Below are 190,636 nucleotides of genomic sequence, written 5' to 3'. Positions count from 1 at the left end.
CGCCGGCGACCCCCGATCGGTGGTCGCCGGCGGGCGCCGCCCTTCGGGAATCCCGTGCGATCACCGCCGGCCGAGCCGGGCCCTTCAGGGGCGGGCCCGTTCCAGGACCTCGGTCAGGAGCGAGCCGACCAGCCGGACGCCGTCCTCGGTGAGCACCGACTCGGCGTGGAACTGCAGGGAGGCGAAGTGCGGGCCGCGCAGCGCGTGCACCTCGCCCGTGCCGGAGTCCCGGCTGACCTCGACCACGCCCACGCCCGGCGGCTCGGTCTTGTCCTCGGCCGAGCGGACGGCGAAGGTGTTGTAGAAGCCGACGCGTTCGCGGGCCCCGAAGAGGTCGATCTCCCGCTGCACGCCCTGGTTGGGGGCCTCCCGGCGCACCAGCGGCAGGCCGAGCCGCAGACCGAGCACCTGGTGGCTCAGGCAGACCGCGAGGAAGGGCCGCCGCTCCCGCAGCAGGGTGTCGATCGCCGAGGTCAGGTGGGCGATCTTGGGGTGGTCCGCGGCGCGCGGGTCACCGGGGCCGGGGCCCATCACGACGAGGTCGTGGCCGTCGAAGGCGTACGGCTCGTCGAAGCGCCGGACCGTCACGGCAAGGCCCAGCGAGCGCAGCTGGTGGTCGATCATCGAGGTGAAGGTGTCCTCGGCGTCCACGACCAGCACCCGTCGGCCGGCCAGTGCCGGATCGGGCCGCTGCCGCCGCTCCTGCTCGGTGAGCCAGAAGCCGGCCAGCGTCGCGTTGCGCTGCTCCAGCGCGGCGCGCACCTCGGGGTGCCCGTCGAAGCGGCGGGGGCCGTCCGCCGGCGCGGCGGGCGCCGGTTCGCCCCGCAGGGCGGCGAGCAGCCCGGCCGCCTTCGCGGCGGTCTCGGCGACCTCGGAGGCCGGGTCGGAGTGGCGGACGAGCGTGGCGCCCACCCCGATGCGCACCCGGCCGGCGGCGTCGATGTCGGCGGTGCGGATGAGGATGGCGGAGTCCATGGCCCGCTCGCCGTGCGCGTCGCGGCCGATGAGGGCGAGTACGCCGCTGTAGTAGCCGCGGCCCTGCGGCTCGTAGCGGGCGATGACGCGGCACGCGCTCTGCAGCGGGCTGCCGGTGACGGTGGGGGCGAACATCGCCTCGCGCAGGATTGCGCGGGGGTCGCGGGAGCTGCGGCCCTCGATGAAGTACTCGGTGTGGGCGAGGCGTCCCATCTCCTTGAGGCGGGGCCCCACCACCCGGCCGCCCGCGTCGCAGAACCGGGCGGTCATCTTCAGTTCCTCGTCCACGACCATGTACAGCTCGTCGGCCTCCTTGCGGTCGGCGAGGAAGGCCATGACCCCCTCCAGGTCGGGCCCCGCCGGCGGGTAGCGGTAGGTGCCGCTGATGGGGTTCATCACGGCAATGCCACCGGTGAGGCTGACATGGCGCTCGGGCGTGGCGCCCACGAAGGTGCGCGAGCCGGTGTGGACGACGAACGTCCAGTACGCGCCGGACTCGCCCTGCAGCAGCCGCCGGAAGAACGACAGGGCGCTGTGCGGCGTGAAGCCGGTGATGTCGGTGACGAACGAGCGCTTGATGACGAAGTTCGCGCCCTCGCCGCGGCCGATCTCGTCGGCGACGACCCGGCGGACCGTCTCGGCGTACGCGTCGTCGTCGACGTCGAAGCGGCCGCCGGCCACCGTGATCGGTACGTCCGGCAGGCGCCGCAGCGCCTCGGGCACCGGCAGCAGGCCCTGGCCGGTGACGCTCAGGGCGATCAGCGGCTCGCCGTCGTCGGCGCAGGCGAAGCCGCGCTCGGCGATCTGCCGGTACGGCACGAGTGCCAGCACCTCGTGCCGGGCCCCGCCGCCGCTCTCCTGCCCGGGCAGGGGCAGGTCCGCGAGCGCGGCCGGCGTGGAGACCTCGCCGACCAGGACGTCCAGGTGCCCGGGGCCGGTCGCCTCGGGGCGGTGCAGCAGGGCGAAGGCGGGCGGGTTCGGGGACAGGACGCGTGCCAGGAGGTCCGCGGGCTCCCCGGGGGTGCCGGTCATGCGCCCACCTCCAGCGCGGCCTGCGCGCCGAGCCCGGTCACGACGGTGTCCGTCGTGCACACGACGGCGCAGCGCTGGGCGGCGTACTGCAGGGCCATCCGGTGGTGCTCGGCGGAGAAGTCCGCGACGGCGTCCGCCACCAGGAAGGTCTCGATGTCGTTGGTGAACGCCTCGACCGCGGTCATCAGGACGCCGACGTGCGCGTAGACGCCGCACAGGACGAGCTGGTCGCGGCCGCGCTCGCGCATCCAGCGCAGCAGGCCGGAGCCGAAGAAGGCGCTGTAGCGCCACTTGGTGAACACCATGTCGTCGCCGCGCGGCGCCAGCACCTCGACGACCTGCCGGTCCGTGGGGTCCACGCGCATGCCCGGGCCCCAGAAGTCCTTGAGCAGGCCGCGCTGTTCGTCGGTCATGCCGCCGGGCTGCGCCGTGTACGCGACGGGCACGCCGGCCGCCGCGCCGTGCTCGCGCAGGGCGGTGGCGTTGCGCACGAGCGGGTCGCGGACGGCGGCGGGCAGCGGCCGCAGGAAGTAGCGCTGCATGTCGTGCACGAGCAGCACGGCACGTCGCGGATCGACGCTCCAGGCGGCGGTGTTGCCGGGCAGGTCCCGTGCCGTGGGCAGGGGGTAGGGCTCGATGGGGGGTATGCCGGCCATGGCGGTGCTCTCCTTCGCTGTCGGGGGCCGGGGCGGTGCGCCGGGTCAGGCCGCGGCGGCCGGGGCCGTCCGGCCGGCCGCCCACCAGGCGGAGACCACGGACAGGGCCTGGGCGGGGTTGAGCCGGGGGTCGCAGAAGCTCGTGTAGCGCTCGCCCACCCGGCCGGCCTGCTCCGCGCCGTGCACGCACTCGGTCACGTCGTCGGGGGTGGTCTCCAGGTGGAGCCCGCCCGCGACGCCGCCCGCGGCCAGGACGGCGCACCGGAACTCCTCGGCCTCGCGCGCCACGGTGGCCAGGAAGCGGGTCTTGAACCCCTCCGGAGTGGCGACGGTGTTGCCGTGCATGGGGTCGGTCAGCCAGATCACCGGGTGACCCGCGGCGCGTACGGCCGTGACGAGCGCGGGCAGCCGCCCGGCCGCGGTGCCGGCGCCCATTCGCGCGATGAGGGTGAGCCGGCCGGGCTCGCGGCGGGGGTCGAGCCGTTCGCACAGCTCCAGCAGTTCGCGGGGGGTCGTGCCCGGACCGACCTTGCAGGCCACGGGGTTGGCGACCGCGGCCAGCAGCCGCACGTGCGCCCCGTCGGCCTGCCGGGTGCGCTCACCGATCCAGGGCCAGTGCGTGGAGGTCAGCAGCAGCCGGTCCCGCTCGTCCCGGCGGACCATGGGCAGCTCGTAGTCGAGCAGCAGCGCCTCGTGGCTCGTCCACACGGGCGCGCCGATGCGCGCGGGCGTGCCCGGGCCGCGCCAGCCGAGGTGGCCCATGACCGCGCGGGCGGCCTCGTAGCCGGCGAGCAGGCGCTCGGGGTCGGGGCGCCGCACGGCGGGGTCGGGCTCCGGGCCGTTGACCATGTGGCCCCGGTAGACGGGCAGATCGACGCCGCCGATGCGCTCGGTGGGGTTCGAGCGGGGCTTGCCGTACTGGCCGGCCATCCTGCCGGCGCGCACCACGGGCCGGCCCGTGTCCAACTGCAGGGCTCCGGCCAGCAGGCCCAGCAGCCCGGCCTTGCGGGCCACGGCGGCCCGGGTGGACTCCGCGGGGTCCTCCGCGCAGTCGCCCGCCTGGACGACGTGGGCCTGCCCCGCGGCGACGCGGGCCAGTTGGGCGCGCAGCTCGTCCACGTCGGCGGCGCCGACGAGCGGTGGACGCGTCGCCAGCTCCTTGCGGACCTGCCGGACGTGTTCGGCGTCCTCCCACGGCGGCTGCTGCAGCGCCTGTTCGTACCGGATGCCGGGAACGGCGTCGTCCACTGTTTTCTCCAATCACGAAAGGGTCGGTGAAACAGCCGCACTCGGGCGGGGAACCGGGAAAACGCGGGGAAAGGAAAGACGGAAGAGGAAGGATGCGCGCGGGGGCTGATGCCGGGAACCCGCCGCGATCGTGATCCTCCTCGACGGGACGCGGGGCGCCAAGCGGGCCGGCCGTACTCCGTCAGGTGATGCGGCATGCGTCAGGTGACCGGGCATGCGTCAGGTGCGCGGATGTTTGTCAGGTGGACGGCATTCCGTCATGTCGTCACGCAGCCCGGCAGGCCCCGAAAAAAGCAGCAGGCAGACGGTTCGACGACCGTCTGCCTGCAGAGCCCGCGCCCTTTCCGGGCGACGCGTGAATTGCCGGGGAAAGGCTTCCTAACTGCCGTTCGCGAGGGCGACCACCGCGTGGGCGGCCGAGGCGAGGGTGACGTGCCGGTGCCATCCGCCGAACGAACGGCCCGTGAAATCCCGGATGCCCACCCGGTCCGCGATCTCGGTGAAGTCCCGGTCCACCTTCCGGGTCAGGCGCGTCAGCCGGGCCAGGGACGCCGGCGAGGTCGTGGTCAGGTTCGTCAGCCACAGGCCCCCGGGCCAGGGGCCGCCCTCCTCCCCGACGCCCAGCAGCACCAGCTGCTCGCGCGCGACGGCGGCCGGGGACAGCGGCGGCAGCCCGACGCGGACGGCGGCGGCGAACCGCCGGGGCCGCGCCGCGCCACCGGCGCGCTCGGTCTCCACGAGCGGCCGGCGCATGTCCTTGGCCAGGCCCATGATCTGCTGCGCGGACAGCGCCCTGCGGCCCCGGACGGGCAGGGCGGGGTCCGCCACCTCCAGCAGGAGGTCGCCCCGGATGCGCATCAGCAGCGGTACGCCGGCGGCGCCGAGCCGCTCGAACATCGTCGCCGTGTGCGCCTCGCAGGCGTCCAGCACCACCGGTCGCAGCGGCAGTTCCCACTCCGCCGAGGTCTCCCGCAGCGCCTCGATGACGCACTCGGTGAGGGTCTCGACGTCCGCGGCGTCCGGGATCGCGACCTGGCTGCGCCGGATGTCGTCCTTGAGCCACGCCTTGGGCAGGTGCAGCCGCCAGTTGACGGGGGCGCTGACGTCCTCGGAGGCCGCCCAGACGCCGACGGCGCGCTGGGCGTTGAGCACTTGGCCCAGGGTGGGGAAGTAGTGCTTGTCGACGCCGACGGAGTGCCGTCCGGTCTTGGGGATGATCATTGTCTTCACCACCCAGGCCCGCGGGGGGAAGGCGCCGGTCAGGTGGTGGGCGAGGGCCCGGCGCAGGGGGACCCAGTCCCAGGTGGAAGCGGAAATGAAGTGGTGGAGATTCTGTTCGGACACCTGCTCGCCGGACAGCGTCGCCGCGATGTTGCGGACGGACTTGCGCCCCGGGGTCCGCAACAGGCCGCGTATGTATTGCATTCCCTTTCGGCACTGGTCGCTGCGCGTCAGGGAGGTGAACAGGGTCGAGGAGAGGTCGGCGAGGACCGCGTCCTGGGAGGAGGACCGCAGGGTGGACGCCGGGATGCGTGGTGCGGGATGCGCGAGGCGCAGGTCGAGATTGAGCATGGGTTCTCTTCACTCCTGCCCGGGCCGAATGCGTGGCCATTGCCGGATGGCCGGGTCCGTGCGTAAGGACCTGCCATTCCTTCACCCCCGTGGCCCGTGTCGGTGCTGGGGAGCCTGGCCCGACAGTAAGGACCAGTGCCCGGAGTGACCACTGTCCGGCCTAGGAGAGTGTCAAGTTACCGGACGGTAGTTCTGTTGTTGTGGGTCACGGCGATCAGATGCGCCACCGAGGCGAGCGTGATGTGCCGGTGCCAGCCGGGGAACGAGCGTCCCGCGAAGTCCCGCATGCCCACCCGCTCGGAGACGGCGGCGAAGTCGCGTACGACGACCTCCGGCAGCCGGGTCAGCCGCAGGGCCGGAACGGGGGAGGAGGCGGCGGTGTTGGTCAGCCACAGCCGCCGGTGCCCGGCCGCGGTCCACTCGCACAGCAGCACCATTCCCTCGCCCTCCGCGGGCGGCGGCACCACCGGTATGGCCGCCGCCGTCGTGGGGCCGTCACCGGGGTCGACCCGCCGCCGAAGGCGCGGGAGGAACTCGGCGAGGTCCCCGGCGGTGCGCTCCAGGTCGCCGTAGCGGGGCAGTTCGGCGCGGTCGAGCCGCAGCGGCGTCGCCCGCCCCACGCGCACCAGGAACGAAAGCCCCAGCGACGACAGGAAGCGCGCGGTCGACGCCCCGTCGAGGCCGGGGATGTCCACGACGACCGGCAGACGCAGCCCACCGTCGATGCCGAGGACGCTGACGACCGTCTCGCGCACGCACTCCTCGGTGCTGCACACCGCCGCGTCCTCCGGAACGCTCGCGCGCCGCCGCAGCGGGTCGGTCATCCAGCGCTCGGACAGCCGCAGTTGCCAGTCGACGGGCACGGCGACCCGCGGCGAGGCCAGCCAGGAGCCCACCGCCCGCTGGGCGTTGACGCTGCCGTACGGCGTGGGCTGCTGGTCCACGCCGACGGAGTGCGAGCCGACCTTGGGGATCAGCGTGTGCCGGATCACCCATGCCTCGGGCGCCAGCGTCCGGTGCACGTGACGGGCCAGGGCGTGCCGCACCGGCGTCCACTCCCAGGGGGAGGAGCTGATGAAGTGGTGCACGCTCTGCTGCGCCGCCGCGCCGTCGAACCGGGCGGCGATGCTGCGCAGCGTCTTGCGGCCGGGCACCGACAGCAGGCCGCGGACGTACTGTTCGGCCTTCGCCCGTTGCCCGCTGCGTTGCAGCGAGGCGAACAGGTGCCGGCCCAGCGCGTCGTCCAGGGCCGCCGGTGCATGCGTCCCGGCCACGGCGCGCGTGCGTCCACCCAGGTCTGGCATCGTGTAACCCCCCGTTGCCCGCCACCCGGCGGGTGGACGGAAAAGCGCCGTGCCGCCCGGTGCCGAAGACCCGGGTGGCCCGAAAACCGGACTCACGTCCTGTTTATTTATACCGGGACTTTGCCATGGGGGACCGAACCATTCAGGCCACGCGGGCGTCAGGGGCGCCCGGTCGCGGGGGAGCCGGCCTCCGGTGCCAGCAGGTGCGCCGCGCGCGTGGGGGAGGTGTCCAGCTTCGCCAGCACCCCGGGGCGGGCGATGTTGGGCAGCGTGAGCCGCAGGAAGCCGGAGACCTCCGCGGACAGGTCGCCGTCGGGCAGGCTCTCGGTGACCAGTTGTATGCCCGTCCAGGCGCCGACGAACATCCGTGCCGTCTCCTGCGGGTCGACGTGCACGAGCAACTCCCCGCGCTCGCGGGCCGCGGTGAGCAGGTCCTCGCCGATGGCGATCCAGTCGGGCCAGCGGGTGCCGAACATGCCGCGGGCCTTGACGTCGACGGACAGCCGGATGGAGGCGCTCAGCAGCGGTTCCCTGGGCAGGCGGTGGGCCAGCAGCAGGGCCAGGTCCACCCACTCCTGCAGCTTGAACGCCTGTGGGGCGAGCCCCTCCATGGTCACCGCCTCGTCGAGCACGGCGCGGGCCAGCTCTTCCTTGGAGGTGAAGTGGAAGTACAGGCCGCCGCGGGTGAGCCGGGTCCGGTCGATGAGGCCGCCGATGGTCGTGGCGTCGTAGCCGAGTTGGTCGAACATCTCGGCCGCCGCCTCAAGGATGATCCGGCGGGTCTGGATCGCCCGTTCCTGCCTCGCCACCGCACGCCTCCTGGACATTCCTTTACTAGTGCTTGAACTCACACTTACTCATGGTCGAAACAGACCGGGGGGCCGGTACTTTAACAGCCCAAGGTATGGAGTTGCGCAGACCTGGCACACCTAGGGGGGGCCTTGCCCGACGTCACTCTGGAACCAACGGCCACTGTGGAAGACCAGTCCTCCACACCGCCGCCGCATGCTCTCCTCGGCGCGTACGCGCACCTCAGACGCCCGGAATCGCTCCTGGTCACCGACTGGGAACCCACCGGCGCCCACGCGTTCGCCCTCGCCGTCCGCTGGCCCGCGGCCCGCGGACCCCTTCCCTACGACCCGCGTGTGCTCGCGCAGACCGTCCGGCAAACCGGACTGGTCGTCGCACACGGCGCCTACGGCGTGCCGCTCACGCACCAAACGATGCTCAGCACCTTGGAGTTCACCGTCGCGCCGGACCTGCGCGCGACCGAAGGCCCCTCCGCGCTCGCGGTCGAGGTCACCGTCGCCGAACCGGCCGACAGCCGCAGCTCGGCGCGGAGCCTGCGCATGGGCTTCCACATCCTGCGCGACGGCCTGACGGCGGCCCGGGCGCACACCGAGTTCCGCTGGATCCCGCCGCGGGTCTACGCGCGGGTGCGCGGCTCCCACGCGAGCGTCGACTGGGGCTCCTGGCCGCTGCCCGAGCCCATACCCGCCGGCCTCGCCGGACGGGCCTCGGCCGCCGACGTCGTCCTCGCCCCCGGGGGTGCGCCGCACCGCTGGCTGCTGCGCAACGACCCGGCCAACACCGCCCTGTTCGACCACCCCGTGGACCACGTACCGGGGCTGGCCCTGCTGGAGGCCGCCGACCAGGCCGCCCACGCCGCTCTCGCACCCGCCACCCCGGTCACCCTGAGGATCGCCGCGAGCTACCGGAAGTACGTCGAGTTCGACCGGCCCTGCCGGATCGAGGCGACACCGCTGCCGGCGGCCGCGCCGGGCCGCTACGCCGTGCGCATCACCGGCACCCAGGACGGCGAGGAGGCCTTCGCCGTCGACTTCGCCGGCGTCAAGCGCAGTTGAGGCGACGGCTGCGGCCCCCGGCACGCACGAGCGTGTGCCGGGGGCCGCAGCGCAGCCGGTCGCCTCAGGCGGGCAGGACCTCGAAGAGCTTGTACGTGACCTGCTCGCCCGCCAGCTTCCGGTCGGCCGTGCCCAGGGGCGCGAGCCGCGTACCGGCCTGCGCGGCGACCTCGGTGATCCGGTCGGCATCGCCGAAGCTGTTGAAGGTGACCAGCGCCCGGCCGCCGGGCAGCAGCCGCCCGTGCACCTGGGAGAGGTAGCGGCCGAGGGCCGAGTAACCCCGGTCGAAGATCGCCCACTCGAAGTCCCGGGTGAACTCGAAGTCGGCCGGGGCCTCGAAGACGCTGCAGTTCCAGAAGACGGCGTCGAAGCGCTCGTCCGGGCCGAGCTCGTCGAACAGGTCGCTGCGCAGGGCCCGTACGCGGTCGGCGACGCCGTGCCGCGCGGCATTGAGCAGGGTGCTGTCGACCGCACTGTGCACGATGTCGGTCGCGGTCACCTCGGCGCAGCCGTGCAGGGCCGCCCACACGGCGGTGACGCCCGCCCCGCAGCCGATCTCCAGGAAGCGGCCGCCGGTGGGGTAGGGGATGGCGGTGGTGTACCACTCGGTGCCGGTGCCCGGGTGGGGCGCGTACGTCCCGGGGACCACGTCCCACTGCTTGCCCAGGAGCTCGAAGGCGGTGGGCTCGGGGCCGTCGGCGGTGCCCAGTTCCTCGACGAGCCTGCGCCCGAGGCGGTACCGGCCGTCGAAGTCTTGCGTGTGCTGCTCCGTGGGCTGCATGGCTCTCCCTGTGCGATCGAATCGGGTGCGGTTCAGGCGGACTTCAGGTGCTCCAGGTCGGCGGCGTACTTCGCGATGAGGGCCGGTGTCAGGTGCGGGATGTCGCCGCCGGGGCCGAGCCCCGCGTCCCGTACGGCGGCCCGGAAGCGGTCGGAGGGGATGGCGGATCCGGCGACGGCCTCCTCGGGCTGCGCGAAGCCGTGCAGCAGCGGCAGCACCGAGTGCCGGCGCCGGGACTCGGGCAGGGCGCGCAGGGCGGCCTCGATGCGGGTGAGCCAGTCGCCGTGGTCGTCGATGCGCGTGATCCGGTGGCCGGCGTCCTGCAGCCAGTCGACGAAGGTGTCGAGCGATATCCCGTCGTCGTGCGGGTTGACCAGGCTGAACGTCCGGTAGCCGGGTGCGGTGCCGTCGCCGAGGGCCACGACGGCCGCCGCGGTGAAGTCGACGGGCAGGCCGTCGTAGTGGGCGCGCGGGCGGGTGCCGCCGGCGTCCGCGCGGTAGAAGGAACGCGGTGCCAGGCCGGTGGCGATGACGCTGAACAGCAGGCGGCTGAACATGTCCGGGACGTTCAGCTGCCCGCCGTACCGGCTGTGCGCGAGGATCATGTTGGACCGGAAGGTGGTGACGGGCAGGCCGTAGCGCTCGTGGGCCTCCCGCAGCAGGACCTCGCCGGCCCACTTGCTCGTGGCGTACCCCGCCGCGTACCCGCCGTCGACCGGCTGGACGGGCAGGGCGGTGCGCACGTCGGCGTCCTCGCCGAGGGCCCCCTCGCCGGGCAGCGAGGTGGCGACGGCCACGCTGGAGATGTACGTGAACGGCTTGATCCGCTCGGTCAGTGCGAGCCGGACGAGCTCGGCGGTGCCCAGCACGTTGGCGTCGAAGAGGTGGTGGTACGGCAGGACGTGGTTGACCAGGGCGCCCGCGTGGACGATCAGGTCGCTCTCGCGCGCCAGCCGCTGCCACGTCTCCTCGTCCAGGCCCAGCCGGGGCTCGGCGACGTCGCCGGCCACGACCTCCAGGTGCCCCGCCAGCGCCTCGAAGGCGTGCACGAGGTCGGCGTCCCCGCCGGCGAAGGCGCCGGCGAGCCGCTCGCGGGCGGCGGCGGCGTCCTTGCCGCGCACCACGCAGGTCAGCTTCCCGCCCGTGGCCGCGAGCTTGTGCAGCCACTCCAGGCACAGGAAGCGCCCGAGGTAGCCGTTGGCCCCCGTCAGCAGGACGTGCCGGGGCTCCCCGGCGGGCCGGGGCAGCCCGCCCGCGGCGGCCAGGGTCGGCGCGTCCAGGAACGCCTCCAGGGTCAGGTCCGCGGCGCGGACCTCGGTGGCGCCCGCGCCGTGCACCGAGGCCGCGGTGGGCCGCTCGCCCCCGGCCGCGCGCCGGGCCTCGATGTGACCGGCCAGCTGCTGCAGGTCGTACGCGGGGCTGATGATCATGTCGACGGGGACCCGGACGGCGAAGATCTCCTGGAGCAGGTCGGAGAAGGACACCGCCGACAGCGAGTCCCCGCCGAGGTCACGGAAGCGGGCCGCCGGGCCCACCTCGATCGTGGAGGTGCCCAGCAGCGCCCGGGCGGCCCGCTGCACCGTCTCCGGCACCGGCCGGTCCGCGGCCCCGCGGCGCACCTCCAGCAGCTCCTCGGCCTCGCGCTCGGTCGTGCGGACGTACAGCTCCTCCAGGCGCTCGCGGTAGCGCTCCAGCAGCTGGGGCCGCAGCAGCTTGCGATGGTCCGACAGCAGGCCGTTGGCCTGGCCGAAGGGCTCGGTCTCGATCAGCAGGCCCCGCGGGACCTCGTAGGAGTTCAGCCCCGCGTCCTTGGCGATCTGCTGGAACGATTCGCTCAGCCGCTGCTCCAGGCTCTCCGGCGCGCCGCCCGCCTCCGCCAGGGCCTCGGCGGTGGGGACGACCACGGCCAGGAGGTAGGAGCGCTCGCCGTTGCCGTAGACGAAGATCTGCCGCACCAGCGGGCTCGCGGCGAAGACGGCCTCCAGCGTCGCGGTCGCCACGAACTCGCCCTGCGAGAGCTTGAGCACGCTGGAGCGGCGGTCGACGACGGCGAGCCGGTCGGGGCCGGTCTGCGCGACGATGTCGCCCGTCCTGTAGTAGCCGTCCTCGTCGAGGATCGCGGCGGACAGCTCGGGCTGCTTGTAGTAACCGGGCACCAGGGCCTCGGTCTTCAGCAGGAGCTCGCCGCGCGGATGGGGTGAGTCGGTGCGGAAGTAGCCGAGTTCGGGCACGTCGGCCAGCTTGTAGTCGGTCACCGGCGGGCGCAGCAGCGCGCCGTCGACCCACACGGCCGCGGCCTCCGTGGAGCCGTAGATGATGTGCAGCTCGATGCCCAGCAGGGACTCGACGAACGCGGCCAGGTCCGCCGACAGGGGCGCCGAGCCGCAGCTGGCCCAGCCGATGCGGCCGCCGAGGACGGCGGTGCGCAGGTGCGCCTTCACCTCCTCCTCGGCCGCCGCGCGGTCGGCACCGGCCAGCACCCGCCGGTCGAGCTCGCTGCGGTATTTCTGGTGAAGCATTTCGCAGACGCGCGGCACCAGGGACAACTCCGTGGGCCGGGCGAGCGCGATGTCCTCGAAGAAGGTCGAAAGGTCGCTGCTCGCCGTGAAATAGGTGATGCCGCCGCGGGCCATCGTGTTTTTGAGGGAGGAGTGCCCGGCGACATGGCTCATCGGCATGTAATGGAACGTGATCGCGTGCTCGTCCGAGAAGAGTTTCGCCCACGCGCCGCCCCACATTGCCGCGGCCAGCCGGTTGGTGTACATGGCACCCTTGGGCGTTCCGGTGCTGCCCGAGGTATAGACGAGCATGGCCAGCGGATCGTCGTCGTCCGCCGGTGTGTACAAGGGGGCGTCGGGCAGGCCGGCGCCCCGCGCGACGAGGTCCGTCAGGACGTCGACGGGCACGTCGCGGCCGGCCTGCGCCAGCCGCTCGCGCGCGGCCGACAGCGCCTCGCGGTCGGCGTCGACCTGCTCGTGGAAGTCGAAGACCACCAGGCGCCGGACGGAGGCGTTCTTCAGCGTCAAGGAGACGGCGACGTCCAGGCGTTCGAGGCTGGAGGCGACCGTGAAGGGCTCGGTCTCCGCGACGATCGCCTCCAGCTGCGGCATGGGCGCGCTGGTCTGCAGGGGAACGGTGACCGCGCCGAGGTGGACGCAGGCCAGGTCGGCGACGGCGTAGTCGCCGCTCGCGAAGCCCAGGAGGGCGACGCGCTCACCGGGCACGAGGGGGTGCTCGCGATGGTGGTGCCACTCACGGGCCACGGCCCGTACGCGGCCGAGCACTTCGGCGAAGCTGGTCGTCTCGTACCGGGGGAGCAGGCGCAGCGAGACGCGGCCGGTCCCCGGGTCCGTCACGAATTCCTTGGCGCGTTCGCCGAGGGCGGGCCGCTCCGCGTAGCGCTCCAATACACTCGCCATCATTTGCGCAAGCCGCATTCCGCATCTCCGCATCGCATCAATGGCCGACTTCTGGGCTCGGAAAAGGACGGACGCGCGCCGGCGGAAGGAAGTCCGGGGCGCGGCAGGGCGTTTCGCAGCGTATTGCCGTTGCCCTGTCCGTTCGGGCGATGCTAACCACAGCCGGGGCGGGGCCCGGAGAAGTGCGACGACGATCTGTCAGGTCGCGGAAGATACGTCATACAGGGCCGTGAATACGGGCCGGTAATGGCGCGGGGAATCGGCTACACTCCGTCGGCGGCCACCGGCCCGCGGCCGGGCCGGTGTCACCACGGGCCGGGTCGTGTCAGTCGGCGGTGCGCAGGGGAAGGGATGTCAGGGCGTCGGCGAGCGGCGCCAGTTCGGGCAGGGCGCCGGCCCCTTCCAGGGCCTCGGCCAGTGAGGCGTCGTGGGTCGGCCGGGCCCGGTCGAGCACGGCGTGGCCCTCGGGGGTGACGCGGGTGTAGATGCCGCGGCGGTCCTCCTCGCAGATGTACCGCTCCAGCAGGCCGCGTTGCTCCAGTCGGGTCACCAACCGGGTGGTGGCGGACTGGCTGAGCACCACGGCCTTGGAGAGCTGGTTCATCCGCAGGCGGTAGCCGCCCTCCTGCGACAGCGTCTCCAGGACCCCGTACTCGCTGACGGACAGGCCGTGTTCGTGCTGCAGCGCCCGTTCGAGCGCGTCCTCGATCCGCGCGTGCAGTGCGGCCAGTGTGCGCCAGCCCTGCGCGCGGGCCAGGGCGGAGTCGTCATTGATCGACATCGGGCCCAACACCCCCTTGCGAACGTCTGCCTGGATGCGGCAACATCAGGCTCCTGAAATATAACGCGCGCGCAACTATCGCGGACGCGGGTTGTTGTGCGCTCTCCGGATCAGTCTATGGGGAGAGGACGTCCCACATGTCGGGCAGCTCGGCTCCGAGTGAACAGAAAACGGGAGGCGAGGCCTTGGCGGCTCCCGAGGCAGCGGCTCCGGGGCTCCAGGGCCCCGTGCGGTGGTCGGCCCGGTTATGGGTCTCACTGCTCATCTTCAGCGGGGTGATCCTGCTGGACGGCCTCGACGTCTCGATGATCGTCGTGGCCATCCCCGAGATCCAAGGCGAATTCGGGATGACCGCGGGCACCGCGCAGTGGCTGGCCGGCGCCTACATCCTGGCTTTCGGCAGCTTCCTGCTGCTCGGCGGGCGCGTGGCCGACCTCTTCGGCCGCCGGCGGGTGCTGGTGCTGGCCATGGCCGCCTTCGCCGTCGTCTCCACGCTCGGCGCCCTCGCCGACGACGCGACCCTGCTGATCGTCTCGCGGTTCGTCAAGGGCATGGCGGCCGGCTTCGCCGCCCCGGCGGCCATGTCGTTGCTGACCACGACCTTCCCCGAAGGCCCGCAGCGCAACAAGGCGTTCGGCATCTTCAACGTCTTCGAGGCGTCCGGCTACTCCTCCGGCCTGCTGGTGGGCGGCCTGCTCGCGGCACTGGACTGGCGCTCCATCTTCATCCTGCCGATCCCCCTCTCCCTGCTCATGCTCTTCGGCGCCCTGCGCATCCTGCCGCCGGACCCGCCGCGCACCGAGCGCCAGCGCCTGGACCTCGGCGGCGCCGTCACCCTGGTCGGCGGCACCCTCACGCTGGTCTTCACCACCGTCCAGGCGGCCGAGGTGGGCTGGGCGTCGCTGCGCACCATCGGCGGGTACGTGCTCGCCGCCCTGCTGCTCGGCGGCTTCCTGCTGATCGAGCGCACCGTCAAGGAGCCCCTGATCCGCCTCGACCTCTTCCGCAACCGGGGCCTGGTGACCGCGAACATCAGCATCGGCGTGCTGTACGGCGGCGCGATGGGCTTCCAGTTCCTCCTCGGCCTGTACCTGCAGGACCTGATGGGATGGAAGCCGTGGCAGATGGCCCTCGTCCTGCTGCCGGCGGGCCTCATGGTGGTCGTCATCGGCCCCAAGCTGGGCGCGCTGATGGACCGGTTCGGCGTCACCAAGGTGCTGATGACCGGGCTCCTGGCCTTCCTCCCGTGCTACGTGCTCATGCTCTTCATCGGCTCCGAGCCCAACCTGTGGGGCGTGCTGCTGCCCGCCTCCGTGCTGTGGGGCGTCGGCTTCGCGCTGAGCATCGCCACGCTGATGGTCGCCGGCACCAACGGCGTGCCGGACGAGGAGCAGGGCCTGGCCGCCGGGCTGCTCAACAGCTCGCTGCAGGTCGGCGGCGCCTTCGGGCTCGCCGTCGTCACCGCGACGATCCTGCCCGGCACCGAGCTGGACATGCTCTACCCGGGCCTGTGGCTCATCCTGGGCCTGGCCGTCCTGACGATCCTGGTGCAGGTCTCCAACAAGCAGAAGTGACGTTCTCGCGCCGCGGACCGGTCACTCCTGCAGCAGGCGCTGGAAGGCGACGGTGTCGAAGACGTCCTCCATCCGTACCGCCTTGCCGTCACGGAAGGTCCACGAGTGCAGGAACTTCAAGGTCCGGGTGCGGCCGCGCGTGTTCGTCACCTCCCGGACGCCCAGGACGACGACGCGGTCGCCGCAGACGAGGAACTCCTGCGGGTCGAGCACCATCCCGCCGACGTGCTGCGGGACGCGGGCGAGGAACTCCCTGATACCGGCGTGGCCCCGCTGCGTGCCGCCCAGGCCGTAGTCGGCCATGCCGTCGGGGTGGACCCATTCGGCGTCGGCGGCGAAGACGCCGAGGAAGGCGTCGAGGTCACGGTCGCGGTGGGCGGCGTAGGCCGTACGGACCAGCGCGAGGTTCTCGGACGAGGTCATGGGTGGGCTTCCTCCTAGCCGGCGGTCGCGAGGCTGCGGACGTACTGCGGGTACAGGGCTTCGAGCGTGCCGCGGATCCCCTCGCGCCAGCCGACCGTGCACGGGCCGGTGAGCGAGCGGCGCAGGGTGGGGTCGAAGCGGTACGTCTCGCGCGTGACCGCGCTCGGCACGAGGTGCGCCTCGACGCCGGTGAGCTCCTCCAGATGACGGACGCAGTCGGTCATCCCCATCGCCTCGTCGCCGCCCCAGTTGACGAGCGTGGCCGGGATGCCGGCGGCCCGCCACAGGTGCGGCACCTGCGCCACGAGGTCGTCGGTGTGCAGGGGCGAGCACCAGTTCTGGCCGGTCAGGGGAACGGCGATGGGCTCGCCGGCGAGCATGCGGGCGAAGTACAGCATCGGCACGCCGCCGTAGCCGCCGGGACCGTAGGCGATGTTCAGCCGGGCGATGGTGGTGGGCAGGCCCAGGACGCGGGCGAACGCCCGGGCCGTGCCCTCCGCGGCGATCTTGCCGACGGGGTAGGCGGGCAGCCAGTCGGCGACGCCGTCGACCGGGTCGGACTCGGTGTAGGCGTGGTCCAGGGTGCTGCGCGCGTACAGGGCGCCGGTGGAGACGTACAGGAACGCCTCCGCGGTGCGGCAGTGGGTCATCAGGCGGCCGGTGGCCACCGAGTTGATCTCGACGGCGGCGGTGACGTCACCGTCCTCCCCGCGGTGCACGGCGGAGTGCAGGACGTGGGTGAAGTCCTGCGGGACGCCCTTGAGGGCGTCGGCGGAGCCGTCGGCCATGTCCCAGTACCAGGTGGTGACGCCCTGCCGGGTCAGCTCCCGGGCCACGCCGGGGGTGCCGAAGCGACCCAGGCACCACACCTCGTTGTGCCGGGCGAGGGCCTCGGCGACGGGTCGGGCGACCTGCCCGGTGCCGCCGGTGATCAGGATCTTCTTGCCGGTGAGTGCGGAGAGGTTCATGCGGGCTGCCCCATGCGGTCGGCGTCGGCGGCGGCCAGGGCGCGGTCGAGCTCCCGGCGCAGGATGGACTGGAACGCGGCGACGTGCCGCGGTCCCATCAGGGTGTAGTGCTCCCCGGGGATGTCGAGGTAGCGGTTGGGGCCGCATGTGAAGTCGTCCCAGCGGCGCAGCTCCCGCTCCACCCACTCCTCCTTGGTGCCCCGCAGGGGGACGGCGCAGAAGACGGTCATGGAGCGCACACGCCCGCCGGGCTCGTAGCCGCGGCCCAGGTCGGTCAGGGCGTCGGCCAGCTCCGCCCAGGTGCCGAACCGCTCCTCGTCGAGGTCCAGCTCGGCCAGCCGCTCGGCGGGGGCGAGCCGAAGGATGCGGCGGGTCTGCTCCTCCCGGGGCAGGCCGCGCAGCGTGCCCGGCAGCTCCCGGGCCGTGCGCCGGTCGACCAGGTCCAGGAAGAGGGCCAGGTTGGCGGCGGTCTCGGGGAAGTCCAGCTCGTTCATGCGGTACTTGATGTGCGGGGGCAGGTTGAAGCTGCCGAGGAAGTCCACCCGCTCGCCGGCCGCCTCCAGCACCTTGGCGATCTCGAAGGCGACGGCGGCGCCGAAGGAGTAGCCGGCCAGCGCATAGGGGCCGTGCGGCTGCCGGGCGCGGATGCCCTCCACGTAGGCGTCGACCATCTGCTCGAACGTGGCGAAGGGCTTCTCGTGCTCGCCGAAGCCCCGCGCCCGCAGGGCGTAGAAGGGCCGGTCGCCGGTGAAGTACTGGGCGAGGTTGGCGAAGACGAGGACCTCGCCGACCCCCGGGTGCACGCAGAACAGCGGCGTCCCGCCGCCGGACGTCTGCAGCGGCACCACCGGGTCGTACACCTGCCCGGCCGCCTGCTCCGGCGCGCCCAGGCGGGCGGCGAGCGCCCGGACGGTGGGGGCGGTCAGCAGCGTGATGATCTCCGGACCGGCGACGCCCAGGCGCTGGGAGACCTTGGCGCGCAGCCGCAGCAGGTCCAGCGAGGTGCCGCCGAGGTCGAAGAAGTTCGCGGTGGCGCTGATGGCGGCCGGGTCGGTGCCGAAGAGTTCGGCGTAGATCTCCGCAAGGATCCGCTCGGTGCGCCCCTCGGGCTCGGTGTGCCCGCCGAGCATGCGCTCGGTCAGCTCCGCGACCGCGCGCTGCTCGGCGGCGTAGGCCCCCGACTCCAGCCGGCGGCGCATCAGCGCGCGCTGGATCTTGCCCAGGCTGGTCTTGGGGAAGGCGTCCGCGGGCAGCGGCAGGACGAGGGCGGGACGGAACCCCCAGTGCATGACCACGGTGCTGCGCACGGCGATCAGTACGCGGTACAGCGCGCCCGCGTCCCCGGCGGGGACCTCCGGATGGAAGGCGATCACCAGCTGCTCGGTGTCGCTGCCGGCCGGGCGCAGCGGGAAGGCCGCGACGTAGGAGGCGGCGACGCCGTCGAGGCGTTCGAGGGCGGCCTCGATGTCGTGGCTGAAGTAGTTGACGCCGTTGACGATGACGCTGTCCTTGCTGCGGCCGACCAGGGTGAGCCGGCCGTCGTCGAGGCGGCCCAGGTCGCCGCTGCGGAACCAGCCGTCGGCGGTGAACGCCTCGTGGGTGGCCCGCGCGTCGTTGTAGTAGCCCGGGGTGATCATCGGGCCGGACAGCTGGAGTTCGCCGGTCTCGCCGTCGGGCAGGGGCGCGTCGTCCTCGCCGGCGATGCGCAGGCGCAGGCCCTCGACGGGGGTGCCCAGGCAGGCGAACTCCTTGCCACGGTCGACGGCGGGGAAGGCGCGGGAGTAGACGCTGCCGGCGCAGGTCTCGGTCATGCCGAAGGCGGGCCACAGCGCGTCGGGGGCCAGCCCGTGCTCGGCGTACCGGGCGAGGAACGCCTCGCCGGTGGCGCACACCACGGCCTCGCCGCCGCTGATGATGTGCCGCAGTCGGCTCAGGTCGAGCCGTTCGCCGCGGGCCTCCAGGCGCTCGGCGGCGGAAGTGAGCAGGCCGATCAGGAAGTTGGGCGCGAAGGTCATGGTGACCTGGTGCCGGGAGACCAGGCGCAGGAATTCCAGCGGTTCGCCGAGGATCACGGGGGCGGGCACGTGCAGCTGGCGGCTGCCGGTGGACAGCGGCAGCAGGTGGCACTCCAGCAGCGCGGCCACGTGGTCGAAGGAGACCCAGTTCAAGGTGGTGTCGGCGGGGCCGAGGCGGTGGTGGCCGTTCTTGCCGGTCATGGAGGCCAGCAGATTGGCGTGGCTGAGCATCACGGCCTTGGCCGCGCCGGTGGAGCCGGAGGTCAGGAAGAGCACCGCGGTGTCGCCGGGGTCGGCGGGGTACGGGGTGGGGGCGTCGGCGGCGCGGCGGTGGCCCGCGCCGGCGGCGGCCTGCAGCGCGCTCAGGGGCACGGCCACCAGGCCGTCCACGGGCGGCAGTTCGGCGGCCAGTTCGTCGCCGGTGATCAGCAGGGGGCCGTCGAGCAGCGCGGTCACGTGCGCCAGCTGGGCGGCCCAGCGCTCGGCGTCGCCGCGCAGCGGAACCAGGGGACAGGGGACGAAGCCGCCGAGCACGGCGGCCCAGAAGGCGGTGAGGAAGTCGCGGGGGTGCTCGAGGACGAGGACGACCCGGTCGCCGGGGCGCAGCCCGCGGGCGCGCAGCCCGTCCAGCAGGTGAGTGGCGTCGTCCAGCAGCTGGACGTGGGTCTGGTCCTGGTAGGCGGCCCCGGCGCCGCCGGAGCAGTAGCGGATTCCCGTGTCGGGATGGTGCCGGCTTGCGTCGAGGAGCAGGTCGGCGATGCTCCGCGGGCGTGCAGTTGTCATGTTTTCCCCGTTGCTTCAAGGCGCGCCGGGACGTGCGGGTCCCGCGCGGCGTCGAAGGAAGTGCGCTTCCGTTGATTGCTTTGGTCAACCACTCCGGAAGGAACTGAAAATGGCCACTGGTTGAATTCCGAAGGTGGCTTGAATCAATCGGTTTGTCGCCACGGATTCCGCGCCGACGGACCGGACGGATCCTCTTCGGGCCTGCGGTTCCGCGGGCTTCGCCGGACCGCTGTGGACTGCGGCGGTGTCGTGGTCACGCCGCGACTGTAGGCGACACGCGGCCAGTATCAGCATGTGGATGGCCTTTACTGGACAGGGAAATGACGCTCTGTGAGGTGTTGTTCGACCCCTCGTGACCCAACTAGTAAGGGGAGGTACCGCTTCCGAGGGTGCAGTGCAGCTTGTTGTCAGCGGGGATGGGAGATGCTGGTGGGAGCGTTGGGAAAACCTGGTTCACTGACCGGAATCCGGCCATCCCCATGATGGCTCGTTGACTGGGTCTCGCAATGCGAACTAATGTCTGCCCAGATCAAGACGATCTTCTCGTTGCCGCCGCCCAAAGCGAAAAGCCGTCATTCCGGTTGTCTGCGTAAAGGGGTGGGAAAACGTTCCCCGCCGAGTCCGCGCCACGGCACTGCGGCGTTCACGCGCGGCTGCGGCGACGGGAGTGCCTGGGCACGCGAGGGGGACGTATGACAGGCTTGACAGTTGAACCACCATCGGGCGTCCGCGGGCCGGACGCCGCGGGGGCCGCACCGGCCACGAGGGACGAGGAACACGCCGCCCATCTGGAACAGGCGCTGCTCCAGGCCCGCGCCCTGATCGAATCCACCGTCTCCCTGTACCGGCAGCGGGCCGGGGCACCCTCCGCCGTCGAGCACACCGACGCCGCACTCATCGGCCACTCCCTCGACGAACTCATCGGACGCGCCCGGCACACCGTCTGCGTCGCCCTCACCGGCGCCGGGGAGTTCGCCGACGCCGTCCTGCGCTCGCTCGCCGCGCTCCCGCCCCGGGTCTCCGTACGGGTGCTGTGCACCGCCGAGGCCCCCGACAGCGCGCTCGAACGGCTCGGCAGGCTCCCGGAGAACCGCATCGAGGCCCGCGTGTCCGAACGGGAACTGCGCGAGGTCCTCATCGTCGACGGCACCACCGCCCTCGTCCGCGCCGGCGCCGCCGGCCCCGAACAGGCCGCCGTCGTCAACGACACCGCCGCCGTCCGCGCCCTGGAACTGCTCTTCGCCGGCGCCTGGTCCCGCGGCCGCGACCTGACCGACCATCTGCGGCTCAGCCCGCGCCTGCGCACCGAGCTCGCCCGCAGCATCCTCGAACGGCTGCGCGCCGGCAAGACCGACGAGACCGCCGCCCGGGAACTGAACGTCTCCCTGCGCACCTACCGGCGCCACGTCGCCGAGATCATGCGCGAACTGGACGCCAACTCCCGCTTCCAGGCGGGCGTACGGGCCGTCGAGGCCGGCCTGCTGTCGGAGTGAGCGGCGTTCACCGCAGGGAGAACGCCGAGGGGCACACGAGAAAACGGATGGTGAGAGCAGGACGTGTCCAGCAGTGCAGAGGACGAACTGGAGCATGCCCTGCTCCAGGTACAGGCGTTGATCGAGTCGACCGTCGCCATCCACCGCGACCGCAGTACCCAGGAACGGCTCATCACCGTCGTCGACAACGACTACGGCGTCGTCCTCGACACCGCGGAATCACTCATCCGCGGTGCACGCGAGAGCATCGACATCGTGCACGCCCGGCACTTGACGGACGAGGAGCAGACCGGCCGCTCGGAACGGGGGTTGATCTACGGCGCCGCCGAGCGCATCACCGTACGGCTGCTGAGCTCGCCGGCCCTGCTGGACGAGGAGTTCGTGCGCGAACAGCTCGCCCGCGACCGGCCGGTGGCCATCCGGGTGGCCAGGGTGCCGCCCCTGCAGGCCCTGGTCGTCGACGGCCGGGCCGCCCTCGTGGTGGCCGAGTCGGCCGTCGGCCGGCGGGCCTCGGTGATCCGGCTGCCCGAGGTGCTGCACACCCTGCAGACCCTCTTCGAGAGCGTGTGGGCCAACGCCGTGCCCGCGGGCGAACCCCTCGTCTTCGGCGACCGCGACCGCGCCGCCCTGGCCCGGCAGGTGCTCGGAGCCCTGCGGGCCGGGGTCACCGACGAGGTCGCCGCCCGCGAGCTGGCCGTCTCCGTGCGCACCTACCGGCGCTACGTCGCCGAGATCATGGCCCTGCTCGGCGCCAGCTCCCGCTTCCAGGCCGGCGTGCGCGCCGCCGAACTGGGCCTGCTGCCGCCCGCCGGCAGCCAATTCGGCGGCGGCCGCAGATGAAGCGGTGGCAGCTTCCTGTGCACTGGCATCTTCCTGAAAGGGACGTTGCCGCGGGAGAGCACCGGCCAGTTGTATGACCCGTCAGGAAAGGGAGAGCGCCGCCCGGCGGACGCCGTGCGCAATGAGCACGCCCCACGGGCCGCCTTCCTTCCCCGGCGGCTGATTCCCCCGTTATGCCGTCGGCGCACGGGGGCCGGACACTCCGGCGCACACGGATCCGGCCCTCGTGCCTTTCGGCGGAACACCAGCGGGAAGAACAAGTGGAGGGCGTTCCATGAATCAGCTGCCGATCGGCCTCGTGTTCCCGGGCCAGGGAACACAGAAACACCACATGGGCGAACCCTGGCGGGACACCCCGTCGTGGGAGCTCACCGCGGAGATCTCCGCCGTCACCGGCGAGGACCTCCCCGAACTCCTCCTGGCCACCCCGGCCGAGGACCTGCGGCGCACCGACCTCGCCCAGCTCACCGTCTTCACCGTCTCGCTGATCGCCCACGCCGAGGCCGTGCGCACCGGCTTCCTCGACGGCCCCGTGGTCGCCCTGGCCGGGCACAGCCTCGGCGAGTACACCGCCCTGACCGCCGCCGGCGCCCTGACCGTCGCCGAGGGCGCCGCCCTGGTCGCCGCCCGCGGCCGGGCCATGCGGGAGGCCGCCCGGCACCGAGAGGGCACCATGGGCGTCCTGGTCGCCGCCCCCCTGGCCGAGGTCGTCGCCATGGTCCGCGAGGTGCGCGAGGGGGGCGCCGACGTGTGGGTCGCCAACGTCAACGCCCCCGGCCAGACCGTGGTCTCCGGCTCCCCCGAAGGCATCGCGGCCGTCGCCGCCAAGGCTCCCGTCATCGGCGCCCGCATGCTCGCCCTGCCCGTCGGCGGCGCCTTCCACAGCCCGTACATGGCCCCCGCCGCCGCGGCCCTGAGCGGCGCCCTGCGCGCCGCCCGCTTCGCCCCCCGGCACCTGCCCGTGGTCGCCAACGCCGACGCCCGGCCCTACGACGGCGACTGCGACTGGCCCGAACTGGGCGTGCAGCAGCTCACCTCGCCCGTGCTGTGGGAACAGAGCGTGCACACCCTCACCGGGGATCTCGGCTGCCGCCGGCTCGTCGAGATCGGGCCCGGCCGCACCCTGGCCGGGCTGATCCGCCGCATCGTCCCCGACACCGAGGTGATCAGCGTGGACGGCCCCGGCGTCCTGGAGCGGGCGGCGGTGCCGGCCCGATGAGCGTCACCGCGACCCGGCAGCCGACCGTCAGCGGAGTCGGCGTGCTCGACAAGGCGTCCCTGCTGCTCGGCGTGGTCGAGAAGGGCCCGGCGACACTGGCGGCCATGGTCGCCCACACCGGGCTGGCCCGCCCCACCGTCCACCGCATCGCCCTGGCCATGGAACGCCTGGACCTGCTCACCCGCGACGCCCAGGGCCGCTTCGTGCTCGGCGCGCGCCTGAGCAGCGCCGCCGCCGACGTGCAGCGGGACCGGCTGGTCCGCACCGCGGGGCCCGTCCTGAACCGGCTGCACGCCCTGACCGGCCTGCACGCCCTGCTCTTCCGGCGCCGCGGCGGCATGCAGATCTGCGTCGCCGCCTCCAGCGACCCCCTCACCGATGCCGAGGTCGTCCCCGTGGGCTCGGCCCAGCCGGCCACCGCCGGCCCCGTCGCCCAGGTGCTGCTGGCCTGGGAGGACCCCGAGGAGCTCTACGAGGGCCTGCGCCGCGCCCGCTTCACCGCCGCCACGCTCGCCCTCGTCCGCCGCAACGGCTGGGCGCACGGCCCCGACGCCGCCGTACCCGGCTCCGTCGCCATCGCCGTGCCGGTGCGCCCCGAGGGCACCCGCGGCGCGGCCGCCCTCGCGCTGACCGGGCCGCCCGCCCGGCTCGCCGTCACCCCCAGCCGGGTGCTGCGCGGGGCCGTCATCGAGGCGGCCTGCGAACTCGGCGACGCCACGGTGCGGGCCAAGGGCCCGCGCGGCCGCACCTGAAGACGCCGGCACGCACAGCCGTACCACGCACGTCCGTACCACGCACGTCCGCAACACGCACGTCCGAAACAGGTACATCCGAAACGGGGTGAAGGTGTGTCCACTGCCGTGTGCGACGAGCCGGTGAGCCGTCCCATCGTCGGGATGGGGGCCGTCGCGGCCACCGGCGCCGGCGTCGACGAGCTCTTCGAGAGCCTGTGCGCCGGCCTGAGCGGCCGTGCCGAGTTCCGCGGCTTCGACGGCAGCCGCTTCCGCGGCCGGCACGCCTACGAGGTCGACGACCGGCCCACCGCCGGCTCCGACGTACCCGGGCGCGCCACCCGGCTGCTGCTGGACGCCGTCGGCCAGGCCGTGGCCGACGCCGGCCTCGGCGAGGACCTCGCCGGCATCCCCGTCCTGGTCGGCACGGGCATGCGCGAACTGCGCTCCCTCGAACTGTGGTGGCGCGACGGCTCGCCCTTCGCCGACTCCGGCCTGGACTTCGGCACCGCGCTGCGCACCCGCTTCAACGCCGACGTCACGCACACCTTCTCCAACACCTGCGCGGCCTCGCTGTACGCCCTGGCCCTGGCCCTGGACCTGCTCGCCCAGGACGGCGAGGACGCCCCCGAGGTGGTGGTCGTCGCCGGGGTCGACGTGCTCACCGAGTCCCTGTACGGACTGCTCGAACGGGTACGCCCGGCCGGCGGGCGGGCGGTGCCCATGGGCGACGGCGCCGCGGCGGTCGTGCTGCGCCGCACCGGCGACGACGCCCTGCGGGTGCACGGCCGCCTGCGCGGCGTCGCCGTCAACTGCGACGCCCACCACGTCACCGCACCCTCCCCGGCCGGCATCGCCGAGGCCATGCGCGCCGCGCACCGCATGGCCGGCGTGGGCCCCGGCGACGTCGACCTGGTGATGCTGCACGGCGACGGCACCCTGGGCGACGACGAGGCCGAGGCCGTGGCCCTGGCCGACGTGCTCGGCGACGCGGCGGGCGGCCCGCTGATGACGGCCGTGCAGTCGATGACCGGGCACACCTCCGGCGCCTCCGGCCTGATCAACCTGATCGTGGGGCTGCGGGCGCTCAACGAGGGGCGCGTCCCGCCCACCGTCGGTGCGCGCCCCGCCTGCGCCCCCGCCGCCCCCTTCCGCTTCGTCACCGGCACCCCCGCCGGCGGGCAGCGGCTGAACGTCGCCCAGCTCAACGCCTTCGGGCTCGGCGGCATCAACGCCGTGGCCATCGTCGAAGGCGCGTGCTGAGCAGCAGTCCCGGAACGCACCGGTGCCCCGCGGCGGACTCGCCACGGGGCACCGGTCGTCAGGAGCGGATCACTCGCAGCCGCGCTGCCAGTTCCAGCCGATGAAGGTGTGCCGCAGGTCCACGTCGAAGGTGCACGTCGCGGTCGCGTCCGGGTTGAGCTTGACGTACGAGTGGTGCGTGTTGGCGTACCACTTGCCGGTCACGTCGAAAATGCCCTTGTAGGCGAACTCCGCGTGCGCCTCGGAGTTGACCACCGAGCAGTTGGTGAGGCAGTCGTCCTTGTGGTCGGCGGACTTCACCGACCAGCCCGCGTCCCACGGCTCGCGGTTGAACTCCTGGCGCGCCTCGGTGGACGCGCTGGTGATACGGCCGTCCGCCGTGTTGACCGTCGAGGTGGTGTACAGACCCGTCATCCGGATCTTGCAGCAGTCGAACATCTCGTTCCAGCTGCGGATCTGCCGCGTGGTGCCCGCGGCCGCGGCCACCGGCTTCGCCCCGGCGACCGCCTTCTTGGCGGCCGCGCCCGAGGCGGGCACGTACTGCACGGGGCCCAGCACCGGCTTGCAGTCCTCGCCGATCGTCACCTGCTGGGTGACCGCCATGCCGGCGGGCGGCGCCGGCAGGGTGCCGGACAGCTTGACGCCGTCACAGGACTTGGCGGCCGCGTCGGGGGCCTCCTGCGCCGTCTGCGCCTGGGCCGTGCCGCCCATGAGGGCCAGCAGACCGGAAGCGGCCACCACGACGGATGCGAAACGCTTGCTCAATTCACGTGCCTTTCTTGATGTGCGTCGGCAGGAGCGTAAACGCCGAATGGCCCCTTCCAGCAGGCACGAAGAAAGGTTGCATCTTCCTGCCACTTCCCTTGGCGCAGTTCATGGGATCCCGACATGGTTGCGCAGCACACCACGATTCCTAAAGGGGTTTCCCCGTGGGCCTGATTCACATGGACCCGGCCGCCGCAGCCGGTCCGGTGCCGCACCGTTCCTCCGGTATTCTCGGGCAACTCGCGCTCGACGACGAGGAATTCGAAACAGCCATACGCGAGGGCCTGGCCGCCGCGGAGAAAGCCCTGCAGGACTGCGTGCGCAGCGCCCCCGACCCCCGCGTCGCCGACCTCACCGGCCACATCGCGGCCGCCGGCGGCAAACGCATGCGCCCCCTGCTCGTCCTGCTGGGCGCCCAGTTCGGCGAACCCTGGGACGAGGGCGTCACCGTCGCCGCCGTCGTGGCCGAACTCGTCCACCTCTCCTCCCTCTACCACGACGACGTGATGGACCAGGCCGCCACCCGGCACGGCGTGCCCAGCGCCAACGCCCGCTGGGGCGAGCGCACCGCCGTCCTCGGCGGCGACTGGCTGCTCGCCCGCTCCGCCCAGCTCGCCGCCGGCCTCGGCGCCGACGCGCTGCGGCTGAACGCCGAGACCGCCGGCCGCCTGGTCGCCGGGCAACTGCGCGAACTGACCGGCCCCGCCCCCGACGAGGACCCCGTCGCGCACTACTTCCGCGTCACCGAGGGCAAGACCGCCGCCCTGCTGGCGATGTCCCTGGGCATCGGCGCCCTGCAGGCCGGCGCCCCCGAGCCGTACACCGCTGCCCTCGCCGCCTACGGCGAGCACCTCGGCATCGCCTTCCAGATCGCCGACGACCTCCTCGACCTGGCCGCCCCCGCCACCCTCACCGGCAAGGAACAGGGCAAGGACCTCCTCGCCGGCGTGCCCAGCCTGCCGGTGCTGCTCGCCCGCGCCGACACCGCGGCCGGCGGCGCCGAGCTGCGCGCCCTGCTCGCGGGCGGCGCGCTCGCCGACCCGGCCGACCACCGCCGGGCCCTGGAGCTGTTCCGCACCGCCCCGGCCCGCGCCCGGGCCGAGGAGATCCTGCACCAGCGGCTGGCCGACGCCCGCGCCGCGCTCGCCGTCCTGCCGCCGCTGACCGCGCGCAGGGCCCTGGACGCCCTGTGCGACTTCGTCGCCCTCCGCACGTCCTAGGCCGCGCCCCTTCGGGGCGCCGTAGCCGCCGGGTCGGCGGATGTCGAGAGGGCCGCACGGCAGCAAGCTGCCAGCGTCGTTGCCCGCCCCACAGTGCCTTGTTAAGCACTTGAAGCGGCATGAACCGGGTCGCACGGAGCCCGGGTGCGGCCGCGACATGGGAGGCAGCTCGTGCTACAGATGGTGTTCCGGATCCTGGGACCGCTGGACATCAGCGCCGGTGGGGCGCCGGTGACGCTCACCGGCGCCCGGCAGCGCACCATCATGTCGATGCTGCTGCTCGCCCCCAACCGTGTCGTCTCCGTCGAGGCCCTCGCCGACGCCGTCTGGAACGGCCGCCCGCCCGCCACTGCCCGCAACCAGATCGCCATCTGCGTCTCCGCCCTGCGCAAGACCCTCAAGGCCACCGTCGGCGTCGACGACGTCCTCGTCACCAGCCACCCCGGCTACATGCTCTTCGCGGGCGAACACCGCATCGACGCCGTCGAGTTCGAGGAGCGTGCCGCCCTCGGCCGCGAGGCCGCCCGCAGCGGGCGCGCCGAGGAGGCGTGCGCCCACTTCGAGGAGGCCCTCGCCATGTGGCGAGGCCCCGCCCTGGAGGGCATCACCGCCGAGCGTGCCCAGGCCGAGGCCGCCCGGCTGACCGAGATGCGCCTGGACGTCCACGAGGAGCACGCCGGGCTGCGCCTGGAGATGGGCCACCACCGCGAACTCATCGGCGAACTGACCGCCTTCGTCCGCGAGCACCCCCTGCGCGAGACCGCCACGGCCCACCTCATGCTCGCCCAGTACCGCTCCGGCCGCCGCGCCGAGGCGCTGGAGACCTACCGCGACGGCCGGCGGCTGCTGGCCGAGGAGCTCGGCATCGATCCCGGCCCCGCCCTGCAGGAACTGCACGAGGAGATCCTCGCCGACTCCCCCCGGCTGGCCCTGCCCGCCGAACCGGTCGCGCTCGTGCCCTCCGCCACGGTGCCCGCCCAGCTGCCCTCCGCCGTCGCCTCCTTCACCGGCCGCCGGCGCGAACTGGCCGCCCTCGACACCCTCCTGGACCACCTCGGCGGCCCCGCCCTGCCCGTGGGCTCCGTGACCGGCATCGGCGGGGTGGGCAAGACCGCCCTCGCCGTCCACTGGGCCCGCCAGGTCGCCGTCCGCTTCCCCGACGGCCAGCTCTTCGCCGACCTGCGCGGCTACGACGAGGAGGAGCCGCGCCGGCCGAGCGCCGTCCTCGACCGCTTCCTGCGCGCCCTGGGCGTACCCGCCCCGCAGATCCCCGCCGACCAGAACGAGCGCACCGCCCTCTTCCGCAGCGTCCTCGACGGCCGCCGCGTCCTGATCGTCCTGGACAATGCCCGCTCCTTCCAGCAGATACGGCCTCTGCTGCCCGGCTCCGGCCGCTGCTGCGTGCTCGTCACCAGCCGCGACCCCATGGGCGGCGCGCTCGCCGGCGACTACGCCTTCGTCCCCCTGCACCTCGACGCCCTCGGCCAGGACGAGGCCATCGCCCTGCTCTCCCGCGTCGTCGGCGACGACCGGCTCACCGCCGACCCCGTGGCCGCCGCCCGGCTCGCGGCGCTGTGCGACGGGCTGCCGCTCGCCCTGCGCATCGCCGCCGCCCGGCTCGCCGCCAAGCCCCACTGGACCGTGCGCTCCCTGGTGGCCCGGCTGGAGGACCAGCACCGCCGGCTGGACGAGCTCAGCCCCGACGAGCGCGGCGTGCGCGCCGGCCTGCGGCTGAGCTACCGCGACCTGCCGGACGCCACGGCCCGGATGTTCCGGCTGCTGGCCACCGTCAACGTCCCCGACTTCGCCGCCTGGGCCGGGGCCGCGCTGCTCGACATCGAGCCGCTGGACGCCGAGGACCTCATCGAGGAACTCGTCGACGCCCAGCTCGTGATGCCCGTCGGCACCACCACCGGGCACGTGCGCTACCGCTTCCAGGGCCTGCCGCGCCTCTTCGCCCGCGAACGCGCCCTCGCCGAGGACGCGGCGCCGGACCTGCGCCGGGCCGTCCGCCGGGCGCTCGGCGCCTGGCTCGCCCTGGCCGCCGAGGCCCACCGGCGCGTCTACGGCGGCGACTACACCGTGCTGCACGGGCCGGCCCCCCTGCACCCGTTGCCCGCCCACCTCACCGACAGCCTGCTGCAGGACCCCATGGAGTGGTTCGAGAGCGAGCGCGCCGCCATCACCGGCCTGGTCGAACAGGCTGCCCGCGACGCGGAGTCCGCCTTCGCCTGGGACCTGACCATGACCAGCGTCACCCTCTTCCAGAACCGCAACTACCTGGAGGACTGGCGGCACTCCTGCGAAGCGGCGCTCGCCGCCGCCCGGCAGGCCGGGGACCGGCTCGGCGAGGCCGTCATGCTGCACTCGCTCGGCACGCTGGAGATCGTGGAGTGGTCCTACGACCGTGCCGGCGCCCACCTCACCGACGCCCTGCGCCTGTTCGAGGAGCTCGGGCAGGACCAGGGCCGCGCGCTGGTGCTGCGCAACCTCGCGCTGTGCGCCCGCCACCACGGCGAGCTGGACGACGCCCGTGACCTCGGACACCGCTCACTGGAGATCTTCCGCGCCGTCGGCGACCGGTACGCCGAGGCCCACGTCCTCGGCATGCTCGCCCAGATCGAGCTGGAGCGCGGCGACCCCCGGGCCAGCCTGCAGCTGTCGTCCGAGGCCGTCGCCCGCAGCCGCGCGCTCGGTACGGCCCGCGGCGAGGCGCAGAGCACCGTACGGCTCGCGGAGGCCCTGCTCCACCAGGGCGACGGGCAGCGCGCCGAGGAGGCCGGCCGGCGGGCCCTGGACCTGGTACGGGCCGGCGGCGACCGCCGGGGCGAGGCCCACGCGCTGCGCGCGCTGGGCGAGGCGCTGTGGTGCCAGGGGCGCACCCTGGAGGCCGAGGAGGCGGTGCGCGAGGCGCTGCGGGTCGCCGGCAAGGTGCCGGACCGCTACCTGCAGGGCCGGGCCCGCATGGTGCTGGGGTGCCTGGTGCTGCTGCACGGCGAGGCGGCCGGCGCGGCGGACTGCTTCACGGCCGCGGACGAGCTCTTCGCCGGAATCGGCGCGCCGTTCTGGCAGGAGAAGGCGCGGCACCTGGGGGACGTGGTGCGCGGCGGCGCGGCGCCGGGCTCGCAGGAGCTGTTCGCGCTGGTGCAGCCGTGAGGGAGGGGCGGTGCGGCCGCCTCACGTCCAGGGGTCGTCCTTGACGGTGGCCGGGGCGACGGTCCACGGGTCGTCCTTGGTGCCGGCGGGGGCGACGGTCCACGGGTCGTCCTTCGCCACGGCCGGGCCCACCGTCCACGGGTCGTCGTGCGGCGCCGCCTGGGCCGCGGTCGTGCCGGCCGCCGACAGCAGGAGGACCGCCCCGGTCGTGGCAAGGGCCTTGAGGGCGGGGGAGAGGCGCTTCACGGGTTCCTCCTGGGACGCGACGGTGGTCTCGGCTGCTTCCGGAGCGCTCGCCCCGGTGTGCCCACCACGTTAGGAAGACCCCTTTTTCCGGCGCTTTCGTCTCGCTTTCGCGACCGCGAAACCGACCGCGAAATCGCCCCGACAGCCCCGTAAAAGCGCAGGTCAATAGCGTTTCGCGCATGGACTTCCAGATCCTGGGGCAGGTCGCGGCCACGGCCGGCGACCGCGCGGTGGCCCTCGACGGCGCCAAGCAGCGCACCGTGCTCGCGGCCCTGCTCCTCGCCCACGGCAAGGTCATGCCCGACGAGCGCCTCACCACCCTGGTGTGGGGCTGGGAACCGCCCGCCACGAGCACCAACCAGCTCTACACGTACGTCTCCCGGCTGCGCACCCGCCTCGGCGCGGACGTGACCCTGGAGCGCGTGGGCGCCGGATACCGGCTGGACATCGGCGACGCGCCCCTCGACTGGGACGCCTTCCGCCGCCTCGCCGAGGCCGGCCGCGCCGACCTGGCCGCCGGGCGCCACGAGGACGCCGAGCGGCACCTGTCCGACGCCCTCGCCCTGTGGCGCGGGCCCGCGCTCACCGGTGTGACCGAGCACCTCGCCGAGGCGGAGGGACCGCGCCTGGAGGAGGCGCGCATCGCGGCACTGGAGCACCATGCGGAGGCCGCGCTGGCGCTGGGGCGGCACGGGGAGATGGTGCCCGCCCTGACGCGGCTGGTGCACCGGCACCCGGTGCGCGAGCGGCTGCGGTGCCACCTGATGACCGCGCTCTTCCGCAGCGGGCGACAGGCGGATGCGCTGGCCGTGTACGAGCAGGGGCGGGCCGTCCTGGCCGAGGAACTCGGCATCGATCCGGGGAACGAGTTGCGGGCCCTGCACCAGGCCGTGCTGTCCGGCACCGTGGCTCCGGCGCAGGCGCCGCAGAGCGGGGTGGTGGCGGCCGGTGGGCCGGTGGGTGCCCCTGCGTTCCTCCCCCCACTGCCGCTGGCCGGTGCCCCCGGCCGGACGACTGCCCGCAAACCGGCGACCTGCCCCGCCCCGCCCGCCGACTTCCTCGGCCGCGAGAGGGAGGCCGAGGACGTCATGGCCGCCCTGCGGGCCGGGCGCGACGTCGTCGTCACCGGGGCGCCCGGGACGGGGAAGTCCGCGCTGGCGCTGTGGGGTGCCGCGCATCTCGCCGGCGACTTTCCCGACGGCCGGCTGCACGCGGACCTGCGCACCGCCGACGGCACGCCCCGCGAACCCGCCGAGATCCTCGGCCTGTTCCTGGGTGCCCTCGGTGTCGGCCCCGACCGGCTGCCGGCCACCGCCGACGAGCGCGGGCAGCTCTGGCGCACGCTGCTGGCCGGCCGCCGCGTCCTGGTCGTCCTCGACAACGCCGCCGACGACGCCCAGGTCCGGCCGCTGCTGCCGGGTGCCGGTGCCAGCCGCACCCTGGTGACCGGCGTGCGCGCCTCGCTCGCCGCCCTGGAGGGCGCCCACCTCGTGCGGCTCGGCCCGCTGGAGCCCGCCGCGGCGGTGGGGCTGCTCGCCGCCGTCGCCGGGCCCGCCCGGCTCGCGCAGGACCCCGAGGCGGCCGCGCGCATCGCCGAGTACTGCGACCGGCTGCCCCTGGCCCTGCGCATCGCCGGCGCCCGGCTGGCCGCCCGGCCGCACTGGCCGGCCGCCCGGCTCGCCGCCCGCCTCGCGCCGGAGGAGCGCCGGCTCGGCGAACTGCGCCTGGGCAGCCTGGACGTACGGGCCGCCCTGCGCACCGCACTGGAGCGGCTGCCCGCACCCGCCCGGCGCGCCTTCGCCGTGCTGGCGGCGGCCGGCCTGGAGCGGCTGGACGCCGCCGACGCCGCCGCGCTGCTGGACACCGGCACCGACGAGGCCGAGGACCTGCTGGAGGAACTGGCCGACGCGGGGCTGCTGGACGGCTGGCCGCTGTACGGCTGCGCCCCGCTCGTCCGCCTCCTCGGGCGGGAGTCGCATGCCGCCCCGGCGCTCGCCTCTTTCTGAGCGTTCCGGACGTTTCCCTCTCCCGCTCGCCTTTCGCGGGCCGGCCGCCTTTCGGCGCCGGCCCGCGAAGGCATTTCCGCGGTCCCGGCTCAGCCGCAGCCACCCGCGTGGGAGTCGTCGAGCCCGTAGTACTCGCGGGGATTGTCGAACTTCCCCTGCGCCGCGAGCTCGGTGAGCGCGTCGACGTACTGGGCCAGCAGTTCGGCCCACGGCGCCGCATTGTCACGCAGCAGGGACTCCTGGGTCAGGGACGCCTGCTGCTCGATCTCCTTGAGGAACTCGAGCGGGTGCTGAACCTGGGCAGGGGCGTTCTGTGAGTTGTTCATTGCTCCTCCTCCGTATGGGGCCGGGCCCCTCTCAGGTCCCGCATCCACAGATTCGGCCCCGCTCCTGTACGGGATCGGGCGTCCTTCCGTAGCGCTTTCCATAGCCGGATGGAGGAGGAATACAGCTTTCGTACAGGCCCCTGGAAAAGCCTGCCCGCATGGGCGATCTCATCGAAAACGTCGTCGTGGCCGGCGGCGGGCGCGACGCGTGGACCGCGGCCGTCCGCCTGGCCGGCGCACTGGGCGGCACCGTCCGCGTCACCGTCCTCGACCCGACGCCGGGCCCCGGACCTGCGGGAATCGAGGCAATCGAGGCGGCCCGGCTCGCCCCCGGAGTCCAGCAGGCGCTCTTCGACGGCGCCGGGGTTCTGGAGAGCGAGTGGATGCGCGCGTGCGACGCCTCCTTCGACGTGGCCTCGCGGTACGTCAATTGGCGCACCCCGCACGCGGCGAGCGCCGTGCCACACACGCTTTCCGACGGCCGGGCCGACCATTTCTACCGCCCGTACGCGCAGCTGCCCCTGTGCGAGGACGTTCCGCTGATCGACCACTGGCGTACGCGCCGCCATCACGGCGAGACGCTCGAACCGTTCGACTACGCCTGTTTCCGCGAGCCCCCGCTCATGGACGCGCGGAAATCACCGCGCTGGCTGGACGGACGCGCCGCACTTCCCTACGGCTGGCACGCCGACGCCCATTTGTTCACCGCATTCCTGCGGAAACTGGCGACCCGCACCCTCGGCGTACGCCGGGTCATCGGCGTGCCGCACTCCGCCGAACGCGACGCACAGGGAATGCTGACCGCACTGCACACGGCGGACGGCCTGCGCATCGACGGCGATTTCTTCCTCGACTGCACCGGGGAACGGCGCCTGCTGATATCCGGGGTCCTCGACGAACCCTTCGTCCCCGCGCACGAGGAACTGCTGTGCGACAGCGCCGTCGTCGTCACCACCCCCCACGACCCCGCGCAGGGCATCGAGCCGTACACCACCCTCGTCGCCGTCCCCGAGGGCTGGGCCTGGCGCACGCCACTGGCCGGCCGCGTCGTCACCGGCCTCGTCCACGCCGGGCACCTCACCGGGCCCGACCGGGCCGCCCGGCGCCTGTGCGCGCTGTGGGGCGCGGACCCGGCCCGCGCCACCGTGCACCGGATGCGCCTGGCCACCGGCCGCAGCCGCCGCTCCTGGGCGAAGAACTGCGTGGCGCTGGGCGCCGCCTCCTTCGCCCTGGAACCGCTGCCCGGCGCCGGTCCGGCCGACGTCCTGGGCGCCGTGGACCTCCTGGTGCGCGACTTCCCGGCCATGGCCGGCCGCGAGGCCCCGGCGGCCCGCTTCGAGCAGGCCCTCGCCGAACGCTTCGCCCGCGCCCGCGACCTCGCCCGCCTCCACTACGCCGCCGGCCCCCGCACCGACGCGCCCCTGTGGCGCGCCCAGCACGCCCTGCCGCCGTCCGCCGCCCTCGCCGAGAGCACGGCCGCCTACCGCGCCGGCCTGACGCCCGCACCCGGCGAAATCCCCTACCACGCCCTGCTCGCCGCCGCCGCCGTCAGCCGCCCGGCCCCCTGCCCCCCGCTCGCCCACCGCCCCGACTCCCGCCGCGCCGCCGAGACCCACTTCACCCGCGTCCGGCGCCAGCAGCGCATCCTGCTGGAGACCCTGCCGTCCGCCGACGCCTACCTGCGGCGGCTGCACGGCCTGCCCTCCCGGCAATTCCCGCGCCTGCATGAAGCTGCCACGGTGCTCGGTTCCGGCGGTGGCTTCGCCCTAGCCTGACCGGCGACCTATCCCGAGGGAGCCGAGATGACCCGACAGGCCGCCGCTGCGGTGGACGACATATCCGTGACCTTCCTCCTCGTCCTGGCGGCCGCCGTCGCCCTCGGCGTCATCGTGCTCGGCGTCTCCGCCGCCTCGCGCCGGCTGCTGGGCATCCGGGTGGGGCCGCTGCGCGCCCTGTCGACCGGCCTGGTGGGCCTGGCCACGCTCACCGTCTCCGGGCAGGTGATCCACGGCGAGGACAACCGCGGCGTCCTGACCTTCCTGCAGTTCGCCCTGTCCCTCTTCGCCGCCATGGCCGCACTCGTGCTCGCCGAGGTCTTCGTCCCGCACGGCAGCTGGGCCCGCCCGCTGCAGGCGGTGCGCGGCCTGGGCGATCGCCTGGCCCGGGTGCGCCGCTACTCGCAGATCAGCAGGATCTTCGTCCGGCACGGGCTCGGCCGGCTGGCGCGCGGCCGCGCCGGCTGGGAGCGTGCCCTGGAACCCGGCGAGTTCGGCGAGCGCTCGGCCCGCTCGCTGCGGCTGGCGCTGGAGGAGTGCGGCGGCGCGCTCATCAAGCTCGGCCAGGTCCTGTCCACCCGGCGCGACCTGCTGCCGCCGCACTTCATCGACGAGCTCAGCCGGCTGCAGTCCGACGTGCCGGCCGCGCCCTGGCCGGAGGTGGAGGCCGTGCTCCGCAAGGAGCTGGGCAAGCCCGTCGACGAGGTCTTCGAGTGGATCGAGCACGTGCCGCTGGCCGCCGCCTCCATCGCCCAGGTGCACCGCGCCCGGCTGGCCGGCGGGCCCACCGTCGCCGTCAAGGTGCAGCGCCCCGGCATCCGCGAGACGGTCGAGCGCGACCTCGACATCGTGCTCACCGTCAGCCGCGGCCTGGCCGCCCGGGCCCGCGCGGCCCAGGCCCTGGGGCTGCGGGAGCTGGGCGACGGGTTCGCCGAATCGGTGCGCGAGGAGCTGGACTTCCGCGTCGAGGCCCGCAACGCCGGCGCGGTGGCGGACGCCTGCGACGGCCACGCCCCCGAGGCGCCGGTGCGCATCCCGCGCGTCTACTACGAGTACACCTCGGCCCGCGTCCTGGTGCAGGAGTGGCTGGACGGCGTCACCCTCGACCGGGCCGGACCGCTGGCCGACCGGGAGGGCTGGGACCGCGAGAAGCTGGCCCGCAGCGCCTTCGACGCCGTGCTCCACCAGATCCTGCGCGTGGGCACCTTCCACGCCGATCCGCACCCGGGCAACCTGCTGCTCCTGACCAGCGGGCGCATCGGCATGCTGGACTTCGGCTCCGTCGGCCGGATCGACCCCTCCGTGCGGCTGGCCATCCAGGAACTGCTGATCGCCGTCGACCGCGGCGACCCGGCCGGGCTGCACGACGCCCTGCTCACCCTGCTGGGCACCCGGGCCACCACCGACGACGAACTCATGCCCGACCCGCTGCTGCTGGAGCGGGAACTGGGGCGCTTCATGGCCCGGCACCTGAGCGCCGGGGCCCAGCCCGACACCGAGATGTTCACGGCGCTGTTCCGGATGCTCGCGCGGTTCGGCCTCGCGGTGCCGCCCGAGGTGGCGGCCGTCTTCCGGGCCCTGGCCACCGTCGAGGGCACCCTCACCCGGCTCGCCCCCGGCTTCAACATGCTGGAGGAGGCTCGCTCCTTCGCCATGGCGATGCTCACCGACCGCCTCGGGCTCGGCGGCCGGCGCGGCACCGCGGGCGGGCCGGGCGCCGAGCGGGCGGCCGGGTTCGTCCCGCCGGCCTTCTCCTCGCTCGCCCAGGGCGCCGCGCAGGAGTTCCTCTCCGTCCTGCCCATGCTGCGCCGGCTGCCCCGGCGGGCGGAGCGGATCAGCGCCTCCCTGGAGGAGGGCCGGCTGGGCGTACGCGTGCGGGTGCTCGCCGACGAGCGGGAACGGCGCTTCGTCTCCGGCCTGATCCACCAGGTGACCATCACCCTGGTCGCCGCCTGCACCGGGCTGATGGGGGTCGTCCTGACCGTCTTCGGCACCGGCCGCGGCCCGCACCTGACCAAGGAGCTGGAGCTCTTCCCCGTCCTCGGCTACCACATGCTCGCGGTCAGCGCGATCCTGATGCTCAGGGCCCTGTACACGGCGATGCGGCGGCCGGTGTGACCGGTGCCGCCGCCTCTCGCCCCGCGGTCCTCACCACGCCACCGGCAGCTCCACCAGCGGGCGTACGACCACGTTCTGCTGGTAGCGCAGCTCGGCCGGGTCCACGGCCAGCCGCACGCCCGGGAAGCGCTCGAAGAGCCGCCGGGCGGCGATCTCGGTGATCACCTTGGCCAGGTGCGCGCCGGAGCAGTAGTGGATGCCGAAGCCGAAGCTCAGGTGGGCCGGCTTGGGCCGGTCCAGGTCGAGGCGGTCCGGGTGGTCGGGGAACTGCGCGGTGTCACGGTTGGTCGACATCACGCAGATCACCACGACCTCGCCGGCCGGGATCGTCACCCCGCCCAGCTCCACCGGCTCGGTGGTCACCCGCTGCAGGGCGTTGCCGATCGGGCTCACGTACCGGATCAGCTCGTCCATCGAGGCGCCCCAGCGGCCGGGCTCGGCCAGCAGCCGCGTCCGCTCCGCCGGATGGGTCAGCAGCGCGGCCAGCACCCCGCCCACCAGGCTGGCGGTGGTGTCGTTGCCGCCCGTCATCAGCGCGAAGCCGGTGGAGAGGATCTCGGTGGGGGTCAGCCGCCGCTCCTCGTCCGCGTGGACGAGCGCCGAGAGCAGGTCCTCGCCCGGCTCGCGCTCCTTGCGGGCGATCAGCTCGGACATGTACCGCGACAGCTCCTGGATGTTGCGGTCCAGCGCGCCCGAGCCGTCCGTGGGGGAGTAGGTGCGCAGCGCCGCCGACCAGCGCAGGAAGTCCGGCCAGGCGTCCGCCGGCACGCCCATCAGCTCGGCGATGGTGATCACCGGCAGCGGATCGGCGTACCCGCCGATCAGGTCCGCCCGGGGCCGGCCGGCCAGCTTCTCCAGCAGGTCGTCGGCAATGGACTCGACGCGCGGGCGCAGCGCCTCCGCCCGGCGCGGGGTGAAGGCGAAGCTGATCGCCCGGCGCAGCGGGGTGTGGCGCGGCGGCTCCAGGTTGGCCAGGTGGTTGGCCTCCTCCGGCGGCGGCGTCATCGTCCGCCCCGTGCGCTGCGACATCAGCCGGTAGTGCACATGGATGTCACGGCTGAGCCGGGGGTCGGCGAGGGCGGCCTTGGCGTCCTCGTACCGCGTGACCACGAAGGCCCGGCTGCCGTCCGGCAGGGACAGCTCGCGCACGGGGCTCTCGCGGCGCACGTATTCCAGGACCGGATACGGATTCTGGGTGAACTCGTTCGTCAGCATCCAGTATTTGGAGAGGTTCCGGGTGCCTGTCATGCGCGTCCTTCCGAGCGTCGCCGCGGGACGTGTCCCATCGGCCGGAACGCTAGGCGCGCTCTGCCATTCGGCGCAGGCGCGCATCGAAAAGTTCTATGCGCGCTGGGGGCGCCCCGCCAACCACCGGAACAATCTCTGCCGTTTGGCAGATGTGGCTCCATCGGCCCGCTTCTAGTCTCCATTTCACCGTCCGAGGTCGAACACCGTGGGGAGTGTGAGTCGTGTGACCGCGACTGTTTCCACCAAGCGCGCGATCGCCGCCCGAGCAGTCGGCGTAACGAAGCTGTACGGAGAGGGAGAGGCACAGGTGGCCGCCCTGAGAGGGGTGAGCGTCGACATCACCGCCGGTGAATTCACCGCGGTCATGGGCCCGTCCGGGTCCGGCAAGTCGACGCTGATGCACAGCCTGGCCGGCCTCGACACCATCACCGAGGGCGCGGTCTACATCGGCGACGCCGAGCTCAGCGGCATGTCCGACAAGGAGCTCACCAAGCTGCGCCGCGGCCGTATCGGTTTCATCTTCCAGCAGTTCAACCTGCTGCCCACACTGACGGCGGAGGAGAACATCCTGCTGCCGCTGAAGATCGCCGGCCGCAAGCCCTCCCCCGACTGGTTCGACCGGGTCGTGGAGACCGTCGGCCTCGGCCGGCGCCTGGGCCACCGGCCCACCGAACTCTCCGGCGGCCAGCAGCAGCGCGTCGCCTGCGCCCGCGCCCTGGTCGGCCAGCCGGAGGTCATCTTCGCCGACGAGCCGACCGGCAACCTGGACTCCACCTCCGGTGCCGAGGTGCTGAAGTTCCTGCAGCACTCGGTGCGCACGCTGGGGCAGACCATCGTCATGGTCACCCACGACCCCGTCGCCGCCTCCTACGCCGACCGCGTCATCTTCCTGGCCGACGGCCGGATCGTCGACGAGCTCAGGGAGCCCACGGCCGACGCCGTCCTGGACATGATGCGCACCCTCGACGTCAAGGGCCGGTGACCGGCGTGCTGAGCGCAACCCTCAAGAGCCTGCTCTCCCGCAAGCTGCGGCTGCTGCTGTCGGGCCTGGCCGTGGTGCTGGCGGTGATGTTCGTCTCCGGCGCCATGGTCATCAAGGACACCCTCGGCCGCTCCATCGACGCCCAGTTCGCCGGCGCGTACGACGACATGGACCTGCACGTCGCGCACAAGCCCAAGATCGAGGCCGGGGCCGCGGACGACGCCGCGGTCGTCCCGCCGGCCGATGCGGCCGCCGTCGCCCGCGTGGCGGCCGTCGGCGGCGTCGCCAAGGCGTACGGCCTGATCAAGGCCGAGGGCACCCGGGCCCTGGGCAAGGACGGCAAGCTGGTGCCCTCCACCGGCGGCCCCCGCTACGGCGAGGCCTGGCGCGGCGAGAGCTCCCTGCTGAAGCTGCGCGAGGGCCACGCCCCGCGCACCGAGGACGAGGTCGCCGTCAACGCGGCCCTGGCGAAGAAGGCCGGCTACCGGGCCGGCGACCGCATCGCCGTGCTGACCGCCGAGCCGCGGCAGACCTTCACCGTCGCCGGCGTCTTCGGATACTCCGGGGACCGCGACTCCATCGGCGGCGAGCAGACGGTGGCCTTCACCGAGCCGGTCGCCCAGCGCCTGGTGCTCGGCAAGCCCGGCGGCTTCTCCGGCATCGCCGTCGCCACCGCCCGCGGCACCTCCGCCGACGGTGTCAAGGAGGCCGTGGCCAAGCAGCTCGGCGACGACTACGACGTCCTCACCGGCGAGGAACTCGCCAAGAAGGACGCGCAGAAGTCCCGCGGCATCCTGGACATGATGAACATGCTGCTGCTCGGATTCGCCGGCGTGGCGGTTCTGGTGGGCATCTTCCTCATCGTCAACACCTTCTCCATCATCATCGCCCAGCGCATGCGCGAGCTGGCCCTGCTGCGGGCCATCGGTGCCAGCCGCAAGCAGATGATCGGCTCGGTGCTGCTCGAATCCTTCGTCGTGGGCCTGGTCGCCTCCGCCGTGGGCCTCGCCGCCGGCATCGGCATCGGCGCGGCCGGCGCGAACATGCTGGCCGGCACGACCGACGGACTGAAGGTCGCCTCCCTCGGGGTGCCCGCCGGCGCCGTGATCACCGCCTTCGCGGTCGGCATCGTCGTCACCGTGCTCTCCGCCCTCTTCCCGGCGCTGCGCGCCTCCAAGGTCCCGCCCATCGCGGTGATCCGCGCCGCGGCCCTGCCGGACGGAAAGCACCGCAAGCAGACCTGGACCGGCGCGATCCTGCTCGGCCTCGGCGTGGTCCTGCTCGCCCTCGGCCTCTTCGGCTCCAGCGACATCGGCACCATCCTCACCGGGGTGCTGCTGGCCTTCGTGGGCATCGCCCTGCTCACCCCGCTGATCAGCCGGCCCACCGTGTGGGCGCTCGGATCGCTGTTCGCCCGGTCGGTGCCCGGCGAGCTCGGGCGCAGCAACTCCGCCCGCAACCCGCGCCGCACCGCGGTGACCGCCTCGGCGATGATGATCGGCGTGGCGCTGGTCACGGCCATCAGCACGGTCGCGGCCTCCTCCGAGAGCAGCATCTCCAAGGACATCTCCCAGGACCTCAAGGCCGACCTCGTGGCCATGGGGGACGGCGGCTCCGCCGGCTCGGCGGCCATCGACCCGGGCGCGCTCACCCGCGTCGCCCAGGTGCCGGGAGTCAAGAGCGTGGCGGCGGCCATGTTCGACACCGCCACCGTGGGCAAGGACACCGCCACGGTCGCCGGCTGGCAGGACTGGGCCAAGGCCCGCGAGGTCCTCGGCCTGCGCACCCAGGACGGCAGCATCGACGCCCTGGCCGCGGGCACGGTCGTGATGAACGCCAAGTCCGCCGAGGACCAGGGCCTCAAGGTCGGTGACCGCATCACCGTGCAGCTGCAGCGCGGAGAGGCGCACCACTACCGTCTCGCCGGCACCTTCCACGACTCCGGTCTCGCCAACAGCGTGGTCGTCCCCTTCGCCGACGCGCAGGCCGGCTTCAAGGCCAAGCTGCCCTCCCAGGCGTTCTTCGAGCTGGCCGGCAACGCCGACGTCTCCGACGTCCAGCCGAAGATCGAGCAGCTGCTCAAGGACAGCCCCGAGGTCTCCGTGCAGACCAAGGACCAGGTCATCGAGAAGTTCAGCAGCGGATTCGCGATGATGCTCACCATCGTCCAGGCGCTGCTGGGCGTCGCGATGCTCATCGCGGTCCTCGGCATCGTCAACACCCTGGCCCTGTCCATCCTCGAACGCACCAAGGAGATGGGCATGCTGCGGGCCATCGGCCTCAGCCGCGGCCAGACCGTCCGCATGATCATGACGGAATCGGTCGTGATCTCCCTCTTCGGAGCCGTCCTCGGCCTCGCGGTCGGTGCGGTCCTCGGCCTCGCCGTCGCCCACGCGATGAAGGACCAGGGCGTCACCGAGCTGGCCCTGCCCTGGGGCCAGATGATCGCCTACCTCGTCGGGGCCGCGGTCGTCGGCGTCATCGCCTCCATCGCCCCCGCCCGCCGCGGGGCCCGCCTCGACGTCCTGACCGCCATCAGCCACGGCTGACACCACGCGCCGCACCCCACGAAAAGCGCCCCGGCAACGAAGGTTGCGGGGGCGCTTCGGCATACCCGGCACCCTCATGCGACCGACGGCAGCTTCCTGCATCATCCATTGCTCCCCGCGCCCAACCGATGTGACATGGAGGCGAATTCAAGGCCCCGCATCCGGCCACCGGCAACACCGCGAAACCGGTCGGGGCCCGCTCAAGACAGGGGGCCAGATGCACGAGCGGGAGTTCCGGGCTTTCGTGTCCGTGGCGGAGATCGGCAGGATGGACCAGGCCGCAAAGGTTCTGGGATATTCGCAGCCCGCCATCAGTTACCAGATCAAGTGCCTGGAGCAGATGCTGGGCACCAAACTCTTCGTCCGCGATTCGACGGGAGCCCGGCTCACCCGTGAAGGGCGCATGATCCTGCCGTCCGCCAGGGCCGTACTGGCCCTGATCGACAGCATGAAGGGAGTATGCGCGGCGTGAGACGGCGCGGCCTGGCCGGCATCAGCCCGCCAGGCCGCTGTCCCACACCCAGGCCGCGATACCGACCCGGTTGCGCACGTCGAGCTTGCGCTGGACGTTCGCGACATGGGTCTTCGCGGTACCGGCCGAAATGAACAACTCGCTGCCGATCTCCGCGTTCGTCAGCCCCTTCGCCACCAGCCGGGCGATTTCCCTCTCCCGCTCCGTCAGCGCTTCCAGCGGCTGCGCCACCTCCTTGCGCGACGGGCTCTGCAAGTGCTTCAGCAGCCGCACCGTGATCGACGGGCTGATCATCGTGTCACCCGCCACCGCCGCCCGCACCGCCTCCACCAGCAGCGCCGGACCCGAGCGCTTCAACAGGAACCCGCAGGCGCCGTTGTGCAGCGCCGTGTGGACGTATTCGTCCAGGTCGAAGGTGGTCACCACCACCACCCGCAGCGGATCGGCGACACCGGGGCCCGCCAGCCGGCGGGTGAGCTCCAGGCCGTCCAGACGCGGCATGCGGATGTCGGCGAGCACCACGTCCGGGCGCAGCCGGGCGGCGAGTTCGACGGCCTGCAGGCCGTCCGCCGCCTCGCCCACCACCTCCATGTCGGGCTGCGAATCCAGAATCAGCCGGAACCCGACACGAACGGCTTCCTGGTCATCGGCGAGAAGTATGCGAATGGTCACGGTGAGCACCGTATCCGCAGAAAGCAGCGGCCAACCACCGGACCGTATTCAAAGATTCTCAACGGGCTACGCCACCCCATTCGGCCACTGACAGCATCAGGACGGATACAACTCCCCTCCGGAACCAGGTGAGTGAAAGTGGTGAGTGCTCGTGGCTCACGCCGCAAGACGTAGAGCGCTGATGGCGACCGCGGTGACCGCGGCGCTGTCCGGCACACTGCTCGGGGCGCAGGCCCCCGGAGCAGCCAGGGCACCGGCCGGTGCCCCCTCGAAGGTGGCCCTGCCCCGCACCGCCCCCGGCGGACCCACCGTCCCCGCCTGGCCGGAGGGCACCTTCGACAGTGCGCCCGCCGCCACCGGCGGCGGCCCGGCCGCCCCGGCCCCCGCCGGGCCCGCGGACGGGGCCACCCTGGCCGGCGCCCGCCCCGAACTGGCCGCCGCCCCGCAACCGGGCGCCGTGGCCTACGAATTCGTCCTCGGCAACGGCGAGACGCCCCGCAGCGGACAGGTCACCTCCTCCGGCTGGCTGCCGGCCCCGCGCTGGCGGATACCGGCGGGCCTGCTCAAGGACGGCGCCGCCTACCGCTGGACCGTACGCGCCAAGGACCGCTCCGGGCGCGCGGGCGGCGACGCCCCCGCCCGCGCCTTCACCGTCAACGAGCGGCTCGGCGCCGCCGCTCCCGGCGGCCCGGTGGCCACCGACACCCTCGGCCCCGTCACCGTGGGACTCGCGGGCGGCAACGTCTCGGTGTCCGTCGCCACCCCGCAAGTGGCCACGGGCAGCGGCCCGCTGGGCGCCACCTTCACGTACAACTCGCAGGCGGCCGCCGCCTCCGCCGGACTGACCGGCACCTACTACGCCGGGGACGCCGACGGCGGCATCGGCGCCCACGAGAAGCCGGCCGCCGTGCGCACCGACGCCCGGGCCGACTTCCGCTGGGAGGCCGACCGGGCGCCGTACGCCGGCGCCGAGCCCGGCGCCGCGTTCCGCGCCCGCTGGACCGGCACCCTGCGCGTGCCCGCCGACGGCCGCTTCCGGCTCGGCGGCGCCTACGACGGCGGCGTGCGCATCCTGATCGACGGCAAGGCGGTCCTGGACGACTGGGCCGGCACGGCGGGCGGCGACAAGGTCGCCTACGGGCGCACCGTCGCGCTCAAGGCCGGCCACGCGTACGACCTGGTGGTCGAGTACCGCCACCGCACGGGCGGCGGCCACGCCGCCCTGTGGGCCACGGCCGCGGGCCGCAGCGCCCCGGTCCCGGCGTCCTGGCTCCAGCCGTCGGCGGCGATCCTGCCCCCGGGCTGGACGGTCACCCCGCCGCCGGGTGGTCTGGCGGCCGGCAGCGGGGGTGCGGCGGCGGGCCAGCCGGGCGGAGTCGCCGCCGGTGCGGGCGCGGCGCCGGCCGCCGCGGTGATCGGTGCCGGGGGGCCGGCAGTCGGCGGTGCGCGTGCCGGCCAACCGGGCTTTTCTGCACCGGCGTTCGGCGCTGCCGCGCTGCTGGGCGGCTTGGCGGCCGGCGCAGGCGCGTCGCCAGCCGCGGCGATCGGTGCCGGCGGCCCGGCGGGCGGCTTCGCCGCCCCGACGGCGGGGGCCGGCACCGCCGGCGCCTCGGCCGGCGCGGCTGCCCCGGCCGCGGGCCGTACCCCCGGCGCCTCACCGCGCGGCTTCGCCGCCGCCGACTCCGGCGGCGTCGTCTTCCACTTCGCCGGCGAGCGCGAGTGCGCAGCCGGAAACGGTGCGCCCGGCGGGTACGTCTGTGCCGTCTCCGTGCCCGGTGCCGGGGACACGCAGCTGTTCTACCGGGACGGCAAGCTCGTCCGTATCGTCAATCCCGGTGACGAGACCACCGACCTCGGGTTCTCCGCCGACCACCGGCTGACCTCCGTGCGGCCTTCGCTGGTCATGGACTGGATCGCCGTGGACCGCGGGCGGCGCGACACCGACGCCGCGGCGTACCGCATCGAGTACGCCGCCGGCTCCGCCGCCGCGACCTCGCTGACCGGGCCCGACCCCGAGGGCGTGCCCGGTCGCGCCGACCGGCGGCCGCGGCACGCCTACCACTACGCCGGCGCGACGACGGAGGTCGCCGTCGCCGGTGCGACCGGCCCGCAGGGCTGGAGCCGCAAGGTGACCCAGGACGCCGCGGGCCGGATCGCCGCCGACACGGACGCGACCGGGCGCACGACCCGGTTCGCCTGGACGGCCGCCGACCAGCCGTCCTGGCGGGAGGACGCCGCCGGCCGGCTGACCACCACGGTCTACGACGAGGCCGGCATGCCCGCCGGTGCGTACGGGCCGGGTCCGCGCGCGTGCTTCGGCGAGGACCTGCGCCCGCTGAGCCCGGCCCCGGAGGGCTGCGCGAAAGTGCCGGCGCAGACGACGGCGCTGGGCCCGGCCGGGATGACCACCGAGCGCGCCGACTCCGACGGGGTGCCGCGCCTGGTGACGCAGACCCGCCTGGGCGAGACCGGGATGCCGGCCGCCCTGGTCACCGACCCGCAGGGGCTGGCCCTCGAGACCCGGTACGAGTCGGAGGCCACCGGCCGCCCGGTCGCCGAGATCGCGCCGGACGGCACCCGCAAGTCCTTCGCCTACTACGGGGCGGGGGAGAGCGCCGACAACCCCTGCACGCAGCAGGACGACCCGGCCCCGCAGCGCGGCATGCTGAAGTCGATCTCGCTGCCGGCGTCCGCCACCGGCTCGGCGCGCGTGGAGAAGTTCGTCTACGGACCGCGCGGCCTGCCCGTCGCCGTGAACTTCGCCGGCCCGGACTGGACGTGCGTGCAGTACGACGCGCGCGGCCGCATCAGCCGGATGTCCATGCCGGGCAACCCCAGCCTGCCCGCGTGGACCGTGAACTACGACAGCGCCTTCGGCGGCGACCCGCTGACCGTGAAGGCCGTGCAGCACGACCACTCCATGACCAACACCGTCGACCTGCTGGGCCGTGCCGTGCGCTACACCGACGGCGTGGGCACCCGCACGGAGACGACGTACGACCGGGCCGGCCGCATGGTCCGCCAGCGGGTGACCCCGCCCGGCGCCGGTGACGCGGCGCAGGTGCAGGAGGTCCGCCGGGACGCGGCGGGCCGCACGCTCGCGGTGACGCTGGACGGCAGGACGCTGGCCACCGCCGAGTACGACGCGGCGGGCCAGGTGCACCGGGTGCGCTACGGCAACGGCTCCGCGCTGGGCGTGGAGCGCGACGAGGCCGGCCGGATCACCGGCAAGAACTGGACGCTCGCCGACGGCACCGCGCTGCCCGCGCGGGTGACCCGCTCGCAGTCGGGGACGGTGGTGGCGGAGTCGGTGCCCGGGGCGGAGCCCTCCGCATTCCGGTACGACGCCGCGGGCCGCCTCGTCCACGCTCGTATCTCCGGCCACGAGTACGACCGCGACTTCACCTCTCCCGCACCCGCCGAGTGCCCCAAGGGCACCCGGGCCAACGCGGGGACCAACGGCAACGTGGTGCGTACCACGGAGCGCACCGCCAAGGGCACCGCGGTCACCGGCTACTGCTACGACGACGCCGACCGGCTGCTCGCGACCACCGGCGAGAACCCCGTCACCGGCACGGCGTACGCCCTCAACGGCCACCTCACCGGCTACACGGCCGGCGGCACCCGGCAGACCCAGCGGCAGGACGCCGCCGAGCGCTACCTCGGCGCGAGCGCGACCGGCCCCGGCGCGGCGGACGTCGTCTACACCAAGGACATCGCCGACCACGTCATGGGCCGCACGGCCACCACCCCCCGGGGCACCGACCGGCAGCTCTACGGCCACACCGACATGGCCAGGACCGCCCCGGACCTGGTGCTCGGCGCGGACAAGCGGCTGCTGACCCGCGTGGTGGAGCTCCCCGGCGGGGTCCTGCTCTCGGCGAAGCCGGCCGCGGCCCGCGGCGCCGGCCGGACCACCTGGAGCTACCCGACCGTCCACGGTGACGTCTTCCTGACGGCCGGGGACGACGGCCGCCGCACGGGCGACACCTACCGGTACGGCCTGTACGGCGAGCCGCTGCGCCCGGACGGCAGCACCGACCCGCAGCACCTGCCGGACAACCTGCCCGGCGACTTCGACTACGGATGGCTCGGCCGGTACCAGGTCGGCACCGAGCACCAGGGCGCGCTGTACAACGTCGTGCTCGACACCCGGGTGCTCAACCCCTCCTTCGGCCGGTTCTCCGCCCCGATCGCGGCCGGTCCCTTCCTCAACCCCTACGAGTACGCGGCCGGCGACCCGGTCAACCGCACGAGCATCAACGGCTACAGCCTGGACGTGGAGCAGGAATGACGACGACCATCCGCACCGATCTCGACCTCGACCGGTCCTTCACCGACGCCTCCGTCGAACTGCTGGAGCACCACGGCACCCGCCTGGTGCGCGTGAGCCCGCGCCACGACGGCGACCACCGGGCCTGGTTCACGGCCAACGCCGCCGCGCTGCGCTCGGCCATGTACGAGCACGCCGCGGTGATGGTGAAGGGCAGCGGGCTGGCCGAGCAGGCCGAACTCGCGCAGATCGCCGAGGAGATCGGCGGCACGACCCTGGAGTACAACGAGCGCTCCACCCCGCGCAGCCGGGTGACCGGCAAGGTGTACACCTCCACCGAGTACCCCGCCGACCAGAGCATTCCGCAGCACAACGAGAGCGCCTATTCCGAGAACTGGCCGCACAACGTCTTCTTCTTCTGCGCGCTCGCGGCCGCCACCGGCGGCGAGACCCCGGTGGCCGACAGCGCCGCCGTGCTCGAACGGCTCCCCGTGGACCTGGTGCGCCGCTTCGAGGAGAAGGGCATCCTCTACACCCGCACCTACCGCACCGGCATGGGGCTGTCGTGGCAGGAGGGCTTCCAGAGCGACGACAAGGGCTACGTGGAGAGCTACTGCGCCGACCACGGCATCGAGACCGCGTGGGACGGCGACGTGCTGCGCACCCGGCAGCGCCGGCCCGCCGTGACCAGGCACCCCGTCACCGGCCAGAAGGTCTGGTTCAACCAGGCCCACCTCTTCCACGTCGGCGCCCTGCCGGAGGCCGTGCGCGAGGGCCTGCTGGAGATCTGCGGCGAGGACGGGCTGCCCCGCAACGCCTACCTGGGCGACGGCACGCCGATCACCCCGGACGAACTGGCCACCATCCAGGGCGTCTACGCGGAGACCACCCTGGCCGAGCCGTGGGGCACCGGCGACGTGCTGATGATCGACAACATCCTCACCTCGCACGGCCGCCGGCCCTTCACCGGTGAGCGCAAGGTGCTCGTCGCGATGACCCGGCGCGAGGCGTGAGATGACCCTCACCGCCACGACCGCGCCGGCGGGGCCCGTCCCGACCGGCACGGACCTGACCGATCCGCAGACCTTCCTGCGGCCCCGGGAGGAACTGCGTGCCCTGTGGCAGCGGTTCCGTACGGACAGCCCGGTGCACTGGCATCCGGTTCAGGGCCGGCAGGTGCCCGGGTTCTGGGTGCTCTCCCGGTACCACGACGTGATGGCCGTCTACCGGGACAACAAGAACTTCACCTCCGAGCGCGGCAACGTCCTCGCCACCCTCCTGGAGGGCGGCGACTCCGCCGCCGGGCAGATGCTGGCCGTCACCGACGGCCGGCGCCACCGGGAACTGCGCAACCTGCTGCTCAAGGCGTTCGCGCCGCGGGTGCTGCAGCCGGTGGTCGACGGGGTCCGGGCCCGGGCCGACCGGCTGGTGCGCGAGGCCGTGGCCCGGGGCGAGTGCGACTTCGCGCGCGACGTCGCCGAGCACATCCCGATGGCCACCATCGCCGACCTGCTGGGCGTGCCCGCCGCGGACCGCGGCTACCTGCTGTCCCTGACCAAGCAGGCCCTCAGCTCCGAGGAGGCCGGCCAGTCGGCGGAGGAGGCCGTGGTCGCCCGCAACGAGCTGCTGCTGTACTTCTCCGAACTGGCCGACGAGCGCCGGGAGGACCCCCGCGAGGACGTGGTCAGCGTGCTGGCCACCGCGCGCATCGACGGGGAGCCGCTGACCGAGCAGGAGATCGTCTTCAACTGCTACAGCGTCATCATCGGCGGCGACGAGACCAGCCGGCTGTCGATGATCTGCGCACTGCACGAGCTGATGCAGCACCCCGAGCAGTGGCGCCGGCTGCGCAACGGGGAGGTGGAGGTGGACACCGCCGTCGAGGAGGTGCTGCGCTGGGTGACGCCGGCCATGCACTTCGGCCGGCGCGCGGTCGCCGACGTGGAGATCGGCGGCCGGACGATCCGGGCCGGTGACGTGGTCACCCTCTGGAACAGCTCGGCCAACTTCGACGAGGAGGTCTTCGCCGACCCCGGCGTCTTCGACCTCGGCCGCACGCCCAACAAGCACGTCTCCTTCGGCTACGGGCCGCACTTCTGCCTCGGCGCCTACCTGGGCCGGGCCGAGATCCACGCGCTGCTGACGGCGCTGCGCACGCACGTCGCCGACGCCGAGCCGAGCGGGACGGCCCGGCCCATCCACTCCAACTTCCTGCACGGCTACAGCGCCCTGCCCGTTCGTCTGCATCCGGCCGGGTAATCCCCCCCGAAGACCCACCGGACGCCTTCCGGCGCGTGCCCCGCCTTCCCCGGCGGGGCACGCGCGTTTTGCGTTCCTGTACAGGTCGATGCGAATTCTTCGATGGCGCAGCGGCGGCGGATCGAAGTTTTCCATGAGCTCGTGGAGCACTCCGACTTGATCCGTAGCGTGGGCCGGGTCGTCGATGCGTCTCATCAATCGGAGTGAATGGCACATGGCCGATCGGAATGGACTCCAATTGCCACTGACGGCCGCTCAGTACGGAATGTGGCTGGCCCAGCAGGTGAACCCGGAAAACCCGATGTACTCCATCGCCGAATGCGTGGAGATCACGGGTGAGGTCGATGCGGCCGCCTTCGGCGCCGCCCTGCGCCGGACGGTCGACGAGACCGACGCGCTGCGCGTGCGCTTCCACGACGGTCCCGACGGACCGGTGCAGACCGTACTGCCCGACCTGGACTGGCAGTTGCACAGCCTGGACGTCAGCGACCGCCCCGACCCCGCGGCCGCGGCGGAGGAGTGGATGCTGCAGCGGGTGGCGGCGCCGGTCGACCTGAAGGCCGGGCCGCTGTTCACCTTCGCGCTGATCAAGCTCGCCCGCGACCGCTGGACCTGGTTCAGCAAGGTGCACCACGCCCTCGTCGACGGCTACAGCTGGTCGCTGATCGCCGGCCGGGTCGCCGCCCTGTACACCGCCCTGGCCACCGGGCGCACCGCCCTGCCCGGCACCTTCGGCACCCTGCGCGAGCTCGTCGAGCAGGACGCCGCCTACCGCGCCGGCGAACAGTTCGCCCTCGACGGGCAGTTCTGGACCGGGCGCCTGGCCGGTGCCGGCGAGCCGGTGAGCCTGGCCCCGCGCCCCGAGCGCGTGCCCACCGACCACGTGCGGCAGGCCGGCGAGGTCGACGGCGCCGTCGCCGAGGCCCTGCGCGACCTCGCCCGCGAGGTGCGCGTCAGCTGGCCGGCCGTCGTCGTCGCCGGCATCGCCGGCTACCTGCACCGCCTCACCGGCGCCGACGACATCGTCCTGGGCCTGGCGGCCGCCGCCCGCAGCGGCGAGGCGGCCCGGCGCACCCCCGGCATGGTCTCCAACGCCCTGCCCGTGCGCGTGCGCCCGCGTCCGCAGGAGACCGTCGCGGACTTCCTGCGCGCGGTCAGCGACGAGCTGCACGGCGCCCTGCGCCACCAGCGCTACCGCTACGAGGACATCCACCGCGACCTCGGCCTGGTCGGCGACCGCAAGCGGCTGTGGGGCCCCGAGGTCAACCTCATCATGTACGGCGAGCCGCTGGACTTCGCCGGCCACCCGGCCACCGTGCGCGGCTTCTCGGTCGGCCCGGAGGAGGACCTCTCCCTCATCGTCGACAACCGCGCCCCCGGCGACGGCTTCCTGATCGACTTCCACGCCAACGCCGACCTCTACACCCCCGAGGCGGTCGCCGCCCACGGCGAGGCGCTCACCGGCTTCCTCGCCGCCCTCGCGGCCACCGAGCCGGGCGCCGCACTGGAGAGCGTCCCGCTGGCCGTACCGGCCCAGTGGACGCCGCCGGCCGCACAGCCCGCGCAGCAGAACACCGGCACGGGCCCGCGCGCCGCCTACCGCGCCCCCGGCACCCCGCGCGAGGAGGCCCTGTGCGCCCTGCTGGCCGAGGTGCTCAAGGCCGACCGGGTCGGCATGGACGACAACTTCTTCGAGCTGGGCGGACACTCCCTGACCGCCATCCGCCTGCTCGGCCGCATCCGCGAGGAGTTCGGCAGCGAGCTGTCCATCCGCACCGTCTTCGAGTCGCCCACCCCCGCGGGCCTGCTCGCCCTCCTGGACGGCTCCGGCACCCGGCGGCTGCCGCTCGCGCCGCTGGCCCGCCCGGACGCCCTGCCGCTCTCCCTCACCCAGCAGCGGCTGTGGCTGGTCAACCGCCTCCAGGGCCCCTCCGGCGCCTACAACATGGGCCTGGCCCTGCGCCTGACGGGCCGCCTGGACCGCGCCGCGCTCGCCCGCGCCGTCGAGGACGTCCTCACCCGCCACGAGTCGCTGCGCACCTACTTCCCCGAGACCGACGGCCGGCCCCGGCAGGAGATCCTCTCCCCGCAGGACGCCGCCCGCCGGGTCGCGCTGCAGGAGCAGGCCACCGACCCCGCCGACCTCGACGCCACCGTCGCCGCGGTCGTCGCCGAGGGCTTCGACCTCACCGCCGGCCTCGCCGTACGCCCCCGGCTGCTGGTCCTCGGCCCCGAGGACCACGTCCTGCTCGTCGTGCTGCACCACATCGTCGCCGACGGGCTGTCGCTGGCCCCCCTCGCCCGCGACCTGGGCCGCGCCTACACCGCCCGTACGGCCGGCGAGGCCCCGCAGTTCGCGCCGCTGCCCGTGCAGTACGCCGACTACACGCTGTGGCAGCACGAGGTCCTCGGCGACGACGGCGACCCCGACAGCCCCCTGGGCCGGCAGCTCGCGCACTGGACGCGCACCCTCGCCGGCCTGCCCGAGGAGCTCGACCTGCCGCTGGACCGGCCCCGGCCGAGCGTGCCGAGCCAGCGCGGCGACATCGTCCGCTTCGAGATCCCCCCGGCCCTGCACGGCCGCCTCGCCGACCTCGCCCGCGCCCGCGGCGCGAGCCTGTTCATGGTGCTGCAGAGCGCGGTGGCCGTCCTGCTGAGCAAGCTCGGCGCCGGCACCGACATCCCGCTGGGCAGCGCGGTGGCCGGCCGCGGCGACACCCGCCTGGACGACCTCGTCGGCTGCTTCGTCAACACCGTCGTCTACCGCAACGACGTCTCCGGCAACCCCACCGTCGCCGAACTGATCGACCGCGCCCGCGAGATGGCGCTGGCCGCGCACGCCCACCAGGACGTGCCCTTCGAGCGGCTCGTCGAGGCGCTCAACCCCGAGCGCTCCCTGGCCCGCAACCCGCTGTTCCAGGTCATGATGGACGTCCAGACCCCGGCCGAGTCCACGCTGGAGCTGCCGGGCCTGGTCGCGACCCCCCAGCAGGTCGACCCCGGCGTCACCAAGATCGACCTGCTGTTCGGCCTCGACGAGCGGTCCGCCGGCCACGAGGCCCCGGCCGGCATCGGCGGGCGCCTGGAGTACAGCACCGACCTGTTCGACCGGGCCACCATCGAGGCGATGAGCGGCCGCCTGGTGCGGGTGCTGGAGGCCTTCACCGCCGACAGCGGCACCCGCCTCGCCGACATCGACGTGCTGACCGCCGGCGAACGCCACCAGGTCACCCGCGCGTTCAACCGGGCCCCCGTGGTGGAGCCCGAGGCGCCGCTGCCCGCCCTCTTCGAGGCGCAGGCCGCCCGCACCCCCGGCGCCGTCGCCCTCGCCGAGGGCGCGCAGAGCTGGACGTACGCCGAGCTCAACGCCCGCGCCAACCGGCTCGCGCACGCGCTGATCGCCGCCGGCGCCGGCCCCGAGGAGCGCGTCGCGGTGCTGCTGCCCCGCTCGGCCGACCTGGTCGTCGCGCTGCTGGCGGTGCTGAAGTCCGGTGCCGCCTACGTCCCGGTCGACCCCGACTACCCGGCCGAGCGCGTCGCCTACATGCTCACCGACTCCGCCCCCGCCCTCGTCGTGGCCGCCCCCGCCACCCGCGACGCCGTCCCCGCCGGCCTGCCCGTCCTCGACGTGACCGCCGAGCACGCCGCACCCGGTCACGACGTGCGCGACGACGACCGCACCCGCCCGCTCGACCTCGACCACCCGGCGTACGTCATCTACACCTCCGGCTCCACCGGCCGCCCCAAGGGCGTCGTGGTGACCCACCGGTCGGTGGCCGTCTACCTGAGTTACGCCCGCGAGCGCTACCCGTCGGTGGCCGGCGGCGCCCTGCTGCACTCGCCGGTCTCCTTCGACCTGACCGTCACCGCCCTGTACGCCCCGCTGATCACCGGCGGCGCGGTACGCGTCACCGCCCTGGAGGGCCCCGGCACCGGCGCACCGCGCCCGGCCTTCCTCAAGGCCACCCCCTCCCACCTGGCCCTGCTGGGCGTGCTGCCCGAGGAGTTCGCCCCCACCGGCGAACTGGTCGTCGGCGGCGAGATGCTGCTGGGCGAGGTCGTGGACGAGCTGCGCCGGGTGCGGCCCGGGATCACGGTCGTCAACGAGTACGGCCCGACCGAGGCCACCGTCGGCTGCGTGGAGTACCGCATCGGCCCGGACGAGGACGTCCCCGGCGGCCCGGTGCCCATCGGCCGGCCCATGTGGAACTCCACCATCCATGTCCTGGACGCGGCCCTGACGCCGCTGCCGCCGGGCGTGGCGGGCGAGATCTACATCGGCGGCGGCCAGCTGGCCCGCGGCTACCTGGGCCGGCCCGCGCTGACCGCCGAGCGGTTCGTCGCCGACCCCTACGGCCCGCCCGGCGCCCGCATGTACCGCACCGGCGACGTGGGACGCTGGCGCGCCGACGGCGAGCTGGAGTACCTCGGCCGCACCGACGACCAGATCAAGCTGCACGGCTTCCGCATCGAACTCGGCGAGGTCGAGGCCGTCCTCGCCCGCCACCCCGGCGTCTCGCGCGCCGCCGCCACCGTGCGCGAGGACACCCCCGGCCACAAGCAGCTCGTCGGCTACGTCGTGCCCGCCGACGGCACCACCCTCGACGAGGCCGGCGTCCTCGCCCACGCCGCGGGCCCGCTGCCCGCCCACATGGTGCCGGCCGCCGTCGTCGTCCTGGACGACCTGCCGCTGACCCCCAACGGCAAGCTGGACCGGGGGGCCCTGCCCGCCCCGCAGTTCGAGGGCGCGGCCGGGCAGGACGCGGCGCCGCGCACCCCGCTGGAGGAGACCCTGGCCGGCCTGTTCGCCGACGTCCTCGGCCGCGAGGAGATCGGCGTCGACGACAGCTTCTTCGAACTGGGCGGCGACAGCATCGTCTCCATCCAGCTCGTCGCCCGCGCCCGCCGGCTGGGCCTGCAGCTGACCCCGAAGGAGGTCTTCGAGCTCAAGACGGTCGCGGCCCTGGCCGCGGCGGTCGCCGCGGCGACGCCGGCGGCCGAGGCCGCACAGCAGGCCGGCACCGGCCCGCTGCCCGCCACGCCCGTCATGCGCTGGCTGGAGGAGCGCGGCGGCGACGCCGACGCCTTCCACCAGTCGGCCCTGCTCCGGGTGCCTCCCGCCCTGGGCGAGCAGCACCTGGCCACCGCCCTGCAGGCCCTGCTCGACACCCACGACGCCCTGCGCACCCGCCGCGACCGCGGCGGCGAGCGCTGGACGTACGAGATCACCGCCCCCGGCAGCGTGGCCGCCGCCGGACTCGTGCGCCGCGTGGACGCCGCCGGCCTGGACGCCGCCGCCCTGCGCGCACTGATCGCCCACGAGGCCCGCGCCGCCTGGGGCCGACTCGCCCCGGACGCCGGGGTGATGGCCCAACTCGTCTGGTTCGACGCCGGAGCCGCCCCCGGGCGCCTGCTGCTGGCCGTCCACCACCTGGTCGTCGACGGCGTCTCCTGGACCGTCCTGCTGCCCGACCTGCGGGCCGCATGGGAGGCGGCGGCCGAGGGCAAGACACCGCAGCTCGCCCCCGTCGGCACCCCGCTGCGCCACTGGGCGCAGCTGCTCACCGAGCAGGCCGCCGAGCGCGCGGGCGAGGCGGAGCTGTGGGCCGACGTCCTGCGCCTGCCCGCCCCGCGGCTGACCGACCGCACGCTGGACGCGGAGCTCGACACCGCCTTCGCCGCCCGGCACCTGACCCACACCCTGCCGCCCGAGGTCACCGGACCCCTGCTGCACACCGCCCCCGGCGCCCTGAACGCCGGCGTCCACGAAGTGCTGCTGACCGCCCTGACCCTGGCCGTCGAGCACTGGCGCGAGCGCCGCGGCCAAGGCGGCGCCGACGGCCTCCTGGTCGACGTCGAGGGCCACGGCCGGCAGGACATCGCCGACGGCCTCGACCTCAGCCGGACCGTCGGCTGGTTCACCACCATCCACCCCGCACGCCTGGCCACCGGCGTCACCGACCGGGCCGACGTCTGGGCCGCCGGCCCCGAGGCCGGCCGGGCCCTGCGCGCCGTGAAGGAACAGCTGCGCGCCGCGCCCGACGCCGGCCTCGGCCACGGGCTGCTGCGCCACCTCGACCCGCACACCGCACCGCGCCTGGCCGCCCTGGCCAGCGCCGACGTGCTCTTCAACTACCTGGGCCGCAGCCCGGCCCCCGGCGGCGACTGGAGCCCGGCCCCCGAGACCGACGAGGTCCTCGCCGAGGGCGCCGACCTGCCCCTGTCCCACCTGCTGGAGATCAACGCGGTCGTCCACGACCACCCCGACGGACCGCGCCTGGTGGCCACCTGGACCTGGCCCGGCCGGCTGCTGCCCGAACCCGCCGTCCGCGAACTGGCGGACACCTTCTTCCGCGCCCTGCGCGCCCTGACCGACCACGCCGACCGGCCCGACGCCGGCGGCTGGAGTCCGTCGGACCTGGCGCTGGTGGAGCTTTCCCAAGACGAGATCGACGGCCTCGAAGCCGAGTGGAGGACGCTGTAATGACGAAGCCGGGTCCCGAGGACATCCTTCCGCTGTCCCCGCTCCAGGAGGGGCTGCTCTTCCACGCGCTGTACGACGAGACCGGCGACGACGTCTACACCGTGCAGGTCGTGCTCGACCTCGGCGGTGGCCTCGACGCACCGACGCTGCGCACCACCGCCCAGGCGCTGCTGGACCGCCACGCCAACCTGCGGGTGGGCTTCCTGCACCCCAAGCAGAGCCGGCCCGTGCAGGTCGTCGCCCGGCAGGCCGACCTGCCCTGGCAGGAGGACGACCTGCGCGCCCTCGACGCCACCGGGCGCGAGGCCGAGGCGGCCCGCATCCAGGCCGAGGAGAAGGCCCACCCCTTCGACCTCGCCCGCCCGCCGCTGATGCGCTACCGGCTGCTGCGGCTCGCCGACGACTCCTGGCGCCTGCTGTGCACCTTCCACCACATCCTGCTCGACGGCTGGTCCACCTCCGTCCTGCTCGGCGAGCTCTTCGAGACCTACGCGGCCGGCGGCGACGCCTCCGTCCTGCCGCCGGTCACCCCCTTCCGCCAGCACCTGGCCCACCTCGCCCGGCAGGACCACAAGGCCGCCGAGAACGCCTGGCGCGAGGCCCTCGCCGGCATCGACGCACCCACCCGGCTGGTGCCCTCCGACCCCGGCCGCGCCGTGGTCCACCCCCGGCAGCTCGCCGTGGAGCTGTCGGTGCAGGAGACCGAGGCGCTCTCGGCCCGGCTGCGCTCCAGCGACCTGACCTTCTCCAGCGCCGTGCACGGCTCCTGGGCGCTGCTGCTGTCGGTCCTCACCGGCCGCGACGACGTCGTCTTCGGCACCGTCGTCTCCGGCCGGCCGCCGGAGGCCCCCGGCGTCGAGCGCATGGTCGGCATGCTCATCAACACCCTCCCGGTGCGGGTGCGCCTGCACAACGGCGACTCGCTGCGCGACGTCCTGGCCCGGCTGCAGGCCGAGCACCTGGAGATGTCCGCCCACCAGTTCACGGGCATGCGCGACATCCACCGGCTCTCCGGCCACCCCGAACTCTTCGACACCTACGTGGCGTTCGAGAACTTCCCCTTCGACCTGCAGGACCTGCGCGACCTCGCCGGCGGGCTGACCATCGACGGCTTCGACGTCCTGGACGCCAACCACTACCCGCTGTGCCTGGTCTCCCACGTCCACGAGGGACGGCTGCGGCTGCTGCTGAACTACCGCCCCGACCTCTTCGACCGTGAGCAGGTGGAGGTCGTCGGCGACCGCCTGGTGCGGCTGCTGCACACCCTCACCGAGGATCCCGCGCGCACGGTGGCCGGCCTGAACCTGCTCACCGACGGCGAGCGCGAGCGCCTTCTCGCCGCCCGCGACGCAGGCCCGGCCGTCACCCCCGCCACCTTCCCCCAGCTGTTCGCCGCCCAGGTCGCCCGTACCCCGGACGCCATCGCCGTCGAGGCCGCCGGCACCTCGCTGACCTACGCCGAACTGGCCGAGCGCACCGACGAGCTGGCCGCCCGCCTGGCCGCCCTGGGCGTGGGCCCCGAGCAGACGGTGGCCCTGGTGCTCGGCCGCTCGGTCGAGTCGGTCGTCGCCTCCCTGGCCGTGATGAAGGCCGGCGCCGCCTACCTGCCCGTCGACCCCGACTACCCGGCCGAGCGCATCGCGTTCATGTTCGGCGACGCCCGTCCGGCCGTGGCCCTGACCACCTCCGCGTACGCCGGTGCGGTGCCCGACGGCACCCGGGCGATCCGGCTCGACGAGCCGGCCGCCGCAGCCGACCTGCCGGTCCCCGCCGGGCCGCTCACCCTCGCCTCGCCCGCGTACGTCATCTACACCTCCGGCTCCACCGGTGTGCCCAAGGGCGTCGTCGTCACCCACGCCGGCCTCGCCGCGTTCGCCGCCACCGAGCGCGAGCGCTTCGCCGCGGACGAACACAGCCGCGTCCTGCAGTTCTCCTCGCCCAGCTTCGACGCCTCCGTCCTGGAGCTGTGCCTGGCGCTGACCAGCGGCGCCACCCTCGTCGTCCCGGAGCCCGGGCCGCTGGCCGGCGAGCCGCTCGCCGACGTCCTCGCCACCCGCGCCGTCACCCACGCCCTCATCCCGCCGGCCGCACTCGCCAGCGTGCCCGCCGCCGAACTGCCCGCCTTCGCCTGCCTGATCGTCGGCGGCGACGCCACCTCGCCGGAGCTCGTGGCCCGCTGGGCCCCCGGCCGCCGCATGGTCAACGCCTACGGACCCACCGAGTCGACCGTCGCCGTCTCCATCAGCACACCGCTGGAGGCCACCGGCCAGACCCCGCCGATCGGCGCCCCCGTGCACGACACGCGCGCCTACGTCCTCGACGGCGCCCTGCGCCTGGTGCCGCAGGGCACCGCCGGCGAGCTGTACGTCGCCGGGGCCGGCCTGGCCCGCGGCTACCTCGGCCGGCCCGCCCTGACCTCCGAGCGCTTCGTCGCCGACCCGTTCGGCGCGCCGGGGGAGCGGATGTACCGCACCGGCGACCTGGTGCGGCTGCGCGCGGACGGCCAGCTGGAGTTCGTCGGCCGCGCCGACGACCAGGTCAAGATCCGCGGCTTCCGCATCGAGCTCGGCGAGATCGAGAACGTCCTCGCCCGGCACGAGGCCGTCGCCGCGGCCGCCGTCGTCGCCCACGAGGCCCAGCCGGGCGTCAAGCAGCTCGTCGCCTACGCCGTGCCCGCCGCGGGCCCCCTGGACACCGACGCCCTGCGCGAGCACGTCGCCGCCGTCCTGCCCGAGTACATGGTCCCCGCCCTCGTCGTCCCCCTCGACGCGCTGCCGCTGACCGTCAACGGCAAGCTGGACCGCAAGGCCCTGCCCGCCCCGCAGTTCGCCGCAGCCGCCGGCCGCGCCCCCGAGGGCGCGCGCGAGGAGCTGCTCGCCACCCTCTTCGCCGAGGTCCTGGGCCTGGAGAAGGTCGCCGTCGACCAGAGCTTCTTCGAGCTCGGCGGCGACAGCATCGGCTCCATCCAGCTCATCAGCCGCGCCCGCAAGGCGGGCCTGCGCTTCACGCCCCGCGACGTGTTCACCCACAAGACCGTCGAGGCGCTCGCCGCCGTCGCCACCGAGGCCACCGCCCCGGCGCGCCGCCGCGCCCCCTCCGACGGCGTCGGCGCGGTGCCCCTGACCCCGATCGTCCACTGGTTCAGCGAACACAGCGGCCCCGACCCCCGCTTCAGCCAGGCCATGTCGCTGCCGGTGCCCGCGGGCCTGGACACCGAGCGCGTCACCGCCGTCCTGCAGACCTTCCTCGACCACCACGACGCGCTGCGGATCAAGCTCACCCGCATCGAGGACATCGGCGAGTGGACGCTGGAGATCACCGCACCCGGCACCGTCCCCGCCGCCGCGTGCCTGCACCGCGCCGACGTCGCCGGCCTGGACGAGGACGCCCTGCGCGCGGCCGCCGAGCGGGAGTTCGCCGCCGCCCAGCAGCGCCTCGACGCCGAGGCCGGCCGCATGGTCCAGGCCGTCTGGCTGGACGCCGGGGCGTCCGCCCCCGGCCGGCTGCTGCTGGTCGTCCACCACCTGTCCGTCGACGGCGTCTCCTGGCGCATCCTGCTGCCCGAGGTCTCCGCCGCCCTGGAGGCCGCCGCCCGGGGCACCTCCTTCACCCCCGAGCCCGTCGGCACCTCCTTCCGCCGCTGGGCCCAGCACCTGACCGCGGCCGCCGGCGAGAGCGCCCGCCTGCGCGAACTGCCCCTGTGGCGCGAGATCCTCGCCACTGACGACCCGCTGCTGACCGACCGCCCGCTCGACCCGCAGCGCGACACCCTCGCCGGCGCGGCCCACCTCACCGTGCACCTGCCCGCCGAGATCACCGAGCCGCTGCTGGGCCGCGTCCCGGCCGCGTTCACCGCGCAGATCAACGACGTGCTGCTCACCGCGCTCGCCGTCGCCGTCGCCGGCTGGCGCCGCGACCGCGGCGTGGGCGAGGACTCCGCCGTGCTCGTCGGCCTGGAGGGCCACGGCCGCGAGGACATCCTCGACGGCGCCGACCTCTCGCGCACCGTCGGCTGGTTCACCAGCCTCTACCCCGTGCGCCTCGACCCGGGCGCGGCCGCCGCGGCCGGCACCCCCGAGGCCCTCGTCGGCGCCCTGAAGGCCGTCAAGGAACAGCTGCGGGCCATCCCCGACAACGGCATCGGCTTCGGCCTGCTGCGCTACCTCAACCCGCGCACCGCCGTGCAGCTCGCCAAGTACCCCGAGCCGCAGATCGGCTTCAACTACCTCGGCCGCATCGGCGGCGACGGCGAGGCGGGGGAGAGCGGCCTGGGCGGCGGCGCCGATGCGGCCACCCCGCTGCCGTACGCCCTGACCGCCAACGCCGTCACCGAGACCCACGCCGACGGCCCGCGCCTGGCCGCCACCTGGACCTGGCCCGGCGAGCTGCTCACCGAGCACGACGTGCGGCAGCTGGCCGAGGCGTGGTTCACGGGCTTGCGCGCCCTCGTCGAGGCCGCCGCCGAGCCCACCGCCGGCGGCCTGGTCCCCTCCGACCTGCCGCTGGTCGACCTCACCCAGGAGGAGATCGGCCGCCTGGAGAAGGCCCGGCCGCAGCTGAGCGACATCTGGCCGCTCTCCCCGCTGCAGGAGGGCCTGCTCTTCCACACCGAGTACGACCAGCAGGCCGAGGACGTCTACATCACCCGCCTCGCCCTGGACGTGCGCGGCGAGCTGGACACCGAGGCGCTGCGCGCCGCCGTCGCCGCCCTGCTGGAGCGGCACGCCAGCCTGCGCGCCTGCTTCCACCGCACCGCCGACGGCACGCCCGTCCAGCTGGTGCCGGCCGCGGTCGAACTGCCCTGGGCCGAGCAGGACCTGTCCCACCTCGGCGAGGAGGAGCAGCGCGCCGAACTCGACCGGCTGCTGACCGCCGAGCGCGCCCACCGCTTCGACCCCGAGCACCCGCCCCTGCTGCGCTTCACCCTCATCAAGCTCGGCCCCGACACCCACCGGCTGCTGTTCGCCGCCCACCACCTGCTGCTCGACGGCTGGTCGGCGCCGGTCCTCGCCGGTGAGCTCTTCGAGCTGTACGGGCGGCGCGGCGACGCCTCCGCGCTGCCGCCGGTCGCCCCGTACAAGGACTACCTCGCCTGGCTCGCCGCCCAGGACCGCACCGCCGCCGAGGAGGCGTGGCGCACCGCCCTGGCCGGCGTCGAGGAGCCCACCCTCGTCGCCCCCGGCGCCGCCGCCCACCCCGCGGCGCTGCCCGGGCGCATCGCCGACGAGCTGCCCGAGGAGCTGCACACCGCCCTGACCGCGGCCGCCCGCAGCCACGGACTGACCGTCAACGCCGTCGTCCAGGGCGCCTGGGGCATCGTGCTGGCCGGTCTGACCGGCCGCGACGACGTGCTCTTCGGCGAGACCGTCTCCGGCCGGCCGGCCGAGCTGCCCGGCGTGGAGTCGATGGTCGGCCTGTTCAGCAACACCGTCCCCGTGCGGGTGCAGGTCGACCCCGCCGCCTCCCTGCTGGGCACGCTCTCCCGCGTCCAGGAACGGCGTGTGGACCTGCTCGCCCACCACTACCTGGGTCTGGCCGACATCCAGCGTACCGCGGGCCTGCCCACCCTCTTCGACACCGCCGTCGTCTTCGAGAACTTCCCCACCGACGACCGGCAGGAGGCCCACGGCCTGGCCCTGTCCGAGGTCGACACCAAGGGCGACAACCACTACCCGCTGGGCATGGTGGTGATGCAGGACGAGCAGCACACCGTCCTCAACTGGTACTACCGCGCCGACCTGCTGGACGAGGGCCTCGTCGGCTCCCTGACCCGGCAGCTGCGCAGCGTGCTGCAGACGTTCGTCACCGCCCCGCACACCCCCGTCGGCCGGCTCGCCCTGCTCGACGAGCAGGAGCACGCCCGCATCACGGCCGCCGCGACCGGCGTCGCCGTACCGGCCTCCACGGCCGTGGTGCCCGAGCTGATCGAGGCCCAGGCCCGGCGCACCCCCGACGCGATCGCCCTGGCCGACGCGGCCGGCACCGAGCTCACCTACGCCGAGCTCGACGCCCGCGCCAACCGCCTCGCCCGCCTCCTGCTCGCCCGGGGCGCAGGCCCCGAGCAGCTGGTGGCCGTGGCCATGCCCCGCTCGGCCGAGCTCGTCGTCACCCTCCTCGCCGTGCTCAAGTCGGGTGCCGCGTACGTGCCCGTGGACCCGGCCTACCCGGCCGAGCGCATCGCCTACCTGCTCGCCGACGCCCGGCCCCGCCTGGTGGTCACCACCCGCGAGGCCGCCGGCGCCCTGCCGGAGAGCGGCATCGAGCGCCTGGTGCCGGAGGAAGAGGACCTCGCCGGCCACTCGGCCGCCGCCCTCACCGACGCCGACCGCCCCGCGCCCCTGACCCCCGCCCACCCGGCGTACGTCATCTACACCTCCGGCTCCACCGGCCGCCCCAAGGGCGTGGTGGTCGAGCACCGCTCCGTCGTCGACTACCTGGGCTGGACCTCCCTGGTCTACCCCGGCGCGGCCGGCCGCGCGCTGCTGCACTCGCCGGTCTCCTTCGACCTCACCGTCACCGCGCTGTTCACCCCGCTCACCGTCGGCGGCACCGTGCTGATCGCCGCCCTGGAGGAGGACGCGCAGCTCACCGGCCGCTTGGCCGCGGCCCCCGTCACCTTCATGAAGGCCACCCCCAGCCACCTGCCGCTGCTGGGCGCCCTGCCCGAGGCGTACTCGCCCGCCGGCGAACTCCTCCTCGGCGGCGAGGCCCTGCTCGGCGAGGCCCTCGCACCCTGGCGCGAACGGCATCCGGACGCCACCGTCTGGAACGTCTACGGCCCCACCGAGGCCACCGTCAACGCCACCGAGTACCGCATCGAGCCCGGCACGCCCCTGCCCGCCGGCGCCGTGCCCATCGGCCGGCCGCAGGGCAACGTCCGGGCGTACGTCCTGGACGCGGCGCTGCGCCCGGTGCCGGACGGCGTGACCGGCGAGCTCTACCTCGCCGGCGCCTGCCTGGCCCGCGGCTACCTCGGCCGCCCCGGCCTGACCGCCGAGCGCTTCACCGCCGACCCGCACGGACCGGCCGGCGCCCGGATGTACCGCACCGGCGACCTGGCCCGCCGGCTGCCCGACGGCAACCTCGTCTTCGCCGGCCGCGCCGACGACCAGGTCAAGATCCGCGGCCACCGCGTCGAGCTCGGCGAGGTCGCCGCGGCCGTCGCCGCGCTGCCCGGCGTCGCCGCCCAGGCCGTCGTCGTGCGCGACGGCGGCGACGGCGGCGCCCGCCTGCTCGCCTACGCCGTGCCCGCCGAGGACACCGCGCTCGACGGTGCGGCGCTGCGCGAGCGGCTCGCCCTGACCCTGCCCGAGTACCTGGTGCCCGATGCCGTCGTGGTGCTGCCCGCGCTGCCGCTGACCGTCAACGGCAAGCTGGACCGCGCGGCACTGCCCGAGCCGGAGTTCACCGCCGCAGGCACCGCCCGCGCCCCGCGCACCCCGCAGGAGGAGATCCTGTGCGCCCTGTTCGCACAGGTCCTCGACCTGCCGGAGACGGGCGTGGACGACGACTTCTTCGCCCTCGGCGGCAACTCCCTGTCCGCCGTACGGCTGCTGAGCCGGGTCCGCTCGGCCTTCGGCGCCGAGGTCGACGTGCGCGCCGTCTTCGAGGCACCCACGCCCGCCCGGCTCGCCGCCCGCCTCGGCGGCGGGGCCGGCACCGAGCGCCCGGCCCCGGCCGCCGGGAAGCGACCCGAGGAGATCCCGCTGTCCTTCGCCCAGCGCCGCCTGTGGTTCCTCGGCCGGCTGGAGGGCCCCTCCGCCGCGTACAACATCCCCATCGCCGTCCGCCTGACCGGCCGCCTCGACACCGGCGCCCTGGAAGCGGCCGTCGCCGACGTCGTCGCCCGGCACGAGAGCCTGCGCACCGTCTTCCCCGACACCCGGGGCGTCCCGCGCCAGCAGATCCTCGCCCCGGCGGACGCCCGCGTGCCGCTGCAGACCGTGCACACCGGCCCCGAGGAGCTCGCAGAGGCGCTGCGCCGGGAGGCCGCCCGCGGCTTCGACCTGGCCGGCGACCTCCCGCTGCGGGCCGTGCTGTTCACCGTCTCCGCCACCGAGCACGTCCTGCTGCTCAACGTCCACCACATCGCCTCCGACGGCTGGTCCAACGCCCCCCTCGCCCGGGACCTGTCCACCGCCTACGCCGCCCGGCACGCCGGACGGGCCCCGGCCTTCGCGCCGCTGCCCGTGCAGTACGCGGACTACGCCCTGTGGCAGCAGGAACTGCTCGGCGACGAGAACGACCCGGACAGCCTCGCCGCACGGCAACTGGCCTTCTGGCGCGAAACCCTCGAGGGCGCGCCGGCGACGCTGGAGCTGCCCACCGACCGGCCCCGGCCGGCCGAGGCATCCTCCGAGGGCGCCACCGTCGAGTTCACCCTCGACGCCGCCCTGCACGCCCGCCTCGCCGAGCTGGCCCGCACCCACCAGGTGAGCCTGTTCATGGTCGCCCAGGCGGCCCTGGCCGCCCTGCTCACCCGGCTCGGCTGCGGCACCGACATCCCCGTCGGCACGGCCGTGGCCGGCCGCGGCGACGAGGCGCTGGAGGAGCTCGTCGGCTTCTTCGTCAACACCCTCGTGCTGCGCACCGACGTCTCCGGCGACCCCGCCTTCACCGAGCTCCTGGCCCGGGTCCGCGCCGCCGACCTGGCCGCGTACGCCCACCAGGACCTGCCGTTCGAGCGGCTGGTCGACGCGCTCGCCCCGGCCCGCTCCACCGCGCACACCCCGCTGTTCCAGGTCTTCCTGGCCTTCCAGAACAACGCCGCGGCGCGCCTGGAGCTGCCGGGCCTCGCGGCCGAGCCCGCCGACATCGCCCTCACCTCGGCCAAGACCGACCTCGGCCTGGAACTGGCCGAGACCCTCGGCGAGGACGGCCGGCCCGCCGGGCTGCGCGGCCTGCTCAGCTACCGCACCGACCTGTTCGACGAGGACACCGCCCACTCGCTGGCCGCCCGCTACGCCGCCCTGCTCGATGCGGTCGCCACCGACCCGCAGCTGCCCGTCAGCCGCATCGACCTGCTCCCGCCGGCCGAGCGGCACCGGCTGCTGGACGAGGTGAACGACACCGCCCGCGAGGTCCCGGCCGCGACCTTCCCGGCCCTGTTCGAGCAGCGCGCGGCCGCCGCGCCCGGCCACCCGGCCGTGCTGGCCGGCACCGAGCAGCTGACGTACGCCGAGCTCAACGAGCGGGCCAACCGGTGGGCGCACTGGTTCATCGGCCGCGGCATCGGGCCGGAGGACCGCGTGGTCGTGGCCGTCCCGCGCTCGCCGGAGTGGCTCGCCGTCACCCTCGGCGTCCTCAAGGCCGGCGCCGCCTACGTCCCGGTCGACCCCGGCTACCCGGCCGAGCGCATCGCCTACCTCACCGGCGACGCCCGCCCGGCCCTCGTCCTGACCACCGCGCCGGCCGACGGCTTCGCCCAGGACGGGCCCGTGCCCGTCACCGCCGTCGACGCGCCCGACGTGCGCAAGGCGCTCGCCGCCCTGCCCGCCACCGACCCGGCCGACGCCGACCGCACCCGCCCGCTGCACCTGGACCACCCGGCGTACGTCATCTACACCTCCGGCTCCACCGGCCGCCCCAAGGGCGTCCTCGTCACGCACCGCGGCATCGCGAGCCTGGCCGGAGCGCACGCCGAGCGGTTCGCCGTCGACGCCACCAGCCGCATCCTGCAGGCCGTCTCGCCCAGCTTCGACGTCTCCGTCGCCGACCTGGCCACCGCCCTGCTCACCGGTGCCACGCTCGTCCTGCCGCAGGGCCACCGGTCCCCGGCCGGCGAGGAACTGGCCGCGCTCGTCACCGAACACGGCATCACCCACCTGCAGGTGACCGCCGGTGTCCTGGCCACCCTGCCCCGCACCGACCTGCCCACCCTGCGCACCCTCGCCGTCGGCGGCGAGGCCTGCCCGCCCGACCAGGTCGCCCACTGGTCCCGCGGCCGTCGGCTGATCAACGCCTACGGGCCCAGCGAGGCCACCGTCGCCGCCACCATGAGCCGGCCGCAGACCGGAGCGGTGCACCCGCCCATCGGAACGCCGCTGTGGAACACCCGGGCCTATGTGCTCGACGCCTTCCTGCGCCCGGTCCCGGCCGGCGTCACCGGCGAGCTGTACCTCGCCGGCGACGGCCTGGCCCGCGGCTACCTCGGGCGCCCCGGCCTGACCGCCGAGCGGTTCGTCGCCGACCCGTTCGGCCCCGCCGGCGGCCGGCTGTACCGCACCGGCGACCTGGTGCGCTGGAACGCCGACGGCGAGCTGGAGTTCGCCGGCCGGGCCGACGACCAGGTCAAGATCCGCGGCTTCCGCATCGAACTCGGCGAGATCGAGGCCGTCCTCGCCGGCCACCCCGAGGCCGCGCACACCGCCGTCACCGTCCACCGCGACGCCACCGGCCGCGAGGCGCTCGCCGCCTACGTCGTCCCGGCACCCGGCGCCGCACCCACCACCGAGTCGCTGCGCGAGCACCTGGCGCGGCAGCTGCCCGAGTACATGGTCCCCGCCACCTTCACCCCGCTCGCCGAACTCCCCCTCAGCGCCAACGGAAAGGTCGACCGCCGGGCCCTGCCCGACCCCGCACCCCTCACCCGCACCACCGGCCGCGCCCCGCGCGACGCCAAGGAACAGCTGCTGTGCGAGCTGATCGGCGACCTGCTCGGCATCGCCACCGTCACCATCGACGACGGCTTCTTCGACCTGGGCGGCGACAGCATCGTCTCCATCCAGCTGGTCAGCCGGGCCCTGGAGGCCGGCGTGGAGTTCACGGCCGCCGACGTGCTGCGCCACCGCACGATCGAGGAACTGGCCGCGGCCGCCACCGGCCCGCAGCCCGCCTCCGAGCCGCCGGCCGACGACGCCGGCACCGGCGAGGTCCCGCTCGGCCCGGCCGCGCACGCCCTGCGCGAACGCGGCGGCCCCGTCGGCCGCTCGGTGGCCACCGCCGTCCTCGCCCTGCCCCCGGGCACCCCGCACGAGCGGGTCACCGGGACCGTCCAGGCCCTGCTCGACCACCACGACGCGCTGCGGCTGCGCCTGCACCGCCGCGCCGGCAACCTCGTGTGGAACCTGGAGGTCCTCCCGCGCACCGAGGTCCGTGCCGAGGCCCTGGTGACCCGCGTCGCCGCCGACGGCACGGACGCCGCCGCCCGGGCCGCCCTGCTCGCCGAGCAGGAGGCCGCCGCCCGCGACGCCGTCGACCCCGAGGCGGGCACCGTCCTGCACGCCGTCTGGCTCGACGGCGGCGCGACGCAGGACCACCTCCTGGTGCTCGCGGTGCACCACCTCGCCGCCGACCCCGCCTCCTGGCGGATCCTCACCGAGGACCTGCGCACCGCCCACCGGGCCCTGGCCGCGGGCCGTACGCCCCAGCTGCCGCCCGTGGTCACCCCCTACCGGGCCTGGGCCGAGGCCACCGCCGCCGCGGCCGCCGACCCCGGCCTGATCGACGAGCTGGAGCAGTGGACGCAGGTCGTCGGCACCGACACCGCGCCCCTGGCCGGCCGCCCCCTCGACCCGAGCCGGGACACCGCGGCCACCGCCCGCCACCACGACGTCGCCCTCGGCGCCGAGGAGTCCCGCGCCCTGCTGGACGCCGTCCCGGAGCGCTTCGGCACCGGCGTGCAGGAGGTCCTGCTGGGCGCCCTGACCACCGCCGTCGGCCGGTGGCGCGCCCGCCGCGGCCGCCCCGGCGGCAGCGCGGTCCTGGTCGCGCTCGACGCCGACGACCGCACCCCGGCCGCCGGCGACGTCACCCGCACCGTGGGCCGCGTCGGCGCCCCGTACCCCGTCCGCCTCGGCGACACCGCCGAACCGGCGGCCACCGGCGCCGCGGCGGCCCTGGTCAAGCAGGTCAAGGAGCAGCTCGCCGCCGTCCCCGGCCACGGCCTGGGCCACGGACTGCTGCGCCACCTCAACCCGCAGACGGTCCCGCTGCTCGCCCCGCTCGCCGCGCCGCAGGTGCGCTTCGGCCACCGGGGCACCTGCGCGGCGGCGCTCGCCGACGGCTCCGTGCCGCTCGACGCCACGGGCTCGGTGCGCGAGACGGTCCTCGAGGACCCGGCCATGCCGCTCGCCCACGCCCTCGACGTCGACGTCCGCGTGGTCGAGCACCCCGGCGGCGCGCGCCTCGCGGCCCGCTGGACCTGGCCCGCCGAGCTGTTCGCGGAAGGGGACGTCGAGGAACTGGCCGGCCTGTGGCACGAGGCGCTCACGGAGCTCGCCGCCGACGGGTCCGCCGCGGCCGGCCGCACGCCCTCCGACTTCCCGCTCGTCGCCCTCGAACAGCGCGACATCGACCTGCTGGAGCGCGACGGCCGCGCCCTGGCCGACGTCCTCCCGCTCGCACCGCTGCAGGAGGGCCTGCTCTTCCACTCCCTGTACGACCAGCGCGGAGCGGACGTCTACACCGTCCAGTTCGGCCTGGACCTCGAAGGCGACCCGAGCACCGACGTCCTGCGCGCGGCCGTCGGCGCCCTGCTGCGGCGCCACGCCAACCTGCGGGCCGGCTTCGCCCACGAAGGACTCTCCCGCCCCGTGCAGTTCATCCCCGCCGAGGCGGAGCTGCCCTGGAGCGAGAGCGACCTGTCCGCCCTGGGCGAGGCCGAGCGCACCGCCGAGGTCCGGCGGGTGATGCGCGAGGCCCGCGCCGAACGCTTCGACACCACCCGCCCGCCGCTGCTGCGCTGCGCCCTGCTGCGCCTGGGCGGCGGCCGGGCCCGGCTGGTGCTGACGCTGCACCACCTGCTGCTGGACGGCTGGTCCACGCCGATCCTGCTGGACGAGCTGATGCGGCTGTACGCCACCGGCGGTGACACCGCCGGCCTGCCCGAGGTCCGCCCCTACAGCGGCTACCTCGCCTGGCTGGGCCGGCAGGACGCGGCCGCCTCCGAGCGGGCCTGGCGCGCGGTGCTCGACGACACCGTCCGGCCCACCCTCGTCGCACCCGCCGACCCCGACCGGTCGGCGGTGGCCACCGAGAAGGTCTCCGTCACCTTCGGCGGCGACCTGGTGGCCGGGCTCACCGCCCTCGCCGGGCGGCACGGCACCACGATGAACACCGTGGTGCAGGCCGCCTGGGGGCTGCTGCTGGCCCGCCTCACCGGCCGCGACGACGTGGTCTTCGGCGCGACGGTCTCCGGCCGGCCCCCGCAGGTGCCCGGCATCGAGCGGATGGTGGGCCTGTTCATCAACACCGTCCCCGTCCGCGTCGGCCGCCGCCCCGGCGAGAGCGCCGCGGACGTGCTGCCCCGCCTGTGGGAGCAGCAGGTGGAGCTCACCGCCCACCAGCACATCCGGCTGGTCGACCTGCAGCGGATCGCCGGCAAGGGCGAACTCTTCGACACCCTGCTCGTCTTCCAGAACATCCCCGCCGACGGCGCCGGTTTCGGCGGCGAGCAGCAGGTGCGGGCGGTCGACCTGGAGATGAACGACGCCACCCACTACCCGCTCACCCTCGACGCCGGACTGGCCGGCGACCAGCTGCACTGCCGGCTGGGCTACCGGCCGGACCTGCTGACCAAGGAGGAGGCCGAGGCCGTCGCCGACGCCCTGCGCGAGGTGTTCGAGGACCTCGCCGCCGAGCCCGCGCGCCCCGCGGCCCCGGCCGGCGAGGACCCGCTGACCGCCTGGTGGGCCGGCGTCCGCGCCCGGTCCGCCGCCGGCACGCCGGCACCGCAGGCCGTCCCGCAGGCCGTCCCGCAGGCCGTCCCGCAGACCGTGGCCCCGGCGGATCCCGCCGCGTCCGCCGCCGACAAGGAGGCCGTCCTCGCCGCGCTCTTCGCCGAACTGCTCGGCGCCGAGGACGTCGGCCCCGACGCCGATTTCTTCGAACTCGGCGGCGACAGCATCGTCTCCATCCAGCTGGCCGGCCGCGCCCGCAAGGCGGGCCTGGTCATCAGCCTGCGGGACGTCTTCAAACACAAGACCGTCCGCGCCCTGGCCAGGATCGCCCGCGAGGAGACGGCCGCACCGGCCGGCGGGGCCGGCGACGACGGCGTCGGCGACCTCGCCCCGACCCCGGTCATGCACGACCTGTACGAGCAGGGCGGTCCCACCGACGCCGTGCACCAGGCCGCCCTGCTGCAGGTGCCCGCCGACTGCGACGAGCAGCGGCTGGCCGCCACCTTGCAGGCGGTCCTGGACCACCACGACATGCTGCGCTCGCGGATCGTCACCGGCCCGGGCGGCCGGCGCCTGGAGGTCGCCCCCCGCGGCACCGTCGAGGCGGCCGGGCTGCTCAGCCGCACCGACATCACCGGGGTGCCGCAGAAGGCGCTGATCGACGCGGTCGCCGCCGCCCAGCGCCGCGTCCAGGACGAACTCGCCCCGGCCGAGGGGGCGATGGTGCGTGCCGTCTGGTTCGACGCCGGCACCGCCCGGCCCGGCCGGCTGCTGGTCCTGGTGCACCACCTGGCCGTGGACGCGGTCTCCTGGCGGGTGCTGCAGGAGGACCTCAAGGCGGCCTGGGAGGCCGTCGCCGCCGGCCGCGAGCCCGCGCTCGAGCCCGTCGGCACCTCCTTCCGCCGCTGGTCGCAGCTGCTGACCGCACAAGCCGGCGATCCGGCCCGCACCGCCGAGCTGGACCTGTGGCGCGCGGTGCAGGACACCGCCGACCCGGTGCTCGCCGACCGCCGGCTCGACCCCGCCGTGGACGTCGTGGCCACCGCCCGGCAGCTGACCGTGACGCTGCCCGACGCGGTGACGGCGCCGCTGCTGGGCCGGGTGCCCGCCCTGTTCAACGCCACCGTCGACGAGGTGCTGCTGACGGCGCTCGCCCTGGCCGTCGGCCGCTGGCGCGGCGAACGCGGCGGCCCGGGCGGGGGAGCGGTGCTGATCGGCCTGGAGGGCCACGGCCGCGAGGAGATCGCCGACGGCGTCGACCTCTCGCGCACCGTCGGCTGGTTCACCAGCGTCTACCCGGTGGCCGCCGACCCCGGCGACCTGGCGCAGGAGGAGCTGTGGTCCGGCGGCCCGGCCCTCGGCACCGCGCTCAAGCGCGTCAAGGAGCAGCTGCGGACCATCCCCGACAAGGGCATCGGCTACGGCCTGCTGCGGCACCTCAACCCGGACACGGCGGCCGAGCTGGCCGGCCGCCCCGCGCCGCAGATCGGCTTCAACTACCTGGGCCGGTTCGCCGCGGTGGACGCCTCGGCCGCCCGCGCCGAGGACTGGGCGGCGCCGCCGGAGGCCACCGAGACCCTCGGCAGCGGCGGCGACGACGCCCGGCCCCTGGCCCACGCGCTCGGCCTGAGCGCGGTCGCGCAGGACCGTCCCGACGGGGTGCACCTCGTGGCCATCTGGTCCTGGCCCGGCGCGCTGTTCGCGCAGGCCGAGGTGCAGCGCCTGGCCGACCTGTGGTTCCGGGCCCTTCAGTTGCTGGCCGAGTACGCCGACCGCCCCGGTGCCGGCGGCCTGACCCCCTCCGACGTCTCCCTGCTGGAGCTCTCGCAGGACGAGATCGACGAATTCGAAAGTGACCTGAGCTGATGGAAGGAAACAGCAAAGTGGCGAAGCCTGGATTCGTCGACATCCTGCCCCTGTCCCCCCTGCAGAAGGGCATGCTCTTCCACGCCCTGTACGACGAGCAGGGTGCGGACGTGTACGTCATCCAGATGGCGCTGGACCTGCGGCGCGAGGTGGACGCGGACGCCCTGCGCGGCGCCGTCGCCGCCGTGATGGGCCGGCACGAGAACCTGCGCGCCTCGTTCCGCAACCGCAAGTCGGGCGAGCCGGTCCAGCTGATCCTGCGCGACGCGGAGCCGGACTGGACCGAGAGCGACATCCGGCACCTGCCCGGCGACGACCGGGAGGAGGAGCTGCAGCGCCTGCTGGCGGCGGACCGCACCCGCCGGTTCGACCTCTCCCGTCCTCCGCTGCGCTTCTCCCTGATCAGGCTGGCGGAGCAGGAGTACCGGTTCGTCTTCACCGCGCACCACATCCTGCTCGACGGCTGGTCCATGCCCCTGGTGCTCGGCGAGCTGATGGCCCTGTACACCAACGGCGGCGACACCGCGCAGCTGGAGCCGGTCGCGCCCTACAAGGACTACCTGGCCTGGCTGGCCCGCCAGGACCGCGGCGAGGCCGAACTGGCCTGGAAGCAGGCGCTGGCGGGGGCGGAACCGACGCTGGTGGCCGGCCCGGCCGCGGGCGCCGCGCTGCCCGAGACCCTCATCGAGCAGGTCGCGCCCGAACTGGCGCTCGCCCTCGGCGAGCGCGCCCGCGGCCTGGGCCTGACCCTCAACAGCGTCGTCCAGACGGCCTGGGGCCTGGTCCTCGGTGCGCTCACCGGACGCGAGGACGTCGTCTTCGGCGAGACCGTCTCCGGCCGCCCGCCGGAGCTGCCCGGCGTCGAGAAGATGGTCGGCCTGTTCATCAACACCCTGCCCGTGCGCCTGCGCATCGACCCGGCCCTGACCCTGGGGGAGCAGGTGCGGCGCCTGCAGGACGGGCAGGCGGACCTGCTGGCGCACAAGCACCTCGGACTCGCGGAGATCCAGCAGATCGCCGGCACCGGCCCGCTGTTCGACGCCATCACCATCTTCGCCAACTACCCCATCGACACCGACACCCTGCAGAACTCCGCCGAGGGCATCGGGGCCGTGGCGGCCACCACCGTCGACGCCACCCACTACGCCCTCAACCTGGAGGGCACCGTCCGCGGCGACCGCATGACCGTCCGCCTGGACCACCGCCCCGACCTGTTCGCCACCGGCGCCGGGCGCGAGATCCTCGACGCCCTGCTGGCGGTTCTGGCGGCCTTCGCCGCCGACCCCGGCCGGCGCGTCGGCGAGGTGCCGCTGTTCACCGCCGACGACCGGCAGCGCCTGATGCCCGCCCGGGCGGCCGCCCCCCGGCAGGCGCAGGCCGGCGACGCCGCGGGCGACGGCCGTCCGCGCACCGAACGCGAGGAGCTGCTGTGCCGGCTGTTCGCCGAGGTGCTCGGCGTGGAGGAGGCATCCGTCTCCGTCCACGACAGCTTCTTCGAGCGCGGCGGCGACTCCATCGGCTCCATCCAGCTGGCGCACCGCGCCCGCAAGGAGGGTCTCGCCCTGAGCCTGCGCGAGATCTTCGAGTACCGCACCGTCGCCCGGCTCGCCGCGCTCGCCTCCGCCACCACCGCGCCCGGCACACCCCCGGCCGCCGACGACGGCACCGGGCCGGTGACGCCGATCCCGATCATGCGCTGGCAGCTCGAACAGGGCGGCCCGCTGGACGCCTTCAACCAGACCATGACCGTGCCGGTGCCGGCCGGCCTCGACGAGGCCCGCATCGGCGCGGCCCTGCAGGCCCTGCTCGACCACCACGACGCCCTGCGCCTGACGCTGCGGGGCACCGGGGCCGACCGGGAGCTGGAGGTCGCCGAGCGCGGCACCGTGGCGGCCGCCGACTGCCTGGTGCGCGTCGCCGGACCGGTCACCGAGGAGGCCGCCGCGGCCGAGGTGCAGGCCGCCGTGCAGCGGCTGGCCCCCGCCCAGGGCCGCATGCTGCAGGCCGTCTGGTTCGACGACGCGGACGGCGGCGAGGGCCGGCTGGCCCTGGTCGTCCACCACTTCGCGGTCGACGGCGTCTCCTGGCGCATCCTGCTGCCCGACCTCCAGGCCGCCCTCACCGCGCTGCGCGACGGCGCCGAGGTGCGCCTGGAGCCCGTCGCCACCTCCTTCCGCCGCTGGTCGCAGGAGCTGGCCAAGGAAGCCGTCGGCGAGCGCCGCACCGGCGAACTCGACCTGTGGCGCTCGGTGCTGGACACCGACGACCCGCTGCTGGCCGACCGCCGGACCGACCCGGCGCGCGACGTGGTCGGCGTGGCCCGGCAGCTGAGCTTGACCCTGCCCGCCGAGGCGACCGAGGCACTGCTCGGCAAGGTCCCGGCGCTCTTCCACGCCGGCCCCGACGAGGCCATGCTCACCGCCCTGGCCCTGGCCGTGGCCCGCTGGCGGCGCGAACGCGGCCGCGGCGACGGCTCCGCCGTCCTGGTGGGCCTGGAGGGCCACGGCCGCGAGGAGATCGCCGAGGGCGTGGACCTCTCCCGTACGGTCGGCTGGTTCACCACCCTCTACCCGGTGGCCGTCGACCCGGGCCCGGCCGCGCAGGACGAGCTGTTCGCCGGCGGCCCCGCCCTGGGCGCCGCGTTCAAGGCGGTCAAGGAGCAGCTGCGGGCCATCCCGGACAAGGGCATCGGTTACGGCCTGCTGCGCCACCTCAACCCGCACACCGCGCCCGAGCTGGCCGGTCGCCCCGAGCCGCAGGTCGGCTTCAACTACCTGGGCCGCATGGGCACCGCCGACGCCGCCGAGGCGGCCCGCGCCGACGAGGTGCGCGTCCGCGACCTCACCGGGGCCGGTGACGCCGCCATGCCGCTGGCCTACACCCTCGAGGTGAACGCCGCCGCCGTGGAGCACCCCGACGGCCAGCGGCTCGTCGCGTCGTGGACCTACTCCGGCGACCTGCTCACCGAGGACGAGGTCCGGCACGTCGCGGGGCTGTGGTTCGAGGCGCTCACCGCCCTGGCCGAGCACGCCGGCCGCCCCGGCGCCGGCGGCCTGACCCCCTGCGACCTGCCGCTGGTGAGCGTCACCCAGGAGGAGATCGACCGGCTGGAGGCGGCCGTCCCGGACGTCGCCGACGTGCTCTCCCTCTCCCCGCTCCAGCAGGGCCTGCTCTTCCACGGCCTGTACGACGACGCGGTGGCGGACGTCTACACCATCCAGTCCGCGCTCGAACTGAACGGGCCGCTGGACACCGAGGTGCTGCGCCGCTCCGCGAGCACGCTGCTGCGCCGCCACGACAACCTGCGCGCCTGTTTCGTCACCGGCGCCTCGGGCACCCCGCTGCAGGTCGTGCCGCGCAGCGCCGACCTGCCCTGGCAGGAGGTGGACCTGAGCGCGCTGTCCGAGGCCGACCGCCAGGCCGAGCTCGAGCGGCTCCTGGCCGCCGACCGCGGCCGCCGCTTCGACCTGGCCGCGCCCCCGCTGCTGCGCTGCACCCTGATCCGCCTCGGCGAGCAGCAGCACCGCTTCGTGCTGACCGTGCACCACATCGCCCTGGACGGCTGGTCCATGCCCCTGGTGGTCGGCGAGCTGTTCGAGCTGTACCACCACGGGGGCGACGACGCGTCGCTGCCCCCCGTCGTCCCGTACAAGGACTACCTGACCTGGCTGGCCGGTCAGGACCGGCAGGCGTCGCTGGAGGCCTGGCGCACCGCGCTCGCCGGCGTCGACGAGCCCACCCTGATCGTCGCCGACGCCCAGGGGCGCGACCCGCTCGCCCCCCGGCGCCTGACGGTCGAGCTGCCCGACCACCTCACCGAGAGCCTGGTCGCCCGGGCCCGGGAGCACGGGCTGACCGTGAACACCCTGGTGCAGGGCGCCTGGGGCCTGGTCCTCGGCGCGCTGACCGGACGCGAGGACGTCGTCTTCGGCGCCACCGTCTCCGGCCGCCCGCCGGAGCTCGCGGGCGTGGAGAAGATGGTCGGCCTGTTCATCAACACCCTGCCCGTGCGGGTGCGCGCCGAGCGCACCGACTCCCTCCTGACCCTGCTGACCCGCCTGCAGACCCAGCAGTCGGGCCTGCTCACCCACCAGCACCTCGGCCTGGCCGAGGTGCAGCGCCTGGCCGGCGAGGGCGAACTCTTCGACACCGTCCTGGTCTTCGAGAACTACCCGGTGGACTTCGAGGGCCTGGAGAGCTCCGCACAGGAGCTCGGCGTCGTCGACGCCCAGGTGCAGGACGCCATGCACTACCCGCTGGCGCTGGGCGTCAACCAGCACGGCACCCGCATGGGCATGCACTGGCAGTACCGGCCGGACCTGTTCGCCCACGACGAGGTGGCGGCCATCGGCGAGCGCGTCCTGCGCCTGCTCACGGCCTTCGCCGAGGACCCCCACCGCCCGCTCGCGGCGCTGGAGCTGCTCTCCGCCGCCGAACGCGCCGTGCTGCTGGGAGGGGACGCGGGCCCCGCGCGCGCCACCTTCCCCGACCTGTTCGCCGCCCGCGTCGCCGCGGCCCCCACCGCCCCGGCCGTGGAAGCGGCCGGACTGCGGCTGACCTACGCGCAGCTGGACGAGCGGGCCAACCGCCTGGCCCGCCACCTCATCGCCCGCGGCGCCGGCCCCGAGCGGACCGTGGCCCTGGTGCTCGGGCGCTCGGTGGAATCGGTCGTCGCCCAGCTCGCCGTGCTCAAGTCCGGCGCGGCCTACCTGCCGGTCGACCCCGAGTACCCGGCCGACCGCATCGCCTTCATGTTCCGCGACGCCCGGCCCGGCGCCGTCGTCACCACCGCCGCCCACCGGCACGTCGTCCCCGCCGAGGTGGCCGACGTCGTCGTGCTCGACGACGCGGACACCGCCGCGCATCTGGCCGCGCTGCCGGGCGGCGCCCCCACCGACGCCGACCGCACCGCCGCCCTGCGGGTGGAGCACCCGGCGTACGTCATCTACACCTCCGGCTCCACCGGCGTGCCCAAGGGCGTGGTCGTCACGCACTCCGGCCTCGCCGCCTTCGCCGCGGCCGAGCGCGAGCGCTTCGACGTCACCCCCGACTCCCGGGTGCTGCAGTACGCCTCGCCGAGCTTCGACGCCTCGGTCATGGAGCTGTGCATGACCCTGCTGTCGGGCGCGACCCTGGTGGTGCCCGAGCCCGGTCCGCTGGCCGGCGACCCGCTCGCCGAGACCCTGCGCACCCGCGGGGTGACGCACCTGCAGATCCAGCCCGCCGCGCTGGCCACCGTCTCCCCCGACGGCCTGCCGGCCCTGCGCAGCCTGGTCGTCGGCGGCGACGCCGTCTCCGCCGAACTGGTCGACCGCTGGAGCCCGGGCCGGCGCCTGGTGGTGGCCTACGGCCCCACCGAGGCGACCGTCGCCACCGTCATGACCGGGCCGCTGGGCCCGGGCGCCGGCCTGCCGCCGATCGGCACGCCCGTCGCCGGAAGCCGCGTTCACGTCCTGGACGCCTTGCTGCGGCCGGTGCCGCCGGGAGTGGCGGGCGAGCTGTACCTGGCGGGCGACACCCTCGCCCGCGGCTACCTCGACCGCGCCCCGCTCACCGCCGAGCGCTTCGTCGCCGACCCCTTCGGGGCGCCGGGCGAGCGCATGTACCGCACCGGGGACATCGTCCGCCGCCGGGCCGACGGCGTGCTGGACTTCGTCGGCCGCGACGACGACCAGGTCAAGATCCGCGGCGTGCGCATCGAACTCGGCGAGATCCAGACCGTGCTGGCCCGGCACGCCGACGTCGAACGGGCCGTGGCCGTCGCCCACCAGGGCGCCTCCGGCGTCAAGCGCCTGGTCGCCTACGTGGTGCCGGCCGCCGGACGGACGCCGGACGCCGCCGCGCTGGCCGCCCATGTCGCCGCGACCCTGCCGCAGGCCATGGTCCCCGCCCTGTTCGTCCCGCTGGAGGCGCTGCCCCTGACCGTCAACGGCAAGCTCGACCGCAAGGCACTGCCCGAGCCGGAGTTCGGCGGCGGCGAGGTGACCCGTGCGCCGCGGGGCGCCGCGGAGGAGACCCTGTGCACCCTGTTCGCCGAGGTGCTGGGGCTGGAGCGGGTCGACGTGGGGGAGAGCTTCTTCGCCGCGGGCGGCGACAGCATCACCTCCATCCAGCTGGTCGGCCGCGCCCGGCAGGCCGGGCTGCGCTTCAGCCCGCGCGACGTGTTCACCCACCGCACGCCGGAGGCGCTGGCCGCCGCCCTGCAGCACCAGCAGGAGACCGAGCAGGCGCAGCAGGCCGCCGCGCCCGCACCGGGCGACGGCGTCGGGGACGTGCCGCTGACCCCGATCATCCACTGGATCCGCGAACGCGGCGGCTCCATCGCGCAGTTCAACCAGACGATGTCCGTGCCGGTGCCCCCGGGCACCGACGCCGCCCTGGTGACCGCCGCCCTGCAGGCCGTCCTCGACCACCACGACGCGCTGCGGATGACCCTCACCCGCATCGGCGACGACTTCGGCTGGTCGCTGGAGGTCGCACCGCCCGGCGCGGTGCGCGCCGAGGACTGCCTCCACCGCGTCGACGCCGCCGGCCTGATCGCCGCCGGGCTCACCGAGGAGGAGCTCGACGCCCGCGCCACCCAGGAGGTCGCCGGGGCCCAGGCCCGCCTGGACCCCGACGCCGGGGCCATGGTGCGCGGCGTGCTCTTCGACGCGGGCGCCGCCGCCCCGGGCCGGCTGACCCTCGTCGTGCACCACCTGGCCGTCGACGGCGTCTCCTGGCGGATCCTGCTGCCCGACTTCGAGGCCGCCCTGGCGGCCCTCGCCGCCGGCCGGCCGGTCGAGCTGGAGCCGGTCGGCACCTCCTTCCGCGGCTGGGCCCGGCGCCTCGCCGACCTGGCCGGCGACCCCGCCCGCATGCGCGAACTGCCCCTGTGGCGGGGGATCCTCGAGGGCCCCGACCCGCAGCTGACCCCCCGCCCGCTGGACGCGGCCGAGGACACCTTCGGCACCGCCGCCCGGCTGAGCGTGACGCTGCCCGCCGCCGTGACCCAGCCGCTGCTCGGGCCCGTGCCCGCGCTCTTCCGCGCCGGCGTCAACGACGTGCTGCTCACCGCGCTCGCCCTGGCCGTCGCCGACTGGCGCGAGCGCACCGGCCGCGGCACGGGCACCGACGTCCTGATCGACCTGGAGGGCCACGGCCGCGAGGAGATCGCCGAGGGCGTGGACCTCTCCCGTACGGTCGGCTGGTTCACCAGCCTGTACCCCGTGCGCCTCGACCCCGGCGAGCGCGCCGGCGAGGAGGTGTTCGCCAGCGGCCCGGCCATCGGCCGGGCGGTCAAGCGGGTCAAGGAGCAGCTGCGGGCCCTGCCGGACAACGGCATCGGCTTCGGCCTGCTGCGCCACCTCAACCCGCAGACGGCCCAGGTGCTCGGCCGGTACGCGCAGCCGCAGATCGGCTTCAACTATCTGGGCCGCCTGGGCACCGCCGAGGACGGCGCCGACGCCGGCGAGATCGTCGTCGACCACGACCTGTCGGGGGTCGCGGAGGCCGCCATGGCCCTGCCGCACGCCCTCGACGTCACCGCCACCGCCGTCACCCACTCCGACGGGCCCCGGCTGGTGGCCAACTGGATCTGGCCGCGGGAGCTGTTCACGGAGGACGACATCCGCGACCTGGCCCTCGGCTGGTTCAAGGCCCTGGAGGCGCTGGTCGCGCACGCCGGGCGCCCGGAGGGCGCGGGCGGGCTCAGCCCCTCCGACCTCACCCTCGTCACGCTCGGCCAGGAGGAGATCGACCGCCTGGAGGCCGGCCGGCAGGACATCGCCGACGTGCTGCCGCTCTCCCCGCTGCAGGAAGGACTGCTCTTCCACGCCCTGTACGACGAGCGCGGCGCCGACATCTACACCACGCTCATGGCCTTCGACCTGAGCGGGGAGCTGGACGCGGCCACTCTCAAGGCCGCGGCCGCCGCGCTGCTGCGCCGCCACGAGAACCTGCGGGCCGCCTTCCGCCCCGGTGCCGCCGGCCAGTCCCTGCAGGTCATCCCCCGCGAGGTCGAGGTCCCCTGGCGCGAGGTGGACCTCTCGCAGCTGACCGAGGAGGAGCGCACGCGGGAGCTGGCCCACCTGACCGAGGCCGCCCTCGGCGAGCGCTTCGACCCGCGCCGGGCACCGCTGCTGCGCTTCACCCTGGTGCGCACCGGAGCCACGACGCACCGCCTGATGCTCGCCAACCACCACATCCTCTTCGACGGCTGGTCCGGCCCGATCCTCTCCGGCGAGCTCTTCGAGCTGTACCGCAGCGGCGGCGACGAGGCCGCCCTGCCCCCCGTCACCCCGTACAAGGAGTACCTCGCCTGGCTCGCCGGCCAGGACCGCGCCGCCGCCGAGGAGGCCTGGCGCGACGCCCTGGCCGGGGTGGACGAGCCCACCCTCGTGGCGCCCGCCGACCCCGCACGCGAGCCGCTGCGGCCCCGCGTGCACCAGGTGGAGCTGTCCGAGGAGGACACGGCGGCGCTCACCGCGCAGGCCCGCCGGCACGGCGTCACCAAGAACACGGTGGTCCAGGCCGCCTGGGGGCTGCTGCTGTCCGGGCTCACCGGCCGCGGCGACGTCCTCTTCGGCGAGACCGTCAACGGCCGGCCGGCCGACCTGCCGGGCGTGGAGTCCATGGTGGGCCTGTTCATCAACACCCTCCCGGTGCGCGTGCGTACCGCACCCGGCGACACGCTGCTGTCCGTGGTGACGCGGCTGCAGGAGCAGCAGTACGGGCTCCTGCCGCACAAGTACCTCGGCCTGACCGACATCCAGCGCATCGCCGGCCTGGGCAACCTGTTCGACACCTCCACCGAGTTCAGCAACTACCCCGTCGACGCGGAGTCCCTGGAGCAGACCGCCGAAGGACTGGGCATCGTCGACGCCCGCATCGAGGACGGCACCCACTACCCCCTGGCGCTGGGCGCCTCGGACAACGGCCGCACCCTCACCCTGCGCATCGACTACCGGCCCGACCTGTTCGACGACGCCACGGCCCGGGCCCTGGGGACGCGGCTGCACGCCGTCCTGGCGGCGTTCGCCGCCGACCCCGCCCGCCGCGTGGACGCCCTCGACCTGCTCTCCGCGGCCGAGCGGCACACCCTGCTCGTGGAGTGGAACGACACGGCCCACGAGGTGCCGCACGCCGGCGTGCCCGAGCTCTTCCGCGCGCAGGCCGCCCGCACCCCGGACGCCCCGGCCGTCGTCTTCGGCGCCACCACGCTGACGTACCGTGAACTCGACGGGCTCTCCGACCGCCTGGCCGGCCGCCTCGCCGCGCTCGGCACCGGCCCGGAGACCCCGGTCGCCGTCCTGATGGAGCGCTCGGCGAGCCTGCCGGTGGCCCTGCTGGCCGTCCTGAAGGCCGGCGGCGCCTACGTGCCGCTGCGCGACACCGACCCGGTCGGCCGGCTCGCCCACGTCGTCGGCGACACCGGCGCCCCCGTCGTCCTGACCGACGGCGCCCTCGAGGAGCGCGCCCGGCAGCTGGGCACGGAGGTGCTGCGGGCCGACGAGGACGCCCCGGGGCAGGCCCCGGAGGTCACCGTGCTGCCCGGGCAGCTCGCCTACGTGATGTACACCTCCGGCTCGACCGGGCTGCCCAAGGGCGTGGAGATCACCCAGCGCGACGTCGTCGAGCTGGCCCTGGACCGCCGCTGGCGCGGCGGCGCCCACCAGCGGGTGCTGCTGCACTCCCCGACGGCCTTCGACGCCTCCACCTACGAGCTGTGGGTGCCGCTGCTCGGCGGCGGAACGGTCGTCGTCGCCCCGCCGCGGGAGCTGGACGTGGCGGGCCTGGAGCGGGTCCTGGCCGCCCACGAGGTCACCGCGCTGTGGCTGACGGCCGGTCTGTTCCGGCTGGTGGCCGAGGAGGCCCCCGGCGCCCTGGCGGGCGTCCGCGAGGTGTGGACCGGCGGCGACGTCGTCCCGGCCGCCGCCGTGCGCCGCGTGCGCGAGGCGTGCCCGGGCACCGTCGTGGCCGACGGCTACGGCCCCACCGAGACCACCACCTTCGCGCTCGGCCACGCCCTCGCCCCCGACGCGCCCGTCCCCGCCCGCATCCCCGTCGGCCGGCCCCTGGACAACATGCGCGTGTACGTCCTGGACGCCTTCCTGCGCCCCGTCCCGGCCGGCGTGACCGGCGAGCTGTACATCGCCGGCGCCGGACTGGCCCGCGGCTACACCGGCCACCCGGCCCTGACCGCCGCACGGTTCGTCGCCGACCCGTTCGGTCCGGCCGGGCAGCGGATGTACCGCACCGGCGACCTGGCCCGCTGGACCGGCGAGGGCGTGGTGGAGTTCGCCGGCCGCGCCGACGACCAGATCAAGCTCCGCGGCTTCCGCATCGAGCCCGGCGAGATCGAGGACCGGCTGGCCCGTCACCCCGCCGTCGGCCAGGCCGCCGTCGTCGTCCGCGAGGACCGGCCCGGCGACAAGCGCCTCGTCGGCTACGTCGTGCTCACCGCACCCGTGGAGACCGGGGAGCTGAAGGAGTACCTCGGCGGCGAACTGCCCGACTACATGGTGCCCTCCGCCCTCATGGCCCTCGACGCCCTGCCGCTGACCGCGAACGGCAAGGTCGACCGCCGGGCCCTGCCCGCCCCCGAGTACGGCGGCTCCGCCGAGCGGCGCGCGCCGCGCGACGAGCGGGAGAGCGCGCTGTGCACCCTGTACGCCGAGGTGCTCGGCGTGGCCGACGTCGGCATCGACGACAGCTTCTTCGACCTCGGCGGGCACTCCCTGCTGGCGACGCGGCTGGTCAACCGGATCCGTACGGCCTTCGGCGTCGAGGTGCCGGTGCGCACCGTCTTCGAGGCCTCCTCGGTCGCGGCGCTGGCCGCCCGGCTGACGGACGCGGAGGCCGCCCGCCAGCGGCTCGCCCCGGCCGAGCGGCCGGAGGCGATCCCGCTCTCGCACGCCCAGCGCCGGCTGTGGTTCATCGACGCCGTGGAGGACACCGGCGGCACGTACAACATCCAGCTGGCCGTGCGGCTGCTCGGCGAGCTGGACGGGGACGCGCTGCAGGCGGCACTCGCCGACGTGGTCGAGCGCCACGAGTCGCTGCGCACCGTCTTCCCCGCCGAGGGCGGCGTGCCGCGCCAGCGGATCCTGGGCGCCGGCGAGTACGCCGTCGCGCTCGGGCGCGAGGAGGTGACCGGCGACGAGCTGGACGCGCGCCTGGCCGCGCTCGCCGCGCAGGGCTTCGACCTGGCGGCCGACATCCCGCTGCGGGCCCACCTCCTGCGGCTGGCGCCGCGCGAGCACGTCCTCGTGCTCGTCCTGCACCACATCGCCGGCGACGGCGCCTCCCTGGCCCCGCTCGCCCGCGACCTGGGCACCGCCTACGCGGCCCGCGCCGCGGGACGGGCGCCGCAGTTCACGCCCCTGCCCGTGCAGTACGCCGACTACGCGCTGTGGCAGCAGCGGGTCCTGGGCGACGAGCAGGACCCGCACAGCCCCTTCGGCCGGCAGCTCCAGCACTGGCGCACGGCCCTCGCCGGGCTGCCGGAGGAACTGCAGCTGCCCTTCGACCGGCCGCGGTCGGCCGAGGCCGCCAACCACGGCGGCCGGGTGGAGCTGCGCTTCCCCGACGAGGTCGCCCGCGGGGCGCACCGCCTCGCCCAGGACAGCGGCGCCAGCCTGTTCATGGTGCTGCACGCCGCCGTCGCGGCGCTGCTGCACCGGCTCGGCGCCGGCACGGACGTCCCCCTGGGCACGGTGGTCGCCGGCCGCGGCGACGAGGCGCTGGAGGAGCTCGTGGGCTTCTTCGTCAACACCCTCGTCCTGCGCACCGATCTCTCGGGCGAGCCCGGCTTCCGGGAGCTGGTGGAGCGCGTGCGCACCGCCGACCTGGCGGCCTTCAGCCACCCGGACGTCCCGTTCGAGCGGCTGGTGGAGGAGCTCAACCCCGTCCGCACCCTCTCCCGCAACCCGCTCTTCCAGGTCGCCGTCAGCCTGGAGAACACCGAGGAGGCCGACCTGGAGCTGGCGGGGCTGACCCTGGCCCCCCAGCCGACGACGATGGACGTCGCCAAGTTCGACCTGTCCTTCTCCTTCGGCGAGGTGCCCCGCGAGGGCGCGGCACCGGGCATCGGCGGCGAACTGGAGTACAACACCGCCCTGTTCGACCGCGCCACGGCCGAGGCGTTCGCCGACCGGCTCACCCGGCTGCTGACCGCGGCCGTCGCCGACCCGGACCTGCCCCTCGGGGCGATCGACCTGCTCTCCGCGCAGGAACACGCGGTGCTGGACGAGGCCAACGACACCGCGCGGGAGTTCCCGGCGCGGACCGTGCCCGCCCTGTTCGCCGAGCGGGCCGCCCGCACCCCCGGCGCCCCGGCCGTCGTCGCGGAGGGAACCGGGCTCGGCTACGCCGACCTGGAGGCCCGCTCCAACCGGCTGGCGCGTCGCCTCGCCGAGGCCGGCGTCGCCCCCGGCGACCGGGTGGCGATCCTGCAGGAGCGCTCGGCGGACCTGGTGGTCTCCACGCTCGCCGTGCTCAAGGCCGGAGCGGCGTACGTCCCCCTCGACGCCCGCTACCCGGTGCCCCGCCTGGAGCTGATCGTGGCGGAGACCGGCAGCCGGGTGCTGCTGACCGACCGGGCCCTGGCCGGCGTGGAGTTCCGCCACGACGCCCGCGTCCTGGTCGTCGACGACGCGACGGAGGCCGCGGCCGTCGCCGCGCACTCCGCCGACCCGATGTGCCGGGCGGCGCACCCCGACGAGCTGGCGTACATCATGTACACCTCCGGCTCGACGGGTAAGCCCAAGGGCATCGGCATCACCCACCGCAACGTCGTCGCGCTCGCGGCCGACAGTCGGTGGGCGAGCGGTCACGAGCGGGTCCTGATGCACTCCCCGCACGCCTTCGACGCCTCCACCTACGAGATCTGGACGCCCCTGCTGGGCGGCGGACAGGTCGTGGTGGCACCCCCCGGCCAGCTGGACGCGGCGGCGCTGCGCCGGCTGGAGGAGGCCCACGGGCTGACCGCGGTGTTCATGACCACGGCCCTGTTCAACCTCGTGGCCGAGGAGGACCCGGCCGCCTTCGGCGCTCTCGCGCAGATCTGGACCGGCGGCGAGCAGGTCTCCCCGGCCGCCTTCCAGCGGGTGCTGGACGCCTGCCCGGACACCACCGTCGTCCACGTCTACGGCCCGACCGAGACCACGGTCTTCGCCACCTGCCTGCCGCTGCGCGCCCCGCAGCGCACCGACCGCGGCGTCCCGATCGGGCTGCCGATGGACAACCAGCGGGCGTACGTCCTCGACGACTGGCTGGCCCCGGTGCCCCCGGGCGTGGCGGGCGAGCTGTACCTGGCCGGCGCCGGCACGGCCCGCGGCTACCACGCGGCACCCGGCATGACCTCCGAGCGGTTCGTCGCCGATCCGTTCGGCCCGGCCGGGCAGCGGATGTACCGCACCGGGGACGTGGTGCGCCGCGACGCCGGGGGACGGATCGAGTTCGTCGGCCGCGCCGACCACCAGGTCAAGATCCGCGGCCTGCGGATCGAACTCGGCGAGATCGAGGCCGTCCTGCAGGACGCGCCCGAGGTCGCCCAGGTCACCGTCGTCGTCCGCGAGGACCGGCCCGGCGACAAGAAGATCGTCGCCTACGTCGTGCCGGCCACCGGCGCCGACACCTCCGGCCTGCGCGCCCGCGTCGCCCGGCGGCTGCCCGACTACATGGTGCCCGCCGCGTTCGTCCCCCTCGCCGACCTGCCGCTCAACGCCAACGGCAAGGTCGACCGCAAGGCCCTGCCCGCCCCGGACTTCGGCCCGGCGGCGGACGGGCGCGGCCCGCGCAACCCGCGCGAGGAAGTGCTGTGCGGGCTGTGGGCCGACCTGCTGAAGGTGGACCGGGTCGGCATCGACGACAACTTCTTCGAACTGGGCGGCGACAGCATCGTCTCCCTCCAGCTCACCAGCAGGATCCGCACCGTCTTCGGCGTCGAGCTGTCCAACCGGGCGGTCTTCCAGGCCCCCACGGTGGCCTCGCTGATGGACCTCGTCAGCGCCGGCGACCAGAGCGAGGACTCCTTCGACGTGGTGCTCCCGCTGCGCACGGGAGGCCAGGCGCCCCCGCTGTTCTGCCTGCACCCCGTCGGCGGCGTCAGCTGGATGTACTCCGGGCTGATGCACCACATCGACGGCGACCGCCCGCTGTACGGCATCCAGTCCCGGGGCCTGGCGCGCAAGGAGGAACTGCCCCGTTCCGTGCCGGAGATGGCCGCCGACTACGTGGAGCGCATCCGCGAGGTCCAGCCGGCCGGCCCCTACCACCTGCTGGGCTGGTCGATGGGCTCGCTGCTGGCCCACGAGGTCGCCGTCCAACTGCAGCGGCAGGGGCAGCGGGTCGCCCTGCTGGCCAACTTGGACCAGGTGCCGGTGCGCACCGAGGAGCTGGGCGGCGAATTCGTCGCCGCGGACGAGCAGAAGGTCCTCATGGCCCTGCTCGACTTCGTCGGCCGCGACCCCGGCATGTTCGGCGACGGGCCGCTGGAGCACGAGAAGGTCATGGCCGTCCTCAAGGAGGAGGGCAGCGCCCTGGCGACCTTCGGCGACGAGCAGATCCTGCGCATCGGCGAGGTCAACAACAACAACTGGGCCCTGACCGTCGACTACGAACCCGACGTCTTCGACGGCGACGTCCTGCTGTTCGTGGCCACCCGGGAGGAGGACGACAACGGGCAGGAGGGCACCAAGACCGAGCGCTCGGTGGCCCGGCTGAGCCGCTACGTCACCGGCACCGTGGAGGTCCGCGAGATCGACTGCGAGCACCGGCAACTGCTCCAGGCCGGTCCCCTGGCGGAGGTCGGCCGCGCGCTGCGCGAGAAGCTCCGCGACACCGCCGCGTAGGACGCGCACACCACCGTGGCACCCCCGGCCCGGCGCCGCCCGCCTTCGCGCGGACGGCGCCGGGCCGTCGCCGTGGCCGGCCCCGTCCCGCGGATCTGCCGATCGGCAGATGTGCGGGCGGGCCCCGCGACGGAATGCTGGACAACGCAACGACCAAGGAGGCAGCACCATGACACAGGTGATCGACAGCGTGTCCCCGCGGCGGGGGACCCGTGCCCCGGCCGGCGTGCACCGGCCGTCCGGCTGGCCGCAGTGGGTCGGATACGCGGCCTTCGCGGCGCTGCTGCTGTACGGACTGGCTCACACCTACTGGGCCCTGGGCGGCCACGGTTTCCCCTTCGGCGCCGACGACGCCAACCCGGAGTACTCGGCCTTCGAGCATGTGGGCCGGGCGCGGCTGGCGCCCTGGCTGGCGGGGGGATTCCTCTTCAGTGCCGGGGTGGCCCTGCTGCTGGCGCTCCCGGGCAGACGCCGGATACCCACGGGCGTGCTGCTCGGCGCCTCGGCCCTGTCGGTCACCGCGGTCTTCAGCACCCTCGCCGACTTCCGGATCCTCGGCAACCTCGCCTATGTCTTCATGCTGCGGTTCAGCGCCATCAACTGGACCGTGATCAACCAGCTGTTCGCGGTCGTCTCCGTGGTCCTGCTGGCCCTCTCCGCCCTCGCCTACCAGCGCCGCACGACCGATGCGTGCGGCAGCTGCGGGCGCACCGAATCCGGCGCCGAGTGGACCTCGCCGGCCGCTGCCGCGCGCTGGGGGAAGAAGGCCGCCTACACGGCCGTCATCGTTCCGCTGCTGTACGCCACCACCCGGTGGGCCTGGGCGCTGGGCTACCCCCTCGGCATCTCCGACCAGTTGTGGGAGGAGGGCAAGCGCGACCACCTGTGGCTCTTCGGCGCGGCCCTCGCCACCATGGGCGCCCTGGGCTCCCTGCTGACCCTGGGACTGGTGCAGCGCTGGGGCGAGGTCTTCCCCCGCTGGATGGTGGGGCTGCGCGGCAAGCGGGTGCCCATCTCCCTGGCCGTCGTCCCCGCGCTGCTGGTCTCCGTCATGGTGACGATCGCCGGCATCATGTACATCCGCCTGCACTTCCAGGGAGCCTTCGACAATCAGAAGGACGACTGGGGCGCCACCGTCCCCGAGACGGTCTGGCCGGTGTGGGGCATCGCCCTGGCCACCGCGGCCCTCGCCTACTACTTCCGGCGCCGCGGGACGTGCAAGCGCTGCGCACGCGGCTGACGGTCCCTTCGAATTCTTCGATACGGCTTTGAGGATGCTCCCTGCGCCTCCCTTGAATGGGGAGCGACCCGTTCCCCACTGACAGACCGCCCCGTACCGGCGGCTCCCGTTCCGTCCCCCGTCGGACCGGGAGCCGCCTTCTTTTGCATACCGCCTTTTGCACGCCGCCTTTTGCGTGCCGCGCGGACTGCGCACTCCCGTCTCTCCCGATCGGCAGATGTGCGCAAGCACCCGCGACGGCAACCTTGTTCGTACGACAACGGATACCGTCCCCGGACGGTGAGAAGAGGAAGTCCCGTCATGGCCGATACAGCCGTCGAAGAGCCGGCCCGGAAGGATTCCGCGCACACGTCACCGGATTCGGCGCCCCGGCGTCACTGGTGGTCCCGGTGGCCGGACTGGTCCGGGTACCTGGTGGTGGCCTGGTCCCTGCTGTACGGAGCAGCCGGCCTGTACTGGTCCCTGGGCGGCGGCGACTACCCCTTCCAGAAGACCGTCAAGGACCGCGCCTCGTCCTCGCTGCTCGAGCCCAGCAGCGCCTCGGTCGTCGCCCCCCTGATGGTGCTCTTCTGCGCCGTCGGCGCGGTCGTCGGGGTGCTGATGGTGCGCGACCGCGGCACGGGCAGGGCCCGCAAGGCGATGCTCGCCTACGGCTGGGTGGCGGCCTGCACGCTGACCTTCCTGATCCCGGACTACTCCCTGCTGGGCCTGCTGGTCTTCTCCCCGGTGCTGGTCGTCTTCGCCTTCACCGGGGTCCCGGGCCCGCAGGAGCTGGGCGACATCCTCTACTGGCACCGGATCAACCTCATCATCGTCTTCGTCGGCGGCCTGCTGTGGGTCGCCACCACGCTGGCCTACCAGCGACGCACCGGCGGCCAGTGCGTGCGCTGCGGCCGCGGCCACCGGGCCTCGTCCGCCTGGACCGAGCCGGCCGCGGCCCTGCGCTGGGGCCGCTGGGCGGTACGCGTGGCGGTGCTCTCCACGCTCCCGTACGACATCACGCGCATCGCCTGGTACTTCGGCTGGCCGCTCGGCATCACCGACGCCTTCCTCAAGGACATGCAGGACACGCCGAACATGCTGGAGATGGGCCTGGCCCTGGGCGTCGCCTCGACGCTGGGCAGCCTGCTGATGCACGGCCTGGTCGGCCACTGGGGCGAGGTGTGGCCGCGCTGGGTGTGGTTCAAGAAGGGCCGGACCATCCACCCGGCCACGGCGATCGTGCCCGCCTCGATCATCGCGGTGGTGCTCGTCCCGGCCGGCCTGATGGCGATCCGCGACTTCGACTCCGGGATGTGGGGCACGCTCGGGCCGTCCGTCTTCTGGGTCGTGTGGGGCCTGGCCCTGGGCACCGCGACCTTCGGCTACTACCTGCGCCGCCGCGGCCGCTGCGCGCACTGCGGCCGGATCTGAGGCGGACCGAACGCGCGGTGGCCCGGAACCCCGAGGGGTTCCGGGCCACCGCGCGTTGCGCCGTAGGTCACGTCGTACGGCGGAAGGTGCGGATCGCCAGCGGCGCCGTGACGGCCACCACGACCACGCACACGGCCAGCGGGGCGAGGACCGTGCTCACATGCGCCTGGCCGAGGGCCAGGTCGCGGGCCGCGGTGATCGCGTGCGACATGGGATTGACCTCGGCGAACCCCTTCAGCCACGAGGGCAGGCCCTCGGCCGGCACGAACGCGTTCGAGGCGAACAGCAGCACCATGTTGACGATGCCGCCGATGGGCTGGAGGGCCTCCGGGCGGCGCAGCCAGGCCGACAGCGCCATGAACACCCAGCCCAGCGACCAGCCGAGCACCACGGCGATCAGGACCGCGCCCAGCGAGCCCAGGACCCCGCCGGCCGGTCCGAAGCCGAAGACGAGGGCCGCGGCGCCCAGCATCACCAGCATGTTCACCAGGTTCAGTGCGGTGTCGGCGATGCTGCGGGCGACCAGGACCGAGCCGGTGTGCACCGGCATCGCCTTGAAGCGGGCGATGATGCCGTTGTTCAGCTCCGTGGTCAGCGCCACCCCGGACTTCAGCGCGGCGCTGATCGAGCCGGTCACGAGGAAGGCCGGCAGCAGGTAGTCGATGTAGCTGACCCCGGCGGGGAAGGCGGTGGTCTGGGAGACGCTCTTGAAGACCTGGCTGAACACGGTGAGCATCAGGATGGGTTCGAGCACGCCCGGCAGCACCAGGGCCGGTTCGCGCAGGGCCCGCAGGGAGCGGCCCGCCAGGACCTGGATCTGCCGCAGCACGCCGGTCCCGCCGAACTGCGGGGCCGCCGGGAGCGGGGGAGCGGTGGCCGCCGCGGCGGCCGTGCGGTCGGTGGTGAGGGTCATCGGGGCATCCCTGCGGGGTGTGCGGTGGAGTGGTTCAGGGCCATGTACACGTCGTCGAGCGAGGGCTCGGAGTAGGCGAGCCCGGCCAGTTCGGCGCCCTCCTCGTCCATCGCGCGGACGACGCGGGCCAGGTCGGTGGAGTCCATGACGGGCATCGACATCCCGAGCCCCTCCTCCTCGTGCGCGGGGGCGAACCCGGCCCGCTCGAGCGCCCGGCGCGCCCGGGGACGCTCCTCGGCGCTGCGGACGGTCACGGTGACCGAGCGCCGCCCGATCCGGTTCTTGAGCTCGTCGGCGGTGCCCGACGCGATGACCCGGCCGGCCGCGAGCACGGTGATCGAGTCGGCCAGCTGGTCCGCCTCGTCCAGGTACTGGGTGGTCAGCAGGATCGTGGTGCCCTCGCGGACCAGGCGCTGGACGACGTCCCACAGGGCGCGCCGGGCGGCGGGGTCGAGCCCGGTGGTCGGCTCGTCGAGGAAGATCACCTCCGGGTGCCCGACCAGGCTGGCCGCCAGGTCCAGGCGCCGGCGCATGCCGCCCGAGTACGTCTTCGCCTTGCGGTGCGCCGCGCCCGTGAGGTCGAAGATCTGCAGCAACTCGTCCGCCCGGGCCGCCGCCTGGGCCCGCGAGGCGCCCAGCAGCCGGGCGATCAGGACGAGGTTGGCGTGCCCGGAGAGCGTCTCGTCGACGGCCGCGTACTGACCGGTGAGCCCGATGCGCCGGCGGACCTCGTCGGCCTCCCGGACGACGTCGAGCCCCGCCACCCGGGCGTGCCCCGACGTCGGCAGCGACAGGGTGCTGAGGATGCCGACGAGTGTGGTCTTGCCGGCCCCGTTGTGGCCGAGCAGCCCCAGGACGGTGCCCCGGGGCACCTGCAGACTGACGCCGTCGAGCGCCTTGGCCGGACCGAACGCCTTGGTCACGTCCGATACTTCGATCATCAATGTGTCCATGGATTTCCTTTGCTCGCTGCACAGGGGATGTGCCGCTATTCGCTCCCGGTGGCCTGGAAGACGCCGTTCAGGCTCAGGTGATCGACCGGGTCGCCGTATCCGTACTCGTAGGCGTTGAGGAACTCGCCCTGGAAGAGGCCGACTTCGAACCGGCCGAAGGCGACGTTCACCGTGCGCAGTTCCAGCACCACCGCCGCGAACGGCCCGCTGTGCTCGTATCCGCGCCGGTACTGCCCGAGCCAGCCGTAGTCGAAGTCACCGGGCTGGTTGTCGGGCACGTGGTCGGTGTCGATCCCGCCGTCCGCCGCGAACGGCTCGCCGAAGGGGCCGTAGCGGTACAGGTCGCCCTTCTGCCTGCCGTCCTCGCCGGTGACCAGGAAGACGTTCCCGCGGACGGTGGGGTGGCTGTAGGTGCCGTGCCCGCCGTAGGCCGCACCCGCGGCCATGTGCAGCACGCCGCCGGGCAGCGGCACCGTCCACGTCAGCAGCCGCTTGTCGGAGCGCAGCACCAGGTCGTGCTCGGGGTCGGTATAGGTGCTGTGGCCGTAGAGGTAGGTCTCGGTGCGTCCGGCGACGGTGACGTCCCGCCGGATCAGGCCGTCGGCCAGCCCCTGCAGATGGAAGACCTCGGTGCCGCCGGCCGTGCCCCCGAGGTAGCGCTCGGTGAAGTCGTAACGCCGGGTGACCTTCGTGCCGTTGTCGGTGTAACCCGCCAGATTGCCGTTCGGCGCGTAGGCGAAGCCGGTCAGCGGTCGTGCGCCGGTGGTGGCCAGCAGCCGGTCGTCATCGTCGTAGCAGTAGCCGGTGACCGCCGTCCCCGCGGCGGTGCGGTCCGTCAGGCGCACCCGGTTGCCGTTGGCCCCGGCATCGGCCCGGGAGCCGCGCGGGCAGTCCGCCGGGGCGGGGGAGGTGAAGTCGTAGCCGTACACGTGCCCGGCGACCGACGCCTCGACGAGCCGGCCCGCCGTGTCGTAGCGGAAGCCCGAGCGCTCGTCGCGGCCGTCCGGTCCCGGGGTGTGCTCCTCGGTGATCGTCCCCGACCGCGACCGCGTCACCGTGGTGTCCAGCCGGCGCCCGTCCGCGAGCGTCCACTGCTTGCCGGTGATCCGCCCGGCGACGTCGCGGGAGACCGCGACGGCGGTGCCGTTGCCGTAGCGCACCGACGCCAGGCCGCCGGCCGCGTCGTAGGCGGCGACCGCCAGCGTGGAGCCGTTCAGCGAGACGTCGGTGACGCGGCCGGCGGCGTCGTGGCCCGTGCGCTTGACGCGCACGCCGTCCATGGCGACCGGCGGCACGAGCCGCTCCTCCACCGCGCGGCCCGCACGGTCGTAGGTCGTCGTGGTCACGGTGCCGTGGGCGTCGGTGAAGCGCACCTGGCGGCCCAGCAGGTCGACGGTGCGCATCATGGTGTCGGTGGCCTCGGCCCCGCGCAGCGTCAGCGGATCGCCGCGGTAGGCGTAGTCGTAGTCCACCGTGCGCTCCGGCAGCGCCGGCGTCCTCGGCATGCGCATCTGCACGGTCCGGCCGCGCTCGTCGTACTTCAGGCAGATCCAGCCGTCCTGACCGGTGTTCTGGGCGACCGGCACGCCGCGCGCGTTGTAGATGTTCTTGTTCACCCGGCCCGGCCCGTTCGCGGGTGCCGGCAGGGTGACCGTCTTCCACAGGCCGCGTTGCGGGGCCGGGTCGCTGCGCTCGGTGCAAGGGTTGTCGGCCGACTCGTCCTGCCCGAAGTAGGTGGTGACCTGCTTCGCGCCGGTGGGCAGCTCCTTGACCGTCGGCCGGAGCAGCTCGTCGAACGCCTGGCCGGTGCGCAGGGCCAGCCCGTTCGGGTCGGTCACCGTCGCGGTGGGCAGCCCGTGCTCGTCCAGCCGTGTCAGCGTCGTCAGCTCCGGGACCCCGTCGGAGTCCGCGCGCACGGCAGTGATCCCACCGGGGCCGTAGCTCGTCGTGCGCGCGGCGACCTTCTCGCATCCCGCCGGGGGCGGGGCGAGCGGCCGCCGGTCGGGGCCGAAGCACGCGCGCGGGGCCGGGCCGTAGGAACCGGCCGGCGCTCCGGTGGCCGCGTCGTGGACCGTCGTCGTCATCCGGCCCGCGGCGTCGGTCACCGACGCCTGCCGGTCGTCGCCGGTCCACTCGGTGCGCACCGTGCGGCCGGTGCCGTCGGTGTCGGACAGCACCCGCCCGGCCGCGTCGTGGGTCAGCCGGCGGGCCCAGCCCTGTCCGGTCGCGATGCCCGCCACCCGGATCTCGGTGGCGTCCGCGGTGTAGGCGTACGCGTGGTGCGGCCTCAGCGACGGCACGGAGGCGGCACCGGTGGGCTCCGGCCCCATCAGCCAGGCGGCGGCCGCCGTGTTCCCCGTGTAGCCGATCCGGTAGCGGGCGGCCTCGGTGTCACGGTGGCGCGGGTCGACCCCCACCCAGTCCATCACCAGGGGCGGGCGGACGTCGGTGAGCCGGTGGTCGGCGAGGAAGCCGAAGTCGGTCGCCTCCGCGCCCGGGTTGGTGATCCTGGCGAGCTTGCCCTCCCGGTACGACAGCGTCGTGCGTCCCGCCCCCGGGACGCTCACCGCGCACACGAACCCGGCCGGTGCCGAGCGGTCGGCGCACTCGGGGCTGCCCGCGTAGGAGAACCGCACGCCACCGCTCTCGGCGGCCTCGATCCGGGCCCGCACCCCGCGCGCGGCGCCGGTGGCCCGCGCCGGGCGGGCAGCGGCCGGGGCGGAAGCCGGTGCCGGGGCGGCATTCTGCGGGACGGGCGCCGCGGAGGCGGCCGGGCCGGTCGCCGCGCCGGCCGGGCCCTGTGCCGCGGGCGTCACGCTCCAGCCCGGCGGCAGGACCGCGCCCGAGGGGGCGAGCCAGGAGGCCGGGACGGGCACGTCGTCGTGCCCCGCCGCCCGCGCCCACAGGGCGACCTCGCCGCCCGCCCCCGGCCGCCGGTACTCCACCCGCACCTCGTACGAGCGGTCGGCCCGCAGCCGTATCCCCGTGCCGAACGCCGGGCGTCCGGTGGCGGTGCCCGGGCCCTGCCAGTCGTCGAGGACCGGCCGGCCGTCGACCCACACGCGCAGGCCCCCGCCGTACGCCGCGCCCAGCCGGTACGTGCCCGCCTCCGGTACGCGCAACCGGCCCGTCCACCGCACCCGGAAGGCGCCGTCGGGCCGGGCGTCCGGGTACGGCGCCGCCGATCCCCAGGCGAAGTCCGGCCGTGCGTCGGTACGCACGGCCGCCGGCCGTTCGGCCGCCGCGATCCCGGACGCCGAGTCGCCCGCGAAGTACGCCCCGGTCAGCCCGGAGGCGTCCACGGCGAGCGAGTCGTAGCGGAAGGTCGCGCCCAGCGGCCCCGCCGCCGTATTGGTCTGCGGGGTGCTCACCGAGACGGACACGTTGCCCGTCGCCGTGTCCACCGACACCGGGCCGATCGCGTCCGGCGGGGCGGTCGCGGCGCCGGCCGGTGCCCCCAGCCGCCGGTTGACGGTGAAGGCCGAGGCCGGGCCGTAGGCGCCGACGCGGCCCCGGCGGTCGCGCACGCGCGCCGTCCAGGTGTACCGGCCGCCGTCGGCGAGCAGGCCCGCGGGCGTGCGCCACGAGGGCGTGGTGAGCCAGCCGGAGGACGTGGTCTGCCCCGTGCCCGGCCGGTCGCCCGCCGAGAGCACGAACTCGTACGCGGCGGCGTCCGCGGCACGCTCGACGCTCAGTTCGGGACGCGGCTGCGCCAGGACGGCGCCGTCCCCCGGCCCGGCGGGTCGAGGAGCGGCGGACGCGGACGCGCCGGGCGCCGCCGGGGGGACGGCGAACCGCCCCGCCGGCCACTCCGGGCGCACGGGCGCACCGGCCGCGGCGGGCAGCAGCGCGACACCGGTGGCGCCCGGGCCCGCGGCCGCGGCGACGGGCGGCTCACCGCCGAGCAGAGTGGCCACCATGACCGCCGCGGCGGCGCCCGCCCCGGCGGCCCGGAGTAAACCTCGGCCTCGATCCATGTCGACTCATCACTTCCGTACCGATGGCGCCCCGGCGCACGGCGCGGGGCAGGGATGAGCCGGATCCTGCCGAGTGTGCGACCCGGATTCGAAGTCCTCAGCGAATCTTCGAATATGGATCGGGGCGGTCGGCGGCCAGCGGCAGCACGGCGGTGACCTCCCAGCCGCCGTCCGGGCGGCCGCCGAAGCCGAGGGTGCCGCCGAGCGCCTCGGCCCGTTCGGCCAGCCCCGCCAGCCCGCTGCCGCCCTTGCGGGCCCGCTCGCCCAGGAAGCCGCCGCCTTCGGCGATGGACGGCGCCCGGTTGGCGACGCGGACGGTGAGCAGCGCCGCGCCGTCCGCCGTGCCCGGCAGGACGGACACCCGCACCAGGGGCGTGGTCGGCGCGTGCCGGCGGATGTTGGTGAGCGCCTCGACCACCACCCGGTGGGCGGTGCTGGCCACTTCGCGCGGGACACGGGCGACGTGCTCGGGCGACAGGTCGATGTCCAGCTCCACCTCGCAGCGGCCGGCGGTGCGGAACCGCTCGACGACGTCGGCGACGTCCGGCAGGCCGTACGCCTGCGGCTGGCCCTCGGCGGCCGTCCCGGCCGGGGCGGCGGAGGTCTCCTCCGCACCGTCGAGCATGTGCACCGTGCGGTCCATGGAGCCCAGCGCCTGCAGGCCGGCGGCCTCGATCTGCTGCAGGATCGGCATGACCTTCTCCGGCTGCCCGGCCGCGACCACCTGCGCCGCCTGGGCCAGCACGACGATGCCCGACACGTCGTGCGCCACGAAGTCGTGCAGGTCACGGGCAAGTTGCAGACGCTGGACGCGCCGGGCCTGGTGCACAGAGCGCAGCCTGCGCGACTCCTGCGCGCGGAGATAGCCGCCGACGGCCGCGGCGGCGACGGCACCCAGACAGAAGAAGGCGCTCTGCGCGGCGGCCTCCAGGACGGTGGGCGGCACCTGCAGCCGCAGCATCATCGTCGACGCCAGCAGACCGAGCACGGTGCACAGCACCACCGCCTGCCGCACCGGCGCGAACCGGGCGACGAGGCAGACCAGCAGCAGGACGGCCGCCATCTCCACCAAGGTGACCAGGCCGGCCGGGTGTTCGTGGGCCGGGGGATAGCCCACCGCGGTGGCCAGCGCGGAGGACAGGGCGACCGCGCCGGTCACCGGCAGCAGCGGGACCCGGGCGCGCCAGCCGGCCAGGGCCAGGGCGCCCAGCACCGCCACCACCATGGGGACGGCGGCCTTCCAGCCGGCGGCCGGACCGGCGAGCGCCCCGCCCACCACCGCCGCGGCCGCGAGGAGGCCGCACAGCGGTGGGAGCAGACGACGGCGTAAGGGAGTGACGGTGTTGACGACCATTCGGCCCATCCTAGTGACGGGTGATCAACTCGGCCGCGGCACCGGTGGGATGCGTGCCGGGCCGTACCGCCCAGCCCCTGGCGTCCAGCAGGCGCCGCACCTCCTCGGAGCGGGACCGCTCCACGAGCAGCTCGGCCAGGCCGCGCGGCCCGTCGGCCGCGTGCTCGATGGCGACGTCCTCGATGTTGATCCCCGCCTCGCTCACGGCGGCGAAGACCCGCGCCAGGGCGCCCGGCCGGTCGTCGATCGCCACCGGCACCGCCACGTACTCCACCGGCCGGGCCCCGGGCTTGCGCGGCACCCGGGCGCTGCCCGCGTTGCCCTGCCGCAGGACGTCCGCCAGCTCCTGCGCCGCGCGGGCGCGCGCCGCGCCGTCCGCGGCGCGCAGGCCGCGCAGGGCCGCGATGGTCCGCTGCAGGTCCCCGGCCAGGGCTTCGAGCACCTCCGCCACCGGTCCGGCGTTGGCCTCCAGGATGTCGCCCCACAGCCCCGGTTCGCCGGCGGCGATGCGGGTGACGTCGCGCAGCCCCTGCCCGGAGACCTTGATGTGCTCGCCGTCCGCCTCCGCCAGCCGGGCGGCGGCCAGCGAGGAGATCAGGTGGGGCGCGTGCGAGGTCAGGGCGACGGCCCGGTCGTGTGCGGCGGGGTCCATGACCACCGGCGTCGCCCCGCACGACGCGACCAGCTCCAGGGCCGTGTTCAGGGCCGCCACCGAGGTCTCGGCCGTGGGGGTCAGAACCCAGCGCCGGCCCTCGAAGAGGTCCGCCCGGGCCGCCAGCGGCCCCGAGCGCTCGCCGCCCGCCAGCGGATGGCCGCCGACGTACGTGCTCGCGTCGCCGCCCGCCCGCAGCACCTGCTGCTGCGGGCGGGCCTTGACGCTGGCGACGTCGGTGTACGCGGCGGCCAGCCCCTCGCGCTGGCAGCGGGCGAGCACGGCGCCCACGTGGGCGGGCGGCACCGCGAGGACGGCCAGGTCCACCGGCCCGGCGGGGGCGGCGAGCGTGCCGGCGCCCAGGGCCTCCGCCGTCCGTACGGCCGTGGTGTCCGCGTCGTCCAGGTGCACGCTCACCCCGCGCCGGACGAGCGCGAGGGCCACGGACGTCCCGATCAGGCCGGTCCCGACCACGGCCGCGGTCCTCACGCGGGCCGCCCGGCGCCGAAGCGCGCCGACTCGTCCCGCACGAAGCGGGCCAGGCGTGCGACGCCCTGCGCGATCTCCTCGCCGCCGAGGTAGCTGAAGGACAGCCGCATCGCCCGTTCCCCGCCGGCGCCCGGGTAGAAGTACGCCATCGGCGTCCAGATGACGCCGTACTCCTGGGCCGAGCGCAGCAGGGCGGCGTTGTCCGCCGGGAAGGGAACCCGCACGGTGAGGAAGAAGCCGCCGGTGGGCTCGTTCCAGCTCACGCCCCACCGCTCGCGCTCCCCGGGCGGGAAGTGGCGTGCGAGCTCGGCGAGCGTGCGCCGCAGCGCCTCGCCGTAATGGGCGGCGGACGCGGTGTTGAGCCCGGCGAGGCTGCCGCCCGCGGCCAGGAGCGCGCCCGCGGCGGCCGCCTGGCTCAGCGGCGGGGTGTTCACCGTGACCATGCTCTTGATCTTCGACAGCTCGTCGGCCAGCAGCCCGCTCGCCCCGGACGCGTCCGTCACCACCTGGTCGGCCACGACGAAGCCGATCCGGGCCCCGGGGAAGACGGTCTTGGAGTACGAACCGAGGTGGACGACCCGGCGCCCCTCGTCGAGCGACTTCAGCGTGGGCTGCTGCGGGCCGGGGCTGACCAGCCGGTAGGGGCTGTCCTCGATGACGAGGAAGTCGTACCGGGCGGCCAGGCGCAGCAGTTCCTCACGGTCCCGCCGGGACATGGTGTTGCCCGACGGGTTCGAGTGGTCGGGCACCACGTAGAACGCCCGGGGCCGCCGGCCCTCGGCCAGCACGGCCTCGACGGCGGCCGCGACGTCCCGGCAGTCGAGGCCGCCGGCGCGCTCCTCGACGTCCACCACGGCCAGGTCGAGCAGCCGGGCCGCGCCGGTGATGCCCACGTAGCACGGGCTCGCCACCAGCAGCACGTCGTCCGGGTGCGCGAACAGCGCCCGCAGCGTCAGCAGCATCGCCTCCTGGGCGCCGACGGTGACCACGATCGACTCGGGCGCGACGTGGATGTCCTCGTCCCCCCGCAGCGCGTCGGCGATCAGCCCCTGGATGCGGCCCGCCGTCGGCCCGTACTGGTACACGGCCGTACGGATCTGGTCGGGGGAGGCCCCTTCGGCGGCCAGGTGGTCCAGGTAGCGGCGGATGTGGCCGAAGACGTCCTCGGTGTCGAAGAACCCCTCGTAGGGGCGGCCGGGGGCGAACGAGACCGCCTCCGGGTACCGTCCGGTGATCTCGTTCAGGAAGTTCATGGTGTCGAGCACCGGGTCGCACACGCTGGCGTGCAGGTCCTCCCGGCGCAGCACCGGCCCGGCCCCGCCGGACCCGGAGCGCGGGGCGGGGCCGGCCGGGGCCCGGCCACCGGCAGGGGCGTCCGGTCGCAGGGAACCGGCGTCCGCCACCGCCGAGGTGCCCGTCAGCACCATGGCGTCCGCCAGTTCCTCGGTCACCAGGTCCAGCACGCGGGCCACGCCCTCCTGCCCGCCCACGGCCAGGCCGTGCAGCACCGGGCGGCCGAGGAGCACCGCGTCGGCCCCCAGGGTGAGGGCCGCCAGCACGTCGCCGCCCCGGCGGACCCCGCCGTCCAGCAGCAGGGCGCCGCGCCCGTCGACCACGGGGGCGATCTCGGCGAGCACCTCCAAGGTGCCGGGGGCGCCGTCCAGTTGCCGCCCGCCGTGGTTGGAGACGATGACGCCGTCCGCGCCCTCGGCAACGGCCCGCGCGGCGTCGTCGGCCGTCATGACGCCCTTGACCAGGACGGGCAGCCGGCTGACGGATCGCAGCCAGGCGATGACCGACCAGTCCAGCTCCGGGTCCAGTTCGGTGCGACCGTGCTGCGCGGGCGACGAGTAGTCGGCCGCACCGGCGGGCAGGTTGGCGGGGCGGACGTGCGGCGGAAGCCGGAAGTCGTTGCGCTGGTCGCGCAGCCGGCGGCCGAGCCGTGGGGTGTCGGCCGTCAGCACCAGGGCCTCGAAGCCCGCCCGCTCGGCGCGTTCGATCAGCTCGCGCGTCGTGGAGCGGTCGCGGAAGCAGTAGACCTGCAGCCACAGGGGGGAGCCGGCCGCCGCCTCGGCGATCTTCTCGAAGGACCGGCCCGCGAAGGTGCTCACCACGAAGGGAAGGCCCGCCGCACCGGCGGCGCGTGCGGTGGCCGTCTCGCCCTCGGGATGGACCAGGGTGTGGTACGCCACGGGCGCCACCCCGACGGGGGCCGCCCAGCGCCGCCCGAGCACGGTGGTGGCCAGGTCCGGTTCGCCCGTGCCGGTGAGCACCCGGGGGCGCAGTCCGATGCGGTCGAACGCCTGCCGGTTCGCGGCGAGGGTGCGCTCCTCGCCGGCGCCGCCCTCGATGAAGTCCCACACCCCCGGGTCGCACGCCTGCCGTGCCAGTCGGGCGAACTCCTCGAGGGTGAGCGCCGACTGCACGTCGGACGAGTCGCTGCGGCCGGTCATGCGGTGACCGCCCTGGCGCGCTCGACCGCCTCGTAGAGCGCCCGGATGTTGGCACTGCCGAACCCCTGCGCACCGTGGCGCTGGATCAGCTCGAAGAACAGCGTGCGCTGCTCGAAGGGGGACCGCGTGAACAGCTGCAGCAGGTGGCCCCACTCGTCCCGGTCGGCCAGGACGTTGGTCTTGCGCAGGTCGGCGATCGCGGCGCCCAGCGAGGGGATCCGCTCGGCCAGGAGGTCGTAGTAGGTGTCCGGGGTCTGCAGGAAGGTGATGCCGCGTTCCTCGAAGTGCTGGACGGCGGTGACGATGTCGTCGACCAGGAAGGCCAGGTGCTGGACGCCGCTGCCGCCGTTGCGCTGCAGGAACTCGTCGATCTGCCCCGGCTTCTTCGTGGTGTCCGGCTCGATGACGGTGAAGGTGATGCCGGCGGAGGGGCTGCGCACCACGATGGAGTCCATCGCCTGGTCGCCGACGGTGACGTACTCGCTGTAGTAGCGCTCGAACCCGAAGCCCTCGACGTAGTAGTGGATGACGTCGTGGAGGGTGCCGGCCTCCAGGCACACGGCCACGTGGTCGAGAAGCCCCAGGGACGGCTCCTCGTGGTGGGCGGCGGCGACGGGGAGCCCGGTCGTGACCCAGTCGCGTCCCGGAGGAAGGGACGCGGCATCGCCTGCCGCACGCCGGACGAGGGTGTGGCGCACGTCGCCGAAGCCGGAGACCGCCGGTGCGCCGGTACCGCCCGCCGCCACGATGCGGCCGCCCGCGGCGAGCACGCGGTCCCGGACCGCCACGGGGTCCTCGCAGGCGAACGCGATGTCCGCCACGCCGTCGCCGTGCACGTCGAGGAAGTCACGGGCGGCCGGCCCCGAGCTCACCACGACGCGCACCGCGCCCTGTTGCAGCAGCACCGACTCCAGCTCCGCGCTGCTGCTGCGCGCCTGTTCCCGGAAACCGAAGGAGGAGACGAAATAGTCGGTTGTCCGCTTCAGGTCACTGGTGTGGATCTCGATGTACTCGACGTCGTGTGCGGTCACGGTGTTTCCCATCCGAAGGGTGTGGTGACGGTGGTCGGCGGGTGCTGTGATGTCAGTTAGCTGCCATCGGGGTGGTGGGCGCGAGTCCTCTTCGAAATCTTCTCTGGGATGTTCCGCGGTATGGGAGGACGCATGTTTTTCGAGGAGGGAACGCACATGTCCGGTGAGGACGGGTCGGAGCTCGATCGGCTGCTGCCGGAATGGCATTTCAGGGAGCTGCACCGTATTGCGGTGCCGGGCGCCCCGGCGGAGGTGATGCGCGCCGCCTACGCCACGACCTGGGCCGAGGCGCCCCTGGCGCGGGCACTGGTGGCGATCACCCGGGCCGATGTGTCGCGCGAGCGCCGCATCGTCTCCGACTACCTCAGCGGGATGGGCGAGGTGATTCCTGCCGGGGAGGACGAGTTCCTCTTCGCCGGGGTGCAGTCCCCTTCGGACGCTCCCCGGCCGCCGGGCACCCTGGCGCAGATCGTGCGCGAGTGCCGGGAGCCCGGCCTGCTCAAGGTCGGGATGAACGTCCGCTGCGCCGGTGGGCTGCTCAGCACGGAGACCCGGGTGCTGGCCACGGACGAACGCACCCGCCGTGCCTTCCTGCCCTACTGGTACCTCATCAGGTTCGGCAGCGGGCTGACGCGCACGTCCATGCTGCGCGCCGTCCGCGGGCGGGTGCTGCGGGAGCGGAGCGCGCCCTGACCCGCGAGGGACCGTACCGGCCGCGGCCGCCCGCCGCCCGGCGCCGCCAAGAATTCTTCGATGCCCCGAAGTGACCCTGGGTGCCCGGTGCGCACGGCGAACGTGACCACCGGGCGGCCCGTGGCGCCGCCCGGACGCGCCCGACCTCGCGTTTGTGTCCCGCCGCCCGCCGCCCCGGGGCCGTGGCCGAAAGTCGCGCAACGCATTATTCAATTCTTCTCATTGCAATCTCTGGACCTCCCCGGGAAATCCGGGACCGGCAGCCCTTGTCGTGGTGATCGTCCGCTGCCTAAGGTCGACCGCAATTGACTGACCGCGTCACGGAGGGAAGTCTCGATGGCCAATCCATTCGAGGACGAGAACGCCGAGTACAACGTGCTCGTGAACGACGAGGGCCAGCATTCCCTGTGGCCCGCTTTCGCCGCGATCCCGGCGGGCTGGAACGTCGTGCACGGCACGGCGAGCCGCCAGGAATGCCTGGACTACGTGAACGAGAACTGGACCGACATGCGTCCGCGCAGCCTCGCCGCGGCCATGGCCGCCGAGGCTTCCTGAAAACACCCCCGCTCCATCGCCCCATCTTTTCGCGATCTCTTCGCGCCAATTTCGCCGTCAAGGAGAACAACCATCATGTCGACCCTCACCGATGAGCGCCGCACCGCCGTCAAGGAGATCGTCTGCGACATCCTCGAGCTGGAGGAGGACGAGGTGACGGACACCAGCCTCTTCATCGAGGACCACGGCGCCGACTCGCTGCGCGCCATCGAGATCCTCGCCTCCCTGGAGAAGGAGTTCGGCATCAGCATCGACCAGTCCGAACTGGCCCAGATGGTCAACCTGGAGCGCGTCTACCAGGTCGTCGCGGAGGCCCCCGTCCGCTGACCCGGCGCACGCTGCCGCCGATCCGCAGGTCCGAAGGTCTGAAGGTCTGAAGGGGAACAGCATGTCCGCACAACGCCCCGGTGCCGCAGCCGGGAGACGCCGGGTGGTGCTCACCGGTTTCGGCGTCATATCCAGCATCGGCATCGGTGCCGAGGAGTTCACCGCCAGCCTGCGGGCCGGCCGCAGCGGGGTCAGCCCGATATCGGTGTTCGACGTCGAGGGCTTCGCCCATGTCAACGGGTGCGAGGTCAAGGGGTTCGAGCCGCAGCGGTGGATCTCGCGCACCCCGGTCGAGGAGCTGGGGCGGGCCAGCCGCTTCGCCGTCGCCGCCGCGCGGATGGCGGTCGAGGACGCCGGCCTGGACCCCGCCGACCTGGCCGGCCGGCGGGGCCTGGTCTCCGTCGGCACCACCGACGGCGAGTCCTACGAGCTCGACCGGCTGGTCGCGGCCGAACTGGCCGACGGACCCGAGCGGATGGACCCGCAGATCGTGCGCCGGGTCTCCGCCGCCCGGCTGTCCACCACCATCGCCCAGGAACTGGAGCTCACCGACGTCGAGGCGCCCACCATCGCGACCGCCTGCTCCGCCGGCAACTACGCGATCGGCTACGGCTTCGACGCGGTGAGCTCGGGCGAGGTGGAGTACGCCCTGTGCGGCGGCGCCGACGCCATGTGCCGCAAGACGTTCACCGGCTTCTACCGGCTCGGCACCATCGCCCCCGAGTGCTGCCAGCCCTTCGACGTCGACCGCAAGGGCATCCTCACCGGCGAGGGCGCCGGCGTCCTGGTCCTCGAAAGCCTGGACTCGGCGCTGGAGCGCGGCGCCACCATCTACGCCGAGGTCCTCGGCTACGGCCTGAACTGCGACGCCTACCACCAGGTCGCCCCCAACGGCGACAGCGTCGCCCAGGCCATGGCCCTGGCCCTGGACAACGCGGGCGTCAAGCCCGAGGAGGTCGACCTGATCTCCGCGCACGGCACCGGCACCAAGGCCAACGACATCACCGAGGCCGGCGCCATCCGCAAGGTCTTCGGCGCCGCCACCCCGCGCACCATCTCGCTCAAGTCCATGCTCGGCCACACCATGGGCGCCGCCAGCGCGCTCGGTGCCATCGCCTGCGGCCTGGCCATCACCCACGGCTTCATCCCGCCCACCATCAACCACCACCGCACCGACCCCGAGTGCGAGATCGACTGCGTGCCCAACCACGCCGTCGACGCCGACCTGCGCGTCGTGCAGAACAACGGCCTCGCCTTCGGCGGCAACAACGCCATCGTCATCCTCGGCAAGTACACCGCCGACGCCCGCGCCGGAGCGGCGGCATGACGTACGCCATCACCGGCACCGGAGCCGTCGCCAGCATCGGGGCGGCACCCGAGGAGATCTTCCGCAGCCTGTGCGAGGGCCGCAGCGGACTGGCGCCGCTGCGCGCCTTCGACCGCGGCCGCTTCAACGCCCAGCAGCTCTTCGAGATCGACGACCGGCCCACCGAGGGCGTGGACGAGCCGGGGCGGGCCACCCGCTTCCTGGTCGAGGCCGTCGCCCAGGCCGCCGAGGAGGCCGGGCTCGGCGAGGACCTCGCCGGCATCCCCGTCCTGGTCGGCACCGGCCTGCGCGAGCTGCGCTCGCTGGAGCTGTGGTGGCGCGACGGCGTCCCCTTCGACGCCGACGGCCTGCACTTCGAGGCCGCCCTGCGCCGCCGCTTCGGGGCCGTCGACACCCACACCTTCGCCGGCGCCTGCTCCGCCTCGCTGTACGCCCTGGCCCTCGGCTGGGACCTGCTGGAGCTCGGCGAGGCCGAGACGGTGATCGTGGCCGGCTGCGACGTGGTCACCGAGTCGATGTTCGGCCAGGCCGACCGCGTCCAGTTCGACCCGCCGCCCGCCGTGCGCCCCTTCGACACCGAGCGCCGGGGCACCATCCTCGGCGAGGGCGCGGCCGCCGTCGTGCTCACCCGCACCCCCCCGGCCGGCCGCCCGGTGCACGGCCTGCTGCGCTCGGTGGCTGTCAACTGCGACGCCCACCACCAGACCGCGCCCGAGCCGGGCGGCGTCACCGCGGCCGTGCGCCAGGCCCACGAGCGGGCCGGCCTGGCCCCGGCCGACATCGACCTGGTCGTCCTGCACGGCACCGGCACCCCGCTCAACGACCGTACGGAGGCGCTCGTGACCTCCGAGGTCTTCGCCGGCAGCCGGCCGGCGCTAACCGGCATCAAGTCGCTGACCGGGCACACCTCGGGCTCCGCCGGCCTGCTCGCGCTGGTCACCGCCCTGTCCGCGCTGCGCTGCGGTGTCGTGCCGCCGATCGCGGGCCTGACCGACCCGCTGCCCGAGGGCGCGGACCTGCACCTGGTCACCGGCCGGCCGCTGACCGCGCCGCTGCGTACCGCGCAGGTCAACAGCTTCGGCTTCGGCGGCGTCAACGCCGTCGCGATCGTGGGAGGTGCCGCATGACAACCGCCGTGACCGAGGCCGCCGTGAGCGACGTCGCCGTGAGCGGGGTGGCGGTGGCCCTGCCCGGCGCCGCCGACCCCCGGGACCTGCTGCGGCCCGTCCCCGAGGGCGCACCCCCCGTTGATGCGGCCGAGCGCATCGGCAGGAAGGGCCTGCGGTTCAAGGACCGCGCCACCCAGGTCGGCCTGCACCTGGCCCATGCCGCGCTCACCGACGCCGGCCTGCTCGCCGACGGGCACCTGACCGTGCCCGGTGACCGCATCGGGGTCGTCGTCAGCTCCAACCTCGGCAACGCCGACACCGTCTGCCGGGCCGTGGAGACGATCGCCAAGGAGTCCACCGGCGCCCTGAGCCCCATGGACACCCCCAACGCCTCCAGCAACATCATTGCCTCGGAGACGGCCATCCGCTACGGCCTGCGCGGCCCCAACCTCACCGTCTGCAACGGCACCGGCTCCGGCCTGGACGCCGTGCGCTGGGCGGTGCTGATGGTCCGCTCCGGCCGCGCCGACCACATGCTCGTCACCGGCGTCGAACCCGACAACGAGGTCACCCGCCGCCTGGTCGGCGGCCCCGTCGCCGACGGCGGCGCCGCCCTCGTCGTCACCCGCACGCCCACCGCACCCGTCAAGGCCCTGCTCGGCCCCGTCGTGCGCACCGCCGATCCCGCCGGCACCGCCGGCGAACTCGGCCGGCGCGCCCCCGGCGGCCGCATGTGGCTGGCCGGCGACGGCCGGGCCGTGCCCGGCGACGCCGAGCACCTCGCCCTCGACGGCTGGGGCGAACTCTCCGGCGCCCTGGGCATCGTGCAGTGCGCCGCCGCGGCCGGCTGGTTCGCCCAGGGCCGCCCCGGGCCCGTCTACGCCCTGGCCGGCGGCGCCGGCGCGGCCCTGCTCGCCCCGCAGGAGGCGGCATGACGCGCGTGGTCCTGCTGCACGGCCTGGGCAACAACGAGATGATCTTTTCGCCCCTGGCCGCCCACTGGCGGCCGGGGACCGAGGTCCACGCCCCCCGCCTGCCCTGGCACAGCGAGGGCATCGCCGCCTGGCGGCACGAGAGCGACTCGGCCGGCCGCCTCCAGGACGTCCTGGACGCCGTGCCCGGCGGCGCCGACGTCGTGGTGGCCCACTCGTTCGCCTCCGTGGTGCTGCTGGAGCTGCTCGCCCGCCGGGCCGCGGCCGGCGACCCGCTGCCCGTCGCCGGCGTCGTCCTGGTCAACCCCTTCTACCGCAGCGACGCGGACGACTTCCACTGGAACATGATCGCGCCGACCCTGGACGACTTCCCGCGCACCATGACCGAGTCCATCCGCCTGCGCACCACCGGCCGCCCCATCGACGCCGACCTGCTGGCCGACATGGCCCGCCGGATGACCGAGTGGATCGGACCCTACGGCTGGCTCCGCTTCTTCGAGGCGTACCTGCGCACCCCCCTGCTGCCCGTGGCCGAGGTGCGGACCCCGGCCCTGGTGATCGGGTGCGAGCAGGACCGCTCGGCCCCGGTCGCCGAGGCCCGCCACCTGGCGGACCGGCTGCCCGCCGGTCGGGCACTGATCGAGCCCGGCTGCGGCCACTTCCCGATGCTCGAACGGCCCGCCTGGTTCGCCGGCGCCGTGCAGGGCTTCGCCGAGCGGGTGGGCCCCGCCCCGGCCCCGCTGTCCGCCGCCGCCCCGGCGGCCGGCATCTGAACGACCCCACGCCCGACGAGAAGGAGTCCGTGATGGGCCCGACGCCCCATCCCGCCATGACGGCACTGCTGGAGAACCCCACCACGGGGCGGCTGCGCCCCGGCTTCGAAGGCAACAACATCAGCTTCGCCATCGGCTTCAAGCACATCAACTACCTCGCCGAAGCCGCCGTGCTGCACCACTTCCGCGAGGCCGGCCTCGCCGCCGGCGACCTCTACCGGCGCCACGGCCTGGGCTTCGACGTGGTCGACGTCCACTCCCGGCTCGGCGCCCTGCTGGCCGTCGACGACGAGGTCGAGGCCCGGGTCACCCCCGCCACCAAGGACGGCGAGGACCGCCTGCGCTTCAAGGTGGAGATGTTCGTCGAGCGCGACGGCAAGCGCCTCAAGTGCGCCGGCTCCACCGTCCGGGTGGCCCTGCGCATCGACGACCACATCAAGGCCGAGGAGCCCTGGCCGGCCGGCCTGGAGCGCTTCGCCACCGCCCGCCTGGGCACCGGCGAGCGCCGGGAGGTCACGGCCGCCCCGCTGCCGTACGGAGAGTTCACCGCCGGCCGCGGCACCACCGCCGACCCCGTCCTCGCCGAACTCGTCGGCGACACCAACGCCCTCGGCTGGCGCTGGCGGATGCCGTACTTCTACTGCCACTTCAACGAGCGCGTCCAGATGTCCGGCTTCCTGCGCATCATGGAGGAGGCCGAGGATCTCTTCCTCGCCGACCGGGGCCTGGCCATCAAGCAGGTCCTCGACGGCCGCGGCTGGATCCCCGTCGTCACCCAGTCCCGCATCGAACTCCTCGACGAGACGCTGATGGAGGAGGAGCTCTACACCGTCTACACGGTGGAGAACATCTTCAAGTCCCTGCTCTACACCCACCGCATGGACTGCTACGTGCTGCGCGACGGACAGCTCGTGAAGACCGCCACCGGCACCATCACCCACGGCTACCTCACCGAGACCGCCCCCAACCAGTGGGAGATGGCCGACATGGACGAGGCCACCCTCGCGGCCCTGTCCACGCCCCGCAAGGCGGCGGCATGAGCGCCCCCGCCCCCGCCCGCGCCGTCATCACCGGCTGGTCGGCGGTCTCCCCGTACGGCATCGGCGCCGAGGCGTTCACCGAGGGGCTGCGCGACCGGCGCACCACCGTCGCCCCCGTCGACACCGAGCGCTGGGGCGTGCCCACCACCCGCGCCCACCTCGTGCCCGGCTTCGAGACCCGCGAGGTGCTCGGGAAGAAGGGCACCCGCTCCATGGACCGCGTCACCGGCCTCGCCGTCGCCGCCGTCGGCTCCCTGCTGAAGCAGCCCGGCAGCGCCGCGGAGAGCGAGACCGGCGAGCGCGCGGCCCTGGTACTGGCCACCACCACCGGCAGCGCCGCCAGCATGATGGACTTCACCCGCAGCTCCCTTCAGGGCGAGCGGCCCTACGACGTCGACCCGGCCGTGATGCCCAACGCCGTCATGAACTGCGCCGCCGGCCAGTGCGCCATCTGGTACGGCATCAAGGGCCCCAACACCACCCTCGCCGGCGGCCGCGCCGCGGGGCTGCTGTCCCTCAACTACGCCACCCGCCTGCTGTCCTCCGGCCGCGCCGACACCGTGCTGTGCGCCGCCGCCGAGGAGTACTCCGCCGCCCGCTACTGGCTGGAGCGGCACAGCCGGGGCGCCGAGGCCCCCGGCGTACCACTGGGCGAGGGCGCCGCCGTCCTGCTCGTCCAGCCCGCCGGCAGCCACCGCCCCGAGCGCCCGCCGCTCGCCGAAGTCCTCGCCGTGCGCAGCCGGGTGGCCACCGGCGCCCGCGTCCGCGACGTCCTCGCCGACTGCGTGCGCGACGCCCTGGCCGCCGCCGGCACCGACCCGGCCGAGGTCTGGGCCGCCGCCCCGGGCGACGCCCCCGGCCGCCTCGGCCACCTCGAACACGAGGTGCTGGAGGAGATCTGCGGCACCGAGGCGCTGGGCCGCGTGCCCGCCGTCGCCCGCATCGGCGACGTCTCCGCCGCCTCCGGCTCCTTCCAGATCGCCATGGTCCTGGCCACCGCCGCCGACGACCCCGCGGCCGCCGGCCGCGTCGCCGTCATCACCTCCGCCGACCGCGACGGCTCCCTGGCCTGCGCCGTCCTGAGGCTGGTGGGCCGATGAGCACGACCATGCCCGTGCGCGGCGCGAGCCCCGTCCGCGCCGAGGTGCACGTGCTGGCCCGCACCGAGGACGGCCTGGCCAGCAGCGCCCGCGCCGAGATCGGCGCCGGCGAGCCCGTCTTCGCCGGCCACTACCCCGACTTCCCCATCTTCCCCGGGGTCTGCGTCCTCGAATGCGTGCAGCGGGCCGCCACCGACGGGCCCGCCGCCCCCGCCGCCGGCGACCTCGCCGCCGTGGAGTCCGCCCGCTTCGCCGGCGCGGTCTACCCCGGCGACACCCTCACCCTCGACCTCGCCTGGCGCCGCACCCCGGCCGGCCTGGTCTGCCGCGCCACCGCCACCACCGAGCGCGGCAGGGCCGCCTCCGTACGGCTGCGCTTCGCGACCGAAGGAGACGCCCGGTGACCGCCGCCGCCCCCACCCTGCCGCAGGTCACCGACCTGCTGCCGCACCGCTACCCCATGCTGCTCGTCGACCGCGTCCTGGACATGGTCCCCGGCAGCAGCATCCGCGCCGTCAAGGCCGTCACCCTCAACGAACCCTGGTACGACCGGCTGCCGGCCGGCGCCCCGCTGGAGTACCCGCGCTCCCTGCTCGTGGAGTCCTGGGGCCAGAGCGCCGGCCTGCTCGCCTCCGCCATGGCCGACACCCCCCAGGGGCAGGTCATGCTCTTCGGCTCCGTCGCCGACGCCGTCTTCCACCGGCCCGTGCACCCCGGCGACGTCCTCGAACACCGCGTCCGCATCAGCAGGGCCCTGGCCGACTCCGTCGTCTTCGAGGGCACCAGCCACTGCGGCGAGGAAACCGTCATGACCGTCTCCAGCATGGTCATGGCCTTCCGCCCCGCCACCCTGCTGCGCCCCGAGGCGCCCGCAACCGACCCCGCAAGCCCCGTGAGGAAGGCCGACCGATGACCGACAACAGGCCCGTGGCGCTCGTCAGCGGCGGCTCCCGCGGCATCGGCCGGGCCGTCGTGCTCAAGCTCGCCGCCGACGGCTACGACGTGAGCTTCTGCTACCACTCCAACCAGGACGCCGCCGACCGCGTCGCCAAGGAGGCCGAGGCGCTGGGCGCCCGCGTCCTGCACCACCGCGTCGACGTCGCCGACGGCGCCGCCGTCCGCGCCTGGGTCGGCGCCACCGAGAACGAACTGGGCGCCCTCGACACCGCCGTCACCTCCGCCGGCATCACCCGCGACAAGGGCCTGGTGCTGATGAGCGACGAGGAGTGGCGCACGGTCGTGGCCACCAACCTCGACGGCGTCTTCCACGTCTGCCGCGCCGCCGCCTTCGCCATGATGAAGCGCCGCCGCGGCAGCATCGTCAACATCTCCTCCGTCGCCGGCATCTACGGCAACGCCAACCAGACCAACTACGCCGCCACCAAGGCCGGCATCATCGGCTTCTCCCGCTCCCTGGCCAAGGAGACCGGCCGCTACGGCGTGCGCGTCAACACCGTCGCCCCCGGCTTCGTCGACACCGACATGGTCACCGCCGTCCCCGAGCGGCAGCGCGAGGCGGCCCTCGCCGGCGTCGCGCTCGGGCGGATGGGCACCGCCGAGGAGGTCGCCGAGCTCGTGGCCTTCCTCGCCGGCGAACGCGCCGGCTACATCACCGGATCCGTCTTCCAGATCGACGGGGGGATATCCCTGTGAGCACCGGACGGCGCAAGAAGAACCCCAGGTGGTACTTCTCGCTGCGCAGCCCCTACTCGTGGTTCGCCTACCGCGACCTGAGCGAGAACCACCCCGACATCCTCGACGAGATCGAGTGGATCCCCTACTGGGAGCCCGACGAGGAGTCCACCCGCCTGCTGGACGAGGCCGGGGTCACCCTCCCGGTCATGCCCATGCACCGCTCGAAGAACTTCTACATCCTGCGCGACGCCCGCCGCTGGGCCCACGCCCGCGGCTGGCAGGTCACCTGGCCCGTCGACCGCGACCCGCACTGGGAGGTCGCGCACCTGGCCTACATCGCCGCCGAGGAGGCCGGCTGCGGCCGGCGGTTCGTCGACCTCGCCTACCGCGCCCGCTGGCACGAGGGCCGCGACCTCTCCGACCGCGCCACCATCGCCGCCATCGCCGCCGAACTGGGCCTTCCCGCCTCCCTCGGCGACTCCGTCGACGACCCGGTGCTGCGCCTGAAGGGCGTCGCCTGCCTGATCGCCGCCTACCACGACGACGCCTTCGGCGTCCCCTTCTTCCTCAACGGCCGCGAGGCGTTCTGGGGCGCCGAGCGCGTCTCCGCGTTCGTCGCCGCCGTCCGCGGCGAGGAGTGGGACGGCGTCAGCGACGCCCCCTTCACCGCCACCCCCTACGCCGCCCAGGCCGCCGACGGGAGCACGCCATGACCACCACCGCAGCCCCCCAGCGGCTCGTACCCCGCCGGGTCGTGCCCGGCACCGCCGAGGCCCGCTGGGCCGAGGTGAGCATGCCGGCCCCCGCCCGGCTCGCCGCCCGCGTCCGCCTGCTCGCCCGGCGCACCGGCACCGGCTGGGGACCGGTCCTGCTCGCCGCCCACGCCGCCGTCCTCGCCGCCCTCGGCGGCGAGAGCACCGTGCTCACCGGCTACGCACCGCCCGCCGCGGGCGGGGCCCTGCGGCCGCTCGCCCTGACCGCCGACGGCGGCACATGGGAGGAGCTGCTGGCCGGCGCCGCCCGCGCCGCCGCCGGCGAGGCGGCCGCCGGCGCCTTCGAGACCGCCCTGGACCTCGCCCACCCCGAGGGCGCCCTGCCCGAGCCGCACCCCGGCACCGTCCTGGCCGCCGTGCTGCGCCTGACCCCCACCGGCCCCGCACTGCTGCTGCGCTACCGCACGGACGTCCTCGACGCCGAGGCCGCCGGCCGCATCGCCGGCTACCACCTCACGGCGCTCGACCACCTCACGCAGCACCCCGCCTCCGCCGTGCGCGAGCGCAGCCTGCTCTCGCCGCAGGAGCACCACCACCAGATCCACGAACTGGCCGGTCCCGTGCGCCCGCTGCCCGACCGGCGCTTCCACCAGCTGTTCGAGGAGCAGGCCGCCGCCCGCCCCGACGCGGTGGCCGCCGAGCACGCCGGCAGCACCCTGACCTACGGCGAGCTCAACGCCCGCGCCAACCGCCTCGCCCACGCGCTGCTCGCCCGCCGGATCGGCCCCGAGGCCGTCGTGGCCGTCGTCACCGAACGCAACCTCGACTGGCTCACCGCCGTCATCGCCATCCTCAAGGCCGGCGCCGCCTACCTGCCCGTCGAGCCCGCCGCGCCCGTCGACCGCATGGCCCGCACCCTGCGGCGCAGCGGCTGCCGGCTCGTCCTGACCGAGGACGGCAGCACCACGCACCTGCGCCTGGCGGCACCCGAGGACCTGCCGACGCTCACCGTCGCCGCGGGCGTGGCCGAGGACCGCCCCGCCACCGACCCCGGCGTGCCCGTGGCCGCCGACCAGCTGGCGTACCTGTACTTCACCTCCGGCTCCACCGGCGAGCCCAAGGGCGCGATGTGCGAGCACGCCGGCTTCGTCAACCACCTCTACGCCAAGATCGACGACCAGGGCATCGCCGCCGGCCAGGTGGTGGCCCAGACCGCCCCGCAGTCCTTCGACATCTCCCTGTGGCAGCTGCTGGCCGCCCTCGTCGTCGGCGGCCGCACCCTGATCGTCGAACAGGACGCCATCCTCGACGTCGACCGCTACCTCGACACCGTCGAGCGCGGCGAGGTCGCCGTGCTGCAGGCCGTCCCCTCGTACCTGGAGGTGGTCCTGGCCCGGCTGGAGGAGAGCCCGCGCGAGCTGCCCGCCCTGCGCTGCGTGTCCGTCACCGGCGAGGCGCTGAAGAAGGAACTGGCCGTGCGCTGGTTCGCGCGCTTCCCGCACATCGCCCTGATGAACGCCTACGGCCTGACCGAGACCTCCGACGACACCAACCACGAGGTCATGACCGCCGCACCCGAGTGGGACTCCGTCCCCCTCGGCCGGCCCGTCGCCAACGCCCGCGTCTACGTCGTCGACGAGCAGCTGCGCCCGGTGCCCCTCGGCGCCCCCGGCGAGATCGTCTTCTCCGGCGTGTGCGTCGGCCGCGGCTACGTGGGCGACCCCGAGCGCACCGCCGCCGCCTTCGGCGAGGACCCGCACCGCCCCGGCCAGCGCCTGTACCGCTCCGGCGACTTCGGCCGCTGGCTGCCCGGCGGCACCCTGGAGTTCCTCGGCCGGCGCGACGCCCAGGTCAAGATCCGCGGCTTCCGCATCGAGATCGGCGAGATCGAGAACCAGCTGCTGCGCCTGCCCGGCGTGCGCGACAGCGCCGTCGTGGTCGTCGAGAGCCCCGACGAGGGCCGCCACCTGGTCGGCTTCCACACCGGCTCCGACCTGCCCGCCGACGAGCTGCGCCGCAACCTGGCCCGGGCACTGCCGCCCTACATGGTCCCCGGCCGGCTCGAGCGCCTCGACGCCCTGCCGCTCACGCCCAACGGCAAGACCGACAAGCGGGCGCTGATCGCCCTCGCCGCCGAACTCGCCGCGCCCCAGGACACCGTGGCGCACGAGCCGCCGAGCACCGACGCCGAGCGCCGCCTGGCCGACGCCTGGGCCGCCGTGCTCAAGCTGCCCGTCGCACAGATCGGCCGGTACGACGACTTCTTCGACCGCGGCGGCACCTCCCTCTCCGCGGTGCAGCTCGTCGTGCGCATGGCCCGCGCCTTCACCCTCCAGGACGTACGGCGCAACCCCACGCTCACCGCGCTCGCCTCCCTGCTCGACGGCGCGCCCGTGCAGGAGACCGCCGCCCCCGCGCAGCAGACGGCGGCACCCGCCGCCCGTACCGCGACGAGCGTCCCCGCCACCGCCGCGCCGCGCACCCCGGACGACGCCGCCGCACCCTTCGACGTGGTGCGCACCGAGGGCCGGCCCGCCGTGCTCGTCCTCGACGGCCCCGCACCGGCCGACCCCGCCGCCTGGGCGGCGGAGCACCGCGCCCGGCTGCAGGCGACCGTCGCCGAGCACGGCGCCCTCCTCGTCCGCGGCCTGGGCCTGACCGACGCGGCAACCGTCGGCCGCGTGGGCCGGGCACTGCTGCACGAGGTGATGACCGAACGCGAGGGCTTCGCCACCCGGCAGACCCTGGCCGAGGGCGTGTACTCCTCCTCCGAGTGGCCCGCCGACCAGCCCATGTGCATGCACCACGAGCTCTCCTACGCCCGTGAGGTGCCCGGCACGCTGCTCTTCGCCTGCCTGACGGCACCGCAGTCCGGCGGCGTCACCGGGGTCGCCGACTCCCAGGACGCCCTGCAGGCGCTGCCCGCCGGCCTCGTGGCCCGCTTCGAGGAACTCGGCTGGCTGCTCGACCGCAACTACACCGAGACCGTCGGCGTCTCCCTCGCCGAGTCCTTCGGCACCGCCGACCGGGCCGGCATCGAGGCGTACTGCGCCGAGCGCGGCATCGGCTGCACCTGGCTCCCCGGCGGCGACCTGCGCACCCGCCAGCGCGCGGCCGCGGTGCTCACCCACCCCGTCACCGGCCGGCGGGCCTGGTTCAACCAGATCGCCTTCCTCAACGAGTGGACGCTCGACCCGGTGATCCGCGAGTACCTGAAGTTCGAGTTCGGCGACGACGGCCTGCCGTTCAACAGCCGCTACGGCGACGGCTCCGCGCTCGACGAGGACACCGTGCTCGCCATCAACGAGGTCTACGAGAAGCACACCCTGCGCGAGGAGTGGCAGCGCGGCGACCTGCTCGTCGTGGACAACCTGCGCATGGCCCACAGCCGCGAGCCCTACGAGGGCCGCCGCGAGATCGCCGTCATGCTCGGCGACCCCGTGACCGTACCCGCCCTCGGCTGACGCACCGCACCCGCACACCCACCCACGGATGGAGCACGTCATGTCCCCCCAGCCCCTCGTGCCGCCCTTCGCCGTCATCACCGGCGCACAGGTCGCGGACGTCCTCACGGGCCACGAGAAGCAGGTCCTCGACCTGGTGGAGGAGGTCTACACGCTGCACGGCCGCGGCAGCTCGGTGAACCCGCCCTCGTACTTCCTGCGCTTCCCCGACCGGCCCAGCGCCCGCATCATCGCCCTGCCCGCCTCCGTCGGCGGCGACAAGCCCACCGACGGCCTGAAGTGGATCTCCAGCTTCCCCGAGAACGTCGCGGCCGGCATCCCCCGCGCCTCCGCCGTGCTCATCCTCAACGACCACGTCACCGGCTACCCGTTCGCGTGCCTGGAGAGCTCCATCATCAGCGCCTCCCGCACCGCCGCCTCCGCGGCGCTGGCCGCCGACCGGCTCAGCCGCGGCGCGCGACCGCGCCGCATCGGCTTCGTCGGCACCGGGCTCATCGCCCGCTACGTCCACCACTACCTGCAGGCCAGCGGCTGGGACTTCGACGAGCTGGGCGTGCACGACCTGTCCGCGACCCACGCCGAGGCGTTCGCCGACTACCTCACCTCCGCCCCCGGCGACGCCCCGGTGGTGGTGCACGACAGCGCCGAGGAGCTCATCACCGCAAGCGACCTGGTGGTCTTCGCCACCGTGGCGGGCACCCCGCACGTGCACGACCCGGCCTGGTTCTCCCACAACCCGCTCGTGCTCAACGTCTCGCTGCGCGACCTCGCCCCCGAGATCCTGCTGGCCTCCACCAACATCCTCGACGACGTCGAGCACTGCCTGAAGGCCGACACCTCCCCGCACCTGGCCGAACAGCTCACCGGCAACCGCGACTTCATCGACGGCACCCTCTTCGACGTCCTCGAAGGCCGCGTCGAGCTGCCCGCGGACCGGCCCGTGGTCTTCTCGCCCTTCGGCCTGGGCGTCCTCGACATCGCCCTCGGCCGCTACGTGCACGACCGGCTGCGCGAGGAAGGCCGGCTCGCCCACGTCGAGGGCTTCTTCCACGAGACCGACCGCTACGGCCGCACCACCGGCTAGCGGCGGCCCGACCCCTACCGACCCCAGGGAACTGGTGATCCCGTGACGATCATTACCGCCCCCTACGAGATCAACGCGGACGACGTCTTCGTCGACCTGCGCCCGGTCTTCGACGTGCCGCTCTACCTCAAGTACGAGGGCATCAACCTCGCCGGCTCCGTCAAACTGAAGGCGGCCCTGGGGATGGTGCTCGCCGCCGAGCGCGAGGGCCTGCTCTCGCCCGGCGACGTGCTCGTGGAGTCCTCCTCCGGCAACCTCGGCGTCGCCCTCAGCATGATCGCGGCGCACCGGGGCTACGGCTTCCTGTGCGTCACCGACTCGCGCTGCAACCCCGCGAGCCGGCGGCTGATGGAGTCCTTCGGCGCCCGGGTGCTGGTCATCTCGCGCCCCGACAAGGAGCGCGGCCTGCTCGGCGCCCGGCTGGACTACGTCCAGCGGCTGTGCGACTTCGACCCGCGCTACGTCTGGCTCAACCAGTACGTCAACCCGCACAACTGGCTCGCGCACTACCGCAGCACCGGACCCGCCATCGCCCGGCAGTTCCCCGACCTCGACGTGCTCTTCGTCGGCGCCGGCACCACCGGCACGCTCATGGGCCTCGCCCGCTACTTCCGCGAGCAGGAACGAAACGTGCGCATCGTCGCCGTCGACAGCATCGGCTCGGTGACCTTCGGCGGGCCCGCCGTGCCCCGCTACATCCCCGGGCTCGGCGCGGGCGTGCGCCCGCAGCTGCTGGACTCCTCCCTCGTCGACGAGGTGGTGATGGTGCCCGAACGCGACACCCTCGAGTGCTGCCACACCATGGCCCGCCAGGGCTTCCTCTTCGGCGGCTCCACCGGCACCGTCGTCAGCGGCGCCCTGCGCTGGCTCGCCGGCCGCCCGCGCGGCGAGCACCTCACCGCCGTGGCCCTCTCCCCGGACCAGGGCGACCGCTACCTCGACTCGCTCTACGACCCCGAATGGGTGGAGCGGCACTTCGGCGACCCGCGCACCTGGGACGCCGGGATCCCGGCCACCCCCGCCGAGCTGGTCACCAGCTGACGGCCGAGGCATCACCCCACACGAAAGGCCAACTCGTCATGGACAAGCCAGTGGTGCTGATCGCCGAGGAGCTCTCCCCGGCCACGCTCGCCGCCCTGGGCACCGGCTTCGAGATCAGGTACTGCACCGGCGCCGACCCGCGGGCGCTGCGGGCCGCACTGCCCGGAGCGGACGCCGTGCTCGTGCGCAGCGCCACCCGGCTCGACGCCCGGGCCCTGGCCGCCGGCACCCGCCTGAAGGTCGTCGCCCGGGCCGGCGTGGGCCTGGACAACGTCGACGTCGACGCGGCCACCCGGGCCGGCATCCTGGTGGTCAACGCCCCCGACGCCAACGTCGTCAGCGCCGCCGAGCACGCCGTCGGCCTGCTGCTCGCCCTCGCCCGCCACATCCCGCAGGCCCACGCGGCCCTCACCGCCGGCCACTGGGCCCGCAGCCGCTTCGGCGGCACCGAACTGGCCGGCAAGACCCTCGGCATCGCCGGCCTCGGCCGCATCGGGACGCTGGTGGCCCACCGCATGGCCGCCTTCGACATGCGCATCCTCGCCTACGACCCCTACGTCACCCCCGCCAGCGCCGCCCACGCCGGCGCCCTACCGGTCTCCTTCGACGAACTGCTGGCGGAATCCGACTTCCTCACCGTCCACCTGCCCCGCACCCCGCAGACCACGGGCCTGTTCGGGCCCGCCGCACTGCGCCGCGTCAAGCCCGGGGTGCGCATCGTCAACGCCGCCCGCGGCGGCATCGTCGACGAGAACGCGCTGTACCGGGCGCTCGTCGAGGGCCGCGTCGCCGGCGCCGCCCTCGACGTCTTCGCCACCGAACCGTGCACCGAGTCCCCGCTGTTCGCCCTGGACTCCGTCGTCGTCACCCCCCACCTCGGCGCGAGCACCGCCGAGGCGCAGGAACGGGCCGGAGTGGGCGTGGCCACCGCCGTACGCCGGGCCCTGACCGGACTGCCCGTGCCCGAGGCCGTCAACTTCGCCGCCCTGGTCGCCACGGCCGGCACACAGCCGATGGAGTACGCCCGATGAGCGCCGCACGGACGGAGGCCGGCAGCATGCACAGCACCGACAGCATCCGGTGGTTCCGCCGCTACGCGGTGACGGCCGCGCCGCGCCGGCGCCTGCTGGTCCTGCCGCACGCCGGCGGCTCGGCCAGCTTCTTCCACCCCTGGGGAGCGGCCTTCGACGACGACACCGAGGTCCTCGTCGCCCGCTACCCCGGCCGGCACGACCGCATGACCGACCCCTGCATCGACGACATGACCGAACTGACCGACCGCATCACCGCGGCGCTGCTGCCCTTCCTGGACGTACCGCTGACCCTCTTCGGCCACAGCATGGGCGCCTCGCTGGCGTACGAGCTGGCGCTGCGGCTGGAGAGCCGGCACGGGGTGCGCCCCGCCGCCCTGCACGTCTCCAGCCGCAAGGCCCCGCACCGGCTGACCCCCCGGCCCCTGCACACCGAGGGCGACGCCGCCCTGATCGCCGAGGTCCGCCGGCTCGGCGGCACCGACGACGCGCTGCTGGACGACCCGGACCTGGTGGAGCTGCTCCTGCCCGCCATCCGGGCCGACTTCACCCTGGTCGGCACCTACGGCCCGCGCAGCGCCGTGCCGGTCGGCTGCCCCGTGCACGCCTACGTGGGCGACGAGGACCCCGCCGTCACCCCCGCCGACATGGCGGCCTGGGCCGACGTGGCCCCCCACGGCTTCACCCTGGACGTACTGCCCGGCGGCCACTTCTACCTGGTCGACCAACGCACGGCCCTCGTCGGCGCCCTGGCCGACCAACTGGTTTCCGGCTAGCGGCCTGTCCGCCGCCCCGTCAGGGGCGCGGGGCAGTGCCGATCTGCGGCTGCCGCCGCGTAGGGCCTGTCCGGCGGATCTTCGTCGCGCGCGCCACCACAGCGCCCCGTAGGGGCGCGGGGAACTGCGCGACAAGCCACGGCGTGCCCGCACGTGAGTACCGTGCTGCGCCCGGGCCCCGGGGGTCGCAGGTCGGCTGCGGGCCGTCGCGGGCCGATCGCGCAGTTCCCCGCGCCCCTACGGGGCGCCGTGGTGGCCGAACGCGCCCGCGCGGCGGCAGCCGCAGGGGCGCTAGCCCTGCCGCACGAGGCGGGCGTACGCGTCCGCCAAGTGCCGGGTGACCGGTCCGATCTCGTACGGCCTGCCGTCGACGGCCCGTACCGGCTGCACCTCGTACGCGGTGCCGGTCAGGAACACCTCCTGGGCCCGTTCCAGCGCCTCGGGCCCCAGATGGCCCTCGTGCACCGCGATGCCGGCCTCGTGCGCCAGCGCGATGACGGTCTGCCGGGTGATGCCGTCGAGGAAGACGTCGGCCAGCGGCGTGTGCAGGGCGCCGTCGACGACGAGGAACAGGTTGGCGCCGGTGGCCTCCGCCAGGTAGCCGCGGTAGTCCAGCAGCAGGGCGTCGTCGTAGCCGTCCGCCTCGGCCGCATCCCGCGCCAGCGTGCAGATGTTGTACAGCGACGCGGCCTTGGCGCGTACGGGCGCGGTGTCGGGCGCCGGGCGGCGCCACTTGGACGTGCCCAGGGCGATGCCGTGCTCCTGTGCGGCGGAGGAGAAGACGTTCGGCCATTCCCAGGCGGCGACGGCCACGTGCACCGAGGTGCCCGCCCCGGAGACGCTCAGCTGCTCGCTGCCCCGCCAGGCGACGGGCCGGACGTAGCCGTCGGCGATGCCCGCGCGCCGTACGAGTTCCTCGGCGGCCCGGTCCAGCTCGGCCGGTTCGAAGGGCAGGGTGAAGCCCAGTTCGGCCGCGGAGGCGGCCAGTCGCCGCGAGTGCTCGGCCAGGCGGAAGATGCGCCCGTCGTACACGCGCATGCCTTCGAAGACGCCGCCGCCGTAGTGCAGGCCGTGCGTGAGCACGTGGAGGCGCGCCTCGCGCCAGGGGACGAACGCCCCGTCGTACCAGATCAGGCCGTCGCGGTCGTCGAAGGGCAGGGGGGTGCTCATCGGGTGCCCTCCTCGGGCGCGTAGTCGATGCGGATCGCGCTCTCCAGGTGCCGGTGGAACTCCTCCGCCTCCGCGGTGCTGGCGTGCCGGGAGAGGACGAAGGCGGGGTAGCCGGTGAAGTCGGGGTAGGGCCGTACGACGTCGCCGGGGTGCAGCATCTGCACCACGTGGTCGACGCGCGGGTCGTCCCGCACCGCGTCCAGGCCGTGGATCGCGGTGATGCGGCCGTGGCCGCCGCAGGGCACGATGTAGTTGGCCGCCGCGCCGACGGCGGTGACCGGCGCGCCCGCGCAGGCGGGCGGCAGGCCGGCGGCGACGCGCAGCGCGTCGGCCGCCAGGTCCACGCCGGTGACGTGCGAGGCGATGTAGTGGGAGACGCCGGAGCCGCCGACGCGGGCGCCCATCTCCAGCAGGTACGGCTCGGTGCCGCCGCGCAGGCGCAGCTCGGTGTGGGTGGGGCCGTCGGTGACGCCGAGGGCCCGGTGCGCGGCGGTCACCTCGCGCACCACCGCCTCCTGCACCGCGGGCGGCAGGGCCGCGGGGGCGCGGTAGACGGTCTCCTCGAAGTAGGGGCCCTTGGGCTCGCCCTTGTAGCCGATGGACAGCACCGTCACCTCGCCGCGGTGGGCGAGCGACTCCACCGCGTACTCCGGTCCGTCGAGGTACTCCTCGATCACCAGCGCCGGTTCGGCGCCCAGCACGCCGCCGCAGACCTCGCGCACCTCGGCCACCACGGCCGCGAGCCGCCCGGGGTCCTCCGCCCGGGTCACCCCTAGGCTGGAGTAGCCGTGGGCCGGCTTGACCACGACGGGGAAGTCCAGGTCCGCGGCGTCGGCGGGCGCGCCGTCGTCGAGCCGCAGGAAGCGGGGCACGTTGAGTCCGGCCGCCGCCAGCCGCTCGCGCATCAGGCGTTTGTCCTGCACGCCCGCCGCCGTCGACGGGGGGATGCCGGGGAGCCCCAGCGCCCGGGCCGCCTCGGCGACGAAGGGCACGGCCGGGTCGTACAGCGTGGTGATCCCGTCGAAGGGGTGCGCGCGGTGGTACTGCTGCAGGGCGGCCAGGGCGCCGGCCGGGTCGCCCTCCACGTCCAGCGGCAGCACGTCGGCGACCGCGGCCGGCAGCCGGCCGGGCTCGACGGTCTCGTCGGGCCGCGGCACCAGCACCAGGCGGATGCCGGCCCGCTGCGCGCTGTCGAACACCCAGGGCAGGGAGGTACGCTGGTAAACGAGGACGACGGTGGGGCGGGAGTTCACGGCGTTCACGGCGTTCACGGTGTTCCTTGTTCGTGGAGGGCGGCGTCCGTCCCGACGCCGGCGGGCGCCCGGGCAGGGGAGGGAGCGGGAGCCTTCCCGCCGACGGTGAGCCACACGCCGGCCGAGCACAGGCAGATCAGGGCGACGGGCAGCGGGCCCGGGGCGCCGGCCCAGCCCAGGGCCCACTCGCCCAGGCGCACCAGGAAGGGCACGACCAGGGCCAGGGCCGAGGTGAACAGCGGGCCCTTGAGCAGGATGAGCTGGTGGGAGATGAGGAAGACCGGCGCGGTCAGCACCGCCCCCAGCAGGGCGATCCCGCCCCAGTCCGCCCAGGACACCGCGCCCAGGGGGACGAAGAGGGCGGCCGCCGTCCCGAGCATGAGCGTGCCCGCGCCCGTGACGGCCGGCAGCGCCGCGAGCGGCGAGACGTCGGCCATGCGGTGGCGGTAGACGTAGCCGTACACCGCGTACGCGAACGTGCCGACCAGGGCGAAGAGCGCACCGGTCAGCAGGGAGCCGCCCGTCGCGTTGACCGTCTTCGACGCATGACCGTCGGCCGCCGCGTAGCCCAGGGCCGCGGCCACCGCCACCACCGTGCCCAGGGCCTTGCGCAGGCTGGAGCGCTCGCGGAAGGCGGTGACGCCGATGAGGAAGGTCAGGCAGGGCAGGAGCGAGACGATCAGGCCGACGCGGGAGGCCCCGATGCGGCCGATGCCCAGCAGCGTGCCGGTGTAGTAGGCGAAGAAGCCCAGGAACGCCAGCACCGCCACCGCCCCCACCCGGCGGCTGCCGGTGCGCACGTCGGCCCAGGTGCGCGGGCGCAGCGCCGCGACGACGACGAGGGTGGCGAAGCTGGCCGCGGTGCGGCCCGCGGCCACCGCCAGCGGGGGCGCGTCGCTGACCAGGCGGCCGGACATCAGCCAGCCGGCGGCCAGCAGGAGCACCATGAGCGCGGACAGGGCGGGGACGACGAGCGCCCCGCCCTGCCGGGGACCGTCACTCACCACTCGGCCGTTCCGAACCGCAGGGCCGGCAGCCGGTCGAGCCCGCCCTTGGCGCGCAGCAGGGTGCGCTGGTCCTCGGTGAAGGCGTAGCGCTGCTTCTCCTCACCCGCGGGCAGGTACGTGCGCACCAGGGCCTTGGCCGCCGCCTTGTACTCCTCGTCGGTGGTGACCTCGTCCTCCAGGCGCTCGACCGCCGCGACGAAAGCCCGCAGGGCATCGAGGGCCTTCGTCTCGTCCAGGTGCAGCAGCCCGCCGCCGGCCGGGGAGCCGGTCAGCGCGCCGTGCTCGCGCAGCCAGGAGTAGAGGAGGACGCCGGTGCCGGAGTCGAAGTTGCGGGTGGCGTCGTCCGCCTGCGGATAGCGGAAGATGCGCTCCAGCAGCACCATGGCCAGCAGTTCCCGCGCGTACGGAATCTCGTCGTCGATGCAGGTCAGCACGGTCTTGGCATCGACCTTGATCTCCTCCAGCAGGCCGACGAACCAGTTCATCTTCAAGGAGATGTGCTGGTCGAACGGCCAGGAGCCCTGGTAGTGCAGCGAGTCGTGCAGATAGCCCCAGATCGCGCGGGCCTCGAAGCACACGTCCGGTGCCAGGCCCGTGGAGGCGCGCGGCAGGGACTCCGGCGTCAGCACGGCCGCGGCGCCCGGCAGCGCGTACGTCTCGTGGATCCTGCGGAACTTGTTGTAGAAGAACATGGCGTAGGGCTGCTCGCGCACCTTGTCGTGCGCGGCCACGTTCTCGGGGAAGAAGACGATGCAGTTGCCCTCGGCGAAGCCCGCGCTGCCGGTGATCAGCACCAGCGACTGGCAGTTGTTCTTCGGGTGCGGGTGGGTCAGCGCCAGGGTGGGCAGCGCCTCGGGCTCCTTGCGCAGCGCGAAGAACAGCTCCAGCCGCTTGCCCACGGGCGGGGCGCTGTTGGTCGACTGCAGCGGGGCGAGGAAGAACACCGCCTCGCCGTCGGCCGGCGCCTCCAGCGCGTCCCGGGAGCGGGCGAAGTGCGGCGGGGTGTCGAGACCGGCCGCCAGCCAGCCGTCGACGTCCGCGGCGAGGGCGTCGCCCCGGTGGGCCAGGCCGTGCCGGGCGTACCAGGCGCACGCCTGCTCACGCACCGCCAGCAGCAGCTCGCGGTCCTCGGGCGTGGGGTGCGCGACGGTGCCGTCGTCGTTCTGACGGGTGCGGAAGCGGTCGACCAGGGGGATCAGGGTGCGCTGCAGCTCCTCGGCCTCGGCCAGGAGATCCGGTGCAACGGGCGCGACAGCGGCGGTGGGGGCCGCGCTCACCGGGGCGCTCACAGCGCCGGCTCCAGGGCCCGCTCCTGCTGCGCCGGCTCGCCTGCGGCCAGGACCTGGTGGACGGTGAAGACCATGGGCACCGGTCCGAAGTCCCGCAGGACCTGCAGGCCGTGGGCCTGCGCCGCGACGATGGTGGTGATGCAGCCCTCCACCCGGCCCTCGGCGCAGTCGATGGCGGCCTGGGAGTTGCTGAGCACCTCGTGGACGGTCGCGCCGTCGGGGACGAGCCCGGTGGGTGCCGGGTGCGAGGCCACCGATGCGGGCCGCTGCGTACCGGTGGAGGCGAGCACCATGTTGTGCGTCGGCATCACGAAGCTGTCGACCATGCGCAGCCGGTGCAGATTGCCGAAGACGAGCGTGTGCAGGGCCGGGTAGACGGCGCAGGCGGTCAGGGCGTGGCGCCCGTCCGCGGGGACGGCCTCGAGCGCGGATTCTATGGACGAGTGGAGCTCGACCGTGCCGTCGGTGATGCCGCGCCTGCGCAGCCACTCGTGGGAGGCGGCCTCCAGGTTGGTGCCCTGCGGGCCGAGCGTGTGCAGGTGACGGACGTGATCGGGTCCGATGTGGTTCTGGCTCAAGGGTCCCCCTCATACGCGGTGCAAAGTGGTGCAATCGCGACCGGTGCCCCGAAATGGGCGACCGGTGCCCCTTCAAGATCCAAACAGTGGGTGGGAGCCGGGGCAATGGTTCCCGGCCGGCGTCCCGCATCACGAGACGCCGGCCGGCCTCACAAGGTTGCCCGGATCCGCTCGAACGCCTCGCCCAGCACGGCGGGATGGGCGCCCGCGTTGAAGCGGAAGCAGTGGCCGAATTCCGTCCCGCCGAAGCTCGCCCCCGGCAGCACGTGCACCCCGGCCGCGGCCAGGGCCCCGGCCAGCCGCAGTGCGTCCTCGCCCTCGGGCAGTTCGGCCCACACCAGGTAGGTCGCCTCGCACCGCGGTTGATGGACCGTCAGCGGAAGGGACGCCAACTCGTCGGCCACCAGCCGCACGTTCTCGGCCAGCCGGGCGCACAGGGCCGCCAGCCAGGCGTCACCGCGTTCGTAGCAGGCCACGGTGGCGATCGCACCGAAGCTGCCGGGCCGGCCCAGCAGGCTCTGCGGCACCCCGGTGAGCCGGTCCGCCGCGCGCTCGGAGGCGTACAGCGTGGCGCTCTTGAGCCCGGCGATGTTGAACGCCTTGGAGGCGGAGGTGAACCCGTACGCGCGCACCCGGTGGACGCCCGCGTCGGCGAAGGCCGACGGCAGCCGCTCACCGGTCAGGCCGAGCGGGATGTGCACCTCGTTCGCCAGGAGCAGCAGGTCGTGCTCCAGCGCCAGGGACACCGCCCGCGCCTGCTCCTGGGCGGTCCACGCCCGGCCCACCGGGTTGTGCGGCTGGCACAGGATCCAGCCCCGGGCCCCGGACGCCGCCGCGGCCGCCAGTGCCCGCCAGTCGTGCTCGTAGCCGTGCTCGCCGCGCAGCAGCGGCACCGCCACCGGCTGCAGCCCCGCCTCCCGCACGACGGTGAACAGGTCGCCGTACACCGGCGTCTCCACGATCACCCGGCTGCCCGGCAGCAACTCCTGCTCCAGCACCGTGCGCAGGCCCGTGAGCACGTCGGTCGTGCCGCGCAGGGCCGCCACCGAGGCGCCGTGGTGGCGGGCCAGGTACGCCTCGCAGGACGCCTCCTGCTCCTCGCACAACCCGTACCCGCTCTCGCCGAGATCGACGGCCTCCTGCAGGACGTCGCGCAGGAAGGCGGGGGTGTACAGGTCCATCTCGGCGACGCCCAGGCAGATGCGCCGCGGATCGTCGCCCGCGGCGCGCCACTTGAAGGTGCGGCGCCGGCGCAGGACGTCGAGGTCCGCTATGAAGGCCGGTTCGCCCGTGCCAGCCGTGTCAGCCGGTCGCATCACGGTCGAGCTCGATGTAGAGGCGGGTGCCGTTGCGGCCCTTGGTGCGGCGGCGCACGGTGACCGTGCCTTGGATCTCCTTCGGGTGGTTCACGTGCGTGCCGCCGCAGGGAATGACGATGTCGCCGGAGCGCCAGACGAACACGTCGTGCGTGTCCGGCAGGGCGGTCACGACCGCCTCGGGGGAGGAGGCCAGCAGCGCCACCACCCGCTCCTGGATGACCGGCACGGCCTCGCCGGGGATGGAGCAGCCGAAGTCGAAGCGGGCCGAGCTGTCGCTGATGTGGCAGCCGCGGGTGGAGCGCGTCTGCCCGTTGGCCTCCAGGTACTCGCCGGTGGCGTGGAAGAGGAAGTGCGCGAGCGTGTGCATCTGCATGTTGCGGAAGCGCCGCGCCCAGTCGATCTCCATCGTCACGGTGTCGCCGACCGTCAGGGTGCACGGCTCGGCGAACTCGTGGCAGAAGACCGACTCCACCGTGGCGACTTCACCGTTGGGCAGCTGGAAGGGCCGGCCCCCGGCCTTCTGCACGTCCACCACGCGGGCGCCGTCGATCGTCCCCTGGTCGGCCACCTGGCCGCCGGACTCGGCGTAGAACAGCGACCGGTCGAAGACCGCGAAGTGGCCGCTGACCGACAGCACGGTCGCGGTCGCGGTGGTGGCGTACGGGTCGTCGTGGTACAGCTGGTGCGTGGGAGGACAGGAGCTCCACAGGGCTGCTTCCATCATGGCGTTGACTTCTCTCCGCAGTTCAAGAGCGTGGTGCCGTACAGTTCGCCGCGGTCGGCGAAGAAGGTCAGGATCTCCCCGTCCGTGCCCGGCTGCCCGGTGCCGCCGGCCCCGGTGAGCCGCACCAGGTCCGCGGCCAGGCGCTGGGCGCCCACGTAGCACACGCCGGACGAGCCGCCGACGCTGATGCCGCGGGTGCACAGCTGCCGCACACCCGCGCAGGCCTCGTCGTCCGACACGCGGTAGACGCCGGCCACCCGGGAGCGGGCCGCCTCGATCACGGCGGGGATGCGGTTCTGGTTGCCCGTGCCGCGCAGGATACTCGGTGCGGGCTCGCCGCCGAAGGTGATCGAGCCGTGCCGGTCGGCCACGTACGAGGGAATGCCCTTGCCGTCGAGCATCGCCGACAGGGCCGAGAAGTGACCGCCGCTGCCCACGCAGAAGATGCCGGCGACGATGCGGGAGAAGTCCAGGGTGCGCATCAGGTGCGGCACCACCCAGCGGGTGTAGACCTCGGGATTGAGCGGACTGTCGTTCTGGTTCGTCCAGTAGAACTCGGGGTGCTGCTCCAGCATCGACTGCAGCAGGTCGTCACGGGCCTGCTGGGTGCCCAGGACCGGGTGCGGACGCTCGATCAGGTGCAGGATGCCGCCGGCCAGTTCTATCTTCAGCCGGGTGACCTCGGGTATCCCCGGGTCCGACACCAGGTGGACCGGATGCCCCAGCATCCGGCCCGCGACCGCCAGGCCCAGGCCCAGCGAGCCGGAGGTGGACTCGATCACCGGCTGGCCCTCGGCGAGCAGCCCGCGCTCGCGGGCCAGGAGCAGCAGGCCCAGGCCCAGGATGGACTTGAAGCTGGTCTCGGTGGCCGGGCTGCCGTGCACGGCACGCAGCCGCAGGCCCTGGGCCAGGGGGCCGGCGTCCAGGGTGGTCAGCCGGCCGAGCTCCTCGACGACCTCGTACGGGTCGCGGTACGGGGGGTGATTCACTTGCGGCCTTCCAGGAGGTTCTTGGCCCAGAAGATGGAAACGAGCAGGATCGCGATTCCCGACATCTGGACCAGGCTCAGGTGCTGGTCGAACAGGGCGAATCCGTAGACGGCCGCAGCCACCGGCTGCAGCAGGACGAAGAGGGCGGCGAGCTGCAGCGGCAGGAACTTCACCGCGTGCGCCATGAGCGTCTGGCCGAAGACCTGCGAGGTCACCGCCAGGGCGACGAGCACCAGCCAGCCCTTGGCGCTGGTGGGCCACATCTTCTCGTCGAGCACGGCCGCCACCGCGAAGCAGGCGAGCGCGCACACCAGGCTCAGGCCCGCCATGATGCGCGTCGCCTCGTGGCGCTCGCGCAGGCCCTTGGCCACGACGAGGAACAGCGCGTAGAACACCGCCGTGCCCAGGGCCAGCAGGTCGCCGCGCAGGTGCTCGGGGTCCAGGCCGGTGCCGAGGATGACGAGGACGTACAGGCCGGCCAGCGCCAGCAGCGCGGGGAAGGCCAGCTTCCACGGCAGCCGGTCGCCGAAGAGGAAGAAGGCCAGCGGCGCGATGATGAACGGCACCAGGTTGGCCAGGAGGTTGGCCTCGGCGAGCGAGGTGTAGAGGAAGGAGATGTTCCACAGGCACAGGTCGGCCGCGAGGAACAGCCCGCCCAGCGCCGTGATCAGCTGGTCGCGCATGCCGATCCGGGTCCGCTGCGGGGCCGCGCCCGCCTCGCCCTTGCCGCGCCGCGCCATCCCCATCGACATGCCCAGCAGCAGGGGCACGGCGAACAGCGAGCGGTACGCGCCGGTGGCCACCGGTCCGACCTCGCTGACCCGTACGAAGACCCCGCCCAGCGCCAGGCAGCACACGGCCGCCAGGACCATGAGCTGGTGGCGGGCGCCCTTGAAGGGGGACGCCTTGGGGGTCTGCGCGGTCTGCGGGACGCCGCCGGTGTCCTCCGGGGCGTGGCCGGGGTTCGGTGACGCGGTGACGCGGCTCATGGACGCTTCGCTTCCTTCAGGGTGTACGTGCTGCCGGTGTAGCCGAGGTCGTCCAGGGCACGGCGGCACTGCGCGACGCGCTCGTCGTGCTCGCCGTCGTGCCGGGAGAAGATCAGGCCGGCCAGCGTGCCGCTGTGGGCCACGCAGATGCCCAGCGCGCCGAACTCCTCCTTGAGGCCCTGCAGGTCCTCCAGGGACTTCTTCGGCAGGCGGTCGTTGTGCAACTCGGCGCTGTGCGTGGCGATCCGGGCGGCCGCCGCGCCGTCGTCGGCGCGCAGCGCCGCGTCCAGCTCGGCGAACAGCTGCTCGTAGACGCGGGCCTTGCCGGCGTCCTCGGGCACCTCCCGGTGGAACTCCTCGGTGCGGACGAAGCCGCCCTCGTCGACGCCGACGATGGTCCACCGCAGGTCGGTCTCGTACGTCGCCAGCAGGGTCTGGGAGCGCTGGGCGCAGGCCGCGACGCCGGGGTGCAGCAGGTAGTCGCCGTACTCCAGGCGGCGGGCCACCGACAGGGCCAGGGCGTGCGCCACCGGCTCGGGGGTGTCGGGGTAGGCCTCGGCGACGCACAGCAGGGCGGTGGCCAGGATGTCGGCGGTCGAGCTCGCATGGCCCTTGGCCACCGGAATATTGGAGTCGATCTCGATGGTGCCGCCGTGGGCCGGCTGCCGCAGGTCGGTGCCGAGCAATTCATAGGCGCGCAGCGCTTTGACGCGATCGGCGGGGCTGACGGTCAGGGCAGTGGCCGGGGCGATTCCGGTGCGGTGCAACCGGGCCCGGCAACGGAGTTCCTCGACCGGTGCGGTGAAGAGAAAGTGTTCAAATCCACTCGGCCCGAGGGTGTAACCCTGGAGTATTTCTCCGAAGGCGCCGTGGATCGTGCGAGCGATCGGGGCGGACATGGAGAAGTTGTACCCGGCGTTGATCAGTGGTGACAACCCCAAGAATTCCTTTCGCCTTGCATAATGGCGAATTGGGGGGAGGGAAATGTCCGTTGTCGGCGGCGCCGCGTGGGGCATGATCGTGCGATTTGTGACGGTTCGTGGGGGCCGCTCGGCGAGGGTCCGCCGGGCACGGTGCGCGGACGGCCGGTATCAGCGGTTGTCGACGGAGCGTCAACTCCGTACGTTTGGCGCATGATCGAGGCCCGCCATCTCCGTGTTCTGCGAGCCGTCGCACAGTCCGGCTCCCTCACCGCGGCCGCCCGTGCGCTGGGCTGCAGCCAACCCGCGGTCAGTCAGCAGATAAAGGCGCTGGAGAATTCCGTGCAGACGCCGCTGCTCGCCCGTACGGGCCGTTCCGTGCGTCTTACCGAGGCCGGAGAAATTCTGGTCCGGCATGCCACGGGAATCCTTGCCGGACTCGCCGCGGCGGAGGAGGAGGTGGCGAATATCGTGGGTCTGCGCACCGGGCGCGTCCGGCTCGCCTCGTTCCTCAGCGGCACCTCGGAACTGCTGCCCTCGGCGCTCGCGGCATTGCGCGCCAAGTGGCCGAATATCGATGTTTCCTTCACCGAGGCCGCACCGCCGCGCGCGGTGGAGATGCTGCGCGGCGGCGACTGCGAGATCGCCCTCGCCTTCCACTACCCCGGCATATCCCAGGGCGGCGACGGCGAGGACCCGTGGGAGGGCCTGGTCGTCCGCCCGCTGCTCAGCGACCGGCTGGTGATCCTCGCCCCTGCACAGCACGAGCTCGCCGCGCAGCGGGAGACGGAGCTGGCCGCCCTCGCGGCCGAGTCCTGGGTGGCGGGCTGCCCCAGCTGCAGCCGGCACCTGGTGGAACTGTGCGAGGCCGAGGGCTTCTCGCCGCGCATCGACCTCGTCACCGACGACTACCTGGCGGTCATCGCGCTGGTCGGGGCGGGGCTGGGCATCGCGACGCTGCCCGAGATGGCCTTCGACACCTCGACGGAGACGGTCCGCCGGCTGGACCTGGAGCCGGCCGTGCACCGGGAGATCGTGGCGCTGACGCTGCCGGAGTACGGCTCCGTCCCGGCGGTGGGCGCGATGCTGGGGGAGCTGGAGGTGGCGGCCCGGTCCTTCGGAAAGGCGCGGGCCGCCTGCTGAAGCCCTTGGCAGGGGCGGTTTCAGGCCAGCGGACGGTAGGCGGTCAGCGTGACGGACAGCGTGACCTCGCAGGTCGGCGGCAGCGCGGCGATGCGCCGCGCCAGCTCCTCGCCCGCCAGGTGCCGGGCGTTGGGCCCCATGCCCACGAGCAGGGCCAGGGCGGCGTGGTCGAGCGTCATCGGCGCGGTCAGCCGCTCGCCGGCCGCCACCGAGAAGTACGGCGAGAGCCGGTCGGCCAGCCGCTCCTCCTTGCGCTCGTCGACCCGCATCAGCCCCAGCGCACCGGTCAGCTCCCGCAGATGCCCGGGCTCGGGGGTGACGACCAGCAGGACGCCGCGGGGGTCGAGGATCCGCCGCAGCTCCGGGCCGTTGCGCGGCGCGAAGGTGTTGAGCACCACCCCGGCCGCGCCGTCGCGCAGCGGCAGTTCGCGCCAGGCGTCGGCCACCACCGCGCCGATGCGCGGGTGCGCGCGGGTCGCGCGGCGGGCGGCGAACTTCGACACGTCCAGCAGGACGCCGTCGGCGCCGGGGAACTCCTCCATCACCCTTGCCTGGTGGTGCCCGGTGCCGCCGCCGACGTCCACCACGCAGCCCGGCAGCGGCTCGGGGGCCGTGCGGCGGGCCAGCGCGGCCAGCGCCGCGGAGAGCGGGGCGTAGTGGCCGGCGTCCAGGAAGGCGGCGCGGGCCGCGACCATCTCCTGGCTGTCGGCGCTGTGCGCGGAGGCGTGGGGCAGGAGGTTGACGTAGCCCTGCTTGGCCACGTCGAAGCTGTGGCCCTGCGGGCAGACCAGGCTGCGCTCGCGCAGCGACAGCTCACCGCGGCAGTGGGGGCAACGCAAGTACTGCGCGATTGTGTTCAGCATGGAGACCGTTCGTTCGCTTCGGTGCTGGGGGTGCCTCGGCGTGCGCCGCGCCCGCCGGGCGCATCAGCCCCGCGGGCGCAGGCCGGCGAGCACGAGGTCGACGAGGGAGTCGGTGAAGGCGTGCGTCAGCGGCTGGTTGCGCATCAGCCAGCGCTGGGCGAAGGGCGCCAGGAGCGTCTCCGCGGCCAACTGGGCGTCGCACCCGGGGTCGGCCTGGCCGCAGCGCTGGGCGGCGCGGATGCGCTCGGCGTAGGCCCGGGCGCCGGGTTCGAGCACCTTGGCCGTGAAGCCGGCGGCGAGTTCGGCGTCGTCGGCCATGGCCACGTACAGGGCGCGGTAGGGCGCGTGGAAGCCGGGATCGGCGAACTCGTCGACCGTCGCGCGCAGCACCGTCTTCAGATCGGCCGCGAGGTCGCCGGTGTCGGGCAGCGCCCACTCGCCGGCCACCATGGTCTCGGTGAACGCGTCCAGCAGCACCGCCCCCTTGGACGGCCACCAGCGGTAGATCGTCTGCTTGCCCACGCCCGCGCGGGCCGCGATGCCCTCGACGGTGAGCCTGTCGTAGCCGGATTCGGCCACCAGCGACAGGGCGGCTTCGCAGATCGCCAGACGCGAGCGCTGGGAGCGGCGCGTGGCGTCGGGGGCATGCTTGTCGGCCATGGCGGGAAGTCTAACCACAGTCGAGTCGAGACGTATCGTTCCGTTGATGCGGCTCCCTCGCGAGGCCCTTGTCGCACAGTGCGTGTCATTGGGCCTAACGGGCGTTTTTGTCACTAGAATTGCCTGATGTACACAGCCAGCACGTTCCCCGGAGGGGTGATCCGGTGAACCGGTCCGAGGCCGCAGACGAGCAATGGGAGGGGCTGGCCGAGGTCGTGCCGCTGAGGGGGCACCAGCCATGGCCGTCCTGGCCCGATCACAGGGCACTGCCCGAGGAGGAACCCCAGGAGAGCCGACGCCGCATGGTCGTGCTGCGCGTGCAGTTCTTCGCGGACGCGCGTGAGGTCGCCGAGTACCTGATCGAGCGGGTGCCGGTGCTGCTCGACCTGACTGGCGCCGAACCGGAGATCGCCAAACGCGTCCTGGACTTCGCCAGCGGCGTCGTCTTCGGACTGGGCAGCGCGATGCACCGCGTCGACAGCAACGTCTTCCTGCTCACGCCCGAAGGGACCGAGGTGGCCCCCGGGTACCCCGATCGTAGGAAGGGCGGGGGGCTGAAACGGTTTGGCTGACCGGGGCCCGCCTACGGTCCCCGGCATGGACGCCCCCACCCCGCCCCAGCGCCCCGCCGTGACCGAACTGCGCCTCTCCGCCTTCAAGTCCCACCGGGGCGCCGTCTTCCCGCTCGGGCCGCTCACCCTCTTCCGGGGCGGCAGCGGCACGGGGAAGTCCAGCGCCCTGCAGGCGTACGAGGCGCTGGCCCGGCTGGCCGGCGGCGACACCCTGGCCGAGGCGTTCGCGCCGGTGCCCGGCGGCCCGCGGGCGTGCGTGCCGCAGCAGGCCCGGCCCGACGCGCAGGGCCGGCGCGGCTTCCGCATCGGCTGCACCGTCGAGGGCCCGGCCGGCCCGGTCCGGCTGGACGTCGCGGTGCAGGCCGAGCCCGAACTGCGCGTCGTCGGCGAGCGGCTGACCGGCGCCGGGCGCACCCTGCTGTCCACCGCGCTGCGCGACCCGGGCCTGCCCCGGGTGGAGGCGGCCTGGCACACGGCCGGCTCGGTGCCCGTGACCCGGGCGCCGCTGCCGGACGACCGGCTGGGCACGGCGCTGCTGCCGCTGCGCGTCGCGGGCAAGACGGCCGGGCAGCGGATGGTGCTGGAGGCGGCCGAGCAGGTGGTCCTCGCGCTGCGGTCCGTCTTCGCCTGCGACCCGCGGCCGGAGCTGATGCGGGCGCCGGTCGGCGCCCGCGACGGGCGGCTGCGCGGCGGCTGCGACAACGTTGCCGCGGTGCTCGGGCGCACCGGCAACGAGTGCGTCACCCGGCACGCGGCCCTGGTCGCCGCAGCGGGCGCCGGCTGCCGCGGCCCGGTGGCCGGGCTGGCCGCCGAGCACCTGACCGGCGGGTTCGTACGGGCCGTGCTGGAGCGCGACGGCGGGCCGGCCACGCCTCTGGAGCGGCTCGGCGACGGCGAGTTGCGCTACCTCGCCCTGTGCCTGGTACTGCTGACCGGCCCCGGGGTCCTGGCGATGGACCCGGTCGCCGAGGTGCTTCCCGCCCGGCAGGTGCTGACCGTTCTCGCGGACGGCCTCGACCGGTGCCTGGACGCCCGGCAGGCGAAGGAACTGCTGGACCTCGCGGGGCGGATGTGCGAGCGGGGCCACATCCGGCTCGTGGCGACGGTGCGGGGCGAGGCGGCACAGGTGGCGCAGGAGGTCGAGGAGGCGTCGGTGGTAGACCTGGGGGCATGACCGCAACCCCCGACCTGCACGCCCTGCAGGAGCGCCTGGCCGCCTTCGCGGCGGCCCGCGACTGGCAGCCCTTCCACACGCCCAAGAACCTCGCCGCGGCGCTCAGCGTCGAGGCGTCGGAACTGCTGGAGATCTTCCAGTGGCTGACCCCGGAGCAGTCGGCGCAGGTGATGGCCGACGCGCGGACCGCGGCGCGGGTCGAGGACGAGGTCGCGGACGTGCTCGCGTACCTGCTGCAGCTGTGCCGGGCCCTGGGGATCGACGTGCTGGCCGCGCTGGCGGCGAAGATCGACCGCAACGAGCGGCGATTTCCGGTGCCGGGGGCCGGGGGCGACGGGGCGGCGGAGGGCCGTGATCGTCACTCTCCGGAGTGATCAGGTTATCCACGCCGTAACTTGTGTCCACAGATTTCTGAATTCCTCTGGCCTTTCGGTCCGTTGTTCATCACTCTGGGTAGTGAAAGAGGGTGGACGGAAAAGCATGGGGGACGGGCATGGAGGCTGTGCGGCTCATCGCCGCCACCAAAGGCGCGCTGGCGCGGACGGTGGCGCTGCACCGCGTGGAGGACATCGTCGCCGAGACCTGGCAGGCCCAGGCCCTGGCCGAGGCCATCGGCAGTCACATCGCGCTCCACGGGCCCGTCGAGGCCCGGGCGGCGGCCCTGGGCCTGAGCGAGGCGGGCGGCCGCGCCGGGGCCGCGCTGCGCACCGGCGGATTACGGGCCGCACAGCTCACCGAAGTACGCGATCCCTGGGCGGCGTTGACGGAGCTCGCCGGGCTCTTCGGCGACGTGGGCACGGCCCTCGTCGGCGTCGCCGGCGCCTGCGAGGAGGACGCCGTCTACTGGCAGTGCATAGAGGCCATCGACGCCGCCGACGAGACCGGCGACCGCATCGGCGGCCTGCTCAGACGCCTGTCCCTACGCGCCCAGGGCGGCGCAGCATGACCCCCGAGCCGCCCCGTCAGGGGCGCGGGGCAGTGTCAATCTGCGGCTGCCGCCGCGTGGGCGCGACAAGCCACGACGTACCCGCAGGGGAGGTATGCCGTGCTCCGCCCCGTCAGGGGCGCGGGGCAGTATCAATCTGCGGCTGCCGCCGCGTGGGCGCGACAAGCCACGACGCACCCGCAGACAGAATGCCGTGCTGCACCCGGGCCCCCGGGGCGGTGGCACCCGCAGATCGGCAAGGCCCCGCGCCTTGACGGTGCGCAGCACGATCCGCCGGATACGGCCGAGGGGCTCAGCCGGCACCGTCGGCGTCGGCGGCGCCGGAGACGTCCGGCGCGGCGCCGGCGCCCGGGCCGGCCGTGCGCGACCGATCCGCCGACTGCAGATCCGCATCCAGCTGTGTCAGATCCGCGTTGAGCGCTGCCATCAGCTCCTCCATCTGCTGCAGCAGGCCCTTCGGCGCGGCCTGCCGCGGGGAAGCGGCCTGGGCGGGCACGGCCTCGTCGGGCACGGCTTCCTGGGTCATGATGGCCTCCTCGGCCCTCGCCCTCCCGGTGCGGGCGGGCGGCATCGCGATCGTCGCCCCCGGCGGCGGCCACCGGTGCGCGGGCCGGGCGGTCCGGCTCCGCCCGAGCCAACGACCACCGGCGGCGCCGGACACTGACCGGGCCCACCGGGCCGGGCCAAGTTCACCCGGCCGGAGTGAGCCGGGGCACGCGAGGGGCCGCCCATTGACGCCTGTTCGAAAGGAAGCTCCCCGATGGTCCTGCCCGCGGTTCCCCTCGCCACCGCCCTCGCGCGCGGACCGCTCGTGCTCGACGGCGGGCTGTCCAACCAACTGGCGGCCCAGGGCTGCGACCTGTCCGACGCCCTGTGGTCCGCCCGGCTGCTGGCCGACGGCCCTGCGCAGATCGAGGCGGCCCACACCGCCTACCTCCGGGCCGGCGCCCAGGTGCTGATCACCGCCAGTTATCAGGCGACCTTCGAGGGCTTCGCCCGGCGGGGGCTCGCACCGCAGGAGTCGGCGGCCTTGATGCGGCGCAGCGTCGAACTGGCGCGCAGGGCCGCGGCGCACACCGAGCGTGCGGTGTGGGTGGCCGCCTCCGTCGGCCCCTACGGGGCCATGCTCGCCGACGGCAGCGAGTACCGCGGACGCTACGGGCTGACCGTGGCCGAGTTGGAGCGCTTCCACCGGCCGCGCATCGAGGCCCTGGCCGGCGCCGGGCCGGACGTCCTGGCCCTGGAGACCGTGCCCGACACCGACGAGGCCCGCGCCCTGTTGCGGGCGGTGCGCGGTTCGGGGCTGCCCGTGTGGCTGTCGTACAGCGTGCGCGGCGGGCAGACCCGGGCCGGGCAGCCGCTGCGGGAGGCTTTCGCGCTCGCCGCGGAGGACGACCAGGTCGTGGCCGTCGGCGTCAACTGCTGCGCCCCCCGGGATGCCGCGCCCGCCGTCGAGCTCGCCGCCCGCGTCACCGGAAAACCGGTGGTGGTCTACCCCAACAGCGGGGAAGGCTGGGACGACCGCACCAGGCGCTGGCGGGGGAGCGGCACCTTCGACCCCGCCGTCGTCGCCTCGTGGCAGGAGGCCGGCGCCCGGCTGATCGGCGGCTGCTGCCGCGTGGGCCCGGACGACATCGCCGCACTGGCCGCCCTCCTGAAAACCCCTGCTTGCTGAAAAACCTGTGGGGAACGGGTCAAAAGGGAAGGAATAATCGAGCGCGTGTTCCTGACGATCAGTACCACCGGTACACCCGACCAGCCCGCGACCGACCTCGGCCACCTGCTGCACAAGCACCCCGGCAAGGCGCAGCAGTTCTCCACCTCCCACGGCACCGCCCACGTCCTGTACCCCGAGGCGAGCGACGAGCGCTGCACGGCGGCCCTGCTGCTGGAGGTCGATCCCGTGGCACTGGTCCGGCGCGGCAAGGCCGCGTCCCGGCACGGCCGTGGCGGCGCCCCCGACGCGGCACTGGCGCAGTACGTCAACGACCGGCCCTACGCCGCCTCCTCCCTCCTCGCCGTCGCCCTCGGCAGCGTCTTCTCCAGCGCCGTCAAGGGACAGTGCGCCGCCCGCCCCGAACTGCGCGGCCGCACCCTGCCGCTGCGCATAGCGGTGCCCGCCCTGCCCGCCCGCGGCGGCGCGGAGCTCGTGCGGCGGCTGTTCGCCCCCCTGGGCTGGACCGTCACCGCCACCCCCGTGATCCTGGACGAGCGCTTCCCCGAGTGGGGCGACTCGCGCTACGTCTCCCTCGTCCTCCAGGGCGAGCAGCGCCTGTCCGACGCCCTGCGCCACCTCTACGTCCTGCTGCCCGTGCTCGACGACGCCAAGCACTACTGGGTCGCCCCCGACGAGGTGGACAAGCTGCTGCGCCTCGGCGACGGCTGGCTGGCCGGCCACCCCGAGCAGGGGCTGATCACCAGCCGCTACCTCGCCCGCCGCCGGTCCCTGACCCGCGACGCCCTCGACCGCCTGGCCCTCGCCCGGCTCGCCGAGGCCGACGACACCCGGGCCGAGGAGCTCGACAACGCCGTGGACGAGAGCGCCGACACCGACGAGCGGCCCGTGCCGCTGGCCGTCCGGCGGCGCGCGGCCATCACCGACGCGCTGCGCCGCGCCGGCGCGGCCCGGGTGCTCGACCTCGGCTGCGGCCAGGGCCAGCTCGTCGGCGAGCTGCTGAAGGACCCGCGCTTCACCGAGATCGTCGGCCTCGACGTCTCGATGCGCGCCCTGCAGGCGGCCTCCCGCCGGCTGCGCCCGGAACGCATGACCGAGCGCCAGGCCGCCCGCGTGACCCTGCTGCAGGGCTCCCTGGCGTACACCGACCGCCGTCTGACCGGCTACGACGCGGCCGTGCTCAGCGAGGTGATCGAGCACGTCGACCCGCCGCGGCTGCCGGCCCTGGAGCACGCCGTCTTCGGTGCCGCCCGCCCCGCCACCGTCGTGGTCACCACGCCCAACGCGGAGTACAACGTGCGCTGGGAGACGCTGCCGGCCGGGCACGTGCGCCACCACGACCACCGCTTCGAGTGGAACCGCGGCGAGTTCCACGCCTGGGCGGCCCGGGTGGCAGGGCGCCACGGCTACGACGTCGCCTTCGAGCCCATAGGCCCCGACGACCCGGAGGTCGGACCGCCGACCCAGATGGCCGTCTTCCGTAAACGCCCCACCGACCCCACCGACACCACCGGCCGGACCGATCCCACCGACCGGACCGACACCGCGAAGCAGGCGAAGACCGCATGACCGACACCAGCACCACCCCGCCGGCCGGCGCCGCGCCGCGCACGCCCCTGGCCGTGCCCGACCTGTCGCTCGTGGTCCTCGTCGGCGCCACCGGCTCCGGCAAGTCGACCTTCGCCGCCCGTCACTTCAAGCCCACCGAGACGATTTCCAGCGACTTCTGCCGTGGCCTGGTCAGCGACGACGAGAACGACCAGAGCGCCAGCAAGGACGCCTTCGACGTCCTGCACTACATCGTCGGCAAGCGCCTGGCCGCAGGCCGGCTGACCGTCGTCGACGCCACCAACGTCCAGTCCGACGCCCGCAAGGAGCTGGTGGCGCTGGCCCGCGAGCACGACGTGCTGCCCGTCGCCATCGTCCTCGACATGCCCGAGGACGTCTGCGCCGAGCGCAACGCCGCCCGCCCCGACCGGGCCGGCCTGCCCCGCCGCGTCATCCAGCGCCACCAGCGCGAGCTGCGCCGCTCGCTGCGCCACCTGGAGCGCGAGGGCTTCCGCAAGGTGCACGTGCTGCGCGGCACCGCCGCGGCCGAGGCCGCCGAGGTGGTCCGCGAGCGCCGCTTCAACGACCTGCGCCACCTCACCGGCCCCTTCGACATCATCGGTGACATCCACGGCTGCCGTTCCGAGCTGGAGGCCCTGCTCACCGCGCTCGGCTACGGCCTCGTCCGCGACGAGGCCGGCCGCCCCGTGGACGCCGTGCACCCCGAGGGCCGCACCGTCGTCTTCGTCGGCGACCTCGTCGACCGCGGCCCCGACAGTCCCGGCGTGCTGCGCCTGGCCATGGGCATGGTCGAGGCCGGCCACGCCCTGTGCGTCCCGGGCAACCACGAGAACAAGCTCGGCCGTTACCTCGGCGGCCGCCAGGTCAAGGTCGCGCACGGCCTGGCCGAGACCATCGAGCAGCTGGAGCGCGAGGACGGGCAGGACCCGGCCTTCCGCGAGCGGGTGCGCGCCTTCATCGACTCCCTGGTCAGCCACTACGTCCTCGACGGCGGCTCGCTCGTCGTCTGCCACGCGGGCCTGCCCGAGAAGTACCACGGCCGCACCTCCGGCCGCGTGCGCTCCCACGCCCTGTACGGCGACACCACCGGCGAGACCGACGAGTTCGGCCTGCCCGTGCGCTACCCCTGGGCGGAGGACTACCGCGGCCGCGCCGCCGTCGTCTACGGCCACACCCCCACCCCCACGGCCACCTGGCTCAACAACACCATCTGCCTGGACACCGGCGCCGTCTTCGGCGGCAGGCTGACCGCGCTGCGCTGGCCGGAGCGCGAGCTCGTGGACGTCCCCGCCGAGCAGGTCTGGTACGAGCCGGTGCGCCCCCTGGTGTCCGAGGCCCCCGGCGGCGCCGACGGCCGCCCGCTCGACCTCGCCGACGTCGCCGGCCGCCGCATCGTGGAGACCCGGCACCTGGGCCGCATCGCCGTCAAGGAGGAGAACGCCGCCGCTGCCCTGGAGGTCATGAGCCGTTTCGCGGTCGACCCGCGGGCGCTGATGTACCTGCCGCCCACCATGGCACCCTGCGCCACCTCGAAGGAGGAGGGCTACCTGGAGCACCCCGCGGAGGCGTTCGCCGCCTACCGCGCCGACGGCGTACGGCAGGTGGTCTGCGAGGAGAAGCACATGGGCTCGCGCGCCGTGGTGCTGCTGTGCCGCGACGCCGACACCGCCCACGAGCGCTTCGGCACCGACCCCGGCGTGCCCGGCGCCGTGTACACCCGCACGGGCCGGCCCTTCTTCGACGACCCGGCCGTGACCGCCCAGCTCCTCGAACGGCTCGACCGGTGCGCCGAGGGCGCCGGGCTGTGGGAGGAGCTGCAGACGGACTGGCTGCTGCTGGACGCCGAGCTCATGCCCTGGTCCCTCAAGGCCCAGGGGCTGCTGCGCAGCCAGTACGCGGCCGTGGGCGCCGCCTCCGGCGCGGTCCTGCCCGAGGTGCTCACCGCCCTGGAGGCCACCGCCGCCCGCGGCGTCGACGTCACCGGCCTCCTCGGCCGCCAGCGCGAGCGCGCCGCCGACGCGGCCGCCTTCACCGAGGCGTACCGCCGCTACTGCTGGACGGTCGCCGGCCCCGGCGACATCCGGCTGGCCCCGTTCCAGATCCTGGCGGCCCAGGGCCGCAATCTGGCCACCCTCCCGCACGACGAGCAGCTGGCCCTGATCGACCGGCTCGTCGCGCAGGACCCGCTGCTCCACCCGACGCGGCGCATCGTGGTCGACACGCACGACGAGGAGTCCGTCGCCGCCGGCACGCGCTGGTGGCTGGAGCTGACCGCGGAGGGCGGCGAAGGCATGGTCGTCAAGCCGCTGGGCGCCCACGTGCACACCCCGGACGGCAAGCTCGTCCAGCCGGGCATCAAGTGCCGCGGCCGGGAGTACCTGCGGATCATCTACGGCCCGGAGTACACCCGCCCGCAGAACCTCTCCCGCCTGCGGATACGCCACCTGGGCCACAAGCGCTCGCTGGCCCTGCGCGAGTACGCGCTGGGCCTGGAGGCCCTGGACCGCCTCGCCACGGGCGAACCGCTGTGGCGCGTCCACGAGGCGGTCTTCGCGATCCTGGCCCTGGAATCGGAGCCGGTGGACCCGCGCCTGTAGCCGGTGGGCACGCCTGCGGCGGGCCGGCCCCAGCCCGCCGCAGGCGCGCCGCATCCGCGTGAACCGGCCCCCCACGGGCCAGGATGGAAGGATGGGATTCCACGTCGATTCCGAGGCCGGCCGCCTGCACCGCGTCATCCTGCACCGCCCCGACCTGGAGCTGAAGCGCCTGACCCCGTCCAACAAGGACGCCCTTCTCTTCGACGACCTCCTGTGGGTGCGCCGCGCCCGCGCCGAGCACGACGGTTTCGCCGACGTGCTGCGCGAGCGCGGGGTGGAGGTGCATCTGTTCCAGGACCTGCTGGAGGAGAGTCTGCGTCTGCCGGCGGCCCGGGCCCTGGTGCTGCAGCGGGTGTTCCACGAGAGGGAGTACGGTCCGCTGGCCACGGATCATCTGCGGGCGGCGTTCGAGGGGATGCCGGCGGGGGAGCTGGCGTCGTGGCTGATCGGTGGCATGACGAAGCGGGAGTTCCTGGAGCGGCATCCGGAGCCGGTCTCGGTGCGCTTCCATGTGATGGACCTGGACGATTTCCTGCTCAATCCGTTGCCGAACCATTTGTTCACCCGGGACACCTCGGCCTGGGTGTACGACGGGGTGTGCATCAACGCGATGCGCTGGCCGGCACGTTGGCACGAGACGGTGCACTACGAGGCGGTGTACCGGCATCATCCGCTCTTCGCCCCGGGCGGCTTCCACGTGTGGAGCGAGGGCCAGCCGGCCTACCCCTCGACGATCGAGGGCGGGGACGTGCTGGTGATCGGCAATGGGGCGGTGCTGATAGGGATGAGCGAGCGCACGACGCCGCAGGCGGTGGAGATGCTCGCGCACCGGTTGTTCTCGGCGGGTTCGGCCCGCACGATCGTGGCCCTGGACATGCCGAAGGCGCGGGCGTTCATGCACCTGGACACGGTGATGACGATGGTGGACGGGGACACGTTCACCCAGTACGCGGGGCTGGGGACGCTGCGTTCGTACACGATCGAGCCGGGTGCGGCGGCCGGTGAGCTCAAGGTCACCGATCATCCGCCGGAGCACATGCACCGGGCGATCGCGGCGGCGCTGGGTCTGGACGGCATCCGGGTGCTCACCGCCCGGCAGGACGTGCACGCGGCCGAGCGGGAGCAGTGGGACGACGGCTGCAACGTGCTGGCGATAGAGCCGGGGGTGGTGGTGGCCTATGAGCGCAACGTGACCACCAATACGCATCTGCGCAAGCACGGCATCGAGGTGATCACGATTCCGGGGAGCGAGCTGGGCCGTGGTCGCGGGGGGCCGCGCTGTATGAGTTGTCCCGTGGAGCGGGATCCGGTGCCGGGGCTCTAGGCACCGGCTGCGGGCACCGGCGGGGCCGGGGGGCTGTCACCAGGGGAGGGTCTGCATAATAATGTGGAACGTTGAATATCTTTTCCACTGTGCCTTGTGCGCCGACGAACCGGGAGCCCCACCATGGCGACTGACCTCAAGGGCCGCCATCTCCTCAAGGAGACGGACCTCACCGCCGAAGAGTTCCACAGCCTGATCGAACTGGCTGCCGAGCTGAAGGCCGCCCGGCGGGCGGGCACCGAGGAGCGCAGGCTCGTGGGCCGCAACATCGCGCTGATCTTCGAGAAGACCTCCACCCGGACCCGCTGCGCCTTCGAGGTCGCCGCCGCCGACCAGGGCGCCCACACCACGTACCTCGATCCGGCGGGCTCCCAGGTCGGGCACAAGGAGTCGGTCCGGGACACCGCCCGGGTGCTGGGCCGGCTGTACGACGCCATCCAGTACCGGGGGCACGGCCAGGACGCCGTCGAGGAGCTGGCCGCCTACGCCGGCGTCCCCGTCTACAACGGGCTCACGGACGAGTGGCACCCCACCCAGATGCTGGCCGACGTGCTGACCATGAGCGAGCACACCGCCAAGCCGCTGGAGCACGTCGCCTACGCCTACCTCGGCGACGCCCGCTACAACATGGGCAACTCCTACCTCGTCACCGGGGCCCTGCTCGGCATGGACGTACGCATCGTGGCGCCGGAGGACCTGTGGCCCGCCCCCGAGGTGGTGGCCCAGGCCGGCCGGCTCGCCGAGGCCAGCGGCGCCCGCATCACCCTGACCGCCGACGTCGCCGAGGGCGTGCGCGGCGCGGACTTCGTCGCCACCGACGTGTGGGTCTCGATGGGCGAGCCCAAGGAGGTCTGGGACGCGCGCATCGCCCTGCTCACCCCGTACGCGGTGACCATGGACGTGCTGCGGGCCACCGGCAACAAGGCGGTGAAGTTCCTGCACTGCCTGCCCGCCTTCCACGACCTGGGCACCTCGGTCGCCCGCGAGATCCACGAGCGGCACGGCCTGACGTCCCTCGAAGTGACCGACGAGGTCTTCGAGTCGGTCCACTCGCTGGTCTTCGAGCAGGCCGAGAACCGCATGCACACCATCAAGGCGGTGCTCGTGGCCACCCTGGGCCGCTGAGGGACTGCTGCTGAGTGCTGTCGCGGAGTCGTGACGACGGTCACAAAGCGGTGATAGCTTCACCGGGCAGGCACCAGCCCCGCCCGGCTGAAGGAGGCCGTGCACATGAGTCCGTTCACCGGCTCCGCGTCCCGCACCCAGGAATGGCGGCACCTGCGCCTGTCCGTCGACGCCGGCGTCGCCACCGTCACCCTCGACCGGCCCGACCGGCTCAACGCCCTGACCTTCGGCGCCTACGCCGACCTGCGCGACCTCCTGCCCGAGCTCGCCCGCGACGGCTCCGTACGGGCCCTGGTGCTCGGCGGCGAGGGGCGCGGCTTCTGCTCCGGCGGTGACGTCGACGCCATCATCGGCGCCACGCTGGGCATGGACACCGGCCGCCTGCTGGAGTTCAACCGCATGACCGGCCAGGTGGTGCGGGCGCTGCGCGAGTGCCCCTTCCCCGTGGTCGCCGCCGTGCACGGGGTGGCCGCCGGGGCCGGCGCCGTCCTCGCCCTCGCCGCCGACTTCCGCATCGCCGACCCCACCGCCCGCTTCGTCTTCCTCTTCACCAAGGTCGGCCTGTCCGGCGGCGACATGGGCGCCGCCTACCTGCTGCCCCGCGTCGTCGGCCTCGGCCACGCCACCCGCCTGCTCATGCTCGGCGAGCCCGTCGCCGCCGCCGAGGCCGAACGCATCGGCCTGGTCGGTGAGCTGGTCGAGGAGGGCGGCGCCGACGCCGCCGCCCACGGCCTCGCCCACCGCCTGGCCACCGGGCCCGCCCTCGCCCACGCGCAGACCAAGGCCCTGCTGACCGCCGAGCTCGACATGCCCCTGGCCGCCTCCCTCGAACTGGACGCCGCCACCCAGGCGCTGCTGATGACCGGCGCCGACTACGCCGAGTTCCACGCGGCCTTCCGCGCGAAGCGCCCGCCCCGGTGGCAGGGGCGGTGACCGCCGTGCCCGCGGTCACCGCCCGGCGCGTGGCGGTCGTCGGCGGCGGACCCGGCGGCCTGTACGCCGCCGTCCTCCTCAAACGCCTCGCCCCCGACCGCGAGGTCACCGTCTGGGAGCGCAACGCCCCCGACGACACCTTCGGCTTCGGCGTCGTCCTCTCCGACGAGACCCTCGGCGGCATCGGCAGCGCCGACCCGGACGTGCACGCGGCCCTCGCCCGGGACATGGTGCGCTGGGACGCCATCGACATCCACCACCGCGGCCGCACCCTGACCTGCGGCGGCCACGGCTTCGCCGCCCTCGGCCGGCACCGGCTGCTGCACCTGCTGCACGAGCGCTGCCGCGCCCTGGGCGTGACGCTGCGCTTTCGCACCCCGGCCCCACCGACCGCCGAACTCGCCCGCACCCACGACCTCGTCATCGCCGCCGACGGCCTCAACAGCCGCACCCGCGACACCCACCGGGAACACTTCGGCCCCGTCATCACCACACACCGCTGCCGTTACATCTGGCTCGCCGCCGATCTAGCGCTCGACGCCTTCCGCTTCGAGATCGCCGAGACCCCCCACGGGGTCATGCAACTGCACGCCTACCCCTACACCCGCACCGCCTGCACCGTCATCGTCGAGATGCGCGAAGAGGTCTGGCGCCACGCCGGACTCGACCGCCGCGACGAGAAGAGCGCCCTCGACCAGTGCGCCGACCACTTCGCCGCCACCCTCCGCGGCAGCCCCCTGCGCACGAACCACTCCACCTGGACCGCCTTTCGCACCGTCGTGAACGCCCACTGGTCCCACGGCAACGTCGTCCTGCTCGGCGACGCGGCCCACACCGCCCACTTCTCCATCGGCTCCGGCACCAAGCTCGCCGTCGAGGACGCCGTCGCCCTCGCCGCCCACCTCCACGGGGCCCCCGACGTGCCCACGGCGCTGGCCGCCTACGAGGCCGAACGGCGCCCGGTCGTCGCCTCCACCCAGCGCGCCGCCCGCGCCAGCATGGAGTGGTTCGAGAACCTCGCCGTCCACACCGGCGGCCCCCCGCACCGGTTCGCCTTCGACCTCCTCACCCGCAGCCGCCGCGTCACCCACGACAACCTCCGCCTGCGCGATGCCGCCTTCGTCGCCGCCGTCGAGGAGGAGGCCGGCGTCCCGCCCGGCACACCGCCCATGTTCACCCCCTTCCGGCTGCGCGGTCTGCACCTGCGCAACCGCGTCGTCGTCTCCCCGATGGACATGTACTCCGCCACCGACGGCACCCCCGGCGACTTCCACCTCGTCCACCTCGGCGCCCGGGCGCTCGGGGGAGCGGGCCTGGTGATGACCGAAATGGTCTGCGTCAGCCCCACCGGCCGCATCACCCCCGGCTGCACCGGCATGTACGCGCCGGAACACGAGCGCGCCTGGGCCCGCATCACCCAATTCGTCCACGACCGGGCCCCCGGCACCGCCCTCGGCATCCAGCTCGGCCACTCCGGCCGCAAGGGCTCCACCCGCCTGATGTGGGAGGGCATCGACCGGCCCCTGCCCCACGGCAACTGGCCCCTCGTCGCCGCCTCGCCCCTGCCCTACCGGCCCGGCGTCAACCAGACCCCGCACGCCCTGACCCCCGACGGCCTCGCGGAGATACGGCAGCAGTTCGTGCGCTCCGCCGAGGCCGCCGCCCGCGCCGGCTTCGACCTCCTCGAACTGCACTGCGCCCACGGCTACCTGCTCTCCGGCTTCCTCTCCCCCCTCACCAACCACCGCGACGACGCCTACGGAGGCGACCTGGCGGGCCGGCTGCGCTACCCCCTGGAGGTCTTCGACGCCGTCCGCGCCGCCTGGCCCGCCGAGCGGCCCATGACCGTGCGCATCTCCGCCACGGACTGGGCCGAGGGCGGCACCACCGCCGACGACGCGGTCGCCGTCGCCCGCGCCTTCGCCGCCCACGGGGCGGACGCCATCGACGTCTCGACGGGACAGGTCGTCCCCGACGAACGCCCGGACTTCGGCCGCTCGTACCAGACGCCGTTCGCGGACCGCATCCGCAAGGAGGCGGGCGTCGCGGTGATCGCGGTCGGCGCCATCTCGTCGTGGGACGACGTCAACTCCCTGATCCTGGCGGGCCGCGCCGACCTGTGCGCCCTGGGCCGCCCCCACCTGTACGACCCCCACTGGACCCTGCACGCGGCGGCGGACCAGTCCTACACGGGCCCGGGCGCCCCCTGGCCCACCCCGTACCGGGCCGGAAGCCGCCGCCCACCCACGGGCCGGCGGGCGTGAACGACGCGCCCGCGTCGCTCAGCCCGCCATCACCGGCGCGACGTAGCGCGCCCCCGCATCGCGCAAGCGCGCATGCAGCCCCGCGAAGCACCGCGCCGCCCGCGCCCCGGGCCACTCCGCCGGCAGCAACCCCACCGGCAGTCCCGGATCCGCGTACGGCAGCCGCCGCCACGAGTCCAGTGCCAGCAGGTAGTCGCGGTAGGCCTCCTCCGGGCGCGGCACGGCCTTGCGCCGCCCCCACCGCCGCAGCACCGGTTCGTGCGCGTCCAGGAAGGCCCGGTGCTGCGCGGCGAGCGCTTCGAGGTCCCACCACCGGGCCACGGCCTGTGCGGTCGGTTCGAAGCCGAGGTGGTTGCCGCGGAAGAGGTCGACGTAGGAGTCGAGTCCGAGCCGCTGCAGTGTGTGCCGGGTTTCGTCGTGGACGTGGGCGGGGGCAATCCACACGCCGGGGGCGGCGGTGCCGAAGCCGAGCCGGGCGAGGCGGGAGCGCAGGAGGTGTCGTCTGTGGCGTTCCTCCTCGGGGACGGAGAAGACGGCCAGCAGCCACCCCTGTCCGGTGCGGGCCGTGGGGTGCCCGTAGATGCGCCGGTCGCCGTCCTCCAGCAGCTGCCGTCCGGCGTCGGACAGGCCGTAGCCGGCGGCTCCGCCGGCCGTGCGGTCGGCGACGAGCAGTCCGCGCCGCTTGAGCCGGGAGACGGCCGAGCGGACGGACGGCGCGTCGACGCCGACGGCGGCGAGCAGCCGGATGAGGGCGGCGATGGGCACGGGCCCGGCGGGGGTGCCGCCGGTGCCGCGTCCGTACGCGCCGTAGAAGGTGACGATGAGGGACCGAGGGGTGTGCTGGTCAGTCACGGGGAAACTGTAAAGGGCCCGGCGGGGCCCGAACGCAGCCGGAAACGCTGCAACTTGCCGGTGGGGGTGCGCGGCAGCGCGTCGAGGAACACGATCTCGCGAGGGCACTTGTAGGGAACGATCTCCTTTTTGGTGAACTCGCGCAGCGCGGTGACGGTCTGCGGTCCGCGCGGCACCCCCTCGCGCAGCACGACGTGCGCGACCACGACCTGTCCGCGCTCGGCGTCGGGCCGTCCCACGACGGCGGCCTCCAGGACGTCCGGGTGGCGCAGCAGTGCCTCCTCGACCTCGGGTCCGGCGATGTTGTACCCGGCCGAGACGATCATGTCGTCGGCGCGGGCCAGGTAGTGGAAGTAGCCGTCGGCGTCGCGGACGTAGGTGTCGCCGGTGAGGTTCCAGCCGTCGCGCACGTACGCGCGCTGGCGGTCGTCGGCCAGGTAGCGGCAGCCGGTGGGGCCGCGCACGGCCAGCAGCCCGGGCCGGCCGTCGGGCACCTCGGCGCCGTCGGGGCCGACGACGCGGGCCTCGTAGCCCGGTACGGGCAGGCCGGTGGCGCCGGGGCGGATGCGGTCGTCGGCGGCGGAGATGAAGATGTGCAGCATCTCCGTGGCGCCGATGCCGTTGATCAGGCCCAGCCCGGTCGCGCGCCGCCAGTCGTGCCACAGGGCGGCGGGCAGGTGCTCGCCGGCCGAGACGCATCTGCGCAGCGAGGAGACGTCGTGGCCGTCGAGCGCGCCGAGCATGGCGCGGTAGGCCGTGGGCGCGGTGAACAGGACGGAGACGCGGTGGCGCCCGATGTCGGCCAGCAGTTGCCGGGGCCCGCCCCAGTCGGTCAGCAGGGTGCGGGCGCCGGCGCGCAGGGGGAAGACGACCAGGCCGCCGAGTCCGTAGGTGAAGCCCAGCGGCGGGCTGCCGGCGAAGACGTCGTCGGCGCGCGGGCGCAGGACGTGGGCCGAGAAGGTGTCGGCGATCGCCAGGACGTCGCGGTGGAAGTGCGCACAGCCCTTGGGCCGGCCGGTGGTGCCGGAGGTGAAGGCGATGAGCGCCACGTCGTCGGCGGAGGTGGCGACGGCCGTGTGGGCGGCGGGCTTGCGTGCGGCCAGCCGCAGCAGGTCGTCGTCGGCGCCCGAGCCGTACAGCGTCGTCCTCAACTCCGGTATGCCGGCGGCCAGCAGGTCCTCGGCGCAGCGGGCGTCGCACAGCGCGTGCCGTACGCGGGCGAGCCGGCAGATGGTGGCCAGTTCGTGCGGGCGCTGGGCGGCCAGGACGGTCACCGCCACCGCGCCGGCCCTGAGCACCGCCAGCCAGCAGGCGGCCAGCCACGGCGTGGTGGGGCCGCGCAGCAGCACCCGGTTGCCGGGGACGACGCCGAGGTCGTCGGCGAGCACGTGGGCGATGCGGCCGGCGTGCGCGCGCAGCAGCCCGTACGACCACACCGTGCCGGCGCCGCTGACGGTGGCGCCGCGGTGGGCGCCGAACCGGCCGATCGTGCCGTCGAGCAGCTCGGCCGCGCAGTTGAGGCGGTCGGGGTAGGGCGGCGGGGCGTCTGCGGCCCCGCCGTCGGTGCCGGCGCTGCGCAGCAGCGGCCACTGGTCGGCCGGGGGAAGGTGCTCGCGCGCAAAGGTGTCGATGTGGGCCGACGGCTTGAGCTCCATCGCGGAAGTGCCCCCTCGCGCCGGAGGAATGGGAGGTGAACGGGGGTCTTGCCAGCGCCACGCATCCACTGCCAGCGTAACGAGTCGGTGACGGCAGTCAACGGAGCGCGATAGACCGCGCAGGAGAAGGGTGGGTCGGATGGGCACACCGTTCACACTCGACGACGAACAGCGCAAGTGGTGTGCCGAGGTGCGCCGGGTCGCCGCCGACTCCTTGCGCCCCCTCGCCCGCGCCGGTGCACCCGGCCGCGTCAACCGGCCCCTGCTCGCCGCCCTCGCCGAACACGGCCTCATCGCCCGGGCGTTGCCCGCCCACGGTCCCGTACGCGCCATGGACCTGTGCCTGCTGCGCGCGTCCCTGGCCCGCGAGTGCACCGAGGCCGAGACCGCCCTGGCCCTGCAGGCGCTGGGCATCCACCCCGTCCTGCGCGCCGGCACCGACGCCCAGCGCTCCCGCTGGCTGCCCGAGGTCGTCGCCGGCCGCGCCGTCGCGGCCTTCGCGCTCAGCGAGCCCGGCGCGGGCTCCGACGCCGCCGCCCTCGCCCTGCACGCCGCACCCGACGGCGACGGCTGGCGCCTGACCGGCGAGAAGCGCTGGATCTCCAACGCCCCCGAGGCCGACGTCCACACCGTCTTCGCCCGCACCGGACCCGGAGCCGGTGCCGGCGGCGTCACCGCCTTCCTCGTCCCCGGCGACCGGCCCGGACTGGGCGGCGAGCACCTCGACATGCTCGCCCCGCACCCCCTGGGCACGCTCACCTTCGACGGCGTACCCGTCGGCCCCGACGACGTCGTCGGCGACGTGGGCGGCGGCTTCCGCATCGCCATGGCCACCTTGGACCTCTTCCGGCCCAGCGTCGGCGCCTTCGCCGTCGGCATGGCCCGCGCCGCGCTGGACGCGGCCCTCGCCCATGCAGCGCAGCGCCAAGCCTTCGGCGGACCGCTGAAGGACCTGCAGGCCGTCTCCCACACCCTCGCCGAGATGGCCACCCGCACCGAGGCGGCCGCCCTGCTCGTCCTCGCGGCCGCCGCCGCGTACGACGCGGGCGAGCCCGGCCTCGCCCGCCGCTCCGCCATGGCCAAGCTCTTCGCCACCGAGACCGCCCAGTACGTCGTCGACGCGGCCGTGCAGATCCACGGGGCCCGCGCCCTGCGCCGCGGCCACCTCCTGGAGCACCTCTACCGCGAGGTGCGGGCACCGCGCGTGTACGAGGGGGCCACCGAGGTGCAGCGCACGATCATCGCGAAGGAGCTCTTCCGGTGAGCGGCGGCGTCGAGCGCATCAACCCCGCCGGGTCGAGCCCGCCGCGCGGTTTCAGCCATGCGGTCGTGGCCACCGGCTCCCGCCTGGTCCTCCTGGCCGGCCAGACCGCGCTGGACGCCGGCGGCCGGATCGTGCCCGGCGATCTGGTGACGCAGTTCGAGACGGCCCTGGCCAACCTGCTGACCGCCCTGCGCGCCGCCGGCGGCGCACCGCAGCACCTGGCCCGGGTCACCGTCTACGCCACCGACGTCGCCGCCTACCGGGCGCACTCCCGCGAACTGGGCGCCGTCTGGCGGCGCCTGGCCGGCCGGGACTACCCGGCCATGGCCGTCGTGGGCGTGGTGCGGCTGTGGGACGCCGAGGCGCTGGTGGAGCTGGACGGCCTCGCGGTCCTGCCGTGACGCCGCCGCGGTGTACGGTGAGGGCCGGCCGGTAGACCGCACAGCACAGGAGAGGTGGCGCTTCGATGGCTCCCCGGCGCGGCGCCGACGCGGACGAGTTGACCTTCACCGAACAGGCCCGGCGCCGCCAGATCATCGAGTGCACCATCGACCTGATCTCCACGCGCGGCTACCCCGCCACCTCCCTGGCGGCGATCGCCAAGGAGGCCGGCATCTCCAAGGCCGCCGTCCTCTACCACTTCTCCTCGAAGGACAACCTCACCCAGGCGACGTTCCAGCACGTGCTGGAACGCTTCCGTGCCCACGTCACCGAGCGCGTCGAGCGCGAGAGCGACCCGCGGGCGGCCCTCGTCGCCTACGTCCGCGCGATGATCGGCTACCAGCAGACCAACCGCCGCCACGTGCGCGTCATCACCGAGATGCTGCTCGACGACAAGGGCGGCACCGAACTGAAGACGCCCGGCTCCCACGACACCCACGGCCGCTGGCAGCACCTGGCCGGACTGCTGGAAGCCGGCCGGCAGGCCGGCCGGCTGCGGGTGTCCGACACCCGCACCACGGCCCTGGCCATCGGCGGCGCCATCGACAACGTCGTCTCGCACTGGCTCGTCCACCCCGACTACGACCTCGACGCCGCCGCCGACGAGCTCGTGACCTTCACCCTCGGCGCGGTCGGCGCCCGGGACTGACCCCGGCCGCCGCCAGCGGCGTCAGCGCCGGGCGAAGTCCGGGGCGCGCTCGGGTCGCAGCCCCACCCCGCCGACGTACCCCAGCAGCGACGGCAGCCCGGGCACGCGCTGCATCATCCGCAGCGGCACCGGCAGCCGGTCCGGGTCCAGGCCGGTCGTCAGGGCCGGGCGCAGCACCGCCTCGTGCTCGCTCACCTGCGCCTTCTGCACCGCCGCCGCGGGCAGCAGCCGGCGTCTTTGCACCCGGGCCAGGTCGCGTACGTCCACCCGCCCGCCGCGCAGCGGCCCCGCAAGGATCCGCGCGGCCGCAACCGCGTCCTGTACGGCGAGGTTGACGCCGACCCCGCCGGTGGGCGACATGATGTGCGCCGCGTCCCCGATGCACAGCAGCCCCGGCCGGTACCACTGCCGCAGCCGTCCCATCGTCACCTCCAGCAGCTTGACGTCGTCCCAGGAGGTGACCGCCTCCGTCACCTCAGGCCCCCAGCCGAAGAGTTCGCCGAGCCGGTCGCGGAACCACGGGACGCCCCGGGCGCGCAACTGCGCGTCCGTGCCCTTGGGAATGAGGTAGGAGGTCTGGTAGTACTCCCCGCGGTCCATCGTCGCCGCGAACTGGCGGCCTTGCGACCGCATGAAGATCCGCCCGTCCCGGGCGCTGCCGGGCTGCGCGGGCACGCGCACCTGCCACAGGTCCATGGGTACGTCGACGTACTCGGGCCGCAGCCCCGCGGCCTCGCGCACCAGCGAGTCCCGCCCGTCGCAGGCGACGACGAGCGCCGCCGCGAGCTCCCCGGGCTCCCCGTGCTCGTCGGTGTACCGCACACCGCCGACCCGCCCGCCCTCGGTGAGCAGTCCCGTCACGGCGGTGCTCATGCGCAACGTGAACGAGGGCTCCTCGGCGGCGGCTTCGGCGAGCAGATCGAGGAAGTCCCACTGCGGAACCATCGCGATGTAGTTGCGCGGGCCGGGGATGCGCCGGAAGTCGCTGAGCGTCAGGGCGGTGCCGCCGATGTGCATCCGCACCTCGCCCAGCCGGGTGGCGGGCAGCCGGTCGAACCGCTCGCCCAGACCGAGCTCGTCCAGCAGCCGCAGGGTGGACGGATGGACGGTGTCCCCCCGGAAGTCGCGCAGGAAGTCCTTGTGCTTCTCCAGCACGGTCACCTCGACCCCGGCCCGCGCGAGCAACAACCCCAGCATCACCCCGGCCGGCCCGCCGCCCACGACGGCGCACGTCGTGCGTTCCATGTCCCGCCCCTCCCGCTGCATCTGACCGTACGGTCAACTATCTGACCGATCGGTCAGAAGTCTACGCACGCCACCCAGCCCCACGCCAACGGCCCCCGCAACCCCGGGTGATGAACCCGGGATGCGGGGGCCGTTCGGTCCGTCCGTTCGGTCTTGTCCCTCAGATGTCCCGGAACGTCTCGATCTGGGCGCCCACGGAGTTCAGGCGCTCGGCCAGGTCCTCGTAGCCGCGGTTGATGACGTAGACGTTGCGCAGCACCGAGGTGCCTTCGGCGGCCATCATCGCCAGCAGGACGACCACGGCCGGCCGCAGGGCGGGCGGGCACATCATCTCGGCGGAGCGCCAGCGGGTGGGGCCCTCCACCAGGACCCGGTGCGGGTCGAGGAGCTTGACGTCCGCACCGAGGCGGTTGAGGTCGGTGAGGTAGATGGCGCGGTTGTCGTAGACCCAGTCGTGGATGAGGGTCTGGCCCTGGGCGGAGGCGGCGATGGCCGCGAAGAACGGGACGTTGTCGATGTTCAGGCCCGGGAACGGCATCGGGTGGATCTTGTCGATCGGCGCCCGCAGCTTGGAGGGGCGCACCGTGAGGTCGAGCAGGCGGGTGCGGCCGTTGTCGGCGCGGTACTCGGGGCTGCGCTCGTGGTCCAGGCCCATCTCCTCCAGGACGGCGAGCTCGATCTCCATGAACTCGATCGGCACCCGGCGGATCGTCAGCTCCGACTCGGTCACCACGGCCGCGGCCAGCAGGCTCATGGCCTCGACCGGGTCCTCGGAGGGCGCGTAGTCCACGTCGCGGTCGATGGTGGCCACGCCGTGCACGGTGAGCGTCGTGGTGCCCACGCCCTCCACCCGTACGCCCAGTTCCTCCAGGAAGAAGCACAGGTCCTGGACCATGTAGTTGGAGCTGGCGTTGCGGATGACGGTCACGCCGTCGTGCCGGGCGGCGGCCAGCAGGGCGTTCTCGGTCACGGTGTCGCCGCGCTCGGTCAGCACGATGGCGCGCACGGGGGCGACGGAACGATCCACCTGCGCGTGGTACATGCCGTCCGTGGCCGTGATCTCCAGCCCGAAGTGGCGCAGCGCCGTCAGGTGGGGCTGGACCGTACGGGTGCCCAGGTCGCAGCCGCCCGCGTAAGGGATCTTGAACAGGTCCATCCGGTGCAGCAGCGGCCCCAGGAACATGATCACGCTACGGGTGCGCCGCGCCGCCTCCAGATCCATGGCGGCCAGGTCCAGCTCGGCCGGCGGCACGATCTCCAGGTCGTTGCCGTCGTTGATCCAGCGGTGACGCACGCCGATGCTGCCGAGCACTTCGAGGATCCGGTAGACCTCCTCGATCCGCGCCACGCGCCGCAGGGTCGTGCGGCCGGCGTTCAGGAGCGTCGCGCACAGCAGGGCCACGCAGGCGTTCTTGCTGGTCTTGACGTCGATGGCCCCGGACAGCCGACGCCCGCCGACCACCCGCAGATGCATCGGCCCGGCGTACCCGAGCGAGACGATCTCGCTGTCGAGCGCCTCACCGATCCGGGCGATCATATCAAGGCTGATGTTCTGATTTCCGCGCTCAATGCGGTTCACCGCGCTCTGGCTGGTCCCGAGGGCGTCCGCAAGCTGCGACTGAGTCCAGCCACGGTGCTGGCGGGCATCGCGGATGAGCTTGCCGATGCGGCCGAGGTAGGCATCTGTCATACGCAGACCGTATCTCAGATATGAGATTTTCGCCGCGCACGCCATGGGTCTTCCACGTCTTCTTCGGCTATCCGGAGGCGGGGGAAGGAATGCGCGGAAGACGGCAAGGTTTGCGAAGAGGCGGCGTGGGCGGTCACCGGCACCCGCCCGGCCGGGCGGCCGGACCCCCTGCGATCATGAGGGCGCCGGGGGCCGTCGGAGCCGCCCGGAGGGGAGGGGTGTGCCCTGTGGGCACTTCGATCAGCTCTTTCACCGATGACGCCGCGCGCAGGCGCTTCCTCGCCGCCTACGAGCAGGCCATGGGGCACTGGCCGGCGCCGCGGGACGACCGGCAGGTGACCACGCGGTTCGGCGCGACCCGGGTGTATGCGTACGGCAGCGGGGGCGCCGGCACGCCCGTCGTGCTGTTGCACGGGCAGCTCGCCACGCCCGCCGAGTGGGCACCGCACGTGGCCGCGCTGGCCGAGGGGCGGCCGGTGCTGGCCGTCGACCGGGTGGGGGAGCCGGGGCTCAGCACCCAGAGCGCTCCTCTTCGTACGAAGGAGGCCATGGCCGCCTGGCTGGACGAGGTCCTCGCCGGGCTCGGCCTGGAGCGCGCCCACCTCGTGGGGCACTCCTACGGCGGCTGGGTGGCGCTCAATCAGGCCGCGCACGCCCCCGCACGCGTCGCCTCCGTCACCGTGTACGACCCCCCGGCCGCCCTCGCGCCCCTCAAGGCGCGCTTCGTCCTGGGGGCCATGGCCGCAACCCTCGGCCGTTCGGAGGCTTTCCGGCAGCGTTGGTTCGACGGCGTCATCGGTGCAACCGGCGCGGAACCGGAGTTCGCAGCAGACCTCAACGCCCTGACCCTGCAGGCCCTGGACTCCTTCCGGGTGCGGCTCCTGCCGCCGCCGCGCATGAGCGACGACGAGCTGCGCTCCATAGCCGTACCCGCCCTCGTCCTGCTCGGTGGGGCGAGCCCGGTGGCCGACGGCCGGCGGGCCGCGGAGCGGGCCCGCCGGATGATCCCGGGTGCGCGGGTGGAGGTCGTGCCGGGGGCGGCGCACGGCATTCCGGTCGGGGCGTTCAACGCCCTGGTGCCCGGCTTCCTGGAGGAAGCCGGGAAGGGCTGACCGCTGTCAGTTCGGTGCCGCCTCCACCAGGGAGAAGCCGATGTGCGGGGGCAGCGGGACGACGTCCGTGATCGTCAGGCCCGCCGCCGCGCACAGCTGGTCGAAGTCGGTGCGGGTGCGTTCGCGGCCGCCCACGAGGACCTGCATCTGCAGGTCCTTCAGGTACGGATCGAGTTCGGCGGCGTCGTCCGGGGCCGCCTGCTCCGGCAGGACCACCTCCACGATCAGCACCCGGCCGTGCGCCGGCATCGCGGCGCGGCAGTTGCGCAGGATGGTGGTGGCGTGTTCGTCGTCCCAGTTGTGCAGGACGCTCTTGATGAGGAACAGGTCGGCGCCCTGCGGCAGGCTCGCCAGGAAGTCGCCGGTGGCGACCGTGGCGCGCCCGTCGAGTCCGGCGGCCTTGAAGGTGTCCGCCGCCTGGGCCGCGCCTTCGACGGTTTCGAAGAGCACGCCCTGCAGGGCCGCATGATGGCCGAGAATGGCGGCCAGGAGCGTTCCGTCGCCGCCGCCGACGTCCATGACCGTGCGGAACCGGCCGAAGTCGTACGCCTCGGGCAGCGTCTGCGCCGTGCGGTGGGTCTCCTGGCTCATGGCCGCATTGAAGACGGCCGACAGCTCCGGCTCGCCGGCGAGGTACTGGTACAGCGGTACGCCGAAGTGCTCCTCGAAGGCCGTGCGGCCGCTGCGCAGGCTGGACTCCAGCCGGGTCCACGGCTGCAGCGTCTGCGGCGCGGTGTGGAAGCGCGCGAAGTCGTACAGCGAGTCGGGGTGGTCCTTGCGCAGCAGCGCACCGGCCGGGGCGAGGGCGAAGGTGCCGGGGGAGGGTTCGGTGCACAGCCCGAGGCTTGCGAGGGCCCGCAGCAGGCGGGTCATCTGTCGTGGGGGGAAGCCGTGCCTGCGGCCGAGGTCCTCGGCCCGTGCCGTGCCGTCGCCGATGGCGTCGGGAAGGCCCAGTCTCACGGCGAGGGCCACCGTCTCGGTGGCGCGTGCGCCGAAGACCCACTGCATGATCGCGCGGCGGCCCCCGTCGGTGTCGGGGGCGCCGTGGGAGGCGCTGGAGCCTGTGCTGCCTAAGCCTGCGGATTCCGTCATGCCTGTTCTCTCCTCTTCTGGAAGAGTCCGGTCCTTCTGGAAGAGTCCGGTCCGGATTGCTGCTTGATCCTCCAGGCGGGTCGAGCCGGAGTCAACCGTCGAAAAGGCCCGTAAACCGGGCGTCGCGCCCCGCACGGCCCATCCGGGCATGACCGCGAGGCCGCCATGTACTAGAGTTATCTCGACATCGAGATATTTGCCGAGAGGCGTACCGCTGCCGCTCCAGTAAGGCGAGCCTAACTAAGGCTCACCTTAGCGGATCAGCGCGGCGTGTGAGCGGCAGGATGGCCGCAGTACGCGATTTCATGCATGAAGGAGACTGTCGTGTCGGCGAACAGCTTCGACGCCCGCAGCACGCTGCAGGTGGGCGACGAGTCGTACGAGATCTTCCGGCTGGACAAGGTCGAGGGCTCCGCGCGCCTTCCCTACAGCCTGAAGGTGCTGCTGGAGAACCTGCTCCGCACCGAGGACGGCGCGAACATCACCGCCGACCACATCCGCGCGCTCGGCACCTGGGACTCCCAGGCCCAGCCGAGCCAGGAGATCCAGTTCACGCCGGCCCGCGTGATCATGCAGGACTTCACCGGCGTCCCCTGCGTCGTCGACCTCGCCACCATGCGCGAGGCCGTCAAGGAGCTCGGCGGCGACCCGGCGAAGATCAACCCGCTGGCCCCGGCCGAGCTGGTCATCGACCACTCCGTCATCGCCGACAAGTTCGGCACGCCCGACGCCTTCGGCCAGAACGTCGAGCTGGAGTACGGCCGCAACAAGGAGCGCTACCAGTTCCTGCGCTGGGGCCAGACCGCCTTCGACGAGTTCAAGGTCGTCCCCCCGGGCACCGGCATCGTCCACCAGGTCAACATCGAGCACCTGGCCCGCGTCGTCATGGTCCGTGACGGCAAGGCCTACCCCGACACCCTGGTCGGCACCGACTCGCACACCACCATGGTCAACGGCCTCGGCGTCCTCGGCTGGGGCGTCGGCGGCATCGAGGCCGAGGCCGCCATGCTCGGCCAGCCGGTCTCCATGCTCATCCCGCGCGTCGTCGGCTTCAAGCTCACCGGCGAGCTGCCCACCGGCACCACCGCCACCGACCTCGTCCTCACGATCACCGAGATGCTGCGCAAGCACGGCGTCGTCGGCAAGTTCGTCGAGTTCTACGGCGAGGGCGTCGCCGCCACCTCGCTGGCCAACCGCGCCACCATCGGCAACATGTCGCCCGAGTTCGGCTCCACCGCCGCGATCTTCCCGATCGACGACGAGACGCTGAACTACCTGCGCCTGACCGGCCGCTCCGAGCAGCAGGTCGCGCTCGTCGAGGCGTACGCCAAGGAGCAGGGCCTGTGGCTCGACCCGGCCGCCGAGCCCGACTTCTCCGAGAAGCTCGAGCTCGACCTGTCCACGGTCGTCCCCTCCATCTCCGGCCCCAAGCGCCCGCAGGACCGCATCGTCCTGGCCGAGGCCGCCTCCCAGTTCGAGCGTGACGTCCTCAACTACGTCTCCGACGTCGACGAGGCGGGCGTGGAGTCCTTCCCGGCCTCCGACGCCCCGGCCGCCACCAGTGGCGCCCCGTCCCGCCCGACCACGGTCACCGCCCCCGACGGCTCGACCTACGAGATCGACCACGGCGCCGTCACCGTCGCCGCGATCACCTCCTGCACCAACACCTCGAACCCGTACGTCATGGTCGCCGCCGCGCTCGTGGCCAAGAAGGCGGTCGAGAAGGGCCTGACCCGCAAGCCGTGGGTCAAGACCACCCTGGCGCCGGGCTCCAAGGTCGTCATGGACTACTACGACAAGGCCGGCCTGACCCCGTACCTCGACAAGATGGGCTTCAACCTCGTCGGGTACGGCTGCACCACCTGCATCGGCAACTCCGGCCCGCTGCCGGAGGAGGTCTCCAAGGCCGTCAACGAGCACGACCTCGCCGTCACCTCGGTCCTCTCCGGCAACCGCAACTTCGAGGGCCGGATCAACCCCGACGTCAAGATGAACTACCTGGCGTCCCCGCCGCTCGTCGTCGCCTACGCGATCGCCGGCTCGATGAAGGTCGACATCACCCGCGACGCCATCGGCATCGACACCGAGGGCAACCCGGTCCACCTCAAGGACATCTGGCCGACCGAGGCCGAGGTCAACGAGGTCGTCGCCGGCGCCATCGGCGAGGACATGTTCTCCAAGTCCTACTCCGACGTCTTCGCCGGCGACGCCCAGTGGCAGTCGCTGCCCGTCCCGACCGGCAACACCTTCGAGTGGGACGCCGAGTCCACCTACGTCCGCAAGCCCCCGTACTTCGAGGGCATGACCATGGACCCGGCCCCGGTCACCGACATCACCGGCGCCCGCGTCCTGGCCAAGCTGGGCGACTCGGTCACCACCGACCACATCTCCCCGGCCGGTGCCATCAAGGCCGACACCCCGGCCGGCAAGTACCTCACGGAGCACGGCGTCGAGCGCCGCGACTTCAACAGCTACGGCTCCCGCCGCGGCAACCACGAGGTCATGATCCGCGGTACGTTCGCCAACATCCGCCTGCGCAACCAGATCGCGCCGGGCACCGAGGGCGGCTACACGCGCGACTTCACCCAGCCCGACGCGCCGGTGTCGTTCATCTACGACGCCTCGCGCAACTACATCGAGCAGGGCATCCCGCTGGTCGTCCTGGCCGGCAAGGAGTACGGCTCCGGCTCCTCCCGCGACTGGGCCGCCAAGGGCACCGCGCTGCTCGGCGTCAAGGCCGTCATCGCCGAGTCCTACGAGCGCATCCACCGCTCCAACCTCATCGGCATGGGCGTCCTGCCCCTGCAGTTCCCCGAGGGCGCCTCGGCCGAGTCCCTCGGCCTGACCGGCGAGGAGACCTTCTCCTTCACCGGCGTCACCGAGCTCAACGAGGGCCGCACGCCGCGCACGGTCAAGGTCACCACCGACACGGGCGTGGAGTTCGACGCGGTCGTCCGCATCGACACCCCCGGCGAGGCGGACTACTACCGCAACGGCGGCATCATGCAGTACGTGCTGCGCTCGCTGATCCGCAAGTAAGCGGCAGCGACGCCGGAACGGCAAAGGGCCGCACCCCGTGGGAACGGGGTGCGGCCCTGTCGCGTTCTAGAACAGGTTGACGAACTGGTCCCAGCCGCCGCCGATGCGCGTACGGTTGGCGAACGGGTCCGTCTCGTTGCCGTTGCCCCGGTAGAGCCACAGGACGCCGGACTTGTCGCGGGCCAGCAGGTCGCTGCGGCCGTCGCCGTCGACGTCACCGGTGGCGACGAGGGCGTTGTAGATGTTCCAGCCGCCGCCGACCTTCACGCGGCTCTCGAACGGGTCGTTGGTGTTGCCGGTGCCCTTGTAGAACCACAGGTTGCCGTTGCGGTCCTTGGCGAGAATGTCCGTGCGGCCGTCGTCGTTCAGGTCACCGCGGCCGACGATGTCGGTGTACTGGTCCCACCCGCCGCCGACGCGGACGCGGTCGGTGAGCGTACCGTCGGGGTACGCCAGGTAGATCCACAGCACGCCGTTGCGGTCACGCGCGAGGAGGTCGGGCTCCTTGGCGCCACCGAGGTTGCCGGGGTTGAAGATGCGGTCGTAGATGTTCCAGCCACCGCCGATGACGGTGTGGACGACGTTGTCCTTGGTGCTGCCGCCGCGGGTGAGGTGCAGCACGCCGTCGAGCGTGCGGAAGTAGTGGCTGTCGGCCAGGCCGTCCTGGTCCAGGTCGGCCTGCGTCACGGCGGTGATGTTCCGCCAGTTGTCCGTCTCCTTCTTGGGGTCCGAGAACCCGCCGTGGCCGTCGCGCCAGTAGCTGAGGAGCTCGCCGTTGCCCTTGGCGGCCATCAGCGGAAAGTAGGGGGACTCCGCCCGGGACTCACCGGGCGCGGCCGCGGCGGTTCCGGCGGTGGTGCCGACCACCGCGGCGGCTATGGCCGCGGTGACGAGGCGCGTGAGCGTACGTCTGTGCCTGCGGCCGGGACTCTTGGTCATGGTGCGTACTCCTTGCGTGAGTTGGTTTCAGGATCTTTGCATACGGGTCCGACAAGACGGCAGGGCCACACCCCGTCAGGGGTGCGGCCCAGGCGATCCGTACCGTCGGTGCCGGAATCAGAAGAGATCGTTGTACTGGCCCCAGCCGGGCCCGATCTTCACGCGGCTCTCGAAGGGGTCGGTCTGCTTGCCGTTGCCCTTGTACAGCCACAGGACGCCGGACTTGTCGCGGGCGAGCAGGTCGCTGCGGCCGTCCAGGTTCACGTCACCGGTGGCGACGAGCTTGTCGAAGATGTTCCAGCCGCCGCCGACCTTGACGCGGCTCGCGAAGGGGTCGCCGGTGCTGCCGGTGCCCTTGTAGAACCACAGGTCGCCGTTGCGGTCGCGGGCGAGCATGTCGGCCTTGCCGTCGCCGTTCAGGTCGCCCTTGCCGACGATGTCGGTGTAGGTGTCCCAGCCGCCGCCGACGCGGATGCGGTCGCCGAGCGTGCCGTCGGTGCGCGCCGGGTAGAGCCACAGCACACCCGACTTGTCCCGGGCGAGCAGGTCGGCTTCGGTGGTGCCGCCGACGTTGCCGGGGGACAGGAGGCGGTCGTAGATGTTCCAGCCGCTGCCGATCCGGACGGGGTCGGGGTCGTCGTTCTCGGTCTTGCCCTCGGGAACGTAGGCCAGTGTGCCGTCGCTCGTCCGGAAGTAGACGCTGTCGTAGTACCCGTTCTGGGCGTGGTCGACGTTCACCGTTGCGGTGACGCCCCGCCAGTCGACATCGGGAATCTGCTCCCGGTCGCCGAAGCCGCCCTGGCCGTTCGGCGCATAGACGAAGACCTCACCGGTCGACTTCGTCGCGTGCAGCGGGAAGAACGGGGCGGCGGGTGTCGGCCGGTAATCCGGCGAGGGGGCCGCCTGGGCGGTGCCCGCCACGACGCCGGTGAGAGCCGCGGCGGCTATCGCCGCGACAGCGAGGCGCGAAAGGGCACGTCCGCCCTTACGGCCGGAGGTTTGGGCCACGTAGTGCTCCTGAAAGACAAAAGTGACGCGAAACAGTCGTTTGTTGTCGCGTTTTCGTCCAGATCATTACATGGCCCTCATGAGACCCGTCACCCACCCGGGGTAGGTCCGGACCTGCGTGCAGGGCCGCGCCCCCGAAGTGGGGACGCGGCCGCGAGCAGGCCGGCGATGCCGGTCAGTACATCGTGACGTACTGGTCCCAGCCGCCACCGATCTTCGTACGGTTCTCGAAGGGGTCGGACTGGTTGCCGTTGCCGCGGTAGAGCCACAGGACGCCGGACTTGTCGCGGGCGAGCAGGTCGCTGCGGCCGTCGCGATCGACGTCACCGGTGGCGACAAGCATGTTGTACGTGTTCCAGCCACCGCCCACCTTCACCCGGCTGGCGAAGGGGTCCTTGTAGTCGCCGGTGCCCTTGTAGAACCACAGGTCGCCGTTGCGGTCCTTCGCGACCATGTCGGGCTTGCCGTCGCCGTTGAGGTCGCCCTTGCCGGCGATGTCGGTGTAGGTGTCCCAGCCGCCGCCGACGCGGATACGGTCGCCGAGCGTGCCGTCGGTGCGCGCCAGGTAGACCCACAGCACGCCGGCCTTGTCCCGGGCCAGAATGTCGGATTCGCCGCTACCGCCGACGTCACCGACGGACAGCAGGCGATCGTAGATGTCCCAGCCGCCGCCGATGCGCTTCTCGTTGAGGTCCTTGTCGTTGAACCACAGCGAGCCGTCCGTCTCCCGGGTGTAGAGCCCGTCGGAGACGCCGTTGCGGTCGTGGTCGACCTGCACGGCGGCGGTCATGTACTGCCATCCGTTGATGACGTACATGGCGTCTTCAAAGTTGCCCATGCCATTGGGCTTATACGCGTAGAGGTAGCCCGCGTCGTCGGCGGCGAACAGCTTGTAAAGGGGTGCCTCGGCCGTGGGGTCGACGGCGGAGCGAACAGCGGCAATGCCGTTGCGCGGTGCAGCTTTGGGCTGCGCGGCGCCCGCCTTTGCGGCGGCCTTGGCCGCCGACCTGGGCGTGAGAGGGGCCGGCTTGGCTGCGACTGCACTACCCGTCGTAGCGCCGGTCAGGGCCGCGGCTATCGCCGCGACGGTGAGGCCCGAGAGGGCGCGTCCGCCCTTACGGCCGGAGGTGTGGGTCACCTGGGGCTCCTTGAAAGAGTGGTGAGACGCAACGTCCAAGAGGAGCGGTGCGAGTTCCCCTTGATCTTTTCATGAGAGCTCCATGCGTAGAGCCATCTTTAGTGCATGCGCCCGGACATCTTGGCCGGTAGGATGCCGCAAGCATCGTCCGCTCCAGGAGGGCGATTCGTTTCCTGGCCAGGAAAACTCGGGCCCCGTCAAGCGACGGGACCCGAGGCCTGCTCCCAAGGACTAAGGCATTGTTGAATTACGCGTTGATCGGCCACATGAGACTGCGCTCTCCGAGTGTGCCGTCCGACTTGCCGGGGTAAAGGAAAAGATCTACTGCCCTGCCGTTAGCGGTGGGGATGTGGGGGCCTTCCGGACGGGGCGCCCCCTTCAGGGCAGCCACGTCACTCTTGCCGTCCTTGTTGAAGTCGCCACCCACGATTGCCTGGAAAGCGTCCCAAGTGTTGTCGCGCCACATGTAGGTGCCGTCGTCGAACATGTCCTTCGCATTGCCTCGGTACAAGTGCAACGCTCCATCGTTTGCTACCGCTGCAATATCGTCACGACCATCGCCGTTGAAGTCGCCAGTGGTGATCTGCTTCTTGAACCAAGTCTTGTCGCGCCACATTTCGCGCCTTGAGTCGAGGAGCTTGCCGTCAGGCGCAGTCCGGTAGGCGTACAGCGAACCGTCCTTGGCCACCGCAATCACCCCGTCCCGGCCGGAATTATCGGCCTTGAAGCGGGCGATATGTGCCATCCCGCCCCAGGAGGCGTCTTTCCACATGTCGACCGGGGCGCCCAGCGAGTCTTCCGTGGTACCCGGGTAGAGAAGCAGATGGCCGTCTTTGGTCAAGGCGGCGATATCTGCCTTGCCGTCTCCGTTAAAATCACCGGCGATAATCTTCTGTGCCAGGATCAAATTGGGGTCGGGCTGCCGCCAAAGCGTACGCCCGTACTCCAGTTTTCCATCTGCGGCCGTGTAGAAGGCATACAGCTTGCCGTCGTCGAGAACTCCCGCTATGTCGGGACGTCCATCACCATTGAAGTCGGCCGAAGCTATGAGGTCGGTGGCAGAGCGGTACATCGACGCCATGCGCACCCGTTGGATCCAGCTGCCGAGGTCATCGATGCGGACTTCAGATGCTCTGCTGTCGCTGTTGGTCGACGAACCGAAGCATCCTGTCTGTGAGGACGAGGTGTTTATCCCGATGAGCTCGTACCGGCCGTCCTTCTCCCGGAAGGCGGGACTTCCGGCATCGCCCGGACAGATGCTCGCCGACTGATCCTTGCCCTTGAGAGTGAAGGTTTCCCCTTGCACTGCATCGACAGAGAAGCTGGCTGCGTGCATCCGTTCGGGCGACCACTCGTCGCTGGTTCGACCGAACCCGCTGACCTTCAGGGTCTCCCCCTGCATGAGGGGAGTTGCTGCGATGGGTATGGGCTGCGAGTTCCTGATCGGCGGATTGAGTGCGGAGCCGAACCTGTCTTCAGGCGAACGAACCAACCGGACCATCACCAGGTCACGGTTCTCGTGAGGGACCAGTTCGGCCGCCATCACGGTCTCCCTTTCGGGAAGTTCCGCAGTTCCTACGGCGACCTTCACCTTCATCTTGGGGGCACCCGCGGGAATCTTGCTTCCCTGACCGGGGCTCTCCGCGAAGCAGCTGGCAGCAGTCAGGACCCAGCGAGGGTCCACCAGGGCGCCGGAGCATGCCCGCGCTCCGTCGCCGATGTACAGCTTGGCGGTGAAGGGGTACTGGCCGTCCTTGACCTCGTCACCCACCACGGCGTGCGCGGGGGTGGTGGTCAGGATGCTTGCCGCAGCTGCAGTGACGGCCGCGGCAAGCATGGGACGTCGCGCGGCGCGAGGACGCTTTTTCAGCATTTTCTATTCCGTATGACTCGGGTGGTCAATCCGTGAGGACGGACTGTGCGGCTACGTTTCCTTGGCGGTGGAACAAGCCAATGGGAGTCGCTCTCCTTGCCCCCTGGCGACAAACAAGAAGAAGGCGGCTGGCTGCTGGCACCGATGCAAGGTGGACCGTCCGACGAGAGGGCCGAGAGCTGGGCAGTTCCCCAACGTCCGCTGTCCCGGCCCAGCAGGCTTTGCACCCTGCGATCTCGGACTGGTTCGTGCCATTGATATCACCTGGACGACCTGCCGGGAAAGGCGGGTGATGCCTCGTCAGTCCGACAAGTGAGGGTCTAGGTGACTGAATGTCATGTGGTAGGCAACCAGCGACCTGTCCGCTTACCACCCCTTAGATGATGTACGTCCCCTGGTTGCTGTGAGCACTGAGTGGCCTCCGGCACTTCACCGCCCCAGCAGTTCCACCTCCGCCAGTTGCGCCGGCTCCCCGCCCTCCGGCAGCAGGCGGTAGTGGCGGTACGTCGCCGGGGTGCGCAGGGTGAAGGCGCGCGTTTGGTGGTCCCATCGGAAGGGCTCCGTCGTGCGGTGGTCGAGCTGTGTCCATGCCGTGCCGTCCGCCGAGCCCTGCAGCGTCCACCCCCGTGGTGCCTTCGCCCGGTCCGCCGAGGTCAGGGTGTACGACGTGACCCGCGCGCCCTCCCGCACCGTGAAATCGGCCACCGTGAACGAGGCCTCGGTGCGGGAGGTGTTGTCCGTCAGTGCCGAGCCGTCCGGCAGCGTGACGTCCACCGGTGGCACCGGTGCTGCATCGTCCCGGGTCAGCGACGTGGGGGCCGCGTCCGGGGCCGTCGCCCAGCGGGAGGGGCGCGGGCCCATGGTGAAGTCCAGGGTCGCACCCGCGGCCAGCACGGAATGCGGCAGGGCCGTCGAGTTCCACGCACGGCCGTTGACGCGCAGGCCCTGCACGTAGAGGTTGCGGGCGCTGTTGTGCGGGGCGCGGACGGCGAGGGTGCGGCCGTTGTCCATGCGGACGGTGGCCTTCGTGAACAGCGGTGACCCGATCGCGTACTCGCCCTGGCCCATCACCAGCGGGTGGAAGCCCAGCGCGCCGAAGACGTACCAGGCCGACATCTCCCCGTTGTCCTCGTCGCCGGGATACCCCTGGCCGATCTCGCTGCCGAGGTAGAGCCGGGTGAGGACCTCGCGGACCTTCTCCTGCGTCTTCCACGGCCTGCCCGCCGCGTCGTAGAGGTACGCGATGTGGTGCGGCACCTGGTTGTTGTGGCCGTACATGCCCATGCGGACGTCCCGGGCCTCGGTCATCTCGTGGATGACGCCGCCGTAGGAGCCGGCGAACTCCGGTGCGCCGGTCTCGGGGGTGGCGAAGTAGGCGTCGAGCTTGGCGGCGAGGCCGGCGCGGCCGCCGTACAGGTTGCCCAGTCCCCGGGTGTCGTGGGGGACGGCGAAGGCGAAGTTCCAGCCGTTGCTCTCGGTGTAGTCGTGGCCCCACACGCGGGGGTCGTACGCCTCGGGCGCGAGCCGCCAGGCGCCGGAGGCGTCGCGGCCCTGGAAGAAGCCGATGCGCCGGTCGAAGAGGTGGACGTAGGTGCGGGCCCGCCCGAGGAAGTACTCCGATTCCTCGCGGTAGCGCTCCTTGTGCGTGCGCGCGTACAGGGCCTGCGCCATGCGCCCGATGCCGAAGTCGTTGAGGCAGCCCTCCAGGGTCCAGGACAGGCCCTCGCGGGTGCGGGTGCTCGTCCAGCCGAGGAAGGGGGAGGTGTCCATGCCCTTGCGGCCGGTGCCGGGATCGGCGGGAAGGACGGTGGCGTTCTTCACGGCCGCCTCGTACGCCGCCTCCGCGTCGAAGGGCACGCCCTTGACGGCGAGGTCGGCGAAGGCGACGTCCGAGCTGGTGCCGGTCATCAGGTCGGCGTAGCCGGGGGAGGACCAGCGCGAGATCCAGCCGCCGTCCTTGTACTGCCGGACGAAGCCGTCGGCGAGCTGCCCGGCCCGGCGCGGGGTGAGCAGGGAGTAGGCGGGCCAGGCGGTGCGGTAGGTGTCCCAGAAGCCGTTGTTGACGTAGACCTGCCCGTCGACGATCTTCGCACCGGTGCGTGTCGGGGTCGGCTCGCCGGCCGGCGGGGAGAAGGGGCTGGCGTAGCGCGGGTGGGGGCGGGCGGGGGTGCCGGTGTTCTCGGATCCGGAGTTGGGATACAGGTACAGGCGGTAGAGGCTGGAGTAGAGGGTGGTGAGCTGGTCGCGGGTGGCGCCCTCGACCTCGACGCGGCCGAGGAGTGCGTCCCAGGCGGCGCGGGCCCGGTCGCGGACGGCGGCGAAGCCGGTGCCGGCGGGTATCTCCTGGTGGAGGTTGGCCTTCGCCTGGTCGAGGCCGATGAGGGAGGTGGCGATGCGCAGCGTCACGGTGCGGTCCCGGCCGGGGGCGAAGCGCAGGTAGCCGGTGACGCCGTCGCCCGCGTCGCCGCGCAGCATGCCGCCGGCGGTGACGGGCGCGTCGAAGACGCCGTACACGAAGAGCCGGCCGGCGCCCGTCGACAGGCCGCTGCGGACGTCCGACCAGCCGCTGAAGGAGGCGTGGGCGGGGTCGAGGGTCAGCCCGCCCTGGTTGCGCACGTTGTCCAGCAGGACGGACGCGTCGTCGCCGGGGAAGGTGAAGCGCATGATCGCCGCGTGGTCGGTGGGGGCGATGTCCGCCTTCAGGCCGTTCTCGAAGGTCACCCCGTAGTGGTGGGGGCGGGCGCTCTCGCGCTCGTGGCGGAAGGGCAGGGCCCTGGCCGTGCGGCCGGCGGGTGGCGTGCCGGCGGCGGCCGAGGGCATGACCTGGAACGTCTGCCGGTCGCCCATCCAGGGGCTGGGTTCGTGACTGGCGCCGAACGCCTGGATGGTCGGCAGGTTGTCGGCGTTGTTGGCGGCGGCGTACTGGTAGAGCCAGTCCAGGGAGCCGGCGTTGGTGACCGGGGTCCAGAAAGTGAAGCCGTGGGGTACGGCGGTGGCCGGAAAGGTGTTGCCGCGGGAGAAGTTGGGGCCGGAGTTGGTGCCGCGCGTGGTGAGGGCCCGGTCCGCCGGGTGGGCCGGGGGCCGCTCGGCGGGGGCGGGGGCGAGCACGATGTCGTCCACCCAGCCGCGGAACGTCGCGGGGCCGGCCGGCGCGTCGTAGGCGAGCAGGATGCGCTCGACCGTCCTGCCGGCGGCGACGGCGCCGATGTGCGCCTCCTTGTTGTTCCACTGGTTGGGGTAAAGCGTCTTGGAGGCGGCCTGGCCCTGCGGGGTCAGCGGGGCGCCGTGCCGGTCGACGGCGCCGAGGTCGCTGAGGTAGGTGCCGTCGCTGAAGGCGAGGTCGAGGGCGACGTGCGTGGCCGGGTAGCGGGCGTCGGCCTCCGGCATGGCCGGGAAGATCTTGTACGACAGCACGGTGCGTGCCGTCACCTTGGTGTGCACGGCGAAGACGCGGTTGTACGAGTAGGCGCGCCCGGTGGCCAGGTGGGTGCCGCCGTAGCGCAGGGCGTGGGTGCCGGTGAAGCCGGCCCGGGCCTTGGCCGTGGGGGAGCCGGTGGGGCCGCGGTCGGGACGGGTGCGCATGTCGGCGGGCGGCGGGGTGCCCGCGGCGTCGGTGGCCAGCTGCACCTCGGCGAGCTGGGTGAGGGGCTCCCCGCCGTTGCGGGTGATCTCCAGGCGGTAGTGGCGGTACGGGTGGCCGGGGGAGTCGCCGGCGACGGTGAACTCCCGCGTCTGCAGGCGCTTGCCGAAGGTCTCGTCGCGGCGGGAGTCCAGGGTGGTCCAGCTCCGGCCGTCGTCGGACCCGGCGAGCGTCCAGGCGCGCGGGTCGCGGCCGGGGGCGTCGTTGGCGGAGGTCAGGGCGTAGCGGACGGCCGTGACGGGCTCGGTGAGGTCGAACTCCAGCCAGGCGGTCGGCTGGAAGACGAGCCACTTGGTCGTGGGCTCGCCGTCGACGAGGTTCTCCTTCACCTCGCCGGCCTCGGTGTTCTCGCCACTGGCCCGGACCGCCACGACCTTGTCGGTGACGTTGCCGGGTATGCCGTGCGCGTCGTCGCCGTTCACACCGGAGGCGCGCCGGCGGCCGTCGGGGCCGGTCTCGACGGTGTCGAGCCAGTCGGGTTGCGGGTCGCCGGGCTCGAAGGACGAGGAGAAGCGCTCGGGGGCGGGGTGCTCGTCGGCTCTCGCGGGCAGTGTCTGATAGGACGTCATCACCGTGAGGGCGGCGATGAGCAGAGCAAGGAGTCGGGTGGTTCTCTCGTGCCGGTCGCGTCTGCGGGGTCTGTGGGGTATCCCGGGCATCCCATGCCTCTCCGCCGTCGGACAACGTTGTCAGTCGTCGTGCGCAGAGACAAGTAGGGCGTGAGGGGCCAGAGGTGTCAAGGGTCCGGGGAGGGCGGTGCGAGGTCTCAACTCGGGAAAGAGTCACGGTCGAAACTGCTTACGATCTTGCCCAGTTGATCGGAGTGGACTATACCTGTCGAACAGTCCGGAGCGGCCCATCGGCCGCTCCGCGGACCCCGGGGGAGAGCGGCGGGCGAATGCGCCGCGGGGGATTCCCCGGCGCACACCCAGCACCAGGCTTCAACCGATCCGCGGTGTCCGGCCCTTCGGCGGTGGCGAGATGCGCAAGGGAGACCGCTGCACCGCCTGAGTCGCCAAGAAGGCGAGGACTTGAGCATGGGACCCACCCCCGCATTCAGCCGGCGCGACCTCATTCGCAGGGCCGCGGCCCTGGGAATCGTCGCGGTGCCCTCCGTGAGCCTGCTGACCGCCTGCGCCAGCGGTGACAGCGGAAGCGGCAACCAGGTCGACAAAGGGCACAAGAGCGCGCGCAATCCGCTCGCCGTCAACGAGTCCGCACCGCTCGAAGTCGTCATCTTCGACGGCGGGTTCGGGCAGCAGTACGCCAAGGACGCCGAGGCCGCGTACAAAAAGGCCTTTCCCCAGGCCCAGGTGAAGCACTCCGCCACCCAGGAGATCCAGACCCAGCTCCAGCCCCGCTTCAACGGCGGCACCCCGCCGGACCTCATCGACAACTCCGGTGCCAAACAGATGGACAGCGGCACCCTGGTCGCCAAGAAACAGCTCACCGACCTCAATGCCCTGCTGGATGCGCCCTCCTACGACGACCCGTCGAAGAAGGTCCGCGACACCCTGCGCCCGGGCGTCGTGGAAATGGGCCGCTTCGACGGCGACGAGACGTGGATCCTCTACTACGCCTACACCGTCTACGGCGTGTGGTACTCGAAGACCAATCTCGCCAAGCTCGACGCGCAGTACCCCGAGACCTGGGACGAGATGCTCAAGGTCTGCGAGGCGGCGAAGAAGAAGGGCATCGCCGGCTGGACGTACGCCGGGAAGTACCCCTACTACATTCCGTTCAGCCTCTACCCCTTCATCGCGAAGATCGGCGGGGTGGAGGTGCTCAACCGCATCGACAACCTGGAGCCGAACGCCTGGAAGGACCCCGCGGTCAAGGCGGCCTTCGAGGCGTACTACGAGCTGTACAGGAAGGGGTACATCCTCCAGGGCTCCCCGGGCCTGACCCACATCGAGTCGCAGACCGCCTGGAACCAGGGCAAGGCCCTGTTCATCCCCAACGGGTCCTGGGTGGAGCACGAGTCGCAGAAGACGACGCCCGAGGACTTCCGGATGGCCGTCGGTGCGCCGTCGGGCCTCGACAAGAGCGACAAGATGCCGTTCGGCACCATCTGGGCCTCCGGCGGAGAGCCGTTCATCGTGCCGAAGAACGCGAAGAACCCGCAGGGCGGCATGGAACTGCTGCGCATGATGCTGGGCAGGCAGTCCTCGCAGAACTTCATCAAGTCCGTCTCCTCCTTGACCTCCTTCAACGGCGGCACCGACGGCCTCACCCTGCCGTCCGGCCTCGCCTCCTCGCAGGAGGCCCTGGCCAAGGCCGGCAAGAACGTCGTCAACCCCCGCATCCAGGACTGGTACGTCGCCCTGCAGAAGGAGAAGATCGGCGTGGCGGCCCTCGGCGAGATGATGGCCGGCCGGCTCACCCCCGACGAGGCCATCGCCAAGATCCAGCGCTTCGCCGACGACACCGCGAAGGACAGCTCCGTCAAGAAGTACCGGCACAAGTGAGCGGCGGCAGCCATGCAGCACGGTAAGTACCGCTTCATCGCGGGGTTCCTGGTCCTGCCGCTCGCGATCTACGGCGTCTTCGTCGTGTCGCCCTTCCTCCAGGCCATCTACTACTCCTTCACGGACTGGACGGGCCTCAGCCCCGACTTCACGGTGACGGGGCTCGAGAACTACCGGCGGCTGTGGAAGGACGACATCTTCTGGACGGCTGTCGGGCACAACGTCGTGCTGCTGCTGGTGCTGCCGCTGGTGACACTCGGGCTGGGGCTGTTCTTCGCCTTCATGCTCAACGTCGGCGGCCGCCGCAGGAGGAACGCGGCGATCGCCGGCGTGCGCGGTTCGAACGTCTACAAAATCGTCTACTTCTTCCCGCAGGTCCTCTCGATCGCCATCGTCGCCCTGCTCTTCCAGTTCGCCTACAACCCCAACAGCGGTGCCCTGAACTCCTTCCTCGGCGCCATCGGCCTGGACTCCGTGCGCCCGGCATGGCTGGGCGACCCGGACCTTGCGCTGTGGTGCGTGATGGTGGTGATGGTCTGGAGCAACGTCGGCTTCTACGTGGTGCTGTTCTCGGCCGGCATGAGCGCCATTCCCCGGGACTTCTACGAGGCCGCGCTGCTGGACGGCGCCAACCGCCTGCAGACCTTCTTCCGCATCACCCTGCCCCTGCTGTGGGACACGGTGCAGACGGGCTGGGTCTACATGGGCATCATGGCCCTGGACTCCTTCGCCGTCGTCCAGATCATGACCATCGGGCCCGGCGGACCGGACTACTCCACCGAGGTCCTCTCCTTCTACCTGTACACCAAGGCGTTCCGCGACGGTCAGGCCGGCTACGCGACCACGCTCGGCGTCGCGCTGCTCATCGTCACCCTGCTCTTCGCGGGCATCGTCCTCAAGCTCGGCCGGCGCGAAAGGCTGGAGTACTGATGGCCGTCACCACCAACGGGGCCGGGGAGCCGGCGGGTACGACCGGGGAGCCGGTGGGCACGACCCGGGAGCCGGCGGGCAGCAGCGGCGCGGCGCGCCGGCGCACGGATCGCGGGGACGGCGAGGGCGGCGTGCTGAACGTCTTCTCGCACGGCGTGCTGCTGCTGTGGGCGCTGATGGTGACGCTGCCGCTGCTGTGGGCGGTGATGAGCGCCTTCAAGACCGACAAGGAGATCTTCACCTCGCCCTGGTCGCTGCCGGGCGGCCTGCACGTCGACGCCTGGGGCCGGGCGTGGTCCGAGGCGCACATGGGCGAGTACTTCCTCAATTCGCTGATCGTCGTGGCCGGTTCGCTCTTCGGGACGATGCTGCTCGGCTCGATGGCGGCCTATGTGCTGGCCCGGTTCACCTTTCCCGGAAACCGTTTCGTCTATTTCCTCTTCGTCGGCGGGATGAGTTTCCCCGTCATCCTGGCGCTGGTGCCGCTGTTCTTCGTCATGAAGAACCTGCAGCTGCTGAACACCTATCCCGGGCTGATCCTGGTCTACATCGCCTATTCGCTGCCGTTCACGATCTTCTTCCTCAGCGGATTCTTCCGGACGCTGCCGACGTCCGTGGCCGAGGCGGCGATGATCGACGGGGCCTCGCACACCCGGACCTTCTTCCAGGTCATGCTGCCGATGGCCAAGCCCGGGCTGATCAGTGTCGGGATCTTCAACTTCCTCGGCCAGTGGAACCAGTACCTGCTGCCCACCGTGCTCAACGTCGGCGACGACCGGATGAAACTGCTGCCCCAGGGCCTGGTTGCGCTGGCCGTCAGCCAGGGCTACAAGGGCGACTGGTCCGGGCTCTTCGCCGGCCTGGTCATGGCGATGCTGCCGGTGCTGGCGGCCTACATCGTCTTCCAGCGTCAGGTGCAGACGGGACTGACGGCCGGTGCCCTGAAGTGATCCCCCGGCGGGGTCCGTCGTTCCCCGGGGCCGCCCCCCGGCATGGCCGGGGCGTGGCCCAGCCCTTACGCTGTGACGTCAAGCCCTTGACGGGTTGAGCGCCCGGCGGCTGAGCTTAGAGTTCACATGTTGTAGGGATGGCCGGGCTCCAGAGTCGTAGCCCGGCCCCGGGGGCGGCGGTCGTGCCGGCCCCGGCGAGGCGGGAGTGGATGGGCGTGGAGACTCCGGGGTCGCAGTCGTCGCTGCACCGGGCCAACCTGGAGCGGGTGGTCCGGGCCGTACGGATGGCGGGCTCGCTGACCCAGGCGGAGATCGCCCGGAGTACCGGGCTGTCGGCCGCCACGGTCTCCAACATCGTCCGCGAGCTCAAGGACGGCGGCACGGTCGAGGTCACCCCGACCTCCTCCGGCGGCCGGCGGGCCCGCAGCGTCTCGCTGGCGGGCGACGCCGGCATCGTGGTCGGCGTCGACTTCGGGCACACTCACCTGAGGGTGGCCATCGGCAACCTCGCCCACCGGGTGCTGGCCGAGGACGCCGAGCCGCTGGACGTGGACGCCTCCGCCGAGGCGGGCCTCGCCCGGGCCGAGCACCTGGTCCGGCTGCTGATGACCAAGGCCGGCATCGACCCGTCCAAGATCATCGGAGTGGGCCTGGGCGTCCCCGGCCCCATCGACGTGGAGTCCGGCGTGCTGGGCTCGACCGCGATCCTGCCGGGCTGGGCCGGCACCAACCCCCGCGACGACCTCACCGCACGGCTCGGCGTCCCCGTCCACGTCGACAACGACGCCAACCTCGGCGCGCTGGGCGAGCTGGTGTGGGGCGCGGGCCGCGGCGCGAGCGACCTGGCGTACATCAAGGTGGCCAGCGGCGTCGGCGCGGGGCTGGTGATCAACGGGCAGATCTACCGGGGCCCGGGCGGCACCGCCGGGGAGATCGGCCACATCACCCTCGACGAGTCCGGGCCGGTGTGCCGCTGCGGCAATCGCGGCTGTCTGGAGACCTTCGCCGCGGCGCGCTACATCCTGCCGCTGCTCCATTCGGCCCACGGCCCCGACCTGACCGTGCCGCGGGTGGTCGAGCTCGCCACGGACGGCGATCCCGGCTGCCGCCGGGTGATCGCCGACGTCGGGCGGCACATCGGCAGTGGCGTGGCGAACCTGTGCAACCTGCTCAATCCCCGCCGGGTCGTCCTCGGCGGCGACCTCGCCGAGGCGGGCGAGCTGGTGCTCGCCCCCATCCGCGAGTCGGTCTCGCGGTACGCGATCCCCAGCGCCGCCCGGCAGGTGGAGGTCGTCCCCGGAGCCCTGGGCGGGCGCGCCGAGGTGCTCGGGGCGCTGGCGCTCGTGCTCAGCGAAATGGGCGACTCCTCCCTTTTGGACGACACTCCTCCCGCGCAGGCGCCGCAGCCGGCCTGAGCCGGATCCCCCCTGCGAACCGCGCGCCTGTTGAGTTCACGTAGATAACGAATGGCATCGTTGCCATCTCGTTAAGGATTTACTTCTTGACGCTTCATTGGCGTCCGAGTTGACTTCCAGCCACCTCGGCCGCAACGACGCGGCCTCGTCAGGGAGGTATCTGCAAGTGAACGCACACCTGCGTCGCGCGGCCGTCGCCGCCGCCACCGTGTCCTTGGCCCTGGGAATGGCTGCCTGCGGCAGCGCCAAGGAAGCCGGTGGCGGTGGGAAGAAGGCGGACAAGAAAGGCCCGATGACCATCGGCCTGCTGCTGCCGGAGAATCAGACCGCGCGGTACGAGCGCTTCGACCGGCCGCTGATCGAAAAGAAGATCAAGGAACTCGCCGGCTCCGACGCCGTCATTCTTTACGAGAACGCCAAGCAGGACGCCTCCGTCCAGCAGCAGCAGGTCGACACCATGATCACCAAAAAGGTCGACGCGCTGATCATCGACGCGGTGGACGCGAAGTCGATAGCGAGCTCGGTGAAGAAGGCGAGCGACAAGGGCATTCCGGTCGTCGCCTACGACCGTCTCGCCGAGGGCCCGATCAAGGGGTACACCTCCGTCGACAACGAGCGCGTCGGGAAGATCCAGGGCGAGGCCCTGCTCCAGGCGCTCGGCGACAACGCCGGCAAGGGCCAGATCGTGATGATGAACGGCTCGATCACCGACCCCAACGCCAAGATGTACAAGGACGGCGCCCACTCCGTGCTCGACGGGAAGGTGAAGGTCGGCAAGGAGTACGACACCAAGGAGTGGAAGCCGGAGAACGCCAACGAGAACATGAAGGGCGCCATCTCCGCACTCGGCAAGGACAACATCGTCGGCGTCTACTCCGCCAACGACGGCATGGCCGGCGGCATCATCACCGCCCTGCACAGCGCCGGCTTCGACACCCTCCCGCCGGTCACCGGCCAGGACGCCGAGCTCGCCGCCGTCCAGCGCATCCTGACGGGTGAGCAGTTCATGAGCGTCTACAAGCCCTACAAGCCCGAGGCCGACGCCGCCGCCGAGCTGGCCGTCGCCCTCGCCCGCGGCAAGGACGCCGCCTCGGTCGCCAAGACCACCGTCGACAGCGGCACCCAGAAGAAGGTCCCCGCCGTCATCGTGACCCCCTTCTCCCTGACCAAGGCCGACGTCGCCAAGTACGTGGGCCAGGAGGGCTTCTTCACCAAGGACGAGATCTGCACCGAGAAGTACAAGGCGCAGTGCGACGCGGCCGGACTGAAGTAGGGGGATGACGCACATGTCCGCTACGCCCGTGCTGGCGTTGCGCGGAATCTCCAAGCGGTTCGGCGCCGTCCAGGCCCTCACCGACGTAGAACTGGAGATCCATGCCGGCGAGGTGGTCGCCCTCGTCGGCGACAACGGCGCCGGAAAGTCCACGCTCGTCAAGACCATCGCCGGAGTCGGTCCCGCCGACGAGGGCGCCATCGAGTGGGAGGGCCGGCCGGTCACCGTCGACCGGCCGCACGCCGCCCAGGAGCTCGGCATCGCGACCGTCTACCAGGACCTCGCGCTCTGCGACAACCTCGACGTCGTCGGCAACCTCTTCCTCGGCCGCGAGATCACCCGCGCCGGGGTGCTCGACGAGGTCGAGATGGAGCGCCGCGCCCGGGAGCTGCTCGCCACCCTCTCCATCCGCATCCCCAGCGTCCGCATCCCCATCGCCTCCCTCTCCGGCGGCCAGCGGCAGACCGTGGCCATCGCCCGGTCGCTGCTGGGCGAGCCCAAGATCGTCATCCTCGACGAGCCCACGGCCGCCCTCGGCGTCGAGCAGACCGCGCAGGTCCTCGACCTCGTCGAGCGGCTGCGCGAGCGCGGCCTGGGAGTGATCCTCATCAGCCACAACATGGCCGACGTCAAGGCCGTCGCCGACCGGGTCGCGGTGCTGCGCCTCGGCCGCAACAACGGCACCTTCGACGTGGCCACGACCACCCAGGAAGAGATCATCTCCGCCATCACCGGAGCCACCGACAACGCCGTGACCCGTCGCCGGGCCCGTCGCGCCGACGGCGCGGGAGAGGAGGGCGGCCGATGACCGCCGACCTCACCAAGGACGCCGGCGCCCCCGAGGAACCCCGCGACACCCCGCCCGCCGCCGGCGACGCCGTCACCGCCGTCGACCCCCGGCTGCTCGTCCGCGAGGAGGGATTCGCCGGTTACTGGAGCGAATTCCGCCGCAAGCTGCGCAGCGGCGAGCTCGGCTCGCTGCCCGTGGTGATCGGACTGGTGGTCATCGCGCTGGTCTTCCAGCTGCGGGACTCCGCCTTCCTCGGTGCCGAGAACCTCTCCAACCTCTTCGTCACCGCCGCCGGCACCGGCCTGATCGCCGTCGGCATCGTCTTCGTCCTGATCCTGGGCGAGATCGACCTGTCGGTGGGCTCCGTCAGCGGCCTGGCCGCCGCCGTCCTCGCCGTGCTCAACGTGGGCCACGGCGTGCCCGAATGGCTCGCCCTGGTCGCGGCGGTGCTCTCCGGCACCCTCATCGGCGCGCTGCACGGCTTCTTCTTCGCCCGCATCGGCGTGCCCGCCTTCGTCGTCACCCTGGCCGGCCTGCTCGGCTGGAACGGGCTGATGCTCCAGGTGCTCGGCTCCAACGGCACCATCAACCTCGACGACTCCGGGCTGGTCGCCGCGCTGACCAACCACTACTTCGCCGACGTCTCCGCCGCCTACGGCCTGGCCACGCTCGCCGTGGTGCTCTTCTTCCTCGCCTCCCTGCGCGACAGCAAACGGCGGGAAGCCGCCGGGGTGCCCAGCCGCCCGCTGAGCGAGGTGGCGTTGCGCACCGTGGCCCTGGCGGTGCCGGCCTTCGTGGTGGCCTGGCTGTTCAACCAGTACAAGGGCCTGCCGCTGGCCGTGGTGATCTTCCTCGGCGTCGTGGTCGCCCTCGACCTGGTGCTGCGCCGCACGTCCTACGGGCGCAAGGTCTTCGCCCTGGGCGGCAGCGTGGAGGCGGCCCGCCGGGCCGGCATCAACGTCGCGGCCGTACGGATCTCGGTCTTCGCGCTCTCGGGCACGATGGCGGCGCTCGGCGGCATGTTCCTGGCCTCCCAGATCAACGCCGCCAACCAGTCCTCCGGCGCCGGCAGCCTGCTCATGAACGCCATCGCCGCGGCCGTCATCGGCGGCACCAGCCTCTTCGGCGGCCGGGGCAAGACCTGGTCGGCGCTGCTGGGCGTGCTCGTGATCCAGTCCATCGCCTCGGGCATGGCGCTGCTGGGCATCGCCTCGGCCGTGCAGTACATGATCACCGGCGCGGTGCTGCTCGCCGCCGTCGTGATCGACTCGGTCTCCCGGCGCACGCAGAAGACCGCCGGCCGCGCCTAGGGTCTGTCCGGCGGGTCTTCGTCGCGCATCCCCGCGCCCCGCAAGGGGCGCGGGGATGCGCCGATCTTGCGGCTGCGGTCGCGTGGGCGCAGGCGCCGGCTCGTCGGCTGCGGGCCGTCGGTGGCCGATCGCGCCCACGCGGCGGCAGCCGCAGATCGACACGGCCCCGCGCCCCTACGGGGCGCCCCGTAGGGGCGCGGGGAACTGCGCGACAAGCCACGATGCGCCCGCGGACGGGGCGCCGTGTCGCGCCCACGCGGCGGCTGCCGTGCCCGTCGCCGGGCGGCTTCGGGCGGTTTGCGCGCCCCCTACGCCGATCGCGTGACATACCTCGCATCACCCGTTCACCGGCACTGCGGGCGGAACATTAGACTCGACGGATCTAGAAGCTTCAGGCTTCTTTTGCAAGCTTCTACAAGCCGACAGCTCGATGAAGGAGGCACGGGTGGCCCTGCTGACCCGCATCAGGGAACCACGCGACCTGGACCGGCTGAGCCCGGAGCAGCTCGACCGGCTGGCCGCGGAGATCCGCTCCTTCCTGGTCGAGGCGGTCTCCAAGACCGGCGGTCACCTCGGTCCCAACCTCGGCGTGGTGGAGCTCACCATCGCCCTGCACCGGGTCTTCGACTCGCCGCGGGACAAGGTCCTCTTCGACACCGGCCACCAGGCGTACGTGCACAAGCTGCTCACCGGCCGCCAGGACTTCTCCAGGCTGCGCAGCAAGGGCGGCCTGTCCGGCTACCCCTCGCGGGCCGAGTCGGCGCACGACGTCATCGAGAACAGCCACGCCTCCACCGTGCTGGGCTGGGCCGACGGCCTGGCCAAGGCCAACCAGGTGCTCGGCCGCAAGGACCACGTCGTCGCCGTCATCGGCGACGGCGCCCTGACCGGCGGCATGGCCTGGGAGGCGCTGAACAACATCGCCGTCGCCAAGGACCGCCCGCTCGTCATCGTCGTCAACGACAACGAGCGCTCCTACGAGCCCACCATCGGCGGCCTCGCCAACCACCTGGCCACCCTGCGCACCACCGACGGCTACGAGCGCTTCCTCGCCCGCGGCAAGGACCTCCTGGAGCGCACCCCCGTCGTCGGCAAGCCCCTCTACGAGACGCTGCACGGCGCCAAGAAGGGCCTGAAGGACTTCATCGCCCCCCAGGGCATGTTCGAGGACCTGGGCCTGAAGTACGTCGGCCCCATCGACGGCCACGACATCCAGGCCCTGGAGTCGGCCCTGCAGCGCGCCAAGCGCTTCAACGGCCCCGTCCTTGTGCACTGCCTCACCCAGAAGGGCCGCGGCTACAAGCACGCCGAGCAGAACGAGGCCGACCGCTTCCACGGCATCGGGGCCATCCACCCCGACACCGGCCTGCCCGTCGCCTCCGGCGGCGCCAGCTGGACCTCGGTCTTCGCGGACGAGATGGTCGAGCTCGGCCGCGAGCGCGCCGACATCGTCGCCATCACCGCCGCCATGATGCAGCCCGTCGGCCTCGGCAAGTTCGCCAAGGCCTTCCCCGACCGCGTCTACGACGTCGGCATCGCCGAGCAGCACGCCGCCACCTCCGCGGCGGGCCTGGCCACCGGCGGCCTGCACCCGGTCTTCGCCGTCTACGCCACCTTCCTCAACCGTGCCTTCGACCAGGTCCTGATGGACGTCGCCCTGCACAACTGCGGCGTCACCTTCGTCCTGGACCGCGCCGGCGTCACCGGCGACGACGGCGCCTCCCACAACGGCATGTGGGACATGTCGATCCTGCAGGTCGTCCCCGGCCTGCGGATCGCCGCCCCGCGCGACGCCGACCAGCTGCGCGCCCAGCTCCGCGAGGCCGTCGAGGTCAAGGACGCCCCCACCGTCGTGCGCTACTCCAAGGGCACCGTCGGCCCGGCCGTCGAGGCCGTCGGCCGCGTCGGCGGCATGGACGTGCTGCGCCGGCCCGCCGAGGACGTCGTGCGCCCGGACGTCCTGCTCGTCTCCGTCGGCGCCCTCGCCCCCATGTGCCTGGAGATCGCCGACCTCCTCGACAAGCAGGGCATCACCACCACCGTCGTCGACCCGCGCTGGGTCAAGCCCGTCGACGAGGCGCTGCCCGGCCTCGCCGCCGAGCACCGCGTCGTCGTCACCGTCGAGGACAACGGCCGCGTCGGCGGCGTCGGCTCGGCGGTCGCCCAGGCCCTGCGCGACGCCGGGGTCGACCTGCCGCTGCGCGACTTCGGCATCCCGCCGCGCTTCCTCGACCACGCCTCCCGCAAGGAGATCATGGCGGAGATCGGGCTCACCGCCCCCGACATCGCCCGCCAGGTCACCGGCCTCGTCGCCACCCTCGACGGCCGCCTGGAGCAGCCCGCCCCCGGCGACACCGACACCGCCGAGGTCGTGCGCGACTGACGTCCCCCCACCGCCGGGCACCCCAGGGCCGGCCGGTACCACCTCGCGTGGTCCGGTCGGCCCTTTCGGCATGGACGGCCCTGCCCTCCATCGGGTGAATCCGCGGCGGCGTGGCCGTGCTCACCCCTTCCGGGCCCGGATCATCGCGGACACTCGCCCAGTTCGGGTGGACGAGCGATGCCGACCAGGTGGAGGTGAGCCGATGAGCGCACAGCACGGTCCGACGGGCGCGCGGGAGGGCCGCGGTGGGTGGGGCCGCAGCGGCCTGTTCCGTACGAAGACGGTGGAACAGTCCATCCAGGACACCGAGGAACCGGAACACACGCTGCGCCGGGACCTGTCGGCCTTCGACCTCACCGTCTTCGGCGTCGGTGTCGTCATCGGCACCGGCATCTTCGTCCTCACCGGCAAGGTCGCCAAGGAGAACGCCGGCCCCTCCGTCGCCGTGGCCTTCGTCGTCGCCGGCGTGGCCTGCGCACTGGCCGCCCTGTGCTACGCCGAGTTCGCCTCCACCGTGCCGGTCGCCGGCTCGGCGTACACCTTCTCCTACGCCTCGCTGGGCGAGCTGCCCGCCTGGATCATCGGCTGGGACCTCATCCTGGAGCTGGCGCTGGGCTGCGCCGTGGTCGCCGTCGGCTGGTCCAGCTACATCCGCTCGCTGCTGGACAACGCCGGCTGGCACCTGCCCCAGGCCCTGACCGGCTCGCACGACGGCGGCTTCGGCTTCGACGTGCTGGCCTGCGTGCTCGTCCTGGCCCTGACCGGCATCCTCGTCGCCGGCATGAAGCTCTCCTCACGCGTGACCGCCGTGGTCGTCGGCGTCAAGGTCACCGTGGTGCTCATCGTCATCATCGCCGGCTCCTTCTACGTCAGCGGGGCCAACTACCACCCGTTCGTCCCGCCCTCGAAGCCCGCCGCCGGCGGCAACGGGCTCGCCGCCCCCCTGATCGAGCTGATCTTCGGGTTCACCCCGTCCGACTTCGGCGTCATGGGCATCTTCGCCGCGGCGGCCGTCGTCTTCTTCGCCTTCATCGGCTTCGACATCGTCGCCACCGCAGCCGAGGAGACCCGCAACCCCCAGCGCGACGTGCCCCGCGGCATCCTCGGCTCGCTCGCCATCTGCACCGTGCTCTACGTGGCCGTCTCCATCGTCGTCACCGGCATGCAGAAGTACAGCGAGCTGTCCACCGACGCCCCGCTCGCCGACGCCTTCAAGGCCGCCGGCGCGCCCTTCTGGGCCGGGCTGATCAGCTTCGGCGCGGCCGTCGGCCTGACCTCCGTGTGCATGATCCTGCTGCTCGGGCAGAGCCGGGTGTTCTTCGCCATGAGCCGCGACGGGCTGCTGCCCCGCTTCTTCTCCACCGTCCACCCGCGCTACGGCACGCCGTACCGCTCCACCGTCCTGCTGGGCGTCGTCGTCGCCGTCGTGGCCGGCTTCACCTCGATCGACGTGCTGGCCGAGCTGGTCAACATCGGCACCCTCTTCGCCTTCGTCGTCGTCGCCCTCGGCGTGATCATCCTGCGCCGCACCCGCCCCGACCTGCCGCGCGCCTTCCGCACCCCGTTCGTGCCCGCCGTCCCCGTGCTGTCCGTCCTGGCCTCGCTGTGGCTCATGCTCAACCTGCCCGCCGAGACCTGGCTGCGGTTCGCCGTGTGGATGGCCCTCGGCGTCGTCGTGTACTTCGCCCACGGCCGGCGCCGCAGCCGGCTGGGCCAGGGCGAGAGCCCGACGGCGCCCACGGTCTGAAACGGTCCCTCCCCGCGCGCGGTACGGCCCTACGCCGGCCGCACCGCGCGCGGGCCGAGCACCTGCGCGCCCTGCGCCCGCACCCGCTCGCGCAGCTCACGGTCCGCCGTGACCACCGCGCAGCGCCGCCCCGGCTCCCGCTGCGCCACCAGCGCCACGATGCGGTCGTCCCCGCTGCCCTCCGCCGCCACCACCCGCACCCCGGGCACGGACGCCACGCCCCGGGCCGCGCCCTCCACCACGAGCACCACCTCCAGCGGGCCCGGCAGCGGCGGATCCGCGACCGGCCCGGGCAGCCCCCCGGCGGCGTACGTCACCAGGCGCTCCCGCAGCCGCTCGGTCGCCCCGCGCCGGTCGCGCCACCAGCCGTCGGGCACCGAACCCACGACATTTGCCGCATCCACGATGAGAAGAGCACGCATGCACACCAGCCTTCCATGGCCCTCGCTGCCCCCAAAACCCCAGCTCAGGACAGTGTTATCGTCAGGGTTCGGCAACATCGCGACGATGAGGGCACCACTGTCCCGAGGAAGGCTGGTCAGCGAGTCATGGCAGTGCGCACGGCCATCACCACCGGCTGGTTGCTGCGGGGCGGGGACGGCCGCCTGACGGCCTACGCCCCGGCCTCCGGCGGGCTCCTGCGCTGGACCCAGAACCGGCCCGGCGGCCCCGAGTGGACCGGCCCCCAGCACCTGGAGGTGCCCGGCCTGGAGCCCCACCTGTCCATAGCCCGCAGCGCCGAGGGCTACGTCTACGTCGCCGGCCTGCGCCGCCGTACGCACGAGGACGGCCGCACCGAGACGGACGTGGTGTACTCCACGCAGTTCCAGTCGGGCCGCGCCATGACGAACTGGCGCACCATCGGCACCCCGTACGGCCGCGACTGGGACAAGGCCGGGCGGATCGGCTTCCCCGTCGCCGCCGCCGACACCACCGGCCTGCACCTGTACTTCCGCAACGCCGGCGGCGGCGTCAGCGGCCGCCGCCAGGACGCCCGCGGCATCTGGGGCCCCTGGCTGGACCTCGCCGGCAGCCGCGTCGCCGACTCCGGCTCCGCCGCCGTCACCGACGACGGGCGCATCGAACTGGCCGTGCCCGGGCCCGACCACGTCCTGCGCTGGCGCCAGGAGGAGCCCGGCACCCAGCCGCAGCGCACCGCGAACACCGCCGTGAAGGCGGTCCCCGGCTCCTTCTCCTCCGCCCCCGCCGGCGAGGGCCGCATCGCCCACTTCTGGCGCAGCGAGGGCGACGGCGTCCTGCACGTCCGCATCGGCGACGACGTCCGCGCCCTGCCCTCCCTGGGCGGCGGCAGCGGCCCGGTGGCGGCCCTCGACGGCGTCCTGGCCCAGCGCGCCGACTCCGGCCGGGTGCAGGTGGCCGCCTACCGGCTCGGCGCCGAGCCGGGCGACGTCTCGTGGAGCGACACCGGAGCCGACTGCGTCGGCGCCCCGGCCCTCGCCCACGACGGCGCCGGCCGCCTGACCCTCGCGGCGATCGCCCCCGACGGCGGCCTGTGCCTCACCCACCGCCGCGGCGAGGACGGCGCGACGTTCGGCGCCTGGGCGCGGGTCTAGGGCGGCCTGTCCGGCCCCCGTAGGGGCGCGGCACGGCTCCCCGTCTGCGGGCGCATCGTGGCTTGTCGCGCAGTTCCCCGCGCCCCTGACGGGGCACTGCACCAGCCCACTGCGCCCCGTAGGGGCCCGGGCGCGGGGCGGGGCCGGGCGGATGAGGCCGGGGTCCCTTCGGGCGCATCCGGGCCGACATCGCAGTGCGGTGCTTTACTTCGCCAACTGGCGACTTGACTATCCCTTTTGTCGTATTTCATATGAAGGGATAGTGCCCCGTGAGAGCAGCAGTCCTGTACGGAACCCTCGGATCCCTCCTCCTCACCGGGCTCACCGGCGTCCCCTCCGCCCCGGCGCACGGCCTCGACGCCGCCGAGGCCCGCGGCGTCGCCCTCGCCGCCAAGCGGGCCGCCGCGCGGGGCGTCGACTTCGACGACTGCCCCGCCGTCGAGGGACTCTCGGCTCCCATCGAGTGCGGCACCGTCACCGTTCCGCTGGACTACGCCCACCCCGACGGCAAACAGATCAACCTCACCGTCAGCCGCTCCCGCGCCCTGGGCGGGGGAGCCCCCCGGCAGGGCGCCATCGTCTTCAACCCCGGCGGCCCGGGCGGCAACGGCATGTTCTACCCGCTGCTCGCCCGCCTGCCCCAGTGGCGCGCCGTCGCCGACGCCTACGACCTCGTCGGCTACGCGCCGCGCGGCGTCGGCCGCTCCGCCCCGCTGACCTGCCTCGGCTCCGCCCGCTCCGGCGCCTCCCTGCAGGCCCCGGAGCACCCCAGCGAGGAGTACAAGAAGCGCCAGATCGCCAAGGCCCGCGCCTACGCCGGCGCCTGCGCCCGGCGCAACGGCTCCGCCCTGCAGCACTTCACCAGCCTCAACAACGCCCGCGACCTCGACGTCCTGCGCGCCGCGCTCGGCCAGAAGAAGCTCACCTACGTCGGGGCCTCCTACGGCACCTACTTCGGCGCCCTGTACGCAGCGATGTTCCCCACGCACGTGCGCCGCATGGTCTTCGACAGCGTCGTCAACCCCGACCCCCGCAAGATCTGGTACGGCAACAACCTCGACCAGTCCCTCGCCTTCGAACGGCGCTTCGGCGACTGGCGCCGCTGGGCCGCCCGCCACGACTCCGTCTACGGGCTCGGCCGCACGGCCGAGGAGGTGCTCGACTCCTACGAGGACGCCGCCGACGACCTCGCCGACCACCCCGCCGGCGGCGTGGTCGGCCCCGCCCAGCTGCAGGCCGTCTTCCTCAAGGCCGGCTACTCCGACAGCTACTGGGCGCGCGACGCCGACGCGCTCTCCGCCTACCTCGACGGCGACGAACGGCCGCTGCTCGCCCTGGCCGGCGGGGCCGCCGGCCACTCCGCGGACAACGAGAACGCCGTCTACACCACCGTCGAGTGCAACGACGCGCCGTGGCCGCACGCGTGGGAGCGCTGGAACCGCGACAACACGCGCGTCGCCGCCCGCGCGCCGTTCGAGACCTGGAGCAACGCCTTCCTGAACCTGCCCTGTGCCTTCTGGCAGGCGCCGCGGCAGCGCCCTCTCGACATCCGCATGCCGCGCGGTTCGGGCCTGCCGCCCACCCTGCTGCTGGCGGCCGAGCGGGACGCGGCGACCCCGTACAAGGGGGCACTGGAGCTGCACAAGCGGCTGGCGGGCTCGGCGCTGGTGACCGAGCGCGGCGCCGGCACGCACGGCATCGGCGGCGGCCCCAACACCTGCGTCAACCGGCACCTGGAGCGCTACCTGCTCACCGGCGAGGTGCCCGCCCACGACGTCACCTGCGCCGGGCGGGCGGAGCCGCACCCGGCATGAAAACCGGCATGAAAACCGGCATGAAAACGGCATAAAAAGCGGCATGAAAAAGGGGCCGCCCCTGTCCCACCTCGGTGGGACAGGGGCGGTGGGCGTTGCGGGTCAGGCCAGGCCGGCGATCAGGTCCGCCACGGCCTTGCGGCGGCCGGTGTAGAAGGGGACCTCCTCGCGCACGTGCATGCGGGCCTCGGAGGCGCGCAGGTGGCGCATCAGGTCCACGATGCGGTACAGGTCGTTCGCCTCGAAGGCCAGGATCCACTCGTAGTCGCCCAGGGAGAACGAGGCGACCGTGTTCGCGCGGACGTCGGGGTAGCCGCGGGCCATCTTGCCGTGGTCGGCCAGCATGCGGCGGCGGTCCTCGTCGGGCAGCAGGTACCAGTCGTACGAGCGCACGAACGGGTAGACGCTGACGTAGTCGCGCGGGGTCTCGTCGGCGAGGAACGCCGGGATGTGCGACTTGTTGAACTCCGCCGGGCGGTGCAGGGCCATGTTCGACCACACCGGCTCCAGCGCCCGGCCCAGCCGCGTGCGGCGGAAGCGGTTGTAGGCGTCCTGGAGGGCGTCGGAGGTCTCCGAGTGCCACCAGATCATCACGTCGGCGTCGGCCCGCAGGCCCGACAGGTCGTAGGTGCCGCGCACCGTGACGTCCTTCTCGGCGAGCTGGGCGAAGAGCTCCTCGACCTCGTCGGCCCAGCCGGCGCGGTCCTGCGGCAGCACGTCGCGCAGCTTGAACACCGACCAGAGGGTGTAGCGGATGACCTCGTTGAGGTCCTTGGCCTTCTTGCCGGCGTTCGGGATCTTCTGCGCGTCAGTCATGGCTCCTATTGTCCCCCCTCGTCCCGCGCGCCCTCGGCCAGGGTCGCCAGAAGCCCGTCCGCGGCGCGGTGCGCGCTGGAGACGCAGGCGGGGATGCCCACGCCGTCGTACACCGCGCCGCACACGGCCAGGCCGGGCAGGCGGCCGGCCTCCTGCCGGATGCGCGCCACGCGCTGCGCATGGCCGACCGGGTACTGCGGCAGCCCCGCGTCCCAGCGGGTCACGCGCGTGTCGACGGGGGCGGCGGCCAGGCCTACCGCGTCGCCGAGGTCCTTCAGCGACATCGCCACCAGCTCGGCGTCCGGGCGCAGCAGGTCCTCCTCGTCGCCGTACCGGCCGATCGAGGTGCGCAGGACGAACAGGTCCGGGCCGGCGTCGGCGTTCCAGCGCCACTTGTTGCTGGAGAACGTGGACGCCTTGATCTTCCGCCCGTCGACCGGCGGCACCAGGAAGCCGCTGCCCTGCAGCAGCCCCTCCACGTCCGAGCGGCGGAAGGCCATGGTGACCAGCGCCATCGAGGCGTACTCGATGCCCGCCAGGCCCTCGACGACGCCGCCCGCCCCCGCGCCGCGGCAGGCGCGGGCCAGGATGCGGGCCGCGTCGGGGGCGGGCGTGGCGACGACGACACCGTCGGCCGCCAGCGTCTCCTCGCCCACCTCGACCAGCCAGCCCTCGCCCCGGCGCGCGACCTCCGTCACGGGGGCGTGCGTGCGGATCTCGCCGCCCAGCGCCCGCACGGCGTCCGCGACGGCCAGCGGCAGCCGGCCGACGCCGCCCTCGACCCCCACGAACACCGGCCCGTCCGGGCGGGGCGCGGCAGCGGCCCTCGCCTGCAGGGCACGGACGGCGGCCGTGAGCGTGCCGTGCGTCCGGGCGGCCTCGAAGAGCTGGGGGACGGCGCTGCGCAGCGAGATGCGGTACGCATCACCGGCGTACACGCCGCCCAGCAGCGGCTCGACCAGCCGGTCCACGACCTCGCGGCCCATGCGCTCGGCCACGTACGCGCCGATCGCCACGTCCTCGCCGAGCTCGGCCGGCGGCAGCTCCTCGTCCCGCGCGACGCGCGCCAGACCCTCGGCGGAGAGCACACCGGAGGCGGCCAGCGCGCCGAGATCGCCGGGCACGCCCATCATGTGCCCCGTCGGCAGTGGCCGCAGCACGCCGCGGCTCCAGATCGCCGCGGTGGCCGACGGCGGCCGCAGGGCGTCGCCCAGACCCACCGCCCGCGCCAGGTCCACCGCCTCCGGGCGGCGCGCCAGCATCGACTCGGCCCCCAGGTCCACGGGCAGGCCCGCGATCTCCCCGGCCAGCAGCTTGCCGCCGAGTCGCCCCGAGGCCTCCAGGACGGTCACGCGCACCCCCCCTTCGAGCAGCCGGTGGGCCGCCGCCAGCCCGGAGATCCCGCCACCGATGACCACCACGTGCCGCGAAGGGATGTGCGCTGCGCTCATGTGCCCACTGTCTCAAACCCCCGGTCGGGGGCCACCGGCACCCCATTGACAGCACTGTGCGCCCCGCGAAGACTCGCGCGCACGAGTCGTCCCACCCGCCCCCACCGTTTACGGAGAACCCATGAACGACCGCATCCGGGATGTGTACATCGTCGACGCCGTCCGCACCCCGGTCGGCAAGTACGGCGGTGCCCTCGCCGGCGTGCGCCCCGACGACCTCGCCGCGCACGTCGTGCGCGCCCTGGTGGAGCGGGCCCCGCAGCTGGACCCGGCGCGGATCGACGACGTGGTCCTCGGCAACGCCAACGGCGCGGGGGAGGAGAACCGCAACGTCGCCCGCATGGCCGTCCTGCTGGCCGGCCTGCCCGTCTGCGTGCCCGGCGCCACCGTCAACCGGCTGTGCGCCTCCGGCATGGAAGCCGTCGTCCAGGCCTACCGGGCCATCGCCCTCGGCGACGCCTCCGTGATGATCGCCGGCGGCCTCGAGTCGATGAGCCGCGCCCCCTGGGTCCTGCCCAAGCCCGAGCGCGGCTTTCCCGCCGGCCACCAGGACCTGTACTCGACCACGCTCGGCTGGCGCATGACCAACCCCGCCATGCCGCCGCGCTGGACCGTCTCCCTCGGCGAGGGCGCCGAACTCGTCGCCGACAAGCACGGCATCACGCGGGAGGAGCAGGACGCCTTCGCCCTGGCCAGCCACCGCAAGGCCGCCCGCGCCTGGCAGGACGGCGCCTTCGACGCCGAGGTCGTCCCGCTGCCCGGGGTGACCGCCACCCGCGACGAATCCATCCGCGACACCACCTCACCCGAGGCGCTCGCCGCCCTCAAGCCCGCCTTCCGCAAGGACGGCGGCACCGTCACCGCCGGCAACTCCTCACCCCTCAACGACGGCGCCGCCGCCCTGCTGCTGTGCGACGAGGAGGGCCTGCGCACCACCGGCCGCGAACCGCTCGCCCGCATTCGCGCCACCGCCGTCACCGGCATCGAGCCCGACCTGTACGGCCTCGGCCCCGTCGAAGCCGTACGCCGGGCCCTGGCCAAGGCCGGCCGCGGCTTCGCCGACCTGACGGACGTCGAACTCAACGAGGCCTTCGCCGCCCAGGCCCTGGGCTGCCTCGCCGAGTGGCCGGAACTCGACCCCCGCCTGGTCAACCCGCACGGCGGCGCCATCGCCCTCGGCCACCCCCTCGGCTGCTCCGGCGCCCGCATCACCGGCACCCTCGCCCACCGCCTCGCCGCCGCCGGTACGGGCACGGGCCTGGCGGCCCTGTGCATCGGGGTGGGGCAGGGGCAGGCGCTGGTCCTGGAACGCTGACCGGGTTGCCCCGGACTTCATCACGTCGAGGTGACGCACCGCCCCGCCGCCCCGCACAACGGCGGGAATCGAACGGGAGGGGCGCCGCGGCGGGGGGTAGGTCAGCCGCATGACAGCGCCCAGTACGTCCCCGGACCACACATCGTCCCGCCCGCCGGGCGGGACGGTGCCGCCCTACACGGGGCTGGCCGCACGCCGGCCGCGCCACGCGGCCGTGGCGATCCCGCTCGACCCCGACGCGGTCGAGCTCGGCCGGCCCGTCTTCGGCAGCGCCGATATCGGGCCGTACGACAGCGACCTGACACGGCAGCACGCCGGCGAGCCGCTGGGGCAGCGCATCACCATCCACGGCCGTGTCACCGACCGCGGCGGCCGGCCCGTGCGCGGGCAGCTCGTCGAGGTGTGGCAGGCCAACGCCGCCGGCCGCTACGCGCATCCCGCCGACCGCAACCCCGCGCCGCTCGACCCCCACTTCACCGGCGCCGGCCGCTGCCTGACCGACGCCGAGGGCCGCTACCGCTTCACCACCGTCCGCCCCGGTCCCTACCCGGTGCCCGGGCCCGGCGACTGGTGGCGCCCGGCCCACGTGCACTTCTCCTTCTTCGGCACGGACTTCACCCAACGCCTGGTCACCCAGATGTACTTCACCGGCGACCCGCTGCTCGGCCAGGACGCGATCCTCGCCGCCGTGCCCGACCCGGCCGCGCGCCGGCGCCTGCTGGCCGTGCCCGACCCGGCCGAGGAGTGCGGCTTCCGCTGGGACGTCGTCCTCGACGGGCCGTACGCCACCTGGCGCGAGGGACAGGGCTGACATGCCGCTGCCGGTCACCCCGGGCCAGACCATCGGCCCGTTCTTCACGCTCGGCCTGTCCGGGGCCGTACCTGCCGGCCGTCCCGGCCCGGTCCTGCTGCACGGGTACGTCTACGACGCGGACGGCGCGCCCGTGCCCGACGCGCTGCTGGAGTTCCGGCAGGCCGCATCCGGCCTGGTCCGGGCGGCCACCGGCCCCGACGGCCACTACGAGGCGCGCATCCGGCCGCCCGAGGATCGGTCCTACGCGGCGGTGTGCCTGTTCGCCCGCGGAATGCCGGGGCACCTGTTCACCCGGGCCTACTTCGGCGGGCCGGACGGCGACGCGCTGCCGGCCGGCCTGCCGGCCGGGCGGCGGAGGACGCTGCTGGCCGTGCGCGAGGCCGCGGACCGGTTCCGCTTCGACGTACGGCTCGGCGGCCCCGCCGAAACGGTCTTCCTCCGGCCGGCGCCCGGCCCGTAACGTGATCGGCACAGGACGAGGGGAGCAGCGATGACGCAGCGGCGGATGGTGGTCGTGGGCGGCGACGCGGCGGGCATGTCCGCCGCGTCCCAGGCCCGCCGGCTCAAGGACCCCGAAGAGCTGACCATCACGGCGTTCGAGCGCGGCCGCTTCTCCTCGTACTCCGCCTGCGGCATCCCGTACTGGACGGGCGGGCTCGTCGACGGGCCCGGCGCCCTGGTCGCCCGCACCCCCGAGGAGCACCGCCGACGCGGCATCGACCTGCGCATGCGCACCGAGGTGACCGAGCTCGACCTGCCCGGACAGCGCGTCCGCGTCCGCGACCTGACCTCCGGTCAGGAGACCTGGCACGGCTACGACGACCTGGTCCTGGCCACCGGCGCACGCCCCCTGCGCCCCCCGCTGGAGGGCATCGACGCGCCCGGGGTGCACGGCGTGCAGACCCTCGACGACGGGCAGGCGCTCCTCGACGGGCTGGACGGGCCGGACGGGGGCCGGGCGGTCGTCATCGGCGCCGGCTACATCGGCGTCGAGATGGCGGAGGCCCTGCTGCGGCGCGGCTACGCGGTCACGGTCGTCGAGAAGGCGTCCCAGCCCATGTCCACGCTCGACCCCGACATGGGTGCGCTCGTGCGCAAGGCGATGTGCGGCATGGGCATCGACGTGGTGACCGACACGGCTGTCACCGGCGTGCACACCGGCCCCGGCGGACGGGTCGCGGCCGTGGCCACCGACGCCGGCGCGTACCCGGCCGACGTGGTCGTCCTCGGCCTCGGCGTCCGCCCCGAGACGTCCCTGGCGGACGCGGCCGGACTGCCGCTGGGGGAGTACGGCGGCCTGTTGACGGACCTCGCGATGCGGGTGCGCGGGCACGAGAACGTCTGGGCCGGCGGCGACTGCGCCGAGGTCCTCGACCTGGTCTCCGGGCGCATGCGGCACATCGCGCTGGGCACGCACGCCAACAAGCACGGACAGGTCATCGGCACCAACGTCGGCGGCGGCTACGCCACGTTCCCGGGCGTGGTCGGCACCGCCGTCAGCAAGGTCTGCGACCTGGAGATCGCCCGCACGGGCCTGCTGGAGACCCAGGCGAGCGCCGCGGGTCTGGCGTTCCACGCCGTGACCGTCGAGTCGACGAGCCGGGCCGGCTACTACCCGGGGGCGGCCCCGATGACGGTGAAAATGCTGGCCGAACGCCGCACGGGCCGCCTGCTGGGCGTCCAGATCGTGGGCCGCGAGGGCGCGGCGAAACGCGTGGACGTGGCGGCGGTGGCACTGACCGCCCGCATGACGGTGGAGCAGATGACGGCGCTGGACCTGGGCTACGCGCCGCCGTTCTCCCCGGTGTGGGACCCGATCCTGGTGGCGGCCCGCAAGGCCGCCGCGGCGGGCTGAGCCCCGTCAGGGGCGCGAGGCGGCGTCGATCTGCGGCTGCCGCCGCGACGGCCCGCAGCCGACAGTCGACGTGGCGCCCCGAAAGGGGCGCGGGGAACTGCGCGACAAGCCACGACGCGCCCGCGGACAGGGTGCGGTGCTTCGCCCGGGCCTGGGGGTGGTGCGTCGACTGCGGGCCGTCGGTGGCCGATCGCGCAGTTCCCCGCGCCCCTTGCGGGGCGCCGTGGATCCGCCGCAGGGGTTAGCGTGCCGCAGCGACGGCCCGCAGCCGACAGTCGACGGGGCGCCCCGCAGGGCTAGCGCGCCGTGCGCTCGTGGACGTACTCGACGAGGTGGGTCAGGGCGTCCGGGTCCGTGGACGGCATGACGCCGTGGCCCAGGTTGAAGACGTGGCCCTCCAGGTCGCGTGCCGCGGCCAGCACCTCGTCCGTCTTGGTCTCGACCGCCGTGCGCGGGGCGAAGAGGACGGTCGGGTCCAGGTTGCCCTGCAGGGCCTTGCCGGGGCCGATGCGGCGGGCGGCCTCGTCCAGAGGGACGCGCCAGTCGACGCCCACGACGTCCGCGCCGGCCTCGCCCATGAGGGCGAGCAGCTCGCCGGTGCCCACGCCGAAGTGGATGCGCGGGACGCCGTAGTCGGCGACGGAGGCGAAGACCTCGGAGGAGGCGGGCATGACGTAGCGGCGGTAGTCGGCGGGGGCCAGGGCGCCGGCCCAGGAGTCGAAGAGCTGGACGGCGCTGGCGCCGGCCTCGATCTGCACGCGCAGGAACGCCGAGGTGATGGCCGCGAGGCGCCCGACGAGGTCGGCCCACAGCTGCGGGTCGCCGTACATCATGGCCTTGGTGCGCTCGTACGTGCGCGAGGGGCCGCCCTCGATGAGGTAGCTGGCGAGGGTGAAGGGCGCGCCGGCGAAGCCGATGAGGGGGGTGGCGCCGAGCTCGGCGGTGAGCATGCCGATGGCCTCGGTGACGTACGACACGTCGCCGGGCTCCAGCGGCCGCAGGCGTTCGAGGTCGGCGCGGGTGCGCACCGGGTCGGCCACGACGGGGCCGACGCCGGGCTTGATGTCGAGGTCGATGCCGATGGCCTTCAGCGGCACCACGATGTCGCTGAAGAAGATCGCCGC

General features: G+C 73.6%; 123 protein-coding genes and 1 pseudogene (1 of these 124 cut by a window edge). 73 read left to right on the top strand and 51 right to left on the bottom strand.

What is annotated here, in order from left to right; genetic code table 11:
* Positions 1-84: 84 nt before the first annotated feature.
* From AC27L3_RS17730 to AC27L3_RS17705, 6 genes are all read right to left on the bottom strand, one after another.
* Positions 85-2,007, bottom strand: a complete 1,923-nt coding sequence (locus AC27L3_RS17730; protein ID WP_487234989.1) for an anthranilate synthase family protein — start codon at positions 2,005-2,007, stop codon at positions 85-87.
* Entirely contained in the window at positions 2,004-2,663 is a 660-nt protein-coding gene (locus AC27L3_RS17725) for an isochorismatase family protein (protein ID WP_487234988.1), read from the bottom strand. Before AC27L3_RS17725 ends, AC27L3_RS17730 begins: the two co-directional genes overlap by 4 nt.
* 45 nt (positions 2,664-2,708) lie before the next feature.
* Positions 2,709-3,911 (bottom strand): 3-deoxy-7-phosphoheptulonate synthase, encoded by a 1,203-nt coding sequence (locus AC27L3_RS17720; protein WP_487234987.1) that lies wholly within the window; start codon positions 3,909-3,911, stop codon positions 2,709-2,711.
* Between the two features lie 378 nt (positions 3,912-4,289).
* Entirely contained in the window at positions 4,290-5,483 is a 1,194-nt protein-coding gene (locus AC27L3_RS17715) for an IS701 family transposase (RefSeq protein ID WP_487234986.1), read from the bottom strand.
* A gap of 176 nt (positions 5,484-5,659) precedes the next feature.
* Positions 5,660-6,787, bottom strand: coding sequence for an IS701 family transposase (locus tag AC27L3_RS17710; protein ID WP_487234985.1), 1,128 nt, complete (start codon positions 6,785-6,787; stop codon positions 5,660-5,662).
* Positions 6,788-6,945: 158 nt separating this feature from the next.
* Complete coding sequence (locus AC27L3_RS17705) at positions 6,946-7,596, bottom strand: ScbR family autoregulator-binding transcription factor (RefSeq protein WP_487234984.1); 651 nt, start codon at positions 7,594-7,596, stop codon at positions 6,946-6,948.
* Between the two features lie 165 nt (positions 7,597-7,761).
* Between AC27L3_RS17705 and AC27L3_RS17700 the strand changes: the two genes are divergently transcribed.
* Positions 7,762-8,652, top strand: a complete 891-nt coding sequence (locus tag AC27L3_RS17700; RefSeq protein ID WP_487234983.1) for a ScbA/BarX family gamma-butyrolactone biosynthesis protein — start codon at positions 7,762-7,764, stop codon at positions 8,650-8,652.
* 64 nt (positions 8,653-8,716) lie between these two features.
* Here the strand turns inward: AC27L3_RS17700 and AC27L3_RS17695 are convergent, their stop codons facing one another.
* The 3 genes from AC27L3_RS17695 to AC27L3_RS17685 form a co-directional block, all read right to left on the bottom strand.
* Positions 8,717-9,433: a methyltransferase gene (locus tag AC27L3_RS17695; protein WP_487234982.1), complete on the bottom strand. Its 717-nt coding sequence runs from the start codon at positions 9,431-9,433 to the stop codon at positions 8,717-8,719.
* 32 nt (positions 9,434-9,465) lie between these two features.
* Positions 9,466-13,014 (bottom strand): carboxylic acid reductase, encoded by a 3,549-nt coding sequence (gene car, locus AC27L3_RS17690; RefSeq protein ID WP_487234995.1) that lies wholly within the window; start codon positions 13,012-13,014, stop codon positions 9,466-9,468.
* A gap of 163 nt (positions 13,015-13,177) precedes the next feature.
* Entirely contained in the window at positions 13,178-13,633 is a 456-nt protein-coding gene (locus tag AC27L3_RS17685; protein ID WP_487234981.1) for a MarR family winged helix-turn-helix transcriptional regulator, read from the bottom strand.
* A 275-nt stretch (positions 13,634-13,908) separates the two neighbouring features.
* On the opposite strand from AC27L3_RS17685, the gene AC27L3_RS17680 reads away from it, so the two are divergent.
* The gene (locus AC27L3_RS17680) at positions 13,909-15,207 is read left to right on the top strand and encodes an MFS transporter (RefSeq protein ID WP_487234980.1); all 1,299 of its coding nucleotides are present in this window, start codon (positions 13,909-13,911) and stop codon (positions 15,205-15,207) included.
* Positions 15,208-15,228: 21 nt separating this feature from the next.
* On the opposite strand, the gene AC27L3_RS17675 is transcribed toward AC27L3_RS17680, so the two are convergent.
* From AC27L3_RS17675 to AC27L3_RS17665, 3 genes are read right to left on the bottom strand one after another with little or no spacing between them, the layout of a single operon-like run.
* A complete protein-coding gene (locus AC27L3_RS17675; protein ID WP_487234979.1) occupies positions 15,229-15,630 on the bottom strand; it encodes a nuclear transport factor 2 family protein in 402 nt (133 codons plus the stop codon).
* Between the two features lie 14 nt (positions 15,631-15,644).
* Positions 15,645-16,598 (bottom strand): NAD-dependent epimerase/dehydratase family protein, encoded by a 954-nt coding sequence (locus AC27L3_RS17670; RefSeq protein WP_487234978.1) that lies wholly within the window; start codon positions 16,596-16,598, stop codon positions 15,645-15,647.
* Positions 16,595-19,396, bottom strand: coding sequence for an alpha/beta fold hydrolase (locus AC27L3_RS17665; protein ID WP_487234977.1), 2,802 nt, complete (start codon positions 19,394-19,396; stop codon positions 16,595-16,597). Before AC27L3_RS17665 ends, AC27L3_RS17670 begins: the two co-directional genes overlap by 4 nt.
* Positions 19,397-20,088: 692 nt before the next feature.
* On the opposite strand from AC27L3_RS17665, the gene AC27L3_RS17660 reads away from it, so the two are divergent.
* The 5 genes from AC27L3_RS17660 (at position 20,089) to AC27L3_RS17640 (ending at position 24,942) form a co-directional block, all read left to right on the top strand.
* On the top strand, positions 20,089-20,889 hold the full coding sequence (locus tag AC27L3_RS17660) for a helix-turn-helix transcriptional regulator (RefSeq protein WP_487234976.1): 801 nt from the start codon (positions 20,089-20,091) through the stop codon (positions 20,887-20,889).
* A 63-nt stretch (positions 20,890-20,952) separates the two neighbouring features.
* Positions 20,953-21,729, top strand: coding sequence for a LuxR family transcriptional regulator (locus AC27L3_RS17655; RefSeq protein WP_487234975.1), 777 nt, complete (start codon positions 20,953-20,955; stop codon positions 21,727-21,729).
* Between the two features lie 274 nt (positions 21,730-22,003).
* Positions 22,004-22,948: an ACP S-malonyltransferase gene (locus AC27L3_RS17650; RefSeq protein ID WP_487234974.1), complete on the top strand. Its 945-nt coding sequence runs from the start codon at positions 22,004-22,006 to the stop codon at positions 22,946-22,948.
* Entirely contained in the window at positions 22,945-23,700 is a 756-nt protein-coding gene (locus AC27L3_RS17645) for an IclR family transcriptional regulator (protein WP_487234973.1), read from the top strand. The genes AC27L3_RS17650 and AC27L3_RS17645 overlap by 4 nt, the downstream gene beginning before the upstream one ends.
* 123 nt (positions 23,701-23,823) lie before the next feature.
* Complete coding sequence (locus AC27L3_RS17640; protein WP_487234994.1) at positions 23,824-24,942, top strand: beta-ketoacyl synthase N-terminal-like domain-containing protein; 1,119 nt, start codon at positions 23,824-23,826, stop codon at positions 24,940-24,942.
* A 69-nt stretch (positions 24,943-25,011) separates the two neighbouring features.
* Here AC27L3_RS17640 and AC27L3_RS17635 read toward each other — a convergent pair whose 3' ends face one another.
* Complete coding sequence (locus AC27L3_RS17635) at positions 25,012-25,707, bottom strand: hypothetical protein (protein WP_487234972.1); 696 nt, start codon at positions 25,705-25,707, stop codon at positions 25,012-25,014.
* Positions 25,708-25,871: 164 nt separating this feature from the next.
* Here AC27L3_RS17635 and AC27L3_RS17630 point away from each other — a divergent pair, with 164 nt between their 5' ends.
* Both AC27L3_RS17630 and AC27L3_RS17625 read left to right on the top strand, forming a co-directional pair.
* Positions 25,872-26,927, top strand: a complete 1,056-nt coding sequence (locus AC27L3_RS17630) for a polyprenyl synthetase family protein (RefSeq protein ID WP_487234971.1) — start codon at positions 25,872-25,874, stop codon at positions 26,925-26,927.
* Between the two features lie 180 nt (positions 26,928-27,107).
* Positions 27,108-30,083 carry an AfsR/SARP family transcriptional regulator gene (locus AC27L3_RS17625; protein WP_487234993.1) on the top strand — a complete coding sequence of 992 codons (2,976 nt, stop codon included), beginning with the start codon at positions 27,108-27,110 and terminating at the stop codon, positions 30,081-30,083.
* 21 nt (positions 30,084-30,104) lie between these two features.
* Here the strand turns inward: AC27L3_RS17625 and AC27L3_RS17620 are convergent, their stop codons facing one another.
* Positions 30,105-30,329 carry a hypothetical protein gene (locus AC27L3_RS17620; protein WP_487234970.1) on the bottom strand — a complete coding sequence of 75 codons (225 nt, stop codon included), beginning with the start codon at positions 30,327-30,329 and terminating at the stop codon, positions 30,105-30,107.
* A 179-nt stretch (positions 30,330-30,508) separates the two neighbouring features.
* Between AC27L3_RS17620 and AC27L3_RS17615 the strand changes: the two genes are divergently transcribed.
* The gene (locus AC27L3_RS17615; protein ID WP_487234969.1) at positions 30,509-32,335 is read left to right on the top strand and encodes an AfsR/SARP family transcriptional regulator; all 1,827 of its coding nucleotides are present in this window, start codon (positions 30,509-30,511) and stop codon (positions 32,333-32,335) included.
* Positions 32,336-32,424: 89 nt separating this feature from the next.
* Here AC27L3_RS17615 and AC27L3_RS17610 read toward each other — a convergent pair whose 3' ends face one another.
* Positions 32,425-32,661 (bottom strand): DUF6269 family protein, encoded by a 237-nt coding sequence (locus tag AC27L3_RS17610; protein WP_365964394.1) that lies wholly within the window; start codon positions 32,659-32,661, stop codon positions 32,425-32,427.
* Between the two features lie 158 nt (positions 32,662-32,819).
* Here AC27L3_RS17610 and AC27L3_RS17605 point away from each other — a divergent pair, with 158 nt between their 5' ends.
* Together AC27L3_RS17605 and AC27L3_RS17600 are read left to right on the top strand one after the other, a co-directional pair.
* Complete coding sequence (locus AC27L3_RS17605; RefSeq protein ID WP_487234968.1) at positions 32,820-34,436, top strand: tryptophan 7-halogenase; 1,617 nt, start codon at positions 32,820-32,822, stop codon at positions 34,434-34,436.
* A gap of 27 nt (positions 34,437-34,463) precedes the next feature.
* Positions 34,464-36,554: an ABC1 kinase family protein gene (locus tag AC27L3_RS17600; RefSeq protein WP_487234967.1), complete on the top strand. Its 2,091-nt coding sequence runs from the start codon at positions 34,464-34,466 to the stop codon at positions 36,552-36,554.
* A 30-nt stretch (positions 36,555-36,584) separates the two neighbouring features.
* Here AC27L3_RS17600 and AC27L3_RS17595 read toward each other — a convergent pair whose 3' ends face one another.
* Positions 36,585-37,802, bottom strand: a complete 1,218-nt coding sequence (locus AC27L3_RS17595; RefSeq protein WP_487234966.1) for a cytochrome P450 family protein — start codon at positions 37,800-37,802, stop codon at positions 36,585-36,587.
* Between the two features lie 223 nt (positions 37,803-38,025).
* Here AC27L3_RS17595 and AC27L3_RS17590 point away from each other — a divergent pair, with 223 nt between their 5' ends.
* From AC27L3_RS17590 to AC27L3_RS17580, 3 genes are all read left to right on the top strand, one after another.
* Complete coding sequence (locus AC27L3_RS17590; RefSeq protein WP_487234965.1) at positions 38,026-38,784, top strand: ABC transporter ATP-binding protein; 759 nt, start codon at positions 38,026-38,028, stop codon at positions 38,782-38,784.
* Between the two features lie 5 nt (positions 38,785-38,789).
* A complete protein-coding gene (locus tag AC27L3_RS17585) occupies positions 38,790-41,333 on the top strand; it encodes an ABC transporter permease (protein ID WP_487234964.1) in 2,544 nt (847 codons plus the stop codon).
* A gap of 217 nt (positions 41,334-41,550) precedes the next feature.
* Positions 41,551-41,805, top strand: coding sequence for a LysR family transcriptional regulator (locus tag AC27L3_RS17580; RefSeq protein ID WP_344433786.1), 255 nt, complete (start codon positions 41,551-41,553; stop codon positions 41,803-41,805).
* A 21-nt stretch (positions 41,806-41,826) separates the two neighbouring features.
* Here the strand turns inward: AC27L3_RS17580 and AC27L3_RS17575 are convergent, their stop codons facing one another.
* Positions 41,827-42,477 (bottom strand): response regulator, encoded by a 651-nt coding sequence (locus AC27L3_RS17575; RefSeq protein WP_487234963.1) that lies wholly within the window; start codon positions 42,475-42,477, stop codon positions 41,827-41,829.
* A gap of 181 nt (positions 42,478-42,658) precedes the next feature.
* On the opposite strand from AC27L3_RS17575, the gene AC27L3_RS17570 reads away from it, so the two are divergent.
* The 8 genes from AC27L3_RS17570 to AC27L3_RS17535 all read left to right on the top strand — a co-directional run bounded on the left by AC27L3_RS17570 (position 42,659) and on the right by AC27L3_RS17535 (position 88,465).
* Positions 42,659-46,771 (top strand): PA14 domain-containing protein, encoded by a 4,113-nt coding sequence (locus tag AC27L3_RS17570; RefSeq protein ID WP_487234962.1) that lies wholly within the window; start codon positions 42,659-42,661, stop codon positions 46,769-46,771.
* Positions 46,768-47,763 carry a TauD/TfdA family dioxygenase gene (locus AC27L3_RS17565; RefSeq protein ID WP_487234961.1) on the top strand — a complete coding sequence of 332 codons (996 nt, stop codon included), beginning with the start codon at positions 46,768-46,770 and terminating at the stop codon, positions 47,761-47,763. The genes AC27L3_RS17570 and AC27L3_RS17565 overlap by 4 nt, the downstream gene beginning before the upstream one ends.
* A 1-nt stretch (position 47,764) precedes the next feature.
* Positions 47,765-49,009: a cytochrome P450 gene (locus tag AC27L3_RS17560; protein ID WP_487234960.1), complete on the top strand. Its 1,245-nt coding sequence runs from the start codon at positions 47,765-47,767 to the stop codon at positions 49,007-49,009.
* Between the two features lie 214 nt (positions 49,010-49,223).
* Positions 49,224-55,493 (top strand): amino acid adenylation domain-containing protein, encoded by a 6,270-nt coding sequence (locus AC27L3_RS17555; RefSeq protein ID WP_487234959.1) that lies wholly within the window; start codon positions 49,224-49,226, stop codon positions 55,491-55,493.
* Positions 55,493-70,978, top strand: a complete 15,486-nt coding sequence (locus AC27L3_RS17550) for an amino acid adenylation domain-containing protein (protein ID WP_487234958.1) — start codon at positions 55,493-55,495, stop codon at positions 70,976-70,978. The genes AC27L3_RS17555 and AC27L3_RS17550 overlap by 1 nt, the downstream gene beginning before the upstream one ends.
* Complete coding sequence (locus AC27L3_RS17545) at positions 70,978-85,812, top strand: amino acid adenylation domain-containing protein (protein WP_487234957.1); 14,835 nt, start codon at positions 70,978-70,980, stop codon at positions 85,810-85,812. The genes AC27L3_RS17550 and AC27L3_RS17545 overlap by 1 nt, the downstream gene beginning before the upstream one ends.
* A gap of 169 nt (positions 85,813-85,981) precedes the next feature.
* Entirely contained in the window at positions 85,982-87,052 is a 1,071-nt protein-coding gene (locus AC27L3_RS17540) for a hypothetical protein (protein WP_487234956.1), read from the top strand.
* 300 nt (positions 87,053-87,352) lie between these two features.
* Positions 87,353-88,465, top strand: a complete 1,113-nt coding sequence (locus AC27L3_RS17535; RefSeq protein WP_487234955.1) for an NYN domain-containing protein — start codon at positions 87,353-87,355, stop codon at positions 88,463-88,465.
* A 67-nt stretch (positions 88,466-88,532) separates the two neighbouring features.
* Here AC27L3_RS17535 and AC27L3_RS17530 read toward each other — a convergent pair whose 3' ends face one another.
* The 7 genes from AC27L3_RS17530 to hppD form a co-directional block, all read right to left on the bottom strand.
* Entirely contained in the window at positions 88,533-89,378 is an 846-nt protein-coding gene (locus tag AC27L3_RS17530; protein ID WP_487234954.1) for an ABC transporter permease, read from the bottom strand.
* Positions 89,375-90,331 (bottom strand): ATP-binding cassette domain-containing protein, encoded by a 957-nt coding sequence (locus AC27L3_RS17525; RefSeq protein WP_487234953.1) that lies wholly within the window; start codon positions 90,329-90,331, stop codon positions 89,375-89,377. The genes AC27L3_RS17530 and AC27L3_RS17525 overlap by 4 nt, the downstream gene beginning before the upstream one ends.
* A 35-nt stretch (positions 90,332-90,366) precedes the next feature.
* Positions 90,367-94,308, bottom strand: coding sequence for a PA14 domain-containing protein (locus tag AC27L3_RS17520; RefSeq protein WP_487234952.1), 3,942 nt, complete (start codon positions 94,306-94,308; stop codon positions 90,367-90,369).
* Positions 94,309-94,405: 97 nt separating this feature from the next.
* A complete protein-coding gene (locus AC27L3_RS17515; protein WP_487234951.1) occupies positions 94,406-95,662 on the bottom strand; it encodes a sensor histidine kinase in 1,257 nt (418 codons plus the stop codon).
* Positions 95,663-95,672: 10 nt separating this feature from the next.
* Positions 95,673-96,803: a prephenate dehydrogenase gene (locus AC27L3_RS17510; protein WP_487234950.1), complete on the bottom strand. Its 1,131-nt coding sequence runs from the start codon at positions 96,801-96,803 to the stop codon at positions 95,673-95,675.
* Positions 96,800-99,256 (bottom strand): aminotransferase class I/II-fold pyridoxal phosphate-dependent enzyme, encoded by a 2,457-nt coding sequence (locus AC27L3_RS17505; protein ID WP_487234949.1) that lies wholly within the window; start codon positions 99,254-99,256, stop codon positions 96,800-96,802. The genes AC27L3_RS17510 and AC27L3_RS17505 overlap by 4 nt, the downstream gene beginning before the upstream one ends.
* Positions 99,253-100,287, bottom strand: a complete 1,035-nt coding sequence (gene hppD / locus AC27L3_RS17500; RefSeq protein ID WP_487234948.1) for a 4-hydroxyphenylpyruvate dioxygenase — start codon at positions 100,285-100,287, stop codon at positions 99,253-99,255. The genes AC27L3_RS17505 and hppD overlap by 4 nt, the downstream gene beginning before the upstream one ends.
* A gap of 156 nt (positions 100,288-100,443) precedes the next feature.
* Between hppD and AC27L3_RS17495 the strand changes: the two genes are divergently transcribed.
* From AC27L3_RS17495 to AC27L3_RS17410, 18 genes and pseudogenes are all read left to right on the top strand, one after another.
* A complete protein-coding gene (locus tag AC27L3_RS17495; RefSeq protein WP_487234947.1) occupies positions 100,444-100,980 on the top strand; it encodes a hypothetical protein in 537 nt (178 codons plus the stop codon).
* A 336-nt stretch (positions 100,981-101,316) separates the two neighbouring features.
* Positions 101,317-101,535: an MbtH family protein gene (locus AC27L3_RS17490; RefSeq protein ID WP_344433768.1), complete on the top strand. Its 219-nt coding sequence runs from the start codon at positions 101,317-101,319 to the stop codon at positions 101,533-101,535.
* 75 nt (positions 101,536-101,610) lie between these two features.
* On the top strand, positions 101,611-101,862 hold the full coding sequence (locus tag AC27L3_RS17485) for an acyl carrier protein (protein WP_344433767.1): 252 nt from the start codon (positions 101,611-101,613) through the stop codon (positions 101,860-101,862).
* Between the two features lie 61 nt (positions 101,863-101,923).
* Positions 101,924-103,189, top strand: coding sequence for a beta-ketoacyl-[acyl-carrier-protein] synthase family protein (locus tag AC27L3_RS17480; RefSeq protein WP_487234946.1), 1,266 nt, complete (start codon positions 101,924-101,926; stop codon positions 103,187-103,189).
* Positions 103,186-104,316 carry a beta-ketoacyl synthase N-terminal-like domain-containing protein gene (locus AC27L3_RS17475; RefSeq protein WP_487234945.1) on the top strand — a complete coding sequence of 377 codons (1,131 nt, stop codon included), beginning with the start codon at positions 103,186-103,188 and terminating at the stop codon, positions 104,314-104,316. Before AC27L3_RS17480 ends, AC27L3_RS17475 begins: the two co-directional genes overlap by 4 nt.
* Positions 104,313-105,233: a beta-ketoacyl synthase N-terminal-like domain-containing protein gene (locus tag AC27L3_RS17470; RefSeq protein WP_487234944.1), complete on the top strand. Its 921-nt coding sequence runs from the start codon at positions 104,313-104,315 to the stop codon at positions 105,231-105,233. The genes AC27L3_RS17475 and AC27L3_RS17470 overlap by 4 nt, the downstream gene beginning before the upstream one ends.
* A complete protein-coding gene (locus AC27L3_RS17465) occupies positions 105,230-106,003 on the top strand; it encodes an alpha/beta fold hydrolase (RefSeq protein ID WP_487234943.1) in 774 nt (257 codons plus the stop codon). The genes AC27L3_RS17470 and AC27L3_RS17465 overlap by 4 nt, the downstream gene beginning before the upstream one ends.
* Positions 106,004-106,035: 32 nt before the next feature.
* Positions 106,036-107,043, top strand: coding sequence for a hypothetical protein (locus AC27L3_RS17460; RefSeq protein ID WP_487234942.1), 1,008 nt, complete (start codon positions 106,036-106,038; stop codon positions 107,041-107,043).
* The gene (locus tag AC27L3_RS17455) at positions 107,040-108,143 is read left to right on the top strand and encodes a beta-ketoacyl synthase N-terminal-like domain-containing protein (protein ID WP_487234941.1); all 1,104 of its coding nucleotides are present in this window, start codon (positions 107,040-107,042) and stop codon (positions 108,141-108,143) included. The genes AC27L3_RS17460 and AC27L3_RS17455 overlap by 4 nt, the downstream gene beginning before the upstream one ends.
* The gene (locus tag AC27L3_RS17450) at positions 108,140-108,547 is read left to right on the top strand and encodes a 3-hydroxyacyl-ACP dehydratase FabZ family protein (protein WP_487234940.1); all 408 of its coding nucleotides are present in this window, start codon (positions 108,140-108,142) and stop codon (positions 108,545-108,547) included. Before AC27L3_RS17455 ends, AC27L3_RS17450 begins: the two co-directional genes overlap by 4 nt.
* Positions 108,544-109,056 (top strand): 3-hydroxyacyl-ACP dehydratase FabZ family protein, encoded by a 513-nt coding sequence (locus AC27L3_RS17445; protein ID WP_487234939.1) that lies wholly within the window; start codon positions 108,544-108,546, stop codon positions 109,054-109,056. The genes AC27L3_RS17450 and AC27L3_RS17445 overlap by 4 nt, the downstream gene beginning before the upstream one ends.
* A complete protein-coding gene (gene fabG / locus AC27L3_RS17440) occupies positions 109,053-109,796 on the top strand; it encodes a 3-oxoacyl-ACP reductase FabG (RefSeq protein ID WP_487234938.1) in 744 nt (247 codons plus the stop codon). Before AC27L3_RS17445 ends, fabG begins: the two co-directional genes overlap by 4 nt.
* Positions 109,793-110,491, top strand: a complete 699-nt coding sequence (locus AC27L3_RS17435; protein ID WP_487234937.1) for a DsbA family protein — start codon at positions 109,793-109,795, stop codon at positions 110,489-110,491. Before fabG ends, AC27L3_RS17435 begins: the two co-directional genes overlap by 4 nt.
* Positions 110,488-113,955, top strand: coding sequence for a non-ribosomal peptide synthetase (locus tag AC27L3_RS17430; protein WP_487234936.1), 3,468 nt, complete (start codon positions 110,488-110,490; stop codon positions 113,953-113,955). The genes AC27L3_RS17435 and AC27L3_RS17430 overlap by 4 nt, the downstream gene beginning before the upstream one ends.
* Positions 113,956-113,995: 40 nt before the next feature.
* Entirely contained in the window at positions 113,996-115,039 is a 1,044-nt protein-coding gene (sbnB, locus tag AC27L3_RS17425; protein ID WP_487234935.1) for a 2,3-diaminopropionate biosynthesis protein SbnB, read from the top strand.
* 42 nt (positions 115,040-115,081) lie between these two features.
* Positions 115,082-116,080, top strand: a complete 999-nt coding sequence (sbnA, locus tag AC27L3_RS17420) for a 2,3-diaminopropionate biosynthesis protein SbnA (RefSeq protein ID WP_487234934.1) — start codon at positions 115,082-115,084, stop codon at positions 116,078-116,080.
* Between the two features lie 38 nt (positions 116,081-116,118).
* Positions 116,119-117,093, top strand: a pseudogene (locus AC27L3_RS17415) (hydroxyacid dehydrogenase); the annotation flags it as partial.
* Between the two features lie 14 nt (positions 117,094-117,107).
* Positions 117,108-117,887 carry a thioesterase II family protein gene (locus AC27L3_RS17410; RefSeq protein ID WP_487234933.1) on the top strand — a complete coding sequence of 260 codons (780 nt, stop codon included), beginning with the start codon at positions 117,108-117,110 and terminating at the stop codon, positions 117,885-117,887.
* A 291-nt stretch (positions 117,888-118,178) separates the two neighbouring features.
* On the opposite strand, the gene AC27L3_RS17405 is transcribed toward AC27L3_RS17410, so the two are convergent.
* From AC27L3_RS17405 to AC27L3_RS17360, 10 genes are all read right to left on the bottom strand, one after another.
* Entirely contained in the window at positions 118,179-119,057 is an 879-nt protein-coding gene (locus tag AC27L3_RS17405) for a branched-chain amino acid aminotransferase (RefSeq protein ID WP_487234932.1), read from the bottom strand.
* Positions 119,054-120,328: an ATP-grasp domain-containing protein gene (locus tag AC27L3_RS17400; RefSeq protein WP_487234931.1), complete on the bottom strand. Its 1,275-nt coding sequence runs from the start codon at positions 120,326-120,328 to the stop codon at positions 119,054-119,056. The genes AC27L3_RS17405 and AC27L3_RS17400 overlap by 4 nt, the downstream gene beginning before the upstream one ends.
* Positions 120,325-121,314 carry a DMT family transporter gene (locus AC27L3_RS17395; protein WP_487234930.1) on the bottom strand — a complete coding sequence of 330 codons (990 nt, stop codon included), beginning with the start codon at positions 121,312-121,314 and terminating at the stop codon, positions 120,325-120,327. The genes AC27L3_RS17400 and AC27L3_RS17395 overlap by 4 nt, the downstream gene beginning before the upstream one ends.
* Positions 121,311-122,606: a DUF6421 family protein gene (locus AC27L3_RS17390; RefSeq protein ID WP_487234929.1), complete on the bottom strand. Its 1,296-nt coding sequence runs from the start codon at positions 122,604-122,606 to the stop codon at positions 121,311-121,313. The genes AC27L3_RS17395 and AC27L3_RS17390 overlap by 4 nt, the downstream gene beginning before the upstream one ends.
* Positions 122,603-123,184, bottom strand: a complete 582-nt coding sequence (locus AC27L3_RS17385; protein ID WP_487234928.1) for a type 2 periplasmic-binding domain-containing protein — start codon at positions 123,182-123,184, stop codon at positions 122,603-122,605. Before AC27L3_RS17385 ends, AC27L3_RS17390 begins: the two co-directional genes overlap by 4 nt.
* Positions 123,185-123,333: 149 nt before the next feature.
* Positions 123,334-124,500, bottom strand: a complete 1,167-nt coding sequence (locus AC27L3_RS17380) for an aminotransferase class I/II-fold pyridoxal phosphate-dependent enzyme (RefSeq protein ID WP_487234927.1) — start codon at positions 124,498-124,500, stop codon at positions 123,334-123,336.
* Complete coding sequence (locus AC27L3_RS17375; protein ID WP_487234926.1) at positions 124,487-125,227, bottom strand: alanine--tRNA ligase-related protein; 741 nt, start codon at positions 125,225-125,227, stop codon at positions 124,487-124,489. The genes AC27L3_RS17380 and AC27L3_RS17375 overlap by 14 nt, the downstream gene beginning before the upstream one ends.
* Positions 125,224-126,216, bottom strand: a complete 993-nt coding sequence (locus AC27L3_RS17370) for a pyridoxal-phosphate dependent enzyme (protein ID WP_487234925.1) — start codon at positions 126,214-126,216, stop codon at positions 125,224-125,226. Before AC27L3_RS17370 ends, AC27L3_RS17375 begins: the two co-directional genes overlap by 4 nt.
* Positions 126,213-127,205, bottom strand: a complete 993-nt coding sequence (locus AC27L3_RS17365; protein WP_487234924.1) for a DMT family transporter — start codon at positions 127,203-127,205, stop codon at positions 126,213-126,215. The genes AC27L3_RS17370 and AC27L3_RS17365 overlap by 4 nt, the downstream gene beginning before the upstream one ends.
* Positions 127,202-128,104: a GHMP family kinase ATP-binding protein gene (locus AC27L3_RS17360; RefSeq protein WP_487234923.1), complete on the bottom strand. Its 903-nt coding sequence runs from the start codon at positions 128,102-128,104 to the stop codon at positions 127,202-127,204. Before AC27L3_RS17360 ends, AC27L3_RS17365 begins: the two co-directional genes overlap by 4 nt.
* Before the next feature lie 234 nt (positions 128,105-128,338).
* On the opposite strand from AC27L3_RS17360, the gene AC27L3_RS17355 reads away from it, so the two are divergent.
* The gene (locus AC27L3_RS17355) at positions 128,339-129,268 is read left to right on the top strand and encodes a LysR family transcriptional regulator (RefSeq protein WP_487234922.1); all 930 of its coding nucleotides are present in this window, start codon (positions 128,339-128,341) and stop codon (positions 129,266-129,268) included.
* 20 nt (positions 129,269-129,288) lie between these two features.
* Here the strand turns inward: AC27L3_RS17355 and AC27L3_RS17350 are convergent, their stop codons facing one another.
* Together AC27L3_RS17350 and AC27L3_RS17345 are read right to left on the bottom strand one after the other, a co-directional pair.
* Positions 129,289-130,131 (bottom strand): putative RNA methyltransferase, encoded by an 843-nt coding sequence (locus AC27L3_RS17350; RefSeq protein ID WP_487234921.1) that lies wholly within the window; start codon positions 130,129-130,131, stop codon positions 129,289-129,291.
* Positions 130,132-130,194: 63 nt separating this feature from the next.
* Complete coding sequence (locus AC27L3_RS17345) at positions 130,195-130,791, bottom strand: TetR/AcrR family transcriptional regulator (protein WP_487234920.1); 597 nt, start codon at positions 130,789-130,791, stop codon at positions 130,195-130,197.
* A gap of 164 nt (positions 130,792-130,955) precedes the next feature.
* On the opposite strand from AC27L3_RS17345, the gene AC27L3_RS17340 reads away from it, so the two are divergent.
* The 4 genes from AC27L3_RS17340 to AC27L3_RS17325 all read left to right on the top strand — a co-directional run bounded on the left by AC27L3_RS17340 (position 130,956) and on the right by AC27L3_RS17325 (position 133,483).
* Complete coding sequence (locus AC27L3_RS17340) at positions 130,956-131,363, top strand: cell division protein SepF (protein ID WP_487234919.1); 408 nt, start codon at positions 130,956-130,958, stop codon at positions 131,361-131,363.
* Positions 131,364-131,388: 25 nt separating this feature from the next.
* The gene (locus AC27L3_RS17335; RefSeq protein ID WP_487234918.1) at positions 131,389-132,537 is read left to right on the top strand and encodes an AAA family ATPase; all 1,149 of its coding nucleotides are present in this window, start codon (positions 131,389-131,391) and stop codon (positions 132,535-132,537) included.
* Positions 132,534-132,911, top strand: a complete 378-nt coding sequence (locus AC27L3_RS17330) for a nucleotide pyrophosphohydrolase (protein ID WP_487234917.1) — start codon at positions 132,534-132,536, stop codon at positions 132,909-132,911. Before AC27L3_RS17335 ends, AC27L3_RS17330 begins: the two co-directional genes overlap by 4 nt.
* A gap of 119 nt (positions 132,912-133,030) precedes the next feature.
* Positions 133,031-133,483 (top strand): DUF6099 family protein, encoded by a 453-nt coding sequence (locus AC27L3_RS17325; protein WP_487234916.1) that lies wholly within the window; start codon positions 133,031-133,033, stop codon positions 133,481-133,483.
* 292 nt (positions 133,484-133,775) lie between these two features.
* On the opposite strand, the gene AC27L3_RS17320 is transcribed toward AC27L3_RS17325, so the two are convergent.
* Positions 133,776-134,009, bottom strand: a complete 234-nt coding sequence (locus AC27L3_RS17320; RefSeq protein WP_487234915.1) for a hypothetical protein — start codon at positions 134,007-134,009, stop codon at positions 133,776-133,778.
* A 234-nt stretch (positions 134,010-134,243) separates the two neighbouring features.
* Here AC27L3_RS17320 and mmuM point away from each other — a divergent pair, with 234 nt between their 5' ends.
* The 7 genes from mmuM to AC27L3_RS17285 all read left to right on the top strand — a co-directional run bounded on the left by mmuM (position 134,244) and on the right by AC27L3_RS17285 (position 144,970).
* Positions 134,244-135,158 carry a homocysteine S-methyltransferase gene (gene mmuM / locus AC27L3_RS17315; RefSeq protein ID WP_487234914.1) on the top strand — a complete coding sequence of 305 codons (915 nt, stop codon included), beginning with the start codon at positions 134,244-134,246 and terminating at the stop codon, positions 135,156-135,158.
* 45 nt (positions 135,159-135,203) lie between these two features.
* Positions 135,204-136,727 (top strand): 3' terminal RNA ribose 2'-O-methyltransferase Hen1, encoded by a 1,524-nt coding sequence (locus AC27L3_RS17310; RefSeq protein ID WP_487234913.1) that lies wholly within the window; start codon positions 135,204-135,206, stop codon positions 136,725-136,727.
* Positions 136,724-139,324 carry a polynucleotide kinase-phosphatase gene (locus AC27L3_RS17305; RefSeq protein WP_487234912.1) on the top strand — a complete coding sequence of 867 codons (2,601 nt, stop codon included), beginning with the start codon at positions 136,724-136,726 and terminating at the stop codon, positions 139,322-139,324. Before AC27L3_RS17310 ends, AC27L3_RS17305 begins: the two co-directional genes overlap by 4 nt.
* 91 nt (positions 139,325-139,415) lie before the next feature.
* Complete coding sequence (locus tag AC27L3_RS17300) at positions 139,416-140,648, top strand: arginine deiminase (RefSeq protein WP_487234911.1); 1,233 nt, start codon at positions 139,416-139,418, stop codon at positions 140,646-140,648.
* Between the two features lie 123 nt (positions 140,649-140,771).
* Positions 140,772-141,773 carry an ornithine carbamoyltransferase gene (argF, locus tag AC27L3_RS17295; RefSeq protein WP_487234910.1) on the top strand — a complete coding sequence of 334 codons (1,002 nt, stop codon included), beginning with the start codon at positions 140,772-140,774 and terminating at the stop codon, positions 141,771-141,773.
* A gap of 105 nt (positions 141,774-141,878) precedes the next feature.
* Positions 141,879-142,706: an enoyl-CoA hydratase family protein gene (locus tag AC27L3_RS17290; RefSeq protein ID WP_487234909.1), complete on the top strand. Its 828-nt coding sequence runs from the start codon at positions 141,879-141,881 to the stop codon at positions 142,704-142,706.
* On the top strand, positions 142,691-144,970 hold the full coding sequence (locus AC27L3_RS17285; RefSeq protein ID WP_487234908.1) for a bifunctional salicylyl-CoA 5-hydroxylase/oxidoreductase: 2,280 nt from the start codon (positions 142,691-142,693) through the stop codon (positions 144,968-144,970). The genes AC27L3_RS17290 and AC27L3_RS17285 overlap by 16 nt, the downstream gene beginning before the upstream one ends.
* A gap of 18 nt (positions 144,971-144,988) precedes the next feature.
* Here the strand turns inward: AC27L3_RS17285 and AC27L3_RS17280 are convergent, their stop codons facing one another.
* Both AC27L3_RS17280 and AC27L3_RS17275 read right to left on the bottom strand, forming a co-directional pair.
* A complete protein-coding gene (locus AC27L3_RS17280; protein WP_487234907.1) occupies positions 144,989-145,822 on the bottom strand; it encodes a PaaX family transcriptional regulator in 834 nt (277 codons plus the stop codon).
* Positions 145,819-147,477, bottom strand: coding sequence for an AMP-binding protein (locus AC27L3_RS17275; RefSeq protein WP_487234906.1), 1,659 nt, complete (start codon positions 147,475-147,477; stop codon positions 145,819-145,821). Before AC27L3_RS17275 ends, AC27L3_RS17280 begins: the two co-directional genes overlap by 4 nt.
* A 139-nt stretch (positions 147,478-147,616) precedes the next feature.
* On the opposite strand from AC27L3_RS17275, the gene AC27L3_RS17270 reads away from it, so the two are divergent.
* From AC27L3_RS17270 to AC27L3_RS17260, 3 genes are all read left to right on the top strand, one after another.
* Entirely contained in the window at positions 147,617-148,741 is a 1,125-nt protein-coding gene (locus AC27L3_RS17270) for an acyl-CoA dehydrogenase family protein (RefSeq protein WP_487234905.1), read from the top strand.
* Positions 148,738-149,142 carry a RidA family protein gene (locus AC27L3_RS17265; protein WP_487234904.1) on the top strand — a complete coding sequence of 135 codons (405 nt, stop codon included), beginning with the start codon at positions 148,738-148,740 and terminating at the stop codon, positions 149,140-149,142. The genes AC27L3_RS17270 and AC27L3_RS17265 overlap by 4 nt, the downstream gene beginning before the upstream one ends.
* A 65-nt stretch (positions 149,143-149,207) precedes the next feature.
* Positions 149,208-149,831, top strand: a complete 624-nt coding sequence (locus AC27L3_RS17260; RefSeq protein WP_487234903.1) for a TetR/AcrR family transcriptional regulator — start codon at positions 149,208-149,210, stop codon at positions 149,829-149,831.
* 21 nt (positions 149,832-149,852) lie between these two features.
* On the opposite strand, the gene AC27L3_RS17255 is transcribed toward AC27L3_RS17260, so the two are convergent.
* Both AC27L3_RS17255 and AC27L3_RS17250 read right to left on the bottom strand, forming a co-directional pair.
* A complete protein-coding gene (locus AC27L3_RS17255) occupies positions 149,853-151,076 on the bottom strand; it encodes an FAD-dependent oxidoreductase (protein WP_487234902.1) in 1,224 nt (407 codons plus the stop codon).
* 160 nt (positions 151,077-151,236) lie between these two features.
* Positions 151,237-152,766 (bottom strand): helix-turn-helix domain-containing protein, encoded by a 1,530-nt coding sequence (locus AC27L3_RS17250; protein ID WP_487234901.1) that lies wholly within the window; start codon positions 152,764-152,766, stop codon positions 151,237-151,239.
* Between the two features lie 227 nt (positions 152,767-152,993).
* On the opposite strand from AC27L3_RS17250, the gene AC27L3_RS17245 reads away from it, so the two are divergent.
* Positions 152,994-153,878, top strand: coding sequence for an alpha/beta fold hydrolase (locus AC27L3_RS17245; protein WP_487234900.1), 885 nt, complete (start codon positions 152,994-152,996; stop codon positions 153,876-153,878).
* Between the two features lie 6 nt (positions 153,879-153,884).
* Here the strand turns inward: AC27L3_RS17245 and AC27L3_RS17240 are convergent, their stop codons facing one another.
* The gene (locus tag AC27L3_RS17240; RefSeq protein ID WP_487234899.1) at positions 153,885-154,970 is read right to left on the bottom strand and encodes a methyltransferase; all 1,086 of its coding nucleotides are present in this window, start codon (positions 154,968-154,970) and stop codon (positions 153,885-153,887) included.
* A gap of 324 nt (positions 154,971-155,294) precedes the next feature.
* On the opposite strand from AC27L3_RS17240, the gene acnA reads away from it, so the two are divergent.
* Positions 155,295-158,009 (top strand): aconitate hydratase AcnA, encoded by a 2,715-nt coding sequence (acnA, locus tag AC27L3_RS17235; RefSeq protein ID WP_487234898.1) that lies wholly within the window; start codon positions 155,295-155,297, stop codon positions 158,007-158,009.
* 66 nt (positions 158,010-158,075) lie between these two features.
* Here acnA and AC27L3_RS17230 read toward each other — a convergent pair whose 3' ends face one another.
* The 5 genes from AC27L3_RS17230 to AC27L3_RS17210 all read right to left on the bottom strand — a co-directional run bounded on the left by AC27L3_RS17230 (position 158,076) and on the right by AC27L3_RS17210 (position 167,266).
* Positions 158,076-158,948, bottom strand: coding sequence for an FG-GAP repeat domain-containing protein (locus AC27L3_RS17230; RefSeq protein ID WP_487234897.1), 873 nt, complete (start codon positions 158,946-158,948; stop codon positions 158,076-158,078).
* A gap of 117 nt (positions 158,949-159,065) precedes the next feature.
* Positions 159,066-159,956, bottom strand: coding sequence for an FG-GAP-like repeat-containing protein (locus tag AC27L3_RS17225; protein WP_487234896.1), 891 nt, complete (start codon positions 159,954-159,956; stop codon positions 159,066-159,068).
* Positions 159,957-160,131: 175 nt separating this feature from the next.
* The gene (locus tag AC27L3_RS17220) at positions 160,132-161,094 is read right to left on the bottom strand and encodes an FG-GAP repeat domain-containing protein (RefSeq protein WP_487234895.1); all 963 of its coding nucleotides are present in this window, start codon (positions 161,092-161,094) and stop codon (positions 160,132-160,134) included.
* A 247-nt stretch (positions 161,095-161,341) separates the two neighbouring features.
* Positions 161,342-162,967 carry a trypsin-like serine protease gene (locus tag AC27L3_RS17215; RefSeq protein WP_487234894.1) on the bottom strand — a complete coding sequence of 542 codons (1,626 nt, stop codon included), beginning with the start codon at positions 162,965-162,967 and terminating at the stop codon, positions 161,342-161,344.
* A 429-nt stretch (positions 162,968-163,396) separates the two neighbouring features.
* Positions 163,397-167,266 (bottom strand): GH92 family glycosyl hydrolase, encoded by a 3,870-nt coding sequence (locus tag AC27L3_RS17210; protein WP_487234893.1) that lies wholly within the window; start codon positions 167,264-167,266, stop codon positions 163,397-163,399.
* A gap of 378 nt (positions 167,267-167,644) precedes the next feature.
* Between AC27L3_RS17210 and ngcE the strand changes: the two genes are divergently transcribed.
* The 9 genes from ngcE to AC27L3_RS17165 all read left to right on the top strand — a co-directional run bounded on the left by ngcE (position 167,645) and on the right by AC27L3_RS17165 (position 179,873).
* Positions 167,645-169,075, top strand: coding sequence for an N-acetylglucosamine/diacetylchitobiose ABC transporter substrate-binding protein (ngcE, locus tag AC27L3_RS17205; protein ID WP_487234892.1), 1,431 nt, complete (start codon positions 167,645-167,647; stop codon positions 169,073-169,075).
* A 12-nt stretch (positions 169,076-169,087) separates the two neighbouring features.
* The gene (locus AC27L3_RS17200; RefSeq protein WP_487234891.1) at positions 169,088-170,005 is read left to right on the top strand and encodes a carbohydrate ABC transporter permease; all 918 of its coding nucleotides are present in this window, start codon (positions 169,088-169,090) and stop codon (positions 170,003-170,005) included.
* Positions 170,005-170,955 (top strand): carbohydrate ABC transporter permease, encoded by a 951-nt coding sequence (locus tag AC27L3_RS17195; RefSeq protein ID WP_487234890.1) that lies wholly within the window; start codon positions 170,005-170,007, stop codon positions 170,953-170,955. Before AC27L3_RS17200 ends, AC27L3_RS17195 begins: the two co-directional genes overlap by 1 nt.
* Positions 170,956-171,170: 215 nt before the next feature.
* On the top strand, positions 171,171-172,370 hold the full coding sequence (locus AC27L3_RS17190) for an ROK family transcriptional regulator (RefSeq protein WP_487234992.1): 1,200 nt from the start codon (positions 171,171-171,173) through the stop codon (positions 172,368-172,370).
* 166 nt (positions 172,371-172,536) lie between these two features.
* On the top strand, positions 172,537-173,643 hold the full coding sequence (locus tag AC27L3_RS17185) for a substrate-binding domain-containing protein (protein WP_487234889.1): 1,107 nt from the start codon (positions 172,537-172,539) through the stop codon (positions 173,641-173,643).
* Positions 173,644-173,647: 4 nt separating this feature from the next.
* Positions 173,648-174,451, top strand: coding sequence for an ATP-binding cassette domain-containing protein (locus AC27L3_RS17180; protein ID WP_487234888.1), 804 nt, complete (start codon positions 173,648-173,650; stop codon positions 174,449-174,451).
* The gene (locus AC27L3_RS17175) at positions 174,448-175,743 is read left to right on the top strand and encodes a sugar ABC transporter permease (protein WP_487234887.1); all 1,296 of its coding nucleotides are present in this window, start codon (positions 174,448-174,450) and stop codon (positions 175,741-175,743) included. The genes AC27L3_RS17180 and AC27L3_RS17175 overlap by 4 nt, the downstream gene beginning before the upstream one ends.
* A 445-nt stretch (positions 175,744-176,188) precedes the next feature.
* The gene (dxs, locus tag AC27L3_RS17170) at positions 176,189-178,126 is read left to right on the top strand and encodes a 1-deoxy-D-xylulose-5-phosphate synthase (protein ID WP_487234886.1); all 1,938 of its coding nucleotides are present in this window, start codon (positions 176,189-176,191) and stop codon (positions 178,124-178,126) included.
* 202 nt (positions 178,127-178,328) lie between these two features.
* Complete coding sequence (locus tag AC27L3_RS17165) at positions 178,329-179,873, top strand: amino acid permease (protein ID WP_487234885.1); 1,545 nt, start codon at positions 178,329-178,331, stop codon at positions 179,871-179,873.
* Between the two features lie 29 nt (positions 179,874-179,902).
* Here the strand turns inward: AC27L3_RS17165 and AC27L3_RS17160 are convergent, their stop codons facing one another.
* A complete protein-coding gene (locus tag AC27L3_RS17160) occupies positions 179,903-180,295 on the bottom strand; it encodes a PIN domain-containing protein (RefSeq protein ID WP_487234884.1) in 393 nt (130 codons plus the stop codon).
* A 126-nt stretch (positions 180,296-180,421) separates the two neighbouring features.
* Here AC27L3_RS17160 and AC27L3_RS17155 point away from each other — a divergent pair, with 126 nt between their 5' ends.
* Both AC27L3_RS17155 and AC27L3_RS17150 read left to right on the top strand, forming a co-directional pair.
* A complete protein-coding gene (locus AC27L3_RS17155; RefSeq protein ID WP_487234883.1) occupies positions 180,422-181,447 on the top strand; it encodes a PLL family lectin in 1,026 nt (341 codons plus the stop codon).
* A 269-nt stretch (positions 181,448-181,716) separates the two neighbouring features.
* Positions 181,717-183,261, top strand: coding sequence for an alpha/beta hydrolase (locus AC27L3_RS17150; protein WP_487234882.1), 1,545 nt, complete (start codon positions 181,717-181,719; stop codon positions 183,259-183,261).
* Positions 183,262-183,363: 102 nt separating this feature from the next.
* On the opposite strand, the gene hemQ is transcribed toward AC27L3_RS17150, so the two are convergent.
* Positions 183,364-184,077 (bottom strand): hydrogen peroxide-dependent heme synthase, encoded by a 714-nt coding sequence (hemQ, locus tag AC27L3_RS17145; protein ID WP_365967051.1) that lies wholly within the window; start codon positions 184,075-184,077, stop codon positions 183,364-183,366.
* A gap of 5 nt (positions 184,078-184,082) precedes the next feature.
* The gene (hemG, locus tag AC27L3_RS17140; protein ID WP_487234881.1) at positions 184,083-185,528 is read right to left on the bottom strand and encodes a protoporphyrinogen oxidase; all 1,446 of its coding nucleotides are present in this window, start codon (positions 185,526-185,528) and stop codon (positions 184,083-184,085) included.
* A 121-nt stretch (positions 185,529-185,649) separates the two neighbouring features.
* Here hemG and AC27L3_RS17135 point away from each other — a divergent pair, with 121 nt between their 5' ends.
* The 4 genes from AC27L3_RS17135 (at position 185,650) to AC27L3_RS17120 (ending at position 189,512) form a co-directional block, all read left to right on the top strand.
* The gene (locus tag AC27L3_RS17135; RefSeq protein WP_487234880.1) at positions 185,650-186,843 is read left to right on the top strand and encodes a thiolase family protein; all 1,194 of its coding nucleotides are present in this window, start codon (positions 185,650-185,652) and stop codon (positions 186,841-186,843) included.
* Between the two features lie 109 nt (positions 186,844-186,952).
* A complete protein-coding gene (locus AC27L3_RS17130) occupies positions 186,953-187,654 on the top strand; it encodes a dioxygenase family protein (RefSeq protein WP_487234879.1) in 702 nt (233 codons plus the stop codon).
* A gap of 1 nt (position 187,655) precedes the next feature.
* Positions 187,656-188,117, top strand: a complete 462-nt coding sequence (locus AC27L3_RS17125) for a peptidase associated/transthyretin-like domain-containing protein (protein WP_487234878.1) — start codon at positions 187,656-187,658, stop codon at positions 188,115-188,117.
* A 30-nt stretch (positions 188,118-188,147) separates the two neighbouring features.
* On the top strand, positions 188,148-189,512 hold the full coding sequence (locus AC27L3_RS17120; protein WP_487234877.1) for an FAD-dependent oxidoreductase: 1,365 nt from the start codon (positions 188,148-188,150) through the stop codon (positions 189,510-189,512).
* A 296-nt stretch (positions 189,513-189,808) separates the two neighbouring features.
* Here AC27L3_RS17120 and hemE read toward each other — a convergent pair whose 3' ends face one another.
* On the bottom strand, positions 189,809-190,636 hold the 3' portion of the coding sequence (gene hemE, locus AC27L3_RS17115) for a uroporphyrinogen decarboxylase (RefSeq protein ID WP_487234876.1). The gene runs 249 nt beyond the window's last position; the window shows 828 of its 1,077 coding nt (coding positions 250-1,077); its start codon lies beyond the right edge, outside the window — the gene reads right to left on this strand; its stop codon occupies positions 189,809-189,811.

The sequence above is a fragment of the Streptomyces sp. PKA51 genome (assembly GCF_057552455.1).
Note: the sequence above shows the minus strand (reverse complement) of the source record. Positions and strands in the feature narration are given on the sequence as shown.

Excerpts from the sequence above, each read along its gene's own strand:
- AC27L3_RS17730 (WP_487234989.1), bottom strand. The coding sequence starts at position 2,007 with ATGACCGGCACCCCCGGGGAGCCCGCGGACCTCCTGGCACGCGTCCTG.
- AC27L3_RS17725 (WP_487234988.1), bottom strand. The coding sequence starts at position 2,663 with ATGGCCGGCATACCCCCCATCGAGCCCTACCCCCTGCCCACGGCACGG.
- AC27L3_RS17715 (WP_487234986.1), bottom strand. The coding sequence starts at position 5,483 with ATGCTCAATCTCGACCTGCGCCTCGCGCATCCCGCACCACGCATCCCG.
- AC27L3_RS17710 (WP_487234985.1), bottom strand. The coding sequence starts at position 6,787 with ATGCCAGACCTGGGTGGACGCACGCGCGCCGTGGCCGGGACGCATGCA.
- AC27L3_RS17695 (WP_487234982.1), bottom strand. The coding sequence starts at position 9,433 with ATGCAGCCCACGGAGCAGCACACGCAAGACTTCGACGGCCGGTACCGC.
- AC27L3_RS17685 (WP_487234981.1), bottom strand. The coding sequence starts at position 13,633 with ATGTCGATCAATGACGACTCCGCCCTGGCCCGCGCGCAGGGCTGGCGC.
- AC27L3_RS17675 (WP_487234979.1), bottom strand. The coding sequence starts at position 15,630 with ATGACCTCGTCCGAGAACCTCGCGCTGGTCCGTACGGCCTACGCCGCC.
- AC27L3_RS17670 (WP_487234978.1), bottom strand. The coding sequence starts at position 16,598 with ATGAACCTCTCCGCACTCACCGGCAAGAAGATCCTGATCACCGGCGGC.
- AC27L3_RS17665 (WP_487234977.1), bottom strand. The coding sequence starts at position 19,396 with ATGACAACTGCACGCCCGCGGAGCATCGCCGACCTGCTCCTCGACGCA.
- AC27L3_RS17660 (WP_487234976.1), top strand. The coding sequence starts at position 20,089 with ATGACAGGCTTGACAGTTGAACCACCATCGGGCGTCCGCGGGCCGGAC.
- AC27L3_RS17650 (WP_487234974.1), top strand. The coding sequence starts at position 22,004 with ATGAATCAGCTGCCGATCGGCCTCGTGTTCCCGGGCCAGGGAACACAG.
- AC27L3_RS17645 (WP_487234973.1), top strand. The coding sequence starts at position 22,945 with ATGAGCGTCACCGCGACCCGGCAGCCGACCGTCAGCGGAGTCGGCGTG.
- AC27L3_RS17625 (WP_487234993.1), top strand. The coding sequence starts at position 27,108 with ATGGTGTTCCGGATCCTGGGACCGCTGGACATCAGCGCCGGTGGGGCG.
- AC27L3_RS17615 (WP_487234969.1), top strand. The coding sequence starts at position 30,509 with ATGGACTTCCAGATCCTGGGGCAGGTCGCGGCCACGGCCGGCGACCGC.
- AC27L3_RS17610 (WP_365964394.1), bottom strand. The coding sequence starts at position 32,661 with ATGAACAACTCACAGAACGCCCCTGCCCAGGTTCAGCACCCGCTCGAG.
- AC27L3_RS17605 (WP_487234968.1), top strand. The coding sequence starts at position 32,820 with ATGGGCGATCTCATCGAAAACGTCGTCGTGGCCGGCGGCGGGCGCGAC.
- AC27L3_RS17600 (WP_487234967.1), top strand. The coding sequence starts at position 34,464 with ATGACCCGACAGGCCGCCGCTGCGGTGGACGACATATCCGTGACCTTC.
- AC27L3_RS17595 (WP_487234966.1), bottom strand. The coding sequence starts at position 37,802 with ATGACAGGCACCCGGAACCTCTCCAAATACTGGATGCTGACGAACGAG.
- AC27L3_RS17580 (WP_344433786.1), top strand. The coding sequence starts at position 41,551 with ATGCACGAGCGGGAGTTCCGGGCTTTCGTGTCCGTGGCGGAGATCGGC.
- AC27L3_RS17570 (WP_487234962.1), top strand. The coding sequence starts at position 42,659 with ATGGCGACCGCGGTGACCGCGGCGCTGTCCGGCACACTGCTCGGGGCG.
- AC27L3_RS17565 (WP_487234961.1), top strand. The coding sequence starts at position 46,768 with ATGACGACGACCATCCGCACCGATCTCGACCTCGACCGGTCCTTCACC.
- AC27L3_RS17560 (WP_487234960.1), top strand. The coding sequence starts at position 47,765 with ATGACCCTCACCGCCACGACCGCGCCGGCGGGGCCCGTCCCGACCGGC.
- AC27L3_RS17555 (WP_487234959.1), top strand. The coding sequence starts at position 49,224 with ATGGCCGATCGGAATGGACTCCAATTGCCACTGACGGCCGCTCAGTAC.
- AC27L3_RS17550 (WP_487234958.1), top strand. The coding sequence starts at position 55,493 with ATGACGAAGCCGGGTCCCGAGGACATCCTTCCGCTGTCCCCGCTCCAG.
- AC27L3_RS17545 (WP_487234957.1), top strand. The coding sequence starts at position 70,978 with ATGGAAGGAAACAGCAAAGTGGCGAAGCCTGGATTCGTCGACATCCTG.
- AC27L3_RS17540 (WP_487234956.1), top strand. The coding sequence starts at position 85,982 with ATGACACAGGTGATCGACAGCGTGTCCCCGCGGCGGGGGACCCGTGCC.
- AC27L3_RS17535 (WP_487234955.1), top strand. The coding sequence starts at position 87,353 with ATGGCCGATACAGCCGTCGAAGAGCCGGCCCGGAAGGATTCCGCGCAC.
- AC27L3_RS17530 (WP_487234954.1), bottom strand. The coding sequence starts at position 89,378 with ATGACCCTCACCACCGACCGCACGGCCGCCGCGGCGGCCACCGCTCCC.
- AC27L3_RS17525 (WP_487234953.1), bottom strand. The coding sequence starts at position 90,331 with ATGGACACATTGATGATCGAAGTATCGGACGTGACCAAGGCGTTCGGT.
- AC27L3_RS17520 (WP_487234952.1), bottom strand. The coding sequence starts at position 94,308 with ATGGATCGAGGCCGAGGTTTACTCCGGGCCGCCGGGGCGGGCGCCGCC.
- AC27L3_RS17515 (WP_487234951.1), bottom strand. The coding sequence starts at position 95,662 with ATGGTCGTCAACACCGTCACTCCCTTACGCCGTCGTCTGCTCCCACCG.
- AC27L3_RS17505 (WP_487234949.1), bottom strand. The coding sequence starts at position 99,256 with ATGACCGGCCGCAGCGACTCGTCCGACGTGCAGTCGGCGCTCACCCTC.
- AC27L3_RS17495 (WP_487234947.1), top strand. The coding sequence starts at position 100,444 with ATGTCCGGTGAGGACGGGTCGGAGCTCGATCGGCTGCTGCCGGAATGG.
- AC27L3_RS17490 (WP_344433768.1), top strand. The coding sequence starts at position 101,317 with ATGGCCAATCCATTCGAGGACGAGAACGCCGAGTACAACGTGCTCGTG.
- AC27L3_RS17485 (WP_344433767.1), top strand. The coding sequence starts at position 101,611 with ATGTCGACCCTCACCGATGAGCGCCGCACCGCCGTCAAGGAGATCGTC.
- AC27L3_RS17480 (WP_487234946.1), top strand. The coding sequence starts at position 101,924 with ATGTCCGCACAACGCCCCGGTGCCGCAGCCGGGAGACGCCGGGTGGTG.
- AC27L3_RS17475 (WP_487234945.1), top strand. The coding sequence starts at position 103,186 with ATGACGTACGCCATCACCGGCACCGGAGCCGTCGCCAGCATCGGGGCG.
- AC27L3_RS17470 (WP_487234944.1), top strand. The coding sequence starts at position 104,313 with ATGACAACCGCCGTGACCGAGGCCGCCGTGAGCGACGTCGCCGTGAGC.
- AC27L3_RS17465 (WP_487234943.1), top strand. The coding sequence starts at position 105,230 with ATGACGCGCGTGGTCCTGCTGCACGGCCTGGGCAACAACGAGATGATC.
- AC27L3_RS17460 (WP_487234942.1), top strand. The coding sequence starts at position 106,036 with ATGGGCCCGACGCCCCATCCCGCCATGACGGCACTGCTGGAGAACCCC.
- AC27L3_RS17455 (WP_487234941.1), top strand. The coding sequence starts at position 107,040 with ATGAGCGCCCCCGCCCCCGCCCGCGCCGTCATCACCGGCTGGTCGGCG.
- AC27L3_RS17450 (WP_487234940.1), top strand. The coding sequence starts at position 108,140 with ATGAGCACGACCATGCCCGTGCGCGGCGCGAGCCCCGTCCGCGCCGAG.
- fabG (WP_487234938.1), top strand. The coding sequence starts at position 109,053 with ATGACCGACAACAGGCCCGTGGCGCTCGTCAGCGGCGGCTCCCGCGGC.
- AC27L3_RS17430 (WP_487234936.1), top strand. The coding sequence starts at position 110,488 with ATGACCACCACCGCAGCCCCCCAGCGGCTCGTACCCCGCCGGGTCGTG.
- sbnB (WP_487234935.1), top strand. The coding sequence starts at position 113,996 with ATGTCCCCCCAGCCCCTCGTGCCGCCCTTCGCCGTCATCACCGGCGCA.
- AC27L3_RS17410 (WP_487234933.1), top strand. The coding sequence starts at position 117,108 with ATGAGCGCCGCACGGACGGAGGCCGGCAGCATGCACAGCACCGACAGC.
- AC27L3_RS17405 (WP_487234932.1), bottom strand. The coding sequence starts at position 119,057 with ATGAGCACCCCCCTGCCCTTCGACGACCGCGACGGCCTGATCTGGTAC.
- AC27L3_RS17380 (WP_487234927.1), bottom strand. The coding sequence starts at position 124,500 with ATGCGACCGGCTGACACGGCTGGCACGGGCGAACCGGCCTTCATAGCG.
- AC27L3_RS17375 (WP_487234926.1), bottom strand. The coding sequence starts at position 125,227 with ATGATGGAAGCAGCCCTGTGGAGCTCCTGTCCTCCCACGCACCAGCTG.
- AC27L3_RS17365 (WP_487234924.1), bottom strand. The coding sequence starts at position 127,205 with ATGAGCCGCGTCACCGCGTCACCGAACCCCGGCCACGCCCCGGAGGAC.
- AC27L3_RS17360 (WP_487234923.1), bottom strand. The coding sequence starts at position 128,104 with ATGTCCGCCCCGATCGCTCGCACGATCCACGGCGCCTTCGGAGAAATA.
- AC27L3_RS17355 (WP_487234922.1), top strand. The coding sequence starts at position 128,339 with ATGATCGAGGCCCGCCATCTCCGTGTTCTGCGAGCCGTCGCACAGTCC.
- AC27L3_RS17350 (WP_487234921.1), bottom strand. The coding sequence starts at position 130,131 with ATGCTGAACACAATCGCGCAGTACTTGCGTTGCCCCCACTGCCGCGGT.
- AC27L3_RS17345 (WP_487234920.1), bottom strand. The coding sequence starts at position 130,791 with ATGGCCGACAAGCATGCCCCCGACGCCACGCGCCGCTCCCAGCGCTCG.
- AC27L3_RS17335 (WP_487234918.1), top strand. The coding sequence starts at position 131,389 with ATGGACGCCCCCACCCCGCCCCAGCGCCCCGCCGTGACCGAACTGCGC.
- AC27L3_RS17330 (WP_487234917.1), top strand. The coding sequence starts at position 132,534 with ATGACCGCAACCCCCGACCTGCACGCCCTGCAGGAGCGCCTGGCCGCC.
- AC27L3_RS17325 (WP_487234916.1), top strand. The coding sequence starts at position 133,031 with ATGGAGGCTGTGCGGCTCATCGCCGCCACCAAAGGCGCGCTGGCGCGG.
- AC27L3_RS17320 (WP_487234915.1), bottom strand. The coding sequence starts at position 134,009 with ATGACCCAGGAAGCCGTGCCCGACGAGGCCGTGCCCGCCCAGGCCGCT.
- mmuM (WP_487234914.1), top strand. The coding sequence starts at position 134,244 with ATGGTCCTGCCCGCGGTTCCCCTCGCCACCGCCCTCGCGCGCGGACCG.
- AC27L3_RS17305 (WP_487234912.1), top strand. The coding sequence starts at position 136,724 with ATGACCGACACCAGCACCACCCCGCCGGCCGGCGCCGCGCCGCGCACG.
- AC27L3_RS17300 (WP_487234911.1), top strand. The coding sequence starts at position 139,416 with ATGGGATTCCACGTCGATTCCGAGGCCGGCCGCCTGCACCGCGTCATC.
- argF (WP_487234910.1), top strand. The coding sequence starts at position 140,772 with ATGGCGACTGACCTCAAGGGCCGCCATCTCCTCAAGGAGACGGACCTC.
- AC27L3_RS17290 (WP_487234909.1), top strand. The coding sequence starts at position 141,879 with ATGAGTCCGTTCACCGGCTCCGCGTCCCGCACCCAGGAATGGCGGCAC.
- AC27L3_RS17275 (WP_487234906.1), bottom strand. The coding sequence starts at position 147,477 with ATGGAGCTCAAGCCGTCGGCCCACATCGACACCTTTGCGCGCGAGCAC.
- AC27L3_RS17270 (WP_487234905.1), top strand. The coding sequence starts at position 147,617 with ATGGGCACACCGTTCACACTCGACGACGAACAGCGCAAGTGGTGTGCC.
- AC27L3_RS17260 (WP_487234903.1), top strand. The coding sequence starts at position 149,208 with ATGGCTCCCCGGCGCGGCGCCGACGCGGACGAGTTGACCTTCACCGAA.
- AC27L3_RS17255 (WP_487234902.1), bottom strand. The coding sequence starts at position 151,076 with ATGGAACGCACGACGTGCGCCGTCGTGGGCGGCGGGCCGGCCGGGGTG.
- AC27L3_RS17250 (WP_487234901.1), bottom strand. The coding sequence starts at position 152,766 with ATGACAGATGCCTACCTCGGCCGCATCGGCAAGCTCATCCGCGATGCC.
- AC27L3_RS17240 (WP_487234899.1), bottom strand. The coding sequence starts at position 154,970 with ATGACGGAATCCGCAGGCTTAGGCAGCACAGGCTCCAGCGCCTCCCAC.
- AC27L3_RS17230 (WP_487234897.1), bottom strand. The coding sequence starts at position 158,948 with ATGACCAAGAGTCCCGGCCGCAGGCACAGACGTACGCTCACGCGCCTC.
- AC27L3_RS17215 (WP_487234894.1), bottom strand. The coding sequence starts at position 162,967 with ATGCTGAAAAAGCGTCCTCGCGCCGCGCGACGTCCCATGCTTGCCGCG.
- AC27L3_RS17210 (WP_487234893.1), bottom strand. The coding sequence starts at position 167,266 with ATGCCCGGGATACCCCACAGACCCCGCAGACGCGACCGGCACGAGAGA.
- ngcE (WP_487234892.1), top strand. The coding sequence starts at position 167,645 with ATGGGACCCACCCCCGCATTCAGCCGGCGCGACCTCATTCGCAGGGCC.
- AC27L3_RS17200 (WP_487234891.1), top strand. The coding sequence starts at position 169,088 with ATGCAGCACGGTAAGTACCGCTTCATCGCGGGGTTCCTGGTCCTGCCG.
- AC27L3_RS17195 (WP_487234890.1), top strand. The coding sequence starts at position 170,005 with ATGGCCGTCACCACCAACGGGGCCGGGGAGCCGGCGGGTACGACCGGG.
- AC27L3_RS17180 (WP_487234888.1), top strand. The coding sequence starts at position 173,648 with ATGACGCACATGTCCGCTACGCCCGTGCTGGCGTTGCGCGGAATCTCC.
- AC27L3_RS17175 (WP_487234887.1), top strand. The coding sequence starts at position 174,448 with ATGACCGCCGACCTCACCAAGGACGCCGGCGCCCCCGAGGAACCCCGC.
- AC27L3_RS17165 (WP_487234885.1), top strand. The coding sequence starts at position 178,329 with ATGAGCGCACAGCACGGTCCGACGGGCGCGCGGGAGGGCCGCGGTGGG.
- AC27L3_RS17160 (WP_487234884.1), bottom strand. The coding sequence starts at position 180,295 with ATGCGTGCTCTTCTCATCGTGGATGCGGCAAATGTCGTGGGTTCGGTG.
- AC27L3_RS17155 (WP_487234883.1), top strand. The coding sequence starts at position 180,422 with ATGGCAGTGCGCACGGCCATCACCACCGGCTGGTTGCTGCGGGGCGGG.
- hemQ (WP_365967051.1), bottom strand. The coding sequence starts at position 184,077 with ATGACTGACGCGCAGAAGATCCCGAACGCCGGCAAGAAGGCCAAGGAC.
- hemG (WP_487234881.1), bottom strand. The coding sequence starts at position 185,528 with ATGAGCGCAGCGCACATCCCTTCGCGGCACGTGGTGGTCATCGGTGGC.
- AC27L3_RS17135 (WP_487234880.1), top strand. The coding sequence starts at position 185,650 with ATGAACGACCGCATCCGGGATGTGTACATCGTCGACGCCGTCCGCACC.
- AC27L3_RS17130 (WP_487234879.1), top strand. The coding sequence starts at position 186,953 with ATGACAGCGCCCAGTACGTCCCCGGACCACACATCGTCCCGCCCGCCG.
- AC27L3_RS17125 (WP_487234878.1), top strand. The coding sequence starts at position 187,656 with ATGCCGCTGCCGGTCACCCCGGGCCAGACCATCGGCCCGTTCTTCACG.
- AC27L3_RS17120 (WP_487234877.1), top strand. The coding sequence starts at position 188,148 with ATGACGCAGCGGCGGATGGTGGTCGTGGGCGGCGACGCGGCGGGCATG.